The 230,686-nt window shown below is 48.4% G+C and carries 192 protein-coding genes, 4 tRNA genes and 3 pseudogenes (2 of these 199 only partly in view); 111 read left to right on the top strand and 88 right to left on the bottom strand.

The genetic code is table 11. The annotated features are described in order from the left end of the window. A protein-coding gene (locus tag GA003_03505) for a hypothetical protein (protein QXD29054.1) crosses the window boundary here: on the bottom strand, nt 1–1,162 show its 5' portion. The gene continues 254 nt to the left of window position 1, outside the view; only the first 1,162 of its 1,416 coding nucleotides appear in the window; it begins with the start codon at nt 1,160–1,162; the stop codon falls past the left edge of the window. Between the two features lie 129 nt (nt 1,163–1,291). On the opposite strand from GA003_03505, the gene GA003_03500 reads away from it, so the two are divergent. Continuing rightward, the gene (locus GA003_03500) at nt 1,292–2,047 is read left to right on the top strand and encodes a Nif3-like dinuclear metal center hexameric protein (GenBank protein QXD29053.1); all 756 of its coding nucleotides are present in this window, start codon (nt 1,292–1,294) and stop codon (nt 2,045–2,047) included. A 41-nt stretch (nt 2,048–2,088) separates the two neighbouring features. Here the strand turns inward: GA003_03500 and aroQ are convergent, their stop codons facing one another. The 3 genes from aroQ to pgsA all read right to left on the bottom strand — a co-directional run bounded on the left by aroQ (nt 2,089) and on the right by pgsA (nt 3,737). Next, nucleotides 2,089–2,526, bottom strand: a complete 438-nt coding sequence (gene aroQ, locus GA003_03495; GenBank protein QXD29052.1) for a type II 3-dehydroquinate dehydratase — start codon at nt 2,524–2,526, stop codon at nt 2,089–2,091. 69 nt (nt 2,527–2,595) lie between these two features. Further along, the gene (locus GA003_03490; GenBank protein QXD29051.1) at nt 2,596–3,129 is read right to left on the bottom strand and encodes a phosphatidylglycerophosphatase A; all 534 of its coding nucleotides are present in this window, start codon (nt 3,127–3,129) and stop codon (nt 2,596–2,598) included. Continuing rightward, nucleotides 3,126–3,737 carry a CDP-diacylglycerol--glycerol-3-phosphate 3-phosphatidyltransferase gene (gene pgsA / locus GA003_03485; GenBank protein ID QXD29050.1) on the bottom strand — a complete coding sequence of 204 codons (612 nt, stop codon included), beginning with the start codon at nt 3,735–3,737 and terminating at the stop codon, nt 3,126–3,128. Before pgsA ends, GA003_03490 begins: the two co-directional genes overlap by 4 nt. A gap of 120 nt (nt 3,738–3,857) precedes the next feature. On the opposite strand from pgsA, the gene coaD reads away from it, so the two are divergent. After that, on the top strand, nt 3,858–4,355 hold the full coding sequence (gene coaD / locus GA003_03480; GenBank protein QXD29049.1) for a pantetheine-phosphate adenylyltransferase: 498 nt from the start codon (nt 3,858–3,860) through the stop codon (nt 4,353–4,355). Between the two features lie 45 nt (nt 4,356–4,400). Here coaD and GA003_03475 read toward each other — a convergent pair whose 3' ends face one another. Together GA003_03475 and GA003_03470 are read right to left on the bottom strand one after the other, a co-directional pair. Next, nucleotides 4,401–4,946 carry a DUF4199 family protein gene (locus GA003_03475; GenBank protein ID QXD29048.1) on the bottom strand — a complete coding sequence of 182 codons (546 nt, stop codon included), beginning with the start codon at nt 4,944–4,946 and terminating at the stop codon, nt 4,401–4,403. Further along, nucleotides 4,909–5,502, bottom strand: coding sequence for a DUF2085 domain-containing protein (locus GA003_03470; protein ID QXD29047.1), 594 nt, complete (start codon nt 5,500–5,502; stop codon nt 4,909–4,911). The genes GA003_03475 and GA003_03470 overlap by 38 nt, the downstream gene beginning before the upstream one ends. A gap of 98 nt (nt 5,503–5,600) precedes the next feature. Here GA003_03470 and GA003_03465 point away from each other — a divergent pair, with 98 nt between their 5' ends. Beyond that, complete coding sequence (locus GA003_03465) at nt 5,601–6,920, top strand: MFS transporter (protein ID QXD29046.1); 1,320 nt, start codon at nt 5,601–5,603, stop codon at nt 6,918–6,920. Here the strand turns inward: GA003_03465 and GA003_03460 are convergent. Next, on the bottom strand, nt 6,913–8,193 hold the full coding sequence (locus tag GA003_03460; GenBank protein ID QXD29045.1) for a hypothetical protein: 1,281 nt from the start codon (nt 8,191–8,193) through the stop codon (nt 6,913–6,915). The genes GA003_03465 and GA003_03460 overlap by 8 nt on opposite strands. A gap of 64 nt (nt 8,194–8,257) precedes the next feature. Here GA003_03460 and greA point away from each other — a divergent pair, with 64 nt between their 5' ends. From greA to GA003_03430, 6 genes are all read left to right on the top strand, one after another. Continuing rightward, a complete protein-coding gene (greA, locus tag GA003_03455; protein QXD29044.1) occupies nt 8,258–10,108 on the top strand; it encodes a transcription elongation factor GreA in 1,851 nt (616 codons plus the stop codon). A 26-nt stretch (nt 10,109–10,134) separates the two neighbouring features. Further along, nucleotides 10,135–11,061 (top strand): metalloregulator ArsR/SmtB family transcription factor, encoded by a 927-nt coding sequence (locus GA003_03450; GenBank protein QXD29043.1) that lies wholly within the window; start codon nt 10,135–10,137, stop codon nt 11,059–11,061. Between the two features lie 219 nt (nt 11,062–11,280). Further along, entirely contained in the window at nt 11,281–13,962 is a 2,682-nt protein-coding gene (locus tag GA003_03445; GenBank protein QXD29042.1) for a DUF1592 domain-containing protein, read from the top strand. A 20-nt stretch (nt 13,963–13,982) separates the two neighbouring features. Next, nucleotides 13,983–15,320 (top strand): DUF1552 domain-containing protein, encoded by a 1,338-nt coding sequence (locus GA003_03440; GenBank protein ID QXD30329.1) that lies wholly within the window; start codon nt 13,983–13,985, stop codon nt 15,318–15,320. Nucleotides 15,321–15,349: 29 nt separating this feature from the next. Beyond that, nucleotides 15,350–16,822, top strand: a complete 1,473-nt coding sequence (locus GA003_03435) for an ankyrin repeat domain-containing protein (GenBank protein ID QXD29041.1) — start codon at nt 15,350–15,352, stop codon at nt 16,820–16,822. A 263-nt stretch (nt 16,823–17,085) separates the two neighbouring features. Continuing rightward, entirely contained in the window at nt 17,086–21,774 is a 4,689-nt protein-coding gene (locus GA003_03430; protein ID QXD29040.1) for a 2-oxoacid:acceptor oxidoreductase family protein, read from the top strand. A 99-nt stretch (nt 21,775–21,873) separates the two neighbouring features. On the opposite strand, the gene GA003_03425 is transcribed toward GA003_03430, so the two are convergent. Further along, nucleotides 21,874–24,135, bottom strand: a complete 2,262-nt coding sequence (locus GA003_03425) for a tetratricopeptide repeat protein (GenBank protein ID QXD29039.1) — start codon at nt 24,133–24,135, stop codon at nt 21,874–21,876. A 136-nt stretch (nt 24,136–24,271) separates the two neighbouring features. On the opposite strand from GA003_03425, the pseudogene GA003_03420 reads away from it, so the two are divergent. From GA003_03420 to GA003_03400, 5 genes and pseudogenes are all read left to right on the top strand, one after another. After that, nucleotides 24,272–24,643: pseudogene (locus GA003_03420) on the top strand (cupin). A gap of 333 nt (nt 24,644–24,976) precedes the next feature. Then, nucleotides 24,977–25,891, top strand: coding sequence for a glycosyltransferase family 4 protein (locus tag GA003_03415; GenBank protein QXD29038.1), 915 nt, complete (start codon nt 24,977–24,979; stop codon nt 25,889–25,891). A 4-nt stretch (nt 25,892–25,895) separates the two neighbouring features. Continuing rightward, nucleotides 25,896–26,300, top strand: coding sequence for a phnA protein (locus GA003_03410; protein QXD29037.1), 405 nt, complete (start codon nt 25,896–25,898; stop codon nt 26,298–26,300). A gap of 7 nt (nt 26,301–26,307) precedes the next feature. Next, entirely contained in the window at nt 26,308–27,189 is an 882-nt protein-coding gene (locus GA003_03405; protein QXD29036.1) for a 3-methyladenine DNA glycosylase, read from the top strand. Between the two features lie 64 nt (nt 27,190–27,253). After that, nucleotides 27,254–27,931: an SDR family oxidoreductase gene (locus tag GA003_03400; GenBank protein QXD29035.1), complete on the top strand. Its 678-nt coding sequence runs from the start codon at nt 27,254–27,256 to the stop codon at nt 27,929–27,931. An 80-nt stretch (nt 27,932–28,011) separates the two neighbouring features. Here the strand turns inward: GA003_03400 and groL are convergent, their stop codons facing one another. Together groL and GA003_03390 are read right to left on the bottom strand one after the other, a co-directional pair. Further along, nucleotides 28,012–29,649 (bottom strand): chaperonin GroEL, encoded by a 1,638-nt coding sequence (gene groL / locus GA003_03395; GenBank protein QXD29034.1) that lies wholly within the window; start codon nt 29,647–29,649, stop codon nt 28,012–28,014. 30 nt (nt 29,650–29,679) lie between these two features. Continuing rightward, a complete protein-coding gene (locus tag GA003_03390) occupies nt 29,680–29,970 on the bottom strand; it encodes a co-chaperone GroES (protein ID QXD29033.1) in 291 nt (96 codons plus the stop codon). A 275-nt stretch (nt 29,971–30,245) separates the two neighbouring features. On the opposite strand from GA003_03390, the gene GA003_03385 reads away from it, so the two are divergent. Together GA003_03385 and GA003_03380 are read left to right on the top strand one after the other, a co-directional pair. Continuing rightward, a complete protein-coding gene (locus GA003_03385; protein QXD29032.1) occupies nt 30,246–30,542 on the top strand; it encodes a hypothetical protein in 297 nt (98 codons plus the stop codon). A gap of 10 nt (nt 30,543–30,552) precedes the next feature. Further along, nucleotides 30,553–31,164, top strand: coding sequence for an LON peptidase substrate-binding domain-containing protein (locus tag GA003_03380; protein QXD29031.1), 612 nt, complete (start codon nt 30,553–30,555; stop codon nt 31,162–31,164). Between the two features lie 12 nt (nt 31,165–31,176). Here the strand turns inward: GA003_03380 and GA003_03375 are convergent, their stop codons facing one another. Continuing rightward, nucleotides 31,177–31,584 carry a phosphoribosyl-AMP cyclohydrolase gene (locus GA003_03375; protein ID QXD29030.1) on the bottom strand — a complete coding sequence of 136 codons (408 nt, stop codon included), beginning with the start codon at nt 31,582–31,584 and terminating at the stop codon, nt 31,177–31,179. A gap of 123 nt (nt 31,585–31,707) precedes the next feature. Here GA003_03375 and GA003_03370 point away from each other — a divergent pair. The 9 genes from GA003_03370 (at nt 31,708) to GA003_03330 (ending at nt 38,534) form a co-directional block, all read left to right on the top strand. Continuing rightward, nucleotides 31,708–31,783, top strand: a tRNA-Thr gene (locus GA003_03370). Between the two features lie 205 nt (nt 31,784–31,988). Further along, entirely contained in the window at nt 31,989–33,947 is a 1,959-nt protein-coding gene (acs, locus tag GA003_03365) for an acetate--CoA ligase (protein QXD29029.1), read from the top strand. A 117-nt stretch (nt 33,948–34,064) separates the two neighbouring features. Continuing rightward, a complete protein-coding gene (locus tag GA003_03360) occupies nt 34,065–34,736 on the top strand; it encodes a DUF1573 domain-containing protein (protein ID QXD29028.1) in 672 nt (223 codons plus the stop codon). 116 nt (nt 34,737–34,852) lie between these two features. Further along, nucleotides 34,853–35,173 carry a rhodanese-like domain-containing protein gene (locus GA003_03355; protein ID QXD29027.1) on the top strand — a complete coding sequence of 107 codons (321 nt, stop codon included), beginning with the start codon at nt 34,853–34,855 and terminating at the stop codon, nt 35,171–35,173. Continuing rightward, nucleotides 35,152–35,595 (top strand): methylamine utilization protein MauE, encoded by a 444-nt coding sequence (locus tag GA003_03350; GenBank protein ID QXD29026.1) that lies wholly within the window; start codon nt 35,152–35,154, stop codon nt 35,593–35,595. Before GA003_03355 ends, GA003_03350 begins: the two co-directional genes overlap by 22 nt. A gap of 90 nt (nt 35,596–35,685) precedes the next feature. Then, nucleotides 35,686–36,198 (top strand): RNA polymerase sigma factor, encoded by a 513-nt coding sequence (locus GA003_03345; protein QXD29025.1) that lies wholly within the window; start codon nt 35,686–35,688, stop codon nt 36,196–36,198. A gap of 28 nt (nt 36,199–36,226) precedes the next feature. Further along, a complete protein-coding gene (locus GA003_03340; GenBank protein ID QXD29024.1) occupies nt 36,227–36,985 on the top strand; it encodes a hypothetical protein in 759 nt (252 codons plus the stop codon). A gap of 51 nt (nt 36,986–37,036) precedes the next feature. Continuing rightward, nucleotides 37,037–37,387 (top strand): tetratricopeptide repeat protein, encoded by a 351-nt coding sequence (locus tag GA003_03335; protein QXD29023.1) that lies wholly within the window; start codon nt 37,037–37,039, stop codon nt 37,385–37,387. Between the two features lie 151 nt (nt 37,388–37,538). After that, nucleotides 37,539–38,534 carry an acetyl-CoA carboxylase carboxyltransferase subunit alpha gene (locus GA003_03330; protein QXD29022.1) on the top strand — a complete coding sequence of 332 codons (996 nt, stop codon included), beginning with the start codon at nt 37,539–37,541 and terminating at the stop codon, nt 38,532–38,534. A 197-nt stretch (nt 38,535–38,731) separates the two neighbouring features. Here the strand turns inward: GA003_03330 and GA003_03325 are convergent, their stop codons facing one another. Next, the gene (locus tag GA003_03325) at nt 38,732–39,511 is read right to left on the bottom strand and encodes a TIGR00282 family metallophosphoesterase (protein QXD29021.1); all 780 of its coding nucleotides are present in this window, start codon (nt 39,509–39,511) and stop codon (nt 38,732–38,734) included. A 190-nt stretch (nt 39,512–39,701) separates the two neighbouring features. On the opposite strand from GA003_03325, the gene ilvB reads away from it, so the two are divergent. From ilvB to GA003_03295, 6 genes are all read left to right on the top strand, one after another. Then, entirely contained in the window at nt 39,702–41,510 is a 1,809-nt protein-coding gene (gene ilvB, locus GA003_03320; protein QXD29020.1) for a biosynthetic-type acetolactate synthase large subunit, read from the top strand. An 85-nt stretch (nt 41,511–41,595) separates the two neighbouring features. Continuing rightward, nucleotides 41,596–42,498, top strand: a complete 903-nt coding sequence (locus GA003_03315; GenBank protein ID QXD29019.1) for a zinc ABC transporter substrate-binding protein — start codon at nt 41,596–41,598, stop codon at nt 42,496–42,498. A 220-nt stretch (nt 42,499–42,718) separates the two neighbouring features. After that, nucleotides 42,719–43,090 carry a hypothetical protein gene (locus GA003_03310; GenBank protein ID QXD30328.1) on the top strand — a complete coding sequence of 124 codons (372 nt, stop codon included), beginning with the start codon at nt 42,719–42,721 and terminating at the stop codon, nt 43,088–43,090. 117 nt (nt 43,091–43,207) lie between these two features. Further along, complete coding sequence (locus tag GA003_03305) at nt 43,208–43,996, top strand: metal ABC transporter ATP-binding protein (protein QXD29018.1); 789 nt, start codon at nt 43,208–43,210, stop codon at nt 43,994–43,996. After that, nucleotides 43,993–45,453, top strand: a complete 1,461-nt coding sequence (locus GA003_03300; GenBank protein ID QXD29017.1) for a metal ABC transporter permease — start codon at nt 43,993–43,995, stop codon at nt 45,451–45,453. The genes GA003_03305 and GA003_03300 overlap by 4 nt, the downstream gene beginning before the upstream one ends. Nucleotides 45,454–45,458: 5 nt before the next feature. Next, on the top strand, nt 45,459–46,415 hold the full coding sequence (locus tag GA003_03295; protein ID QXD29016.1) for a metal ABC transporter permease: 957 nt from the start codon (nt 45,459–45,461) through the stop codon (nt 46,413–46,415). A 13-nt stretch (nt 46,416–46,428) separates the two neighbouring features. Here GA003_03295 and GA003_03290 read toward each other — a convergent pair whose 3' ends face one another. Next, on the bottom strand, nt 46,429–47,247 hold the full coding sequence (locus GA003_03290; protein ID QXD29015.1) for an MBL fold metallo-hydrolase: 819 nt from the start codon (nt 47,245–47,247) through the stop codon (nt 46,429–46,431). 168 nt (nt 47,248–47,415) lie between these two features. Here GA003_03290 and GA003_03285 point away from each other — a divergent pair, with 168 nt between their 5' ends. From GA003_03285 to GA003_03275, 3 genes are all read left to right on the top strand, one after another. Then, a complete protein-coding gene (locus tag GA003_03285) occupies nt 47,416–47,745 on the top strand; it encodes a hypothetical protein (protein ID QXD29014.1) in 330 nt (109 codons plus the stop codon). Nucleotides 47,746–48,239: 494 nt separating this feature from the next. Continuing rightward, nucleotides 48,240–48,461 carry a SlyX family protein gene (locus GA003_03280; GenBank protein ID QXD29013.1) on the top strand — a complete coding sequence of 74 codons (222 nt, stop codon included), beginning with the start codon at nt 48,240–48,242 and terminating at the stop codon, nt 48,459–48,461. Nucleotides 48,462–48,509: 48 nt separating this feature from the next. Next, entirely contained in the window at nt 48,510–49,667 is a 1,158-nt protein-coding gene (locus GA003_03275; protein QXD29012.1) for a PatB family C-S lyase, read from the top strand. 35 nt (nt 49,668–49,702) lie between these two features. On the opposite strand, the gene GA003_03270 is transcribed toward GA003_03275, so the two are convergent. Together GA003_03270 and GA003_03265 are read right to left on the bottom strand one after the other, a co-directional pair. Further along, nucleotides 49,703–50,185: a DUF3016 domain-containing protein gene (locus GA003_03270; GenBank protein QXD29011.1), complete on the bottom strand. Its 483-nt coding sequence runs from the start codon at nt 50,183–50,185 to the stop codon at nt 49,703–49,705. Nucleotides 50,186–50,260: 75 nt separating this feature from the next. Beyond that, nucleotides 50,261–50,722, bottom strand: a complete 462-nt coding sequence (locus GA003_03265) for a metallophosphatase family protein (GenBank protein ID QXD30327.1) — start codon at nt 50,720–50,722, stop codon at nt 50,261–50,263. A gap of 709 nt (nt 50,723–51,431) precedes the next feature. On the opposite strand from GA003_03265, the gene GA003_03260 reads away from it, so the two are divergent. From GA003_03260 to GA003_03250, 3 genes are all read left to right on the top strand, one after another. Next, nucleotides 51,432–52,727 (top strand): 3-deoxy-D-manno-octulosonic acid transferase, encoded by a 1,296-nt coding sequence (locus tag GA003_03260; GenBank protein ID QXD29010.1) that lies wholly within the window; start codon nt 51,432–51,434, stop codon nt 52,725–52,727. 126 nt (nt 52,728–52,853) lie between these two features. Next, entirely contained in the window at nt 52,854–54,143 is a 1,290-nt protein-coding gene (locus GA003_03255) for a DASS family sodium-coupled anion symporter (GenBank protein ID QXD29009.1), read from the top strand. Nucleotides 54,144–54,155: 12 nt separating this feature from the next. Continuing rightward, nucleotides 54,156–54,653 (top strand): response regulator, encoded by a 498-nt coding sequence (locus tag GA003_03250; GenBank protein QXD29008.1) that lies wholly within the window; start codon nt 54,156–54,158, stop codon nt 54,651–54,653. A gap of 106 nt (nt 54,654–54,759) precedes the next feature. Here the strand turns inward: GA003_03250 and GA003_03245 are convergent. Then, nucleotides 54,760–54,834, bottom strand: a tRNA-Cys gene (locus tag GA003_03245). Between the two features lie 119 nt (nt 54,835–54,953). Between GA003_03245 and GA003_03240 the strand changes: the two genes are divergently transcribed. The 5 genes and pseudogenes from GA003_03240 (at nt 54,954) to radC (ending at nt 61,819) form a co-directional block, all read left to right on the top strand. After that, the gene (locus GA003_03240; GenBank protein QXD29007.1) at nt 54,954–55,736 is read left to right on the top strand and encodes a ParA family protein; all 783 of its coding nucleotides are present in this window, start codon (nt 54,954–54,956) and stop codon (nt 55,734–55,736) included. Nucleotides 55,737–55,752: 16 nt separating this feature from the next. After that, nucleotides 55,753–56,457, top strand: a complete 705-nt coding sequence (gene rnc / locus GA003_03235) for a ribonuclease III (GenBank protein ID QXD29006.1) — start codon at nt 55,753–55,755, stop codon at nt 56,455–56,457. After that, the gene (gene mfd / locus GA003_03230; GenBank protein QXD29005.1) at nt 56,450–59,809 is read left to right on the top strand and encodes a transcription-repair coupling factor; all 3,360 of its coding nucleotides are present in this window, start codon (nt 56,450–56,452) and stop codon (nt 59,807–59,809) included. Before rnc ends, mfd begins: the two co-directional genes overlap by 8 nt. Before the next feature lie 169 nt (nt 59,810–59,978). After that, nucleotides 59,979–60,974 (top strand): peptidylprolyl isomerase, encoded by a 996-nt coding sequence (locus GA003_03225; protein QXD29004.1) that lies wholly within the window; start codon nt 59,979–59,981, stop codon nt 60,972–60,974. Nucleotides 60,975–61,214: 240 nt separating this feature from the next. After that, nucleotides 61,215–61,819: pseudogene (radC, locus tag GA003_03220) on the top strand (DNA repair protein RadC). 1 nt (nt 61,820) lies between these two features. On the opposite strand, the gene GA003_03215 reads toward radC, so the two are convergent. Both GA003_03215 and GA003_03210 read right to left on the bottom strand, forming a co-directional pair. Next, nucleotides 61,821–62,195, bottom strand: coding sequence for a CBS domain-containing protein (locus GA003_03215; GenBank protein QXD29003.1), 375 nt, complete (start codon nt 62,193–62,195; stop codon nt 61,821–61,823). Between the two features lie 36 nt (nt 62,196–62,231). Beyond that, complete coding sequence (locus tag GA003_03210) at nt 62,232–63,614, bottom strand: ClC family H(+)/Cl(-) exchange transporter (protein ID QXD29002.1); 1,383 nt, start codon at nt 63,612–63,614, stop codon at nt 62,232–62,234. A gap of 146 nt (nt 63,615–63,760) precedes the next feature. Between GA003_03210 and GA003_03205 the strand changes: the two genes are divergently transcribed. From GA003_03205 to GA003_03175, 7 genes are all read left to right on the top strand, one after another. After that, nucleotides 63,761–63,846 (top strand) — tRNA-Tyr (locus tag GA003_03205). A 272-nt stretch (nt 63,847–64,118) separates the two neighbouring features. After that, nucleotides 64,119–67,973: a S8 family serine peptidase gene (locus GA003_03200; GenBank protein ID QXD29001.1), complete on the top strand. Its 3,855-nt coding sequence runs from the start codon at nt 64,119–64,121 to the stop codon at nt 67,971–67,973. 158 nt (nt 67,974–68,131) lie between these two features. Beyond that, on the top strand, nt 68,132–70,069 hold the full coding sequence (gene dnaK / locus GA003_03195) for a molecular chaperone DnaK (protein QXD29000.1): 1,938 nt from the start codon (nt 68,132–68,134) through the stop codon (nt 70,067–70,069). Between the two features lie 255 nt (nt 70,070–70,324). After that, nucleotides 70,325–70,930, top strand: coding sequence for a 3'-5' exonuclease domain-containing protein 2 (locus GA003_03190; protein ID QXD28999.1), 606 nt, complete (start codon nt 70,325–70,327; stop codon nt 70,928–70,930). Nucleotides 70,931–71,025: 95 nt separating this feature from the next. Next, the gene (locus tag GA003_03185; GenBank protein QXD28998.1) at nt 71,026–72,123 is read left to right on the top strand and encodes an alanine--glyoxylate aminotransferase family protein; all 1,098 of its coding nucleotides are present in this window, start codon (nt 71,026–71,028) and stop codon (nt 72,121–72,123) included. Between the two features lie 80 nt (nt 72,124–72,203). Continuing rightward, complete coding sequence (locus tag GA003_03180) at nt 72,204–72,650, top strand: hypothetical protein (GenBank protein QXD28997.1); 447 nt, start codon at nt 72,204–72,206, stop codon at nt 72,648–72,650. 105 nt (nt 72,651–72,755) lie between these two features. Beyond that, nucleotides 72,756–72,830: transfer RNA gene (locus GA003_03175), tRNA-Arg, on the top strand. 65 nt (nt 72,831–72,895) lie between these two features. Here GA003_03175 and lpdA read toward each other — a convergent pair. The 4 genes from lpdA to GA003_03155 form a co-directional block, all read right to left on the bottom strand. After that, nucleotides 72,896–74,293, bottom strand: a complete 1,398-nt coding sequence (gene lpdA / locus GA003_03170) for a dihydrolipoyl dehydrogenase (GenBank protein QXD28996.1) — start codon at nt 74,291–74,293, stop codon at nt 72,896–72,898. A 107-nt stretch (nt 74,294–74,400) separates the two neighbouring features. Continuing rightward, complete coding sequence (locus tag GA003_03165) at nt 74,401–74,877, bottom strand: phage holin family protein (protein ID QXD28995.1); 477 nt, start codon at nt 74,875–74,877, stop codon at nt 74,401–74,403. Nucleotides 74,878–74,880: 3 nt separating this feature from the next. Further along, on the bottom strand, nt 74,881–75,330 hold the full coding sequence (locus tag GA003_03160; GenBank protein ID QXD28994.1) for a hypothetical protein: 450 nt from the start codon (nt 75,328–75,330) through the stop codon (nt 74,881–74,883). Nucleotides 75,331–75,348: 18 nt separating this feature from the next. Then, nucleotides 75,349–76,683, bottom strand: coding sequence for a replication-associated recombination protein A (locus tag GA003_03155; protein ID QXD28993.1), 1,335 nt, complete (start codon nt 76,681–76,683; stop codon nt 75,349–75,351). A gap of 106 nt (nt 76,684–76,789) precedes the next feature. Here GA003_03155 and GA003_03150 point away from each other — a divergent pair, with 106 nt between their 5' ends. The 3 genes from GA003_03150 to GA003_03140 all read left to right on the top strand — a co-directional run bounded on the left by GA003_03150 (nt 76,790) and on the right by GA003_03140 (nt 78,722). Next, nucleotides 76,790–77,353 carry a hypothetical protein gene (locus GA003_03150; protein ID QXD28992.1) on the top strand — a complete coding sequence of 188 codons (564 nt, stop codon included), beginning with the start codon at nt 76,790–76,792 and terminating at the stop codon, nt 77,351–77,353. 78 nt (nt 77,354–77,431) lie between these two features. Further along, nucleotides 77,432–78,424 carry a ComEC/Rec2 family competence protein gene (locus tag GA003_03145; GenBank protein ID QXD28991.1) on the top strand — a complete coding sequence of 331 codons (993 nt, stop codon included), beginning with the start codon at nt 77,432–77,434 and terminating at the stop codon, nt 78,422–78,424. Between the two features lies 1 nt (nt 78,425). Then, on the top strand, nt 78,426–78,722 hold the full coding sequence (locus tag GA003_03140) for a hypothetical protein (protein QXD28990.1): 297 nt from the start codon (nt 78,426–78,428) through the stop codon (nt 78,720–78,722). Between the two features lie 12 nt (nt 78,723–78,734). Here the strand turns inward: GA003_03140 and GA003_03135 are convergent, their stop codons facing one another. From GA003_03135 to nuoB (GA003_03060), 16 genes are all read right to left on the bottom strand, one after another. Next, nucleotides 78,735–79,502, bottom strand: a complete 768-nt coding sequence (locus tag GA003_03135) for an endonuclease/exonuclease/phosphatase family protein (GenBank protein QXD28989.1) — start codon at nt 79,500–79,502, stop codon at nt 78,735–78,737. 167 nt (nt 79,503–79,669) lie between these two features. Continuing rightward, nucleotides 79,670–79,954, bottom strand: coding sequence for a hypothetical protein (locus GA003_03130; protein QXD28988.1), 285 nt, complete (start codon nt 79,952–79,954; stop codon nt 79,670–79,672). Between the two features lie 9 nt (nt 79,955–79,963). Next, nucleotides 79,964–81,310: an FAD-dependent thymidylate synthase gene (locus GA003_03125; GenBank protein QXD28987.1), complete on the bottom strand. Its 1,347-nt coding sequence runs from the start codon at nt 81,308–81,310 to the stop codon at nt 79,964–79,966. Between the two features lie 95 nt (nt 81,311–81,405). Then, the gene (locus GA003_03120) at nt 81,406–82,932 is read right to left on the bottom strand and encodes an NADH-quinone oxidoreductase subunit N (protein QXD28986.1); all 1,527 of its coding nucleotides are present in this window, start codon (nt 82,930–82,932) and stop codon (nt 81,406–81,408) included. Nucleotides 82,933–82,938: 6 nt separating this feature from the next. Further along, nucleotides 82,939–84,528, bottom strand: a complete 1,590-nt coding sequence (locus GA003_03115) for an NADH-quinone oxidoreductase subunit M (protein QXD28985.1) — start codon at nt 84,526–84,528, stop codon at nt 82,939–82,941. Between the two features lie 15 nt (nt 84,529–84,543). After that, nucleotides 84,544–86,448, bottom strand: a complete 1,905-nt coding sequence (nuoL, locus tag GA003_03110; GenBank protein ID QXD28984.1) for an NADH-quinone oxidoreductase subunit L — start codon at nt 86,446–86,448, stop codon at nt 84,544–84,546. Between the two features lies 1 nt (nt 86,449). After that, complete coding sequence (gene nuoK, locus GA003_03105) at nt 86,450–86,755, bottom strand: NADH-quinone oxidoreductase subunit NuoK (GenBank protein QXD28983.1); 306 nt, start codon at nt 86,753–86,755, stop codon at nt 86,450–86,452. After that, nucleotides 86,752–87,273: an NADH-quinone oxidoreductase subunit J gene (locus GA003_03100; GenBank protein ID QXD28982.1), complete on the bottom strand. Its 522-nt coding sequence runs from the start codon at nt 87,271–87,273 to the stop codon at nt 86,752–86,754. The genes nuoK (GA003_03105) and GA003_03100 overlap by 4 nt, the downstream gene beginning before the upstream one ends. A 28-nt stretch (nt 87,274–87,301) precedes the next feature. Continuing rightward, entirely contained in the window at nt 87,302–87,841 is a 540-nt protein-coding gene (locus tag GA003_03095) for an NADH-quinone oxidoreductase subunit I (GenBank protein QXD28981.1), read from the bottom strand. Nucleotides 87,842–87,853: 12 nt separating this feature from the next. After that, nucleotides 87,854–88,939 carry an NADH-quinone oxidoreductase subunit H gene (locus GA003_03090; GenBank protein QXD28980.1) on the bottom strand — a complete coding sequence of 362 codons (1,086 nt, stop codon included), beginning with the start codon at nt 88,937–88,939 and terminating at the stop codon, nt 87,854–87,856. Between the two features lie 5 nt (nt 88,940–88,944). After that, nucleotides 88,945–90,633, bottom strand: coding sequence for a (2Fe-2S)-binding protein (locus GA003_03085; protein QXD28979.1), 1,689 nt, complete (start codon nt 90,631–90,633; stop codon nt 88,945–88,947). After that, a complete protein-coding gene (gene nuoF / locus GA003_03080) occupies nt 90,630–91,967 on the bottom strand; it encodes an NADH-quinone oxidoreductase subunit NuoF (GenBank protein QXD28978.1) in 1,338 nt (445 codons plus the stop codon). The genes GA003_03085 and nuoF overlap by 4 nt, the downstream gene beginning before the upstream one ends. A 9-nt stretch (nt 91,968–91,976) precedes the next feature. After that, a complete protein-coding gene (gene nuoE, locus GA003_03075) occupies nt 91,977–92,477 on the bottom strand; it encodes an NADH-quinone oxidoreductase subunit NuoE (GenBank protein QXD28977.1) in 501 nt (166 codons plus the stop codon). Continuing rightward, complete coding sequence (gene nuoD / locus GA003_03070) at nt 92,474–93,709, bottom strand: NADH dehydrogenase (quinone) subunit D (GenBank protein QXD28976.1); 1,236 nt, start codon at nt 93,707–93,709, stop codon at nt 92,474–92,476. Before nuoD ends, nuoE begins: the two co-directional genes overlap by 4 nt. Next, nucleotides 93,709–94,323: an NADH-quinone oxidoreductase subunit C gene (locus tag GA003_03065; protein ID QXD28975.1), complete on the bottom strand. Its 615-nt coding sequence runs from the start codon at nt 94,321–94,323 to the stop codon at nt 93,709–93,711. The genes nuoD and GA003_03065 overlap by 1 nt, the downstream gene beginning before the upstream one ends. Continuing rightward, nucleotides 94,323–94,832, bottom strand: a complete 510-nt coding sequence (nuoB, locus tag GA003_03060) for an NADH-quinone oxidoreductase subunit NuoB (GenBank protein ID QXD28974.1) — start codon at nt 94,830–94,832, stop codon at nt 94,323–94,325. Before nuoB (GA003_03060) ends, GA003_03065 begins: the two co-directional genes overlap by 1 nt. Nucleotides 94,833–95,041: 209 nt before the next feature. Between nuoB (GA003_03060) and GA003_03055 the strand changes: the two genes are divergently transcribed. From GA003_03055 to GA003_02995, 13 genes are all read left to right on the top strand, one after another. Continuing rightward, the gene (locus tag GA003_03055; protein ID QXD28973.1) at nt 95,042–96,643 is read left to right on the top strand and encodes a sulfatase; all 1,602 of its coding nucleotides are present in this window, start codon (nt 95,042–95,044) and stop codon (nt 96,641–96,643) included. 103 nt (nt 96,644–96,746) lie between these two features. Beyond that, nucleotides 96,747–97,112: an NADH-quinone oxidoreductase subunit A gene (locus tag GA003_03050; GenBank protein ID QXD28972.1), complete on the top strand. Its 366-nt coding sequence runs from the start codon at nt 96,747–96,749 to the stop codon at nt 97,110–97,112. 4 nt (nt 97,113–97,116) lie between these two features. Further along, nucleotides 97,117–97,767, top strand: coding sequence for an NADH-quinone oxidoreductase subunit NuoB (nuoB, locus tag GA003_03045; protein ID QXD28971.1), 651 nt, complete (start codon nt 97,117–97,119; stop codon nt 97,765–97,767). Nucleotides 97,768–97,891: 124 nt separating this feature from the next. Further along, nucleotides 97,892–98,479 carry an NADH-quinone oxidoreductase subunit C gene (locus GA003_03040; GenBank protein QXD28970.1) on the top strand — a complete coding sequence of 196 codons (588 nt, stop codon included), beginning with the start codon at nt 97,892–97,894 and terminating at the stop codon, nt 98,477–98,479. 11 nt (nt 98,480–98,490) lie between these two features. Next, entirely contained in the window at nt 98,491–99,627 is a 1,137-nt protein-coding gene (locus tag GA003_03035; GenBank protein ID QXD30326.1) for an NADH-quinone oxidoreductase subunit D, read from the top strand. A 24-nt stretch (nt 99,628–99,651) separates the two neighbouring features. Beyond that, nucleotides 99,652–100,440: a 4Fe-4S dicluster domain-containing protein gene (locus tag GA003_03030; protein QXD28969.1), complete on the top strand. Its 789-nt coding sequence runs from the start codon at nt 99,652–99,654 to the stop codon at nt 100,438–100,440. A gap of 116 nt (nt 100,441–100,556) precedes the next feature. Beyond that, nucleotides 100,557–101,780, top strand: coding sequence for an NADH-quinone oxidoreductase subunit NuoH (gene nuoH, locus GA003_03025; protein QXD28968.1), 1,224 nt, complete (start codon nt 100,557–100,559; stop codon nt 101,778–101,780). Continuing rightward, nucleotides 101,777–102,286: an NADH-quinone oxidoreductase subunit J gene (locus GA003_03020; GenBank protein ID QXD28967.1), complete on the top strand. Its 510-nt coding sequence runs from the start codon at nt 101,777–101,779 to the stop codon at nt 102,284–102,286. The genes nuoH and GA003_03020 overlap by 4 nt, the downstream gene beginning before the upstream one ends. Before the next feature lie 23 nt (nt 102,287–102,309). Next, nucleotides 102,310–102,624 (top strand): NADH-quinone oxidoreductase subunit NuoK, encoded by a 315-nt coding sequence (nuoK, locus tag GA003_03015; protein QXD28966.1) that lies wholly within the window; start codon nt 102,310–102,312, stop codon nt 102,622–102,624. Nucleotides 102,625–102,659: 35 nt separating this feature from the next. After that, nucleotides 102,660–104,627: an NADH-quinone oxidoreductase subunit L gene (gene nuoL / locus GA003_03010; protein ID QXD30325.1), complete on the top strand. Its 1,968-nt coding sequence runs from the start codon at nt 102,660–102,662 to the stop codon at nt 104,625–104,627. Next, nucleotides 104,624–106,117 carry an NADH-quinone oxidoreductase subunit M gene (locus GA003_03005; protein ID QXD28965.1) on the top strand — a complete coding sequence of 498 codons (1,494 nt, stop codon included), beginning with the start codon at nt 104,624–104,626 and terminating at the stop codon, nt 106,115–106,117. The genes nuoL (GA003_03010) and GA003_03005 overlap by 4 nt, the downstream gene beginning before the upstream one ends. Further along, nucleotides 106,118–107,605 carry an NADH-quinone oxidoreductase subunit M gene (locus GA003_03000; GenBank protein ID QXD28964.1) on the top strand — a complete coding sequence of 496 codons (1,488 nt, stop codon included), beginning with the start codon at nt 106,118–106,120 and terminating at the stop codon, nt 107,603–107,605. Nucleotides 107,606–107,614: 9 nt separating this feature from the next. Next, on the top strand, nt 107,615–109,096 hold the full coding sequence (locus tag GA003_02995) for an NADH-quinone oxidoreductase subunit N (protein ID QXD28963.1): 1,482 nt from the start codon (nt 107,615–107,617) through the stop codon (nt 109,094–109,096). A gap of 162 nt (nt 109,097–109,258) precedes the next feature. Here GA003_02995 and GA003_02990 read toward each other — a convergent pair whose 3' ends face one another. Continuing rightward, nucleotides 109,259–109,504, bottom strand: coding sequence for a hypothetical protein (locus GA003_02990; protein QXD28962.1), 246 nt, complete (start codon nt 109,502–109,504; stop codon nt 109,259–109,261). A gap of 284 nt (nt 109,505–109,788) precedes the next feature. Between GA003_02990 and GA003_02985 the strand changes: the two are divergent. After that, nucleotides 109,789–110,624: pseudogene (locus GA003_02985) on the top strand (mechanosensitive ion channel family protein). A gap of 2 nt (nt 110,625–110,626) precedes the next feature. Here GA003_02985 and GA003_02980 read toward each other — a convergent pair. The 4 genes from GA003_02980 to GA003_02965 form a co-directional block, all read right to left on the bottom strand. Further along, nucleotides 110,627–110,950 carry a hypothetical protein gene (locus tag GA003_02980; protein QXD28961.1) on the bottom strand — a complete coding sequence of 108 codons (324 nt, stop codon included), beginning with the start codon at nt 110,948–110,950 and terminating at the stop codon, nt 110,627–110,629. 86 nt (nt 110,951–111,036) lie between these two features. After that, nucleotides 111,037–111,561 (bottom strand): mechanosensitive ion channel family protein, encoded by a 525-nt coding sequence (locus GA003_02975; GenBank protein QXD28960.1) that lies wholly within the window; start codon nt 111,559–111,561, stop codon nt 111,037–111,039. Nucleotides 111,562–111,614: 53 nt separating this feature from the next. Beyond that, nucleotides 111,615–113,945, bottom strand: coding sequence for a DUF1549 and DUF1553 domain-containing protein (locus GA003_02970; protein QXD28959.1), 2,331 nt, complete (start codon nt 113,943–113,945; stop codon nt 111,615–111,617). Nucleotides 113,946–113,948: 3 nt separating this feature from the next. Beyond that, nucleotides 113,949–115,382, bottom strand: a complete 1,434-nt coding sequence (locus GA003_02965; GenBank protein ID QXD28958.1) for a DUF1501 domain-containing protein — start codon at nt 115,380–115,382, stop codon at nt 113,949–113,951. 230 nt (nt 115,383–115,612) lie between these two features. On the opposite strand from GA003_02965, the gene GA003_02960 reads away from it, so the two are divergent. Genes GA003_02960 through GA003_02925 form a run of 8 tightly spaced genes read left to right on the top strand, consistent with a single transcriptional unit; the run spans nt 115,613 to nt 130,417 of the window. Next, nucleotides 115,613–118,201 (top strand): tetratricopeptide repeat protein, encoded by a 2,589-nt coding sequence (locus tag GA003_02960; GenBank protein ID QXD28957.1) that lies wholly within the window; start codon nt 115,613–115,615, stop codon nt 118,199–118,201. Continuing rightward, complete coding sequence (locus GA003_02955; GenBank protein ID QXD28956.1) at nt 118,194–119,081, top strand: DUF4159 domain-containing protein; 888 nt, start codon at nt 118,194–118,196, stop codon at nt 119,079–119,081. Before GA003_02960 ends, GA003_02955 begins: the two co-directional genes overlap by 8 nt. Before the next feature lie 45 nt (nt 119,082–119,126). Beyond that, nucleotides 119,127–120,251 (top strand): MoxR family ATPase, encoded by a 1,125-nt coding sequence (locus tag GA003_02950; protein QXD28955.1) that lies wholly within the window; start codon nt 119,127–119,129, stop codon nt 120,249–120,251. A gap of 10 nt (nt 120,252–120,261) precedes the next feature. After that, entirely contained in the window at nt 120,262–121,194 is a 933-nt protein-coding gene (locus GA003_02945; protein ID QXD28954.1) for a DUF58 domain-containing protein, read from the top strand. Continuing rightward, nucleotides 121,191–123,239, top strand: coding sequence for a BatA domain-containing protein (locus tag GA003_02940; GenBank protein QXD28953.1), 2,049 nt, complete (start codon nt 121,191–121,193; stop codon nt 123,237–123,239). The genes GA003_02945 and GA003_02940 overlap by 4 nt, the downstream gene beginning before the upstream one ends. Next, nucleotides 123,236–127,012, top strand: a complete 3,777-nt coding sequence (locus tag GA003_02935) for a hypothetical protein (GenBank protein QXD28952.1) — start codon at nt 123,236–123,238, stop codon at nt 127,010–127,012. Before GA003_02940 ends, GA003_02935 begins: the two co-directional genes overlap by 4 nt. A gap of 13 nt (nt 127,013–127,025) precedes the next feature. Beyond that, entirely contained in the window at nt 127,026–129,422 is a 2,397-nt protein-coding gene (locus GA003_02930; GenBank protein ID QXD28951.1) for a hypothetical protein, read from the top strand. Continuing rightward, nucleotides 129,419–130,417 carry a hypothetical protein gene (locus tag GA003_02925; GenBank protein QXD28950.1) on the top strand — a complete coding sequence of 333 codons (999 nt, stop codon included), beginning with the start codon at nt 129,419–129,421 and terminating at the stop codon, nt 130,415–130,417. Before GA003_02930 ends, GA003_02925 begins: the two co-directional genes overlap by 4 nt. A gap of 920 nt (nt 130,418–131,337) precedes the next feature. On the opposite strand, the gene GA003_02920 is transcribed toward GA003_02925, so the two are convergent. Further along, the gene (locus tag GA003_02920) at nt 131,338–131,760 is read right to left on the bottom strand and encodes a SecC motif-containing protein (GenBank protein QXD28949.1); all 423 of its coding nucleotides are present in this window, start codon (nt 131,758–131,760) and stop codon (nt 131,338–131,340) included. Between the two features lie 283 nt (nt 131,761–132,043). On the opposite strand from GA003_02920, the gene GA003_02915 reads away from it, so the two are divergent. The 4 genes from GA003_02915 (at nt 132,044) to GA003_02900 (ending at nt 136,436) form a co-directional block, all read left to right on the top strand. Further along, the gene (locus GA003_02915; protein ID QXD28948.1) at nt 132,044–133,387 is read left to right on the top strand and encodes a non-ribosomal peptide synthetase; all 1,344 of its coding nucleotides are present in this window, start codon (nt 132,044–132,046) and stop codon (nt 133,385–133,387) included. Nucleotides 133,388–133,434: 47 nt separating this feature from the next. Beyond that, nucleotides 133,435–134,031 carry a 23S rRNA (guanosine(2251)-2'-O)-methyltransferase RlmB gene (gene rlmB / locus GA003_02910; GenBank protein QXD28947.1) on the top strand — a complete coding sequence of 199 codons (597 nt, stop codon included), beginning with the start codon at nt 133,435–133,437 and terminating at the stop codon, nt 134,029–134,031. Between the two features lie 130 nt (nt 134,032–134,161). Then, nucleotides 134,162–135,919: a dienelactone hydrolase family protein gene (locus GA003_02905; protein ID QXD28946.1), complete on the top strand. Its 1,758-nt coding sequence runs from the start codon at nt 134,162–134,164 to the stop codon at nt 135,917–135,919. Between the two features lie 220 nt (nt 135,920–136,139). After that, nucleotides 136,140–136,436 carry a hypothetical protein gene (locus tag GA003_02900; GenBank protein ID QXD28945.1) on the top strand — a complete coding sequence of 99 codons (297 nt, stop codon included), beginning with the start codon at nt 136,140–136,142 and terminating at the stop codon, nt 136,434–136,436. Nucleotides 136,437–137,071: 635 nt separating this feature from the next. Here GA003_02900 and GA003_02895 read toward each other — a convergent pair. Both GA003_02895 and GA003_02890 read right to left on the bottom strand, forming a co-directional pair. Further along, nucleotides 137,072–137,755: a hypothetical protein gene (locus tag GA003_02895; GenBank protein QXD28944.1), complete on the bottom strand. Its 684-nt coding sequence runs from the start codon at nt 137,753–137,755 to the stop codon at nt 137,072–137,074. 24 nt (nt 137,756–137,779) lie between these two features. Continuing rightward, nucleotides 137,780–139,012: a twin-arginine translocation signal domain-containing protein gene (locus GA003_02890; protein QXD28943.1), complete on the bottom strand. Its 1,233-nt coding sequence runs from the start codon at nt 139,010–139,012 to the stop codon at nt 137,780–137,782. A gap of 85 nt (nt 139,013–139,097) precedes the next feature. Between GA003_02890 and GA003_02885 the strand changes: the two genes are divergently transcribed. From GA003_02885 to GA003_02875, 3 genes are all read left to right on the top strand, one after another. Continuing rightward, nucleotides 139,098–140,012 (top strand): isopenicillin N synthase family oxygenase, encoded by a 915-nt coding sequence (locus GA003_02885; GenBank protein ID QXD28942.1) that lies wholly within the window; start codon nt 139,098–139,100, stop codon nt 140,010–140,012. 22 nt (nt 140,013–140,034) lie between these two features. After that, nucleotides 140,035–141,234: a hypothetical protein gene (locus GA003_02880; GenBank protein ID QXD28941.1), complete on the top strand. Its 1,200-nt coding sequence runs from the start codon at nt 140,035–140,037 to the stop codon at nt 141,232–141,234. 69 nt (nt 141,235–141,303) lie between these two features. Continuing rightward, nucleotides 141,304–141,984 carry a sulfatase-like hydrolase/transferase gene (locus GA003_02875; protein ID QXD28940.1) on the top strand — a complete coding sequence of 227 codons (681 nt, stop codon included), beginning with the start codon at nt 141,304–141,306 and terminating at the stop codon, nt 141,982–141,984. A 15-nt stretch (nt 141,985–141,999) separates the two neighbouring features. Here GA003_02875 and GA003_02870 read toward each other — a convergent pair whose 3' ends face one another. From GA003_02870 to GA003_02860, 3 genes are all read right to left on the bottom strand, one after another. Then, on the bottom strand, nt 142,000–144,450 hold the full coding sequence (locus GA003_02870) for a DUF1592 domain-containing protein (protein QXD28939.1): 2,451 nt from the start codon (nt 144,448–144,450) through the stop codon (nt 142,000–142,002). Nucleotides 144,451–144,463: 13 nt separating this feature from the next. After that, entirely contained in the window at nt 144,464–145,765 is a 1,302-nt protein-coding gene (locus GA003_02865; GenBank protein ID QXD28938.1) for a DUF1552 domain-containing protein, read from the bottom strand. A gap of 126 nt (nt 145,766–145,891) precedes the next feature. Next, entirely contained in the window at nt 145,892–147,328 is a 1,437-nt protein-coding gene (locus GA003_02860) for an arylsulfatase (GenBank protein ID QXD28937.1), read from the bottom strand. Between the two features lie 120 nt (nt 147,329–147,448). On the opposite strand from GA003_02860, the gene GA003_02855 reads away from it, so the two are divergent. From GA003_02855 to GA003_02835, 5 genes are read left to right on the top strand one after another with little or no spacing between them, the layout of a single operon-like run. After that, nucleotides 147,449–148,441 carry a TRAP transporter substrate-binding protein gene (locus GA003_02855; protein ID QXD28936.1) on the top strand — a complete coding sequence of 331 codons (993 nt, stop codon included), beginning with the start codon at nt 147,449–147,451 and terminating at the stop codon, nt 148,439–148,441. Between the two features lie 25 nt (nt 148,442–148,466). After that, a complete protein-coding gene (locus tag GA003_02850; protein QXD28935.1) occupies nt 148,467–148,964 on the top strand; it encodes a TRAP transporter small permease in 498 nt (165 codons plus the stop codon). Next, nucleotides 148,961–150,262, top strand: a complete 1,302-nt coding sequence (locus GA003_02845) for a TRAP transporter large permease (protein ID QXD28934.1) — start codon at nt 148,961–148,963, stop codon at nt 150,260–150,262. The genes GA003_02850 and GA003_02845 overlap by 4 nt, the downstream gene beginning before the upstream one ends. A 9-nt stretch (nt 150,263–150,271) precedes the next feature. After that, complete coding sequence (locus tag GA003_02840; GenBank protein QXD28933.1) at nt 150,272–150,688, top strand: hypothetical protein; 417 nt, start codon at nt 150,272–150,274, stop codon at nt 150,686–150,688. Between the two features lie 5 nt (nt 150,689–150,693). Continuing rightward, entirely contained in the window at nt 150,694–150,942 is a 249-nt protein-coding gene (locus GA003_02835; GenBank protein QXD28932.1) for a hypothetical protein, read from the top strand. Between the two features lie 403 nt (nt 150,943–151,345). On the opposite strand, the gene GA003_02830 is transcribed toward GA003_02835, so the two are convergent. From GA003_02830 to GA003_02800, 7 genes are all read right to left on the bottom strand, one after another. After that, on the bottom strand, nt 151,346–152,197 hold the full coding sequence (locus GA003_02830) for a TauD/TfdA family dioxygenase (GenBank protein QXD28931.1): 852 nt from the start codon (nt 152,195–152,197) through the stop codon (nt 151,346–151,348). Beyond that, nucleotides 152,197–153,654 carry a sulfatase gene (locus tag GA003_02825; protein ID QXD28930.1) on the bottom strand — a complete coding sequence of 486 codons (1,458 nt, stop codon included), beginning with the start codon at nt 153,652–153,654 and terminating at the stop codon, nt 152,197–152,199. The genes GA003_02830 and GA003_02825 overlap by 1 nt, the downstream gene beginning before the upstream one ends. 7 nt (nt 153,655–153,661) lie before the next feature. Further along, nucleotides 153,662–155,083 (bottom strand): DUF1552 domain-containing protein, encoded by a 1,422-nt coding sequence (locus GA003_02820; protein ID QXD28929.1) that lies wholly within the window; start codon nt 155,081–155,083, stop codon nt 153,662–153,664. A gap of 184 nt (nt 155,084–155,267) precedes the next feature. After that, nucleotides 155,268–157,352: a DUF1592 domain-containing protein gene (locus tag GA003_02815; GenBank protein ID QXD28928.1), complete on the bottom strand. Its 2,085-nt coding sequence runs from the start codon at nt 157,350–157,352 to the stop codon at nt 155,268–155,270. 191 nt (nt 157,353–157,543) lie between these two features. Then, complete coding sequence (locus tag GA003_02810; GenBank protein ID QXD28927.1) at nt 157,544–157,777, bottom strand: 2OG-Fe(II) oxygenase family protein; 234 nt, start codon at nt 157,775–157,777, stop codon at nt 157,544–157,546. Between the two features lie 78 nt (nt 157,778–157,855). Continuing rightward, nucleotides 157,856–158,122, bottom strand: coding sequence for a hypothetical protein (locus GA003_02805; protein QXD28926.1), 267 nt, complete (start codon nt 158,120–158,122; stop codon nt 157,856–157,858). Between the two features lie 182 nt (nt 158,123–158,304). Continuing rightward, nucleotides 158,305–158,520, bottom strand: a complete 216-nt coding sequence (locus GA003_02800; protein QXD28925.1) for a hypothetical protein — start codon at nt 158,518–158,520, stop codon at nt 158,305–158,307. 136 nt (nt 158,521–158,656) lie between these two features. Here GA003_02800 and GA003_02795 point away from each other — a divergent pair, with 136 nt between their 5' ends. Further along, complete coding sequence (locus GA003_02795) at nt 158,657–159,568, top strand: alpha/beta hydrolase (GenBank protein ID QXD28924.1); 912 nt, start codon at nt 158,657–158,659, stop codon at nt 159,566–159,568. 56 nt (nt 159,569–159,624) lie between these two features. On the opposite strand, the gene GA003_02790 is transcribed toward GA003_02795, so the two are convergent. Then, on the bottom strand, nt 159,625–160,653 hold the full coding sequence (locus GA003_02790; protein ID QXD28923.1) for a Gfo/Idh/MocA family oxidoreductase: 1,029 nt from the start codon (nt 160,651–160,653) through the stop codon (nt 159,625–159,627). Nucleotides 160,654–160,840: 187 nt separating this feature from the next. Between GA003_02790 and GA003_02785 the strand changes: the two genes are divergently transcribed. Further along, nucleotides 160,841–161,950, top strand: coding sequence for a lactonase family protein (locus GA003_02785; protein QXD28922.1), 1,110 nt, complete (start codon nt 160,841–160,843; stop codon nt 161,948–161,950). A 120-nt stretch (nt 161,951–162,070) separates the two neighbouring features. Here GA003_02785 and GA003_02780 read toward each other — a convergent pair whose 3' ends face one another. Then, a complete protein-coding gene (locus GA003_02780) occupies nt 162,071–162,871 on the bottom strand; it encodes a leucine-rich repeat domain-containing protein (GenBank protein QXD28921.1) in 801 nt (266 codons plus the stop codon). 162 nt (nt 162,872–163,033) lie between these two features. Between GA003_02780 and GA003_02775 the strand changes: the two genes are divergently transcribed. Continuing rightward, entirely contained in the window at nt 163,034–164,347 is a 1,314-nt protein-coding gene (locus tag GA003_02775) for a Gfo/Idh/MocA family oxidoreductase (protein ID QXD30324.1), read from the top strand. A 125-nt stretch (nt 164,348–164,472) separates the two neighbouring features. Next, nucleotides 164,473–165,879, top strand: a complete 1,407-nt coding sequence (locus GA003_02770) for a Gfo/Idh/MocA family oxidoreductase (protein ID QXD28920.1) — start codon at nt 164,473–164,475, stop codon at nt 165,877–165,879. Between the two features lie 686 nt (nt 165,880–166,565). Here GA003_02770 and priA read toward each other — a convergent pair. Beyond that, a complete protein-coding gene (priA, locus tag GA003_02765) occupies nt 166,566–168,806 on the bottom strand; it encodes a primosomal protein N' (protein ID QXD28919.1) in 2,241 nt (746 codons plus the stop codon). Between the two features lie 111 nt (nt 168,807–168,917). Here priA and GA003_02760 point away from each other — a divergent pair, with 111 nt between their 5' ends. From GA003_02760 to GA003_02745, 4 genes are all read left to right on the top strand, one after another. Beyond that, nucleotides 168,918–169,379 carry a transcriptional repressor gene (locus GA003_02760; protein ID QXD28918.1) on the top strand — a complete coding sequence of 154 codons (462 nt, stop codon included), beginning with the start codon at nt 168,918–168,920 and terminating at the stop codon, nt 169,377–169,379. 9 nt (nt 169,380–169,388) lie between these two features. After that, entirely contained in the window at nt 169,389–169,754 is a 366-nt protein-coding gene (locus tag GA003_02755; protein ID QXD28917.1) for a hypothetical protein, read from the top strand. A 92-nt stretch (nt 169,755–169,846) separates the two neighbouring features. Then, the gene (gene nadA / locus GA003_02750) at nt 169,847–170,830 is read left to right on the top strand and encodes a quinolinate synthase NadA (protein QXD28916.1); all 984 of its coding nucleotides are present in this window, start codon (nt 169,847–169,849) and stop codon (nt 170,828–170,830) included. Between the two features lie 274 nt (nt 170,831–171,104). Next, on the top strand, nt 171,105–172,310 hold the full coding sequence (locus GA003_02745) for an MFS transporter (GenBank protein QXD28915.1): 1,206 nt from the start codon (nt 171,105–171,107) through the stop codon (nt 172,308–172,310). 2 nt (nt 172,311–172,312) lie between these two features. On the opposite strand, the gene GA003_02740 is transcribed toward GA003_02745, so the two are convergent. From GA003_02740 to uvrA, 3 genes are read right to left on the bottom strand one after another with little or no spacing between them, the layout of a single operon-like run. Continuing rightward, nucleotides 172,313–172,756, bottom strand: coding sequence for a hypothetical protein (locus GA003_02740; GenBank protein ID QXD28914.1), 444 nt, complete (start codon nt 172,754–172,756; stop codon nt 172,313–172,315). Then, entirely contained in the window at nt 172,743–173,750 is a 1,008-nt protein-coding gene (locus GA003_02735) for a M23 family metallopeptidase (GenBank protein QXD28913.1), read from the bottom strand. Before GA003_02735 ends, GA003_02740 begins: the two co-directional genes overlap by 14 nt. Before the next feature lie 54 nt (nt 173,751–173,804). Further along, on the bottom strand, nt 173,805–176,672 hold the full coding sequence (gene uvrA / locus GA003_02730; protein QXD30323.1) for an excinuclease ABC subunit UvrA: 2,868 nt from the start codon (nt 176,670–176,672) through the stop codon (nt 173,805–173,807). 145 nt (nt 176,673–176,817) lie between these two features. Here uvrA and GA003_02725 point away from each other — a divergent pair, with 145 nt between their 5' ends. Continuing rightward, nucleotides 176,818–177,102 carry a glutaredoxin family protein gene (locus GA003_02725; protein QXD28912.1) on the top strand — a complete coding sequence of 95 codons (285 nt, stop codon included), beginning with the start codon at nt 176,818–176,820 and terminating at the stop codon, nt 177,100–177,102. Nucleotides 177,103–177,156: 54 nt separating this feature from the next. After that, nucleotides 177,157–178,344 carry an AI-2E family transporter gene (locus GA003_02720; protein ID QXD28911.1) on the top strand — a complete coding sequence of 396 codons (1,188 nt, stop codon included), beginning with the start codon at nt 177,157–177,159 and terminating at the stop codon, nt 178,342–178,344. A gap of 137 nt (nt 178,345–178,481) precedes the next feature. On the opposite strand, the gene ilvA is transcribed toward GA003_02720, so the two are convergent. From ilvA to GA003_02705, 3 genes are read right to left on the bottom strand one after another with little or no spacing between them, the layout of a single operon-like run. Next, nucleotides 178,482–179,993, bottom strand: a complete 1,512-nt coding sequence (gene ilvA / locus GA003_02715; protein ID QXD28910.1) for a threonine ammonia-lyase, biosynthetic — start codon at nt 179,991–179,993, stop codon at nt 178,482–178,484. A 46-nt stretch (nt 179,994–180,039) separates the two neighbouring features. Then, nucleotides 180,040–180,630 carry a methyltransferase domain-containing protein gene (locus tag GA003_02710; GenBank protein ID QXD28909.1) on the bottom strand — a complete coding sequence of 197 codons (591 nt, stop codon included), beginning with the start codon at nt 180,628–180,630 and terminating at the stop codon, nt 180,040–180,042. Continuing rightward, nucleotides 180,627–181,700, bottom strand: a complete 1,074-nt coding sequence (locus GA003_02705; GenBank protein ID QXD28908.1) for an FAD-binding oxidoreductase — start codon at nt 181,698–181,700, stop codon at nt 180,627–180,629. Before GA003_02705 ends, GA003_02710 begins: the two co-directional genes overlap by 4 nt. A 385-nt stretch (nt 181,701–182,085) precedes the next feature. Here GA003_02705 and GA003_02700 point away from each other — a divergent pair, with 385 nt between their 5' ends. Together GA003_02700 and GA003_02695 are read left to right on the top strand one after the other, a co-directional pair. After that, nucleotides 182,086–182,925 (top strand): hypothetical protein, encoded by an 840-nt coding sequence (locus GA003_02700; protein QXD28907.1) that lies wholly within the window; start codon nt 182,086–182,088, stop codon nt 182,923–182,925. Nucleotides 182,926–183,052: 127 nt separating this feature from the next. Then, entirely contained in the window at nt 183,053–183,664 is a 612-nt protein-coding gene (locus GA003_02695) for a flavin reductase family protein (GenBank protein ID QXD28906.1), read from the top strand. A 410-nt stretch (nt 183,665–184,074) separates the two neighbouring features. On the opposite strand, the gene GA003_02690 is transcribed toward GA003_02695, so the two are convergent. The 3 genes from GA003_02690 to GA003_02680 form a co-directional block, all read right to left on the bottom strand. Then, nucleotides 184,075–184,590, bottom strand: coding sequence for a GNAT family N-acetyltransferase (locus GA003_02690; GenBank protein QXD28905.1), 516 nt, complete (start codon nt 184,588–184,590; stop codon nt 184,075–184,077). A 407-nt stretch (nt 184,591–184,997) separates the two neighbouring features. Then, nucleotides 184,998–186,218, bottom strand: a complete 1,221-nt coding sequence (locus GA003_02685) for an LL-diaminopimelate aminotransferase (protein QXD28904.1) — start codon at nt 186,216–186,218, stop codon at nt 184,998–185,000. A gap of 91 nt (nt 186,219–186,309) precedes the next feature. Continuing rightward, nucleotides 186,310–187,116: a fumarylacetoacetate hydrolase family protein gene (locus GA003_02680; GenBank protein ID QXD28903.1), complete on the bottom strand. Its 807-nt coding sequence runs from the start codon at nt 187,114–187,116 to the stop codon at nt 186,310–186,312. Between the two features lie 119 nt (nt 187,117–187,235). On the opposite strand from GA003_02680, the gene GA003_02675 reads away from it, so the two are divergent. Further along, nucleotides 187,236–188,231, top strand: coding sequence for a YcjF family protein (locus tag GA003_02675; protein ID QXD28902.1), 996 nt, complete (start codon nt 187,236–187,238; stop codon nt 188,229–188,231). Here GA003_02675 and GA003_02670 read toward each other — a convergent pair. Together GA003_02670 and GA003_02665 are read right to left on the bottom strand one after the other, a co-directional pair. Next, nucleotides 188,228–189,580: a sulfatase-like hydrolase/transferase gene (locus GA003_02670; protein ID QXD28901.1), complete on the bottom strand. Its 1,353-nt coding sequence runs from the start codon at nt 189,578–189,580 to the stop codon at nt 188,228–188,230. The genes GA003_02675 and GA003_02670 overlap by 4 nt on opposite strands. Before the next feature lie 77 nt (nt 189,581–189,657). Beyond that, the gene (locus tag GA003_02665) at nt 189,658–190,608 is read right to left on the bottom strand and encodes an LD-carboxypeptidase (GenBank protein ID QXD28900.1); all 951 of its coding nucleotides are present in this window, start codon (nt 190,606–190,608) and stop codon (nt 189,658–189,660) included. 81 nt (nt 190,609–190,689) lie between these two features. Between GA003_02665 and GA003_02660 the strand changes: the two genes are divergently transcribed. The 7 genes from GA003_02660 (at nt 190,690) to GA003_02630 (ending at nt 199,646) form a co-directional block, all read left to right on the top strand. Further along, on the top strand, nt 190,690–191,172 hold the full coding sequence (locus GA003_02660; protein ID QXD28899.1) for an EVE domain-containing protein: 483 nt from the start codon (nt 190,690–190,692) through the stop codon (nt 191,170–191,172). Nucleotides 191,173–191,186: 14 nt separating this feature from the next. Continuing rightward, nucleotides 191,187–191,447 carry a hypothetical protein gene (locus GA003_02655; GenBank protein ID QXD28898.1) on the top strand — a complete coding sequence of 87 codons (261 nt, stop codon included), beginning with the start codon at nt 191,187–191,189 and terminating at the stop codon, nt 191,445–191,447. 363 nt (nt 191,448–191,810) lie between these two features. Continuing rightward, nucleotides 191,811–192,692, top strand: coding sequence for a polysaccharide deacetylase family protein (locus GA003_02650; GenBank protein ID QXD28897.1), 882 nt, complete (start codon nt 191,811–191,813; stop codon nt 192,690–192,692). Nucleotides 192,693–192,768: 76 nt separating this feature from the next. Continuing rightward, a complete protein-coding gene (locus tag GA003_02645) occupies nt 192,769–194,277 on the top strand; it encodes a sulfatase-like hydrolase/transferase (protein QXD28896.1) in 1,509 nt (502 codons plus the stop codon). Nucleotides 194,278–194,288: 11 nt separating this feature from the next. Further along, nucleotides 194,289–196,610: a DUF1343 domain-containing protein gene (locus GA003_02640; protein ID QXD28895.1), complete on the top strand. Its 2,322-nt coding sequence runs from the start codon at nt 194,289–194,291 to the stop codon at nt 196,608–196,610. A 366-nt stretch (nt 196,611–196,976) separates the two neighbouring features. After that, nucleotides 196,977–198,308: a hypothetical protein gene (locus GA003_02635; protein ID QXD28894.1), complete on the top strand. Its 1,332-nt coding sequence runs from the start codon at nt 196,977–196,979 to the stop codon at nt 198,306–198,308. Nucleotides 198,309–198,332: 24 nt separating this feature from the next. After that, complete coding sequence (locus GA003_02630; GenBank protein QXD28893.1) at nt 198,333–199,646, top strand: Gfo/Idh/MocA family oxidoreductase; 1,314 nt, start codon at nt 198,333–198,335, stop codon at nt 199,644–199,646. 11 nt (nt 199,647–199,657) lie between these two features. On the opposite strand, the gene GA003_02625 is transcribed toward GA003_02630, so the two are convergent. The 4 genes from GA003_02625 to GA003_02610 form a co-directional block, all read right to left on the bottom strand. Further along, nucleotides 199,658–201,097, bottom strand: coding sequence for a DUF1501 domain-containing protein (locus GA003_02625; protein QXD28892.1), 1,440 nt, complete (start codon nt 201,095–201,097; stop codon nt 199,658–199,660). 2 nt (nt 201,098–201,099) lie between these two features. Beyond that, nucleotides 201,100–204,012, bottom strand: a complete 2,913-nt coding sequence (locus GA003_02620; GenBank protein QXD28891.1) for a PSD1 and planctomycete cytochrome C domain-containing protein — start codon at nt 204,010–204,012, stop codon at nt 201,100–201,102. A gap of 87 nt (nt 204,013–204,099) precedes the next feature. Further along, nucleotides 204,100–204,708, bottom strand: coding sequence for an HAD-IA family hydrolase (locus GA003_02615; GenBank protein QXD28890.1), 609 nt, complete (start codon nt 204,706–204,708; stop codon nt 204,100–204,102). Nucleotides 204,709–204,759: 51 nt separating this feature from the next. Then, nucleotides 204,760–207,654, bottom strand: coding sequence for an insulinase family protein (locus GA003_02610; GenBank protein QXD28889.1), 2,895 nt, complete (start codon nt 207,652–207,654; stop codon nt 204,760–204,762). A gap of 240 nt (nt 207,655–207,894) precedes the next feature. On the opposite strand from GA003_02610, the gene nrtS reads away from it, so the two are divergent. Further along, nucleotides 207,895–208,110 (top strand): nitrate/nitrite transporter NrtS, encoded by a 216-nt coding sequence (nrtS, locus tag GA003_02605; protein ID QXD28888.1) that lies wholly within the window; start codon nt 207,895–207,897, stop codon nt 208,108–208,110. A 13-nt stretch (nt 208,111–208,123) separates the two neighbouring features. Here the strand turns inward: nrtS and recR are convergent, their stop codons facing one another. Then, nucleotides 208,124–208,723 carry a recombination mediator RecR gene (recR, locus tag GA003_02600; GenBank protein QXD28887.1) on the bottom strand — a complete coding sequence of 200 codons (600 nt, stop codon included), beginning with the start codon at nt 208,721–208,723 and terminating at the stop codon, nt 208,124–208,126. A gap of 18 nt (nt 208,724–208,741) precedes the next feature. Beyond that, a complete protein-coding gene (locus GA003_02595) occupies nt 208,742–209,050 on the bottom strand; it encodes a YbaB/EbfC family nucleoid-associated protein (GenBank protein QXD28886.1) in 309 nt (102 codons plus the stop codon). Nucleotides 209,051–209,204: 154 nt separating this feature from the next. Between GA003_02595 and glnD the strand changes: the two genes are divergently transcribed. Both glnD and GA003_02585 read left to right on the top strand, forming a co-directional pair. Then, entirely contained in the window at nt 209,205–212,006 is a 2,802-nt protein-coding gene (gene glnD / locus GA003_02590) for a [protein-PII] uridylyltransferase (protein ID QXD28885.1), read from the top strand. Nucleotides 212,007–212,096: 90 nt separating this feature from the next. Beyond that, nucleotides 212,097–213,800, top strand: a complete 1,704-nt coding sequence (locus GA003_02585) for a GAF domain-containing protein (protein ID QXD28884.1) — start codon at nt 212,097–212,099, stop codon at nt 213,798–213,800. Nucleotides 213,801–213,811: 11 nt separating this feature from the next. Here GA003_02585 and GA003_02580 read toward each other — a convergent pair whose 3' ends face one another. Continuing rightward, the gene (locus GA003_02580; protein ID QXD28883.1) at nt 213,812–214,411 is read right to left on the bottom strand and encodes an HNH endonuclease; all 600 of its coding nucleotides are present in this window, start codon (nt 214,409–214,411) and stop codon (nt 213,812–213,814) included. 124 nt (nt 214,412–214,535) lie between these two features. On the opposite strand from GA003_02580, the gene GA003_02575 reads away from it, so the two are divergent. Next, the gene (locus GA003_02575) at nt 214,536–214,988 is read left to right on the top strand and encodes a hypothetical protein (protein ID QXD28882.1); all 453 of its coding nucleotides are present in this window, start codon (nt 214,536–214,538) and stop codon (nt 214,986–214,988) included. 9 nt (nt 214,989–214,997) lie between these two features. On the opposite strand, the gene xerD is transcribed toward GA003_02575, so the two are convergent. From xerD to GA003_02525, 10 genes are all read right to left on the bottom strand, one after another. Beyond that, complete coding sequence (xerD, locus tag GA003_02570) at nt 214,998–215,930, bottom strand: site-specific tyrosine recombinase XerD (GenBank protein ID QXD28881.1); 933 nt, start codon at nt 215,928–215,930, stop codon at nt 214,998–215,000. A gap of 77 nt (nt 215,931–216,007) precedes the next feature. After that, on the bottom strand, nt 216,008–216,427 hold the full coding sequence (gene ndk / locus GA003_02565; protein QXD28880.1) for a nucleoside-diphosphate kinase: 420 nt from the start codon (nt 216,425–216,427) through the stop codon (nt 216,008–216,010). Nucleotides 216,428–216,523: 96 nt separating this feature from the next. Then, nucleotides 216,524–218,320, bottom strand: a complete 1,797-nt coding sequence (locus GA003_02560) for a hypothetical protein (GenBank protein ID QXD28879.1) — start codon at nt 218,318–218,320, stop codon at nt 216,524–216,526. Nucleotides 218,321–218,413: 93 nt separating this feature from the next. Continuing rightward, on the bottom strand, nt 218,414–220,906 hold the full coding sequence (locus GA003_02555) for an ATP-dependent Clp protease ATP-binding subunit (GenBank protein ID QXD28878.1): 2,493 nt from the start codon (nt 220,904–220,906) through the stop codon (nt 218,414–218,416). A 31-nt stretch (nt 220,907–220,937) separates the two neighbouring features. Next, nucleotides 220,938–222,020 carry a protein arginine kinase gene (locus GA003_02550; GenBank protein ID QXD28877.1) on the bottom strand — a complete coding sequence of 361 codons (1,083 nt, stop codon included), beginning with the start codon at nt 222,018–222,020 and terminating at the stop codon, nt 220,938–220,940. Then, on the bottom strand, nt 222,010–222,522 hold the full coding sequence (locus tag GA003_02545; protein QXD28876.1) for a UvrB/UvrC motif-containing protein: 513 nt from the start codon (nt 222,520–222,522) through the stop codon (nt 222,010–222,012). The genes GA003_02550 and GA003_02545 overlap by 11 nt, the downstream gene beginning before the upstream one ends. Before the next feature lie 177 nt (nt 222,523–222,699). Beyond that, on the bottom strand, nt 222,700–223,566 hold the full coding sequence (ilvE, locus tag GA003_02540; protein QXD28875.1) for a branched-chain-amino-acid transaminase: 867 nt from the start codon (nt 223,564–223,566) through the stop codon (nt 222,700–222,702). Between the two features lie 117 nt (nt 223,567–223,683). Then, nucleotides 223,684–225,000 carry an adenosylhomocysteinase gene (gene ahcY / locus GA003_02535; protein QXD28874.1) on the bottom strand — a complete coding sequence of 439 codons (1,317 nt, stop codon included), beginning with the start codon at nt 224,998–225,000 and terminating at the stop codon, nt 223,684–223,686. Nucleotides 225,001–225,007: 7 nt separating this feature from the next. Next, nucleotides 225,008–226,174, bottom strand: a complete 1,167-nt coding sequence (gene metK, locus GA003_02530; protein QXD28873.1) for a methionine adenosyltransferase — start codon at nt 226,172–226,174, stop codon at nt 225,008–225,010. 153 nt (nt 226,175–226,327) lie between these two features. Continuing rightward, nucleotides 226,328–228,118, bottom strand: a complete 1,791-nt coding sequence (locus GA003_02525) for a phosphoenolpyruvate carboxykinase (GTP) (protein QXD28872.1) — start codon at nt 228,116–228,118, stop codon at nt 226,328–226,330. A gap of 450 nt (nt 228,119–228,568) precedes the next feature. Between GA003_02525 and GA003_02520 the strand changes: the two genes are divergently transcribed. After that, nucleotides 228,569–229,747: an amidohydrolase gene (locus tag GA003_02520; protein QXD28871.1), complete on the top strand. Its 1,179-nt coding sequence runs from the start codon at nt 228,569–228,571 to the stop codon at nt 229,745–229,747. Here GA003_02520 and GA003_02515 read toward each other — a convergent pair. Continuing rightward, nucleotides 229,744–230,686, bottom strand: the 3' portion of a protein-coding gene (locus GA003_02515) for a pyridoxal phosphate-dependent aminotransferase (GenBank protein ID QXD28870.1). 233 nt of this gene lie beyond the right edge of the window; the window shows 943 of its 1,176 coding nt (coding positions 234–1,176); the start codon falls outside the window, past its right edge; its stop codon occupies nt 229,744–229,746. The two genes, GA003_02520 and GA003_02515, sit on opposite strands and share 4 nt — an antisense overlap.

Below are 230,686 nucleotides of genomic sequence, written 5' to 3'. Positions count from 1 at the left end.
CGTTTGCGACACCCATATATATGGGTTCAGGAAGCAAACGACCTAACAAGGTTTCCTCGCCTTCATCGACCCACTCAAGACTTCGAACTCGGGTAAATCCAACAACAGAGTTTTGTTCATCAAGATTCAGCTGACCGGACAATCCTGAAAACGAAACTTCGGCCAATACGTCAAATAACTCACTAAGATCCGGCGCCTGAAACCCACCGCCCAGCAGCAATATACGCTCATCACCGCCATTTAGATGCCACAACGCCCAGCTTCCATCCCATCGGTCAAATATGCCAGCATCGAGGGCATTTAATTTGTTTCTTATGGCGGAATAAGACTCACTCTCCAGCCCCTTCGCGCCTTTAAAGAAATGGTTGAAGTAATTATTCGCGTTTATGCTGTTAAGGGATCCCAGATTTAGCTTGGAGGTATCCTTTGGTACAAATCCAAATACGTTGGATGGAGCACCTGTGGCCAACGTGAAGAGACGACTCAGGCGACTGCCTTGTTTGGCGGTTATTGAGACGGCGAAAGAACCTGCCTTCTGGGTCGGATCCACTTCCCAAACCAAGGCTTGAATATTCGATAGCTCTTCGAGCAACCAATGACTGAATTCTCCAAACTCCGTTACTAGGTTTTCATTCAGAGGTAGAACTGCCTCCAGGACTGCCTGCTTCAAGTCGGCGGAGTTTTGAGCATAAGTTAGAAAGGGCTCCCAGTCACTCATCAGCCCGCCTGAAGCGATAGAGGAAGGAGAAAAACGCAGATGTTCGGCAATCCGAGAATGGAGCGCGGTGGATTCGAGTAGATCACTTCCCTCCTTAATAAAGAGCACGAAAAGCTCCGATTCCACAGACACACAAGATCGCTTGTTAGCAAGTGACGTCCATACACCCGACGCATCTTTGGGAACTACAACTACTGATTCCAAACTGGTGGAGCTATGGGAGCTGAATACGTGGTAAACAGAAAATGGATACTTCGAAAATTCCTGAGGCAAAGAGACTTCAGCTTGAGGGACTAAACGAGTGGGTTTTCTTACCTGGGTATATGCGAGAAGGAAGGGCGGATTCTCAGCACCTCCAAGGGAAAGTGGGCCCAAAACACAAAGAAACCAGAAAAGTGCACTCACCACCTTCAACTTCCCTGGAATATAAAACTGCTTAGACACCCCTTAAGACATGCTTCGAAACACTCGCTTGTAAAGCCACAATCAGCTCGTAGCGCTACAAGCTTAGTCTGCTCATCCCATCTTAAGGTTCCGGTTTGACTTTGAAAATGCTCAGGAAAGACTGCTCGGGTGGCTTCCCTAAATGATATCTTGGATTTTTGTGAGAACCGTATTCACACAAATCAAATCGCAGACTTTCCCGGCGCAGAGAACGGATTGCAGGTAGAAAATAACGGATCCGTTAAGAAAATTGGAGCTGCGGTAGATGCTGGCCTGGTTCCTTTCCAAAAAGCAGTGGAAGCAGGTGTAGACTTCCTCATTGTTCACCATGGCCTCTTCTGGGACCCAGCGTATCCCATTATGGGCATACGCTACGAAAAGTATAAGCTCTGCATTGAAAATAACCTGGCCGTTTATGGAGCTCATTTGCCCCTCGATTGCCATCAGGAGATCGGTAACAACGCCATACTGGCAGAAAAGCTGGGGTTAAAGCAGTCGGAGTGGTTTCTTGAGCACGAAGGGAATCCAATCGGCCTGATCGCTGAGGGTGGTATCGCCCGTGCAGATTTAAGATCACGCTTGAATGGACTCTTTCCCGAAGGGATCACCTCCATTGAAAAAGGTAGTGAGCAGCCACAAAAATTAGCAGTTCTAACCGGCAGTGGTGCCAGTGCCGTCGGTGAATTAAAAGCTGCAGGAGTGGACACCCTGATCACCGGGGAACTGAAGCAGAGCCATTTTAACCAGGCCGAGGAGGCGGGGCTCAACCTTTACCTTTGCGGACACTACGCCACAGAAACCTTTGGTGTTTCAGCGCTTGCCAGTGAAGTAGCTAAAAACTTTGACCTGGACTGGGAGTTCATCCCAACGGATTGCCCGATTTAATCGGAATTAGAGCTCTATTCGTAGAAGTATTCAAAAACGAATTACGGAGCAGCTTCACTCAACTGCTTAAGTGCATAGGAGTACCCGTTGAAACCCAGGCCAGTAATCACCCCTTTACAAACCGGTGCAGTGTAGGAGTGTTTTCTGAATTCTTCTCTACTATATATATTAGAGATGTGTACCTCGATCACATCCAGGCCAGAAGCAGAAATAGCATCACGCATGGCAACACTCGTATGGGTATAGGCAGCACCATTTAAAACGGCTCCATTTAAACCACGATCAGCCAGGTCTCCAAACAGATCGACCAAAGCCCCTTCATGATTGGACTGATGGAATTCAATCGCCACACCCAACTCTTTTGCCTCGCCGTTGAGGCGTTCTTCCAGGTCCTTCAATGTGGCCGATCCATATACTTCCGGCTCACGTGTACCGAGCCGGTTTAGATTGGGACCATTGATGATGGCGATTGTTTTCATGATCGTCATTGATAGCTGCTCAAAGCCTCAGGGCAAGGGTTTCTTCAAAGACGAAAGAGCCCCTTTCATTTAGAGAGTAACGTATTTTCCGAGGTATCCCAGGTAATCAGCTACAAACGCTAATAGGAATAAGCTGATACAGGTGGCAAAGCCAGCCGCCACATCGTCAAGAACAACGCCCACACCACCTGGATAATCCTGCAGCTTCTTAATGCCCAATGGTTTCAATATATCAAACAGTCGGAACAACAAGAAACCGACGAGCAGAACCAGCCAGCCAATACCCGAATGAAGCAACGGTTGTAGTCCTACAAAGCAAATGGGGATGGCGACAAACTCATCGAGCACGATTTTGCCAGGATCCCGCAATTGCAGTCGAACTTCCGCCTCCCAACATATCTGCACCGCTAAATACAGGGACAGGAAGGTGAACAGCAAGGTGGCCACATAGTTTAGATTCCAGAAGGCTACTGAAAACCAAATAATACCAGCCAAACTCCCCCAGGTTCCAGGAGCCGGTTTCAAATTCCCAATCGGCCCTAGAGTTGCAAGACCTACCACGACAAAATCGGGCAGTAGCTTTACCCACAAATGCTGCTTCATGATTCTAAATCAGACTCACCGGTTCCGAAAAACAATTTCCAATACTTGATCATGTAAAAGGACCCCGAATACACCGTCATCAGCGCGGCGATCGTGAATAACACCAGACCGCCATAGTAAAACAAGTCGACCACCCCATCGAGGTTTGCACTCAAGTAAGGGTTCCAATCGAACTCCACACTTCGCGCTACGATCAATCCTCCAATAGCACAGATCTGAAAAACGGTTTTTAGCTTTCCTGCTTTTTCGGCTGGCAGCACTACATTCTTAGCGGCAGCTACGAGGCGAAGCCCCGTGATGAGAAACTCACGACTCAGAATTAGTAATACACCAAATACCATCCAGTCCTGAAGGATATCCAGTCCTACAAACACTACAAAGAGGCCGACTGTCAGGATCTTATCTGTCAACGCATCCATGAGTTGCCCGAAGACCGATATGATGCCCATCTCTCGAGCGATTTTTCCGTCGAGCCAGTCGGTGAGTCCCGCAATGACAAATATAATAAAGGCAAGCGAGTCAGCAAACCGGAAGTTCATGTACATCAGAGCAGCGATCAGGAACAGGAACGGAACTCTGGATAGAGTCAGTAGGTTTGGTAGGTTCATGGACAGCTCGTAGAACGAAGAATTCTGAAACTACAATCATTCTGAAGTTTAAGTTTGGCTTGCAATCATCAAAGTTAGCAATCTTGCCTCTTGTAACATCTTTGTCATTAATAGTTCACCATGCGCACAGCTCTTTATCCGGGAACCTTCGATCCGATCACTCTGGGACACTTGGATGTTCTTAATCGAGCCAGTCTTATTTTTGACCGGGTAATCATCGGTGTTGCGCACAATGTTTCAAAGCGCCCGACCTTGTCGTTGGATTTACGTGCGAAATTGGTTGAGGATAATCTCAAGGATTTACCCAACATTGAGATCCAAAGATTCGATGGACTCGTAGTTGATTTTGCAAAACAGATTGGGGCGGTGGCATTGATCAGAGGATTGCGAGCCGTATCTGACTTTGAGTATGAATTGCAGATGGCTCAAATGAACAGGAATCTGGATGAATCCATTGAGACTCTATTCTTAATGCCCAACGAAGCTTATACCTTCATCAGTTCCACGCTCATCAAACAAGTAGCCACCTATGGAGGAGACATCTCCAAATTTGTCCCTCCCAACGTTTACGAGGCCCTCAAAGAACACTATCCAAAACTCAAAGCAAACGAGTGCTAAAAAAGGCGGGCTCCTTGGAACCCGCCTTTGAAAATGGATATTAGATTATTCTGCGGGAGCAGGTGGGACTGCCTCCGGTGCACGCTTAAAGACAGCCGCTCCAATGGCTCCACCGATGAGGCCACCAACTGAGTTGAAGATCACGCTAATCACCAAACCAATTACAATCTGAACGACACCTACGCCTTCAATATTTTGCCGTTCGATTTGCTCTCGAACTTGCTCAGCGGCTTCCGGTCCTCCGAAATTTTCTGCCATCTTAATCATCTGCTCCTGCATAAACTGCTGGCTAAAGTCTAGACCCAGCTTTTGCAAAATCATCGTCAGAACAAATGCAGCGATTCCACCCAACAAACAGGTGAGAATTCCGAGCATAATGCCCTTTCCAGGAGAAAGTGTGAGCTTGTATTTGTTGGTGTATACGTGAATCGCCAACAGTGAGCCCAAGATTTGAATGATCAGACAACACCCAAGAAAATTAACAAAAGGTATAATGGATAGAACAAAGACCAGACCACCTCCGATAAGCATCGCCTGGAAGTCATCCGGTTTTTCAACCGGATCGGTAGGTAAATGATTTTGATCTGTCATGAGTATTTGAGTTAGTGAAGTTGAAATAAAGCTCCTGCAATCCGAGTAGCGTAAAATAGGATACGGACAATCCAAACAAAAAGCCTGTTATCGAACGTGACCAAAACCAATTGCTGTAAAACCCTATAAATTCGAGCACTACATCGAGGAACATCAGTCCTATTACACCGATAAGCACGCGCGTTATTCTTTTAGTACCTGAATTCCAGAAAATAAATAGCGTATGCCCCAAGGCTAGGCCGAAGTAGATCCATATACAGCGCACACAAACTGGTAATGGCACACCATGGATATGGTAACAGCGATCCGCCCATTGGTGACACACGGAGCTGAAAAAACCGCCAAGCGATGTAGGACCCGCAACAGCAATGTAAATACTGAAAGCAATGAGGCCTAGAAAGCAGCCACTGATGGCAAACCCGATCCATCTACTTCGATTGCTTTGCATGGCGGGAATCTTTTTAAGAGCCTTGAGCAACTGCAACGACAAAACCCTTCCTGGAATCAACTTTGGCGCAGGAAAACCCACTAAGAAAGCCAGATACTGATTTTCCATTGGACAAGGTCACCAAAAATGACTTTAGCCTCAGGTATTCATATGTTCCGAATACGAATCCGTACCGGAGACAATGAATAGACTACGTTAGCGCCTTCATGTCTCAATCGCCATCCAACAAGAAAAACCTGGGAGCCATCCTGCTCACCCTCTTTCTGGATTTGGTCGGATTCTCGATCATATTTCCTCTCTTCCCAGGAATGCTGGAATTCTATTTCGACGCGAGCGGTGACACTGGAATTCTCGGCTGGGCGGTACCCATCCTTTCCAACCTCACAGGTGGTGATAATTTCAAAACTGCCGTTCTTTTTGGAGGAATCTTGGGAAGCCTCTATTCTATCATGCAATTTGTTTTCTCTCCTGTATGGGGTAGCCGTTCCGACCGCATAGGAAGAAAATCGGTACTAAAGATCACCATTCTAGGTACGGCGCTCAGCTATCTGGTCTGGTTTTTCAGTGGTTCCTTTGAGCTATTGATCCTCGGCAGACTTCTCGGGGGAGTTATGGCTGGAAATATCTCGGTCGCAACTGCCGCCGTAGCCGACATGACGACGAAGGAAAATCGCTCCAAAGGCATGGCACTCGTAGGTGTTACTTTTGGACTTGGGTTTATTATAGGTCCAGCCATTGGGGCACTACTCTCACTGGTTAATATTCTCGATTTCGCTCCAGCACTAGAATCTCTAGGCATCAATCCATTTTCTGTTCCTGCACTCGTCGCCTTGATCCTTACCCTTGTAAATTACGTCTGGCTGAATGCTCGGTTCGAAGAATCACTCGAAGAGGATAAACGAGACAAAAGTGAAGCCAAAGGCAGTTTTGCCGCGGTGATTGATCTACTTTCAGTCAAACACCCGGGCATCCGACAGGTAAACTGGCTGTACTTAATCTTCATTACAGCCTTTAGCGGGATGGAGTTCACTCTAACATTCCTGGCAGCCGAACGCTTCTTTTATTCACCCGCACAAAACGGATGGATATTCCTTTATGTTGGTTTCATATTGATTCTGGTCCAAGGAGGCATCGTAAGACGGATGACTCCTAAGATTGGAGAAAAGAAAACGGCCATAGCCGGACTCGTCTTCGGAGTAATCGCATTCATTCTTCTGAGCCAATCCGATACTCAATTTCTCTTTTACCTCTCGCTCACACTGATGGCTTTCGCAGCCGGACTGGTAAATCCAAGCCTAACCAGCTTGGTTTCCTTATACTCGAGCGAAGATAAACAAGGCGCCAATCTAGGGTTGTTCAGGTCAGCGGGCTCGCTCGCTCGAGCCATAGGCCCCATTCTCGCCGCAAGTGTGTATTGGTACTTTGGGTCCGACATAGCCTACTTATTTGCAGGCCTGGTCATATTGATTCCGCTACTTAGAGCATTTGCTCTACCCTCTACGAATAACGAAGAAGCCCCTATTTAATTCGTTTCAACAGAAAGGCGCCGGCACCATCGTGGCCAGATTCCCAAGGAAGCGACGAAACTGCCTTCTCCTGACTGAAGGAAGAACCGGAACTATTTAGAAAGCTATTAATGACAGCTTCGTTCTCTGCGGTATCTAAGGAGCAGGTACTATATACCAAGAAGCCATCCAGTTTTACAAATTCGGCTGCTTTTCGAAGCATGGACTCCTGAAGCTCAGCCAATTCACTCAGTCCTGATTCCTCTTGCCTCCACTTCACATCCGGACGGCGTTGGATCACACCCGTATTAGAACAAGGCACATCGACATAGACGGCATCGAACTCGGGTCGAGGTAGATCCTTAGCCTCCAAAGTCAGGATATCCGCTGCGACCTGGATCTTTTCGACACCCTCCATCTGGTATCTAGCCAAATTCTCTTTGAGTCTATTGAATCTAGGGCCTTCCAAATCTACCGAAACAAGGAGCCCTTCTTGGCCTGAAATGTATCGCTGAAGCTGAATACTCTTCCCTCCTGGCGCAGCACATAGGTCAAGTACGCTGCAAACATTGAGTCCTTTCAATAACGCTGGGCCAAGACAAGTAGATGGATCCTGAATATAGGTGTCCCCCTCAGCCAGCATACTCCCCACTCGCTCCCAATTTGCAGATTGAATATTGTAAAACTCCGGCCAATCCGTCTCAGACCAATCATCAGGTACCGCTGCGCTGGATACTGGGCTCCAAGCATACGTCTTTGAGTTGGATTGATTCCAATTCAGAAGTCGGCGGGTAGCCTGCTCCCCAAATTGGCCAATCCATCGATCCACCATCCACTCAGGGTGGCTATATTGAGAACTCCAGTCTTCCGATACACTATTTGAGACATCGGCGTCCAAACCAAGATCTGGAATCCGCCGCATGACTGCATTCACAAACCTACCTTCCGCTTTACTAAGTTTGCGCTTTGCCTGCTCCACCGCATGATGAACAACGAGCGGTCGCTTGGCTTCCTCCGCGTCCATCCATTCAAACATAGCAAGCAGCAGCATAGCCTGCAGGCGCTTTTTGGGTGGCTTCTTCACCACGGACCTAAGCGCCCATTGCAAACGTCCAAGGTTTCTCACTACTCCGAACGATAAATACTGCACACGGCGAGAAATCTCCCTTTCAAGGCTCCCTGTATGACGATTCAGCAAAGAATCCAACTTATCGTTACTTTTAAGAAAGTCTTCAACAACATGAACTGAGGCTTGCCACGACTGGGATGACAGTAGTTTATCAATCTTTGACATTTAATTTTTAGAGTGTCAGAAAATATTTTCTGGCAATAGGATAGTTGTACAAACCCATTCACATATGAACGAAGAAGCGGTTCAAGCGCTGATCGAAAAAAATCCCAAATTAAAACGGGACAAGAATAAATTACTGGCTCTTGAGCCAGGCTTTTACTGCATCCACCGAAGCTGGGGCTTTGGCCTGATTCAGGCCTATCAGGAAGCAGAAAACCGTCTGATCATTGATTTCGATGAGAAACCAGGTCATTCAATGGATCCAGCATTCTGTGTGAATACCATGGAGGTTCTTCCTCAAGATCACATCCTTTCTCGCTCAAGAACCGAGGAAGACGAGATAAAGACCATGGTCAGCAAGCAACCCGCTGAAATTATTTTTCAGATTCTGGACAAGCTTCCTGAGCAAAAAGGGGCCGATCAAGACATCACCCGCGTTTTAAAAATCCTGCTTGGAGAAGCTAAGGCCAAAAAATGGTGGACCGCTACTAAGAAACAAGTGGCTAAGGATTCCCGGATTGGTATGCCTGTAAGAAAGGTAGATCCCTATTTCGTCCGCGACGAACCCGTGAATCGTGAGGACGAAGTCTTTGACGCCTATTTCAAAACCAATGCTGCTGGCCGCAAACTGCGCCTGGTTGAAGAACTCATTGCTGCTCACGACACCAATGAAGGGGTCAAACAGCATTTGTCTGAGTTGATTGATGATTTTTCCAAGTTCATCGCCGAGACGCACCAACTTGATTTGCTCGAACGACTGCATGCTGCTTGGGTCCGTGATGGAGCTCTGACCATTCTCGGAAGAGAAACCGACATTGATCCACAACCTGAAGAGTTAGTGGCACAAGCCCCCATTCTTGATGAACTAGCCAACGAGCTTCCTGGACCTTACCAGACTAAACTTCTAGAACTGGTAGAGAGAACTCATCCAGATTCGTGGACCAAGGTAATCTTGGATCTCTTTAAAAACAGCCGTGGTAAATTTACCACTGAGAGTATCAACTACCTGTATACACGAGCCAATGTGAATGATATCAAATCTACACTGGAACGTTGGCTGGTAGAGCAGAACCTCAAGGGCCCAGTTTTGATCTGGATCATCAAGAACCGCAATTCACGCAAGTTTTCTACCATCGTGCATGACTTGGTCAATCCACGTTTGTTCATGTCTATCTTGTATGCGATCGACTACGAAGCACTTCAAACGTCTGGAACACGTCGCGTACCTCTGGCTGATTTGTTATCAGACGATCAAGAGTTGATCGGTGACCTCATGGCTGAGGCGGATCCAGAAACAGCCCGTGACCTCGCTAATTCTCTCTTGATGAATCAAGGGTTCGAGGAACTGACCAAGAAGTCTATTCTGGCTCGGGTAATTAAGTTGTTTCCGATCGTACAAAGCCTGGTTGATTCATCTGCGAGTGACGAGGACGAGGAGAATCGCCTCTTTGTTTCCCAGTCTAGCTACGATAGCCGTAAGGAAGAATATGACGAATTAGTGAAGGAAAAAATCCCTGAAAACAAAAAGGCCATCGCGGTTGCCCGTGAACACGGAGACCTCAAAGAAAACTCCGAGTACAAAATGGCTCGTCAGGATCAAACCACTCTTATGGCTCGAAAGGGACTTTTAGAAAGAGATCTTGCAGTAGCTCAAATCACTGATTTCACAGAGGCACCTACCGACGTTGTGGGTATTGGCAGTACGGTCCAAATCGAAAATGCCGATTCTAACGAGAAAGTAACCTACCACATTCTCGGTGCATGGGATAGCGATCCGGACAAAAACGTTCTTTCTTACAAGACACCTCTCGCACAAAATCTCCTTGGGAAAGAGGCGAATGCTGTGGTTGAAGTCGAAGTAGCAGGAAACTCCCAAACCTGGAAGTTAAAATCTATCTCGAGATACATCGATAGTTAGAGATCCTCGAGGAGGACATTAAACACGTGGATACAGCCGATACGCTTAAACTGCTATCCGATCCCACGCGTTTGCGCCTGGTTCGGCTACTGGCACGGGAAGAACTTTCCGTGGCAGAGCTCCAGGAAATTCTCAATATGGGCCAGTCACGCATTTCCTCCCATCTGGGACTACTGCGGCAAGGTGAGCTCGTCGAAGATCGGCGAGACGGTAAGAAAAGCTTTTACTGTCTTAGTCGCTCTCTTCCTGACGAAACAACCAAGCTTCTCGATGTCGTCTGTGAGGCCTTTGACAAACAATCTCAAGCTGAGTCCGATTCACAGAACTTGGACCGAATTCTCAATCAACGTAGAGAATTATCTGAGAAGTTTTTTAGTTCAATCGCTGAAAACCTGGGGAAGTATCCTTGCCCAGGTCGATCTTGGGAAGCCATCGGTCACTTTCTGTTGAAACTGACTCCTAGAATCAAAATTGCCGATCTCGGTGCTGGAGAAGGTATCATTTCGCAATTGCTGGCGCGCCACGCAGAAACGGTCTATTGCATCGATAATTCGAAACGCATGGTTGAGGTAGGAACTGATCTCGCTAACAAAAATGGATTCACAAATCTCCATTATAAATTCGGAGATATTGAAAATGTTCCCCTCGAAGAAGGCGAAGTAGACCTCTCTCTGTTAAGCCAGGCGCTCCATCATGCCCACCAACCTAGTCAAGCATTGGAGGAAGCCTACCGAATTCTCAAACCTGGTGGGCAAATACTCATTCTTGATCTACTCGAACATCAGTTCGAAGAAGCACGTGAGGTCTACAACGACCAATGGTTGGGATTTTCTCAAAATCAATTATACCGCTGGTTGAAAGACGTCGGATTTGACCAGATTGAAGTCTCGGTCGTAGCGAAAGAGCCAGAAGAGCCATTTTTTGAAACCTTATTGGCTTCTGCCATCAAATAAGAAGCGAGTATTGAAGCTTCACACTGTGTGAAGCGCGGAAATGTTATCCTGGATTTCCTTCAGCCTCCATCTCGCTGAAATGATCGCCCCAATCCACGCCCTGCCTCAACAAGGATGGATTCATGCATATCCTCTTGAATCTTGAGCGTAAAATTCCCAATCTACCCTCCTTATTAAGTCTCTGCCAGATTACTGGCCTCCCCTAACTACCCTTTTTCAATGTTACCCAAATCACCAAAGTTGAAGGTCGATGCACGTCGCTTCCCACTCGGAGGCTTCATTTTACTAATCACATTCTCTCTATGCTCATCGATACCAATTCATGCAGTTCCACTGAATGAATCGATGCGTGGCTTGATGAAGGACTACTGCATCAGCTGCCACAATCCCGATAAAAAGAAAGGGAAGCTGAATCTGGAAAGTATACTCGAAGTCGATATGGCCCAACATTTCGAGATTTGGGATGAAGTATCCTGGATGCTCGAGGAGCGTGAAATGCCGCCTGAGGATGCGCCCGACGAACCACGCCCAAGCGAAGCTGAATTTGAACAGGGAGCGGAATGGCTAGCGAAAGCGTTGAAATCACTTAAGCCGGAGGGGCACTCAGCCATCGCTATTTCCTCAAAACTAGCCGTGGTAGACAAATACTGCATCAGCTGCCACAACGCAGAGGACAAAAAAGGCGACATGAATTTGGAGGACATTCGTTTTGATGACGTGTTGGAGCATTCTGAAATTTGGGAAAATGTAATCACGCGCCTCAAGTCGCGGCAAATGCCACCTGCAGATCGTAAACGCCCTACCGATGAAACCTACGAGGCCGTATTGGCGAATTTGACAGAAACCTTGGACGCGGCCGCTACAAAAAATCCAAACCCTGGAAGAACGGATACGTTCCGCCGGTTAAACAGGACCGAGTATCAGAATTCGATAAGAGACCTTTTAGGAGTCGAGGTTGATGCAGGGACCTTGCTCCCAAAGGATGAAGAAAGCCATGGTTTCGACAATGTCACCGTAGGAACGCTCTCCCCTAGTTTACTGGACCGCTATATCTCAGCAGCTCAAAAGATCAGCCGCCTGGCAGTAGGCGCGCCCAATGACATTCTTTCAGGTGATACTTTCCGCACGCCTGCAGACCACACTCAGGAAAAGCATGTTGCAGGATTACCCCTGGGTACTCGTGGAGGAGTTTTAATTCCTTACACCTTTCCTCAAGACGGAGAATACGAGATCGAAGTACGCCTGACACGCGACCGCAATGAACACGTTGAAGGATTAAACGAATCTCATGAGATGGAGATTCTATTAGACAAAGAAACTCTGCAGCGATTCACCATCGAAAGACCCAGAGGACGTAGAGATCACAGCGAGGTCGACAAACACCTCACCATGAGAACTGAAGTAACAGCGGGTCCACACAACTTGGGTGTCACCTTTCTTAAGAACCCCAATTCTATTTCGCAGAACAGGAGACAACCTTTCGAATCCCATTTTAACTACCACCGCCACCCGCGGCTATCCCCAGCCGTTTACCAGGTATCGATTACCGGTCCGTTTAATGGGAAAGGAGCATCCAACACGCCAAGTCGTGACAAAATATTTATCGAATACCCGGAAAACCCAGGAGAGGAAGATAAAGTAGCGAAGGTCATATTGGGCGACCTGATGAAACGGGCTTATCGACGAACCATCTCCAAGAAGGACCTCGAGCGCCCCTTTTCATTCTACAAAGACGAAGCCGAGGTAAATGGGTTCGAAGCCGGAATCGAAACCGCACTCAGCTCCATCTTGGTGAATCCAGAATTTATCTTCCGCATCGAGAGAGACCCCAAACGAGCCAAGCCCGGACAAGCCTACAAGATAAGTGATTTGGAACTCGCGAACCGTCTCTCCTTTTTCCTATGGAGCAGTATTCCTGATGAGGAACTCCTAGAAGAAGCGATAGCAGGAAATCTCAGCACTCCTCAAGTATTGGAAGAGCAAACGCTCCGCATGTTGTCCGACCCACGTTCCTCCAACTTGGTAAACAACTTTGCAGGACAGTGGCTACACCTTCGAAATCTGGAAGCTATTGTGCCCGATTTGAGATTGTATCCGGACTTCGATGACAACTTACGACAGGCATTCCGCAAAGAGACCGAACTTTTTATTGAGAGCATTTTGCGGGAGGACAAAAGCATAGTCGACATTCTCAAAGCCGATTACACTTACCTCAATGAGCGCCTGGCTCACCACTACGGCATTCCCAACATTTTTGGCAGCCGCTTTCGCCGGGTAGAGCTCGATCCCAAATACCATCGGGGAGGCCTGCTTCGACAAGGAAGTGTACTCACTGTAACCTCCTATGCTACGCGAACTTCGCCAGTCATTCGCGGGAACTGGATTCTTGAAAACATTATCGGGACACCAACAAAGCCACCTCCAGATGACATACCTGCTCTAGAGGAGAATTCAGTCGATGCAACGCTTCCTATGCGTGAACGGCTGGCACAACACAGCTCGAACCCCGCCTGCGCCAGTTGCCATGTTTTGATGGATCCACCAGGATTCGCTTTAGAAAATTTCGATGCGATTGGTCAGTGGCGCGAATTTGAAAACGGCGCGCCAGTTGATGCCACCGGCGGATTGCCTGATGGACGCACTTTCGATGGTGTCAGCTCTCTAGAAGAAGGCCTGCTTCAGCGCCCAGAACTTTTTGTTCGCACATTCAGTAGAAAATTACTTACGTTTGCGCTTGGCAGAGGGGTTGAAGTCTACGATGCCCCTGCTGTTAGAAAAATTGTGAAAGAGGCAGAAGAAGAGAATTATCGCTTTTCATCTGTTATCTTGGAAATAGTAAATAGCGTCCCATTTCAAATGAAAACCAAGCTGGAAGAAGAGTTTGCTTCGACCCAACCTTAGTCAGAATACCCATGAACTTCATCACTAAAAAGTCGATCCCCCGCAGAACTTTCATCAAAGGCGTAGGCTCAACCATAGCGTTGCCACTTCTAAACTCCATGGTGCCGGCAGCAACCGCTGCCTCCAAAACGCCCGTCAATTCAGTAAAACGTCTCGGATACGTTTTCATGCCCATGGGTTGCGACCAATCTCGCTGGACACCCAGAAGTGAAGGCACTCTGGATCAGCTCTCCCCCATTTTAGATTCGTTGGCTCCCGTGAAGGACAAAACCACCATTTTGACCAACATGGAGCTGAGACCTGCCTATCCTGGCTCCCATGCGACTTCAAACTCGTCCTTCCTCAGTGCCGTTAAGGCAAAGGTGACAGAAAGCTCAGATTATTACCTGGGGACCACAGCCGACCAATTGGCGGCTCAACAGATCGGGCAAGAAACCCAGTTGCCCTCTCTCGAGCTGGCAATGGATTTACTCCAGGTAACCGGGCAATGTGACAATGGTTATGCCTGTGTTTATCAAAACAATCTGTCCTGGTCATCTCCCACCACACCTCTTCCAGCCGAAGCGCACCCACGAATTGTGTTCGAAAGCCTTTTCGGAGAAGGAGGTACTCCCGAACAACGAAAAGCTGCACTCCGCAAGCGGGCCAGCCTCCTGGATTCAGTTGCCGAGAGTATTCAGACCCTGAAACGTGACCTCGGTCCAAGAGATCAATCCAAGATTTCAGATTACCTCGATGCGATTCGAGAAGTTGAACGCCGCATCCAACAAGCCGAATCGGCAACCAAAGACAGTGAGCTGCCTGACCTCGATCGCCCGATGGGAGTTCCGGCTGCTTATGCCGATCATGCGAGATTGATGTTCGACCTTCAACTATTGGCCTACCAGGGAGACATCACCCGTGTATCCACTTTCCAAATAGCTCGAGAAACCAGTAATCGCGCTTACCCGGAAATTGGAGTTCCAGATCCGCACCATCCATTGTCACACCATGGTGATAATCCGGAGAAAATCGAGAAGATGTCCAAGATCAATGCCTTCCACGTATCCCTTTTCGCGGAGTATCTTGAAAAGCTCAAGAATACGCCCGAAGGAAATGGTTCTCTCCTGGATAACTCTCTCATTCTCTACGGAAGTGGCATCGGAAATCCGAATGTCCATGATCACACCAACCTTCCGGTCATCCTAGCTGGAGGCGCATCCGGAGGAATGAAGGGCAACCGGCACATTCGCTATGATAAGGTGACACCGCTGGCCAATCTTCACCTATCGTTACTCGATAAGGTGGGCGTCCGCCTGGACTCATTTGGAGATAGTACCGGTAAGCTCGACGAGGTATTCGAACCTCTCGCTATTTAAACAAACCCAATCCGTATACCCCGCATACGATGAAACGTACCATTCTCTTCGGCCTTAGCTTCGTCTTATCCCTAACAGCCAATGCAGAAAAAAGTCCATTGGCCGACGCAGTTGAAAAGGGTGAGACCTTTCAGATCCAAGCACTCCTTTCAAAGGATATGGATGTCAATGAGCCTCAAGCAGACGGAATGACTGCTCTTCATTGGGCGGCTCAGAACGACAACTTGGAGTTAGCGACAAAACTTTTGAATAGAGGTGCCAATGCATCCGCCGAAAATAACTATGGAGTCACCCCTCTTTACCTTGCCTGCGTCAACGGCAACGGTTCATTGACAGAACAGCTCCTTAATAGCGGTGCAGACCCAAACACGACCATTCGCGGAGGTGAGACTGTTCTCATGGCTGCCTCCCGCACTGGAAAAGTATCCGCAGTAAAAGCGCTGATCAAAGCAGGAGCCGATATCGAAGCAAAGGAACGTAAAGACCAGACAGCTATCATGTGGGCAGCTTTTGAAGGGCACTTAGAAGTCGTGCAAACGTTGATCGATGCGGGAGCAGACTTCCTCACACCTTTAAATTCCGGTTTTAGTCCGTTTTACTTTGCCGTCCGTGAAGGGCATCAGGAAATCGTCGACTTGTTAATCGCCGCTGGAGTGAATCCTGACGATGCCATGTATTTTGAAAAAGGCTCGAGCAAAGGCCCACTCAACGGAACCAGCCCATTGATGCTAGCCGTTGAAAATGGACACTATGATCTGGCGGTCCAACTGCTGGATGCGGGCGCCGACCCTAATGATATGAGGACCGGGTTCTCCATTTTACACGCCCTTGCATGGATAAGAAAACCGGATATCGGCGAATCCTTCCGAGGTGCGCCACCTCCAAAAGGTTCAGGACGCCGCAACAGTGATCAGTTTATTAGAGAGCTGGTTGCACGCGGAGCAGATGTGAACGCCCGACTCACCCGAGGAAGACGCGCGGGTGGAGCACGCTACAGTGATATGGGGGTGACTCCCTTCTTCTTGGCAGCAGACCGAGCGGATCTTCCCTATATGAAACTGCTTCTGGAATTGGGCGCTGACCCATTCATTGAAAACGAAGACGGCTGCACAGCTCTATTGGTAGCGGCCGGCATAGGAAGCTCAGCACCTGAAGAAGAAGCCGGAAGCCCAATTGAATGCGCCATGGCGGTAGAATTCCTTTTAGAACTAGGCCTCGATATCGACGCGGTCGACGACAATGGCGAAACCGCGATGCATGGTGCCGCCTATAAGAATGCTCCTGAAGTAGTCTATCTGCTCAACGAACGAGGGGCAGACATCAACATTTGGAATACGAACAACAAAAGAGAGCGCACCCCGCTTTTGATCGCGGAAGGTTACCGCCCTGGAAATTTCAAACCGTCCTTTGAAACCGTAGATGCAATTACAGAGGCAATGCTCTCTCATGGAGCTGAACCTCCCACCGGACCTAAGCCTCACCACACCAACTACGCGCCCTAAGTTGAGGCCAGTTCCTCAGTTCGATTAGAGGCTTTCATACCCCAAAAGCTGCCGGAGTGCGGATAACTAAGGTAGGTAATCTGGTTTTTAAACGGTGTTCGAATCTGCTAATAAAACGGGCTCTTGGAGGGCTGTTTTTCATTTTTCTGGACTTAGTGACCGATTTTTAAGGAAATAGGCCTTGGCAGACCAGTTGCAGGGATTGGTTGGGATCGAAAGGTCGCTGCCGTTTCATTTCCGAAATTCTTCTCTATATATTGTATATGATAGCATCTAATCCTAAATACCCCGGTATACGAATTACCACTAACGGAAACCAGCTCGTCGCATATTACACGGAGGCGAGAATCACAGACGGAGGGATTTTTTACCCGATTACGCCGAGCACAGAGCAAGGCGAAATGTATCAGCAATCCTTTGCGGAAGGAAAACTGAATGTCTTTGGTCGCCAGAAAATTGCGATCGAATGCGAAGGTGAACACGCAGCCCAAGGGGGAGCAATCGCCTACTCCGTCACGGGAAAACGCACGGTCAATTTCACATCTGGGCAAGGTATCGTTTACGGTGTGGAGCAATACTACCATGCTCCGGGCAAACTTTCTACCATGGTATTGGAAGTCGGAGCACGCGCCCTGACCAAGCACGCACTGAATGTGCATTGCGGCCATGATGACATTTATGCCGCGCTAGACACCGGTTGGATCATGCTCTTTGCCAAAGACGCTCAGCAAGCAGCTGATCAGGCACTCATATTGCGCAAGGTGACTGAAAACGCACTGACTCCGGGCATGAATATTCAGGATGGCTTTTTGACAACCCACCTGGAAAGAACCTTTCACATGCATGAATCGGAGCTTCTGCGTGAATACTTGGGCTCTCCAGATGACATCATTGATTGTCCGACCGAGTCTCAGAAGGTCCTTTTTGGCCCGACACGTCGACGCATCCCCAAAGTTATAGACTTAAAGAACCCGGCGCTCATAGGCCCTGTGCAAAATCAGGAGCACTATATGAATGGGGTAGCAGCTCGCAGGAATAACTTCGTAGAACCTATCCTCGACTTCCTACAGGAAGCATACGACGAATTCGGTAAGCTTACAGGGCGCCAATACGGTTTTATCAGCGAATACAATACAGCAAATTCCGATACGGTATTCGTCACACTCGGATCCAGTGCAGAGAACATCGAGGCTGGCATAGATTATATCCGGGAGAATTTTGGAGAAGAGGCTGGAGTTGTTCACGTCAACGTGATCCGCCCTTTCCCGGAAGCAGCCATTGTCCGTGCGTTGGCTGGTAAGAAGGACGTCATCATCATCGAAAGAACAGATGAGCCAATGGCGGGGGACAATCCGCTAGCAAGAGATGTTCGAACAGCACTAACCAAGGCGATCGAGAATCAGAACGGATTTGCCCATGAACATTTGTCAGACATCACCCTGGAAGAAATGCCACGGATCTTCTCAGGTATTTATGGACTCGGGTCACGCGACTTTCGTCCGGAAGATACCTTGGGAGCCTGGCAATATGCCACCGGTAAAATCAAAAGGCAGGATGGAAAACATCGAGACGATGGGGCCTCCTTTTTCACGCTAGGTATCGACCATCCTTATAGAGTGGTATCAAAAGAAACACCTTCACTCCTTCCCGAAGGTTCCATCGCTGTTCGACTTCACTCTATCGGTGGTTGGGGAATGATCACCACCGGTAAAAATCTTTCAGAAATCATTGGTGAAATTGGTGATAAAGTAGCCAAAGAAAGAGGTAAAACCGATGCCCATGGACATCTTGAAGAGCTCATCCACATCTCAGCGAATCCCAAATACGGTTCTGAGAAAAAAGGAGCTCCAACAGAGTTTTTCCTCGTAGCAAGCCCTGAGCGCGCACGCGTCAACTGCGACTTGCGTCATGTAAACGTGGTCCTGTGCTGTGACCCCAAAGCATTCACTCATATTGATCCACTCGATGGTATAGTCGAAGGCGGTATATTTGTTTGGGAATCCAACGAAGATCCGGATACGGCGTGGCAACGAATTCCACCCGCGGCCAGGCAGACGATCATCGAAAAGAAACTTCAGGTATACATTTTGCCAGGTTTTGACATTGCGAAGAAGGCAACGTCTCGCCCCGAGTTACAACTTCGGATGCAAGGAAACTCATTCCTGGGAGCATTTTTCAAACTGTCCACCCTACTGAGTGATCACAATATCTCGGAGGACAATTATCGTGAACTCGTCCGTGCACAATATGTGAAAAAATTCGGCCGCTTTGGTGAATCGGTTATCGACTCCAACATGGAAGTCATGATCCAAGGAGGTGAGCGTTTACAAAAAGTAGAATACGGCGCCACGGATGCTCCGGATCGATCTGCCATGCGTGGTGAATTGCTCCTTCCAAATGTTGATTCAGATGGTGACTGCGGCCCGATGTGTGGCTGTTCGACACCTAAACCTGAAAAGCAGGAAGAACGAATTCCGATGTATAAAACGGAGACTTTCGACAACGAGTACCGTTCTGGCCTCGGATACAACCAACCTGCTTCTCCACTAGCCGCTGTAGGGGTGATGGCTGCCGCATCAGGAGCCACCGCGTCAAAATACGGTGCACGCCGCGAAACGCCCGTTTACTATCCGGAAAATTGCACCCAGTGCATGGCTTGTATTACAGCCTGTCCGGATACGGCACTCCCGACCACGACTCACGAACTTAGTACGATTCTTGAAACAGCGTTTACCAACTACGTTTCCAACGGGGATGACCGAGTGAACATGATCAAAGCAATCCCAACCATCGATTCAGCCGCCCGTGAGGTGATGAATGCGGTCGTGAAGGCGAAGGAAAAGACGCCGCTCCCTTCCGTTGTAATCGACGAGATCAACAAGCTCGACACCATCACGGATCGTTCAAAACAACAATTTGCAGACATCGCTGAAAAGCTTCCACTCGCTTACAATAAAGTGAATGCCATCTTCTCCAATATGGAGCGTCGTTCACCAGGCGATGGAGGTATTTTCTCTATTTTTGTTTCCGACCTTTGCAAAGGTTGCGGCGAGTGTGTCACCGAATGTGGCGACCACGATGCATTGCGAATGGAATCTGATACTGAGGAAAACAATGCGAGGGTCCTTTCCGCTACGGCTTTTCTCGATATTCTTCCTGAGACGAATGAGAAGTATTTAGGGAAATATAACCCGAACGCTCCAGAAGAATCACGCCCTGCGACCCTTCGGAACCTCATGATGATGACAGGAGCCTATAAAGCCCTCGCATCTGGCGACGGCGCTTGTGCTGGTTGCGGAGAAAAGTCTGTGCTTCACGCATTGGCCTCCGTAACAGAAGCCTATATGCGTCCGCTCTATCATGATAAATCTGATCGTTTGATGAATAAATCCTGTCGCCTCGAAAAAGAAGGCGAGGAATTACTCAAACAGCTCAAAGCGACTGATGAAGATGCTTACACATACCTCAAGCGCTCTGTTTCCCATGCAATCATGGGGCTAGGAGGCGATACCGACGCCGACACAGATAAACGTCTAGCCGAGCACGGAGACATTTCCGATAAGCAGACCATCGATGCTCTGGTAGCAGTGATGCGTCAGGATGCATTTAACCATAAGCATATTCAGACCATCGACGGACGAGCTGACAATGGCATGTCGGTCATGGCCATGGGTGCCCATACAGGTTGTAATACAGTTTATGGATCGACCCCACCCAACAACCCGCACCCTTATCCTTGGATGAACTCTCTCTTCCAGGACGGGGCGACGATCTCTTGGTTGATGGGGGAAAGCTTCATTTTGGACAACGCTCGTACCTCAGTCATTCCAGAACGTTTATGTGACCATATCCTGGATGGAGACAATCTCACTGAAGTGGAATATTTCGATTACACCCATTTCAGCGACACCTTGATGACCGATCAGGAAATCAAAGAGATGCCAAAGGTATGGTGCGTCGGAGGTGATGGAGCTATGGGTGACATTGGATATCAAAACGTATCCAAAGTGATCCTACAAAACCGTCCCAACGTAAAGATGCTCATGCTGGACACTCAGGTGTATTCTAATACGGGCGGTCAAAACTCTGATTCATCTCCAATGACGGGGGGCTTCGACATGAACCAAATCGGTGCCGCTTCACAGGGAAAACTGGTTGAGATGAAGAACATCGCTGAATCATTTGTGAGCGGTCATGGATCGCCCTATGTTTCACAAGTGTCTATGGCGGACGTTACGAAACTCTACGGATCCATTCTCGAAGGGCTCGAATATAGAGGAACTTCTTTCCACCTCTGTTATACCACCTGTCAGCCAGAACACGGCGTGGGTGATGATATGGCAACCCGACAGGCCGTAGGCATTCGCGACAGCCGCGGACTACCTGAGTTTGTTTCAAATCCAGATCTGGGGGAAACGTACCAAGAATCCTTTAGCATCAAGGGAAACAAAAATCCCAACCGAGACTGGATGCAGGCGAGCTATGCTTGGAACAAAGAAAAATACAACTTAACCGTTGCCCATTGGTGTGCAACGGAAGGTCGTTTCCGCAGACACATCAAGCGTATCAAAGAAGAACAAGCAGCCGACCTGATTAAGCTAGACAATCTCATCTGGTGCGTTGAGCAAAAGGATGTGGTCAACAAACGCTACCTTAAGAGTGATGCACGCGCCTATGTCCCTGACTATGGCACCTATATCCTAGTTCAGGACCCTAGCGGTAATCCTGTTTACTTATCCTTGTCGCGGCAGATGGTTCTCTTCGTCATTGAGCGTCGAAAAGCATGGCGCATGATGCAATCTCGGGCAGGACAAGAAAACATCGATTATGCCACGCAGAAGGAGATCTTAGCAAAACTCGAGAGTGGCGATATAACCCGTGACGATGTCTGGGAAAAAGGAGCTGAAGCACTCCAGGAAGAAGCAGGCGAACCTGGAGTAGTCGAAAGCTAGAACCAACCCATCAATTATTTCAAAGGCCTCGGTCGTCTAGCGATTGAGGCCTTTTCTATATACGAACCTAGAAACTTCTCCAATGCGCCCAGCTGTTTATTACCGATAACGTGCAAGGTCGTTTTGCAATTGGGTAATCCAGATTTGATGCCTTCTCTGTTTCGCCACATCCAACGCCTGGGTTAGAATTCCTTTTCCGATCTCAGCCCGTTGCGTGCGCTTATAGACATCTGCTAAAAGTCGCACCCCTTGCGGGAAGGAAAGGATGGCAATCAATTGAGGAGGAGCGGGCTGCTCTTCTGGTGGCAATTTAAGAAGAAATTCCAAATGCTTGCGCGCTTCTACTTCCTGTCGCGACTCCAATAGCTTGTTCACCAGCATCAACCGAGCTTCGACATTGGCAGGATCAATCTCAAATATCTGATCGAGAAAATAATGCATTTGTTCTGGGTTACCGCCGGCATCGAACATTCGAGCAGGAATCAAATGCGCTTCAATCAGCACGGAATTCAGAGGAATCTCATACTTTAGATTTTCTTCGGTTCCTTTAGCAGCAACCTCAAAGAAACGCATGGAAGCCTCAGGCTTCTTATCCATGACATATAACTTCCCTACCTGCAGATTCAGATAGGGCTCCGATGGATCGAGCTTCAACCCGTCTTCGAGGAGTTTGATCGCCGACTTTACTAGCTTTTGCTCTAGCAGCAGAGATGACAGTTCAATTCGTGCGCTCAAATAGGTAGGATCAATATCCAACGTGTCCTGAAAAATTTTTGCTGCCGCCTGTTCACGATTCGCTCTACGTAGAAATCGCCCCAGATTCAACCGAGCAACATGAAAAGAACTATCAGCATCCATGGCTTCACGGTAATAATATTCAGCCTGAGTCTTGTTGCCCTGCCCTTCATAGATAGCTCCTAGTCTATTGTTGGCTTTCGCCTGCGTGGAATCTTCCTGAACCGTTCTCTCGTAAGCAGTGATAGCATCTTGGGTACGTCCCAATTGCTCCATTTCCACACCCACTTGATAAAAATATTCAGCACCTCCTCCGGCCTGACGCATCTCAAAGTCTAATTGGGCATTCTGAACCGCAGCCCTATCTTCAGGATTGTGGAGAAGCAATTCGATGAACACTTCGGCCACTTCGTCGGAGGAAGTTTGATCCAAGATGACTCGTTTCGGTGGACTATGTGGATTTCTACTATTTGCGGCTGAGTTATCGAATGTGTACCGAACCAACATCTTCGAGCCGGCTGGGATTACCATGGGCTCCTCAAAACGATAGTCCCTCTGCCATTTCGGATCCCACTCAGGAATCCTTAGCATCCATTGCTGCTGCCCGTTAGGAAGCTCGGCAAGTAGCTCTACATTTTTTGCCAAGGTATGAACACGCGGCAAAATACCAAGAACAGAGACAGCAACGGGAACATTTAGGCTTTGCTCTACAAGATGATTCCTTTCGCCAGCCGGGATATCGATTCCACTGGAACGTAGTAAAAAATAGTCCGTCGGCTTGGTAGGTGCCGCTTCCGAAAAATAAAGTCCGATCCTTGGGTTAATAACTTCCGGTGTTTCTGTAGCTTGCATTCGCAGTTGAACAACCAGATTTGTGTTCGGCTGCAATAGCCACGAGGTACCTTCGTGTGCCTCGTAAGGATTGCGACCTGATGACCAGCCAATAAACTGCCCAGAAGAATTGAGAGTTTTAATCAATCTGCCTCCGGGAAAGCCTGGCCCAGCATCGGTAGCATCCCTGCGACGAGACCCATCCGATTCATCCACTTGGATGATTGCTTGGCGTATCGATGATTGTGCACCCGGTAAGAACTCCACCAATTGCACATGTTTTGGCTCAGTAAGAGGCACTGGAATCACAAAGTTTCTAAATAGTTCGTTTCCATCTTCAGAATGAGTGTAGGACTCCTGAAGCTGTAACACCAAGTCTGGTTCACCCATCGTCCAAGTATCTGAAAACTTAGGTGCCTTGGGGGCTCGTCGCGAACTGCCACGCTTTGCTCCCTGCTCCGCCCACTGACTGATCACACCTATTTCCTCATCGGAAAGTCGACGCTCACCCATTATGCTTGGACCATGAAAAGGTGCAGGCATCCACGGTGGCATAGCCTTGGTTCCAACTGCTTCCACTATCTTTTCTGCACGATCTTTTGAGTCATCGTAGCTTAAGAGCGAGAAAGGAGCCACAGCCTCTTCTCTATGGCAGGTAATGCAATTCTGGTATAGAATGGGAGCAACATGTTCAGACCAAGTGATTGTCTCACCGTGAAGGTCCGCTAAAGTAAATCCAAACGCAAGAACCAGGGCTTGCTTAGGTAATTGTCTTTGTAGATTAAGATTCCACATAAAGCGCTATAACCATACATTTTGAGCAGGAATGCAACGCACTTTCTCCCCAGATAAACAACAATCAATCTCGAGATTGATTGCTATAACCAAGCCAGGAACTGTATGACAGTGTGTAATTATTCTTTTGAGACACATGGCCAGAAAGATTTAATCACCAACCATAATCGAAGCAGCGGGCAATAAACCTAAGATAATAGAAGAGTATATCGGGAATATGAATACCCAAACCTCTTCTGTGAGCATTGCTCGTATGCAAAGCCCCGGCGGCTGGATAGAACCTGGACAAACACCCGAATTTGATGAGTACACAGTCGTTTTAAGAGGCAAGCTTCAGGTTAAAACTCAAATAGACACCTTAGTAATCGAGGCAGGCCAGGCAGTTATTACCTCTGCTGGAGAATGGGTTCTATACAGCACCCCCGAAGAAGAAGGAGCAGAATATATGGCAATTTGTATTCCTGGCTTCACTCCAGACACCGTTCATCGGGATCAAGAGGAAGTCTAACTCCCGCATAAAAGCTTAGTCCTAAAATCTAATATGCGCTTTTGCATCGTAACACCCTTCTTTCCGTCCAGGACAAAATCCGGCGGAGGAGTGGGAATGCATTACTACGACTTAGCCCGCTACCTGGCTCCCTAATGCGAGGAGATTCTCTTGCTGTACGTTGCCGAGGAAGGATTGGACTCCAAAACTGTAAAAACTCTCCCTCCAAATGTGACGGTTCATTACCTGAAGGACAGTTTCGGAAAGATCAAAGGAGACCCCTATTCTCTACCAACAAAAATCAAGAAACGCTTAAGTAGACTCGCACTAAACATACGCGTAGCTCTTAGGATAATGAAGCTAAATAGGGAAAAACCTATCGATGTTCTAGAAACGACAAACTATCTATATTTATGCCTGTCCTATACATTTATTGCAAACCGCAAACCGCTAATCACACGGTTTAGCTCATCTACCGGCCAGCTTAGGCAGTATGGCAATTGGCGCAGTTCTAAAGTCGATCTTATCGAACTACTGGAAATCTGGATGTTTAAACGGAGCAACATTAAGCTCTCTCATACCTACCAACATAGTCATTTGATTGCACATCAGATGAATATTTCTCCTTCCAAAATCAGAATAATCCCCCATGGCACCTCCATCATGGAAGGACAAACGATAGAGCCAACCCAATCATCTGGAGACACTCTAAACATCTTATTTCTAGGCAGACTGGAATCTAGAAAAGGCATCCACACATTTTTGAAAGCAATTCCACTACTCAGAAATAAACATGCGAACCTCCAGTTTAGAATCGCCGGAGAAGATCCCGAAAACGTCTACCAGAATATATTCAATGAAGAGAATCCTTCCAACACAGCAGAAGTCACCTTCCTTGGAGAGATTACTCATGAACAGAAAGTGGAAGAGTACAATAATTGTGATATCTTTGCTGCACCTTCGCTATACGAATCCTTCGGACTCATCTACATAGAGGCGATGAGTTTTGGAAAACCAGTTATTGGCTGTTCTGCCGGTGGAGCGATTGAAGTGATCAAAGACAAAGAAGTTGGATACCTGATAGAACCCGGTTCTGTAGAAGAGTTGTCTGCAGCCATAAACCTTCTAGTATCCAACCATGATTTGAGGGCTAAGATGGGAGAAGCGGCCAAGCAAAGAGTGAAGACTTTATTTACAGCAGACATTATGGCTGAGAATTCACACCGTATGCTTACCGCGATCACATCTGATTGGAATTTCAGATTATAGGATTATGGCGAAAGGATTCGATCAACATCAGCAGCATCTCCAACAACTGTCATTACTTGGCAAGGATTTGACAAGACGATATAAGGCTAGCTGTGAGCTAGGTACCACATCCGGTACCTCCCTTTCAATTTACGAAGTTCCTCCGATATCCAAAGAGCCTCAGATTGATTCAGTGCTCCACCTATGCGAATCATGCTTCTCTCAATTGGATAAACCGAAGCAAATCGATCCGAATCACTGGAGAATTCTATCGGAAACAGTTTGGTCGGAAGTTCCAGCTGTTCAAGTAATGGCCGTGCGTTTGCTAAGACACCTGGCGAACAAGCAAGCTTGGGCGCAAGAAATCCTTGAGGGACTGTATCTGGAAGATGAATTGGAAGCCTGGGTAGATAAGCAGGGCCTACAATAAGGAGACCATGCAGGAACCGCCTAATACAAAACAAATCGCTCTTCAGGATTGGCAGCAAAGGGAAGAGAAATATCACTTACGAATAAGGCCCTGGATGGATGCCTTTCGGCATCGCCGAGAAAGAAGACAAACTCATCCTGTTCACGATTTCCTATTCGAATACTATCAGTTCAATCGAAAGCTCGTCTATAATTGGCATCCAGCCATTGGAGATAAGTTATCAGGTCCAGATGCCAGGAAATTTTTAGAGGATTCACACTTCAGCGAATCAAACTCTGTATTTTTCTTGGATCCGCTTAAGATGACTGATGCCGAATCCCATAGAATGGATTGGGTTTGTAGTCTCATCACTGCGGCAATGAATAATCCAGAACGGACTAACTGCTATGGGCTCCATGAGTGGGCCATGGTATACAAGTCAGACTGTATTCGACATGAAAGTACACCCCTCCGGCTGAAACCGGAACAAATTGAAGCCACTATTGAATCCGCAAATATCTGTTGTACGCACTACGATGCTTTTCGCTTTTTCACACAAAAAGCCAAACCGCTAAACTCGCTACAACCTACTCCAGACGAACGAAGAATTAACGACCAGTTCGGTTGTGTGCATTTCAACATGGACCTATTCAAGTGGTGTTACAAATTGCACCCCTGGATCAGCAGTGAGCTGACTTTAGATTGTTTTCTCCTTGCGGTGGAAGCGAGAGAGTTAGACATGCGAGCGAGTCCGTACGATCTGCAAGCGTTCGGGTATGCTCCCATCCTCATCGAAACGACAGAAGGAAAGCAGCAATACCAGTCCCAACAAAAAGCCATTGCCGCTAAAGGGCGTAAATTGGCAACACACTTCCTGAAAGAATGTTCAGAGCTCACTGGCGAATGTTAGCCAAACCCGCGCTCATTTTGTAAATCCTCCTTTTCTTCCTGCTCGTACTGCTTACACTGACGGTATGAGTAAAAAGATCGTTGTCACGGGAGCCACAAAAGGATTGGGCCGAGCCTTAGTTGAAGGTTTTGTTCGAGGAGGAAATCAAGTTTATGGCTGTGGCCGTTCGAGCTCGGGAGTTCAATACCTCCAAGAAAGTTTTCCTGAGCATATTTTCAATCAAGTGGATGTAACTGACTTCGAGCAGGTTTCTACCTGGGCAGATTCCATCATTAGTCAATTTGGGTCACCCGACCTCCTCATTAATAACGCTGCGCTCATGAATTCAAACGCTGCGCTTTGGGAACTTGAAGTGGAGGAGGTAAAGTCACTCTTTGATGTCAACATCCAGGGAGTTTTCCACTGTATCAAAGCTTTCGTACCCACCATGGTGAAAAACGAAACAGGCATCGTCGTAAACTTGAGCTCGGGCTGGGGACGAAGCACGTCCCCTGAAGTAGCCCCATATTGCGCCTCCAAATGGGCGATGGAAGGATTGAGCAAAGCGATGGCTCAAGAACTTCCGCATGGGATGGCCTGTATTCCTCTGAACCCGGGTATCATTAACACAGACATGCTGAAAAGTTGTTTTGGCCCTGGGGCAGACAGTTATCCAGGCGCTATGGAATGGGCGAAACAAGCAGTTCCCTATATCCTAGCACTTTCCCCCAGGGACAATGGCCAATCGCTCACGGTCCCTTAGTAACAAGGCTCGCCATAGGTTATAACAAAAAAAGGCCCTTCCCGAAGGAAGGACCTTTTTAAAGTGTATTGGTAATATGATTACATCATGCCGCCCATGCCACCCATTCCACCACCATGGTCGTGACCAGCTGGTTCAGGGGTATCTTCTGGGATGTCCGTAATCAAACACTCAGTTGTCAATAGGAGACCGGCAACAGAAGATGCATTCTGCAGAGCCGTGCGAGTAACCTTAGTGGGGTCAACTACACCTGCTTTGATCAGATCTTCGTATTCGTCGGTTGCTACGTTATATCCAAGTGATCCGTCACCTTCGAGTACCTTCTGCACAACAACGGCACCTTCGATGCCAGCGTTAGAGCAAAGTTGTTTCAGAGGTGATTGAACTGCGCGATGAACGATAGAAGCACCGACTGCTTCGTCACCTTCAAGATTGAGGGCATCAATCGCTTTAGAGACGCGAAGGATAGCTACTCCACCACCGGGAACGATACCTTCTTCAACAGCCGCACGGGTTGCGTGCAGGGCGTCTTCTACGCGAGCCTTCTTTTCTTTCATTTCTGGCTCAGTAGCAGCACCAACGTTGATCACAGCAACACCACCAGCCAACTTGGCCAAGCGCTCTTGCAGTTTTTCGCGATCGTAGTCGGAAGTGGTTTCTTCAATTTGACGACGGATTTGCTTTACGCGGCCTTGAATGTCGGCAGCTGATCCACCACCTTCAACAAGAACGGTATTTTCTTTATCAACGGTGATACGCTTGGCAGTTCCAAGATCCTCAACGTCAACATTCTCCAACTTGATTCCAAGATCTTCCGTGATGAGCTTACCACCGGTCAGGATAGCGATGTCTTCGAGGATGGCCTTACGACGCTCACCGAAACCTGGAGCCTTAACGGCACAAACATTCAGGGTTCCACGAATCTTGTTCACTACGAGAGCAGCCAAAGCTTCACCTTCAACATCTTCAGAGATGATGAAGAAAGGTTTACCGGTTTGGGCAACTTTCTGAAGGAGAGGCAGGAGGTCTTGCAGATTAGAAATCTTCTTTTCGTTCAGGAGGATGTAAGCATCTTCGAGAACGGCTTCCATAGACTCAGTGTCAGTAGCGAAGTAAGGGCTCAAGTAACCCTTATCGAACTGCATACCTTCAACAACCTCGAGCGTAGTCTCAATAGACTTTGCTTCTTCAACTGTGATGGTTCCGTCCTTACCTACTTTGTCCATTGCATCGGCAATGATGTCACCGATTTGCGTGTCCCAGTTAGCAGATACAGTAGCAACCTGACGAACTTCTTCGCGGTCTTCAACAGACTTGCTGATGTTGTGGAGCTCGGCAACAGCAGCTTCAACAGCCTTGTCGATTCCACGCTTCAAGTAAACAGGATTAGATCCTGCAGCTACGTTCTTGAGACCTTCGCGATAGATCGCTTCGGCAAGAACAGTTGCGGTTGTGGTTCCATCACCAGCGGCATCGGAAGTCTTAGATGCAACTTCGCGAACCATCTGTGCTCCCATGTTTTCGTAGGGATCAGCCAGTTCGATTTCCTTAGCAACGGTTACACCGTCTTTGGTTACGGTTGGTGAACCGAATTTCTTGTCGATTACGACGTTACGTCCCTTGGGTCCGAGAGTTACTTTGACAGATTTTGCCAAAGCTTCGACGCCACTGAGGATCTTTTTGCGAGCGTTTTCGCTGAAGAGTAATTGTTTAGCCATTTTCTAAGTGTATTAAATTAAAGGGTTCGATTATTCAACGATGCCGAGAATGTCATCTTCATCCACGAGGATGTAGTCGACGTCTCCAACTTTGACTTCAGTTCCACCATATTTGCTGGTGAGAACACGGTCACCAATAGTAACAGCAAACACATGTTCGCTACCGTCGTCTGACTTTTTACCAGTACCGAGTGCTACCACTTCGGCTTCCTGGGGTTTTTCCTTGGCGGAGTCGGGAATGATGATTCCGCCTTTTACTTGCTCATCTTCCTCAACACGTTTGAGGAGAACTCGGTTACCGAGAGGTTTGATCTGACTCATTGCAGTTCTTATATAGGGTTTAGTTAATGTTATTTAATGGATTGAAAATAGAGGCTTTGGATAAGCAATGGGGGTGCCACCACTGCAAGGATATTCTCAAACTACTGGTAAAGAGGGGTTTAATTAATTTATAGCCCCAAAATACACCCGAACCTCTACTATAGATCTGGCGCAATCTGTCACACCTGTGACACACTCCGTATTCCTGGCTTATTCTGTGTCACAATCCACAAAGAGCTTGGATTTTCAATCTACACAGCTCACAAAAACAGAAGATGCCGAAGAAAAAGAAAAAAGTAGATTACGAAGCCCTTAATTCCCGACTCATGCAAATTCCCAAAATGGATATCGCATCGGCACGTGATTTGCTCGACATCGGTTTCAATGATATCTTCGAACTGGAAGGCCGGAGCCCGGAAACGTTGTTTGAAGCGATTAAGAAAATAAAACCCGAGGTAGACCCAAGGCGCTTGTGGTATGTTCGCATGGCTGTCTACTTTGCTGAAAATAAGACAAATCTAGACGGCAAAAAGATGAATCCATGGGCCTGGAGTGAAGACGCCTTAGGCTAACACCTTAACAATGAGATTGGAAATCGAACTCCCTGACCGCGTCCCGGTCATGACCCTGCCAGAAGTGGTTTTTTTTCCAAAGGTCATGATGCCCTTATTTATTTTCGAACCACGGTACCGAACCATGCTGAAGACTAGCCTGGAAGGAAATCGCATGTTCGCGGTTGCGGGTATCGATCCGTCACAGGTTGATAATTTCCCCATTCAAGAGCCAGCTCACTCGGTTGCTACCATCGGACTCATCCGAGGGTGTAAGACTCAGGAAGACGGAACATCTCATCTCATCCTACAGGGACTGAGTCGCATTCGACTGGACGAATTATTTGAAGACAAACCCTACCGTGAGGCAGCCATCACACCTTTAAAATCTTCACAGGAGACCGATGAACTGGAACTCACAGAACTCCGAGATGAGCTCCTGGAGGTAGTGAAAGCGTATGTGGAGGAAGATTCAGAAGTGCCCGGGGAGTTACTTCAGTTTGTCGAAGAAATGAAAGATCCGGAGGATTTTGTGGATCTTGTAGCCTACACCTTTGTACCCGATCCCGTCCTAAAACAGCATGTCCTAGAAACATTAAAGGTAGAGGCGCGCTTCGAAATCTTGATAGAAGCTCTCTCCTGAATTCATAAGAGCCTAAACAAACTCGAGATTACCCTCACCATTGATGCGGCGGTAATAACAACCATGGCGATGCTTCCCTTCAGCATCGCGCGTGTGACAGCTACCGACACCTTTCAGGCGCACCCGGTATAAAATAGAGTTCTGCTCACAATTGACGCGCGTATCCACGAGTTCCAAATAGTCGCCCGAGGTTTTTCCTTTAATCCACAGCTCGTTCCGGGAAGTGCTCCAAAATGTGGCGAGACCTTCCTCCCGGGCTGTCTTTAGAGCGAGTTCATTCACATAGCCAACGATGATAACTTCGCCACTTTCCACATCCTGGGCCACAGCCGGGACTACATCTGCGTCCCCAGACGCAACCTTCCTCAACTTTTTAAAATCGAGGGTCAACTCTGTTCCTTCTTCTAATTCCTTGCTCATAAGACGACGAACCTTGGAGCCCGAGTTGTGCTAAATCAACTGCAATTTACGAGACCGGATTGACGCCACCGCAAATTGCTTTACAAACCGAAAAATTGGAGCAGTTTTGACGTTCTTGGATTTGCCGGGATAGCTCAGTTGGTAGAGCAACGCATTCGTAATGCGTAGGTCGTCGGTTCGACTCCGATTCCCGGCTCCATCCATACCCCTCAATCAGTATTTCTAATCGAGCCGTTTACCATTTGGCTTAGAACTCCCCTCAATTGGACCCAAGCAAGCCGCTCGATAAACTTCTTCCCAAGGATGGGATTCCTATTGACCAGAAATTGGGGCTTCTTCCATCCTGTAGAACTCTTCAGTATTTCTATTTGAACTAGTAATAACTACATAAATACCTCAACGTTATGGATTCCCAGGAAATCAATGTAGTCCTTCACGAGAATCGGACTTTCCCACCCTCAAAAGAATTTCAGGACCAGGCTCATATAGCCGGTATGGACGCCTACAAAGAGCTCCATAAAAAAAGTATTGAGAATCCGGATACCTTTTGGGCTGAAGCAGCAGATGAACTCCACTGGTTCAAGAAATGGGATCGGGTGATGGATGACTCCGACAAGCCTTTCTACAAATGGTTTACCGGTGGCAAGACGAACCTTTGCTACAATTGCGTGGACCGTCACCTGGATGGACCCAACCGAAACAAGGCTGCAATCATCTGGGAAGGCGAGCCTGGCGATAGTCGGGTTCTTACCTACTACGACCTACACCGGGAGATCTGCAAATTTGCCAACGGACTCAAGAGCCTAGGCATTAAAAAAGGCGATCGTATCGCGATCTACCTTCCCATGATTCCTGAACTGGCGATGGCACTGCTTGCCTGTGCAAGAATCGGCGCCGTTCACTCGGTTGTATTCGCTGGTTTTTCAGCAGACTCCATTAAAGACCGCATCCTGGATATGGACGCCAAATGGGTCATCACAGGCGATGGAGCCTGGCGTCGAGGTAAGCCCCTGCACTTGAAACCCATCGTTGATGAGGCCATTGAAGGCCTGGACTGCGTTGAAAAAGTGGTGGTCGTTCAACGTGACGACAACGACACTTTTGATTGCGACATGAAAGAAGATCGCGACATCGATTACCATGAACTGGTAAAGGATCAACCAAAGGAATGCTCAGCCGAGGAACTGGATAGTGAGGACATGTTGTTCCTACTCTATACCAGTGGCACCACAGGAAAGCCCAAGGGCATCATGCACACCCAGGGAGGCTATATGGTCTACACCTACCTGACAGCAAAATACATTTTCGACCTCAAGCCAGAGGACGTATACTTCTGTACCGCTGATATTGGTTGGATCACGGGTCACAGTTACCTGGTCTATGGCCCACTGGCGAATGCCGCCACCTGCGTCATGTATGAAGGAGCACCCAATTATCCAGACAACGGTCGCTTTTGGGCCATTGTCGAAAAGTATGGCGCCACCATTTTTTACACCGCACCTACTGCCATTCGCGCATTCATGAAGTGGGGTGACCAGTGGCCAGAATCCTATGACCTCAGCTCACTTCGCCTCCTGGGCACCGTGGGAGAACCGATCAATCCAGAGGCCTGGATGTGGTATCACGAAAAAATCGGTTCGGAAAAATGTCCGATCGTTGACACCTGGTGGCAGACAGAAACGGGTGGCGTGATGCTAACTCCGTTACCTGGCGTCACCTCGACCAAACCAGGTAGTGCCACTCTGCCATTCTTCGGCGTAGATGCCGCTGTAGTGAATGAAGCAGGCGAAGAAAAACAAGCGGGACTTCTCACCATTCGCAAGCCATGGCCAGCCATCACTCGTGGCGTCTATGGGGATCCCGAGAGATTCAAAGACACTTATTGGTGTAATTGGGACGGCAAATACTACTTTCCAGGTGATGGAGCCAAGATCGACGAAGACGGTTATTTCTGGGTTCTCGGCCGGGTCGATGACGTGGTGAACGTATCAGGCCACCGAATCGGAACCGCTGAGCTTGAATCTGTTTATGTTGAACACCCGACCGTTGCCGAATCGGCGGTCGTGGGAATTAAGCACGAAATCAAAGGACAAGGACTGGCTTCGTTTGTCACTCTTCGAGAAGGCATCGAAGGCAGCGACGAGTTAAAAAAGGAGCTTGATGAACTGGTTGCCAAAAAAATCGGCAAGTTCGCCAAGCCCGAGAAAATCATCTTTACGATCGACCTGCCCAAAACTCGAAGCGGGAAGATCATGCGACGTCTTTTAAGAGATATCGCAGAAGGACGAGCCCTGGGCAATGTAACTACTTTGGCGGATCCAAGCATCGTCGAAAGCCTCAAAGGACAATATTCCGAAGATTAGTTGTGGAACACCTTTGAACCACATTTGTTTTAAAGACGTCGGAACAGAACCGTTCCGGCGTATTTAATCTCGTTAAATTCAGCCAGAATCGTTTTTATGGTCACCTTAAGATAAGCTATGAAGATCTTCTTCCTCACCCTTCTATTGTGTCTCACCTTACCGTTCCTTGCTACCGCCAAGCTGCAATTTGAGCATGAACGTATTGTTCACGAAGCCAACTTGGACGAAACGGAATACACCGCAAAATTTAAATTCACAAATCGCGGCGACAAAGCAATTACCGTGAAGGAGGTGCACTCAAGTTGCGGATGCACAACCGCACTCCCAAGCAAACGGTTATTTGAGCCCGGTGAATCCGGTGAGATATCCGCCACCTTCGATTACGGTCAAAGGGAAGGCAAACAGATCAAATCCATCCGTGTCGAAACTGACCAAGAAGAGGAGTCTCGAATTGTTCTGACTTTGGAAGTCAATATCCCGTCAGTCATGGAAGTCAGCCCAAGTGTGGTCATGTGGAATCGATCTGTGGATTCTGAATTCAAGGCCAAGGAAGTCATTATCGAATCTCATTTAAATGAACCTATCGAAATTACAGAAGTCATCGGGAGTAGTGATCTCTTTGTTCAAGAAGTGAGAGTGATTGAAGAAGGAAAGAAATTTGCGCTGGCAGTTTCGCCGCAGAATATCCCTACAGACAAAAAGGGAATCCTTCGGGGAACGTTCGTGATTAAGACCAATTTCGCGAACCCGGCCAAAGGCACACTAAAAATTTACGCCCTGGTACGATAAGCGTACGCTGAAATTTGAGCAGGTCCGCTATACAAGTACTGATCATTGGCCTGCTAAGTCTAGTAGGGATGGGGGGCACTTGGCTATTCCATCCAGCGCCACCCCCCTGGAATCCCATGACCTTAGCTGAAGGAGAAATCCTGTTGGAGGATGCGCTGGCTATAGAGTCCAGCACGTGGATCGATGCACGAGGACAGATGGCATATGAAGAAGACCATATTCCAAATGCTTTACTATTGAATGAGGATAATTGGGATGAACATTTTGAGCAATTCATCATCACTTGGGACGGCGAAAGCACCCTTATTGTTTATTGCGACAGTCGCACTTGCGCTGCCAGCAAAGGAGTGGCTCAACGTTTAAAGGCCTCTCTCGGGACTGAAGACGTTTGGGTCTTGAAAGGAGGCTGGGAAACTTGGCTGGATCATCGCAAATAAGCCTCTGGATTTATCGAGTCATCCGCCTTGTTCTAGCAGGGTTTTTTATCGTAGCGGGTGGCCTGAAAATATGGGACCCACAATCCCTTACAGCAGCGATTGAGACCTATCAGGTACTTCCGTATAGCTTAGCGGTGCTATTGTCACTTTACATGCCCTGGCTGGAAGTATTGGCCGGGATTGGGGTTTTATTTAAGAAGCTCTATGGTGGCAGCCTTTTGATAATAGGAGGCTTGTTACTGTTGTTTATAATTGCACTGGTGCAAGGCTGGATCCGCGGATTGGATGTTACTTGTGGTTGTTTTGGCAATGCAGACCAAATGAACAAGACCAACTACCCCCTGCTTGTCGGCAGAGACATATTATTATTAGTAGCAACTGGATTACTTTGGATTCGACACTCCTTAAACGATAGACACTGATAAACCGCCAAGTTCACGAGGTGAGTCCCATTCAACCAGGCGAAATTAGTTTAGTTATAAACAGGAATAAGTTCCAAGATGGAAACTCACATGAGCAACAACGGAGATTTGAACTTCAACGACCTCGTGAGTACTTATTATCAACCATTATATCGATTTGCTTATTCTCTAGCGCGTAATGCTGAGGAAGCCGCCGATTTAACTCAGCAGACCTTCCTTATCTGGGCCAAGAAAGGCTCCATGCTAAAGGATAAAACAAAGGTTAAATCCTGGCTGTTTACCACCCTCTACCGGGAATTTCTTGGTCTTCGACGGAAATCATCACGCTTTCCCCATATCAATGCGGAAGCCATTGAGCACGAGCTATCTAGCATTTCCCCTACCGTAGTAATTAAACTGGATTCAAAAAGAGCATTAGAGGCCTTGAATGAAATTGATGAGGCCTTTCGCGCCCCCTTGGTTCTCTTTTACATGAAGGACCTCGCTTACAAAGAGATCGCAGAAATTTTAGATATTCCCATCGGAACTGTGATGTCACGGCTCTCCCGCGGAAAAGCTCAGCTCAAGAAGATCCTCAGCAAAGCTAAATCTCCCATAACTTGATCGCCCCCTCCCCGACCACGTTGACAACATGACTATAGAAGAAGCTAAATTCATACTTCAGACTTATCGGCCAGATATGGATGCCACAGACGTCCCAGGCCTGAAGGAAGCATTACAACTGCTGGAGGAAAGTGCAGAGCTCCAATCTTGGTTTGAGGAAGAGAGAGCCTTTGATGATGCCTTTTCTGCGACTCTATCGAATATCGACATCCCACCCGAACTTGAGTCTCAGATCCTGGCTCAGGTGATTGAGAAGCCAGGAAAGGTAGTGGAATTCCCCTGGTGGAAACAGTTTTCTATATTAGGAGCGGCGGCCTCCATACTGTTGGTTCTGAGCCTGGTATTGGCTCCGATTGGACAACAAACAAGTTATGAAGAGACAGCGATGACCGTGGAAAACTTCCAGTCCTTCGCAAATAATGCTCTCAAAAACGCAAATGGCTTCAACGCCAAGTCTCGGGAATGGGCCACCTTGGTAAGCTATCTAAACGAGCACGATACACCTGCCCCCACCCAGTTGCCAGGTAAGTTGAACGAAATGCCACCGGTAGGCTGCATGACATTGAAATACAATGCAAAGCCGGTCGGAGTCGTTTGTTTTGGGAAGAACAGCAAATCCCATTTATTTGTGATCAATTCTGAGGATTTCCCGGATATGCCTGAGAGGAAAAAGCCGGTATTGGACCAAAATCCTTATTCAACGACGGCCTATTGGACTAAAAATGATCGGCACTACCTTCTGATGTCAACCGAGCCAAAAGAACTGAGTCAGTTTGTTTCTTTTTAGTGAAGCGGTAGGATCTTGCCCCAGGCTTCACAACTGATTGACTGACTTCATATGGGAGAATTATCGATTAGAGATTTGGTCGAAGAAGGGACACTTGACTTCACTTTAGGTGACCTCGACGACGCAAAAGAAAAGCTAGGAAAGGCCGCAGACCAGGATCCTGATTGCTTCGATGCCTGGTTGGCACTGGCTGAAGTATATCTAAGTGAACGGAGTTTGGAAAAAGCGCTCGAATCCGCGGAAAAAGCCCATGCCCTCAACAATGATGAGCTTCACATAAACACCACTTTATCAAGAATTTGGGTGGAATTTGGTGACAAAGAAAAGGCCGAACACTTCGCAGCCCAAGTGAGAATGATCAGTTGGAAAGAGGAATTGAAGAACGATCCGGCTGAAAACTGATCTCCATTTTCTAAAACGATTTGAACGATAAAATTGAACTAAAAAGGTAATTTCACGTCCAATTGAACAAGGAAAACTCTCGTAACCTGTAAATTGACAGCGCACATCAGTCGTTGACAGACTTCTGCTACTTTTAACAATTCCGCCCGATATGGAACAATTTGAATTCATCCTAGACTTTGAAAAACCCCTCAGAGATCTGGAGAAACAGCTACGCGCTTTAGAAACCGTTTCTCGGGAGAACAAGGTGGATGTACAAAGCGAGATCGACTCCATCGTCCAAAAAATCGAACGCACCAAGCGTACGGTCTACCAAAACCTGACTCCGTGGCAAAAAGTTCAAATTGCACGCCACCCCAAGCGTTTATATGCATTAGACTACATTCGTGCGTTCGTTGAAGACTTTCAGGAACTTCACGGAGATCGTCGTTTTAAGGATGATCCTGCTATGATTTGTGGTGCAGGCCGCCTGGAAGGCCGCCCTGTGATGATCATTGCCCAACAAAAGGGACGTAAAACCAAACACAAGATCCTACGAAATTTTGGAATGCCTCATCCTGAAGGCTATCGTAAAGCACTACGGTGTATGGAAATGGCGGAAAAATTTCGAATTCCCATCATTTGCCTGATTGATACTGCAGGAGCTGCTCCCGGAATTGGTTCCGAGGAGCGACATGTAGCCGAAGCCATCGCAGTGAATATTCGCCAGATGAGCCAGCTCGAGGTGCCTATTATTGCGGCTGTATTAGGCGAAGGAGGTTCAGGTGGAGCCTTGGGAATTGGGGTCGCAGATCGAGTTCTGGTATTTGAGAATTCCTACTATGCGACTATTTCGCCAGAAGGTTGCGCAGCCATTCTCTGGAAAGATCGGGCTCATGCTCAAAAGGCAGCCGAAGCCATGAAGCTGGATGCGCAAGAATTGATCAAATTTGGTGTGGCTGACGAAGTTATCGAAGAGCCTCTCGGAGGTACACACCGCGATCCGGACAAGAGCGCAGAAAGCCTCAAAGATATGCTTCTCAAACATCTTCAGGACCTAACGGGCATGGAAACGAACGCTATGCTGGATAAGCGGTATCAAAAATACCGCAATATCGGTATCTTTTTGGAATCTGAGAATTTCGAGAGTTCTTCCAATATCGGCTAGCAGCTAGCCATATTAAGTAAAAACCCGAAACGGAGACCGGGGGATTCCTGAAAATGGCATCGAAAGTGCCAATAATCTGCTCGATCGTTGAAGTTCTGTAAATCTTTCGTTTGCATGTTCCCCGTAACCATATGCACATTATGAAAAGACCAATACTTATACTAGTAGCGTTTTTTTGTGTGCCAATTCAACTGTTACTAGCGCCAGAAGGAGTGTTCAACTGAAACAGCTCTCCCGGATGTTTCGTCCCACTCTAATAAAACACCTGACAAACGAACATCCTCCTCAGCCACTGGAAAGCGACGAGGGATCCCATCCAAGAGGCGCCCGATCACTGAATCGATATCTCGACCAATGACTCCGCGGTAAGGGCCTGACATACCAAGATCAGAAATATAGGCTGTGCCGCCCGGAAGCACTTCGGCATCCGCGGTGGGCACGTGGGTGTGAGTTCCAAAGACCATCGCAGCTCTTCCATCCAAATGCCAACCCAGGGCAATTTTTTCAGAGGTCGCCTCGGCATGAATCTCTACCAAGACCAAATCAGTATCCGACTCCAGCTCTTTGAGCAATCGATCAGCTGTTCGAAAAGGGCAATCCACCTTGGGACCCATGAAATTGCGTCCCAAGACTGTGAATACACCCATGCGCTTGGATCCTGCCTCTAAGATGAGTCGATCCCTTCCGGGAACTCCATCCGGAAAATTAGCCGGACGGCAAATCGTTTCCAAGTTATCAATCTCACCCAAAAAAATCTTCTGATCCCAAGTATGATCTCCAAGAGTCAGCCCATCTACACCCCCTTCGCACAAATGCCCAACTATCTTTCCGGTAATACCTGCCCCCGCAGCCGCATTTTCGCCGTTGGCGATCACCAAATCAATCCCCAGATCTTTCCGCATCTCGGGTAGGCGCTGAAGGAGGAGATTTCGGCCGGGGCGCCCAACAATGTCCCCAAGTACAAGGATTTTGATCATATGCGCCTGATCTTAGGTGTTTCTTTCAGCATAAGAAAAGGAATTTGATCGAAATTCCGGTGAAAACCCCGGACCAATGGCCCGACGAGATATTTGTGAAGTTCAACGCTATTGGGTTGCACGGATGCCTAGTAACCCTAGTTTCATCTGGAATTTTTTTCCTAAACGGGGCTAACTTACGCTTAATACCATGAGTACCGAAACAAAGAACCCATCCACAACTTCCGAGAAAACGCGTTCCTTAATTGGAGCTGACCTAGTGGTCGAAGCTCTTATCCGTGAAGGCGTGGAGCATGTGTTTGCCTATCCCGGCGGTGCATCGATGGAGATGCATCAGTCCCTCGTTAAGAGAAAATCCGAAGTGCAGACCATCCTTCCTCGATTCGAGCAAGGCGGAGGATTTATGGCTGCTGGCTATGCACGAGCTACCGGAAAAGCCGGAGTTTGCATGGCAACCAGTGGTCCTGGTGCGACCAACCTTGTTACCTGTATTGCAGACTGCTACATGGACAGTGTTCCCTTGATCGCCATTACCGGTCAAGTTCCACAGCATTTGATAGGAAAAAGCGCTTTCCAGGAAACTGATATCTATGGAATGACCCTGTCTGCCGTAAAGCACAGTTACCTGGTACTCGATCCCATGGACATTCCCAAGGTCGTAAAAGAGGCATTTCACATTGCAACCACTGGCAGACCCGGTCCGGTTCTCATCGATATCCCAAAAGATGTTCAACAAACATTTGCCGCACCGGAGTTTCCAGAAACCATTGAGCTACCAGGCTACAAACCCATAAAGCGGGCCACCGATGAGGAACTCATAGAGGTGATCGATTTGATTGCTGAGTCTCGTCAACCGGTGCTCTACGTTGGCGGAGGTGTCATTTCTTCAAATGCAGCTGGAGACCTTCAGGATTTTGTTAGGAAGACAGGCGTTCCCGTAACCACTACTCTTATGGGGGTGGGTGCATTTCCTGAAACAGACTCACTTTCCATGAAATGGCTGGGTATGCACGGAACGGCTACGGGTAATTATGCGGTTGCCGATTCGGATGTACTTCTAGCCTTTGGAGCACGATTCGACGATCGTGTTACAGGCAACGTTCGCAAGTTTGCTGAAAAAGCCCAAATTGTTCATATCGACATTGATCGCTCCGAACACCACAAAAACAAGGTCGTTCAGTATCCCATTCAGTCGGACATCAAATATGCACTCAGCCGTATGGTGGAACTGATGGAGGAACGAAACTTTCAGGCACCAGATCTTACTGCTTGGCACAAGCAAGTCGCAGCCTGGAAAGAAGAGTTTCCTTTCTCCTACGAAGATAGTCCCCATATTCTCCCCCAAGAGGCAGTCAAAGTTCTCTACGAATTGACGGACGGTGAGGCCATCATCACCACAGGTGTGGGACAACACCAGATGTGGGCTCCTCAGCATTATAATTTCAAACACGCGCGAAGTTTTTTAAGCTCGCTAGGGCTTGGTACGATGGGCTTTGGCTACCCCGCCGCATTGGGAGCGAAAGTCGCTTGCCCAGACCGGGAAGTGATCGACATCGATGGTGATGGCTCATTCCTGATGAATGTCCAAGAGCTTGCCACAGCCAAAGTGGACGGCATTAACGCCAAAGCCGTGATCCTGAATAACCAACATTTAGGCATGGTGGTTCAATGGGAAGATCGCTTCTACGAAGGCACCCGCGCACAAACTATTCTAGGTGATCCGGATAACATTGGTAGTCCTGAGAATATGGATGCGATCTATCCCGATTATGTAAAGATTGCTGAAGGCTTTGAGGTTAATGCTCGCAGAGTTTACAAAAAGGAAGATCTCAAAGACGCCATTCAAGAGATGCTGGATCATGACGGACCCTACCTTCTTGATATCATTGTCCCATACGATGAGCACGTATTACCCATGATTCCATCGGGTAAGACCGTGGAAGATATCATTCTTACACCCGACCAACAAGTGAAGTTGGAAAAAGGAAGCGGACTCTAGTCCACCTTCCTGGCGTAAAACGGGGATCCTCATTATACGTTTGACCAGGGAAGAATACCATTGCTTAATATTTTGATTAATCAAAATGAAAACTTTCATTACTCTAATTAGCTTAATTGCTACGATTTCTGTTTCAGCAAAATTAAAGGTGGTGACCACTACCACCATGATAACCGATCTGGTCCAAGAGGTAGGCGGTGAAAGAATCGAGGTAACAGGATTGATGGGGCCAGGGGTTGATCCTCATCTTTACAAAGCAACCGCTGGAGACGTCCGCAGTCTGCAAAAGTGCGAACTTGTTTTCTATAACGGACTCTACTTGGAAGGCCGTATTGGCGACGTTCTCGTCAAACTAGCTCGAAAGGGGAAAAAAGTTTACGCAGTCACAGAGGAAATTGAAGAAGGTCGATTATTGGAACCACCTGAATTCGCCGGTCACTACGATCCGCATATATGGTTTGACCCGACTCTATGGATGGAAGCAGTGGGTGTCGTCGTTGAAGGTCTAAGTGTATCCGATCCCTCGAATGCATCCTTTTACAAGGAGCAAGGAACTCGAGTAATGGCTGAGTACGAAGCGCTTCACGACTGGGCTAAGTCTTCCATTGGACAAATCGAACCCAAACACCGTATTTTAATTACTAGCCATGATGCCTTTAACTATTTTGGCCGGGCCTACGGCTTTAAAGTGGTGGGCGTACAGGGAATCTCGACTGTCACCGAAGCAGGACTTGCCGATATCGCCAAAATGGTGGATTTCATAAAAGACAATGGAGTTCGGGCCATCTTTGTAGAATCATCCGTTTCTCCAGCAGCCATTGAGCGTATTAGTAAAGATGCTGGAATAGGTATCGGCGGTGAACTTTTCTCCGATGCGATGGGAGTTCCTGGAGAATCAGAGACACGTCAAGGTGACACTTACGATTTGGGAACATACGAAGGAATGTTGAAACATAATGTCTATCGTATTGTCGAGGCACTGAAGTAGAACTAAGAATCTACCATTTCAGTTTTTATTATTATGCTAAAAACCCAAATAGGGTTTTTCGTGGTGACACTCCCTCCTCATTAACCATGCTGATTTGAATAGAAGGCTTCTCGCCTCCACTTGCTAACTCATGCTTCAACGGATCAAAAATTTCTTTGCCAAAGAATTAAATGGCGCCGAGGGCGATATGCTCCCACTCGAGGAAAATGCGGAGCACCCTATGCCTCAAGATGGACCTTGGATTGGCGTAGATCTGGATGGCACCCTGGCAAAACATGATCTTTGGATCAGCAAACACCACATAGGTAAGCCCATTCCACAAATGCTCAACCGAGTAAAAATGTGGGTAGACCGCGGAATCCGAGTGAAAATCGTCACAGCCAGAGCCTGTGAGGCCGATGGAATTCCACCGGTACAATCCTGGTTGAAAAAACAGGGATTGCCAGACCTGGAGGTCACCAACGAGAAGGATTTCGCTATGATCGAGTTGTGGGACGATCGTGCCATTCAGGTGATCCCCAATACAGGTAGACCCGTAATGAATGGCAGTATCACTACTCGTCCTAAAGCCCCCATTGGGGATATTGAATAGGCTCTCAACGCTAGATAAGTAGAAATGCCTTAACAAGCAAAGGCTTGCAAATCAGGAAAATACTCGTTTTTTAATTTTGACGAATCAAAATCACGCTTTTTAACGATAGAAATCGCTATGTCACCCGAGATTCCACTTCCCCTTGAAATCCATGACCTCACAGTAGCCTATCACAAGAAACCTGTTTTATACGGTATCGATCTTGAGGTACCGGCAGGCCAACTTGTTGGGATCGTTGGTCCCAATGGTGCTGGAAAGTCGACCTTAATAAAAACCATCATGGCAATGATCCCTTCCAGTAGTGGGTGGGTTAAAATTTTTGGTAAGCCCTATCGAAAAAACGCAAAACGTGTGGGCTACGTTCCACAACGTGAATCGGTAGATTGGGATTTCCCTGTGAATGTAATGGATGTGGTATTAATGGGCCGTTTTGGGCACCTGGGGCTCATGAGACGTCCCGGCAAAAAGGATAGAGAAATTGCCATGGCCTGCTTGGAAAAAGTGAACATGGCCCCTTACGCCCAACGTCAAATTTCGAATTTGTCAGGCGGACAGCAACAACGCGTCTTCCTGGCCCGCGCGTTGGCTCAAGAGAGTGATCTTTATTTCCTAGACGAACCCTTCGCTGGTGTGGATGCCGCTACAGAATCTGCCATTATCAACATCCTTATGGAATTAAGGGAGCGAGGAAAGACCCTGATGGTCGTGCATCATGATCTGACCACCGCCAAGGAGTATTTTGATATGCTTCTGCTTCTCAATATGAGAAAAATCGATTTCGGGGCCACCAAGGATGTTTATACCTACGATAAGTTGCAAACCACGTATGGAGGTCGTTTGACAATTCTATCCGAAGTCGCCAATTCGAGACAAAAGCAATCCGACGAATTGCCTTTGGAGAGATGAGCATCCACCCTCAGATTTCAAAGCTGAGTGGGCTACTCATCTTTGCCAGTTTATTTCTGGTTTCAGACGCATGTGCTGCCAAAATTGGAGAACTTTCAGAAACGAATTTCTCAGAGCAATTCATTCGGTTCTTTTCTTTTAAAGATCCCTCCGTTCGTTATGCCGTGCTTGCAGCCCTGATGCTGGGCACTTGTTGCGGGCTTCTTGGAAGTTTCATCGTGGTTCGAAAGCTATCGTTGATGGGTGATACGCTTAGCCATGCTGTCCTTCCAGGAGTTGCGTTGGGCTTCTTATGGACTATGACAAAAAACCCATGGTCCATCTTTATTGGAGCTACTATAGCAGGTCTACTGGGGACTGTCGTTGTTCATGGGATACATACGACCACACATATCAAAGAAGATAGCGCGATGGGTATCGTGCTATCAGGATTCTATGCCATAGGCATTTGTCTCCACACGATGATCCAACACTTACCTAACGGTAACAAGGCAGGTTTAGATAAGTTCATGTTTGGACAAGCAGCGGCATTGAGTGAGAGCGATCTTGTAATGATCGCTGTGGTCACAGGAGTTTCATTATTACTCATTACACTTTTCTACAAAGAGTTTCTCGTTACCAGCTTCGATAATGCATTCGCCAGTTCCATTGGTATGCCAGCGAAGTTCTTTCACTACCAATTGATGCTGCTACTCGCTTTCTCCGTAGTCGTAGGCTTACAAGCAGTGGGGATTGTATTAGTTTCTGCCATGCTTATTACACCTGCAGCAACGGCTTACCTCTTAACAGATCGCATGCACCGGATGCTCATATTAGCGAGTGTATTTGGAATGATGGCTGGAATTGGTGGTGCCTTTTTCTCCTACCTCGGAAACAGCCTCCCGACAGGCCCATTCATGATTGTGAGTGCCAGTACGCTTTTCGGCCTAGCCTTACTGTTCGGGCCTCGATACGGCATCGTTCCTCGCTGGGTCCGCCAGTTAAATAGAAACAATCGTATTCAAATCGAAAATACCCTGAAAGCAGTCTATCAGATTCGCGAAAAAGCAGACTTCAAGGAAGACGGGGTTTCACTTCAACAGCTAGGAGAGCAACGAAACCTTCCGCTATCTGAAGTAAAGAAAGAGGCGAAGCGGCTCATAAGAGAGCGCTATGCCACTCTAGCGTCATCCGACGATGACACGTTAAATCAAAACCAAATGATATACTTCACGCCTTCAGGTTGGGAGAACGCATGCCGTATTGTTAGAAACCACAGACTATGGGAACTCTATCTTACCAAGTCTGCTCACTACCAACCTGATCATGTCCACGATGACGCTGAAGAAATAGAACACGTTTTGGGAGAGAACATCGTTCGGGAACTGGAGCGACTTCTAGATTTCCCAACCCTGGATCCTCACGGGAAGCGCATTCCTAGCGTGATTGATTTGAAGGAGGTCCAGACCGGACACTAGGAATCATGGACTTCATTCCACCATTCGATCTTCACACATTCATCACCGCTCCTTGGTCAGATGGACTGAGTGGCTCTATTTGGATTCTGCTTATGGGGTTTCTAGTTAATGCCGCTTGTGGACTTGTTGGAAACTTTTTAATTCTTCGCCGCATGGCTCTTGTTGGTGATGCCATAAGTCATAGCCTACTGCCTGGAATCGCAGTTGTTTTTCTGATTTCTAATTCCAGATCTACAGGTCTAATGGTCACAGGTGCACTTGCGGCAGGGTTAGCTTCAGTTTGGCTGATCGAGTTTATTCATAAAAAAACTAGAGTGAAACAAGACGCAGCCTTAGGCGTTACCTTTACCACTTTCTTCGCGATAGGAGTAATTCTTATTTCGGTATTCGCTGACCAGGTGGACCTAGATCTCGAATGTGTTCTATACGGTGAAATAGGATGGATAGGTTTCGCAGATTCTTGGTCAGTTTTTGGGGCCGAGGTTCCCATTCCTCTCCTACAAATGGGCGCCACCTTTTTGGCCGTTTTGGCTCTGGTCATCGTTTTTTACAAAGAGCTCTTAGTAACATCCTTTGACTCAGGCCTGGCAACCTCCTTGGGGATTCCAGCTTCGTGGATACATTATGGATTAATGATAATGCTATCCTTGGTCATTGTTTTTTCATTCGAATCCGTAGGAGCTATTCTTGTAATTGCGATGTTGATCATGCCAGGAGCCACGGGTGCACTTCTTTCAGATCGCCTGCCTCATATTCTCATACTCTCCATCATCTTTGGAGGCTTCTATTCACTTGCAGGCATACACTTGGCCGAATGGCTCAATTGCTCTCAAGCTGGAGCTATGGTTACATCAGGATTTGGGTTATTCTGTTTAATCTGGATTACCAGTCCACGACGCGGACTTCTAGCACAAAGTCTAAAACGTCTGAGACAACGTTCATCCGAGCTTTCGGTGAATTAACAATCTCCTCGATTCAAAATTTCCCTGCAAAGAAAGGATTAACCCTCTTCTCTTCTCCGACACTCGACATAGGTCCGTGTCCTGGGCAGATCGCCGTTTCGTCCGGTAGTGTCATGATCTCCTGGCCGCTTGTTTCTAAAGCATCCTTGAATGAAATCATTCCACCACCCATGGATTGAGCAAAGAGTGCATCCCCAACGACAGCGATAGGTTTACCCAAACCGCTAACAACATAGGTGATGCCTCCTCGGGCATGACCCCAGGTAAGTTTACTTTCAATAGTGAGTGTCCCAATCGAAAACTTTTCTCCTGCAGCAAAAGAAGTCCCAAAGTTTGCCAGCTCTTTTTCACCGACATAAATCGGACAATCAAAAGCTCTGACGATCGCTGGAATGTCTTTTATGTGATCTCGATGAGTATGAGTCACCCAAACTCCTTGCACTTTCAGACCTTCATTCTGAACAAAGGCTATTAATTCCGATGCATCCGCACCACTATCGAAAATGGCTGCTTCTTTAGTCGAAGGATCCCAAACGACAAACGCATTTACGGTCATGTCAGCAAAGGCAGAATTAAATAAGGCTAGACCATCCAAGTTAACCACCTGGGGGCGCCAGATTGATTGCCCAAGCAAAACAAGAGCATCAGCATCTAGATTAAGGACAGGAGCCAGTTTTCTGGCTTCCTCCTCTACAAAATTCCCCCTCAATGCTTCACGAACCGCATCTCTGTCTAACCCAGCATGTTCCGCTAAAGAACTGGCTGAAAAACCTAATCCTTTAGCAGTCTTGGCCAGTACATCTTCATAAAAATCTTCAATAGGAATTTGCATAGTGTTTAAACGTTTCTTCGAAATCGCGGACTAGCAAATGTAAAAACGGAGATCGAATTTTACATGTTGAAGTGACCCAATAATACATGCCGTAAATATCTTTTAAAAGGCTCTTTTCCTCTTACACCTACTTTGCCGGATTCATTAGAGCATTTTGGCTGGACGCATATGACTATCCACGAATTAGAGCGCTACCTATCCATTAGCTCCAACAATCCGCTCCTCTCTCTCCAATCTTCCGGTAACCTCATTCCTGAAAACTTGGAGATTTGCGAACACGTACTTCCTGATGGCAAGTTGGTCGAGTTGACCCTTGATCGCGAACGATCCAAAATGATTTTGGAAGTCTATCGTGACGGAGATTTGGTAGGAGAACCTGTTAATTTTTTCTTTCCAGCTGTCACCAACGCACTTCTTGGAAAGGATTGGATAAATCTAGAACCCTTAGATATTATCCACCGAGTTCTTGAATGCGAAGCCTCTCTTAAGACGGCATAAAAAACCCTTTCTAAGAGAAAGGGCTAAAAAAAATGTCCGACAAACGGCGAAGTTACCAGAAAGCGTGATTTCTGGGTTCTACGAATCTTAACTTAAGGGGTCGTATTAGATAGAACACAGTGAACTTGATACCAAAAATTCCAAGGTGCAGGTGCATTTCCAGTCTTTCTTGAAGCTTCCTCAAGAGCACCTTGATGTCCGTACCTTTTTATTAATTCTCCCGCTGCTTCGTCAGGCTTAAGCGCTCCACCAGGAACTCCAAAAATGGTTGCTTTGTTGTGTGACGCGGATTCGTAAATGTGGATGAGTTCTCCAGTAGTCATTGTAATTGGGTTTGATTTAACACTTGATATGAAAGCAGTTTATCATGGAATTCCCGAAAAACAATAAAGGTGTTACCAGTACTACTCATAAGGGATTCCCCCATAATAACAAAAGCATATACTCTCATTTTTTCATATTGCCTGAATCCGAACAGATGAGAGCTTTGAAGTGTGCCAGAAGAAGAGAAAGAAGATACCCTTGCGTCCAAAATCCAAGAGCTTGAAGAGCATCTTACCTTTCTGGATGATCACATAACCAAGCAGGACAAAGAGATTATGAACCTGCAGAAAAAACTCGAAAAATCGATCACTGAGCTCAAAGAGCTGCGTGAACATTTTCAGTCGGGTGCATTATCCAGCGACCGCCATGACGAAAAACCGCCCCATTACTAGCCTACATCCAATTCCGAGAAATACATAGCTCAGATTTTCGCCAAAAAGATGCAGTACGATTTTGAGACACCGATAGACCGTAAAGGCACGGCTAGCCTGAAATGGGAGAAATACCAGAACTCTGATGTGCTTCCCTTCTGGGTAGCAGATATGGACTTTCTATCAGCACCCGAAATAACCGATGCTCTGACAGAACGGGTAAAACACGGTGTCTTCGGCTACACAGTTCCTTCTGATGCGGTAAAACAAAGTGTAGTCAACTACCTCGCAAGGGATCACGGCTATGAGATTGATCCAGCTTGGATCATGTGGACACCGGGAATAGTTCCGGCCCTCAACCTTTTTTGTAGAGCATTTGGTGAGAAAGGTTCGAGTGTCATGACAGTCACACCCGTATACCCACCCTTTCTTACTGCACCGTCCAACTCTGGAAGAAATTTGATTTCTGTCGACCTACTATGGGACGGAGCACGATGGACCTTTGATTTTGAAAAGATGGAAACAGCCATCACGCCAGAAACAAAGAGTTTCATCCTGTGCAATCCACATAATCCAGTCGGTCGGGTTTTCGACAAAGAAGAACTTGGTCAACTGGCCGATTTTTGTATCCGATATGACTTAATCCTTTGCACCGATGAAATTCACTCGGACCTAATCATCGAACCTGGGATCAAGCACACGCCTACAAATTTGATCAGTCCAGAAATTAGTAAGCGCTCAATCATGCTCACAGCTCCGAGCAAGACCTACAATCTCCCTGGGTTATGTTGTGCCTTTGCCATTATTGAAGATGCGCAGATTCGCTCTGCTTTTCGCAGAGTAGCTCGAGGCATTATAACCGAAATCAACGCTTTTGGTTATGCGGGGTGTCAGGCAGCTTACGATCATGGTGGTCCTTGGAGGCTCGAACTAATCGATTATTTAAAATCGAATCGAGATTACCTCTATGAATTCGTTCAGAAGGAATTGCCTAATATAAAAATGAGACCGATGGAAGCGACCTACCTGGCATGGATGGATGTCAGTGAACTCGGCCTAGATAATCCAACCGCCTATTTTGAGAGTCATGGAGTTGGTCTTTCGGAAGGAAGCTTCTTTGGAGCTCACGATCATGTTCGATTCAACTTTGGATGCGCAAAATCACTCATGATTGAAGGACTCCAGCGAATGAAGCAGGCAGTCGAAGCAATTCCTTCCTCGCGATAGGAACAATTTGCTAACTCCTTAGAGAATTACTTCGCTTACTTGGTTATTCTTCTCATCCAATCGGTGATCATTTCTTTATCATAGAAAAGCTCATCGTGAGTACGGACTCTCATCCTATATTGGAAATTCATATCTACCAAATTTTCCTCACCGGATTTCAATACCTTACCTTCAGCGTCCTTCAGCTCGTAACTGAAGCTAATGCGAGGTGGGTAGATGTCCTTTACAATTCGGATGTCATCAAAATCTGGACTAAGCCAAGGTTCATAATCACCGGCCAAATCCACATCGGTCACCGTCATGGTTAGAGTCTGACCCTCCTTTAAAAAGCGTTTACCAAACTTAATGATATGTTTTTCGAGAATCGGAATGTGCACTTTAATTCCACGGCGTGTATTGCCATCGCCGTAGTCGATATCACGGAATTGCTCTGGTTCCTGGAATGTGACTTCTACCTGCGCCGATGCTGCACCTGCAGCGATTAATGAACTCAAAATCAACAAAGTTAGGGTCTTCATGGGTCAAATGTTTGATGTAGAACGTATATAGGATACTAACCAAGGCCAGTGTTTTCGATATTCACTCTTACGTAACTACTCCAGCAAGTGGATGAGTTTTGGAGAAAGATTTTCTTGTCCCAGTGCCCAATTCACCTTGGCAACCGTTGTCGGCAAAGAAAATCTTCGGGGACCAGCACTCCCCGGATTCAAGTAAGTGACTCTTGCTCGATGAAAAATTTCCGGTTTGTGAGAATGTCCAAAGACAACTAAATCAACCCCCGGAAGGTTCTTCAGATCAAGATGAGCAATATCGTGGACCATATGCACCCTTAGCCCACTCAGCATTAGAAAAAGCACATTGGGTAATCGGCCACACCAATAATCGTAGTCGACGTTCCCCCTCACGGTAAACACTGGAGCAATAGCTCTAAGTTCATCCAAAATCTTCTCTTGCCCAACATCGCCACCATGCAGAATGACATCAGAACCGTCCAAAGCGCGAAGCGCCTCAGGCCTGAGGAGCCCATGCGTATCTGAAATAACTCCAACAGTCAGGCGCTTAAGATCTTGAAACTCAGTTGGTACTAGCTTCATCCCAAGGAGCACACGGCATTAGTACCGTTGTCAGCAAGTGAATTCTAACGGGAGTCACGCTAGGTTTAGCCAAAAAAATGTATATCTAAGAAGACCCTTTGCCCCCTATGATTCTATCCCAAAAGCTATATAAATCAGGGCAAGCTCTGCCCTTTTGAAACACCTAACACTCACACCTGACAACAGTTTCCATGGGCAAAATAACTTACGAATTCATTATCGACACAGGCGAAGTCTTCTCATTCGACATTGACCCCAACCAATCAAAGAATACCGGGCAGACATGCAAAGAAGGATCATCATCCTGGACTAGCCTCAGTTACCACAAATGTGAAAACTGCCCATTGAAGCCTGAGGATCACCCTCATTGCCCTGTCAGTTTAGATATCGAGGAGGTTGCCCAAAATTTTTCTGCCCTACTTTCCTGGAAGAAAGCGGAAGTCTGGGTCCATACTGAGGAACGAAGCTACCATAAGAACTGTGACCTTCAAACGGGACTACGATCTATGCTGGGCCTAATAATAGCTCTGAGCATGTGCCCTATCCTATCACAACTGAAGCCACTGAAAGCATTCATGGCGCAAAAATTGCTGAGCCAGCAGATGAAGATCTATTGCACAAACGCTTTGCACTGCAGACAGCATCTGCTTTCTTATGAGCATAATTTTTCATGATCTGGATTTACAGAATTCTATTTCTCCCGGTTTTCGTCCTTTCTATTCCTTATATTCTTTGGCACGCAAAGCGAAGAGGCGGGTACAAGAAAGACCTCCAACACAAGTTTGGCAAGGTCCCTGAGCGATCCACATCTTCGAAGGAGAGCAAACGCATATGGATCCAGGCAGTCAGTGTGGGCGAAATCAAAGCGATCAAGCCGCTGATAGAAGCGCTCAATAAAGAGCAAAATATCGAATTAATTCTCACAACCACAACCAGCACCGGTTACCGAATCGCACACGAAACCTACAAAGACCAGGTCACCGATATCTATTATTTTCCGTTGGATTTTGTTCCTTTTACTAAGAAAGCCTGGCGACGGATTAAACCAGATCTATGTCTACTCATGGAAGGAGAACTCTGGCCAGAACACATCCATCAAGCGAAGCAAAATCAAATTCCGATTCTTTTGATTAATGCCCGTCTTTCAGATAAGACCTATCGGCTCTACCAACGATTAGGGGGTATCACTCGCCATATATTTCGGAGTCTTGATTTGGTGTTGGCTTCAAGTAGTTCAAATACAGATCGTTTCCGAAATCTTGGAACTCATGAGGAGCAAACAATCACGGTGGGTAATCTAAAGTGCGATATGCCTGTGCCAGACAAACTGGAGGAAAGTGAAGCAGCAAACCTACTGACAGAATTGGGACTTCCTTCCAATTCTCCAGAGAATCAGACCGTTATTGTATGTGGTGCATCTACCTGGGATGGAGAAGAGAAGGCTCTCGTACAAATGGCCATGCAGCTACGCAAGGAGAGAATAGATTTACGCCTCATCATTACTCCCAGGCACGTTGAGCGACGCAAAGAGATTGAAACAGATCTTGGGGATACATCGCTCAGCTACCATTTCCGATCGCAAGGAATCGCAGAAAATGAAGTGCAAGTTGCGGTAGCAGATACGACGGGTGAACTGATTAAATTCATCCAATTGGCTGATATTGTATTTGTAGGTCGAAGTCTGAATCCTCATACCGGGGGCCAAACCCCAATTGAAGCAGGCATGCTCGGGAAGCCCGTTGTGTTTGGTCCCGGAATGGCAAACTTTCGAGACATTGCCAGGAGTCTCATTAACATTGGGATCGCGACTCAGGTGGCGGACGAAAAGGAACTCACCAAGGTCCTACGTGAACTCTGTGAGAATTCAGCGGCTCGTGAGGATCGAGGTCGCAATGCCAAAACATGGCTCGCTGAAAACCAAGGTGCTACTCTACGCACCATCGAATTGCTTCGACGATGGTTGTGAGCATGGATTCTAAGCTAAAGAAATGAAGAACCTTAAGACTTTCGGTCAGCCACACTGGGCGCTCTATTGTTATGCCTTCCCTCACTACTCGGGCTGGAAGGGCTAAGCCCAGCTGGTCAAATAACCATGGGGATATTCCTTATGGCTGGCCTCTATTGGATACTCGAGCCGATACCCATATACGCAACTTCTCTTCTTATTATATTTCTTCAGGTGCTGCTGTTAAGCGATCAGGGCTTTATCAACTTCGACCCTGCTGTCTATGAAGTAGAAAATTACAAGACCTTCTATGGGACCCTGGCCAATCCGATCATTATTCTTTTCCTAGGCGGCTTTTCACTCGCAACTGCCGCTGTGAAATTTGGGCTAGACCGAAGGCTGACCCGTGTCTTGTTGAAACCCTTTGGAACAGACCCCAAGGCGGTTTGCCTGGGAATGATGCTTTCAACGGCGCTACTCTTCGCTTTCATGAGCAATACCGCTACGGCAGCGATGATGATGACCATGGTTGTTCCTGTCATCATGGCCATGAAGCCAGGAGATCCATTTCAAAAAGGCATCGCTCTTTCCGTTCCTGTAGCGGCCAATATTGGAGGAATCGCAACGCCAATTGGAAGCCCACCTAATGCCATTGCGATTACAGCTCTAAGAGAGCAAGGAATTCATATCACATTCTCTTCATGGATGATTCTAGCGGTCCCTCTCGTTATCATCATGCTATTGATCGCATGGCGGATTTTGCTCCTCCTCTTTCCACCTGATGGTAAATCCATCCAAATTGACTTTTCAGAGCAGTTCACTTGGTCACGCCAAGCCATACTGGCATCATGCATTTTTGGGATCACCATCCTATTGTGGGTTACGGAGAAATTGCACGGAGTCTCATCCAATGTGGTCGCATTTTTCCCCATCACTTTCTTACCCGCCCTGGGAATTCTTAGAAAAGCGGACATTCGTAGATACTCTTGGGAAGTTCTTTGGCTTGTTGCAGGAGGTATATCAATGGGCATCAGCCTCAAAAATAAAGGTCTCGCAGAATGGCTTATCGGTTTAATAGCCTGGAATAGCTTCGGATCAATCGGTATTGTCCTTACCTTCGTCGTAGTGGCTTATGGCATTGCCAATTTGGTTTCAAACACGGTGACAGCAACGCTGCTAATTCCTTTGGCAATGGGACTGGGGGTCTCAGGAATTATGGGATCCAATTTCCCTTTGGCATCCGCGATTGTGCTCATCGGAATCGTCGTGAGCTTCTCAATGATGTTGCCCATCTCCACACCACCCAATGCCATTGCAACGAGCACTGGGATGGTAAAAACAAAGGACATGGCAAAAACTGGAATCTTGATCGGTCTGATAGCAATCGTGCTCTGCTGTTTGTCTTATTTCCTATATTGGCCATTAATATTAAACTGAAACTACCCCACTATGAGCCAAATATACATTCTTTGCGTTGATGATGAAGCAGAAGTCCTGAAACAAATAAACCAAGACCTTTCAGAATTCCAAGATACCTTTCCCATTAAGCTGGCGCCCTCAGCCGAGGAGGCACGCGAACTCATCCCAAGCCTGACCAAGCATGGCGACCAGATTGGCGTGGTTCTGTGTAGTCACTACCTTCCAGGTCAAAACGGAATCGAATTCATGATCAGCTTGAGAAACGAGCTGGAAATGACAGAAACACGAACGGTTCTAATCACTGGACGAGCCGGGCTGGAGGAAACCATAAAGGGGCTAAACGAAGGTCGACTGAATTACTACCTGGCTATACCTTGGAGCAAAGATGACATCATCACGGTCGTTCGAGATCAAATCACAGACTTTTTCATTCGCTCACGGAAAAACCCAATGGCCTATTTGGAGAAACTGAGCACCGTTCGCGTTTTCGAAGCCATACATAAAGGTATATTACCTAGAGATGAATAAGGCAGGTCAATAAACGGGCCACTCTCGAACCGGGTCAGTCCAGATAAATCACCTTGGTTAAGCGGAAACCGGTACGTAAAAAAACTCCAGATACCACTGGAGTAAATGGAGGCGCGGGTCGGAATCGAACCGACGCATAGAGCTTTTGCAGAGCTCGGCCTTACCACTTGGCTACCGCGCCTTAAATTAAAATTGGGTAACACAAACCACTTCCTTTTTGGAAGCAAGTTGTTTTTCCTGTAAAAAGACCTTGGTAATTCCGCAGGAGATCCCTTTCATCAGTGGAGAATATAACCGCCTATGCCTGCTACAATATTTACCATCGCCAACCAAAAAGGAGGAGTCGGCAAAACGACTACCACCATCAGCCTCGGAGCCGCCTTGGCTGCCGAAAATGTCCCAACACTGATCATTGATCTCGATCCGCAAGCCAATGCGACCAGTGGCCTCGGGTTTGACAAAGAAGAAGGGCAAAGTCTCTACCAAGCATTATTAGGCGAAGAATCGGCTTCCGACAAAATAATCAAAACACCTGTCTCCAATCTCTCACTCATACCGTCTGAAGTGGATATTGCAGCGATCGAAACCGAACTGGCACAAACAGAAAACTACTTGGTCCGCCTCCGCGACACCTTGGAATCACTCCATGCTAATGACGAATTCAAAGCTATCATCCTGGACTGCCCGCCATCACTGGGTATGCTGTCGATGAATGCGATGGCCTCAGCCGATTTCCTTTTGATTGCACTGCAATGCGAGTATTTGGCGATGGAAGGACTGGGGCAAATCCTCAATGTCTTGCAACAGATTAAGGACGCCGACGTTAATCCGTCCCTAGAGTTGGGTGGCATCATCATGACGATGTATGATGTGCGAACCAATCTATCGCGTCAGGTAGTCTCGGATGTCCGGCAACATTTCGGAAGCGACGTTTTTGCCACCATGATCCCTAGATCGATCCGGCTCGGAGAAGCACCGAGCTTCGGACAATCTATTTTCCAGTATGATCCACTCAGCCCTGGTGCCACGGCCTACAAAGAGTTGACCATGGAAATCATCAAACGATTCAACCTTCGCTCCTAGACAATTAAGCATCTCCATGGATCTTTCTGCCCTGCAGTCCAAATTGGGATACCAATTTAAGAAGGAAAGTCTGCTGATGCAGAGCCTCACCCATCCATCCTACATGGTGAAGGCTGAGAAAGAGGAGCGCAGTAATCAAAGACTGGAGTTCCTGGGAGACGCAGTTCTGGAGCTCATTGTATCCGAGTATCTATTCCAGGAGTTTCCAGAAATACGCGAAGGGCCACTCACTCAGTTTCGATCCACTCTGGTAAAAGGATCAGTTCTAGTCGAATTGGCAGATAGTCTGGATCTATCAAACCACATTCGGACGAACCGCGCAGACTCAAAAAGTTCTCCCAAAGAATTACCCTCTGCCAGAGAGGATGCTCTAGAAGCACTGATCGGGGCCATCTATCTTGATAGCGATTTCTTAACCACAAAGGCCGTTGTGATTCCTTGGTATGGAGATCTAAAGGAGCGGTTGCACAATCTGAATGAAGCCCACAACCCTAAGGGTCGCTTGCAGGAAAAGCTTCAACGACGACTAGGCAACGACCAGATCCGCTACACAATCATTTCTGAATCCGGCCCCTCACACGATCGGGAGTTCGAGGTAGAACTCTTTGTAGGAGATCTATCCTGCGGAAAAGGAAAGGGACGGAGTAAAAAGGAAGCCGAAGAAGAGGCAGCAAGGTCAGTACTGGAGGCATTCGATTCTTTCAATTTCAGGCATGCGTGAGGCGCTTCAAGAAGCCAGGCAGCACGCTTTGTTGCTACAAGGTGTTGCTGCGCCAGCTATTAGTTATTTATCTCTCCAGGCTGCCCAAAACAATAAGGACAGCACCTCCATCATTATTCTACCGGAGGCGAAGGAATTGGACCAGGCTATGGAGGATCTCAAATTCTTCAACTCAGGTGATCAAGCGAGCCACCAAGTGCTTCCCTTCCCTTCTTTCGAGTCTGGAAATAATTCGCAGCTAGATCCCCAGCTAGACCGCCTAGGCACATTGACACTCCTTGCCAATGCGCCTGTTGATGAGCGATTCATCATTGCAACCACCTTGGATGCCCTTCGATCCGAAACACCCGCAAAGGAAGCTCTGCTCAGGTCCGAATTAAGACTATACTCCGGAATCTCCTATTCCTTTTCTGATCTGATTGATCAATTGAATGAGTTGGGATACGACCATGAATCGGAAGTCGAAGGCCCCGGCCAATTTGCCGTACGCGGTGGAATTATCGACCTCTATCCGACTAATGCACTCCTACCCTACCGAATAGATTTCTTCGGAGACGAAATCGAAGACATTCGTACCTTTGAACCGGATACACAGCGATCGAGTAAAAAAGTAGATGCACTCATTGTAGCTGCTCCCCCAGGAAAAGAAATGGCGCGATCAGAATCAGGGATTCTCGAGTATATCGATAGTCCCATTCTTTGGCAGGTGTGGGAGCCAACGCTGGTTGAAGAGAAAACGAGCGACTTTTTCTCAAACCGTTCTGAAGCACTTACGCTGGCCAAGGTCTTAGAGTTTCGATCCGAAAGCCAGGATAGCTGGGTTGGTTTTACGGCTTTGGATGAAGGAGGCATTTTCTTCGACGATACGGTACAAACAAACCAAGCAGACTCAGAGACTCTGGAAGCCTATCGGTCCTTCCCAGCAAACGAAACGCAGGGAATGGATCGTTTCTACCAAGAGCAGGAGGAGCGACTTCGGTTTTTTGAAGCCATCCAGAATTGGAGGAATGAAGGTTACCAGATCGTTTTATCTGTCCAGACAGATGGGGAAAGAAACCGTCTGGAGGAATTTTTAAAGCAGAACGAACTGGATGAGTTTTTGGAATTCATAGTGATCGGAGCTCTGGCTGAAGGGTTCCGTTGTGCCCATGCGGGATTGCCCGAGAACTTACAATCAAGTTCAACCCATAAAGGGCTTCTACTGGTTTCCGATTCGGAGATCTTTGCCAGATACCGAAGGCGAATGCCCATAGGCCAAATACGCCTTCAGGCAAACAAGCAGCAAGTGGATCAACTACTTGATTTCGCCGAACTGGCGGAAGGCGATTACCTCGTCCACATACAAAATGGAATATGTATCTACCGTGGCCTAACTAAGCTGGATGCCCAAGCCGGATTCCGGGAGGTCATTTCCCTCGAATTTGACGATAGTATTGTCCTACACCTTCCATTGCACGAATCTCATCTGGTTTCGCGCTATGTTGGCTTAAAGAAATTTCGCCCAAATCTTGGGAAAGTAGGATCCAACCGCTGGGACAAAACCCGCCGACAAGCAGAAGAAGCTACGCTCGATCTTGCGGCAAGACTGTTAAAGAACCAAGCTGAGAGAGACTCGGAGGAAGGCCACCCGTTCGCGCCAGATAACCAGTGGCAAAGAGAGTTTGAAGCGGCCTTTCCCTTCAAAGAAACCGCTGACCAAATGGAGGCGATTGAGGCGAGCAAACGCGATATGGAGAAGCCGCAACCAATGGACCGGCTCATCTGTGGTGATGTAGGGTTTGGCAAAACAGAGGTAGCCATCCGTGCCGCTTTTAAAGCTGTGCTTGATGGAAAACAAGTGGCAATACTCGGCCCTACTACCATTCTGACGCAGCAACATTTCCAAACCTTCAAGGAGCGGATGGCGTCTTTTCCTGTAACGGTTGAAATGCTCAATCGGTTCAGAACGAAGGCTGAGCAAAACAAGATACTTCAAAAACTGGCAGCTGGGAAAATTGATATCATTATTGGGACCCATCGCCTGATCTCCCAGGATGTTGGGTTTAAGGACCTTAGCTTGCTTATCATCGATGAGGAACATCGCTTCGGAGTGAAACATAAGGAGAAACTCAAGGAGCTTCGCCTTAATGTGGATGTGCTTTCTCTTAGTGCAACGCCCATCCCAAGAACCCTTCACCTGGCACTTATGGGTGCCAGAGATTTAAGCGTGATCGAAACGGCTCCGATCAATCGCAGGCCGATTCAAACGATCATCAAAAGCTATGAACATCAAACGGTGGTCGATGCCATTCGGGCAGAAACCGCTCGTGGAGGACAAGTTTTTTACCTGCACAATCGAGTACAGACCATTGATGCTGTAGAAGCGCGTCTACAGGAGTTAATGCCGGAGGTAAGCTTCGCGATTGCCCACGGTCAAATGCCAGAAGGTGCTCTGGAGAAGATCATGAATCGCTTCGTGGAAGGGCGATACGATGTCTTGATTTCCACAACGATTATTGAATCAGGCTTGGATATACCCAACGCAAATACCATCATCATAGAAGCGGCCGATCGATTTGGCCTCGCCCAGCTGTATCAGATTCGCGGCCGCGTAGGTCGCTTCAATCGGCAAGCCTATGCCTACCTTCTTCTCCATCGCCATGCTCGGGTGTTGGACATGGCGAGAAAGCGTCTGGCAGCACTAAAGCAATACAACCAACTTGGAGCCGGATTTCGAATCGCCATGCGAGATCTGGAACTTAGAGGTGCAGGGAATCTCCTCGGTGCAGAACAGAGTGGTCACATTGCAGGTGTAGGATTTGATCTCTACTGCCAATTACTCAAACAAAGCATTTCACGCTTAAAAGGCGATGAGTCAGCCTTACGCATTCGGGCCAATGTACGACTGGATTTTGTCTTTGTCGGAGAGCAGATTTCCGATAGCTCTTCGGTTGCACGCGACAGCTATCAAGCCATTAAGAACGCAGAAATCGAAGCAACGCAGGGAAAGATGCTGGAAGCTTCGGTGCCTCCAGATTATTTGGATGAAGCAAGACTGAGAATTGAGATTTACCGTGATTTGGCTATGGCCGAGAGCTTGCAGGAACTTAAAGACATTGAGGCTTCGCTGATTGACCGTTTTGGGAAATTTCCGGACCCAGTGCGGGCGCTCATTCAAGTCTCCAAGATTAGGACTTTGGCTGAAGAAAAAGGAATCGACTCAGTCGAATCTGAAGGCAATCGGCTGAAATGCAGACTGGCAGGACACAAAAACGACGACTTCTTGATGATCGGGACACGGTTTCCACGGCTTATTTCCAAGGATCCCTTCAAAAAGCTGCAGGAAATCCTTCAATTTATCAATCGGCAGTGATCAGGTGAGCCTGGCGGAAAAAGATTAGAAAATTCCCTGAACATAACTGGTAGCCAATAGTCCAATTCCATAAGCACTCTCAGCTAAATCCAGTCGCAAGCATCCTTGACGCGGAGATTTTGAGCCTCTACAAATTTTCCCAGTTTTTAAAACTATTCAGAACATTCGCATGAAAAGTACAGCCATCCTGATCGGAATCCTGGCCTTGAGCACTTTGTGCACCGCCTCAGCACAGCAATCAGCATTCGACGCTCTTCAAACAGAGAACGGCATCGCAGCGATCGTTGAGTCCACCATCATTACTCACGAGGAATTAAGAAAAGACTTAGCTCCCCTGGTCCCCAATTTACAACGTAAGGCGCGTAACAACGAAGAATTTCAGCAAATGCTGGACGAACTTCAGCAGGATATTTTGATGAATCTCATCGACCGCGTCCTGATTCGTAAGGAATTCCAGGATAAATTTGTATCCAAAGGGTATCAGATGCCGCGGTCCTTCGTGGAAAACAAATTCGATGATACTTTGATCAATGAGTTTAACAACGATCGCGCTGAGTTTTTGAAATACCTGAAAAGCCAAGGCCTCAACATGCGGGAGTACCGGGCAAAACTGCAGGAAGAAATCATCGTGCAAATTATGCTGAGCCAACAGCGCCGCACACGATCCATTCTAAGTCCGGCTAAAATCGAAAATTTCTACAATGAACAGCGGAATCGCTTCTATCAGGAAGAACGCGTGCACTTGAAGCTGATTCGTTTGGCCCCATATGCCTCCGAAAACGTTGATCTGCTTATGCAAACGGCCAACAAAATCCTGGAGGAATTGGAAGGTGGAGCCGAGTTCGAGGAACTTGCCAAGAAATACAGTCAGGATCCTCGGAAAGATCGTGGTGGCGATTGGGGATGGATCGATAGATCAGCCATTCGTGACGAACTGAGTGATGTGGCCTTCAGTTTGCAGCCTGGCGAACACAGCGACCCCATTCAGGTAAGAGAAATGATATTCTTACTGAAAGTCGAAGATCGGCAGGCAGCAGGCGTTCAACCTCTTGCAGAAGTTCGCGATCAAATCGAAGGGATTCTGCTCAATCAAATGTCCAGTGAAGAGCACGACAAATGGATCGAAGGGCTTCGCAAGAAAGCCTTCATCAAGTTCTATTTGTAAGCCGCTTAATTTAGATTTTTCAAAAGAGCAGCCTCAAAGGGCTGCTTTTTTTTGGGACTTTCCAACACAGTAATCCCTTTAAGCAAGTCCAGGCACAGACCATAAAAGATATAAGTTCAGCCTTCGACTGTGTCGGATATCTATCAATCACGCCTCAAATCACTCGCCGTACACGAACGCCCTCAAGAAAGGCTCGATAAATACGGTCCTGAAAAATTGAGCGACACCGAACTTCTAGCCATGCTGGTCAGGAGTGGGACCAGCAAGCTCGACGTAATTAGTCTGTGTGACCGATTGATTGCAGAAGCAGGCGGACTTCCCAACTCATTAATTGGGGGAAAGAAGATTTTATAAAAATTGAAGGGATAGGGCCGGTTAAAGCATTGCAGTTGGTCGCTGTTATGGAGCTGGCCGCCAGACGTGTCATACGCGGAGAGATGGGAGAAAGCCCCCTACTGGATAGCCCAGAGGCGGTCTTTGATTTTGCTCGGCCAATGACGAGGGGCCTTGAGATCGAAAAATTTTGGTCACTCTGCCTGAACCGCAAAAATCGGTTGATCAAAGAAATCGAAGTAACCGTAGGAACAGCCAATAGTAGTCTGGTTCATCCAAGAGAAGTGTTTAAGGACGCCGTCAAGCTAGGTGCTTCAGCCATTATTGTGTTTCACAACCATCCAAGTGGCGACCCTGCTCCCAGTACCGCCGACATCCAAGTCACTAAACGATTAAGAGAAGCAGCAGAAATCATGGACATCGATTTGCTCGACCATCTGGTAATCGGACAACCTGACCAAGACCCTCTTAAGTTTGGATACTACAGTTTCAAGAACGCAGGCCTAATCTGAATTACCCACCGATTTGCTCTTCAATGGCATTCTGCTGTCGTGCAATATCACGCAAGGTAAGAAAACCAACCATCCGCTGAGGATTCTTAGCACTGACTACTGGAGCTTGCTCTTTGTCCTTTATCACAAGAATCCTCGCTGCCTCACGAATCGACGTGTTCGGAGTCATAGTCACCAAATCGTGTTCTGTTAACCGTTCACCTATGAGTTGGTCAGCATGGTCTTCCAGATCTTCCAACTCATGATGAGTTATAACATCAATCAACAGTCGATTCTCATCACGCACCGGATAGGCATGATGTGGATGCTGCCTCAAGTATTCTAAATTCTCCCCGATAGTCAGATTGCTGAACGCACTGAATGGGTCGTGGTTCATGATAGTGCTCACGGGAAGGTTTTTCCAATCTTGTGCTCATTGGAAACTCGGCATCTTTTTCAACGTCACTTTATCCTGCAAAAGAAGCGCATTGTATATGGGGACTGTTCGCCAGCGCGCTGCCAGGTAATAGGCGATCATATTTCCAACCATGAGCGGGAGAATCAGTGAATAGTTCAAAGTCATCTCAAAAGGAATGAGGACCGATGTTAGAGGACAACGAATCACAGCAGCAAAAAAAGCTCCCATGCCCAGCAAGGCGGCAGCTCCAACAAAGGATTCATCCAAGCTAATATAGTTATTGAAGACAGCACCGACAATCCCTCCTAACATGCCACCGATGCACAAGACCGGGCCAAAAAGGCCACCGCTTCCTCCCATCGAAAACGCAAGAATGGACGCCAGGAATTTACCAACAAAGAGAATGACTAGAATCTTCAAAGCGAGGGATCCCTTCAACGCAGAGGATAAATCCTCGTACCCAGTTCCAAATACACCAGTGTTATTAGTTCCAGAGAACCACAAGACTGCCGTCCCAATTATCCCGACTCCCAATCCACCCAAGCAGGGCTTTAACCAAACAGGCATCCCAGAGGTTTTGAAGTAGTTCCGCCAACCGAGTAAAATGGACAGAAAGATCTGACCAAAAACGGCCGCCAACAGACCAATCACTATACTCAGCAACACCCATGAATACGATTCGAAGGAATAACTCTCCACCTCGAAGGCAGGGTTCTCCCCGAGGATGGCACGCGAAAGTACAGAGGCGATGATCACCGCAACAAGAATTCCTCCAAGTGCCTTACTGGAAAAATCATCCAATAGCTTTTCGAATACAAATGTAATGGCGGCCAATGGTGTATTAAAACCTGCGGCGATCCCCGCCCCCATTCCAACCGGAACCATGGCTTGAATCCTTGCTTTAGGAAGGCCAAACCACTGCCCTATTGTTGAACCGATCGCAGCACATAAATGCACGGTGGGTCCTTCACGTCCTAAACTGTTTCCTGACCCGATGGACAAGGTGGTAAACAAAAAGCGATACACAGCATCTCCAAAGCGGATGAGCCCAAACTTGTTGTAATATGCCGCCTTTACTTGGGGAATACCACTCCCTCGTGCATTGGGTGACCACCGGGCCATCCCAATACCCACCAGCAATCCACCTAACGCGGGAACCAGGGGCAAAACAATCCAGGCGGTTAAACTTGCTTCGGTCGATTTCGGGAACCGCAACACCAAGTCCCCTACCCCGCGGATAGCCAAATGAAATGCCACCGCAACCAAACCACAGCTCAACCCCACTATTACACTTAAGAAAAAGAAACGATGTGAATCTTTCAGCCTTGAGCGCAGGAGCTTAAGCGAATGTTCAAAGAGCCGATTTACAGGCTTTTCCTTATATTCACGCTGAGCCATAGGGAAGAAAAAGAAAAACCTATGCCGTCAGCTCTGCAAGATATTCGTCATGCGGAATCTACCTGTACGAGAATCGTTTGAAATTCTTCAAAAAAGGACTTGGCAAAGACAAAGACACTAACCAATTTACCCCTCTTTATAAATCCGGTGGGATACCTAAGTGGCCAACAGGGGCAGACTGTAAATCTGCTGGGGCAACCCTTCGGTGGTTCGAATCCGCCTCCCACCACCATTCTAAGGTGTAGTTTAGAATGACTCGGCCAAACGATACCGCCCAAGAAGGCGGTTTTTTTGTGATTGGATACCCTTCATTCTGATTCATACCTTATCCTTAGTCCTTTGAAACTGAGTCAATCTGTGGTACTTATAAAATTTATCGTTTCCAAAGTCCTCTTGTTGAAACGATGACAATAGAAGCTTTATAGGGATGTAAAATCTCCCTCGGATTTTGCCATTAGTGAATCCGCGGGGTTTCGATCCACGTAATATTTCGCAAAAGAACAGATGGGATTTAAGAAGACAGGGGCTGCACTAGGTTCACTATTGATTGTAGGGAGCCTACTCTGGCTACTCGATTTGCGATCAATCCATTCGCTCACACCCAAGGCTACACAGGAGGAACCGAATGGGAAAGAACTTCCGAGCAAGCAGCTAGCTCAGACCAAGAGTCCAAGTGATTTGAAAAGGACTAATATCACGCCAAGCCCCTACGCCCTTCTGGACTACGATACCATAAGAGCCGCTCAGACCAATGATGAAGCTTGGGCGAATAAGTACGAAATCACAGACAATTGGAGCATCCAAATCACAAACGAAGCTGATCTGGATAAATTCCTGAATTCTACGGAAGCCTCCTATGTCGAGAAAGTTCAGGGCTTTTCTGATATCCATGTGATACAGTTTTCGAACTCGAAGTCGGAAAAGATAGCTCAACAGGTTCACGCCTTATTGAGTTCAAATGGGTCCATCCTCTGGTTTGAACAAGAAGCCCTTCAGACATTCGCCCTCCGGTACGATGAATCACCTCCTGCTTTCAACGAGCCTCTGCTTCGCGACCAATGGCACTTGAAGAACATAGGGGATCGCTGGAACGTCGCCAATGAGGATGCAAACGTCTACCCAGCGTGGAATTATGGGGTATCAGGTGCAGGAACTCATATTGCTATTGTCGATACAGGGACGGAATTTAAACACCCAGACCTGCAATCCAATTACCGAACAGATATTGATTTTGATTACTTGGACAATGATGCTTTTCCACAGCCTGAAAGTTCAGATGAAACTCACGGCACAGCAGTCGCAGGAGTTGCAGGCGCTGGAGTGAATGGTAATTGCGGTGTCGGGGTGGCCTATAATGCTGAACTAATTGGAATTCGCCTCATTCACGAAGATCGGGGCGTTTCAGCAAGTAGACAAGCATCGGCAATTGCTCATAGATCGGACATTATAGATATCTATAACAACAGTTGGGGACCAGATACGGACGACGGTGCGAACATGGCCGGCCCCAGCACACTCTCCTTATCTGCTATTCGAAATACAGTCCAAAATGGTCGCAATGGTCTAGGCTCCATTTACATCTGGGCTGCTGGAAATGGGCGAACTATTGGAAGTAACGTCAACTACGACGGATGGGCATCGATTCGATACTCAATTGCAGTGGGAGCAGTCGGAGATCAAGGGAAGGTTTCATCCTACAGTGAACCGGGAGCCCCCATGCTGGTTTGCGCTCCAAGTAGTGGGAACACTTCGAGTATTAGAACAACCGATTTGAGAGGACAAAGTGGAGTCGATCCAGGAGACTGCCGTATTGATTTTGGAGGCACCTCCTCAGCCTCTCCATTAGTGGCAGGAGTGGTTGCACTAATGCTAGAGGCGAATCCCAACCTTGGTTGGCGAGACGTACAACACATATTGGCAAAGACGGCCGTTCGAGTCGCAAGGTCAGAGGGAGATTGGAAACAAAATGGAGCAGGACATTGGGTGAACCACAACTTTGGGTTTGGTCGGGTTGACGCAGCCGCGGCCGTGAAAGTTGCACAAACTTGGATCAACGTTCCAGATTCTACCGAGTATGATTCAGGAGAGATCAACATTGGACAAAGTATTCCTGATAACACATCAACGGGCATAGAGCTTACTCAAACCGTAGACTCAAACATTCGAGTTGAGCATGTCTCACTGACTTTGGACCTGGATGCAGCAGAAGCCAACACGATGGATTGGGGCAATCTACACATCACCCTAACCTCTCCAAGCGGAACCGAAAGCATTCTGGCCACGCCGCATACAGATGCTAAGAAATCGTATCCAGAATGGACCTACTGGACAGTTCGTTGCCTGGATGAAGCGAGCGCCGGTGAATGGACATTGAATGTTTCTGACCGTCGGTCGGGGAACGTTCATCTAGCAAAATCATGGAAATTAAAACTCTATGGCACCGCTATCGAAGAAGGAGACAATCAACAACCGATAGCAAATGACGACAACGTCACCATTAAAGAAACCACCACTTACATCGATGTTGTTGCAAACGATACCGATGCTGATGAGGACACCTTGGAAGTCATTTCGGTCTATAAGTCTCCTGACAGTTTAATTACCTTACTCCAATCAGGATTAATAGAATACACCCCAGGTAAGGGCATGGGTGGCACAGACACATTTGGATACACGATCTACGATGGTCGAGGAGGCGTTAAAACGGCCCAGGTGAATATTGTTGTTCCAAGGCCGGAAGCAAATCCTGATCAGGTTGGCACAAGCCAAAATAGTCCCATCACCATCGCTGTCTTGGAAAATGACATCGATTATGACGGAGACTCGATGCGTGTTACAGAAGTGACTCTACCCGACTATGGGGGAGCTATCCTTAAACCAGACAATCAAATCGAATACACTCCTCAGACTGAATTTGTGGGAGTCGACCGATTTCAGTATTCCATTACGGATGATGACGATGGCTCATCCAGCGCAGAGGTGACCGTATATGTAACACGAGAAGACGACTTCGCACTCGACTTTGACGGCGACAATGATCGCGTGATCATTCAAAACACGCAGAACAAACGCCCGAACACACCATTCACCATTGAATCATGGATACGCCCAGAAGGATGGGGAGAAGGAGAGACGGGCTATGGTAGAATCTTCGATACGGAACAAATCGTATTTTACCTCCATGGAACGGGATTCCCCAGCTATGCCACAAATAGTCTGCTCATCTCAATAGACCACGCAAACGGCGTTCGATCCATCTATAACACCCCAGCAAATTCGATTAAGCTCAATCAATGGCAACATGTTGCAGTCACCTACGATAACATTTCATCCGTTAAACTCTATATCAATGGCATCGAACAATCGACCACTCTACCCTTCGATAATGCTTCGGGTCCTGTAAAAACTGGCAGTCAATTGTGGATAATCGGAGAAGCGGCCAGTACCCAACGTGCATTTGAAGGAGCTATCGACGAATTTCGGGTATGGGACCTGGTGAGATCCTCCAATCAATTACAAGATAACATGGACCAAGCTCTCAACGGGAACGAATCAGGACTCTTGGCCTACCTCCCCATGAACGAGGGGATAGGCAGTCAAACCAATGATCAAAGTTCACCCACGGAAAATGGGATAATTACCGAGGCGAAATGGATTCGAGGAATCCTGGGAGAAAACAACGCCCCACAAGCGAACACCGACGACGTCGAAGTCATTGCCTCCCAAAAAATAATTATTCCCGTGACCACCAACGACTCTGATCCCGACGGGGATGAACTAAGAATCTCCAGGATAATCAATGTTTCAACAGGATCCGCTTCATTTCTGAACGGTTCTATCATTTTCGAATCTCCAGACGATTTCATAGGTGTGGTGAGAATAGATTATGAGATCAGTGATGGTTATAATGGATCCAGCACCAGTGCGCTTGTTCTGGTGATCGGCGAGGGGCTTTATTACACGGTGTGGGAGGCCAGGAATTTTGCCGGCAATCTGGGTGCTCCAGAAAACGATAACGACTTCGATAGCCTATCAAACTTCGCTGAATACGCGTACGGGACAAATCCACTTTCCGGTTTCCAAGATCCCGCTTTTCATAGACTCGAATATGACGGAGCAACAGGTATCACGAGATTCACCTATACGCTACTCCGCAGTAGTATCGATGTGAGCTACAAGCTCATGCAATCGAACGACCTTTTAAATTGGGAACTTGCCGTAGAAGATCTCGACTACACCCTGATTTCTGTAAACACAATTGACGACGATTCCGAGACGCGGGTGATCGAATTCAACTCCCAGGATGGACAGCCAATCTTTGTCCGATTGGAAGCAACTTCACTCGCAGGTGCCCAATGAGTCGCTCATTGGCACTGTGACACCCATGAATACTGGGTTTAGAGCCCTTGTGCCATGCTGTCTCAATAATTGACTACTAATATCGAGACATAAAAAGTTAATCGTTTATCCTTCAAGGTTTTACGAACATGGCATCCATCCTGCAATCCTCGGGAATCATGAACAAAATTTTGGGAATTGATCTAGGTACAACCAACTCCTGTATGGCGGTATTGGAAGGCGGAGAACCCGTCGTAATACCAAACGCCGAAGGTGCGCGCACGACCCCATCCGTTGTGGCATTCACGAAAAATGGAGAACGCCTCGTTGGTCAAAGTGCCAAACGCCAAGCAGTAACCAACCCGCAGAACACGATTTTTTCGGCGAAGCGCCTGATTGGTCGCAAGTTTACTGAGGTCACAGAAGAAGCCTCCGGACTTCCCTACGAAGTGGCTGAAGGCAAAAATTCAGACGCCTACGTAAAAGCGAACTCCAACGGAGAAGACGAGACATTCGCACCTGAGCAAATTTCGGCCTTTATCCTGCAGAAACTTAAATCAGATGCCGAAGCCTACTTGGGAGAAACTGTTTCAAAAGCAGTTATCACGGTTCCGGCCTACTTCAATGACTCTCAGCGCCAAGCAACTAAGGATGCTGGCACGATTGCAGGTCTTGAAGTCCTGCGTATCATCAATGAACCCACAGCGGCGGCTCTTGCTTATGGCTTAGACAAGAAAAGCGAATCCAGAATCGCAGTATACGATTTAGGTGGTGGAACGTTTGATGTATCCATCCTCGAAATTGGCGATGGTGTCTTCGAAGTAAAAGCAACCAACGGTGACACTCATCTTGGTGGAGACAACTGGGATACCGCGATCATCGACTGGATGATCGAAGAGTTTAAAAGCGAAAATGGCATTGATCTACGTAACGACCCAATGGCCTTACAGCGCTTGAAGGAAGAAGCAGAAAAAGCAAAGATTGCTCTGTCATCTGCACAGTCTACGGACATCAACCTTCCCTTTATTACCGCAGACGCTACAGGACCCAAGCACTTGAATGTTCAGTTAAGCCGTTCGAAATTCGAACAACTGACCGATCACCTGTTCCAACGCACAACCGGCCCATTCAGAAAATGCCTGGAAGACTCAGGACTCAGCCAGTCTGAAATCGACGATCTGGTTTTGGTAGGAGGAATGACTCGTGCGCCTAAGGTAACTGAGATAGCAAACGAGCTCGCAGGTAAGGATCCTCACAAGGGTGTGAATCCTGACGAAGTAGTAGCCATTGGAGCTGCTATTCAGGGTGCCGTTCTCGCGGGTGACATGAAGGACGTCCTTCTTCTCGATGTGACTCCATTGACTCTCGGTATTGAAACCGCGGGTGCAGTGAGTACACCGATGATCGAGCGCAACACCACTATTCCTGCAAAAAAGTCTCAGGTTTTCTCAACCTATGCCGACAACCAAACAGCAGTAGATATCAAGATCCTGCAAGGAGAACGCTCCATGGCGAATGATAACAAATTGCTGGGTAATTTCCGTCTGGATGGTATTCCAGCTGCACAACGCGGCATGCCACAGATTGAAGTCACCTTCGACATCGATGCTAATGGTATCCTGAACGTTTCCGCAAAAGACAAGGGAACTGGCAAGGACCAGAAAATCACCATTTCGAATTCATCCGGACTAGACCAGGATGAGATTGAAAAGATGAAACAAGAGGCCGAATTGAACGCTGATGCCGACTTGAAAAAGAAGGAAGCCGTTGAATCCAAAAACAATCTCGATAACTTGATTTATCAAACCGAGAAGCAAATTGAGGAAGCTGGTGACAAGCTGCCTGAAGATAAAAAGTCTGAAATCACGGCTGTTCTGGCAGAAGGCAAGAAAGCACTTGAGACGGACAATCCGGATGAGATGAAGGCAGCGATGGATAAAATCCAAAGTACCTTCGCAACCATGGCCCAGGATCTTCATCCTCAAGGTGGACCTGAAGGAGCTCCTCCGCCGCCTCCACCAGCTGGAGAAGCATCTGCCGACTCTGGCGGCGCTGCAAAAGCAGACGACGATGTGGTAGACGCTGACTTCGAAGTGGTAGATGAGGACAAAAAATAGGCTCCTCTAATATAGTTTTCTAAAGCGCTTCTCTTCGGAGAAGCGCTTTTTTTATGTCACGAAAATATGGGTATTCGAACGATTATCTGTGAAAAAGATATAAAGCTCACGAATAGCCAGTGATAGTACCATCAATTTTTGCTTTATTTGATCGGTCATTTCCTATCAACTATACCCTTTAAATCGATCTTCATCTTGTTACCACCTAGAAGCCTAGCAATCAGGGTCTTGTTATCGATTTAGTCCCACTTATACATGGAGAATACCAATACCAATCTGGAAAATTCGACGATTACGCGCGAAGAAATTAACGCCCTCCCGTTAATGCGATTTGATGGTCCCATCCATGTGATCGATCAGAAAGACCAAGTCCAACCGGCTGTTGAACGTTTACTTCAGGAAAAAGTTCTGGGTTTTGACACAGAAACTAAACCTTCCTTCAAGAAGGGTGTTAGTTACCCTCCAGCCTTGATCCAATTTGCGACTCAAGAAGAAGCCTGGCTCTTTCGGATAAACGGAAAAGGAATCCATAAGGCGATACTGCACCTACTTCAGACGGAGGCCACTGTGAAGGTGGGTGTCGCTTTGCACGACGACATCAAGCACCTGCAAAAAGTAAGGAAATTTAAGCCATCCGGATTCATGGATGTTGCATCCGTTGCCAATGATGCAGGAATTCTGAAGCGTGGACTACGCAATATGACAGGGATCCTTCTAGGCGGAAGACTTTCTAAATCTGCCCAGCTCACCAATTGGGCACAAAGCACTTTGACTCCCAATCAACTGGCCTACGCCGCCACCGATGCCTGGGTAAGCCTGAAGCTCTACTTAAAGTTCCAAGAACTCGAACTGGTATCCTGATCGAAACTCCTCTTGTTCGAATCATTCGCCTCCAGCAAAGTAACAAATGTTGTTTACGCCTTAGAGTTGGCGCTCTTTTTTAAATCTTTTCCATTATGAATTCGAATGTCTTATTACTCGGCCCCGGCCCCTGCAATCCCAGTCAACGCGTCCTTGAATCTCTAGGAGCCCCTACTCTCGGCCACATGGATGGCGAGTTCCTGGAATTAGTTGAAGAAGTCAAATCCGGGTTACGTTCACTGTTCAAAACAGAGAATTCAGTCACTTTCCCCATATCAGGGACTGGCAGTTCCGGGATGGAGTTTCTACTGGTTAACTTTCTTGAGCCAGGAGACAAATTCGTTGTCGGCGTGAATGGAGTTTTCGGAGGACGGGCAGCAAACCTGGCAAAACGCCTGGGCGCTGAAGTCTTCGAAGTCTCCCAGGAATGGGGACGCGCGATCGACAATCAAGAATTTATCGAAGTGGTAAAACGTGAGCAGCCAAAACTGGCCATGGTCGTAAACGGAGAAACCTCCACTGGAGTTTACCAACCTATGGATGGAATTGGCGAGGCCGTGCACGAAGCGGGTGGTTTGCTGATGATTGACTGCGTAACCTCGCTTGCTGGTATGCCAGTTGAAATCGACGCTTGGGGGGTGGATGTGGCTTTCTCGGGTACTCAGAAATGCCTTTCAGTGCCACCGGGTCTTTCGCCTGTAACCATTTCAGATCGAGCTGTTGAAGTATTTCGAAATCGTAAGAATCCAGTTCCCAGCTTCTATTTCGATTTGGAGCAGCTGCTTATGTATGTCGATGGCACCGGCGGCAGAAGCTATCACCACACCCCGCCCATAAACATGATTTATGGGCTGCACACCAGTTTAACAGAGATCCTGGAAGAAGGTCTTGAAAACAGGTGGCAACGCCATGCCGATGCCGCGAACTATCTAATAAAAGAGTTAGAAAGCTTTGGATTCAGCCCTTTTGTGCCGGAAAACGAGCGTTTGAACCCACTCACGACCTTATCACTACCTGAAGGTCTTGATGAAGCCGGTATGCGCGGACGAATCCGAAATGAACATATGATTGAAGTCGGAGCAGGTCTCGGACCTATGGCCGGCAAAATATGGCGTATAGGCCTTATGGGCAATAACGCCGCTCCTTCTAGCGTCGACCAGTTGGTAGAGGCATTGAAGGCGACTTTGGGATAATCGAAATTTAGATGGCCGTGAAACTTTCATCCAATGCGCTGGTTATATACGTATAAGTCGGTTAATTTGAGGGCATTGTTATGAAGTATTGGAGATACATAGGCATCCTAGTCTTGGCGCTGGTCTGGGCTGGTTGCGACTCTACGGAGTATCGAATCAAAAAACATCCGGATCGGTTCGCGGCTTTGTCCTCTGAAGAACAGTCTGCCGTCGAAAATAAAACGCTAGATATCGGTCATTCGCCAGATGTTGTATACTTCATCATGGGGGAACCAGATAAGAAGAAGCGTCAGTTCAAAGACGGCAAGGATAAGGTAGTTTGGATATATACTCGCATTTACACACAAAGTGAAGGAACTCATTTAGCCGGATATGAGCGTCGAGTCTACTACGATGCAAAGTATAAAGTCTTTCGCGTCTACCATGTCCCGCGCTACGTACACACCTATTCTGAACACCAGGAAATCTTTTCCGAAATTGAATTTGAAGAGGGTGTCGTCTCAGCCATTACCGAGTACGAGTCCTGATCTAGATGGGGCTTCTTCAAACGAATTTTGAGGAACCAATCCACGGTCCAAAAGGCATTTGACTTTGCACATCCGGTTCTAGATCGTCCCATCTCTTTTTTGGATGCTCCTGTAGTTCAATGGATAGAATGCCGGCCTCCGGAGCCGATGATCTGGGTTCGACTCCCGGCGGGAGTGCCATTCAAAGAAACAAAAATCTCCACCGCTAAGATGGAGTTTTTTATGTACTCGCTGTGCGAGTTAAATTAGATGTGAATGGCTTCGCCTTCGATATCTGCGGCGGCTTCCATGAGTGCTTCACTCAAGGTTGGGTGAGCATGAATGGTTTCATGAATTTCCAAGGGAGTTGCCTCAAGGTGCATGGCCAAAGCATATTCGGCAATGAGCTCAGTAGCATCCGCTCCAATGATGTGGACCCCGAGAATCTCTCCATCCTCTTCAGAAGAAATAACCTTCACAAATCCTTCGGATGCATTGGAGGCAACCGCTTTTCCTGACGCAGCAAAAGGGAACTTGCCCACTTTGTAGGAAACTCCGGATTCCTTAACCGCCTGCTCTGTTTTTCCGATACTGGCAACTTGTGGTAAGCAGTAGGTACAGCCTGGAAACAACGTTACACGATTAGGTGTACCCGCTCCAAACATACCATTGACCGCTTGTAGTGCTTCATAGGTTGCTACGTGCGCCAACCAAGGTGGGCCAATAATGTCACCTGCAGCATAGATACCTTCGACATTGGTAGAGTAATTTTGGTCTACGGTGAGGTAACCGCGGTCTTCATTGAGCTTAATCTTGCTTGAAACAGCGCCTTCCAGATTCGGAACCACACCGATGGCTGAAAGTACTGAGTCTACTTCGATAGGGGTGACTTTGTCCCCCTTGACCAAGTCAGCCGTGACCCCTTTATCGGTGACCTGAACATTCTCAACCTTAGTACTGGTATGGACACTGATGCCTTGCTTTTTAAAAGAGCGTGCAAGCAGCTTGGCCACATCCTGGTCTTCAACAGGGAGCACTTGGTCGATCACTTCCACCAAGGTAGCTTTAGTTCCCAAGGCATTGTAGAAATAGGCAAATTCCACACCGATCGCTCCAGCACCAATCACCAGTATACTTTCTGGCTGCTTTTTACGAGCCAGAGCCTCGCGCGACGTCATGACTTTTTCGCCGTCGAGCTCGAGTCCTGGAAAAGGCCGCATCTTACAGCCAGTGGCCAAAAGGACGTTCTTCGCCTTCAGGAATTTTCCTTTGTCCGGACCGTCCTTAATTTCGACCATGCCGGGGACTGTGACTTGGCCTAAACCTTTAATGTGATCGACCTTGTTTTTCTTGAAGAGAAATTCAATGCCATTGGCCATTTGATCCGCAACGCCGCGTGAGCGCGAAACGACCTTCTCAAAATCGAAGCCTACATTCTCAGCGCTGAGACCAAAATCTGCAGCATGTAGCATCTTCTGATAGAGTTCGGCACTCTTTAACAAAGCCTTGGAAGGTATACACCCCCAGTTCAAACAGGTTCCTCCTGGTCGATCCATTTCGACACAGGCAACTTTCTTACCCAGTTGTCCTGCGCGGATTGCCCCTGCATAACCAGCGGGACCTCCACCGATCACCACTAAATCATATTCATTTGATTCTGCCATAGCGTAAAATAATGAAGGCAGAGACAATCTATGCCTATTGGGTAGAATACAAGTGAGAAAGGAGCCTTTCTGAGACTCTATTTTTAGCCGTATTCAGCGTCACCGGACTAGACATCGATGATATCGTCGAGCTTCCCCTTGTATTCCTTCGCTCCCCCTTTGACCTTGTGTGCATCTCGTTTGGGGCCGGTATGCATCCGAGTCACAGTCACCTTGGGTCGAATGAGAAAGGCATTCACGAATAGAGTCATCAAACTGACCACTACAGCACCCCAGAAGGCAGACCAAAAGTCGGCAATGTGAAATCCTGGAACCAAGGAACCTGCGAGAGCAAAAATCAGAGCATTAATAAGCAGGAGGCCCAGGCCAAGGGACATCACGATAAATGGCAGACCAAAGAAAAACAGGGCTGGCTTGATAAACACATTGAGAAGGGAAATGAACAATACTCCAAACACCAGGCTGGTCGCTGAATCAAACTGAATACCGTCATTCAGAAAAGAGGCCACCGAAACTCCCAGGGCGATAATAACCCATTGTTTAAGGAGAACTCGTATATGGAAAGCCTTTTGAGGAGTCGGCATGAGTTACTTCTCAGGTACTGAGACGACTTCCTTTTCCTCGAGTCGATGCTGATTGTATCGAACAAAGAAAGGTTCTCCTGTCGTGTCATCCCCCCCTTTAAATAGGCGTCCTCTGGCTTCCAGGATATGAGGCTTACGAATTGTTTTCGCACTTTGTAAGGACTTTCCATCACTCGCCTTTGAAATCGCCACGCGTTCACTGTCTCGGCCTTTTACTTCCACACGCATCACACCCTTGGTAAATACAGGTTCCTCCAAAGGATTAAAGTTCTCATCCACCACTTTGAATTTCATGCGCATAACGACCATCTCTACATGGAGGAAGGTGCCATCCGATCGTTCGAGGAACATGCCCTTCAGAACCTCTGGTTCATCCGATTCCTGAGCATAAGCTGAGGAGATTACAGCGGTTAATCCCAGAATAAGAAGCAGACTGAATATACGTTTTTTCATGGCTAACGACAGTTTCAATTAGTTCTGAGTCTTTATTTGGGATTTAAGTTCCTTCCAATAGCGAAGTCGCTCTGAAACAAATTTTTCACGACCTGAAGCACCTGGGGAGTAAAATTGTTGAGGATTTAACATATAATCCTGCCCAGAAATAGCCTCTGGGAACTCATGACTGTAGAGGTATCCTTCACCCTGTCCCATTTCTTTGGAAACCTTGCTATGACTGTCTTGCAGCCATTTGGGGACATCTTGAACTGCATTATCGCCAAAATAGTGCTTCACCTTCCCCAATGCTTGAGTTGCAGAATTACTCTTGGGCGCTGTCGCCAGGTAAATTACAGCATGTGCAAGGTTTAGCTCACATTCGGGCTGTCCCACAAATTCGCAGGCCTCTTTCGCCGCAATCGCAAGGGGTAAGGCCATCGGATCGGCCATCCCGACATCCTCACTGGCAAGTATAACCAATCTACGCGCAATAAACCGAGGATCTTCACCTCCAGCCAACATTTTAGCCATCCAGTAAAGTGCGGCATCTGGGTCGCCGCCACGCATGCTTTTGATGAATGCGGAAGCCGTGTTGTAATGCTCATCCTCATCGGCGTCATACCGGATCTGTCGTTCGCTGGCAAAAGCCTCAAGATCAGATTCTGAAACTTCATGCCCCTCTTCCATACTTTCGACAACGACTTCCAAAGCGTTCAAAGCACGACGCATATCGCCGTCACAGAGTTTAGCTAAGTCCAGTAACAATTCAGGTGATATCTTTACTCCACGTTTGCCCAATCCTCGATCATCATCGTGAAGAGCGCGCTCGAGCGCTAGTGCCACTTGTTCCTCAGTTAGAGACTTTAGTTTGAACAAGTGACTTCGACTTACCAGAGGTGGAATAATATAGAAACCTGGATTGTGTGTCGTAGCTCCAATCAGCCGGATGTTTCCTTCCTCAACATCCGGCAGAAGCAAATCTTGTTGAGCTTTATTGAACCGATGAAGCTCATCAATAAAAAGCACGGTCCTGGCAGAGGGATTACTTCTAGCTGAGAGGAGTATTTGTTTTAACTCGGCAACATTAGAAAGCACTGCATTGATTTGCATGAACCGACTGTTGGTTTCCTGAGCAATCACACTCGCAAAGGTTGTTTTTCCACAACCCGGAGGCCCCCAAAAAAGAAGTGAACCAAATCGATCTGACTGAATCAATTTGGGTAACAAGGTGCCTTCCCTTAACAGGTGCGTCTGCCCGATGATCTCACCCATGGTACGAGGACGCATGCGCGCAGCCAAGGGTTTGCGAGAAGCATCCACTTGTTCCGCAGAGTCAGAATTAAACAAAGAGGCCTGAAAAGAATCCGCCATTAAGCCCTCTATAAAGCAATCTCAGTCACGCCCTGCAAACCAAAGTTCAATCTGTAAGGAGCTGAAATGAGTTTACACGCTCGAAGAAAATGAAACCATACGGTCCATGGCCAGCCAGTCTTTCAGAACTCCTCTTCTCTGGCTCCTCATTCCAATAATAGGAGGCTATATCGCCGGCCACCATCTACCCATCCTGTCAGTATGGATTAGCATCCCTGTTGCTGGTCTATTTATAATCCTCTCATTATTCTATGCTCACCGACACGCCACACGGTCGACGCTATGGCCCACCCTCATTCTTCTCGGTGTCTTCATAGCCTCCCTAAGCTACTACCAGCAGAGTCGGATATATCCTGGACACTGGGCCGAACTCCCAGCACGAGAAGCGCATCTCACGATGAAAGTAAAACGCCTTTACGCAAGCCGGGACCAGGAGGTCACAAAGGGTATTGCGGAAATTACTCATGCTGAGGACCACCTCAAATCTCTCATCGAATTTCCTATATTCTTCTCGATTGAGACCGCTGATTTAAAAATCCATCGAGGGCAGTATTTGGAAAGCAAAGGTGTTCTCAGCTATCTACCAGCCAAGGATTCGCCCACCCTGTTTGAGAAGTACCTGATCGGACAATCCATCCCACTCATTTTCAATCGTGCGGTCCTTCAGTAAGTCCCCAAAGATGGAACGCCCTTCGAAAGATTTATCAGCCATGTTAGAAAACGAGCCATCGATAGTCTTGGCTTAGAAATGGATCCATACCAGGAGGAGTTGTCCATCTATAGAGGAATGATGCTTGGAATAAAAGGTGGACTCAGTGAAGAGAACAAGGAGCTCTTCATCCGGACAGGGACTCTGCATTTGTTTGCGATTAGCGGGCTTCACGTTGGAATCGTTGCCGTTACATGGGCTGGCATTTTTCTTGTTTTGAGAATCCCCAAACAAATCTCAGTCTTCCTTGGCCTGACACTCGTGTATCTTTACGTGGAAGTCACCGGAGCAAGTCCATCTGCGGTTCGGGCTTTCGCTATGACTGCATTCTTCTGGCTGGGACAATCATTAGTTCGGCAAATGCCCCCCTTTCAGACCCTGGTAGCATCAGCCGTAGTCGTTTTGATCATATCTCCAACTCAATTATTTTCAGCAGGGTTTCAACTCTCCTACACTGTAGTCTCAGGGATACTTCTTTGGGGCATTCCTCTCTATCAGTATCTCCGGGAACGATGGCAGCGGTCTCAGTTACAAAAAGAGAAGCATCAGAATTCACTTACAAAGTTATTAAATAAAACCTGGGAGGTGGTCGTCAGTACTTTCTGCATCAGTCTTTCGGCAACCCTGGCAAGTGCTCCCCTTAGTATTCTTTACTTCGGGCTGATGGCTCCCTTCGCAGTCTGCTTGAACATGTTACTCGTCCCCTCTGCTTCTCTGATAATCATTGCGGGCCTATTCTCGATAATCACAGACTTTCTACCATGGTTGTCTGTCTCAGCCTTTTTCAACCATGCGCCCCTACTCCTCATTAGCTTAATGGGAACCCTACTGGATTGGATTGTGACTTTACCATTCACCTTCCTACCGATGCAATGGTCCTGGGAAGGTTTGGCATTTCTCACGGTGCTCCTTTTCATTTCAGCACTCTTATTTGGCCATGGTTGTAAACTTCGAAAACGATGGCTCTTTTGCTTTCCAGTTGTCTTGAGCTCAGGAATGATTTTTCTTAACAGTCTAATTCAGTCTTTCTAAAATGAAATCTGCCTACGAACTTGCCATGGAACGGCTCAATGCCGAAAGCCCCAACGAACATGCTCCACTGACCGACGAGCAAAAGGAAGAGCTTTCTGACCTCGATAATAAGTACAACGCCAAAGCCGCTGAGCGCAAGATTAGTCATGACAAACGCGTTGCAGAGGCAAACGCAAAGGGCGACTTTCAAGACGCTGCAAAAGCGCAAGAGGAATTGAGAATTGATTTAGAGCGCATCGAATCAGATCGGGAATCTGCAAAAGAACGTGTACGTTCAGGGCAGCAAAGAGGTGCCTAAGAATCCAGGCTCTTAGATCTCAAAATCGGCTACGAGGAGATGGTGATCTGACGATAAGACTTCATCAACCGTTCCGCCCTTAAGCACTAAGTGGTTTTTGAAGAAAATATGGTCTAGCACATACGGCATACGCTTCCATGTCACTGAATCCTTTTGCATCGTGCGTAACCCCGCTGCCTCATAGCTGGCAACTAGTTGTTCATTGGGAGCCGTATTGAAATCCCCGGTGAGAACTACAGGGCCCTCGAATGACATGGACTGCTCCAGGACCATTTCGCGCTGTTGGGGATAATCATCACTTGAAGCGTTGATCATAAAATACGCCTGAAGATGCGTATTCATAAATTGGAGATGCTTCCCATTAACGTCTATTTCAGCCGTTAATAAAACCCGATCCGTAGGTGATGTTTTTTCTCCCTCAAACTCAAACATAAGGGGTGCGCCCGGAAGCGTGGTCGTCTTACTACTTAAAATGGGAAATCGGGAGAATATGGCTAATCCAAACCCAAAGGGTAATTCCCTCGTATCCTGTGGGGGATAAGCAAACACACTTTGGTAATTGGGGAGAGCCTGTTTCAGATACTCAAAGTTCGGTGGCGGCTGTACTTGCTGACCACCGGCTTGGACCTGTTCCACCTCTTGAAGCATGATGATATCCGCGTCATAGAGTGACAATGTGCGAACGGTATCCTCTAGACGAGTCGGTGCAGAATCAGGCTTGGAAGGATCCCAAACCTGGCCATATTGCATATTGAACTGTAGGAGCCGAAAAGTGCCCATGTATCAAAATCAAACGTTAACCAGATCCTATAACCGTTAGAGAATCAGGGAGAACTTGGATTACGCTGATATATGAATCGATTAAAGTCTCTCAGGGACAATGGGTTAAGAACTTTGTCAAAATCTTTACTTTTTTCATACGCCTGAACCATTCGGACGGGCTTCCACTACTTCATTTGTGAAAAATTTTGTTCCAGCTGTGGTTGCCGAACACCCGGTTGAATGACTTTCACCCTGTTCACCTGAGCGACCGGACGCCGAACCGATTGAACCGGGTTTACCCAGGAACGGTACAGCTGAGAAGCTGGTTTCTTATCCAGAACAGAGATTTCCTTACCAACGGATTCAATCACCTTCTTCTCGTCAATCTGCTTTGGATTCGCAGGACCTACCTTCTCCACCGCCGCCAGAGACAACGAAGCAAAAAGAAAAATGAGGAGGAGTAATTTCACCGATGCAAATTACTCAGGTTCTGCGGTTCCTTCAGTAATAAAGGGTTTTGATTCAGGCACCAGTTCCCAGAACTTGTGCAGCGCTTTACTTAAATGATCTGCATATCGGAAGTGAGCTCCCATCCCGGTTCTCAACTCTGCTTCGTAGACAAACTTGTCTGCATGCGTGCTATGCTCAAAGGGCGTTTGAGAGCCCAACAACAATCCATAAACGTAAGCTGGAGATTTCAATTCCATCAACGTCTTTAGAAGGGCTTCCTGACGTTTCAGCAAATATTTGTGCGGTGCAGGATCTACTTCAGGAGGCAAATAGAACCCGTTCTGGATCATCGGTGTAAATCGATGCCCCGTCCGGTGACGGTTGAGGTCACGCAGTTCAGCAATGGCCATGTTATTCCATGCAAAACCGACACGCATACGACGGATCGAGGTGCCACACCTCCCATAACGATTTGCACGTTGTCCTAAAGCATCCTCCATACTTTGGGATTCAGGCAGGAAATCGGGTAAATCGTTATCCACTTTCACCCATACTTCATCGGGCCGATTTTCTGTGGACAATGTATCAAGGCCTAACTTCAGACTGTATTCAAATTCCTGACGTGCCTGATATTCGTATGAAAACTCTTTCTTACTATGCTTAACCAATCTAGGAGAGAACTTGGTTAACTCATTCCTCAATCCCTCGGCACAGGCATGTGCTTCACCCTGAGGAAGCGATTCCAGATGCTTAATCGCTTCTGTCCACATACGTGAGCTCATGACCAATGCCATACTGGTTTTACAAGCAAAAGGCATGAAGTAACGAGCGCGATCCAGAGCATAATTTTTTCGAATCCGCTTAACCACGAGCGGCTTGGCGTTTTCTGGATAGCCGACCAGATCAGGTTGTTCGGTCGCCAATTTATCCATCCGCTCATATTCAGCTTCATATGCATGAAAGCTTTCAGACATAATCGACTTCCATTCTTTGGCCAACCCAGTAGGGATACCGATCTCCTCAGGCTCCGGAAGGCTGGACTCGTCCATACTGATATAGCGAGTACTCGATTCCTGTCCGTCTGCCATCTGGGCTATCTCAAACAGTTTATAAGCGAGCCACATTGAAATATCATCAACCGCCATCGCAATACCACCCGTCAGCCCTGCGATAGATGCGTGACCATAGTCGACGAACTTCAAGATTCGGTCGATGGAAGCATCCGCCTCATTTAGATCCACCTTCTCGAGTATATTTTCGAGACCGATGTTAGATCGAGAATAGCGGGCAAGAACGGAGGCTAGTAGCTCGGGTGTTAATTTAGGATTTCCTTCAGCAGCTTCGGGAGAAACCAGGGCGATTCCGGTAACATTCATAGGTTTTTCTGAAGCCTAGATCTTTGCAATTCCAGTGCGAGGAAAAATCCCTGATCAACGCAGCTTTTATGGTCTTTTTTTGGAGACAGAAGCGTCTAACCAATCAGAGCACTCAGCGGGCCTTGATAAAGCCCAAGTAACAACGCCAGCAGAGCAAGTCCCCCGAGAGTCAAACGAGCTGTTCTGGACACCTCTGGCCATTCACGAGGCTCTTCGGGCTCTTCTCCTTCAAGCAGAGGTAATTTCCAAACCCGGAAAGTAGCTTCCTTGATCCAGCCAAAGTAGTAATAAATGGAAATCACAACACCAACGATGGCTACAGCCAGCAGCGTATAGAGCTCAGCTTGGAAGGCCGCATAGAACAGAAGCAGTTTTCCAATAAATCCGGCAAGAGGAGGAATTCCTGCCAGTGATGCCAGTCCCAATACCAAAACACCTGCAAGAAACGGGCTTTCTTTCAACATGCCCTGATAGTCACCCAAATTCTGAGCATCATCTTCACCACGTTTCGAGACATGCGCCATCACACCAAACACTGCATAAGAAGCGAGGAGGTAGGTGATCAGGTAAAAGACAATCGCATTTTGAGCAGAGGGTACCGTGAACATCGCAACCACACCCATGAGCAAGTATCCAGCATGAGATACTCCTGAAAGGCCAATAAGGCGTTTCACATTCTGCTGGGTCAGCGCAGCAATGTTGCCAAATAAAATGGTAATTATAGCCATCACACTCAGCACCGGTATAAGCAGGTCGGCCATTGGCTGAAAAGGTCCAGAAACTAAAGCAATCAGAACGGCAAATCCACCTGCTTTAGAGGAAACGGCCAGTGCAGCTGTTACGGGAGTGGGTGCCCCCTGATACACATCCGGTATCCAAATTTGGAAAGGCACAGACCCTATCTTAAATGCCACACCGGCAACCACCAACAGTACCCCAACCTTAGCGATCAAATTGTCACTGTTGAGTGCAAGAAAGCTGCGGAGCTCAGAAAAGTTTAAGGCATGTGCGGTTGCTCCTTCCAGAACCGGGCTACTGCCGATTCCGTAAAGTAATACAATCCCCATCAATAGAATCGCAGTGCTGAAGCCTCCCATGATGAGGTACTTGAGCCCGGCTTCCAAACTGTTGGATCGATCCCGATTGTAACTGACCAAAACGTAAAAACCAATGGTTACCGTTTCCAGAGCGACAAAGAGCAGGACAAAATTATTACTCTGCGACAACAGCATCAAACTGGCAGTCACAAGCAGGGTAATGGCATAGAACTCTGTTCCGGGGAGTCCTTGTTTCTTCAAGAATACACTTCCCAAGTATGCGGTGAGCAATGAGCTGGCCAAAAAGAACAGCCGCATAACCTGACCAAAGTCAGAGTGCATGAGCATTCCACTAAACGTCGTCTGATTTAGAATACCCAAATTGTCACGCAGTACCGTCAAAATAAGAATAAACAGCACTGACAAGCCCAGAATCGTCACACGCCCTACCAAACCGCGACCCTTCGATCCTCCGAACATGTCGAGCAGAAGTAGGGACAGCGCAAGAATAACCAGAACAAACTCAGGAAGGATAGCACTCCAGAGATTGGTATCGGCGATACTTTTATAGGATTCCCAATTCATGTCTGTTTATTGTCTGTGGGGGGGTGAAATACTGGCGAGCTCTTGCTCTGACTCTTCTTCCTCAAAAGCCAGTTGCTCAATGCCGGAATGGATACTTTGGAAGTTCGCGTCCAGACTACGCTGCATGTCGTCCGTCATAAGACGTGGGAAAAGGCCAATCACGACCATGGTAACGAGTAGGATAAACGTCGGGATTTTTTCTCCCGTCGTAATGTCCTTCACCGAATTTTCAGCCAAATGCTTTTCAAGGGCCTCAGAAGGGGGGCCAAAAAAGGTACGGGCAATAGCTCGCAATCCATAGATAGCTGAAATGATTACTCCCAAGACAGCTCCAGCCGTGATCAAACGGCTGTACTCCCAGAGCGCAGCAAAGATGGTAAATTCACCAAAGAAATTCAACATGCCAGGTCCGGGTAATCCAATACTGGCAAATACCGCGGCGGAAAAGATAGCAGCCAACGCTGGTGTTTTCTTAACCAAACCACCCATGTCATCCATATCGTAAGTGTCTGTCCGTCGGTAAACCACATGAACCAGGAGAAACAGTAAGGCAACAGTCAGACCGTGTGCCACCATCGTGATCACAACACCCGCGGCACCCAGCACTGAAACACAGGCCACACCCAGGAAACAATATCCCATGTGCATCACAGAACTGAAACCCACCATTTCTTTCAAATCGCGCTGTGCAATGGTGATCAAACCAATGATAAGCACACCAGCCAAACCAAGTCCTGCTAACAACCCTTGCCAATGAATGGCTCCCGCAGGAACCAGAGGCAAGGCGACTTGAATAAAACCATACAGTCCAAACTTTTTTAGCACACCGGCATGGAGCATTGCGACCGAAGTCGGAGCGGACGCATATCCGCGAGGTGCCCAGGAGTGAAACGGAAACAGAGAGACCAGGATTCCGAAGCCAAACATCAACAATCCAAAGATGATGTTCTGCCAGTCTCCAGTAATCGGAGCATTGGCTACAGCCGCCTTCAAAGAGATCATATCGAATGACTCAGCTCCACTTTGGAAATAAATGGCCAACAAACCGATGAGAGAAAGCATCGCTCCCAAGGTCAGGTAAATCGTCATTTCCATTGCCGCCGAATGGCGATCTCGTCCACCCCATACACCGATACAGATGAAGGTCGGGATCAAAGCCAACTCGTGGAAGAAATAAAAGAAAAAGACATCAACTGAAGCAAAGACTCCCATCAAGCCCGCCTGCATAAAGAGAAGAAGCATGAGGTATTGCTGCATACGCTCAGCTCGACTCTGCATGGCATAAATACCTGCAGCGAGCCCCACCACACCCGCCATAAAGAATAGCGGCATGGAAAGTCCATTCATTCCCAACTTCAGTGTAATCCCTAATCCCTCAAGGCCTGTTGGCAATGAGGTTAGATAATCGTAGCCTGTTGCATCAACCGGTTGAAATCCTCGCCATAGAATGAGTCCACCCAGTGCGGGGAAGAAAAACCCAAGGGTAGCAAGGAATTGAGTCACACCCTTGGGCAATCGTCCAGCAGCCAGTAAAACGATGGCGACCAGCAGGGGAACCAGGATAGTGCTTAAAAGAAGTATCGAATAATTGCTCATGATCAGGTGCTTCCTCTAAAGGATTCCAAAGGCAATGGCTCCCAGGACCAGAACTCCGATGGCAAACCAATAGACATAGCCACCGAGATTTCCCACATGCATAGAGCGGGAAATGATTCCAAATAAACCCAAGACCCCGGCAGTGCCACGGACCATGAGACCAGAAATAAATAGTTGATCCAAGAAACTGAGAATCAGCGCCACACGATCCTGGATCTTTTCAACATACCAATCGTAAGCAGCGTCAATATATAGACGAGCTGCTAATGCTTTAAACACTCCAGGCATGGCAGTCTCCAGAGTGTCCGCCTCTTTGCTCGGATTCCAGATCAGCCAGGCCAAAACAATTCCACCGATCGAAAAGAGAGTACCGGTAATGATCATTAAGGTTTTAAATGAACCTGTCGCATGCGGAATGTTACTCCTAACCGATTCGAAGGTATGGCCAAAAAACCAATCGTACCCACCGATCACTGACAGCACTGCGAGAATGACCAATGGTAGAACCATCGCAGGACCACTCTCCTTGGCATGCTCAGCATTTTCGGAACGAGCCTTCCCAAAGAAGGTCACCACAAAAAGGCGCGCCATGTAGAGTCCGGTCAAAGCGGCAGTTGCCAGAAGGATGTAATAAACAAGCGGCGATCCTCCATGAGCAGGAGCTTCATGAGCCAGATGCAAAATCGTGTCCTTACTGTAGAAGCCGGAAAGGAACGGAAATCCTCCTATCGCCAACAGCCCAATACCAAAGGTGGCAAAAGTAATGGGCATCTTTTTCGAAAGTCCACCCATCTTGTAGATATCCTGCTCGTGATGACAGGCATCGATAATGGAACCTGAATTGAGGAACAGGAGAGCCTTGAAGAAAGCGTGAGTAGTCAAGTGGAACATGGCAATCGCAGCGCCCGTTGCCAGAGCGGCTTCACCATCATGTCCGTGAGATGCCGCATAAGCTCCTAGCCCCAGTGCAGCTACCATGTAGCCGAGTTGGGAAAGTGTTGAAAACGCCAGAACCTTCTTAATGTCCTTTTGACCAAACGCGACCAGTGCGGCAAATGCGGCGGTGATCGTCCCCACCCACATGATGGCATTCAAGGCCTCCGGCGTCATAAGGAAGTAGACGCGAGCGGTAAAATAGATACCAGCGGCCACCATGGTAGCGGCGTGGATCAAAGCAGAGATCGGCGTTGGGCCTTCCATGGCGTCCGGCAACCAAACGTGCAGAGGCATTTGCGCCGATTTCCCAAGGACTCCACAGAATAACAGGAGCCCCATGGTCGTCGAAAGCAATTCACCGTGGTGTCCCGTCATCTCCGCTAACTCGACCAGATCGAATGTACCAAAGCGTTGGTAAACAAATACAATTCCAAGTAGAAAACCAAAGTCCCCTAACCGATTAACAATAAAGGCTTTCTTTGAGGCAGCAACCGCCGTTGGTTTCTCGAAGTAGTGGTTGATCAACACATACGAACCGAAGCCAACCAACTCCCAGAAGATAAAAATCATTACCAGGTTGTCCGCTAGAACGATTCCCAGCATGGCGAACATGAAGATGGATAATCCACCAAAGAACCGAGCTTTGGAAGAATCATTCTTCATGTATCCAAGACTGAATACCTGAACCAGAAACCCGACGATAATAAGCACCAGCAACATCAAGGCCGATAGATCATTAAACAGAACACCGAAGCTCAGATCAAAGGACTTACCCGCCGGACCCGAGAGGCTCAGCCAAGCCAATGAGAGCTGCCCCTCCGGGCGCACGTAGATCAGGTATAATCCGATCGCCGAAAACACAGCGCCTGACAATACCGATAACTGAGCGGCCAGGTTGTGTTTCTTGCGTAAGAAACAGGCAATGATACCCGCAGTCACAAGCGGAATCAAAAATAACAACTGATATAATAAGGATGTACTCATATCAGTTTTTCAAAGAGTTAAGTTCATCGACAAATACCGTCTCCCGTTTGCGGAAGAGGGCTACGATTATGGCAAGACCCACCGCCACTTCAGCTGCGGCAACAGTGATAATAAAGAATACCATGAGATTCCCATCCATGGTGCCGTTGAATCGTGAGAAAGAAATTAAGGCCAGGTTCACGCCATTGAGCATGATCTCCAGACACATAAAAAGGATCAGCGTATTGCGACGAATGAGAAGCCCCACAAAACCAATGGTAAATAGAAGTCCGCTAACGATCAGAAATTCATTCAGTCCAATAGTCATGCAGCCTCCTTTCCTTTATCCGAAGTCCGCTTACTGATGAAGATGACTCCAAGCATCGCAATGAGTAACAGGATACCGGCCAGTTGAAATGGCAGCATGTAAGTCGTAAACAGCTCGACGCCGAAAGACTGAGTCGTCGTTCCAATCGGAGCTGATTCACTTAGCGTATCGGTAGTGAAGTTTTCAACTCTTTTGAAAAGATGCAGGACAGCCAATACCATCAAAACCCCGGCGATCACCGCGCCAGCCATAGTAAAGTAACTGGGCTTCCACTTTCGTGATGTATCCACATTCAGTAGCATGATGATAAACAGAAAGAGAACGATGACCGCTCCTGCATAAACAGCCAATTGAACGGCTGCCAGGAAGTAAGCTCCAAGCACAATGAACAAAGATGCTGTGCCAACAAACGAGACAATCAGTAGCATTGCCGCATTGACCGGATTGCGGCTAAAAACAACCGATCCCGCTCCAAGGAGCGTAGTCAGGGCGAACATATAGAATAGAAAGTCAACCATGTGAATAGGTCAGAGAGTAGCTAAAGTCTTAGTGAGCATTACCGGCCTCCTCCGCCGATTTCTTTTTATCCCACTTGTAATGATTGTCGGGCAAGGTGCCGCCCAACTCATACAACTTATCTTTTTTATAAACGAGTTCTTCGCGGGTGTAACCGGAAACGGAAAATACATCCTGCAACCAAATGGCCTCTTCAGGGCAAACTTCCTGACAATAACCACAATAGATGCAACGAAGCATGTTCACTTCGAATTCCTGAGGGCCTTTTTCAACGTGAGCGTTTTCGCCTTCGTCGTCCAACTCTCCAGGGGTGATCCGGATCGCTTTGGGCGGACAGACAAATTCACACAACTGACAGGAGACACATTTCTCGCGGCCATTTGGATCTTTTACCAGAGTAGGAACTCCCCGATAATTTTCCGGTATCTCAGGACGCTCCTCAGGATACTGAAGCGTGATGGTGGGTCTGAAGATATTTTTCAGCGTAATCTTTAGACCGGAAACGATTTGTGGCAGGTAGGTTTTCTCTGCCAGCGAGAGCGGTTTTCTTTCTATTTTTTTAATAGCCATCCAATTACTCCGTTAAGAATCCAACAACGCAAAGATGAGCGCGTATACAATCAGGTTAACAACTGCCAGTGGCAGCATCATGGTCCAACCAAGTTTCATAATTTGGTCGTAGCGGAAACGCGGAAGCGTCCAACGAATCCACATGAATAAAAATACAATAAAGATAGTTTTGGCGAGGAAAACGCCAATTGAAAGGGCTGCTCCCAATAGACCTTCCACATGCATCGGAACCCATGGGAGCCAATGCCATCCACCGAGGAAGAGCACAACAAACACACCGGAACCGACAATGATGTGAGCATATTCCGCGGCGAAAAAGAGGCCAAACTTGAAACTTCCGTATTCCGTGCTGAATCCGGCAACCAGCTCCGACTCCGACTCAGGCATGTCGAATGGTAAGCGATTCGTTTCAGCAAAAATAGAAACCAAGAATAGCAAAGCAGCAACGGGCATAAACAATACTCCCCAAGCACCTTGCTGGGTTTGCACGACAGAAAATAAGTTCAATCCGCTGTCCACTCCCGGAGCATTGGCCCACATAAATACAGGTAGAATAGAGAGTCCCATCGATAACTCGTAGGAGATCATCTGAGCAGACGAACGAATTCCACCAATGAAGGGATACTTACTATTGGAAGCCCATCCCGCGAGTATCATGCCATAGACTCCCAAAGAAGAAACGGCGAAGATAAAGAGCATGCCGATATCAATGTCGGCCAATACGAGTGGTACGGTAACGCCGTCCGTGATGATTTGCCCAAACGGCAAAACGGCAACCGTAGTCACCGCCGGAACCATGGCAGCTACAGGTGCCAGAAAAAAGTAGAATTTGTTAACATGGTCGGGAACCGGATCCTCCTTTAGGAGAAGCTTGAGTCCATCAGCAACCGGCTGAAACAGCCCTAAGCGGGTAAGCATAGGTCCGATGACTGGAATCGATCCGATAATCGGAACTGAAGTACGGTTGGGACCCACACGACCCTGAATCCAACTGGACACCTTCCGCTCACCAAGCACCGCAAGGTTACTAATGGAGAGCAATACGCCTGCCAGAACAGCCGCCTTGATAATTACCCAAACAAAGGTAGGCAGTTCCATATCGATTAGGCTTCGGCCTCCACAGTTTCGGCTGCCGGTTCATAATGAAGGGTCTTCCCTTCGCAGAATGGCAGGTGTTTAAATGTGGATCCATCCAAAGCAACCCCTTCAGGTGAAAGCGCCCCAAACGATTGTCCTTCAAAGAGGCTGACTTCGTTACTTAATTCTGCCCAAACAGCTTGAACGCTGCTGAGGTCACCTGTGCCAGGCTCAAAATGATTGAGCAACTGAGAAAAAGTCTCCAGATCATCGGCAACTCCACTCAAGCCAGGAACGGCTTCCAGGAATTTTTGCAATCGGAACTGCTGATTGATAAACGTTCCGTCCTTCTCAAATACCGTCAGAGTTGGAATGACAACCGAGGCCGCTTCAGAAGTAACATGGGAGTTCGTTCCAAAATAAATGACGTCCACCTTGGCTAACTGCTCTGCTGTAATTCCGGCAGCAGTCAGTTCTTCATTATAGGCGACAACGGTATCCACATCACCCGCATCGATCCTCGAACCCAGATCAATCAGTTGCTCCTCTGGCAGAGATTCAATAAACCCAACACTCAATGCACCCCGAGTATTTGGATTGGCGTCGTTTGAGATGAGCAACTCATCTCCCTCCTGAGTATGAGCGACCAGGTAGTTAGCAACACTGCGAGTCGCGCGACTCAATCGGTTATATAAATAAAGTTCTTCAACGCTGTTCGAACCGGATCCGACGTAAGCGATTTTTTCACTTTCGAGATACTTGTGGACTTGAGAGAGACCTCCGTTTGATGAGTCCGCGCTCAAACGGTTTTCATCTTCGACCTCCTTATAAATTACACGACCACTATCGGACATCCAGGTATCGTTTACCTCGTCATTTCGACGGGGAGTGATCCGGTAAATTTTTCCTTCGCGAGAAGAGACCAGGGTATTCACACCAACACTGCTTTCGGTGCAGATGCTGGGTGTCTCCTTCAGGAACCAAACTCGCATTTTGAAACGGAAGTCGCGACTCGTAAGTGCGCCAACAGGACAGATGTCGACAGTGTTAAGCGAGTAATTGTTCTCCAGCTGTTTACCTGGATAACAGGTCAATGTGGAGTAACTCCCCCGATCGACAAATCCAAGTACGTCATCGTTAGCAACTTCCTTGGAAAAGCGGATACAGCGGGAACAAAGAACACAGCGCTCATCATCGAGCATGACCCGTGGTCCAAGAACCGTGCGTTTCGGTTTAACGACCTTCTGCTCAACAAAGCGGCTATAGCCTTTTCCGTAATCGGTGGAAAACTCCTGTAATTTACATTCACCCGCCTGATCACAGATCGGACAATCCAGAGGGTGATTGATCAGGAGAAACTCCATCACTCCCTCCCGGCATTTCTTCACCATTTCTGACTTAGTGCGAATGTGCATACCCGGGCCCGCTTTGGTGCCGCAAGCAATCGCCGGATTTGGGAAAAACATGATCTTGGGAGTACCATCCTCATTGAGCATAGGCTCACCGGTATTCCGGTCCCGACCAGGCATACCCAACTCGATGAGACACATGCGACAGTTGCCGGACACACTTAACTTCGGGTGGTAACAATAATGAGGAATCTCTTCTCCAACACTTGCTACCAGATCGACCAAGTTAGTACCTGGCTTGCACCGCACTTCTTTGTCATCAACGAAAACGCTGATCAATCCATCGTCTTTTTGGTCTTCGCTCATTTCTCAATCAGCCTTTCATCAAACGATTTCATACCACACTCGTTGGCTTGTGCCTTAGAATCAAATTCATCACGAAACTTTTCAATGTAACTTTGTACCGGCCAGGTCGTGGAGTAACCCATCGGACAAACCGTACGACCACCAATGTTTCCGGCCATATCGTAAAGCAAATCCACATCTTGTGGACGAGCCCCACCGGTGCACATGCGAGCGGTGATCTTCTTGGTCCACAGTGAGCCTTCACGACAAGGTGTACACTGACCGCAACTTTCGTGTGCGTAAAAGGCAGTGATATTGGCCAGCGCTTCGACGATGTCGGTACTGTCGTCGAGAATCATCATACCCGAGGAACCGGACATAGATCCAGCCGCAGCGATTCCGTCGTAATCGACAATGATTTCATCAAAGCTAAATGATTTTCCTTCACGGTCTGTATAAGTCTCCTCTGCACCAAGAATCTTCATAGAGCCTCCGCCGGGAATACAGCCTTTGAATTTTCGACCGGGCAATGGGCCACCGCAGACATCGTAAAGAAACTCCTTCATCGTCATCGGCTCGATCTCGTAGTAGCCGGGATTCTTAACCATGCCACTCACACACCAGATACGCGTACCCGTATTTCCATGACGCCCAATTTTGGTGTATTCTTCAACGCCCATATTCACGACGTGAACGACGTTACAAAGTGTCTCAACGTTATTAACGATGGTCGGGCACTGATAAAGACCTAGAACAGCAGGAAAGAAAGGAGGTTTGATTCTTGGATAGGGCCGCTTGCCTTCCATCGACTCAATCAATCCTGTTTCTTCGCCACAAATGTAAGCTCCCGCTCCACGGTGAACCACAATGTCGCACGAGTAACCGGAACCTAGAATATTTTCCCCTACCAAGTTTTTGGCACGAGCCTCCTCAATTGCCTTTTCCAGAATCTTGGCTCCGAGAGGCATTTCCTCGCGGATGTAAATAAAGGCCAATGCCACGTCATTCGCGAAAGCCGAGATCATCATCCCTTCGATCAACTGATGTGGGTCTTTATGCACCAGCTGGCGATCCTTGAAGGTGCCAGGCTCAGACTCATCGCAATTGCAAATCAAGTAGATGGGCTTGCCACTATTGCGGTCTACCAGGCTCCACTTGATTCCACAAGAAAATCCTGCACCACCACGTCCACGGAGACCGGAGTCCTTCACTGCTTCGCGCAGATCTTCAGGCTTTTCAGCCAAAGCTTTTTTCAGTCCTTCATAACCACCGTGTTCGAGGTAGCTATCAATGCTCGGCGAATAGTAATCCTCGTCGGCGTGTTTTAATAAAATTTTTCTTTCAACGGCTGCCATGATGTTCTCCTATTCTGAGGCGGCTCCCGCCTGAGCCCGTTTTTTAATTTCCTCAAGCATCGGCCCTACAGCCTCCGTTTGATTTAGTTTCTCATATAAATCTTCGTCCACGAGTACTACAGGTCCGGTTCCGCAAGCAGCCAGGCATTCGCCATACTCGAGCGTGACAGATCCGTCTTCCTTGGTGTGGCCCATCTTACAATCGAGGGCTTTTTCCAATTCATCCCCAAGCTTGTAAGCCCCCATCAATGCACAGGACAAAGTCCGGCACACACGAACGTGCACCGTGCCAAGTTTCTCCTGACGATAGTAAGGAAAGAAAGTGACCACCTCTAGTACGTTGATGGGCTCGATCTCCAGCTTTTCAGCGATCCATTCGATGGCTTCGTTTGAAATGTATTTTTGCTCCGACTGAACAAAGTGGAGCAAGGGCATCACGGCGCTACGTTTTTCCGGATACTTCGGAATCGTAGTTTCGATTTTTTCTAATGTTTCAGCTGATAAATTCATCGGTCACATTCCCCCATCACAAAGTCCAGGCTACCAAGAATGGCCACCACATCGGAAATCATCGCTCCGACGCATACTATTGGCAGGATACTTAAATTACAGAAAGAGGGGCCTCGAATTTTCAAACGATAAGGAACTCCTCCACCCTTCGAGTGGATAAAGAACCCTAATGCGCCTTTTGGATTCTCCGCTTCAAAGTAAACTTCCCCAGCTGGCATTTGTGGCCCTTGAGTCGTAATCATGAAGTTCTGGATCAGTTCCTCCATGCTACTCATGATCTTGTCTTTGGAAGGAGGAAATATCCGTTTTGCGTCTTCAGCGTAATAAGGACCTTCAGGCATCTTATCGATGACCTGCTTTACTATAGATACACTTTGGCGCATTTCTTCCATGCGGATAAGGTAGCGATCATAGCTATCCCCCACCGAGCCGACTGGCACATCAAAGTCGTATTTCTCGTACCCAGAATAAGGCCGGTCGATACGCAAATCGAGCGGGACACCTGATCCACGAAGATTGGGACCGGTCAATCCATAGCTGATTGCATCTTCCTTGGAGATCACACCGACATCTTTGGTTCGGTCTACGAAGATACGATTGCGCGTAAGCAACCCATCCACTTCGTCCAGAACCGGGATCAACTGATCCACAAATTGCTTCACCTCGTTCATCCAATCATCAGGAAGATCGCGAGCGACTCCACCAATACGGGTGAAACTGGTGGTTAAACGAGCTCCGGTTAATTTCTCAAAAAGCGTATAGAGCTTTTCCCGCTCAGTGAAGGTGAACATGAAGACGGTGAGAGCACCGGTATCCATCGCATAAGCTCCGAGTCCGAGCAGGTGAGCCGAGATACGAGCCAGCTCGGAGACCAGAACCCGAATCGCCTGGCAACGAGGAGGCACCTCAAGATGAGCCAACTTCTCAACCGCAATGGCATAAGCCACATTGTTCGCCAAAGGAGCCAGGTAGTCCAATCGATCCGTGTAAGGCACGAATTGATTATAGGTCATGTTCTCAGCGATCTTCTCATCACCACGGTGCAAATAACCTAAAACAGGCTCACACTTGGTTACGACTTCCCCGTCCAACTCTAATATTAAACGTAAAACTCCGTGAGTACTTGGGTGGGAAGGACCCATGCTCAGGGTCATTTTCTCAGTGTCCAGCTCCTGCTCGTAATCAGATGAGCGGCTCAACACGTCCCCAATTGAAATATCTTTAGTCGCCATCAGTCCCGTTTTGGAGATTCCTCGCTCCAGGCTTGGTCCGCTCCGCGCGGTTCATTTTTACTCATGATGCCTTTTTGGCTGCTCGCGACAAACGGTCCGCCCGACATCGGTGCGGGAATCACTGGTGTCTCTGTTTCTTCACGAACCTCTTCATCAGGTAGGTCCGTGTCATGCCCGGCCAGCGGAAACTCCTTCCGCAAAGGATGCCAAGGGTAGCTGTCCCACATCAGGATTCGGCGCATGTTCGGATGATCTTCGTAGGTCACGCCAAACATATCGTAAGCTTCACGCTCATGCCAGTCAGCCGACGCCCAAAGGTCGGAAACAGAAGGTATGCTAGGCTCCTCGTCGTTCGGAATATCAACCGCAATACGCAGATAGTCGTGGCCTGCAGTTGAAAAAAGATGATAAATCGCAGTGAACCTCGGGCTCTCTTGGTGCCAATCAATGCAGGTAGCATCCAACAGCATGTCGAAGCCTTGTTCGTCACGTAGTAGCGTAGCCAATTCTTTCCATCGATCGATCGGGCAATTCACCGCGGGGTGGTCTGCACTGTCGCGTTGGCTTAGGTAGTTATAAGAGTTTAATAGCTTGGACAGTAAATCGTCGTCCATCAGGCGGATACCAGTTGTTTGGTGGAACGTTCAGTACCAATTTTCTTTTGAAGTTTTATGAGTGCATCCAACAAAGCTTCAGGACGGGGTGGACATCCACTCACGTAAACATCGACCGGGATGATGCGATCGACACCCTGCATGGTTGCATAGGAGCGATACATGCCACCGGAGGAAGCACAGGCTCCCATCGCGATCACCCACTTTGGTTCAGCCATCTGATCATAGATACGGCGAACAGCAGGTGCCATTTTGTAAGTGACGGTTCCAGCCACGATCATGCAATCGGATTGCCGTGGCGAGAAACGCATGACCTCAGCACCAAATCGGCTGATGTCGAAACGTGAAGCTCCCACTGCCATCAACTCAATTCCACAGCAAGCAAGCCCCATCGGCATAGGCCATACGGAGTTTGAACGAACCCAGTTGATAACCGAGTCGAGGCGGCTGGTAATTACGCCTCCTTCTACTTTGGAATTGTAGGCAATTTCCTGGTCGGATTGACTCATAGTAAATAAGCGGGCTAAGTTAGTGCGGTGGTTCGAATACGATCAAGGAAAATAGCCAACTTCGTGCCAATAAAAAGCACCGTGCAAAAATTGGTCACAGATGTCCTGGTTCAAGTCCTATTCTTAGACACTTGTTACAGGTAACAGGCAGGTAAAGTTGGACGCATTTTCAAAACTGTTCTATATATAGCGTGAACCTAAGAACCCTTATGGCTAAAATATCCTCTATTTTTGTATTCGTCTCCCTGCTGAGCAGCTGTTGTTTGAGTTGGGCCAGCCAGCATTCCAGCGAACGTCCACCCAACATCCTCTTCATTGCCATCGACGATTTGAAACCCATTGGATCGGTCTTCGCCGAGGATCCCGGAAACCTACTCCAGCATATCTACCCTGATAAGGCTCTTCGTACCGAGGTGGCCAATCGAATGACCCCCAATATCCAACGACTGGCCGATGAAGGGATCACTTTAATGAATGCTTACTGCGCCGCTCCCGCCTGCAATCCCAGTCGAGCAGCACTCATGACCGGCATTCGCCCACACAAATCGGGCTTAACCACCAATTCCGGAGGCATCTTCTTCCGTGACTATGAATATGAGGCCACCCGTCCACTCGCCAACGCGATCACCATGCCTGAGCACCTGAAAGCCAATGGCTGGTATGCCGCTTCGACCGGCAAGATTTTCCATTCGGGAATGGACTACGAAAAATCGGATGGAGCCCGATCATGGACGGACTGGACCAATGTCGGAGGCAACGCCGGATCCAAAACCGCTTCCGATTGGAAAGCAGGGGGCCTCGACTGGGGACAGGAGGGCGCTGACTCAGCCACCTACCATCAGCTCAACGATTACCAAAAAGCAGACTTCATGGCACGCGTTCTGGAAAACGGCCAGGCCACCGACCAAGGGACGACTTTCAACGTTTCGACTGAGCAGCCCTTCTTCCTCGCCCTAGGCATCTTTCGACCTCACCTCCCCTTCTACGCAACCAAAGACCTCATTGATCTCTTTCCGACCGAAGAAATGAGCGTCACTCGAGAATTACTCGAGGCTTTCATTCAGGACGCGGATGATGTCCCCGAAATGGCATTTAAGTTTTCAGGCATGGCCAGAAATGAGGCCGGTGATCCAATTCTAGGGAATGATCGCTTTACAAAAGTGCTCGCCCACGGCCTGACCAAACAAGCACAAGACGGAGATCTACATGGATGGAAAGACATGCTCATGCACTATTTCGCAAGCTGTGCTATCGCCGACCGTGCGGTGGGACGCGTTCTAGACGGACTGGAAAAGAGTCCTTTCAAAGATAACACCATCGTTATTCTCTGGAGCGACCACGGCTATCACTTGGGCGAAAAACTACACGTCTCCAAGTTCGCGTTCTGGGACGACGCGGCCCAGGTCAATTTCTTCATCAAGGATCCCCGCAACCCACAATCCTTTAGTCAGCGAAGCTACCGGCCAGTAAGCCTGATCGATATTTACCCCACCGTCATGAAAGCAGCAGGGCTTGATTTACCAAGCGATCGCATCACCGGTCACGATATCACACCCTTGCTCGAGAACCCGCAGGCAGCTTGGACCATTCCAGCTCAGAGCACCTATCGAAGCGTAGACAACAACATGATCCGCATGGAAAGCCACAAGCTCATCCAATACGAAGACGGTAGCCGCGAAGTTTACGATCTAACATCCGATCCCGAAGAATTCCAAAATCTAGCAGGCAGAAGATCCTATGCCGAAACGGAGCAACTCCTGAAGCAAATGCACGACATTGCCATCCGAGAAGGAACGTATCCTGAGAACTGAATTCCCGATCTTCGTATCCGGCGGCTAACTACTTTTCAATTTTCATTGCCAAGGTTGATCCAATCTATTCTGTAGAAACTTAGCTATCTCTATAGTTTCCCGCATGGCTGCTCATTGGATTAACTATCTTACCCTGATTGGATTTGGACTACTCGCATTGGTAATAGCGTGTACGCCTTTGCTGATCGCCAAAGTATTGAGTCCTCACAAACCGAGTGAGCTCAAACAAGCCACCTACGAATGTGGACTCGAGGCATCGGGTGACGTGTGGGGAAAGTTCAAGATGCAATACTACCTCTACGCACTGGTGTTCGTCATATTCGACATTGAGGCTGTGTTCATTTACCCGTGGGCGACCGCCTTCACGAGCGTAGGATTTGGCGGATTCGTCGCCATGAGCGTTTTCATTTTAATCATGGCCGAAAGTTTGGTCTATCTCTGGCTGAAAGGATTCCTTGAGTGGAAATAACCCAATGAGCTCTGCCCAGGAAGAAGAAATAGATCTGTCCCCAGAGAGCACAGCCAAGGCGGGTGTTATCCTGTCATCCTTGGATTGGATTTACAATTGGAGCCAGAGCAACTCTGTTTGGCCACTGCAATTTGGATTGGCCTGTTGCGCCATTGAAATGATCGGAACGGCCGGATCACGCCATGATATAGCTCGCTTTGGAGCTGAAGTCTTTCGTCCATCCCCTCGCCAATCCGACCTGATGTTGGTTTCCGGCACAGTCACCAAGAAGATGGCCCCGCAGGTGGTTCGGATCTATAACCAGATGCCTGAGCCCAAGTATGTTATAGCTATGGGCGCTTGCGCCATATCCGGCGGACCTTTCAAACAAGGCTACAATGTCCTCAAAGGTATCGATCGCTACATCCCTGTGGATGTATATCTGCCGGGTTGCCCTCCTCGCCCAGAAGCTTTGCTGCATGCGTTGATGACGCTGCAAAAGAAGATCAAAAACCAAAAGACCCTCGGTAAAAACGTCACCAACCCTGCCTACAAAAAAGGCCGCCGCATCTATCCGGTGCCCGTATTGTCCGGTGATGATTTAGATCCTCCTTACAATCCCGAGGTGTGGACTCCTCCAGCGAAAAATCCAAACGTGGAGGACGGTTGCGAATGATACGCCCTTGTAAAAAGGTAGGGCGCTATCGCCGAGAGCGCCGCTCCAAAAAGTACAACGGCCCGCTCGGCGATCGGTCCCTACCCAATTCAGAAATTTCTTGTGTGGAGGACGGTTGCGAATAATGGAGATCAACCACGAGGCCATACTCACGCACTTTCCCGATTTGGAATGGGAGGAAGACACCCAAAGCCTGATCGTACCGCCTGAAAAAGCCGTCGAAGTTGTCACTTGGCTAAAAGAGCATCCCATGATGCGCCTCGATTTCCTCAGTTGCGTAAGCGGAGTGGATTATCCAGCAAAGGAAGTGAAGACCAAGGCCCGCAATGAAGAAGGCAAAATGGAAATCACCGTCACCCAACATCCTGAAAAGATGGAGGTGGTTTATCATTTGTATTCGATGGAGAAAAAAATCGGACCGCTGGTTCTGAAACAACGGATCATGTCACGAGAAAATCCAACGGTAACTTCTTTGACTCATATATATAGAGGGGCCGATCTCATGGAACGGGAAATTTTTGATCTTTTCGGCATTCATTTCACGGATCATCCGGATCTCCGACGCATCCTCATGTGGGACAATTTTGAGCACCACCCGATGAGGAAGGATTACAGGCCGCCAAACGATTACGATTACGAGCCAACCCCACACGATGACGTCATTGAGCGTGCTCAGGAGCGGGAAAAAGAACGGGAAGGTCAGGAAGCATGAGTTCCGAAACTATGCCGGCCCGCGGGTTCAATCTGAGTAAAGACGATCTCGGCGCGGATATTCTGGAAGTGGCAATGGGGCCTCATCACCCATCCACCCACGGGGTTTTCCGTATGGACCTCAAGCTGGATGGCGAAACCGTTGTCGATCTGAAACCCATTTTTGGATATCTGCACCGCAACCACGAGAAGCTCGCTGAGGATATCCCCTACCCGGGATCCATGCCTTTTACCGATCGTCTCGATTACCTTTGTGGCATGACCAACAACTGGGCCTATGCACTTTCCCTCGAGAAAATGATGGAAGTGGAAGTTCCCGAGCGAGCGGAATACATTCGTATCATTTGCGCTGAGCTGACCCGACTGGTAAATCACTGTCTGCTCATTGGATTTTTCATCAATGACCTGGGAGCTCTTGGTACCCCACTCCTTTACGCATTGCGAGAGAGAGAAAAAATACTCGACCTCTTTGAAACGCTCAGTGGTGCACGCATGATGGTAAATTACATGCGTTTTGGCGGCGTTCGCTGCGATCTGCCTGACGGCTGGCTCCAGGAATGCAAACGCATCGTCGATAAATTTCCAGCCTTCCTCGACGAGTATGAAACACTGCTCAACGAAAACGAGATCGTCATCACTCGTTCACAAAACGTCGGTGTGCTCACGGCAGAGGAAGCTACCAATTTCAGTATCACCGGTCCGATGTTACGGGCCAGCGGAGTCAATTATGACCTCCGCAAGGTAGATAAATACGGCATCTATGACCGCTTCAACTTCAAAGTTCCTATTGGAGCGCATGGCGACTGCTACGATCGTTTCATGATCCGCATGCTCGAAATGCGTGAGAGCATCAAGATCCTCAATCAGGCCATGAAAGATCTTCCAGACGGAGACATCATTGGGACAGTGCCCCGGGTTTTCAAACCCGCTGCAGGAACTGAGGTCTATGGTCGCATCGAATCCCCCAAAGGTGAGCTTGGCTTTTACCTGGTCGCCGATGGCAGCACCAATCCCTACCGCTTTAAAGTTCGCCCACCTTCTTTCATAAACCTGACCGCCTTGCGCCACATGTGCATCGGTCACAAAGTCGCTGATGCCGTGATCATCCTCGGTAGCATCGACATCGTCCTGGGAGAGGTCGACCGTTAGTACCCGCTAAACCGTAATTCGATCATGAGTTTACTAGCAAAAGGCATACTTAAGGGAATGGCCGTAACCGCCAAAAATTTCTTTCAAAGCTACTATAAGAAAGATCGCATACCTACCGTCGAATACCCTGAGGAGAAATCCACAGTAAATCAATTTACTCGCAACATCCCATTCCTGGTTTTCGACGGTGATGATCCGATTGACGGCATGCGCTGCACAGCCTGCACGCTTTGCGAGAAGGCCTGTCCACCGCAGTGTATCTATATAATAAAAGATAAGGACGAAAATGGTAAACCAATCAAGCGACCTGCCGTCTTTGATATCGATTCATCGGTATGCATGAGTTGTCAGCTGTGTGTGGAAGTTTGCCCATTTGAATCCATACGGATGGACAGCGAGTTCGAGCTATCTAACGAGAACCGGTTTGAAGGACTGCTCCTGAATCGTGACGATTTGCTCCGGTCCAACGAGTACTACCACGACATTCATCCACTGGAAGCCCAGGAAACCGACGACCGGATCGTAGCCAAGGAAGCCGAAGCCGCGGCCAAGAAAAAGGCACGCGAAGAAAAAGCCCGCGCTGCAGCCGAAGCAAAGAAGGCAGCTGCTGCCAAGAAAGCGGCTGAAGAAGCAGCGGCCGAGGAGGCTGCACCAGCAACTGAAAACAAAGCAGAGGAGTCACAGGCACCCAAAGCGGAAGCCACTCCAACCGGAACCGCACCCGCAGCTGAGAGCCCAGAGGAACCAGAAGCGAAGCAAGCAGAGGCAGCTCCAGAAAAGCCAGCTGAAGACAACTCCGAGAAAAAAGAATGATTTTCAAACTTCACATCGACAAGGTAGGGACCAATCGCCGAGCGGTCCGTTGTACGTCTCTGAGCGGACCGCTCGGCGATCGCGCCCTACCTCTTTGTGCTTTCTAAGAATTTAGCATGAACAACTTTATCGACCACAAAATCATTGAACTCGGCCATTGGGTGATCGGCTTCTTTGAGGAATATCCGGGCCTGAAGCTCGTGGTCCAGATACTGTTGTACACGTTGCCACTCATGCTGTCCTTCATGGGGGCCTTCGCCTTCTCCACTTGGTTGGAACGTAAAGGGCTTGCGCGAATTCAAAACCGACCTGGTCCCAATCGCGTCGGTATCTTTGGATTACTGCAACCCATGGCGGATGGGATAAAGATGCTTCTGAAAGAGGACATCGTCCCAGAAGAGTCGGATAAATTATTTCATCTCCTGGCCCCAGTCATGTTGATGGTCCCTGCCATGATCGCGATTGGTTTCCTTCCTGTTGGAGACGGCCTAAATGCTCTGCCATTGGATTCCGCGATTCTCTTTTTCTTTGCCATAGGATCGATGAATACCATTGCCGTCTTCATGGCGGGTTGGTCATCGCGCAATAAGTATTCTCTGCTTGGAGGCATGCGGGCCGTTGCCCAAATGATCAGCTATGAAATCCCGTTGGTCTTATCAGCCGTAACGGTGATTATGATTGCTGGTTCTTTGAACGGGCAGGTCATTGTCGCCTCCCAACAAATATCTGGTTGGGTCGGCAGTGGCGACGTGGTTAAAGAATTTTTCGGACAGATCCTTGGCTGGCACATCTTTAAGCCCTGGGGATTCGCAGGCTTCATCTTCTTTTTCGTAGCCGCACTCGCCGAAGCCAATCGCTCACCCTTCGACTTACCTGAAGCTGACTCCGAAATCATTGCCGGTCACCTAACCGAGTATTCAGGATTCAAATACGCCATTTTCTTTATCGCTGAGTATATCAGCGCCTTCGCTATCGCGGGCATCGCGGTTACGCTTTTCCTCGGTGGATGGAGTGGCCCTATTCTGTCAGGCCTCCCCTGGTTTGTCATCAAACTCTTCAGCTTGTTTGCCGTGATGATCTGGATTCGTGGAACGCTACCAAGGCTTCGTGTGGATCAATTGATGGCATACGCCTGGAAGTTTCTCATGCCACTAGCGATTCTCAATATTTTCGTGGCAGGTTTTTATTATTTCGCCGAACAACAATGGGGCACTTGGGTTGCGCTCATTGGTGGATGGATATTTGGTTTTGGAGCATTGCAACTGGCAGCCAAAGGACTAAGCCGTCTTAACAAATCACCTCTGCTCAAAGGGAAGCGGGTCTACCAGTACGCCGAATGAGCATTGCATTTTTCATATTAGCTGCTGTGGCCGTTCTCGGAGGAGTTCTGGCGATTACTCTGCGCAATGTGATTCATGCGGTCTTCTCGGTATTGCTCTTTTTCTCTGCCATCGCGGGACTCTTTTTACTATTAGTGGCTGAGTTTATCGCAGCCGTTCAGATTCTGGTCTATATCGGCTCGGTGGGTATTCTGATGCTTTTCGCCATCATGCTCACGACCAAGGTCATGGGCGATCCGACCCGCACGGTCCGCTCACGAGGTTGGGTTTGGGGCGGAGTCGCTGTAGCAGCCCTATTATTTGGCGTGCTTATTCCTCTGATCACACGCGCCGGAAACACGACCCAATCAACACTCTCAAATTTCAATCCCTCCGTTAAAGAACTCGGACTCGTCATGATGGATCCTTACTTTGCCTCCGTCGGCGTCATCGCACTCCTGCTTACCGCAGGTCTTGTGGGTGCCGTGGTCGCAGCCAGTAGTGCAAGCGAAAGAACGGACAGTTAAACCTACTATTTTAATAAACTCACTTGGAACTCACGCTTAATCATTTCCTGATCCTCTCAGCCATTCTCTTTTCGATTGGCTTGGTGGGTGCGCTTACGCGCCGGCATATCATCATCATGTTGATCTGCCTGGAAATTATGCTGAACGCGGCCAACTTGAATCTGATTGCGTTCTGGCACTTCAGTCCGAATCCGGAGCTGATGCACGGACCGCTGTTTACCTTATTTACCATTGCAATCGCAGCGACTGAAGCCGCGCTCGGGCTTGCACTGGTTCTCGCCATTTTCCGTCACTATCAAACCATCGACCTGGAGCAAATTCAGGGCCTCAAAGAATGAACCTGTTCGACTTCTCAGATTCTGTAGGCTGGCTGATGTGGATACCGATTTGTCCACTGATCGCTGGGGTCGTACTGGCTCTACTCAAACCGTCGGGCAAGGTGTCGGCCTTGGTGGCAATCGCCGCTCTTACCGTTTCCTTAGGGTTCTCCTTGAAAGCGTTCGCCGGCACCTGGGGTCATGAGGCTCACACCCTCACACACAATTTCACCTGGATGCAAATTGCAGGCGTCGACTTAGAGTTCGGCGTCGTTCTCAACTCTCTGACCGGTTCGATGCTGGCCATGGTGAGCTTCATTGGCCTCCTGATATTTATCTATTCGGCCAGCTACATGAGCCATGACGAGCGCATGGGTCGCTTCTTCTGCTACCTGTCGATATTCATGGTGGGTATGCTTGGCCTGGTAGTGGCCAATAGTGTGCTGATGCTCTTTATGTTCTGGGAGATAGTAGGACTCGCCTCCTACCTGCTCATCGGATTCTGGTTCCATAAACCGTCCGCTGCAGCCGCAGCCAAAAAGGCTTTTATTACTACCAGGATCGGCGACCTAGGTTTTCTCATTGGCCTGCTTTGGGCCTTTAAAGCGACAGGTACCTTTCTCTTTTTTGATGGGGGTGCCGGCATTTTGGAAAGCGGCACGATTGCAGCACTTGCCAGTAACGCCAACGTGCTTTGGGGCCTCAATGGCGCCGGAGTCATCGCGGTCTTTCTATTTATCGGAGCGGTTGGCAAATCCGGTCAGCTTCCACTGCATGTATGGTTGCCCGATGCAATGGAAGGTCCCACTCCCGTCTCTGCACTCATCCATGCTGCCACCATGGTTGCGGCTGGTGTATTTTTGGTGGCTCGGGCTTTTCCACTTTTCCTGGCCGATACAGCGGCACTTGAAATCGTAATCTGGATCGGCGCACTTACGGCCCTGTTTGCGGCCCTCATTGCCATCGCTCAATACGATATCAAACGTATCCTCGCCTACTCCACCGTGAGTCAGCTGGGTTTGATGATGGTTGGTCTGGGAGCTGGGGGACTTGCCATTCAAGAAGGTGGCGTATCCATCGGTATGTTCCACTTGTTGACTCATGCATTTTTTAAAGCGCTCCTCTTCCTGGGCGCGGGTTCAATCATCCACGGCTGTGGTGACGAACAGGACATCCGCCTCATGGGGGGCGTGTTCAGCAAAATGAAGATTTCCAGCCTAGCATACCTAGCCGGAACGATCGCCCTGTGTGCATTTCCATTCACCAGCGGTTACTTCAGTAAGGACCAAATTTTACTCAGTGCCTGGACAGCCAATAAAACTGTTTTCTGGATCAGCGCGTTTGCATCCCTGCTCACTGCCTTTTATATGACACGTCAGTGCTGTTATGTTTTCCTGGGGAAATACCGAGGTGAAGGACATGTGCACGAGAGTCCTCCTTTAATGACGGTGCCACTCGTCATCCTGGCGGTGTTTGCATTGCTACTGGGTTACGTGAGCGAACATTTCTACCATGTTCTGGATTACCTGTCCGGCGTGCATGTGCATCAGCACAACTCCACCGTTGTCATCATCAGCTGGATCATCGCACTCGGTGGCATCGGCCTCGGCCTGCTGGTCTACACTCGCGCGAAAATGGGTATCGACGATGTGGATCCGGTAAAGCGAATCATGGCCACACCCTACGGTTGGTTGGAGAATCGACTTTATGCGGATGAGCTTTACCAACTCACCGCTTTCAAATTGTGGGGCGCATTAGCCAAAGCAATTTCAGCGATCGAAGGATTGATTTACATCATAGTGGTCGCCGCAACCACGATCGTTTCGATGATCGGGCAGTTATTTTCTGGTACGATCGATAAGAAACTCATTGATCAGGTCTCGTTCGATGGCACCTGCAAACGCATTTACGAAAGCAGCCAGATTAACGCCTTTATACAGAATGGTTTTCTTCAAGGTTACCTACGAATTGCCACCGCCGGCGCCGTGGTGATTGGAATTCTCTTCCTACTACTTGCCCGATGATTACCGCGATTACATTCATACCGGTTCTTGCAGCCCTGGCGATATTGCTTCTGCCAGGCGCTGGCCGCGCGAGTAAGCCCATCGCTTTGGTTGGTAGTCTGATTTCCAGTCTCCTGGCGATCTACGTAGTCATCGGTTTCAATCTAGAGGAAGGTCTGCAATTCGTTGAGAAGTATGCGTGGATTCCCTCCATTGGTGTAGATTACTATGTGGGTATCGATGGGCTGAATGCATTGCTGATTCTACTCGTCGCCATTTTGTCGCCCATCATCGTGTTGGCATCCTGGAAGATCGAAGAAAAGACAAACACCTACTTCAGCCTGCTCCTCATTCAGTTCACCGCACTCTACGGAGCATTCACAGCACTGAACTTTTTCCATTGGTTTATTTTCTGGGAAGCCGCTCTGGTCCCTGCCTTTTTCCTCATCAAACTTTACGGAGGAAATGGACGTCACAAAGCAGCGATTAGTTTCTTCATTTTCACCGTGCTCGGTTCAGTCGCCATGCTCCTAGGCATGCTCTTCCTCTACCTGAAAACAGGAAGTTTTGACTTCCTCCAGCTAAGTCAACTTGCCGCGGATGGAGTGGTAAGCAGCAAATTGGGCGACTGGTATGGCTGGATCTTCCTGGCCGTCATGCTCGGACTCTGGGTAAAAGTTCCACTCTTCCCACTTCACTCATGGCAGGCACCCGCCTATGCGGAAGCCCCCGTTCCGGTCAGCATGGTGCTGACCGGCGTCATGTCAAAGATGGGCGTCTATGGTTTCCTGAGACTGGTAGTCCCTATCTTCCCGGAAGGCATTCAGGAGCACTCCGACACCTTACTGAATGTGGCGCTCATCACAATTATCTGGGGTGCTTTCCTGGCTTTGAGACAAAGCGACATCAAAAAGGTGTTGGCCTACTCATCGCTCAACCACGTGGCCTACTGCATGTTTGCTATCTTCGCAGCAGGAGCGGCAAGCGAGATCGACAAGATCAATGCTCCAGCCATTGCCATGCAAGGAGCTATGCTCCAGATGTTTGCCCATGGTGTCGGAGCAGCAGGCTTATTCTATATAGCTGGTAAACTTGAAGACGTGGGCGGCTCACGAGACATTCACGGTTTTGGCGGACTCGGCGCCATCATGCCAAGGTATGCATTTGTATTCGGCTTCCTGGTGTTCTCCTCATTGGGACTTCCATTCCTCGCAGGGTTCGCCGCGGAGATTCTTATCTTCTCCGGTGCCTTCGCACTCGCACCGATCCATACTGCGATCGCTCTGCTCGCTTTGTTAGCCACCGCAATTTTCCTTCTGACGATCATTCAAAGGATCTTCACCGGTCAGGCTCACGATACCCATGGAGAGTTGAAAGACATCTCCATCAAGGAAGTCATGGTCATTTCTCCACTGCTCGTATTGACAGTGTGTATCGGAGTTTACCCAACGACCTGGCTCAACTTGAGTAACCGTTTTATTGAAACCCTCAGCACCTTACTCGCCGGCTAGATGATCGCTTTTCTTACAGTCATTATCAGCTTCCTCGGTGCCGCGGTGATCGGGTTTATACCGGCAAAGAACAATAAGCTGATCCGAAACCTGGCATTGCTCACAGCAGTGTCTACCTTTGGCGCGGCCGTTGTCTGTTACTTCCAATACCTCAATGCCGGATCGGCAGTTTTCCAACAAGTCATCGACCTGGACTGGATACCGGCCATTGGTGCGAAATTTAAAATCGGGGTCGATGGACTCAGTATCAGCTTGCTCATTCTGACCGGACTGATCGCCATTTGCGGAGTACTCTTTTCCTGGGAATTAAAGGACAGACCTAACCAATTCTACGCTTACTATTTTGCGCTGATCGGCGGGGTGTTTGGCGTTTTTCTGTCACTCGATCTGTTCCTCCTCTTTGTCTTCTACGAAATAGCTATCGTCCCCAAGTACTTTATCATCGCGATCTGGGGAAGCGGAAAGAAGACCTACGCTGCGATGAAGCTGGTGCTGTATTCCTTTGTCGGATCAGCCGTTGCTTTGCTGGGACTGATTGCCCTCTACTTTGGCTCAGGGCTAAATACCTTTGATCTGATAGAACTCATGGCTGAAGGAGACTTCTCCACGCAGTTTCAAGTCGTTGTATTTCCCATCCTGTTTATTGGGTTTGGCATATTGGCCGGCATGTGGCCATTCCACACCTGGGCTCCCACTGGTCACGTTGCGGCACCCACTGCAGCTTCCATGCTGTTGGCCGGCGTTGTGATGAAACTGGGGGCTTACGGATGCCTCCGTGTTGCGATCGGTCTGCTACCAGAAGGAGCCATTTATTGGGCACATGCCATCGGTTGGATTGCAGTCATCAACATCGTCTATGGCGCATTGATTGCCTTGGTGCAGAAAGATTTTAAATACGTCATTGGTTACTCGAGTGTAAGTCACATGGGCTTTGTCCTACTGGGACTGGCGACGTTAAATGAAGTCGGCCTGATGGGTGCATCTTTACAAATGTTCTCTCACGGCATCATTGGAGCCCTGCTCTTCGCCATCGTCGGTACGGTCATTTACTCGCGCACTCATACCAGACAGCTGGATCAATTTCACAACTTGATGCAGCGCATGCCGGGCATCTGTTGGGTGTTCATCGTGGCAGGATTGGCCTCCATGGGCTTACCTGGATTTAGTGGTTTTGTTTCCGAACTACACGTTCTTATCGGCACGTGGCATCAAGGACAGTTCTCTATCTGGATCATCATCTTGGCTGGATTCGGCATACTTGCCACTTTCACTTATACCTTGGTCAAGATTCACGAAGCCTTTTTCAGGTCATCGCCATCAAACAACCCGAATGAAGTTTACGCGCCGATGACCGTCGCCGAACGAGCGGGTTGTGGCATCCTATTGTTATTTGCCGTAGCGATCGGCATCTACCCCAATTTATTAACCGCCATCCTCGAACCGAGCTTGGCTCCGATCCTGGAGGCCCTAGCCACCGCCGCCAAATAAGTATCTGAGATGAGCTATTCAGAACTATTTTTCGCCGCCCTACCGGACTTGATCGTTGTCCTCGGCATGTTCCTGGCACTCGGCTATGACTACACCAAGTTTAAAGACAAGGATCTGACGACCCGCGCCAATAAGGCCGCGACACTTTCTTCGATTGCACTCCTGCTCGGACTGGCTGGAGTCATTTGGCAATACTGCTGCGCGACTGAAGCACCGACCAATTGGGACGGGCAACTCGTGCTGACGCCACTCACACTGGGTTTCAAAGCATTGGTTTTCGTTTTGGCTTTGTTTGTCATCCAGTTTTCCAAACCCCAAGTCCCCAACCAACATGTCAGTGAGTATTTTGGACTGATCCTACTGAGTACGCTTGGTATGGGTTTTGTCATTACAGCTCAGAACCTGATCATGTTCTTTGTGGCTCTCGAACTGATCTCGCTGAGCCTATACGGACTCACTGCCTTTCAAAACAAAAAAGATTTTTCGGTCGAAGCGGGTGTTAAGTATTTTGCCATTGGAGGAGTTTCATCCGCCTTTCTTCTTTATGGCCTGAGCTATCTTTACGGAGCAACGCACGCCTTAAACTTTGCCGACATCACAGCAGCCCTTCAATCAGGGCAAGCACCGGCCAGCTATCTATTGATCGCTGCGACGGGAATTGTGGTCGGCCTTGGTTTTAAAATCGCTGCCGCCCCATTTCACCTGTGGGCACCCGATACGTATCAGTGCGCACCCGTTCCTGTTGCCGCCTGGATCGCTACCGGATCAAAGATCGCCAGCTTCTTTGTCCTCATTCAATTGTTTGGTCCGTTATTGGAGCACTCAATCCATCGAGAAACTCTGATCACCAGTCTGGTTGTGATTTCGGTTATTAGTATGGTGCTAGGAAATATCGGAGCTCTCCGGCAGACCTGCGTCAAGCGACTACTCGCCTATTCCAGTGTAGCTCACGCAGGTTACATCCTTATCGGCCTACTCAGTGCGAACAAGGAAGGTTACGTTTCCATCCTATTTTATACCATCATTTATTCCTGCGCGACCCTCGGAGCATTTACCATTATCGGCATCATCAACGATCGACTGGGTCGTGAAGCTAACATCGATGATTTCAATGGATGCTGGAAACAGAATCCACGACTGAGTCTGTTGTTCATGATTTTTATCCTGTCGCTGGCAGGAATTCCTCCATTGTCCGGCTTCTTTGGAAAGCTCTATCTCTTTATGGCTGCAATAGGATCGCAACCAGAGATCACAACCTGGAACGAAGGATTCTACTGGCTCATCTCAGTCGCACTCATGATGTCTGCGGTGTCACTTTTTTACTACGTCAAAGTGTTGAAGGCCTTCCTCGTATCGAATGACAACCCTACGCTTTCCTCCATTCAAGTGGGTAAGCTGGAAGGCCTTGGCCTGATCGTGTTAGCTGTTCTAACCGTTGGTCTGGGAATATATCCCACAGGATTGGTCGAATTTATTGCGAGTTATTTGTAGGAGCAAACGGTATTTCGCTTGGCTGTCGGCTAAAGCCTTGGTATTTCCCGACCTGCACCTATATCTACGTTTGAGTCGCGAACAAGTTTGCTCCTACAGATGAGTTAGGATCGTAGACAGGAAGTAGGAAGTTAATATTCAAATGACTAGCAGCTTGTTCACCTAACTCCCCGCAGAAGACGCTGCCACTGAAGCAATGATCGCGACCGTAATCGCGGCCTCAAGCCCTGAGATGGCGGAGGAAATAGCGGAACCGATCGCGTCATCTTTCTTGAGATCGGCGATGAGTTTTTTGGCGCCTTTTGCCTTGCCCTTGGGAAACACCACGTTTTCGAGCTTCGCCGTACCGATAAGAGTAAGCAAACCGTCAATGGACGGGCTAACCAGCTTTCCTTTTTCGTCGTCCATTGCCAAGAGGAGTAGTTCCTCAGAAATTGAGAGTTTAGCGTCTACCATATTACCCTAATAAACCACTGGACATAGAAATTATTCAACTCTCTCTTTTCTGAGTTGAAAGTAGAGCATAAATGGAACCGCAAAAGCCATACTCCCGAGTATGGAAAATACGATAAACAGCAACCACCCCGGTCGTTTCCAACCAAGCTTCGCAATCAGAAACGCGAAAAGAAACATCAACAGAAAGGCTTCTGCTATAAATACCAAACCCACGACTAACTCTACGATGAAAACTGATGAACGAGGAAATTGATCAGCTTCAGAAGATTTTAGACACCGTAATTGAGTTTTTTGTAAACTACAGCTTCCAGATTATAGGTGGCATAATAATTCTCATTGTAGGATTCATCATCGGTGGAATGCTCGGCCGTGTTGTCACCAAGATCTGCAAAAAGAGAAACATAGATGTTACTCTAGAACGGTTCTTTGCCGGCGTTACGAAACTTCTCGTTGTCGTCATATTCATGGTCATCGCCCTCAATAAACTGGGGATAGAAATCGCCCCTTTTGTAGCCCTCTTAGGAGCCAGTGCCTTGGGTTTAAGTTTGGCTGTTCAAGGCCCTATTTCAAAATACGGAGCGGGTATTGTTCTCATCATCACAAGACCCTTCACCGTAAATGACACCCTGACGGTTCTGGATGAGCGCGGCGCTGTCACCGGCTTGGCTGATGGCATACATTTAGGATACACTCAGCTGAAGGCAGAAGACGGAGAGTTAATAACCATCCCCAATCGTCGCGTTCTAGGTGAGATCCTCAGCAACTCCTACGAATGTCGCGTTGCAGAAGGCGTAGTCGGAATTGAATACGAAGCAGATCCAGAAGTCGCTATCCAGGCCGTACAAAAAGCACTGTCTGAAACAGAGGGCATCAATCAGGAAAACGAGCCCGAAGTAGGCATTGAAGAATTTGCCGATTCTTCTATCAACATTGGCTACCGCTATTGGGTGCCTAAAACGATTACCACAAGGCTATTTATAGAGCTAACCTCGCCGTATTCAAAGAGCTAAAGGCTGCCAATATTGGCATCCCTTTCCCACAACGCGACGTGCGTATCGTCAGGGAAAGTTAATCCTAGGGATTATCCTCTTCGGAATTTTCTCTCTCTTCATAAGCTTGTGCGGCGGCTTCCTCAGCCTTGTCGAAAACGATCGCTTCAGCAGACTTCTTTTCCTCTTTCCTTACAGGAGGCTGGGACACCTTGGCATCCGGAATAAAAACAACGCCCTCTTTCTGAAGGCGTTGATTCATAAAGCTTGGTGAAACTATTTCCACGCCATCCGCGTGCAAGGTATCCAGAATAGATTTATTAAGATCCGACCGAGCGGCAATTATGTTTTTTGTGACCTGCAGAAACCCAAACACTTTGTAGCTGATCGAGAAATTTCCCAGCTCCATGACATGCACATACGGGTCATCGAGCCCTACCTTCTCGGCAGCTAAATTGAGGAGCCGCTCAATACGAGTGTGTGAGATATCGTAGCCTAAAGAAATAGTCGCTGAAATGATAGTACTGACTTATGAACTACAGTGACAGGATTCGTTATGAGATACAGATTTGGGAATGTCGTGAGATCTCGGTCAACCGTTTGGATCTCCGTATGGAAAAACCCACGTTCAGACACTCTTCCAAATTGCTCTCCAACCCGAATATAATCACCGATACGAAAACTTCGAGTTAACCTGAGCATAGACCCCCCAAACAGATTCGACACAAAAGTTGCCGAAGATAAAGCCATCACACCGGTAAGTAATAATCCAAAAAGACTTAAGATCTGCCCCCGCAAATTATCACTGATTGGTAGAGCGAGGACGATTAAGACGAGCCCTACCAGATTCAATCCGAGCATCAGAATCTGAGGCACAATTTTGTGATCGGAAAAGGTATCAAATTTCTTTTCTAACCACAGCCACCGGATCAACCGAAGCGCGACAAACACCACAAAGGCGATGATGATCACCGGAAGGTAACGAGGAAGGTGTTCGTATACACTATCTAGAATCGGCATATTTCTGAAGTAACAGAAGCACTTGTTCGTGCAATTGAATTCTCAGTAACGGCTCAATCGAGGAACATCAGCTCGTTCGAGAATAACAATACCTGAGAGTACAGTTCCCAAGAAGACAAAGATTGCTGCTCAGAGTCTTCTTCACTCACATCATTCGTAGGCAACTGTGATGCTTGATCAACAAACTCCAAACCAGCCAAGACCTCTTCGCTTGTCGCCTCACGTTGATAGAGTACTTGGTAAATGTGTCGAATACGATCTTCCGGGATCTCACCTGCTTCCAGTTTAGATCGTTGTGCCAGATGCTTTGATTGCTCAATCACGAAAGGACTATTCATTAAAAAGAGAGCCTGCTGAGGGACTACGGTTTCAAACCGAGCTGGTGAAGTAGCCTCCGGGCTAGGATGGTCGAACGTTCGAAAAATACCTGGCACATCTCGACGGTCGATGTATGCGTAAACCGTCCGGCGATTGGTTGTAGGATCAGTGATGTCGACCTGGAGTCCCCCCATGGTTCGATCCAAATTACCAGATACCATAAGCAAAGTGTCTCGCATGGATTCGAAATCGAGCCGCGCTTTCGGAAAATAATGCCAGAGCACATTTGAAGAGTCTTGGGCGAGCGTCTCTTCAATCGGCAAACTGGACAGCCGATAGGTATTCGAAAGCACGATCAACCTATGCAAAGCCTTCATCGACCAACCCGACTCAATAAAGCTGGAAGCCAACCAGTTCAAAAGGTCAATCTGAGCAGGTTCCGGAGTGCGGACTCCAAAGTCACTGGGAGTATCCACAATTTCCTTACCCATATGCCAACCCCATACACGGTTCACAAAAACTCGTGCCGTCAGCGGATTATCCTCACTGGCAATCGCACGGGCTAATTCCAGACGTCCACTGCCTTCATTGAAAGGCTGCGGGTTCTTCTCCCCGAGGACTTGCAGATACTGACGAGGAACTTCTTCACCAAGATTCTTCGGATTCCCTCGAAGGTAGACGGAGGAATTCTTCGGCTTAGGGATATCCTCTAAAATGTGAGCTCGAAAAGGAGCCCCAGAATGAGTCCATTCCAAAGCCATTTTTTCACCTGACAAGTCCCCAGTCTTTCCCCCAATCGTTCTGCGGATCCACACTTCCACCTCGTCCCGGTCAGGATTCAAGGGGAAATCAGCTTCATCAAAATAAGCCTTAATATCCGGGTAGGCATCGCTCTCATCCTTGGTCGCCTCCGCAAAGCGTTGATTGAAATCTTCTATGCGCGCCTTTTCACCGAGCGGTGAATCCAACCAACTTCTTATGAGTGTATGCTGCTCAGCAGATTCATGCTCAAAATAATCAACCCAAAGGCGCAGTATACTGTCCGACACTCCCTTCGATCCAGCAAACACTTTGAAGTCGTCTTCACTTTCAATCGCTCGTGCTTCATCCACAGCAGCAAGATGACTGCCCGTCAACGAACGCTCTTCTATGATAAAAGTATCGATGACCTTATCAGTCACTTCGCGAATCTCTGCGTCAATGCGGTCCTGCTCGTCAAGGTAAGCTTGATAATCCTCTTCATTATCAGGGTGGCGGATGACCGGAAGCTCCTTGGCATCTTGCGAAGAAGCAAAGATGCCATGCAAAGAATAATAGTCTTTAATGGGAATCGGATCAAATTTGTGATCATGGCAACGGGCGCAACTCACAGTCAGTCCTTGAAGCCCTCGGGTAACCACATCGATTTGATCATCAATAATGTAGTCCTTCCGCCCGAAAAAGGTTCTACCTAAGGTAAGGAAACCCATCGCAGCCAAAGCGCTTTTGTCCTCTCCCAGCTCCAGTTGGTCCGCAGCGATCTGCTCTAGAACAAACTGGTCGTAAGGTTTATCTTCATTGAAGGCTTGAATCACATAATCGCGATAGGTGTGAGAAAAGGCGTAACGCCCTCTTCGAAAAATGCCCTTTGAATCTGCATATCGCGCCACATCCAACCAGTGACGTGCCCAACGCTCACCGTAAGCTTCCGAAGCAAGTAGCCGTTCAACCAAGCGTTCGTACGCGCCATCGGAATTATCGCTTAGAAAGGCATGTAGCTCTTCGTAGGTGGGAGGCAAACCCGTCAGATCATAAGTTACCCGCCGGATGAGCGTTCGCTTGTCAGTTGGGTCTGCTTGCCGAAGGCCTTCAGCATTAAGTTTTCCGAGAATGAATGCATCCACCTCATTTCCCCCGCTTGGCCGCAGAGCTTCTGGAACCTGTGGCTTTACCAAAGGAACAAATGCCCAATGAGTTTCAGCCGTCGACATATCATACGCTGGGTCCAGTTTCGTCGTTCCCAAGACAGTTCCTTGGAACAGTATCAAAGAGCCAAGCGTGAGCAGATATGAAATAGGCCTGATCATCTTTTAAGCGATCAATTCATGAACGACATTTCCGTGCACGTCTGTCAGTCGGAAGTCTCGCCCCGCATACCGGTAGGTGAGTTTCTCATGATCAAATCCCATCAAATGAAGAATCGTCGCATGCAGGTCATGCACATGAACACGGTTTTCAACAGCAGCGAATCCAAATTCATCGGTTGCACCATGCACGTAACCACCACGCACGCCTCCCCCTGCCATCCACATAGAAAAGCCATGATTGTTGTGATCCCGACCATTCATCTTTCCTTGGTTCGCTCCGGGAACAGACAGTTCGACCACGGGGGTCCGTCCAAATTCCCCTCCCCAAATGACCAAGGTATCCTCAAGCATCCCACGCATCTTGAGGTCTTTTAGTAAAGCCGCAATCGGTTGGTCGCATTCCTGCGCAAGCTTTCGATGGCGTGTCTCTAAATCGTCGTGATTGTCCCAAGGCTGCCGATACCCCGTCCACACTTGAGTAAATCTCACACCACGCTCCGCTAATCGACGTGCGACCAAGAGCTGACGAGCCTGCAAACCTTCGCCGTACATTTCACGAATGTGCTTTGGCTCGCGGGTAATGTCGAAAGCATCAGTCGCTTCCATCTGCATTCGGTAAGCCAACTCAAAGGATTGGATACGAGCATCAAGACGCCCATCATCCCGACGACTCGAAGCATGATAGGCATTTATCTTCTGCAAAAGATCCAGTTGCTTCCGCTGAGCGTCATAACCGGTGTGATGGTTTTGGATATTCTCCAAAAGCTTTTCAATATCTTCGTGCTTGGTGTCGATATAGGTCCCCTGAAAAATGCCAGGTAGAAATGCGTTCTGCCAGTTCATGGCATCCGATACAGGAAAGCCGTTTGGACACATGGAAAGAAAGCCGGGCAAATTTTGATTCTCCGTCCCCAATCCATAGGTCAACCAGGATCCCATACTCGGACGTGGCAACCGTGCCTCGCCACAATTCATCATCAGTAGGGACGGCTCGTGATTAGGTACATCAGTATGCATGGAACGGATCACCGCGATGTCGTCCACACATTCACCTACATGAGAAAAAAGTTCACTGACCTCCGTGCCACTTTGGCCGTATGGTTTGAATTCAAAGGGAGAACCCATCGCAGCACCGGTCACTCGCTCCGTCTTCAGTTTATTGGGGAGCAGACGTCCATGCCACTCACGTAACATAGGCTTTGGGTCGAAGGTATCCACCTGAGACGGACCTCCATTGGCAAAAATATGAATGACTCGTTTGGCCTTGGCTTGGAAATGCGGCGCACGCTCAGCTAAGGTAGGATTCCCCTGGGAACTTGAGGCCGACAATTCACTTCCAAATAAAGCGCCTAAGCCAAGAGTCCCCATACCCATGCCACAACGATTCAGGAAATCGCGACGCGTATAGACGCGCTCATTCTCGGGGTGATAATTCATGGGTATACCTTTTTAGGACAGGGTAACTAAAGACGCTGATTTATTAGATCGAAGTTTTATTTTAAGGCAAGGACATCCCCCATCCAAACTTTGCAAAGAAATTTATGTTCGATTTCTAAGAACAAAGATAAAAATATCAGGACTGAAGGAATAGTAAAGAAGCGTAACCCCTCTGGATTTGGGTGCGTTATTCCCTTGCGATTAATCCTTATCCAGCCGATTTTAATTCTGTGTCTTCCCTACCGTATCATTTCATCCGTCGAACGCTCGTCGGATGCTTTTTTTGTGCATTTATAGTTGGGCAAAACTTGTTCTCGCAGGAAGAAGAAAAGCCGGAACGGATCAGCTGGGATGAAGCCTTTGAAAATTACCAGTTCGGTAAATACGAAGAATTGCTTCCGCAACTCGAGGTGCAGACCGAAGCCAACCCCTGGAATGACACCTGGTGGTATCTCAGAGCTAAAACATTAATGACGGTAGGCCGCTATGAAGAAGCCTACGAAATCATCCAGGAAGGACTCAGTCGAAGAACCTATAGTATTTCCATCCGCTTGTTGGCCATAGAAGCGGCACGCTATAATAATCTGCCAGATGATGCCCAAGAGCACCTGGACATGCTGAGCTCCTATTTTTCCATGTGGGCTCGCCGAGTTCGAAGCCCAGAAGCGCTGGTCGAACTGGGTGATGTCGCCATTCAACTCGGCGTAGAGCCACGAGTCGTATTGGAGAATTTTTATAACCAGGCCCAAGGGAGTGATGAACCTCCCCCCGAAGCATTTCTAGCTCCTGGCAATCTTGCTCTGAGCAAAGGTGACTACCGGCTCGCCTCGAAACACTTTCAATCAGGCATTGAGCTCTTCCCAGATCATCCACCCCTCATCCACGGACTTGCCGCATCTTTCAAAAACGGCGATCGGTCCCAATTAGTTCAGTTTTCACAGAGAGCACTCCAGCTGAATGAAAACCACGTACCTAGTATGATACTAATGGCAGAGCACCTCATCGATGCTGAAGCCTACGAGGATGCCGATATTATGCTCGAGCAAGCGCTCACCGTAAATCCGGTTCATCCCGAAGCTCTCGCACTCAGTGCCGTCATTGCTTTTCTACAAAATGACCCACTCACCGCCGAGCTATATCGACAAACCGCTTTGGCTTCCTGGCATACCAATCCGCAGGTCGACTACATCATTGGCCGCAAGCTCTCTCAAAAGTATTGGTTCAAAGAAGGAGCTGATGCCCAACGCAAAGCCTTGGCGTTCGACCCCTCTTTCTCGCCCGCCAAGATTCAACTCGCTCAAGACCTCTTACGTCTCGGCTCAAAGCACGAAACAGAGGGTTGGGATCTGGCAAACATCGCTCACGATGAGGACCCTTACAATGTGGAGGTATTCAACCTGGTTACCTTGAGCGACAAGATCGATGATTTTGTAACCATCGAATCAGAGCACTTCTATCTCAAGATGGGCAAAGAGGAAGCTCCCATTTACGGACAACGGGCAAAAGAGTTATTGGAGAAAGCTTACGACACACTCTCTGCTAAATACGGCGTCGAGCTTGATGAGAAGACTACGGTCGAAATCTATCCCAACCCAGGCGATTTTGGAGTACGCACATTTGGCATGCCCGGCAACCCCGGTTACCTGGGTGTCTGTTTCGGCCCAGTCGTCACCGTGAACAGCCCAGCCACGCGACAAGCCAATTGGGAATCGGTGCTTTGGCACGAATTTTGCCACACCATCACCTTAAAGATGACGCGCAACCGCATGCCACGATGGCTCAGTGAAGGGATTTCAGTCTACGAAGAGATGGAAGAGAATTCCTCCTGGGGTCGTCGCATGTCCATCGATTTTCGCGAACGCATACTCGACCGAGAAGCCCACAAGATCAGTGAGATGAGCGCGGCCTTCCTTCAAGCCCAGGACGATGAAGATGTGCAGTTCGCCTATTTTCAATCTTACCTGGTGGTAAAATTCCTCTTTGAGAAATTCGGAGAAGAAGCGATGCGCGAAGTACTTCATACTCTTGGGCACGGAACAAATACCAATGACGCACTCGAAGAACACGTGGCACCTCTGGAATTTCTTGACCGATCTTTTTCAACCTGGGCTCGAGAATTGGCGAATGCAATGGGTGGCGAGTACGATCTCGCCGAACCTGAAACCATGCTTGAAAAGGCGCTCACCGCCATGTCGCCGGGTACGAGCTATTTGGAAGCACTCGCCGAAGCGGGTGAACTCGTCACTGAAGAAAAGTGGGAAGAAGCAAGAACCAGCCTGGAGACGCTCATCGAAGGAGCCGGCTACATACCAGGCGAAGAAAATGCACATGGCTTGCTAGCTTACGTTTACCAGCAACTGGAAGAGACTGAGAAGGAGCGTGAGACCTGGATCAATATTGCCGAAAACGATGCTCATGATCTGGACGCGGTTACAAGACTTCTGACCATGGCATTTGAGAGAGACGACTGGATCGCTCTCAAGAAGTGGAGCAACGCCTGGCTTGCGATTAACCCTCTGGCCGAAACTCCCTGGAGGGCGTTATTAAGAACCGGTGAAGAGCTGGGCGAACCAGATGGAGCTATCAAAGCAGGCGAAGCCCTGGTTGCACTCGATCCCCATGACATTGCCTCCGTTCACTATCGTCTCGCGAAACAGTATATGCCCTCTAACAAGGTACGCGCACGCCGTCAGGCCATCATGGCCCTCGAGGAAGCGCCGCGCTACCGCGATGCCTATATATTACTTCACCAGATAAATAATCCGGCCGATGAGGAAGCTTTCCTGACCGGCTTTAAAGTTCCACCCGTCCATGAGTAAACGAATTTTCGATACCGCGAAACAGCTGGCTGGATCCAAACAGGCTTGGGTCGCAGCCGTATGCTTATCCGTTCTGGTTACTTTACCCTTCCTGCATGGACAGCGCGGAGGACGAGGAGGTTATGGAAACTCTCAAGTTGGCATTCCCACCTGGGAAGTAGATCCAGAGTTTAAGAATGACGTGTTCACGTTTGCCCGTGTGCAATACTCTTCCTACGGCGGACGGGGTGGCTGGGGCCGAGGCGGTGGACGCAGAGGAGGCGGTGGCTGGGCCACGGACTATCCAGATGCCGAACTCAATCTTGCTTACCGGCTCCAACAGATGACCAGTATGAAGGTCAGTCCCGAGCCCGTGGTTGTCACCCTCGACCAAGAGGACCTTCAGGACTATCCCTTTCTATATATAGTAGAAGCCGGTCGACTCAGTTTCCAGGAAAACGAAGTGACCGCACTGAAAGACTATCTGCTCAATGGTGGCTTTGTCATGTTTGATGACTTCTGGGGAGAAGCTGAGTGGAGTAATGTGCTCTACGAGATCCAACGTGTTTTTCCTGACCGCCAGCTCATCGACCTACCTATTGAGCATCCTATTTTTCACACCGTTTTCGACCTCAAAGAAAAGCCGCAAGTCCCCAGCATCAACTCGGCTGTTTACAATCGAGGCTCGGGAATCACCTGGGAACGCGAGGATGCAAAAACGGTACACTACCGCGGTATCTTCGATGACAAAAATCGCCTCATGGTCCTCATCTGCCAAAACACCGACCTCGGTGATGGCTGGGAACGCGAAGGCGAATCCGAATGGTACTTTCGCGAATTTGCCGAAAAGAAAGCCTACCCGATGGGCATCAACATCATCTTTTACGTGATGACCCATTAATCCACACCCATTTAAAATAGAACCTCTACCCATAACTCTCACTTTATGAGCGACACCAATCCAGAAACCGAACCCGAGATCGAAGAAGCGCCGGCTGAAGAAAACGAAGTAGCCAGTGAAGCTACTGAGACTGCGCCGGAACCCGCACCGGAACCTCAGCCACCAGCCAAACCGAATCCTCATAAGGAAGACGAAGCCGCCTTCGAACGGCTTCAAGAGGGACGGGAACGAGTGAAAGCGGAATTGGGTAAAGTCATTATTGGGCAGGAAGAGGTCATCGATCAAATTCTTCTCACACTGCTTTGCGGCGGCCACTGTCTACTCACGGGTGCTCCTGGATTGGCTAAAACATTGTTGGTGAAATCCGTCGCCCAGATTTTTCAGCTCAACTTTAACCGGATTCAATTTACGCCCGATCTAATGCCAGCCGATATTACCGGCACGGAGATTTTGACCGACACTCCAGAGGGTAGAAAACTCAGCTTTGTAAAGGGGCCCATTTTTGCGAACATCATCTTGGCTGATGAGATCAATCGAACTCCACCGAAGACTCAGGCCGCTCTCTTGGAATCGATGCAAGAGCACCAAGTCACCGCTGCAGGCGAACGTCATGCACTGGAGGAGCCCTTTTTCGTTCTGGCCACGCAAAATCCCGTAGAAATGGAAGGCACCTATCCGCTACCTGAGGCGCAGTTAGACAGATTCCTTTTCAATGTTCTGATCGACTACTTACCTGAAGACGATGAGGTAGCCGTTGTCCAACAAACGACTGCCCGTTTAGGCGAGCCGATCGAACCCGTGTTTACCGCTGAGGATGCCATGGCTTTCCAAAAGCTCGTCAGCCAAGTTCCAGTGTCTGAAGACATTGTTCGCTACGCTGTTCGACTCACTGCCGCATCACGCCCGAGCGACTCCAATGCTCCTGACTTCGTGAAGGGTTGGATCAACTGGGGAGCTGGCACCCGTGCAGCCCAAGCACTCGTGTTGGGGGCAAAGGCACTCGCCCTCTGGGAAGGACGCGCCCATGTCGGCATTGAGGACATTCGCAAACTCGCTGCCCCCGTACTACGTCACCGCGTCCTACTCAACTACCGAGCAGAAGCAGAAGGAGCTACGATAGAGCAGGTAATCGCCAAGCTGGTAGAAGCCGTTCAGGAAACTGTTTCATAATCTTACATCCATGCCTGACTCTTTGCCCAGCACCGGTATAGATCCGAAAGCCCTCATCGCCATCCGCGATCTGGAGCTCCGGGCACGTGTGGTTGTGGAAGGCCTATGGTCAGGGATGCACCGAAGCCCACTCGAAGGTTTCTCCGTAGAGTTTACAGAGTATCGCCAATACAGTCCAGGCGACGATCTGCGTTACCTGGATTGGAAAGCCCTCGCCCGCACCGATCGAGAGTACATTAAAAAATTCGAAGACGAAACCAACCTTAGGTGTCACATTATCCTGGATACAAGCAAATCCATGTCGTTCGGGTCACTGGACTACAACAAGGCCGAATATGCGAGCACCCTGGCCGCAACGCTTGCTTATTTCCTTCTACATCAGCGCGACGTTGTAGGACTTTCTCTCTTTGACTCCGAGATAAGGGAATACGTGCCCCCCCGTTGGCGCCCGGGGCACTTAAGACTGCTCCTTTCCAAATTGGAAACGAAACCTGAAGGCCGCGAAACAAACCTCGGACATGCGCTTGAGGAAGTAGCGATGCTCAGTCGAAAACGGAGCTTAATCTTAGTCGTATCCGATTTCCTGACACCACCCGACAGCTGGGGCACAGAGTTGGGGCACTTGTCTGCTATGAGACATGATGTTCGGGCTATTCAAATACTGGACCCTGCAGAAGTATCTCTCAACTTTGGCCGTGCCGCCCACTGGGAGGACATGGAAACGGGGCAACGCCTGTATATTGACCCCGAGGTAGCTAAAAAAGAATACCAGGAAAAGCTATCCACTCACCAGTCGGCAGTGAAAGCCGTAATTGAGGAGCGAGGTGTCTCATTTCAATCGATCACAAGCGACACACCCTTGGATTACGTCCTGCTGGATCTTATTAAACGGAGTGGTATTGCACGCAATGTTACTCGGATCAACCCAAGGAGCACTTCATGAGTTTTTTAGCTCCATGGTTTCTGCTTGGTGCTCTGGCAATTGCCGGACCTATCGTATTTCACCTTATACGCAGAGCCACTCGAGATCGGGTTGAGTTTAGTGCGACCCAGTTTTTAAGTGCCTCTCCTCCCCGGTTGCAGAAAAAGAGCAGCTTGCAACACCTATGGCTCTTGCTGCTTCGCTGCCTGATTATTGCCCTCTTGGCATTTGGATTCGCCCGACCCTTTTTCGATAAAGAGATTCCCGTGCTGCCTGAAAATGCCCAAATCCAGCACACCGTCCTTATACTAGATGAGAGCGCCAGTATGCAAAGAGGAGGACACTGGGAGGCCGCAAAGACACAAGTTTCCAACTGGGTCAAAGAGAACGGACTCGATCATCGACTGAGTATACTGGGCGTCTCTGACCGCGTCGCTCACATCCTGTCTGACGAGCTCTGGGAGAAAACACCTCCAAATGAGCGGCTGACCTTACTGAATGGATTGATGGCCGATCGCAACCCGACCTGGGGAGCCAGCTATCTTGACAGCGGCATCAATGCGGCCATCGACGAGCTGGAACAACTCGCCGAAAACAGCGACCAGGATGCCGTTAAAACAGTGAGGATATTTTCTGACCTTACTACCGGAACTCGCTTAGCCGGACTAGCCGGTCGAGATTGGCCGGATGATTGCGTAGTGGAATTCGAATCCACTGTGAGTAGCGGAGAAAGTAACGTTGGGATTCAATGGTTAGGCTGGTCAAAGATTGGAGAAGGCCCACGCAAAGCGCGAATCAGCCTCATTACCACGGGCGAAAATCAGAGCATTACGTTGAAAGCAGTAGATGCCTTGAACGGAGACCCTGTAGGAGAACCCCAGAGCATCTACACTCAAGCCGGCGACCGAAGACTCTTCCTCATGGATATACCGGATGAGCAAGTGAATCCTTTTCTCATTCAGGTAGAGGGCGATGGTGAGTCCTTCGATAACGACCTATACGTAGCCACTGAAAACATTCGATCCGTGGACATATTAGTTGCAGGGAGCGAAGAAGCAAATGACCCGAAAGACCCACTGTTCTATATTCTCCGATCGACAGAAGGATTAGAAGATCCCGTTGTTGAAGTTGGGGCCGTAGAAAATAGCTGGGAAAATTGGCAAGAGGATACCCTTGTCATGATCCTCAACACGCCTGACGCGAATGAAATCTCAGAGACAAAACAATTTCTGACAGGAGGAGGATCTGCACTGCTCTTGTTTAAGGACACTGCCCAACTTGAGCTTATCCGCTCGCTCACCGACGATCCAGGCTGGCAATCCCCGGCCCTCACCCGCGACTATGGACTTCTGGGAACTATTGATTTTGAGCACCCGGTTTTCAAAATATTTGCCGACCCACGTTACAATAACTTTGCCAACGTACGATTCTGGGAGCCGCATGCTCTAGAACCTCCTGCAGGATCTGAAGCACGGATACTTGCAAAATTTGATGAAGGCCCTGCCGCAATTGTAGAAGTTCCGGTCGGTCAGGGAAAACTCATGATATGGGGTGGCGATTGGACACCTCAAGCAGGCCAATGGGTACTCTTCTCAAAGTTCGTCCCCTGGTTGCAACAGTTCATCGAAACCTCGATTGGAGGACCTTCCCTGCCCACAATGGCCTTTGTAAATGAACCCACCCGGCTTTCGGGTGGCAAAGAAGTCACTTGGCTAAATCAAGATGGGGAATCACTCGAGACCACACCGAATTCACCCGGACTTTATCAGTTAAACCAGAACGATCAATCTCACTGGGTAGCAATGAATATGCACCACGACGAAAGCCGGATTGATCCATTGCCTTTTGATACATGGGAAAAACTGGGAGTCCCTCTGGAACCGGCCAAATTGATCGTCCCGGATTCCTTAAGCGAGGAACGAACCGCCGCTAAAAATGCCATTGAGCTAGAGGGCGAGCAAAAGCTCTGGCGCTGGTTACTCATCCTAACCGCGCTTGTACTGGCCCTCGAAAGCCTCGTTTCCATTACCCTGAGCCGAAGAGGAGCGGCCACTGCAGAAGCATGACCATCGCACAAAACAAGGAAGCCAGAAATATAGACCCAAGAATTCGCAAAGAGCTCCTGGCTGCTGCCAAACGACTACGAGAGAACAGACTTTACCAGGCCAGTAGCAAACGCTGGTTAATGGCCGCCGGTATCATAGTACTCATTCTGGGAACACGCACATTCTGGCCCGCCACCAGCAATCTGATATTTCCAGCTGTATGTGGGGTTGTTTTAGTAACCTGGTTCCTCAACCTTTTAGGCCAACTGAAGACGCCGCTAGACTTCAGCGAGACAGCGAAATCAGTTGAAGAAAAATTTCCTGAGCTCGGCAACATGCTGACCACTGCCTCAGAACAAAAGCGCCCGGTTGAAGGTTACAATTTCCTCCAAGAGAAAGTAATTACGAGTGCTTTGCAGTTCTCATTTTTCCAATACTGGGAAGACACAGGAAAAAGAAAACAGCGGCAGCTTCGATTAAAACATTTTGGTGCACTCATACTCGTGCTGGGCCTAGGATCACTATCCTGGTTTTCAAAAGGAGAAAGCCATTGGATTGATGCTCCCACTATGCCGGTCCTTGTATCGTCTGTAGAAGTCACACCCGGCGACGTCGAAGTTGAAAGAAGCTCGGCACTGGTGATTGCTGCGCGGTTCAAAGGAGATTTTCCAAGAACAGCTACACTCATTCTCCAACAAGATGATGGGACGACCCTTCGTTATCCGATGGCCCAAAGTCTCTCCGACCCTATATTTGCTTACACCTTGGCTTCGGTCGAAGAAGCGGCCCACTATTACGTAGAGTATCCTGGAAATGAAACACAGACCTATCGCATGGACGTGTACGATCTACCCGCACTCGTTCAGGCCGATGCGTTTCTCGATTATCCCAACTATACCGGTATACGAGATCGACTGATTGAGGATACTCGACGCGTGAGCGCGGCAGAGGGCACTCGTTTGAATTACCAATTTCTCGTTAACAAACCTCTCGCCAAGGTGGAACTAGTTGACCGCGATGGAGCACGTATTGCCTTATCCCCTAAAAATCCGGAAAACACAAAATTCGGGACAGAAATCGTTCTCACTGAATCCTTACGCTACCACTTGCACCTCACCGATGATCAAGGTCGGGGCAATTCCTACCCGCCGGATGTTCGTATCGAAGTACGCGACAACGAAAAGCCGACGCTCGAACTCACGTTCCCCAAAGGCGACCAAGCGGTTTCACCCATTGAAGAGCTTACCTTGGAAGCCAAAGCCAATGACGATTTTGGTTTGATCGACTACGGCATGGCCGTTGCAATTGGTTCCAGCGCGCCAGAATATGTGTCTCTCAAAAGCGGAGATCCCGACGCACTCCAGGCAAATTTCAATCGCCTATACGCTCTTGAAGAAGAAGCGGTGGAAGTAGATCAACTAGTCAGCTGGTTTGCCTGGGCCGAAGACTATGGAGTCGATGGTGAGTCACGGCGCTCATTAAGCGATATTTACTACGCCGAAGTACGCTCGCTGGAAGAAATCTACCGCGAAGGTGAAGGTGGCGGCGGCGGTGGCGGAGGAGGCGGTGGCTCTCAACAAGAGCAGGAGTTACTCGAACAACAGAGAGAGATTGCCATCGCTACCTTCAAACTCATGCAACGAGGCGAAGGCGATGACCGCTTTGGGGAAGACTCACAGATCATTTTGGATTCCCAACAACAAGCACAGATGCAGTTGGAACAAACCAAAATGGAACTCGAAGAAGAACGACTCCTGGATGCAGCAAATCAAGCCGGCGAATTCATGGAGCAAGCGATTGAGCACTTCACTGAAGTGGTCGACAAAGTCTCTGAAGATCCCCTTGAGGAAGCCTGGCTGGCAACCCAAGGCGCTTACCAATCCCTTCTAAGCATGCGTCCACGTGAGATGAGAGTGACTCAAGGTCGCCAACAAGGCGGAGGAGGCGGCGGTGGACAAAACCGGAACCAACGCCAGCTGAATCAACTGGATTTTAACGATGAGGAAAATCGCTATGAGACTGAAAGCCAGGCTCAGGCACTGACCTCCCCGGAAGAGAGGCAACAGCTGGAAGTGTTGAGTAAACTCAGTGAGCTGGCCCGTCGCCAACAACAGGTAAATGAACGATTGCGGGAATTGCAAACAGCCTTGGCTGCTGCGGAGGACGAAGAAGAACGAGACAAAATACGACGCGAGCTGAAACGCCTTGAAGAAGAGCAGCGCACTATGGTCACACAAATGGACGAAGTCCAACAGCGCATGGATACGCTGCCTCAAGACAGAGAAATGCGGCAAGCTGGTGAACAACTTCAGGAAGCTCGTGAGGATATGCGAAACATTAGTGAATCACTCCAAGAGGAGCAAGTTTCTCAGGCACTGGCCGCTGGTAGTCGCGCTCAAGAAAACCTGGAGGAGCTGAAGGATGAATTTAAAGAATCAACCTCGAGCCAGTTTTCTGAATCCATGCGTCAGGTTAGGGATGCAGCTCGGGAATTAGCGGAAAATCAAAGAAATATTTCGGAGGAGTTGGATCGCTTACAAAACGAAATAGCGCCTACGCTCGATGGATCTGGAAATAGACAAGAAGTAACCGAGCAATACAATCGGCAACAGGAAGACCTGGAAGCACTCATGCGCGACTTACGTGAGATTACTGAGGACTCCGAAACTGGTGAACCCACCCTGCACCGAAAACTATACGATCTGCTTCGTCGCCAAAATCAAAATGAAACGGGAGAAAACCTGGGCGTTGCAAAGGAACTCGTAGAACGGGGATTCCTTGATCAGGTCCAGCAAATGCAACCTGGGTTGCAGCAGTCTTTGAACGAACTCGCCGACGCGGTTGAAGAAGCGGCTTCGAGTGTCATGGGTGACGAAACCACGGCTTTGCGTTTCGCACAGGAAGAACTCGACGATTTGTTAAACGACTTGGAACAGGAAAGACCGGAAGGATCCCTCGCGGACGCGGGTAATCAACAAGAAGGTGGAAACCCGTCAGCCGGTCAACAAGGCGAGCGTCGTAGTAATCCATCGCAACAGGAAGGCCAGCAAGCCGGTCAAACTCCTGGACAACAACAGGACGGACAAAATCCATCTCAGCAAGGCCAACAACCTGGTCAAGGACCAGGGCAAGGAGAAGAACAGGAGGGACAACTGGCCCAATCACAAGGTCAACAACCCGGGCAACAACCGGGACAGCAACCAGGCGGACAACAATCAGGCCAACAACAGGGAGGCCAACAAGGTGGAAGTCAACCCGGCAGCCAGCCGTCTGAATCTTTGGCACAAGGGGGTAGCCAGCAAGGTGGTGGAGGTTCTCAAAGTGGACAACCACAACCAGGGCAACAACCAGGAAGAACACAAGCAACTGGCGGCGGTGGTGGAGGTGGCGGTGGCCAACTCCAAGACATCAATGACCTGATCCGTTCGTGGAATAATCAGGGTGGAAGTTGGGACGGCCCCATCACTGGAGATAATTTTGTCGATTGGAATGAGCGAGTTCGCACCGTGGAAGAGCTACTCGATCTTCCAGAAGCCCGCCAACAAATGCAAGAAGCTCGAGAACAAGCTGAACGCATGCGCGCTGAATTTAAACGCCATGGAAACCCACCACAATGGGAAGACATTGACGACTCGATTTTGAAACCGATTAGAGAAGTGGAATCCTGGGTTCAACAGGAACTGCTGCGTAAGGACAAACCGGATACTTTACAACCTATCGATCGAGATCCCGTACCGCCCAAGTTTGCCAACTCTGTGAAGAAATATTATGAAGCACTGGGAGGAGATAGCTAGGCGTACCACTTAGATGATAGGATCGATCACATTTATTAACGCAGAATCCTGGTGGCTGATATTACTGGCCGCAGTTGTCCTAGTACCGTTGGCATGGTATGGATGGAAACCGTTGGGACCCGTAAGAGGTAAATTCTGGCTTCCCCTCGCCTTCCGTATTCTGGGGATTTTCTTCATTCTATTATTTCTACTGGAACCCAATTGGACTTCGGAACGCGCGGCACGCGGAGCCAATATCGTGGCGGTCATCTCGGACAACAGCCAAGGACTACAACTGAAAGAAAACGGTGCAGAGCTCACTCGTGGAGATACGATGCTTGATTACCTGACGGGCATAGAAAGCAGTTGGCTGGCCGACTTGAATGACGCCTTCCAGGTACGTCCTTACCAGTTCGACCGAGACCTACGTCGCATACCGGATTTTACCCAGCTCGATTTCGAAGGAGATCGCAGCAACTTAGGGCAATCATTAGAAAGCCTGGCGGATCGTTTTAATGGACTGCCCTTGGCAGGAGTCGTGGTGTTAACCGATGGCAACGCCACGGATCTCGATGAAAGCCTAGCCATGCTACCAGACTTGCCACCCGTCTACCCCATCGTGGTTGGGAATCCTGGACAGATGCCGGATGTAAGCATTGACCGAATCGAAATTCGGCAAACAGCTTTTGACGATGCACCGGTGACACTGACCGCTGAGGTCGCCAGCCGTGGTGGATACCGTAAATCGGTAGATGTAAAAGTCCGAGCCCTGGACACAGAAAACAGCCTGGGTAGTGAGACCGATGCAGACTATCTCCCGGATCCGGTAAGAGTATCCGGTAGAAGTGCCAGCGAACCACAGGCCATAAACTTTCGCTGGAGACCACTGGATTCAGGCATTCAATTCTACGAGGTCGCCGCTGAGCAAACCGAGGATACCAACCTTACTGAAGATACCCTGGATCCAGAAGAAGCAACCACCTTGAATAATCGTCGCCTGTTTATGCTCGATCAAGGGCAGCAAGAATATCGGATTCTATATGTCAGTGGTCGGCCGAACTGGGAATTTAAGTTTCTCAATCGCGCCCTGGCGGAAGATCATCAAATGGGTCTGGTCGGGCTCATCCGAGTAGCCCGCCGCGAACCCAAATTCGAATTCAAAGGACGCTCCGGAGAATCAAGCAATCCACTTTACCGGGGATTTGGCCGGGAAGACGAAACGGAGCGCTACGACCAGCCGGTACTCGTGCGTATTAATACCCGGGATGAGGATGAGCTATTGGGAGGATTTCCGAAGACCCCTGAGGTCCTATTTGAATATGATGCTGTCATTATTGACGACGTGGAAGCTGAATTCTTTTCCTTTGACCAGCTGTCTCTGCTCCGACGTTTTGCTAGCGAACGTGGCGGAGGTCTACTGCTCCTAGGCGGCGCAGACGCACTCAACAATGGTGACTATGCAGAAACTCCCTTGGCCGCTGCGATGCCCGTCTACCTGGATCGCGAGCCAGCAGTAGCTCCACAAACAGAATTACAATGGGAGCTGACCCGTGAAGGTTGGGTAGAACCCTGGGTGCGAGTAAGACCCATTGAATCTGAGGAGCGCGAGAGACAACGCGCCATGCCCTATTTCAAAGTGCTCAATGCTTTGAGTAGTCTAAAGCCAGGTGCCCAAGTTCTGGTTGAAGCCAGCGATCGGAGCGGTAATCGTTACCCGGGTCTCGTAGCTCAACCTTTTGGATCTGGAAGAGTCGCATGCTTGGCAATCGGTGATCTCTGGCGCTGGGGACTAAAAAGCGCTGAAGAGCAGGCTGACCTGGCGCGTTTCTGGAGACAGCTCACGCGCTGGCTAGTTACCGACAATGTGTTACAGGTTGAACTACAGACTGAAAAACAAGGTGAAACGACTCAGCTTAAAGTCATCGCCAGAGATAAATCATACCAACCGGTCGATTTGGCTCAGTCACGAATTACCATCCAAAGAGTTTCAAAGCTGGGGGATGAATCGGCAGAAGGTGGATTTGAAGAGGTCACCGTTTACGCTGAACCCGTATCAGACTCCCCGGGACACTTTGTCAGCGAATTTCAAGCACGCGATGCCGGAGCCTATTTGGCCACGGTCGAAGTTACAGATTCCGAAGGTGCCGTACTGGGAACGGCTGAAGCAGGCTGGGTACTCGACCCTGCAGCCGATGAATTCCGTTCACTGGAACCTAACCGGCCGCTTCTGGAAAACCTTGCCAGTAAAACCGGAGGACAAGTCCTTGGGTTTTCTGAATTGGGAAAGCTAAGTGACTTGTTGGCCCGCAACCCAGCACCTGTGACCGAAGTCTACACCACCCCACTCTGGCATAAGAGCTGGTGGTTTATGGCTATCTTAATATGCTTCCTATTGGAATGGGCGGTTAGAAGAATGAGAGGACTCGCATGAGAACATTCTTTATTCATTGTTTGATCCTTTTGGCGGCCACGATCAGTTCGCAGGCCATCAACCACGATATTCTGGTCATCGTTGGCGCCGCCGGTGAAAAGAAATATGCTCAAGGGTTTTCAGATGCTGCAGAGGCCTGGCTAGAAGCCGGAGAGAAAGCAGAGGCTGAGATTACCGTTATTGGCTTAGAGCATGCAGGCGATACGAATGACAAAGATCGGATCAAAGAATGGATCCAAAACTTGGATACAGCCAGCACCATCCCCGCATGGATCGTTTATATTGGACACGGCACCCACAATCGTCGCGATGCTTACCTCAATCTAACAGGACCTGACCTATCCGCCGGAGACATGGAAGTCTGGCTTCCGGCCATGACTCGGACATTTATCATGATCCACGGTGGATCCGCCGGTAGCGAATTTCTGACATCACTCACAGGACGTAATCGCATTCTAATCTCCGCAACTCGCAATCCAGACGAAATCAATTATGCCCGATTCGGGGAGTTCTTTGCAGATGTCATTTCCAACGAGGAAGGGGATATCGACCAGGATGGGCAGACTTCTTTACTGGAAGCCTTTCTAACCACAGCCAATTACGTAGATGCCTTTTATACAGGAGAGGCACGGCTGGCATCCGAACATTCACTTCTTGATGACAACGGCGACAAACTTGGCACACCACCCGATTGGTTTCGAGGCACCCGTGTCACCAAACGAGCAAAAGGTGACCAGGAAACTGACGGGTTTCGTTCCCACCAAATCGCGCTCATACCTTCCGAACTTGAGAAACTCCTCTCTCCCGAGCAACGCATCGATCGCGATGGCCTTGAGGCTGAACTTGAATTACTTCGTAAGCGGAAGGATCAGCTGCAAGAAGAGGAATACTACGAAGCGTTAGAAGTACTTCTACTTCAGCTGTCTGGAATTTACCTAAAGACGGACGATCAGGGAAATCTGGTAGCCCCCAGTGTCGAAGAAGAAGGCTCTTGAGTCTTAGGCGGTCATGCAATCGAGATGACCCATTAGAGAGCACTTCGCTTTCGCTTGATTGTATAAACAACCAGCATAGAAATCCCACCCAGTATTAGGGTAGCGGTACCCGGTTCTGGGATAGCGGATGCTCCTGCGATAATACTTCCCCCTGAACTCTCGTAGATAAGGGCCCCAGCCAGGTTGTTTGTCAGCGTCACTTTCATCCAACCAAAAACGGTGCAGGTGGATCCATCCGGTAAAAACTGAAAGCCTAAGTAACTTGGGGTACCTATAAAAAATTGATCATAGTTCACTCCTAGGTGAGTAGCCGAACCACCGGGTCCGCTGACGAAACTCCCACTAGATCCATTGATTAAATCTCCCGCATCAAAAGCTAGGATACGATCCGTGTCTAGATTCCCAGCACGAGCGGGAGTAAAACTGCTTGAAGAAAAGAGAAACGCGGCTACTCCAAAGTAGGGGTTGAGATCCTATCCGGCACTGATCCTTCCGATGGGCCTGAATCCAATGGCTCTAATTTGAGGTAAACTCCATCAAGACCGTTAGGAATGGATATATTTTGGAGGTCACTGTATAAGATCTGGCCGGATAGTGCAGCTGAAGACCACAGGGATAAAGATAGGACTGCCAGAGGGAATAAAAACTTCAAGGGGAGGAGGATTTAAAAATTAAATTTCTTGGGCAGATATCCTTTCCATTACCTCAAACAAGCCAAGAGAAGGAAAACCATAATAAAGCCGTTACTAGATATAGGGTAGTTGGAGATATGGCAAATTCTAAAATCTCTTTTTCCCCTAATAATTGAATTTTAAAGACTCAAGGAATGTAATCTCTCAAAACCCGAATCCAGGCGGGCATTCCTAATGTGCCTTTAACAAGAGCGAGCACAAGAAGACCCGTTCGGCTCACTTTAATTGTTACTGCTTACCGTCCAAATATTTCCAGGCCCCTTTAAATTTCCGAAAGCGAGATCGTTCCTGGAGTTGGTGTAGTTCTCCGTTAACATAGTAATCGGCAACGAATTCGACTTTGCCCGTCTTGTCATCTTTACCACCGTTTACAACATCAACGATGTTTAAATAGCTCCAGTTGACGTCGTTAATAGTATTTTGTAATTCCTGCTTGAGGTTCTTTGCCCTGGTATCTGGATGAGTCGTATCAACGAGGTAATCCACACGCCGGAAGAAGTAGGCGCTGTAGCGAGAACGCATCAACTGTTCGGCCGTAGTTGGCTTTGCTTTACCATGATGAAAAGGCATGCAGCAGTCGTAGTACGTTTGCGTACTCTTACAAGGACAGAGAGAATCACCCCTCACCATAGATTTAGGCCTCGGACTCATTGGGGATGAGCCTTCAGAAGAATGACGATTGAGCAAAACAAAATAGTAATCGTAAAGTAGAAGCTCTTGTGCGATTTGAACCCTCTGATTCCCAATGAACCTGTTTCCAAAATCTGAAATTGAACAATCGATTCCCAGTCGGTTTGAGAAGCAGGTCTGTCGTTACACTGATCGTTTGGCCGTCCAAGATAAATAGGGCAAACTCAGTTACAAGCAGCTCAACGAATCCGCCAATCAAATTGCTCACGCTCTACTTGGACTCGGCCTGAAGAATGGCCCGGTAGTGACGCTATGTGATCAAGGTTCATTACTCATCTCCGCCGGTTTGGGCATATTAAAGGCAGGCCTTTTCTATACACCCTTGGATCCACAGTCCGCCCCGGATGCTGCTTTGAAACTACTTAAACGCTTAAATCCAGAAGCGATCATTATTGAAAGTAGCTCTCTGAAATCTTTTGGAGAATTGGACAACTTCAAGATTCCAATCATCTGCTTGGACACACTCGACGGCGGCCTATCAGTCGACAATCCAACTATCCCAATCGAACCCACATCATTGGCATATGTATATTTCACGAGTGGCTCTACCGGCGCTCCCAAGGGAGTCATGGATACCCATCGAAACCTGTTACACAATGTCATGCGATACACCAACAGCCTGGGAATCAGTTCCAGTGATCGTTTGAGCCTCCTACATGCACCCAACCTCAGCGCCTGCCTTTCCAGTCAGTTTGGAGCACTCCTTAATGGAGCAAGTGTATTCCCTAAAAGGATACAATCTAGTGATGTGGCGGAATTGCCCGACTGGCTTCTAGATAAGGGAATCACTATTTACCATTCCGTGCCGGAGTTGTTTCGCTTCGCATTGAACCGGAAAAGTCGACACTCAAAGCTGAGATGGATTCGTCTGGAAGGTGACCCATCCTGGCCTGAGGACTTGGCTACCTACCAAGAGCTTGCTCCACCGGCTTGTCGTTTGGTCAATGGACTGGGCACAACGGAAACTGGTATTTTCCACCAGTTCTTTTTTGATAAAGCCTCCACGTTGCCGAAACATCCGGTATCGGTTGGGCACCCCGTGGAAGATATGAAAGTATATACAATTGGGGCTGACGGAAACCTGCAAACAGAAGGACCGGGCGAGATCGTTGTAAGCAGTCCTTACATCAGCCCCGGTTATTGGAATGACCCAAACAAAACCCTGGAACACTTTATCCCGAATCCGGAGAAGCTTGACCAGCGAATCTGGAGATCAAGAGACTTGGGAAACCTTAATCACGATGGTTGCCTCGAATACTTGGGAAGGATGCCCGATAAGTCTGAAATCAATGACAACGGTAGAAGCACACCCAAAAATAAGCCTCATTCTCAAATTGAAAAATCACTCGCAAGCTATTGGGAGGACTTATTTCCCGGATCAGAGATATATTTGGAGAGCAACCTGATTGAACTTGGAGGAACCTCGCTCACTGCAATTCGTCTGATAAATAAAATAGAGAAAGACTACTCCTTAAGACTAACGCAGAAAGAAATAGTAGAGAATCCTACTTTGGCAGGGCTGGTCAAGTGCCTTGAAAAAAGTTTGGAAGAAACGACAGGAGAGCCTGACGGACCAGATGACAGATAATCGAGAGTTGATCCCAAGGACGAAGATGGTTTCATCTGACCCACACCATGGCTAGACGAAATCAGAAATCCAGAGCATTCAACCGGGACCGGGGCAGCCAGCACGCTGACCTGAACGCACCCCTACCCCGCATGTCGGAAGAAGAGTTGTATGACAAAATCTTCGAGCTCAAAAGTCCAACCGTGCTCATCCTCGACTGCATCGAAGATCCCCACAATTTGGGAGCTTGTCTACGCACAGCGGATGCCGCAGGTGTTCTAGCTGTTGTGACTCCGAAGAATAAAGCTGCTTCTATCACCGAAACGGTTCGCCAAGTTGCTTCAGGGGGCGCAGAATCGGTGCCTTTAGTCCAAGTGACCAATCTAGCACAATCGATGAACAAGATGAAGGAAGCTGGTTTGTTTCTCATCGGAACATCGGATCAAGCGACTCATGATCTATACGACAAGAATCTGACCGGCCCTATTGGTATCGTCATGGGATCAGAGGGAAGCGGACTTCGCAGGCTGACTATGGACACCTGCGATGACTTGATCTCCATTCCGATGGTGGGAGAGGTCCCGTGCCTGAATATATCTGTGGCAACCGGAGTATGCCTCTACGAAGTGGTTCGGCAAAACAGGCGTAAGCAGGAGGAGTATTAGATGCTCCGTTAAAAAGCTGTCAGAAAGCCTGTTTATGCATCCCGCGACTTCGGTTCGTCCCCTTCATTCGATCAACATTGGATTCAATATTTTCGGTGATCCAAATCTCATGGACAACTCCACTACTTAAATGAATCGCATTTCGAGCTCTATCGCTGTCATCACGCTGCTCTTAGCAACTAGTCTAAAGGCTCAGGTTGACCCTATCGAAGGGAGTACGACGGGATTTGCAGGATATATTTACCGGCTTTACTCCCCAGAGAGTGCCAGTCCTGAAAATCGCCTCCCCCTCATACTATTTCTGCATGGATCCTTTGAAAGCGGAGATGATAATGAGAAACACGTTATCTCCCACATCCAGCCACTGATCGATTCATGTATGGGCAACGAGTATCCGGCATTCCTGTTGGCCCCTCAAGCCCCTGAGCCCCCTCCTCCCTACCAATACTGGGATCCCATAGTTCTCCGGCAACTCGTTGAGACCTTGGCAGCGAGCCTGCCAGTGGATCCAAACCGAATATATATAACCGGAATATCCGTGGGTGGTCGAGGAACCTGGGATGCCGCTTCCAAAGGCTTAGATATATTTGCTGCAGGGGTTCCGTTCTCTGCGCGTGCGAAATATGAGGCCACAACGCTATTAGGTTCATCGGGGATTCCCCTTTGGGCATTCCACGGTGACAACGACCCAATCGTCGATCTCGCGGAGACCACCAACATGATCAAGGATATCAAGGATGCCGGTGGACAGCCTCGATTCACAAAACTGCCCGGCTTTGCTCACAATGATTGGTCCCCCATTTACGCAGATGAAACTGGATTTACCGATATTTGGGAAGGCGGACCAGAAGAAGATTTAAATGATTCACTCTATGCCTGGATGTTTTCAAAAACATTACCAGAGACGCCCTACGCTTATTCACCCCTCCAGGACGAAGAGACCCTCCTTTTCGATTTCGGCTGGAATCACAGACAACCCAATGGAACAACATGGAATAATATTTCCGTAGATCCAAGCGATCCCATCCAAGTGCTCACTGGCTTGCTCAACTCGGATGGTGCTCCCAGGCAAGTCGGCCTGGCTATCAATGATGGATTTGAAGGCATGGACGACGAAGGAACTTCCACCGGGGAATTGTATCCGTCACAGGTTACGGCGGACTACTGGTGGACCGGTAGTGAAGAAGGACACGAGGCGGCTCTCACACACCCAGCCAGTATCGTACTCAGCCAATTACCCACAGACCAATCCTTCCGGCTCAGTTTCTTTGCCGCTAAAAGTGGTACCGACGGATCGATTGATAGGATGACCCAGTTTACCGTCAATGGACGGTCGGTCGATTTGGACGCCACTGATAATGGGGGCGATATTGCGACCCTTCCCAGAATGGTTGCAGACAATGAGGGCAATCTCGAAATTATCGTGGCACCGAGTCCGAACGGGGCTGGTCGATATGCTTATCTCAATGCCATGGAACTGATGGTCGAACCCTGGCCACTCAACTTTGCTTATTGCGGAGAGCTGAAAGGCATTGATCCGGACCAGCCCAATAAAGATCAAAACGCCAATGGCATTCCAGAGCTCATGGACTTTTTGTATGGCAATGAAGCCGAAGGGGCACAACGGACTGCCTCGTTTGTAATCGATGGAAATAGTCTCTTGGTAAGCTTCCCGATTCGAACAGAGGAAACTGCGAGCGGTATATTCTATTTGGAAAAATCCACCACGCTGAAGGATTCTTGGGTCGTTTTGGGTTCCTACGATTTCTCTTCGGAGCTTGCGACCAACCTGGCGTTTACCGGAACGGAGTCAGACATGTGGCTTCAAGCTGAAGCGTTAGAGATCGAAGTGGGGACCTTTTACAGACTTAGAGGAGAGATCCCTTGATTCAATGATGCGTTGACCACTTACTTGGCATTCTTACATTCAAGGGATGAAAAAGACACCCCTCCTTAGTGCTCTTCTCATTCTTCCAGTATCGATCCTCGATTCGCTATATTTTCCCCGCCTAAGTCAGTGGATTTCTTAGTAAGATCGAAACCTATCTCCAGAATCGTCGTCGGAGAGTTATTTGGAAAAATGTTATAACATCACTTAAGCCACTCACATGTTAGAAATAATCGCCATCTGGTTCCTTTGGACACAACTGGGAAAACTCCTAAACAACAAGGGCTATGAGTCCACCATTTGGATGCAATTACTACTGGTAATCGCTTGGCTCATTGGCGAATTTTCTGGGGTCGTGATCTATGGGATCATTCAGATTATGAATGGAGCCGAGGCTGGAAGCTTTGATGCGCTCACTTATCTATGCGCCATACTAGGAGCAATCATTGGGGCAGGCATCATATTCGGAATTGCAATCCTCATGCCTCGTAAAGGAGATCCAGTCGGAACTATCTGAGAAACTCGTTCTACCTGATGAGCAACGTGGACGATCTCTAGCTTAAAAACTCGATTCAAAAGACCCCGATTTCTTTAATAAGCTACTCCCGCAGAATGCTACAGGGTAAATGCCTATTGAACCACAAAGCAGGGACTCGCCGTCGGCGATATGCCTGATGAGAAACCCCGTCGCAAGCAACAGGGAATGATCAACTTCTAAGCGGACTTAGTTGCTTAAAAGATTGGCCTCGATTCTGCGCAAAGCAGACAAGTTACACACGGTTTCGGTACCATCCTGATAACGTATCTTAGCTTGAGGATTATTAATGGCCAAGATCTCGTAAGACCCTTTCCTGTTCACATGAACTGACCCAACTTGAAATTTCGATTCCTGCTGAGGTGGAAGAGTTGAATAATATTCTGTAATCATAACTCCATCAGTGCACATGAAAACCAGTTGCTGGAGCTAACTTCAATGCGGCTGCTGAAATGTATTAACAATTTTTTTAATTCTTCGAAACGGCAGCGACTTCGAGAGACAGCAATGCTTCCAATACTTGGTCTTAATTTCTAACGAATTGATTTCATACCAAGAAAAGAAATCAACTATGAATGACCTGCATCACAATATAGAATCGTTTATCCGTACTCCAACTACCTTTTGGGAATCGCCTCTCTGACTCGAACGTTGTCGATGTAGAGGTGAGTATTATAGCCACCAGCTTGAAAACCAAAGTTGTCTTTCTTCTCTGTAAAACCCACGTGCTCTGCCATCACAGTTTGACCATCGATCTGTAAACACATCTTGTCGCCTACCGATTCGAGAATGACGTGGTACCATTGCCCTGCTTTCAGGTTCAATGGCACCTCGTTCACAGGGTGTGTTTTTTCCTCGTAGTTACCTTGTAATGGATCAAGTCCCTGATCGCGGTTCTGTGCAGCCATTTGGTCCCGCTTTCCTTTTTCTTTGATTTTATACACCTGAGCCTTGTCGAGGTGGATCTCTCCTTTGGAAACGTGCACCAGATCCCAGTTGATCATCAGGCGGGTAAAGCCTGCACCTTCCAGCTTCATATCGTATTCGTAAATGACATGGTAGTGGTCGAGGTAGATCTTCCGAAAAGCTGTATGCTTATCTTCAGGTTGCTGCCTGCCTCGAAGCGTACCCTCAATGATCGCCCAATCTCCTACACCCACTGTAAAGAGTTCGGGTAGCTCAGCCGAACCGAAGTCCTCACTGAGCAGCAGTTTTCCTGGAGTGGAAAGCTGATAGGTAGATTTCGCTGATGCGAAATTCACCAACAGCACAAAAGAAATGAGTAGGGCTATTTTTTGCATAGGGTGTATTTGGGGAAATGACGGCTAGGCCAATACATGCTCTAAAACCATCTTTTCTGTAAGAGCAGTACCGAACCCAGGTTCGTCGGATGGTAAATAATGTCCATCCTCAAACGGAGCACTCATCGCATTCATCAGGTCAGTCCCATCGTCCGTAGTGCCAAAACTCTCGGCCCAATTGCACTGGGTAGATGAGAGACAAAGGGGCAAACCGTAAAGACAACCCCCTCGGTGAGGTGTAAACTCAAGATCGTTGGCTGCGGCCATAGCTGCGATTCGTCTCAATGATGTTACACCACCACACCAAGTCACATCGGGCTGAAGCACATCGGCCGCTTTGTGACGGATCAATTCGGCGAATCCGAAACGCGTATACTCGTGTTCGCCGTTCGCGATACGCGTACTGGAGATTTCTTTTACGAGTCGTTCGTAACCCAGGATGTTGTCAGGCGATAAGGGTTCTTCGATCCAGTAAAGGTTCAGGTGCTCCATTCGACGTGCCATATCGATGACGAAGTCGGTATCATCCCAACCGGCCACGCATTCGATCATCATGGTTTTGTCATTACCTAGTTTTTTGCGAACAGCATCCAGATCTTTGATGGTTTGTTGCTTCCCTTCCTCTCCTTCAGCGAGACCATTCCACGTAACGACTTTGAAGTGTTGGATATTTAGCTTCAATCCATTCTCCACTACATCGGGCGTGCCTGTGTGGTAAACCGGAATTCGTTCTTTCGTCGTGCCGCCCAGTAAACGGTAAACGGGTTGATTGGCATGTTTTCCGAGAATATCCCAAAGGGCATTGTCCACACCACTCAGGCCCATGACAAATACTCCACGACGACCATAAAAATCCCCGGCGGTGTACATTTGATCCCAGAGCAGCTCGATATTGAGGGGATTCGTACCGATAAGCAGATGGCGTAAATGCCCCTCAATAATCTTACAGGCAACTGCCCCGCCAGCACCCATGCCAAATCCGGTGATACCTTGATTGGTCTTGATCACCACAATGATGGCGCTAGCCAGCTGAGCAAACGGTCCTTTGTATCGCCAACGCTTCGGATCGAAGTCTGAGGTAAACTCTGGTAACTTTCCTTGGTCAGAGCGCTCCCACAGTTTCACAGGATAGGCATCCACCGAGGTGATTTTCAGCTTAGTATCCTCATGGTGATTGGCTAACGCCACGTTTGAAAATCTGGTACTGGCAGCCAAGCCTGCAGCGGCTAGTCCTCCTAGAAAGCGTCGTCGATTCATGGCATGGAGCATGCTAAGGAAGTTTCTTCAATGCAATGTGAACTTTTACTTCTCTTTACCTCCAAAACTACTAGAACTAGCTGATATGAGCGATTCAGACATTCCGATCATTGATATGGGTCCCTATCTCGAAGGCACACAAGCAGGCCGAGAAAAAGTAGCCCAAGAAATCTATACCGCTGCCCACGAAGTTGGTTTTACTTACCTTAAAAATTTTGGGATGTCGGATGACCTTTTGGAAGCAGCCTTCGATATCGCCTACTCACTTTTCCACAGTGATGAAAAGCTGAAGGTGCCCTTCAACGTGGAGTTCAATCACGGCTACGGAAAGATGCAGGGAGAAGCACTCAACCCAAGCAAACCAGCTGACTTGAAAGAAACCTTCACGAGTCGCAATTTGAAACGCCTGCCAAGCGGCCCAGAACTGTGGCCGAATCCTCAGTTCGAAGCGTTCATGCGCGTCTTTTATAACCGTGTCTGCAACATCGCTTCGAATGTAATGGGTGCCTTTGAAATCGCGCTCGATCTAGAGCCTGGTTTCTTTGATGCAAGGCATACCGGACTTACTCAAACGCTCCGCTTACTTCATTACCCACCTGTAGAGGGAGCAGCAGAAGGACAACTCGGAGCCGGCGCACACACTGACTACGGAACACTCACGGTGCTCTTCCAAGATGATGCAGGAGGCTTGGAAGTTCAAAACCTCGAAGGCGACTGGATCCCCGCGCCCCCCATCCCCGGAACCGTCGTCATCAATACCGGCGATTTAATTTCTCGCTGGAGCAATGATTTTTTCAAATCGACCCCGCACCGGGTAGTACCACGTCCAGCAGCTATGAAGAATGGAAGACAATCCATCGCATTCTTTAGCGACCCGGATCCGGATGTACTGATTGAAACTATTCCGAGTTGTATTACCGCAGAGTCACCAGCCAAATACGGACCCATAACCGCAGGTGAACACATTCAGCAATGCATACTTGCTTCTCAGGCCGGTTAAAGTCTGAGGATAAACAGGTATTGTGAGAACATCACAGGGGAGGACCGGGCACTTTCTCTCGAAAGGCGCCCTTGTTATTGTTTCTCTTCTCCTCCCACTCGGAGCATTCGAAGTGGGACTTCGCGTTTTCTATCCAAAATATGAATACGCTGCCGATGCCAAGTATGAGCGAAGCATGAGCCGTATTTGGGTAAGGACGAAAAACACCCATTACACACGTGAGCATCCCGACACCGGAAAGTCGCATCCGGTCTACCACAATAATCTTTCTTTGCGGCAGCACAGGGACGTCAAGCCCAAGGCAATCAAAGAGGCTACCAACATCGGATTCTTTGGTGATTCCTTCCTGGAAAACCTGAGACTACCAGCTCAACAAACCTTTGTAGAATTCCTCGACTATCTTCTGAACGAAAGTGGTTCCCCTTTCAATGTGTTGAACTTTGGAGTCGACGGCTATGGCACCGGCCAATCTTTCCTAAGCTATCGAGATTTTGAATTCTCGGATGAACTGGATCACATCTATTATTTATTTTGCGTCAACGACCTCAGGAACATTTATGAAAATGATCTCTTCGAGTTAGATGAGTCTGGGCAATTGATTCAAACCCAGGCCCAGCCGACGTCCTTGTGGAAAAAAACCGTGGGCCGCTTCCACCTGACCTATCTCATAATCGGCACCTTCCAAAAACGCGCCCAGGCAACGCGGTTTCAGGATGAGGCGGGGGTGCTCCTTGAAAATGCAGCCTTTAAAGGAAAACAGACGGCGGAGTTGGCAAGCGTCGTCGCGATCTTCAAAGCCTTACTCTTCGAATGGAAACAAACAGCGGAAAACCAAGGAGCTCAATTCCATGTGGTTCTCCTACCCCGCCTTCAGGAATACCAGAGCAGGCATTTCATTCCGCCCGAAATCGATACCGTAGATTTGTTTAAACTATTCTACGACAATATCGAACAGTACGATTACCAAGACTGGCATTTTGAAAACGATGGTCACTGGGATGAAGCCGCCAATCAAATGGCAGCTACCTTCTTACTCCGGTCCTTAGAAGAGAAGCTGAACCTTTCTCCCATTTCCGATGATGAACTAAAGCGGAGAACCTCAACTTATTATTCAAGTTTCGATGGATGGACGCCTGGGGACCATTACCTGCTCCAAGCATCCGTGGATCCACAAATTAAAGAAGCCATCAAACGCCGCTACGCAGAACTGGAACTTGAATGATCTCTTCTCATCCCACCTTGTGTTAGTCGTTTGCAAACACAGGTTAATCTCAGTTAATTTACATTCGAGATGAAAAGACATCCCTTATTACTCCTAACTGTTTGCCTCTTCCTCGGACTTTGGCACAAAGCCGTCGCGTCCTACCTGGCAACCGCGACCTTTACCGACCATTGCGTCGGCAAGTTGCTGGAAGCATTCGATAAAAGTGACTACGCCAACAACACACTCATAGTCTTGTGGTCTGATCACGGATTTCACATTGGTGAGAAAATGCACTGGGAAAAACGCTCGCTCTGGGAGGAGTCGACTCGGGTACCACTCATCATTTGTGCTCCAGGAATCACCACCCCGGCAAGCAGCAGCCCAAAAGCGGTTGGGCTCATCGATCTTTTCCCGACACTGATTGAGCTGTGCCAACTGCCTGAAAAATTGGGGCTCGAAGGAAGGAGCCTCGTTCCGCTTTTAAAAGATCCCAAACGAAACTGGCCTTACCCTGCACTCACGACACAAATGCCAGGCAATCATTCCGTCCGAACAGAACATTGGCGTTACATTCACTACGTAAACGGAGATGAAGAACTCTATGATCATCGCAGTGATCCACACGAATTCTCCAATCTCGCTGAAAACCCGGAATACGCAGCTGTAAAGAAACGCCTGGCAACACACCTACCTAAGAATGAAGTTCTGTCCGGCCCCAGATTACCTCGAAGAACTTACACGCAAGCCTTCGATTGGACCCAACCCTGAATAATTTGGCTGTAACTACTTACTCAAAAAGATCTCACTAAGGACCATCTCCTCAATCAGGTCGCGAAAGCCATCGCCTCGATCCTCTACGCTTGCGATGATAAGATCGATCTCCCTCCGGTCCCCCGCTTCCATACGCCGCCCCGTTCCTATAGTTAACAACTTGCTGGTAATAGCGCGCGCTATCTGATCACGACGACCGAGCAAGTGGCTCTTGAACTCGGCTGTATTTTGAAAAGACGTGCCATCCGACATCGTACCTGAACTATCGACAGCCAGATTGTTATCGTACTGGGAGCGCCATCGACCTATAGGATCGAAAGATTCTAACGCAAATCCGAGCGGGTCAATTTTTCGATGACAATCGTAGCAAGTAGGATTCTTGCGATGCTTCTCCAGTTGGTCGCGCAAAGATACAGCGCCACGAGTATCCGGATCAAAGGGTTCAACATCTGGGGGTGGAGGTGATGGAGGCGTCCCGAGAATATTTTCAAGGATCCAAACGCCACGGATAACCGGCGAGGTATCAATTCCATTCGCAGTCACTGTCAGAATGGATGCATGCCCCAACACTCCACTGCGTATGGGATCCGATCTCTCAATTTTCCGAAAATCCAATCCACTCACACCCTCATAGTCATAAAGCTCTGCCAATGGTTCATTTATGAAAGTGTAATCGGCATCCACCAAATCCGTTAAAGGACGGTTCTTAGTAAGTAGGTGCTCTATGAACAGTCGGGTTTCTTCATACATGTACTTTTGCAGATTCCGTTCGTAGTAGAATTGAAAGGCCTTCCGGTCCGGGGGCTGGGAACCGAGATCTTTCAAGGTCAAAACCAAATCAACAAAATTTGCGATAAAAGCCTCCGCTTTGGAATCCTTCAGCATTCGCTGTATCTGTTTCTTCAATACTCTCGACTTTCCGAGCTGTCCACGAGAGGCGAGTTTCAATAACGGCTCATCCGGCATCGAAGACCAGAGAAAGTAGGATAAGCGTGAAGCCAATGCATGGTCGGATAATTGCCCTTCGTCATCACCAGGCTCATCCATATAGAGAAATCCGGGAGAACAGAGCACACGCTTCAGGGTATCCTTGAATGCCTGAAACTCAGACAACCCAGATGATCTGCGAACGTCATAGAAGGCCATGAGCTGATCGACCTCATGCTTCGCTGCCACACGACGAAAGGCTCGGGATGCAAAACGGGACACCAGCTTCGCAACTTTTTCCGCCGAAAATGATTCACCTAGCAAAACTGATTTCTGAGCCTTACTCGGCCACTGATCATAAAGCGGTCCCGTAATCTCAACCTCATGGATACGAATTTGAGGAAGCCCTCCGTATTCGAGGGTCACAAATTTCCGGTTTCCAAAATTATCCTGGAGTTCCTCATCAAGCGTAGGAGCAATTTCGTCAAACAAAGGCCTGAAGGCACTCCGCAGATTGTTAGTCCCGTTTGGAAAAGTGAAGCGAGGTGTGTAGCCGGCATCCAGCCACACAGTAGCCTCATACCATTCCATTTGATCGTCAGGCAGCGTAAAGGAGGCCAGAGTGGGCTCAATTCGTTGCGGAATCCCTATCTCCCCCACCCGTTCATCACCAGGCACGATAGCCAGTTCATGCAACTGCTCTGGATTGGTCGTAGAGACGCGAGCAATGTGGTCGTGGGCACGGTATTTGGACTCAGCCTGAAAACGAATGCGGTAACGACCATCATAGGGCACACCCTCCAAGAAATCATGGATAGTGCCATAAGCACCTTCGTGGCGCTGAGACGTAGGAACTTCGAACAGGGCAATGTATTCATAGTCAGCAATCTGCTCCATGGTCGAACCCAGTCCGGATAACCCCCGAAAGTTATCTGTAAAATGCCAGGTCTCAACCGGTGGTTTTTCTTCAAGCTCAAATACCTTCTCGATGATTTCATCCGCCGCATCCACATAGCGGTCGAGCAGGTAACTTGAAGTCACCAATTGATCTCCCAGCGTATCCACGTGGTTATCCTCTTCATCTCTAGGAAATGCCTGAGTGGGATCGAAGAGGCTCGTATCCAACCCCAGAAGATCTCGAATGGTATTCAGATACTCCCTGCGATTCAGGCGCCTCAACACAGTCTGCCGATCCGTGCTGGAAAGCAATTCATGATGGGCTTCCACCGTCTGAGTGAGCCCTTCGATCATCTGGAGCACTCCTTCAACCGTGGGTTGTTTCTCCTCATCTTCGGGAGGCATCTCCCCGAGATTCATGATGTCTAGAATGTCCTGCAGATGAATCAGTGTCGCAGAATCTTCAATCGGCAAGGTTAGCTCATCAAATCTTCGATCGCCTTTTTGCTTTTTAGGGCCATGACACGAAATACAATACTCTTCCGTGAATTCACGGAACTGGGATTCAAAGTTTGCTGCGACCAAGGAGTCGACATGAACAAAGCCTATTACAAAAAAGAAAACTAGAAAGCGCTTCACAGTGAAACTCGGATCAAGTGGTTTCCAACTGCGACAATGTACCCGTGCTGTGAGCAAAGTATTCATCCTCAATACCAATTCGGTGCAAGATGGACAGATAAAGATTGGATAACGGCAATCTTCTATACCCTTCCTTAGGCAAAGCTATATGCTGTCCGTGCTTGAATCCACCTCCCGCAAGAATGATAGGCAGATCGGTGTTCGTATGCGCATTCGAATTTCCCATGCCTGAACCAAAGAGCACCATAGAATCATTTAAGAGACTTCCTCCGGTGGAGGCATCCTGGAGGGTGTTCAATTTGCCAAGGAAATTTGCGAATTGTTGAGTCTGATAGAGCTCAAGCTTAACCAGATCACGGATCTTATTCTCTTCCTGCCCATGGTGCGAGGTTAGGTGATAGCCACCAGAAACACCCAAAATGGATGCATCAAATTGCTCACTGGAAATTTCTAGTGAGGCAATGCGTGTCGAATCGGTCTGCAGGGCTAGCACGATCAAGTCATATAAGGTAGGCAAATCCAAAACGATACCCTGATTGCTCGGTTCATCCATCGGAGCATCCGGTTTCGCTACTCCAATCCAATGTCGACTTTGGTCTACCTTCACTTCCGTTTCCCTTACGGCGGTGAGATACTCATCGAGCTTATCACGGTCCTGGGCGGTCACAGACTTCGACATCGACTTGGCATCCGCCATGACTGAATCAAGTATCGATTTTTTGAGTACAGATCTTTCCGTAGCCGCTTTTTTGCCTGCTTCAGAATCTTGCTCAAAGAGTTTTCTAAATAGTTCGCGAGGTCCCGAGATGGGAGGAACCCGCACGCCGGAACGAGTCCAGGACATCTGACAACCATTATGCAACCCACCACTCGAGCCTACGGTGAGCGTTGGGAAACGTGTTGCGGAGCCGAGCACTTCTGCAGCGCGCTGATCGACACTTATGTTTCCATCCGGCATGTTCTTCGCATCCACCTTCAACACACCTGAGAGGAACGAATGCACACAAAAGTGCCCCCCAGTCAGTCCATGGTCCAAGTTGGACATAACGGTAAACTGATTCCGGAGACTATCCAAAGGTTGGAGCAACTCTGGAGCCGCATACTCGAAACCTGTTTCGCCTGGAAAGAATGACGGCTGGTACATGCCGAATGAATTCCCAACAGCCACCAGACGTTTCGGGCCGTTTTGAACAGGAGCTGCAGCAAAGGCGGGAAACATGCTTTCCATAGCCGGAAGCGCCAGACTAACGCCGATTCCCTTAAGGAAAGATCGCCGTGAGACATGATTCGCAAAACTGAAATGCACGCGTTTCATGGAAGTAAATAATTTAGGGTAGTTGAGGCTTAAACCTCGGGGATTCTGATTAAAGTAGGATCTAGGACTTACAGGAGTTTCTCGGGGACATCAAGCTACATAACTATCAACTCAAAATGAAAGCAGCTACTTTTTCTTTCTAGGATCCTCCCCAGAAGTCCCCCACTTGGCCCAACGATCACGTTCATGAAGCGTGCGATCGGGGTCAGCAAAAGTGCCAGGTCGCACGGGCTCGTGTGAAGCTTTGGCGAAGGCCTTCATTTTACCCAAGATATCTCCGTGACGTTTGGAAAGGTCAATGGTTTCAGAAATATCCGAGTCGAGGTTGTAAAGTTCCCACTCAGCAGAAGGCTTTGGCTGCACAGCTTTCCAATTGGCAAAGCGAACCGCAGTCTGCCCGCGGTATTCCCAGTAAAACATATCGTGACTGTATTTCCGGTGGGACTCTCCCAGGATCTCGGGCAACACCGAACTGCCGTCCGTATCGTCTGGAACTTTGGTTCCGGTCAGATCCGCCAATGTCGCCATCACATCGTATTGGGTAAATACAAAGTCGCTCACCCGACCAGCCTCGATTTTGCGAGGCCATTGAACCAGGTAAGGAATCTTTAAACCTCCTTCATAGAGATTGCCCTTACCTCCCCGAAAAACGACTCCGGTTTCTGGATTTACATTGGGACTAAAAAAACCATGCGGATGCTCGTCACTCTTGAAGCGAGGCTGTCCACCGTTGTCACCGGTGAAGAAAACGAGGGTGTCGTCCTCGAGCCCAAGCTCTCTGAGCAAAGCCTGAATGGAACCCAAATTATTATCCACCATGGTACACATGGCAGCGTAATTCTTAGCCTCCCAATGAACGTCCGGGTCTTTCATCCAGGCCTCTCCTTGGTATTGGTCCCAGGCTGGATCGTCCTTGGGGATATCGTACATTCCATGTGGAGGCGTAAGCGGGAAGTAGGCAAAGAAAGGTTGATCCTTGTTGTCGCGGATAAACTGAAGTCCTTCCCGCATAACTTCATAGTGCATATAGGTCTGACCATGCCGACCACCGATATTACCCTTCAGTGGAACTTCCTCACTGTTACGAATAATGTAAGGCGGATAAAATGTATGGGCATGAACTTGATCGTAGATTCCAAAAAAGACATCGAAGCCATGATCCTCGGGAACGCCCGTTGAACCGCGTCCACCAGCACCCCATTTACCAAATCCTCCGGTCGCATAGCCTTTTTGTTTGAGTACCTGGGCTATCGTTTCTTCCTCAGCACGAATGGGTGTCCCTCCATCGTTCGCTCTGACGGAAGCGTGACCTGCGTGTTTACCAGTCAACATACAACCACGAAGCGGACCACACACAGGAGAAGCAGCCAAAGCATTGGTAAAGCGCAGCCCATTGGCCGCCATCTTGTCGATATTCGGGGTTTTAATGTAGGGATTACCCGTATGTCCCAATTCATAATAGGACAGTTCGTCCGACATAATGTAGACGATATTAGGCAGTCGATCAGCTGCGGGAAGTAGTGAACAGCATATAGTTAGGAGTAGAAGCAGTCGAAGTAACATAACCCCACCAGTCTGGTGGCTTCGGTTGAGCACAGGCAATTCAAATGAAGCCTCTTCGCTTCCATACCCCTTTCTTTGTTGAGTTATCTCCATCTCGCCCAATCATTTTACCATATCTATATGAAACGCATCTTCTTACTCCTAATCACCTCCGTGGTATTTTCCATTACCTATTTGGGCTGTTCCAAAGGTGACGGCACCATCAAGCTCGTTGGAGCCTCTCAATTCGATGAGAATCACGCTTATACGCTCACTCTGGTTAAGTTTAAGGAACTGGTGGAGGAGTATTACGGCAAACCGATCGAATTCGATCTCCAGATCAATAGGTCTTTGGGGTTGGAAAAGGACTACTTTGGTTACATGAGCCAGGGACTCTCGATTGATTTCGCGGTTGTTTCGCCATCGCACATGTCAACGTTCTCCAAATCTGCCCCCTTGATGGATATGCCTTTCCTGTTCCGCGACATAGATCATTGGAACACCGTCCTCGATGGTGACGCCCTTAAACCCATTGCGGATGAAATCCTGGAACGCGCAGATGTTCATTTGATCGGTTATGCAGGGGGAGGCACACGCAACCTCATCGTCAACAAACCGATCACCAATATGGCAGAACTGAAAGGATTAAACATCCGCGTCATGGGAGCCCCCATTCAAACACGCATTTTTCAGGCTATTACGGCAGCACCCACTGTCATTGCTTACGATGAGATTTACAATGCAGTCCAAACCGGAGTGATTGATGCGGCCGAGAATGAAGCAGCGGGGATCCAGCAAATGAAATTCTACGAAGTAGGTCCTGAGATCGTATTAAGCCAACATGCTATCACGGTTCGCCCAATTTGTTTTAGCGGAAAAACACTTCGCCGCCTACCTGAAGACTTACAAGCCGCGATCATCAAGGCCGGTAAAGAAGCGGGTGGATTTGGACGTCAGATGGAATCCTCACAAGACGCTGAGATACTCGCTCAAATGGAGTCTGAGAAGAAACTCCGCACGCACGTGTTCACTGATCGTGATGAGCTCCTCAGGCTAGCAGCTCCGGTGCAGGAAGCCTACGCAAGTGAGATTGGTGCTGCGGCCGTTTTTAAACGGATCACCGAAACACGATAATAATCGTATCCGCCATACGAATACCATGAATGCATTCTTCGAAGGTTATTACCGCATCCTCAAAGCGCTATTAACCTTATTGATGGGACTCATCATTATCCCGGTTTCGCTACAAATCCTTTCGCGCTATACGGGCATCATCCCACGCTACATCTGGACCGAGGAAGTTGCGCGTTTCTGTTTCGTCTGGATCATTATGATTGGTGCGATGATTGCGGTGCGTGATAGCACCCACTTCGATGTCGATCTCCTACCCCACCCCAAGACCAATAAGAGCAAAGGTATCCGCGACCTGATTGTTCATATCGCCATAGCGACCATGGCTGGATTTTTCTGTTACTATGGATTCAAGTTTGCTCAGTTCGGAGCGATCCAAAGTTCGGAAATGAGCGGAATCAATATGGCCACCATTTACGTAGCTTTTCCTTTGGCAGGCGTTACCTGGGTCCTGTTTCTCATCGAAAAATTTATCAAAGATTTTCAGTTGATTAGAACACCGGAAGCAGAGGAGGAAGGCGAATGAGTGCAGGCGAAGTTTCTCTCATCCTTTTTGGTGTTTTTGTAGTCCTGATTCTTATACGCGTTCCGGTATCTTTTGCTTTGGGACTGGCCTGTATCCCCGTCTTCATCCTCGACGATCGAATGACACCTTTCGTGCTCATTCAGGAGATGTGGAAATCCTACAATTCCTTTATTTTGCTAGCCGTACCCTTTTTCCTGCTCGCCGCGAACCTCATGAATGCCTCCGGTATTACAGAACGTTTGGTCAATCTGGCACGGGCATCGGTCGGGCATCTTCCGGGTGGGCTTGGGCATATCAATGTGATGGTGAGCATGCTATTCGCAGGTATCTCGGGCTCTTCGACAGCCGATGCTGCCGGTATTGGATCCTTAATGATCCCTGCGATGAAGAAGCAGGGCTACGATACCAGCTTCTCGGTTGCTATCACGGCCTGCTCTTCTGTCATGGGTGTCATCATCCCACCCAGTATTCTCATGATTGTCTGGGGCGGCCTTATGTCCGTCTCCATCGGTGGTCTATTTCTCGCTGGAGTGGTACCAGGCTTCTTGATGGCGGTATTCATGATGAGCACCGTTCTCATCTACGCCAAGCTGCGTAACTATCCCATCTATCAGAGGGCATCGATGAAGGAGTTCTTCCAGGCACTCGGAAAAGCCGTATTCGCATTGGTGACACCCGCCATCATCGTCGGTGGGATTGTGTTTGGGTTCTTTACACCTACCGAGGCATCCGTTGTCGCAGTGGTTTACTCAGCTATCCTCGGTGGATTTATCTACCGCAAGATTGGCTTAAAGGAGTTCCCCAATGTGCTTTACGAGTCGGCTCGATTAGCTGCCATCTCACTCTTCTGTATTGGGACGGCATCCGCATTTGGATTTCTGTTGGCCTATTACAAAATCCCGGAGTCATTGGTCGCCTTCCTGTCAGACTACGGAACGGGTATAGTTGCAACCGGGTTTCTCGTCGCCATTGCATTTCTGGTCATCGGCATGTTCATCGATGCGATTCCCGCAATCATCATTCTCGGAACCATTCTTCTACCCGTTGCAAACAAAGTGGGCATGCACCCTATCCACTTCGCTATCATTGGGGTTATCTCCCTGGCATTCGGACTAGTCACCCCACCCTACGGACTTTGCCTTCTCATTTCATGCGCACTGGGAAAAATCAAAGTGGTCGATGCATTAAAAGACGTAGCGATCATTCTGGTACCCATGCTGATCCTTCTCATACTGGTCATCATTTTTCCTGAAATGATTTTATTCTTACCCCGCTGGCTAGCGCCTCAATTTCTATAATCGGTCATTATGTATTCAAAAGCCACCACCCTACTCGCGCTCCTCTTCTCCTTAACCATCTCAAGTGCCCTTTCGGCGGATGTATCGCTTCCCGCGATTTTCGGAGACCAAATGGTGCTCCAGCAAAAGCAATCCAATCCCGTTTGGGGCTGGGCGGATGCTTACTGGCGTTCTTTCGGAGATGAGGTTTACTTCAATCTTGGAGAAGATGGAGTGCCCGGAACGGGCATTTACACTCCAGCTTCTGGAGACGACTCCATCGCCGAGGAATCAGATCGCGTCCAACGCTATATCGATAACGAGACCGCTTTCGAAGGCTTGGGCGACCAAGGATCCCGTGGTGAGAGCGCCAATGTGTTCACCAGCTACCGTTTTACCGAAGGTGCTCTGGAAGGGTTCAATATCGGTGGTGGTATCCGCTATTAGGACCTATGACGGTAACGGCGGACGTGGCCAACGAAAGGGTGATTTGGGGCAATGATAAGACCTTGGTAGACTTCCTTATGGGCTACCGCATGAAAGCAACAGACAAAGTGGATATCAAATTCCAATTAAACATCAGGAACTTGTTCGATGAAAGAGAGTTCACTGAAGCCCGTCGTGACCTCGCTGGCCGTCTGGAAAGAATCGCATTGCAAACTCCTCGAGAATTCCAATTCAGAACTACCTTTAGCTGGTAGTTAATTTTCAATCACATATTTATTTTTCGAGATCCGCCTCTCCTTGGGGCGGATCTTTTTTTTGCAGTGGCTGTAGATGCGATTTTTACGACGTGGGCGTCACCGACGTTGTGGTGAATTGAAAGGATGTAGCCCTAGTCCTTAGCGATATCTTCATCTTTGTCTTCCTCTTTCTCTAAAATTGGATGCCTCAGGCTTCGCAAGAAGCTTCGACCCGAAACGGCGATCGAGCCCTGCCCATCATCAGACTTAGGTCCCGGGTAGGGGCGCATCGCCGAGGCGCCCTCTTTTAAGAATGAGGAAGATTCCAAACATTCATTGCTCTTTCGACCAATGCTACATTTTAAGAGGAGTAGCCATGGTCGAAAGACCATGGAAATTGAGAATTAGTTGAAGCCAGCATTCAGTAGGGTCGATCGCCGGTAACAGTCACTCGGTGCATTTCACGTCGGTGACCATTGTAGTCGTTCAGTGCAAAGTGCATCACACTTCGATTATCCCAGAAAGCAACGGATCCTTTCTGCCAGCGGAAACGGCAAGTAAAAGCCTCGCGCTTCGAATGCTCGAAGAGAAAATTCATGATGGGGGCACTCTCCTCTAGTGTCATTCCTTTGAAACGAGTTGAGAAATTACGGTTTACAAAAAGACCTTTTCGACCGGATTCAGGATGGGTGCGAACGACTGGGTGCTCAACTTCCTCATCCGCTTTCTCGCTAGGCTCTACTGCCATGTACTTGAACTTTTTATCAGCACGGCTATCCAACCCGAAAATGCCTTTAGCAGAATGAATACACATGAGCCCATCCAATAGATTCTTCATGCCTTCCGACAACGTATCATAGGCGAGAAATTGGTTGGCAAAAAGCGTATCACCACCGACTGGAGGAACATCCAAAGCATACAAAATGGAGCCCAAGGCAGGAGCTTCCTGGTAGGTCACATCCGAGTGCCAGGTTCCACCAAAATTAATTCCCGTCTCATCCGCCTCCTTTACCAATTGAAGGATGTATGGGTAATCTGGTAGGCCTTTTACAAAATCATGATCGTCCAGCTCACCAAATCGCTGAGCGAAGGCAAGGTGTTGCTCGGGCGACAGTTCCTGGTCACGAAAGAAAATCACCAAATGATCGAGTAAAGCCTGACGGATATCGGAAACCAGAGCATCATCCAGATTCTCAGAAAGATTGACTCCATGAATCTCGGCACCCAATGCGCCTGCTAATGGAACGATCTTAAACTGGGTCGTAGTACTCATTATTTTATTCCTTCTAGTTTTTCCCTTCCACGCCTCATGGCTTCCTGCAATGGGATAGTACCCTCTCCATAAAGCGGCGAATCAGAACCCGAACTGCCCGGAAGTGGATCTACGTTTATAGTTGGAAGATGACCTCTGAAATCTCTGATCACGGAGGCGTATTTGGGATTGTTTGCCTGATTGTCCCATTCGTTTGGATCTACTCGGTGGTCGTAGAATTCCTCGGAACCATCCGCATACCGTATATAGCGAAAATCCTCTGAGCGCAGGGTGTGGTTATTCGGACCAAATGTGCAGAGGGCTAGCCGAGCCCAGGTTGCATTTGGATTCTGTAACAGTGTTTTTAAACTAAGCCCCTCCAAATCATCTTTGATGGGTAATCCACACAAGTCAGCCAAAGTCGGAAACAAATCAATCAAGCCTACCGGACGTTGACTACGTTTACCCTTAGCAAATCCTGGTGCAGAAATGATCATAGGCACGCGCGTGGTCTCCTCCCACAAGGTGCGTTTTGCCCAGCGAAGCTTCTCACCCAAATGAAATCCATGGTCACTCCAAACCACGACGATCGTATTGTCCGCCTCGCCACTCTTTTCCAAGCCATCCATAACCATACCGACCAGGGAATCGACAAAACTGTTGGCGGCCAAGTAAGCTCTGACAGCATGCCTGGCTTCGTCGCTTTCGATCATGTAGTCATGACGTGGACCCGTCGGATTTAAAGTGAGCTGTTTCGCAATCTCGGGTAAGTCATCGCGATCATCCGGTCTTGAGGCAGGTAGCTGAACGCCTCCAAGCGGGTACAAATCGAACCACTTCTTCGAAGCAAAGATAGGCACATGCGGAAGGTGAAACCCAACGGACAGAAAGAAGGGTTGATCTTTTTCTGCTAGCTCAGGCAAAACACTGGCTGCCCATTCCGCCGTTTTGTAGTCGACCATCTCTTCATCCGGAACATCTACTTCGCCCCAGTCCCAGCCGGGATGGCTCCCTGGCAAAGTGTAACGCAGCTTTTCCTTGGGCCGACGCCAACCTCTGGACTTCTCGATGTGATCAAAGGACGCTTCATCGGCAACACCATGGAAGATCTTTCCCATGGTAGCTGAGTAGTAGCCATGTTTCCGAAAAAACTGAAACATGGTCTCCTCGTTTTTAGTGCCTTCTACTTCTCTGAAGTTGGGTCCGAGGAAATACATACCGGTGGTCGAAGGTAGCTTGCCAAGGATCAGACTCACACGTGACGGATTACAAATAGGTGCCTGGCAGTGCGCATTGGAGAACTGCACACTCTGCTTCGCCAACTTGTCCATGTGAGGTGTTATAACCTGAGGATGCCCTTCAAAACTCCCAATCCAGTCATTCAGATCATCGATCGAAATGAACAACACATTCGGTTTGGTTTGCGCATGAAGCGTAACTCCCACCCAAAGAATAAGGGCTGCAACAATCTTAGCCATAAACTCTTTACGCACGTATCCCATCAACGAATACACGATCGCGGTCAACCGGGCCCATCTTATGATCGACACCCATTCCATCCAACATCGAGTTATAAACATCTATACCTTCTGCACCTACATCCATAATCTGGCCAGTCTTGAATCGGCCATTGGCACCGGTCACAGCGTGAAAAATACCGGACAGCTCTCGCTTCACATCGGAATGTCGACCGTCACCCGATTCGGTAGATACCGTAAACAGCGCATTTTCTAAGATCGTTTTACCATTGCCTTCGATGCAATCATCTTCGGCCAGGCGCTTCAGGAAGTAGGCGATTTCTCGCATTTTCATGTGCGCGTGTGCACGTAGCTGGGTGTTCTCTTTTTCTTCACCAAATTTGTGCCACCACTCGTGACTGCAGCCAGCTGATCCAGACTTATTGTGCTCACGAGCATCGTCGAAGGTGTAGATGTGACGCCCCTTGTAAGTATAATCCCCAGTCATGCGAAGTCGCTCGCCGGCGGCAAGAAATGTAAGGGCGCCAAATCGTGCTTTGTCTGTTTGAATCGCCAATGCGTATAGGTCGGCCATCAAGCGCCACTCGGTGACCAGATCATCGAGCTCCATGTCGATGCCTTCACCTCCAGGGTCGGCTTCACCGCCATGTTTGATTTGCGAGGCAGGCGGCATACTGGGTCCGTCAGCAATCGTTCGATGAGAATAAGCGCGTTGCTCAAACTCGCGAACGCGATCGAGGTGGTCAGCTACACGAGACTTGGATTGTGCACCGAGCGGTGACCGAGCACCGGTATAATGCTTATACTGATTAACCACCGAATCCAGGACGCTACGTTTCAAATGAAGATCGCGAGCCGTCATGCCTTCTGGAAGATCGATGGAGCCAAAGACCCGTTCAAAAAGATCACGTGGCCGTTCCTGCATCGTCGCTGCCACAGTACCATCCATGTTGTAGGTATGCACATAGCGACTGACTCGACTACGGCGAAAATAGGTTCCTCCAGCCAGGGTTGGCACCATCCCAGAGGGAAGACCGTTTGGATAGTGGTGGTTCCTGATTACTTGATCAATGGAAGGTCCGCCTGACTTCGCCTCACCTTCCGGTCCCTCACCCGTAAAAGAGGCAGAGGCTCCATCGAAGTGTGCGTTGATGCCTTTTTCGTCGGCGCGCACCTGGTCGACATTGCGCATGATGAGGAGTTTATCACCAATCTCCTGCAGAGGCTCCAGTACTCCGTCAAACCCTTCAGCTTGTAACGGGGCAGGAATACCTAGTCCGAAAAATACATTGAAAGCACGTACCGGGATAGCTGGTTTCGCCGCAGCGGTCGCGGTGCTGACCAACATTTCCTCCATAAAAGGTAAACCGACCGCAACGGTTCCCAAACCTTTGAGCATGGTGCGGCGACTAATGTTCTGAGAGTTCATTTTCTTAACTGATTTCCTGACGGAGTTGAGATGTCGAGATTGACGAATGAAGGACGAAGGAGCGCACATTGGTGCGTAACTGAAGACTGATCTGAGAAACATTCGGCATGTCAGCCCGAGGATGATCACAAACCGATTCCCAATCAGTTGGGTTCATCTCATCGTTATCCATTAATTCGATCATTTAAATATCTCCTTTGTGATCATCCGGTGAGGAATTCAGTTCGGTTCGGGTGGTTTGAACAAGTTTACTAGAAACCAGCGCAGACATAACGGCGGGGTAAGTTCCTCCTTCTTTTTTGGCTTTTTCGTGAATTCTGTCAAGGACTGGCGCGTCTTCCAAAGTAAGCGGGCGCCCCAAGGCCCATTGCGCAATTTTCCAAGTCAGGGTCTTGCTCACTCGGTCACTCTCGGCCAAAAGGTTCGCCAATTGAGCCACGGTTTCATAATTCACCGTTTCTTTTGCACCTGGAATCGGAAGCTCACCATCTTCACGGAGTTCGTTCCCATACTCGTCGCTCTCGTGGAAAGCCCCTATTCCATCAAACTTCTCAAAGGCAAAAGCTAGCGGCTCGAATCGAGCATGACACCCTCCGCAGGCATTGTCGTTGATACGTGTCATGGCTATGAACCGATTGGATTCTCCCGGTTTGGCCGGTATAGGTACCACATCCAATCCAGGCGGTGGCGGCTTGACGACTCCACGCAAGAGGTCATGCAAAACAAAGAGCCCTCGCGTAACCATAGAGGCTTCATCGCCCCCAACGGTGAGTACACTCCCGTGAGTCAGGATGCCACCCCGATGAGGGGTGTTGGACAAGTCGTATCTGGAAACACCATTTTCTTCTGTCGTCGCATCCGCGGTCACCAAACCATAATGCTCAGCCAGTTCCGGACTCGCAAAAGTAACTTGCGCATTCATCAAGTCAGTCAATGGTCGTTTCTGTTGCCACACCACTTCCTTAAATAGCGCCAAGGTCTCATCGCGCATCGCGGTTGCCAGCTCGGGCTTCCAGTTGGGGAATTTATCGGGATTCGGACGCAGGTTTTGCAAGCGCCCCAGATTCAACCATTCAGAAATAAATTGGGCGGAGCGATCAATGGCTCGTTCGTCTGCCAGCATACGTTCCACTTGTTCGCCCAACACAAAGGGGTATTTCAATTCACCCTTGTCAGCCACTTCCAATAGCGCTTCATCCGGAGGTCCACCCCAGAGCATATAACTTAAGCGCGATGCCAACTCGTATTCACTAACTGGCGACACTCCAGCTTCGCCAACCTGTTTCTCAACACGGTATACAAAGCGAGGTGATTGCAGCATAGCCTCAATCATCAACCGGACAGCTTCTTCCTTTTCTCCACCTGCACTAGCCACGGTCGTAGAGATCCCTCGAATGGCGACTAGTTCTTTTCCTTCCAAGGGTCCACGCAAGAGCCACTTCCCCATCGGCTCGAGAAGAGCTGCCATATCCTTATCGGTAAATTTCAGGTTTTGGTAAAATCGATCAGCGAAGGCCAACACGTCCATGCGCTGAACAATCAATGCCGCCAATTTGGCGTAAGCCTGCACATGCCCCAAATCCACATTCAAGTTGTAAGCGGTATTACTAAATCCATCTGCGCGTTTATCAGGTGGCATCCATTCACGTGCCTCTTTCTCGATATCCACGCCCGTTGTCCGGTAGACCGTTTCGATGTATTCGTTCACGGTCAGTCTGCGGATCCAGTTTTCACCGGTAGCTTCTTTTTCATACACCGCAGGATCGATCCAATCCACGGTCCACTCTGCACCGTCGTTGATCCAATCTTTTAAGATATCCTGCTCTTCTTGCGATAATGGGTCCCGATCCTCAGGCATGTCTCCGAAATGTACCGACTCCCACAAACTGCTTTCTTCTGCATTTCCGGGAATAATGGCTTCCCCGCTGTCACCTCCTCTAAAGGCAGCGTCTTTGCGGGATAAGTCCAAAGCACCTTCTCGAGCATTAGTGTCATGACATTCCAAACAATGTTTAGCCAGCAGCGGAGCAACTTTCGATTGGAAGAAATCCACATCTCCATGCGCACTGCCCTGCTCACCCACAACGGGAAGGGGAGCGCCCTCTTCTGCCCAATCCAACATCAGGCTCCTTTGCTCTGGATTCAAGGACTCCAGAATGGGTTGAATATCCCGCGCAAAATCCAGCCCTTTCTTTTTGTTCTGCTGCGCTAGCAGCGAAAACGAGCTCATCACAACCACAGTAAGAATGATGGGAAGAAGACGTTGCATTATTAGGGTAGAATCTTGGGTGCGGCACTTAGGGTTGCTGCATCTATAAAAGAGACGTGATCGCCGGGCTTTTCCACTAAAAAATGCCCATACGTGCTACTCTACTTCCCTTTTTTACGCTTCTGCCTATCTCTAAGCCGGCTCTTAATGTAATTAATATCGGTCAATAACTTCAGTCCGCGGAAATTTCTTCACATAAAATTCTCTTTGGTAATCTCAAAGAAATCGCTCATATTCTTGTAGAACGGAGTTTCAAAACCGGCGTGCGTGCAGTTAAACGGGATCGTAATACGCTCCTCGTCACCTTCAAAAGGTTCTACATAATGCCAAACGGTGGATGGAAATAAAACGATCATACCCGCTTCCGGAGTAATCCGACATTCTCTCTCAAAGGGATCTGGATTGTTTAAAATTTCCTTAGGCACTCCACTGCGATTCTGAAGCACAGTGATTCCCTTAGTAACTGGAGTGCCAGGCGCAAATCCCGTTTTTGCATAGTAAATTCAAGACCAAGTAAACCGGGCGGATGAATGAACATGCGCTACGTTGTATCCACCTTTTCGATGCACCAGTACCCACGACTCAAACAACCATTCCTGAAAGTGTTGATCTACTGGATCCTTCACGGTGCTCCGAACCATCGAAGCCACTGCATTGTGCATATGCCCCTTTAGTTCTCGAACCGCATCATTATCCCACTCCAGGAATTGCTTATCGAACCTCCAGCTATTTCCACGATTCGTGGCATTCAAGGTGGGAGTCGCACTCATTTCCTCACGAATACGAGCTTCAAGCCTAGCATTCAGATCTTCGGGATTGGGAATGCGATAACGTTTCAGAGGAATCGGAAACAGATTCTCAAGTTCACTCGAACCAGTGACAGTAGTGTTATTAATGGACGACCTTTTTCATGGAAGGTGTTGCTTAATTTCAGAAGAGACCACCATCCTTCCTAGGATTCTAACTTCAGCTTATCACCAAGAACGGATTCCATTTTTTCAAACAGCGTATCCACAAGTTTATCTCGGTCATCATTCAGTTCTCCCGCCACGACAAATTCTTTAAGGCTTACTGGATCCAAAGTACTCAAGCGTATCCAATCTCTCCCTTTGTGAATTGAGATGACATAGCCTTCATTATTCCAATACCGCTTCTCTGAGGTAACCATGGCCCAGGAGTTTGAAAATAAAGCCTATGTTTGAAAGCCAATTCGTAATACGAATGCCTTAATCTTCTGGACTTCGGCGTATTTGACATAATCCTGACAAAATACCTACACTGCTCAAGACGCTCATACCCTGATCATGATACATCAACGCATTTACCCTACCCTATTGATTCTGTTGGCATTCTGCTTACCAAGTCTCGCTCAACAAAACACAAAACCACAACCCACCCACGCGGATGTGGCTTACGGGGATCATGAACGGCACGTCTTTGATATTTGGCTAACACCTTCCGATAAACCGACGCCGCTCGTCATCTACATTCACGGTGGAGGTTTTCGAGGTGGAAATAAAAATATCAATGCCAATTCCTTAAAACAGTTTCAGAAAGCTGGCCTTTCAGTGGCCGCCATTCACTACCGACTATCTGATACAGGCACTTACCCAATTTATATGGAAGACGCAGCACGCTGTCTGCAGACAATCCGACATCGGGCGAACGAATGGAATATCGATTCGGAAAAAATCGCCTGTTATGGAGGTTCGGCCGGAGCTGGGATTTCGCTCTGGTTGGGTTTCCACGACGATCTGGCTGATCCAAGAAGTTCAGACCCCATCTCACGGCAATCAACCCGAATTGTTGCAGCCGCTACCTCGAATGGTCAATCGACCTATGACCTCCGTGACTACAAAGCCTGGTTTGACCTGGGTGACTTCAAAATTCACGAAGCATTCTATCCCATGTTCGGAGTCGAGAAGGATTCTGATTTTTTCTCAGACAAAAGAGTACACAAAATGATGGCCGACGCCTCTGCTATTAATCATCTCACCAAAGATGACGTTCCTGTCTACATGACCTACAATCGCGGAAATGTCCCAGTAAATAATGAGACCAATCCAGGCATCTGGGTGCACCACGTTCTACTCGGTATTAAGCTACAGGAAGCCATGAAAAAATTAGGAATGGAATGCACCGTCGTATCTCCTGAACATAAAGAAACCAGTTACGGAAGCTTGGAAAATTTCCTCATAGAAAAGTTAACAAACTAATCCCGCCAGGATTTACAGTCGGCTAAGCTAAAAGCTAAGACAGCTTCCTAGGCCTATCAGTCCTTCAGTTTTTCGCGGATCTTGTTTAGGATGTCGCCTTCCGGCTGCAGGGGAAAGGTGATGGTCCTCTCACTTATAATACTCTGATACATGCCCATGATGATTTCAAAGTCTGCAAGCGCATTGTCCAGACACAGCGGCATCGGCGAGTCATCATCTTCGATCCAATCGATCATAGACTCGACCATCGCAGCTTGTCCCAAAATATCTTCTTCAAAATAATCGTGCACCCCACTCGTTTGGCCGTCCGCGGTGTTCAATTGCCACCCCCACATGCTCCATAACAAATCGCCTTCCGTTCCTTTCACCGAGATTCGCTTGTGGTGGTTAATCTCATGTGCGCCGTCGACGGAAGGTGCCCCTGGCCCACAGTTCAAAGTCGCCTCAACGCCGTTATCATAAACAATCTCGGCCTGTACCTGATCCGGCGCGTAATGATGCCTAGGATTATCGACTAAACCTTCAATCCCAGTTGCCGTAGCCCGAACCGAAACGACCTTCGAACCGGGAATAAATGCTGCGATGGCCTGTAAGACGTGTGTGCCTTGATGAACGACATTCAGTTGGGAGCTGACATCGACATGCGTCACTCGACCAATCGCACCGTTGGCCACCTGCTGTTGCAAAGAGAATCTATTGGGATGAAAATGTAGCTGATGGTTAACTGCCACCTTGCACTTACTCGATGCAGCTAATGCCCGTATCTGACTCAAGTCCTCAAAAGAAAGGACGATCGGTTTTTCACAAACAATAGCTGGCACTCCCGCTTCGATAGCTGCCTCTAAAACCTCTACTCTCACATGAGGCGGAGTGTTAACATGGACCACATGTGGCTGCACTTCAGCAAACATCCTTCGATAGTCTGTATAAGCATGTCCCACTCCATGCTGAGCTGCGAATGCCCTTAGGTTCTCTTCATTCCTAGTACTGACCGCTGCCAACGTGCTTCGTTTTACATGCACATAGGCCGCAGCATGCTCACTCGCCCTTGGACCACTCACACCAATAATTGCAGATTTATACATGCAAAAGAAAAAGCTTCATTCACCCCTGTGAGTCAATTTCATACCTAGAAGCAAGATTCAATCGACAGGTTTCTCACAGTCACATCAGCCTTCTATATTCAAACTCCGGGCAAGTATCCACATAGCAAATACTCGACATTTTAAAAGTCGCCTTAATAATGAACAACATCACCCATCCCTATTAGTCATGAAATCCAGTCCAACAACAATCCAAACCCTTCTGAGCATTCTGTCTGTGCTGTGGGCTCATTCTCTTGCCGCCGACTTCAATGCTTACCTCCCCAGCCGCACGACGAACCAACTATGGATCGTTCACGCCACAGAGAAGGGCGACGAGCTCTCCCTCACCGTCGACGAAAAAGTCGACCTTGGCTTTGTTCCTGCCACCATCGTGGCCCACCCGGAAGAGCCGTTGCTCTATGTCTCTACCAACGTAGGTGACGAAGGAAACTCTCCTGCCGCCATCATCACTCTCGAAGCCGACGGTAGCTACAAGAACCACACTCCCCTCACCCTCGACCACGGCTATGCCTACCTCTCCCTTGATCGTGATCAGCGTTTTCTGCTCGGAGCTGACTACCGCGGTGGTCACATCGACGTCTACGCTCTCGACGAACAAGGTAAACCCGGCTCTCGAGTCGCATTCCTCGATGAAGGTCGCAATGCCGCTCATGCGGTTTTAACCTCACCCGACAGCCGTTTCGTTTACATTCCCTATGTTAAAGACTCCAACGCCATTCTCCAGTACGCCTTCGACTCTGACACCGGTGCTCTAACACCTCTTGAGCCCCACAATGCGAATCCACCCAAAGGCACAGGCCCTCGTCATATCGCCTACCATCCCAAACTTCCCCTGGTTTACTTTAGTAATGAACAAGGTCTAGGGGCTTCGGTTTACGAAAGAAACCGCACGAGTGGTCAGCTCACCCTGAAACAGGTCATCGACGTCATCCCCTCAGACCAAGGCCCTGAAAAAGGCACCTCCGCTTCCGACTGCGCCATCAGCCAGGACGGAAAATTCCTCTTCACCGGCCAACGGAGTGGCAACGAAGCTACCCTCCCCAACGGCATCAACCGCTACCGCGTGAACGACGATGGTTCTTTAAAACATCTTGGCCTCACTCCTACCGGGGAAATCCCCTGGGGGTTCGCCTTCTCCCCCGACGGCCAGGTCCTCCTCGTCACCGCTTTCAAAAGCGGCATCCTTCACGCATTTCATATCACAGAGCAAGGCGACCTCAAACCCGCCGCTACGCTGCCCATCGACAAGAGCATCTCAGATCTCGTTACACGTTAATCTCAAGTGGATTTTAGCAAAGCTGAACTCGCCATGACCTCCGCTAATTAGAGTCCGAAAAACATACTCAGGCTCCCTGGCATCATTACATTAGGATAGCCAGGTTAGACTAGGCATTTCCTAGTCGGATTCTACGATACGCCAAAAGGTTTGCACTTCGTTTGACGCTGGTAGCGTAAACGGCGCAATCGCATCAGGAACGTCTTCCCAAATGATCAGATCATTGGAGATTTGGAGTGTTCCTGTGGCAGACCAGAACAAGAGGAGTTCACTTTCCCCTTCAGTTGATTCGCCCAAGATTAATTGAATGGTTTCTTTGTCCTCCAAGTTTTCGGCTATGGACGAAGACAGTTTGGAAAGAATTACCTGCTGTAGAGATCCATCGGACAGATCGATCGGATTTTCACCAAGATTAATTTCAGTCAAATTATCAAGGTTTGAAAGAGCTTTGATATCAGAGATTGCATTGTCAGTAATATCGATGACTTCCAATAAGTCCAAAGACCCCAGTGGAGTAATATCGATCACCTGATTTCCACTTAAGTCAATCGACTCCAAACCAGGTAAGGAAGCAAGACTCTCAATAACTTCGACTAAGTTTCCACTCAGATCAATCGACTCTAAGTCAGCCAAATTAGCCAAGGGTGATAAGTCGATGATTTGATTGTCAGCAAGGTTCAACGTATTCAGCGAAAGCAAGGCATCCAAAACACTGCTATCTTCATGGTTATCCAAAAGACCTCCTTTACTCTGAACTGGAGGAGGTTCAGCTAGGTTATTGCCGACAAGATTGAGGTTGGTTAAATTTGTCGAACCAGCCAAAGGGCTTGCATCGGTGATTTGATTGTAACTCAAATTTAGCTCCGTAAGATTTCCGAGACCAGATAAAGGCGAAATGTCTATGATTCGGTTAGTAGACATCCCAATTTTCCTTAAGCTGGTTAATTCAGAAATAGGGCTCAGGTCGCTGAATAAGTGATAACTGAAATACAATTATTGCATAGTCTTTTCCTAAGGAACTATTTTATAGTGATTTCGTCAACCTAAGTTAAGGTATCTAAAATATTTCACCCCAAGATTATTATGAACATCGATCCCATATCCCGTCGCAGATTTATTAAAACCACCGGAGCCGCAGGAGCTGCTTCCCTACTCGCCAATGTTCCCAACGTATATGGCAACCACCATAAGGGAAAAGTCCGTGTAGGACTGATTGGTCTGGGCGGCCGTGGATGTGGCGCTGGAATCACGGACTGTGCTACCGCCGACCAGAACATCGAGCTCGTTGCCATGGGTGATCTTTTCAAGGACCACCTCGATCTGGCAAAGGACCGGATTCAAGCCAGTTTCAAACGCAGAGAACTTCCTTTCGACAAAATCTATAAGGTTAAAAAGGAGAACATGTTCCATGGATTCGATGCCTACAAGAAGGTCATCGAAAGCGATGTGGACCTGATCATCCTCACCACTCCGCCTGTATTTCGTCCTTTGCATTTCCGCGCCGCAGTTGAAGCAGGCAAGCATTGCTTTATTGAAAAACCAGTCGCGGTGGATCCAGCCGGTGTGAAGCACATCGTGGAAACGTCGAAGATGGCCGCGAAGAAAGGCCTGACCGTTGTCGCTGGAACTCAGATGCGCCGAGGCCGTCATTTTCAAGCTCTCGTCGAACAAGTTCGTGGAGGCGCCATGGGAGAAATCATGAGCGGTCAATCTACACGTCTGGGAGGTGCCCTGAGCAACTGGCGTGAAAGCGAAGCGGTTCGCAGACCTGAATGGTCGGATATGGAATGGCAACTGCGTCGCTGGTTGTTCTGTACCTGGTCGTCCGGAGATTTTATCGTTGAGCAGCACGTGCACAATCTGGACATCGTGGACTGGATTATGGGTGGGCATCCCGTCCAAGTAATCGGCACCGGTGGTCGTCAGTCACGCACCGGTCCGGCTTATCCAAATGTCTGGGATAATATTTCCGTCGAATACGAGTACGCCAATGGAGCTCGCATTACCCACCTCGGTGCACAAATGGACGGTATCAGTGGACGGAATGATTTGCTCATGTTCGGCACGCAAGGCCAGCTTAAGTCCAGCTTCGCTAATGCTACCATTTCTGGAAAAAAGAATTGGGAATACGACGGCCCAACACCGAATCCCGCGGTCGTTGAATACGCCGATACGCTCGACTCCATTCGGAACAGCAAGGCCATCAACGAAGGTGAACGCATCGCCCAAAGCACCATGACCGCCATTCTCGGTCGTATGGCTGCTTACTCGGGACGCGCTCTGAAATGGGAATGGGCCATGAATGCGTCCAAGATGGATCTGACTCCAAAGAAATGGAAATTTGGCGAACTGCCGCTGGCAGAGGTCGCAGTGCCAGGGGTCACCAAGCTGGTATAGAAAAGTCTTTTAGCATGTAGGAAGGTAGCTTGCTACACGACCAACTTAAATTCTCTTGAAGAAAATGCGCTTAGCACTTTGTTATACAGCGGTATAGTCGTAAACTCAAAGGCAATCAGAACACCATGTCCGTATCTCGCAGAAACTTCGTCAAAACGGCGGCCACCGCTACCGCAGCTCTCTCATTCCCCATGATCATTCCTCGCCACGTGCTAGGGGGTGCCAACTTTGTTGCACCGAGTGAAAAGGTGAATGTCGGAATCGTTGGTTGTGGCGGACAAGGACAACACAACATGCGCCAACTGCTCATGCTGGACGATGTGCAAGTTACAGCCATTGCGGATCCCGCCGAGTACTGGAATCTCAACTCATTTTACTACCGCGATATCGCCGGACGGGGTCCGGTGAAAGACGAGATCGAAGAGCACTACCAAAAGAAATCACCCAACTACAAAGTCGCAGAGTATGTCGATTTCCTGGAGATGCTTGAAAAGGAATCCGCACTCGACGCAGTCCTCTGCGCCACACCTGATCATACCCATGCCTTTGTCGCCTCTAACTCCATGCGTGCGGGCAAACATGTTTACGTCGAAAAACCTATGGCACATAACTTGTGGGAAAACCGCAAGCTGGCCCAAATCGCGAAAGAGACCGGTGTGGCTACCCAAATGGGTAATATGGGGCACAGCTCTGAAGGTATTCGCCAAGTAGTGGAATTACTCCAAGCCGGTGCCATCGGTGACGTAGAGCAAGCCCACTCCTGGTGCCACGCTACACGTTGGACCAACGGACTGCACAACATGCCACTCGGCACCACCGTTCCTCAACCCGATTTCGACTGGGATAAGTGGCTAGGGCCACGGGAATCTATCCCGTACCACGAAGATTATACTCCGGTTAAGTGGCGTGACTTCTGGCGCTTTGGATGTGGAGCCATCGGAGACTTTGCCTGCCACGATATGGACGCAACGGTCTGGGCCTACGACCTGGAAACCCCCGACTCGGTCCAGGTCTACCCCATTGGTCAAAGCAATGAAGAAATCGTACCTCATGGAGAGCTCGGATATTTCGACTTCAAAGCTAAAGGAAAACAAAAAGCCATAAAGGTTACCTGGTATGCCGGCGCAGGCCGCCCCGCACACCACGAGTCGTTCCCTGATAATTTCCAATTGTCCAAACGCGGCCTTCTCTTCGAAGGCAGCAAAGGAACCATCCAGTGCGATGGTGCAGGAGGAAGTCCACGCATCTTCCCACAAGAACTACGTGGATCGATCAACAAGCCCAAAAAATCGATTCGCCGAGTCAGTGGTCATCACAGTGATTGGATCGAAGCCATCAAAGGCGGACCCGCTGCCAGTGCGAATTTTGAATACTCAGCGCGTCTGACAGAGATCGCATTACTCGGTGTGCTTTCCGTTCGTATGGGCGGTGCCAGGATCGAATGGGACGCCAAGAACATGAAGGCGAAGGGGCTGCCCGAAGCCGATCGGTTTATCAAAGAGCCTGTCCGATCTGGCTGGGAAGTCGTTTAGTTTAGACTTGGCTCTAACGGATAGGAGCAAAGGGATTCTAAATTCCTAATAATATCTGAAATCCGTGGGTGGAAGCATAGACCAAGGTTTTCGTTTGCACCTATCCTCGGGCCGACTCGCCGGTTGTTCCTCATTCTCGCCTTCAGTCACGCACAGACGTGCGCTCTTTTGTCTATCAATCGTCAAGCCCGACGCCTCGACTCCGTATAAACAACTCTAAAGAGTCGCGGGCGTAGGGACGCCTATAAACTACAAAGTTCAGTAGTAGTCATATTCGAAACTGTTGTCGTTAAACGAGACATCTAGATCCCGTATCAATTCACTCTAGAACATCGCAGGCGTTTCGAACACTTACATTCTACAAAGGAATATCTATCCTACCACGCATGGGACTGAAATCTAGACTGAGTATAAGTGAGTTCAATAAACTTCGATGCTTCAGCGCACGAGTATCTGCGAGGTACGACGGTTCTAAATACGGTTTTGACGGAGTCAAGATGTCGACATTGAGGAAGCCTTTGAGAGTGAGCGCACGCCTGTGCGTGATTGAGCAAGGGCCGACGAACATTCGGCATGTTGACCCGCGGGTGGGTGGAACTGGAAAACCTAAATCAAAGTAAACGCCTACGGGGTCTACAAAATATCAAAATTTACCGACCGTTTCACCCACCCATTCAAAATCGTATTTAGACGAGGTTGACGGGGTTGACGTCAAACACGTCGATTACGTCTTCGGACATGGGGAAGTCTTCGCGAAGTGCAACCAAGGCTGGCATGGTTTTTGAGACGTTCTTGGTGAAATACCAAATCTGGTAGCGGTAGTAGTCTTTGATCTTCTCAATGGGTGCAGGGACCGGGCCGCGAATCTCGAGCCAGTTAAGGTCAGACTTCTCCAAGTGCTTAACCCATTGCTCGGCGTAGAACTCGACTTTCTCCGGATTCATGCCGCGAAAGAGATGATGGATGAGATTTCTGTAAGGAGGATATTCGTGTTCTTTGCGGACAAGTAATTCCTCTTCCAGGAATCCATCAAAGTCCTCTCGTCGAGCGTACTGAATAGGACCCACATGAGGCGTGAACGATTGAACAATGACCTCACCAGCAATGTCGCCCCTCCCCGCTCGTCCCGCAACTTGGACAAGTAATTGGAAGGTTCTTTCGTGTGCCCGGAAATCTGGTACGTGCATGGAAATATCCGCATCAATGAGTCCGACCAAAGTCACGTTGGGGAAGTCCAGCCCCTTGGCAATCATCTGCGTTCCGACGAGGATATCGATACGGCCGCGGCGAAAGTCACCCAGGATTTTCCGGAAGAGATTCTTCTTCTGCATGGTATCTGCATCAATGCGAACAACCGTGGCATGAGGCATAACCTGCTTAACCACTTCCTCAACTTTCTGGGTGCCGGTGCCTTTCCATTTAATTTTGGAAGAACGACACTCCTGACAACGCGAATGGGCATCATGGCCGTCGCCACAGAGGTGACATACCAATCGGTTGATCTTCCGGTGAAAGGTCATGGGGATACTACAATGCTTGCACATCGCCACCCAACCACACTCGGGACAAATCATACTGCGCGAATATCCCCGCCTGTTGATAAATAGAATGGCCTGCTCTTTTCGTTCCAAGCGGTCCCGTAGTTGATTCACCAACATGCGGGAAAGGGTCACGGCTCCTTTCTGGCTGATAAACTCCTGTCGCATATCCACCACATGGACGGTGGGCATTTGGCGGTTATCAACCCGCTTAAACAAACGGTCGGAAATGTATTTTTTTGCCGACACATTGTAGAGTGATTCCAGAGACGGAGTAGCGGAACCGAGTACGCAAACCGCGTCGGAAATTTTTGAGCGAAAGACAGCGACGTCGCGCGCGTGATAACGCGGGGTCTCCTCTTGTTTGTAAGCTGGCTCGTGCTCTTCATCTACAATGATGAGTCCCACATTCTTCATCGGTGCAAATAACGCCGACCGGGCTCCAACGACCACCTTGGCTTCTCCAGATGCCAGGCTCATCCAGGCATCGAGTCGCTCGCCGCTGCTCAGGTGACTGTGCCAGACAACCGTTTTGAAGTCATAGCGGTTGAAGCGTGCTCGCAGGCGCCCCACGGTCTGAGGCGTCAATGCCACTTCGGGCACGAGAAATATGACGGTCTTCCCGGATTGAATGACTCTCTCGATGGCGCGCAAATATACTTCTGTTTTCCCGGATCCGGTCACTCCGTGGAGCAAGTGCACCTGAAATCTCTTCGCCGCGATACTCTTCATGATGGATCCCACACAGCGATCCTGCTCTTCCGTCAGATCAAAGACCTGGTCTCCGATCTGGTCTGCATCAGCCAACTCGTCATCGTACGCCGTACGCTCCACCACCTGAGAGACTTCCTTCACCAGACCTTTTTCAATCAGACCATCGAGGACCGAGGGGGAGATCTTCAGCCTTTTAACGACCAAGCTCTTTTTGAGGGGTTTGATTTGGTCGCGCAGAAACTGATAGGTGATCGCCTGTTTTCGAGCTCGTTTTTTTAACTGCTCAAAGGCATCCAGGTCGAAGGGCAATTTTACGACGACCTGCTTCTCGAGTTTTTGCCCCATTCCCTTGCGCACAGCCGCCGGGATGAAAGTCTCAAGCAGGGACTCATAGCCGGCACCGTAGTAGTCATGCATCCAGTAGAGCAGCTCGGTGCTTTCCGGAGTCAATGCTGGGTGAGGCATTACCAACTGCGTGATCTGTTTAAGCTTCTCTGGGGGAAGTTGCGCCTTTTCAGGAAACTCCATGACCACACCCAACTCTTGGCGGTTGCGAATGGGAATCCTTACGAGGCACCCCAGTTGCAAGTCTGCCTCAATCGTAGTAGGAATCCGATAATCCAACAATTTCTCAAAGCCACTAATGGGTAATACCCGTGCAATACTCACGGTCATTAGCTCAACTTCTCCTTGAATAGGTGGGGCAGATCAATCATTGACGGAACCCACATTGGTTCCTGTAATTCTACTAGTCTAGGCAAATTCCTACTCTTCCCAATTACCCGCGTGAACATCGATTCCAGCAGAGAAAATTTTAGAGCACATCTTGCTCAACAGGGTCTCCGTGTAACCAATCAACGGCTGGCGATATTTGAGGCCGCCTTCCAATCGGAAGATCACTTCACCGCTGAAGACCTGCTTGAGCGGGCCCGCAAGATCGACCACACGGTCAGCCGTGCAACCGTCTACCGTACATTGCCCATCCTGACCGAGAGTGCGTCCGTCCGCGAAGTCGACATCGGCAAGGACTACAAGTTTTACTACACTCCCAGAGAAGAAGAACCTACACAGGCCCAAGTTATCTGCACGGACTGCGATAAAATTTTCGAAATGGATGCGCCTTTCCTTGAATGGTATGGCCAATCGGTAGCTAAAAAACTAGGACTCGCAGTAGACACTCAACGTCTACAGGTCTCTGCAACCTGTGAACGCCTCAAGGCGAACGGGGCTTGTGAGAATCGTAGCTGATTCCCGGAAATGAGCGACAAACACCAGTTCGAGATCTCTTTTTACGAGAGCATTCTCAAACGTGAGCCAAAATACGAAGAGGTTATCGAGCTCCTGGGAGGCCTTTACACTAATGTTGGGCGCATTGAGGATGGGCTCAAGATGGACCGGAAACTGGTTCGCCTCAAACCGGATAATCCTGTCGTTCACTACAATCTGGCCTGCAGCCTGGCCCTCAAACGCCGTTTCAAGGAAGCATTGAAAATTCTCAACCAAGCGGTGGATCTCGGATACAAGGACATTAAATGGATGAAGGAAGATCCCGACTTGGCCAATCTGCGTAATCACCCTGAATTTGAGCGACTCCTGGAACGTATCCAAACAGATTCACTCTAATCCCAAAGCGGTGCGACAAGTAAGCAAGTTGACAGACCGACTTGAAATCTGGCATTAACCCGCTCCTCTAATTTTAAAAAACCTTAGATGACATGCCCGAAGTCCTAGACTACGAACCCTTGGTGATCTCTTCCAAAGGCTTTAAGGAAGAACCACTCACCGCTATTCAGGAAGAAATCCTGCAACTGAAGAAGGAGCGCAATGCCGTGATCCTGGCCCACAATTACCAGGTCGACTCCATTCAGCGTATTGCCGACTACGTAGGCGATTCTCTTGGACTTTCCTACCGAGCAGCAGAAGCGGACGCAGACGTCATACTCTTCTGCGGTGTTCACTTCATGGCCGAAACAGCCAAGATTGTAAACCCGGCCAAGACGGTCATTTTACCCGACCTGGATGCCGGCTGTTCCCTCTCTGATTCTTGCCCGGCGGAAAAACTGGCAGCTTACAAGGAAGCCAATCCGGATACCTACGTGGTAGCCTACATCAATTGCTCGGCAGGAGTGAAAGCACTCAGCGATGTCATTTGCACGAGTGGCAATGCTGCCAAAATCGTGGAACGGGTTCCGGAGGATAAGGATATCCTCTTCGTGCCCGATCAAAACCTGGGCCAATGGGTGTCCAAGCAAACCGGTCGTCACCTCAAACTCTGGCCCGGTAGCTGTTATGCACACGTCTTATTTACCGTTCAGTCTCTTGAGAAGTTAAAATCTCAGTTTCCCGGAGCGCCTGTAGTGGCTCACCCGGAATGCGTAGAGACCGTACGCGATATGGCAGACGAAGTTTGCAGCACAGAATTGATGCTCGGCTTTTGTCGGGATCATTCGTCAGAGGATATTATTGTGGTAACCGAAACGGGCATGCTCAATCGCTTACGTCGGGAGATCCCTGGCAAACGTTTTATAGCAGGACCGACTGACAATTGCGCCTGTAATGATTGCCGCTACATGAAGATGAACACGATCGAGAAGGTCCGTGATGCGTTGAAGAACCTTTTCCCACAGATCGAGATGGACGAAGCGGTTAGGCAAAAAGCATTCCTGCCAATCAACCGGATGCTTGAGTGGAGTAAGTAGAGTGAGTGGGTCCTCGCTAGCCTAAGTAGAATCTTACTCTTCGTCTTGCTCCTCCCCTTCTTCTCCAAATTTCCGAGAGGCGGTCCGCTCGGCGATCGGACCCTACCTAGTCGGTTTCAAATGGACTTACAGCGTAGGTATGTACTCGCGGAATGTGTCAGGAGATTGGAGGAAGAGGAGGACGAAGAGGAAGATTTAAAAAACACAGGCAAGATGCCTGCGCTACTCTTTGTGATCGTCATAAGATCCATCGACCCTACTGTCCTCCCACTTCATGATCGGCGCCGAGGACATTGCGAGAAAGACCTACTTCTGGGATAAGCTGCGAGGCTCCTCACAGGGTGTGCTCGAAACGGGCTACATGGGGCTGACCCTGGTGATCGCGATTGAGGTCTTCGATGCGCCCAATGAGGTAAAGAGCCTAATTGCAGCGGCCAATCCGATAGGGCTCCTCATTACTCCATTAACCCTCGGGTTTTTCGCTTGGCTAAGTCGACCGGCAAACATCATCGCTAGTAATTTGCTGTTTCTGTCGGGACTGTGCATCGCAGTGGCCGCTTTCTCCTCAAGCCTGAATATCTATCTGGTTTTGTTAATTTTATCAGCCGTCTTCGGAACGCAATCTGTGCCGATGATGGCGCACATCTACGCGGAGAATTATCCGCCAAACAAACGAGGCACCTACTTCTCAACCAGCTTCATGTTCTCCGTAGCGGCAACCTCAGTGTTCAGTTTACTTTTCGGTTGGTTAATGGATCTAGACATTGGGTTCTATGTGTTGGTTCTCGGAGTTCTGAGTTTGGCAAGCTTTGCTTCGGGCGTTGCGATGAGGCGGATGCCATCGACCCCTGTTCACCAACATTCGACTCAAAATCCAATCCGGAATATAGGATATGCGTTCACAGACTGGAAGTTTGGAATCATGCTTTTGAGCTGGATGTTCCTGGGACTTGGGAACCTCATGGCTAATCCTCTTAGGATCGAGTATCTGCTGAAACCTGAATATGGTGTGGCTGCGACGATAAGCTTGGTTTCGTTTATCACCTTATTCATACCCGCCGTCTTTCGATTTTTATCCGCCAGAATGTGGGGCATCCTTTTCGATCGCATCGACTTTATGTTGCTTAGAATTGCCGTGAATTCACTGCAAATGATCTCCATCTGGATATTCTTCCAAACTACGAACATCTGGATTCTAGGGTTCTCAACCGCTTTGAATGGAATCGCCATGGGCGGTGGAACTCTTTCCTGGAATCTTTGGGTAACCAAATTTGCGCCGCAGGAACGCACCGCGGCCTACATGATTGTGCACACGTTTCTCACCGGCATTCGGGGATTTGCGGCACCGTTCATGGGCTTTTACTTGCTGGTAACGGTCGGGGCAAAAAAGACCGGAGGTATAGGATCCATTCTGATCCTGATATCGATCATCATGGTCTACGTGCTCTACCTGAATGTAAGGCCTAAACGTAAGAGTTAAACCTACTGCTCATCTCCACCGATTAAGCGACCAATCTTCAATTCGGAGATTTTCTGCAAGTAACTGATTCGTTCCTTTTTAAAATAGAAGGCGAGTTTGCCATCCAACTCATTGACGAAGAAACACTCCCATCGTTCCTCACCTAGCTTATTAAGCTCTTCAGTCACTTTCATGGGATCGCTCTCGTCCAGAACCACAACCTGATACTGCCAGTCGCCGATGCGACCGATGTCGTCGCTCAACCATTGTTTAGATTCTTCCTTTAAATTGCGGTCTTCGGAAATGAGCTCTTCATACATCTTCTTGGCTTGTTCCCAATAAGACGCTTCAACCTTGTCGCCAGGTTCAGTTTCGGGATCCGCCAAAAGAGAAAGTGGACAGAAAAATAACGCGAGGGTGACTGCCAAATACTCCATAGTCATCTGAGTATGGTCATCGGAAGCCAAAGATCAACTGTAAGGAAGTCTGTAATCCTGATCCCACGGTCGGCTTTCCATTACGAATTCGAATCATTTTTCGGCACGCATCGGACTTCAAAAGCGTTTCGTCATAATTCTCCAATGCCATCTTGCCCTCTTTGACGGTTCCGTTTTTAGAAATGAGTGGGGTCCATTTTTTCGGAACTCCGTAATAGGTGTATTCGATGCGCCATCCTGCAAGGCCTTTGGACGGTATCAATCCATCTACCAGGGCGGGATAGCGCTTAACAAAGTCAGGGACTTGCCTGGTGGATACCATCACCGTGAAAGCCGTTTTCTCAGCATCGAGGACCTGCCTCAAGCGGGTCGCATGATTCCATTGGGTTTGCTCGAAGAATATAGCCGGATTGATGCCTACCAGGTTCATGCCATTGAAGACTCCGTGCTCATTCTTCTCTTTGTATTTCTTCCAGTTATACCAACCTTGAAAATCATCAGAGAGACGGAAACAGACCTCGAAATGCAAATGAGCCCGACTCTTGGGTATGGTGTAGGATGCCGACCTACCCATTGTTCCAATCCGTTGACCGGCTTGTACTGCCTGCCCACGGGTGATGCCTGGATGCACGGATTTTAAATGGGCGTAGAGAGTATGGAAATACATCTCGCCATCGTGATGCTCTATCACGATGTAGCGGCCATAGCTGGATTTGCTTCTATTAATATTGGTGTAGACGACAACTCCCGGAAGCACAGAACGTATCAGGTCGGTGGCCTCGCCGCGACCATCCTTACTAAAAGCTCGCAAATCCACTCCTTCATGAAACTGATAGCCTTGGGAACGAACACAGCCGAAATTTCCAGACTGAATCTCGTTCGAAGCGGTTGGCTGCAGCAGGGAGAAAAAGGAGTCACGCATATCCACAGGTGGATGCTCGGTAGGCCATACTACATCCAGCTTTGCCCAGGCATTAAATCCCAATCCCCAAATCAGGGCTCCAATCGTAAGGAAACGTTTCATTAAAAATCTATTACTTGGGATATGTCGGACACAGCCATGGTTCCAAGACAATTCTTACTCGGGAAACTTTTCTGAAGCCTTGAGCATCTTTGCAGTGAGCGATTCCTTACAGTTTTCTACACCCAGTCGAGGGCCTGAATACAGGAGCGATCCGCCGTGTTTGCCACCTCCTGGGCCCAGATCGACGATCCAGTCGGCCAGGTTTACCACATCCAGATTGTGCTCAATGATAATGATGGTGTTCCCGTTGTCTCGAAGCTTCAGCAAGAGATCCATGAGCAGTTGAATATCCAGCCAGTGCAGACCGGTCGTAGGCTCATCGAGAATGTAGAGCGAAGCCCCCTGCTCTTTCTTACTCAGCTCAAGCGACAATTTTATGCGTTGTGCTTCGCCGCCGGATAAAGTGGTCGCAGATTGACCCAGGCGAATGTAACCCAACCCAACGGCATCCAAAGTTTCCAATTTGCGGTGCACTTTGGGGAAATTCTGAAATACTTCCAGCGCTTCCCTCACACTCATATTGAGAATATCAGCAATCGTATGCCCTTTGAATCTCACTTCAAGCGTCTCACGATTGTATCGCTGCCCGTGGCAGCTAGGACAATCAACGTAGGTGTCCGCGAGAAACTGCATATCGAGTTTTATAACCCCAGCACCCTGACAACGTTCACATCTTCCACCTTTGACGTTGAAACTGAATCGAGCTGGCTTGTACCCACGAACCTTAGATAACGGCGTTTGGGAAAACACCTGGCGCAAAAGATCAAATAACTTAATATAAGTTGCCGGATTCGAACGTGGTGAACGACCAATGGGTGATTGGTCCACCCGGACAACCTGCGTAAAATGTTCAAACCCTGTGATTCGATCATGTTTCCCCGGAATGGTCTTGGCCCGGTTTAATCGAAAGGCAGCGGCATTAGCCAGTATGGTATTTACCAAGGTCGATTTACCAGATCCTGATACCCCTGTAACGCAGGTCAGCAATCCAACCGGGAAGGATGCATCTATAGAACGTAAGTTGTGCTCTCTAGCTTTGTGTATTTCCAGAAAGCGATCACCGACTTCTCGAGTCGGGCTGTTCTTCATCACTGTCAATTTACCACTGAGAAATGGACCCGTTCGGGATTTCGGAGCTTCCATGCAACCCTCAACGGAACCGCTATAAATCAAGTGACCGCCTTCGATACCAGCGCCAGGACCTAGTTCGATAATGGTGTCGGCTTGTTTCATGGTCTCCTCATCGTGCTCAACCACGACCACCGCATTTCCGCGATCTCTTAGATCCAAGAGTGTCTGAATCAGCTTTTCGTTGTCGTGAGGGTGTAGACCAATGGAGGGCTCATCCAAGACATAGACCACTCCGACCAGGCCCATGCCCAATTGAGTCGCCAACCTTACACGTTGCGATTCACCCCCACTCAAAGTGCTGAACTCACGCTCCAGATTCAGGTAGCCCAGTCCCACTTCGTCCACAAACTCCAAGCGCTGGCTTAAGCCCGTTACTATTTCTTCAAATTGTTTTAACTCGCCCCAGTCTGCCTGTCGGTCCCGTACCCAGGAATAGGCCTCCTCAATCGGCATGGCCATAAACTGGTCGAAGCTGAGACCGTTTATAAATACATGGCGAGCAACCGGATTGAGACGCTTACCTACGCAATCCTCACAGGTCTGACTTATCTGATAAGCCATCAGACGCGCACGATAACCGTCGCTGCTGGAATCTTTAGCTGTCCGTACCAACTCTGGAACTACACCTTCAAATGTGGCCGGCACGGGCTTAGCATTTCCACGCTTTAGCTTGAACAAATACTCTTTCTCACCCGAGCCCCAATAAATGAGTTTCTGAATATCCTCACTTAATTCGGACCAGGGAGCAGTTGGGTCAAACGGCACTTGCTCAGCCAACTGCTTAAGCAATGCACTCCGGCGAATGATCATCTGCTTGGATCCGATGCGCCACGCTTTGACCGCTCCCTTTTTTACCGACTTTGAAGGATCCGGTACTAGCAATTCGGGTACAAACTGTAATGTCTTTCCCAGGCCATCGCAAGTAGGGCATGCTCCTTCTCGATGATTATGAGAAAATAGTCGTGGAGTAAGAGGTTCGTATGTTTCACCACAAACAGAACAGGCCAGGTTTTGGCTCAGAGAAACTTCATGCCACGGATCATCTGATGTAGATTGCAACATGAGTATCATACGATCCCTCCCTTCGCGCATTGCCAATTCCATGGAATCGGCAATGCGACTACGCTGATCTTCCCTTACAACGACTCGATCTATTACCAAGTCCAATGTGGCCCGCGGCATGCCCTTGGGTAGCACATTTATATCATCTATCAGCTTCACCTCGCCGTTGACGCGGACCCTGGTAAACCCTCGCTGTTTCAATCGAGGTATTTCCTCCCGAATAACAGACGATCGATCATTTAAATATGGCGCCAGAATCGTCAAACGACTACCCTCTGGTTCTTCAAATACACGTTGCAGGCAATCTTCCAGGGAACGCCTAACAATCAAACCTCCGTCTTTGGGACAATGAGCTTCGCCCATCACCGACCACAATAGACGTCCGTAGTCGGCAATTTCGGTAACGGAGGCAACGGTAGCTCGTGGGTTGTTTCCTGCACCTGAACGTTGTTCAATCGCGATCACCGGAGACAGCCCTTTAATATACTCAACTTCCGGTCGCTTGATTTGCTCCAACAACTGCCGTGCTTTGACCGACAAGCTGTCGACATACTTTCGATATCCTTCTGCATAGAGTGTGTCAAAAGCCAAGGAAGACTTACCGGATCCGCTGACACCTGTGATAACCACCAACTCGCCACGGGGAATTGTCACATCAATGTGCTGCAGATTGTGTTCAGCAGCACCTTTGATAAATATAGGCGGAGGTTGAAAAGACGGTTTGGCCATGGCAGCGGTCGAAGGATCAGTGACAGAATGCGATACAAAAGCTGACTTTAAAACATCGACAAGCATAACGCTGGAGTTGCAAATTGGGAAAAACAAGGCTAGATTTTAAACAATCAGAAACAATAAGAAATAGAACGCCCGATCCATGAGTAATATCCCGATTCTCTACATTAAGCCAGGCTGCCCTTGGTGCAACGAAGCCTTGGCTTTCTTTGGTCAACACGGAGTGGAAGTAAATGTCCAAGACGTCCTTTCGAACCGCGGCTCCATGCAACGCATGGTGGAAATCAGTTCGCAATCACTCACACCTACGTTTGAGTTTAACGATTTTTTCGTGGCCGATTTCTCGACCGAGGAATTTATTTCAGAGTTGGAACAGCGCCCAGATATCAAAACCGAGTTGGGCCTTGGCGAAGAGGATGATTTTTAACCCTTGTCGCAAAAGAAGCATTCACCTAGGTAAGGGAGGCAACATTCCTCCCTTATGAGTGATTCTTCATTGCCGCCACCTTTACTTACACCTTATCAGAAAAAGATCGTTGCCTCTGCGGTAACAGGCGTCGCTTTGGCGCTGATCATCTTTCTCATTCTGGGTGTATTCACCGCAGCTGGGAAATTTCTTTCAGCGTTTTCTTCTGTCATCTGGCCCGTAGCGGTGGCCACGATACTGACGCTGCTTCTCAAGCCGTTAGTTCAGAAGTTTGAGAAATGCCTTAAGATCGGTCGTATTTTTTCCATCGTCATACTCTACAGCTTAATCTTGTTGATCCTCATTGGATCTACTTTGGTCGTTGTACCCACAATTGCGTTACAGGCGATTGATTTGTTTGAGTCGATTCCAGTTATCTACGAAAAGATAATCACTCACATGAATACAACCGCCCCGGGGTGGCTAAGCTTTGTTGAAGACAAGATTAGCACCGAGAATCTGAATGAATTTAGCGATCAGCTGGTTGCGGTCTTGAAAAACGTGCTGACTGCATCGGGTGGTGCCCTGAAAGTATTCGGACAAGGGCTAGCTGGCATGCTCGGATGGCTGGTTGCCGTCGCCATCATTCCGGTGTATCTCTTTTACTTTCTCCAATTTGAGGAAGATGCTGTGCCCCGATTGCGCGACTTTTTACCCTTCCTAAAGAAAGACCACCAAGACGATGTGCTTTTTCTGGTCCGAGAGTTTGTGGGTATGATCGTGGCCTTTTTCCGAGGACAGATCATTATCGCACTCATCATGGGCATCCTGATGGGATTCGGATTCCAGATGGCAGGACTGAAGTCGGGATTCTTTATTGGCCTGACTATTGGTCTCTTGAATTTGATTCCCTATCTCGGATCTATTTTGGGTGTGAGTATTGCCCTTCCGTTGGCCTATTTTCAACCGGACGGAGGATGGATGGTGCTCCTTTGGGTTATCGCAGTCATGATCGCGGTCCAATTGATCGAAGGCTGGATTCTCACTCCAAAAATCATGGGTGACCAGACAGGCCTTCATCCGGTCATGATCATCTTCTCTGTATTTTTCTGGGGCATTGCTCTGAATGGATTGCTAGGAATGATTCTGGCCATACCACTATCAGCCTTCTTCGTTACCTTCTGGCGCCTGGCCAGGTCCAAGTATGTGCCATTGCTGCTTGGGCAAGATAAGCCACCGGATGAGCCTGAACCCGTTACTTAAGAGTAGCGGAATTTTGAAAGTTGTAGGAGCGACCCAACAATCAAAGACAAACGAGTCGCGAACTACCGAGGTCTTGGCAGACAGCACAGCGAAAAACAGTTTCCTCCTACAGTAAGGAGTCGTAATTTATCAGGCAACTATTCGGCAATCCGCTTCGTTACGTCTGCAGGCAACTCCTGGAAGGCTCTAAACTGCCAATGACCTGAGCTCATGCCTTCAGTGAATGTCTGACGTTGAGCCTCATCGGGAAATTCAAAACCAATCAACGCGCGACCGACGCGTTCACCCGTATACTGATAATTAAAGTAACAGATGTTGGCGGACCCGCGGACGGAGTATAAAAAGTCGTGGAGAGCACCCGCGCGCTCTGGAAATTCGAGTTCGATAAAATAAGGATGAGTGATGAGTCGTGATCGAAACGGAATCACTCGGAAGCTGATGTCTGGACTCGAAGTTACATCTTCAAACTCAAGAGAGGCCACCTTCAATTGCTCGGGTAGTTGCTCTAATTCTTCACTCGATCCTTCCACACCCAGGATGGGCCATGAATCGACCTCATGAGTCTTCCCATATTGGAAGTCTACTATATTAAATCCGTCGAGTCCTTCTTCGAGCAAACGCAGTAGTTCTCCCGGATGCTCTCCAATATGAAATCGTAAATAGCGTTTAGTAGCGGAGCCGATACCAGAGGCACTGGAAATATTACCCAGCTGATGGAAGTCCATGTTAGCACCACATAAGATCGAAACTACTTTCTTTCCAGAAAGCTCCGACTGACGCTTCAGGATGGCAGCGAGGCCCATCGCACCTGATGGCTCGGGAATTACTCTCGAAACATTCCAAAGAACTTCGATGGCAGCACTCACCTCCTCATTACTGACCGTCATAAACTCATCCACAACGTCACGACAAACTGAATACGTGAGCTCGCCTACTTGCTTGACCGCAGTACCGTCGCAGAAGACGTCGACGTAATCCAACTCCACGGGTTTCCCCGCTTTGATAGCAGCAGCCATTGAGGCCTGATGCTCGCCCTCCACACCAATGATTCGGGTATCAGGATTTACCTGCTTGAGCCAGGCGGCAATGGAACCGGCCAATCCACCGCCTCCAATCTGCAGAAAAACGATATCAAAAGGACCTTCACCCGACATGATAATTTCGTCGGCTATAGTCCCCTGCCCGGCCATCACCTGCATATCATCATAGGCGTGAATATAGGTGACCCCCTTCTCGGCACTTATTCTTTTAGCCTCATTCGAGGCCTCATCATAAGAATCTCCTTTGAGAACGACTTCCACTTGATCCCCGCCCAGACGTTTGACGGCATTCTGTTTCATCTTAGGGGTCGAAAGGGGCATGTAAATAATAGCCTTCGTTCCTAGCTTCTTAGCAGACAGCGCAACACCTTGAGCATGGTTTCCAGCCGAGGCAGTGATCACACCTTTAGCTAGTTCATCAGAAGACAACTGGCACATGCGGTTGTAAGCACCACGCCATTTGTAGGCATTAATAGGCGATAGATCCTCCCGCTTAATAAAACAGCGAAAATCCGATTGTAGGTCCAACTCCTGCAAAGGCGTAGCAGGCGCCAGAGAATAGACCCGTTGCCGGGCCTTTAGGATTTCACGAATCAATTGATCTTTCATGCCAAGTATAGGTGAACTATGTCGCTAATCTGAGGTATAGTTTCGGCTAAGCAATGTCATTATCGCGCCGTTGTATCCAAAAGAATACAGGAGTAAGTCCACGCTGATGAGTCCACCTTTCATAGCGGAGACAAAAATAGGAATCGGCCGGCAACTGGTCTACCCACGCTTCCACAGCAGCACACTCTGCGTTTCCACCTGCATGACCACGGTAGGCTACCAACGAGATGGCTCCATCGGGTTGAAGATTAACCAAACTTTGCTCCAAGGCCTGCTGAGTTGACTGGCTTTGTGTCACAACTGATTTATCAGATCCTGGCAAGTAACCAAGATTGAATACCACTAGCTTCAAACAACCTTTCTCCTCTTCGGAGAGTTCAGCGCCCAAGGTTTCATGTCCCAGCTCAAACAGTTGCACCCGGGCTGCCAATTGGTTTTTCACCAGAGCAGTACGGGTAGATTCGATTGCGGAGGATTGAACGTCGAATCCAAGCACCTTGCCTTTTTCACCTACCTGTTCTGCCAGAAAAATTGTATCGTGCCCATTACCCACCGTGGCATCTATGCATAGGTCACCCTTCCTGATCAGAGATCGGATAAAACGATGGGCCACCTCAACTGGACTTAAGGAATTCACAAATACTTTCGAAAGCGGTCGACATCTGCCTCAGCCGGAAGTGCTACTCCATCCTCAAGGTAGTCGACCAGTTCCTTTGCCAGTAGAGGTGCCTGCAATGAACCTTTCGAACCCAATCCGTTGAATATGATCCATTCCGGGCACCAGGGATGTTTACCCATTACGGGCTTAAAATCATGCAAGGCCGGTCGAACGCCTGCTTTGGCAGATCGAACCTGAAAGTCTCCATCGACCATGCCGTCTATGGCATCGAGAATCTCAGTCGATGCGGCCTCAGTAAGTTCCTGATTAATATTGTTTAGATCGTAGGTTGCACCCGCTTTAAAGGTCCCGGGTCCGGTGGGGAGCAACCACTTACCTCGATTCAAGACGGGTGAATGGGGGCGCTCGGGCCCATGGAGATCAAGAATTTGTCCCTTCGCATGTCGAAAAGGAAGGTCACGAAAGTAGCTATTCTCACTCGCCAGAAATCCCTGGGTGAAAATGACAGCCTTAGCAGAAATATTTTTCCAGCGCACCTCCCCGGGTTCACGAGAGACATCTGTGTCAGACCAAGTATCGGTCAATACTGCAGATTCTTGATCCAAAAACTGCCTAACGCGTTTTATGAACAGAGCCTGATCTACGTAGCCTGTCTGATTCAGGCGATAAGATGGCTCCTCGTATTTACAAAAGGGTACATCTTCCATGCTTCCCGGATATTCCACGTCGATGCCTTCAAAGCCTCCTGCTTCCCATTTCTTTTCAAAGCGTGCCTGCTCCTCGTCGTTTTTAAAAAACCTAAGCAGAGGTATTTTATGAAAAAAGAGGTCACCCAGCAGCTCTTCCCAGCGGACGTAATCGCTCTGCAAAAAATTCCAAAACTCGAGAAAACGCCAGGTAAGGGCATGGCGACGGCCTGTAATCGGATTAATGAGTCCAGCAGCGACCTTGGACGCTGCGTGCTTGTGCCCATCGTCGATAACTCGTATCAGTTTGCCTCTCTTCAAAAGATTCAATGCGAGCAAACTGCCCGCGAGGCCTTGCCCCACGATCAGGTAATCCACTTGCACTCTTGAATCGCTTCCCATGATTTCCGACTCAGCATTTCATAACTTCAGCTAGTATCAAAACCGAAAACGCAGTTATATTTCCCTACAGTTTCAAAACATCGTACCGAGCCGTAGGCGACATCACCCAATGTGATGAGGAACAAGGCGCAGATTACAAGCACGTGCGGGAGCGCAGGTCCCTACGTGACCAAACTGTTGTTATTCTACGCTGCGCTTGTAGATGTGTCTTCGCTCCGCTCATCGGTAGTAATCTGGAAAGCAGTTCATCGCGCATGTCGATGTTAGCCGTCATACCGAGCACCTGTGCGGCAGCGAAGCGAACAACAAGGGCGTTTTGGGGAGTTGTGCCAATTTCCTCAGAAATCATCCATCCACAATTTTTTAATTTTAACCCCTTGCACTTTTGAAGGCGTTTGAAGCGGTAGGGATTATATTTAGATGGCTTCATTTTCTGTCCCTGGATGCTGTCTTGGTTGGCGTGGTCTGGCAAAAGATCTTCTTTCTTCAGTGGGGAAGAACCTGGCACTGGAAGTACGCCGTGATCCTCGGTAGCGCAATTTGGTTGGCCTACATGGCAGACCGACTGTTTGACACCTTGTCACTGGATAAAGAAAAGCCCATCACGCGCAGGCATCAATTTATCAGAAACAATTGGAAGGCCATCGTAGTAATCTGGGGAACCCTGTTTATAAGTATCCTTATATTCTCTATTACAAACCTCTCCCACACAGAATTCTGGGGAGGCATCTGGCTGGTTATACTCATCAACCTGTACTTCCTGCTTATACGGTTATCGCGAGGAATCCCTTTTCTCGGTTCGCTCAAAGAAATCATAACCGGCACTTTATTCTCAATAGGCGTATCCTATTTTCCATTACTCCTGCTGTCAGATCCAGACAGCCAAGTATATATTGATCAAATTCTATTCGCCATACTCTGCTTCTCAAACGTGCTCTTAATTAGCCACTGGGACCACTCCATCGATAAGGAGCAAAAGGAAAAGAAACTCAGCCAACTCAGAATTCACCACGACGTAATTTTGAAGCTCCTTCTAGTCGGACAAGTGTCTGCGTCTATACTTTGGGTAATTACAAGCGTTGGAATTTTCAATTGGGCCTTACTGCTTTCAGCTGTTTGCCTTTGGATGCTTTATCTACAAGCGAAATTGAATGGAACAGATAAGCTGAAGTTCTTGATTGATGCTCCGGTCATCCTCCCCGTGATACTCTTCCTTTTCTTCTAAACAGCACGCAAATACCCCTTACAAGTTGTAAATCTGGAGCACCGAAAAAAGATTAATTCAACCCGAGTTTTCACACTGAGTTCACTGTTTGACGATCATACGATCTTCTAACAGCGTAATTAATATTATGATTCTATCTTTTGAAAACCTATCACCTAACGAAGTTTACTACACGCTGATTCAAAGCATCGTTCCCAGGCCCGTAGCCTGGGTCCTAAGTGAGCATGAAAACGGAAGCTACAATCTCGCACCGTTTTCTTACTTCAATGGTGTTTCCAGCAGTCCACCGATCGTATCCATATCGGTGGGACGCAAAGACGATGGCAGCCAGAAAGATACCTGGAACAACATTGAGAATAGAAACCACTTTGTTATCCACATACCTCATCGAGAAATGGCCGAAGCCGTAACCGCATCGGCAGCGAGTCTGGGACAAGGAGAATCCGAGATCGAACATCTCAAGCTTGAAACAGAATCCGTTGAAGGCTGGCCACTGCCTCGACTGAAGGAATCACGGATCGCTTTGCTTTGTGAGCGCTTTGCTATTCATGCGATCGGAGCCGCTCCTCAAGGATTAATCCTGGGCAAAGTGACCGCTGCCTACTTGGACGATACCGTTGCTGAACAAACAGGAAACCGTTTGAAAATAGATGCCAAGAAGCTCGATCCGATAGCGCGTCTCGGAGGTAATGACTATACTACGCTTGGCGATATACTGACGATTGTTAGGCCAGATTAGGTTTGTTTGGCGGACTGTCTTAATCAGATACAGGGAATCTGTTGTAGGAACTGCTTTAGCTGCGAAATTGTTTACACCAATATCTCTAATAGAGATGAACCACTTCACGAAAGAAGTGAGAAGGCCCTACAAAGGCACAGAAGGCTCAAAACTGCCAACGTGAATTATTGATCTTGTTTTGTGTTTTATGTGCTTTTTGTGGTTGATTGATCGCAGCTGAAGCAGCTCCTACACAGCGATCCTTGATAATAGGGCCGAGTACACTGTCCGCACATGCGCACCCGGCCCCACGCTTCAACAAATGAACATTCGGCATCGCTCATGAGCAGCGGGCTTGATCCCCGATCGAGCCGTCTTGGGATCGGCGCCCTCGGCGAGGTCGCCCTACCTGACACTGTGTTCCAATAGAGTTACTCCGCCTGAACAACGAGCCTGAGTTCAGTGTCATCGTCACTGCTTTCCAAACTGCAGGAACGTTGGCGGCCGAACCTCTGGAAACCAACGTCCTCAAGCGCTCGCGTACAAAGGGTGTTTCGTTCCAAGCAAGTGGTGAACAGTTGAGACAAACCGAGATCAGTCATAGCAAACGATACCACATCGGCCAGGTAAGCGATAGCTTGACCCGTTCTCCAGCAGGAGGACTCGACCCAGAAAAGAAGATTCGCTTGAGTGGCATCCACCGAGTCGCGCTGAATACTGAAGACACCGGAGAGATCCTCTTCGACGTAGAGTGCTAACATATGGGACCCCGCTTTACTTGCCTGATGAAGGCTACGTTGAATAAGCGACTGCGCACCATTGGAGAAGTAGGCATGCGGCATGTTGGACCATTCATTCATGGTCGGATCATTTACCACTCGCTGCAAATCATGGGCGTGGCGCCATTCGAGGGGTTCCAGTTTGGGTTGTATGCGTCTGTTATTCATGACGAGTTTTGGTTATGTGAAATAAAAAAACCCGCTCCTTTCCGGGAGCGGGTTTCATGAAATTGGTTTTGTTATTCTGTTATCTAACAGTCAGTTTCATACCCGCTCCTTGCATCCATTTATTGGACACAATCACAAATGCCACCACGGAAATCGCGGAGGTTGCGGAGAGATGCATGTGAAGATTTTGAATCATTAAAGATCTTCTAGAAATCCTGACTGATAGGATAAGTCAAATCCAATGTGCGTAATAAATTGCTAAAAGTGAATTGGGAGAAGCCACAAGATGCACAAATAACACTTGCGTGTTTGAAAAATGTAGGAGCGGGTTTACCCCGCGATTTTCGATAGCCGACCGAGCGACCGGGGCATAAAGCCCCTCCTACAATTTGCGTCAGTTAAAACAATTAAAGTGCGTCAGCAATACGGTCCATGGCTTCCACCACATTCTCGTAGGAGTTGAATGCTGAGAGACGGATATGGCCTTCACCACAAGTTCCGAATCCGGCACCAGGAGTACAAACAACGCCTGCCTTATTGAGCAGCATGTCGAAGGCATCCCATGAATCGGTCGCCATGTTAATCCAGATGTAAGGTGAGTTGTCACCCCCTACGCAGCTCAAGCCGAGAGCCTGTACCTTTTCACGAATGTGCTTAGCATTCTTCAAGTAGAAATCAGTCAACGCACGTGTCTCAGCCTGGCCTTCTGGAGTAAACACAGCAGCCGCTGCTTTTTGCACCGGATAGGAAGTGCCATTGAATTTTGTGCTGTGACGACGTGACCACAATCCATGCAGACCAATCTCCTCACCCGAGGAATCAACCCCCTTCAACTTCTTAGGCACGATGGTGTAAGCACAACGGGTTCCAGTGAATCCGGCATTCTTGGATAGGCTGCGAAATTCGATCGCTACTTCATCTGCACCCTCAATTTCGTAAATCGACTGAGGCAGTGATTCGTCCCGGATGAATGCTACATAAGCTGCATCATAAAGAATGATCGCCTTGTTTTCACGAGCGTAGTTCACAAAAGCTTCCAACTGCTCCTTGGTCGCAGTCGCACCGGTAGGATTGTTGGGGAAACAAAGGTAAATTACATCAACCGGTGTACTGGGCAGGGATGGGAAGTAATTATTCTCAGGTGTGCATTCGAGGTAAACCAAGCCTTCGTAACGATCGTTTACGTTCGCACCAGTACGGCCAGCCATCACATTGGTATCGACATAGACGGGGTAGACTGGATCCGGCACAGCGATGCGACAATCGTCGGCAAAGATCTCCTGAACGTTACCGGAATCGCACTTGGCGCCATCGCTCACGAATACTTCGTCTGCACTGATGGGTGCACCTCTCGACTGGTAATCCACCGCGGCAATCGCTTCACGGAGGAATGGATAACCTTGCTCAGGGCCATAGCCACGAAAGGTATTTCGGTCTGCCATTTCGTCGATTCCGTCATGAAAGGCTTTCAATACAGTGTCGGGTAAAGGCTCGGTTACATCCCCGATGCCCAATTTCAAGATAGGGCGATCAGGATTGGCGGCCTGGAATTCAGAAACGCGGCGTGCAATGTCAGCAAAGAGGTATGAAGCCTTTAGCTTGAGAAAGTTTTCGTTGATCTTGGTCATAATTTAAGGGCGAGAAATTGATAAAGAGAAAATTGAAAGTCAAAGGCTTTACCTGAGACTTTCATGGATGCCGGTCTTAGGAGTGAGCCCCTTACAGCTTTTCTTCCACTACCGGATTCTTGAGAGTGCCAATGCCTTCAATGCTGATTTCGACGACATCCCCTTCTTTCAGGAACACCTGTGGGGTTCGAGCCGCTCCAACTCCATCCGGTGTGCCAGTGAGAATGGTGGTTCCCGGTAAAAGGGTATTTCCACCGCTCAGGAATGAAATCACTTTTGCCACGCTGAAGTGCATATCTTTGGTATTTCCGTCCTGCATGAGCTCGCCGTTGACACGGGTCTGTAGCGTCAAGTTGTTCGGATCGGGAATTTCATCTGGACTCACTATTTGCGGGCCCAGCGGGCAAAAGGTATCAAAAGTCTTTCCTCTGCAGTACTGCCCACCCCCCCACTCTTTTTGCCAGTCACGAGCACTGACGTCATTAGCGATAGTGTAGCCGAGGACATATTCTAAAGCCTCCTCTTCAGACACATTCTTACAGGGCTTTCCGATCACGACGGCCAATTCCCCCTCGAAGTCGACTTTGTCGCTGCGTAGATGACGCGGAAGAACGATTTCCTGCTCCGGAGCAATGACCGTAGTGGGCGCTTTCATGAAAATGACCGGGTAATCCGACATTTTAGTTCCCGTCTCCTTGCCATGCAGTGGGTAATTCGTTCCTACGGCGAAAATGGTCACCGGTGAGACTGGCGCCAGCAATCGCCCAGCCTCCACACGCTCGTCCGTCACTTCGAGGTTACCGGTATCATCCAAGCCCGTTCGGTAATAATTTCCATCATCGCCACGAGCCGCAAAGTAGGCGACTCCGGAATCATCTGCATATCGAATCAATCGCATGGAAGAATTAGGGGGCGACAGGACTTGCAGGTCAACACCCCTTGAAACAGAATTTGCAACTATTCACCCCGATTGTGTGCCATAAAAGAGGATCCATAAAATTTCCCATTTCTCTCCCCATGATAACTGAATTAAAACACTTTGCAAAAGTCATAGGATTACTGCTCGGAACCGCTTTTATTATTTTTCTGGTGAATCAAGTAGCCGGTGTGGTTGGGCTGGCCAGTGAGTTACATTCGTACTTTGGAATCCTGGTATTAGTCCTCGCCATAGCCGGAATCGGCATGCTTACCCTCTATCCACTTTTCCTATGGTGGAAAATGCCACCTGCGCTCGTACCCCCTGAAAATAAGCATTCCAGCGCTTACGAGAATTACCTTCAAGCTTGTAGAAAAAGGCTTCAATCAATTCCCCATGTGCTGGAGGCAGGCATTGATGTGATGGAAGAAGATGGGCTCGCATCGGCCAGCAAGGTTCTTGAGCAAAAGGCATTGAAACTGACCCAAGGATCCTCCGGTGCGGTGTTCCTAAGCACAGCCATCTCACAAAATGGCAGTCTGGATGCTTTCATGGTCCTAACTGCCCAAATGCGACTGGTATGGGGAATTGCCAAAATCTATAACCAACGCCCTAATCCTAAAGAGTTACTCTGGCTCTATACCAATGTAGTGGGTTCAACTTTCGTAGCCGGGCAGTTGGATGATGTGGACATCGGAGGGCAAGTCACGCCCGTCATCTCGAAGGTTATGGGCAACATGGCAGGAGGTGCTATTCCCGGGTTCGCTACAGCATCGAACATCTTAACCAATATGATCTTCGAGGGATCGGTGAATGCATTCTTGACCTTACGCGTGGGTGCAATCGCCCGGATCTACTGTGATCCACTCAACCGAGAAACTAAGAAAGGGGCCCGAAAAATCGCCATGAAGGAAGCTGCCATTCACTTGGGTAGTATTGTGGCAGAGGGCTCACAGAAAGTTTCCTCTACCTTCTGGAACGCTTCGAAGGGTGCCGCAGGCGATGTAATTGGCAAAGCAGGGGGCGCAGTCAAAGGCGTTGGCTCAACCGTCAAGAAGACGCTCTCCAAAGTCGGGAAGCCGTTTCGCAATCCTTAAGGATTAGGCTGGCTCGCTCGTCGTCGACCCCGAGGTGCATGTTCAGAAGGTGTGAGAACGTCGTTTTCCTCAATCCATCGCTGCAAGTCAGCGAGCATCGCCTTTGCGACATCGGGATGTGCATTCGAAAGCTCTTCTTGTTCGGATAAATCATCAGTCAAATGGTAGAGTTCAAAGTCCCCGGACCTGTGCGTTAAAATCAATTTATAAGGGTCTTGAATGAGCACCGCATTCAGTTGGCGACTGAAGTAAAGCCCATTCCGCTCACGCGACACTTGGCCTACGCCTTCATTCATCAGCACCGACTTAAAAGAACCTCCTTCCAGCTCCTTGGGCAGCTCCATTTTCGGGCTTACCAAATCTGTAAAGGTGGGAAGGAAATCATAACCGATTACCGGGACTTCTGAATAAGTACCCGCAGCTATTCCTGGCCCGACGACCATGAACGGGACTCGAATGCCTCCTTCATAGTAAGATCCCTTGCCCGCCCGGAGGGGTTTGTTGAAAAGAGGAAACTGCCTGGCCGTGCCACCATTATCAGAGGTGAAGAAAAGGTAGGTCGAATCTGAGATCCCCATTTCGTCAACGGTATCGATGATACGCCCTATCGCATGATCGAGATCCTCCATCATAGCGGCATACCAATAAGCCGTGTGCAACTTGCCTGGTGTTCGGCTTTTGTGTTTCTCCAAAGTCTCAGCCTTTGCCTCCGCCGATAGATGAATAAAATAGTGAGACACCTGCAGGTAAAATGGATTTTCCGCGATTGCCTGATGCTTGATAAACTGAACCGCGTTATCAGTTATGGAGACAGATCGCTTTGGATCCTCGTGAGCCCAAAACTTGGTTTGGTCGGTCGTTTTCTGCCGGCCGGTTTGATTACCCGTTCTGCCATCGGATACATCATACCCCCGCTCTCCCGGATGAGCATACATGTGCCATTTCCCAAAATGCGCGGCCTTGTATTCCGGATGCGCAGACTTGATAACCTGAGGAATGCTTGGCGATTGAACATGTTCAGGGTAATTAGTACCTTGATTGGTCGTTTTCTTGAGCTTGGCGGGTGTCATCCCAAATTGAATCGAATGACGGGAAGGCGAACAAACCGGATGCGGTGCGTAGGCCTGAGAAAAGGTCATCCCTGAATCGGCCAATCGCTGCAGGTTGGGCGTGAGATAAAAATCGGACCGCGTATCGTCACGCCCCTGAATCATAGGGACCTGGGTGTTATTCCAACCCTGATCATCGGTAAGAATCAGGATGATATTGGGAGGCGGTTCACTACTCAGTGTTTGAGCCTGAGTGAAAATGAGAAGAAATGCGAAAATCAGGGAAGCGGTTTTGAACATGAGCGTGCTGGGTATACAGCCGCTAATTTATTCAAAGAGTCGATTGCATGACAACCTACAACTAGCCCCAAAGCGACCTACTCCACCGTGCTTTCCTGGAGCAGGATATTCCGCTTCTCACAATCGAGGATGACCAAAGCTCCAAAGGGTATGGTGAGTTTGGGTTTAATATGTCCGAAAGGCACGTTCATCAAAACGGGTACGCCTAAGCCTCCCAAGCGTTCTTCAAAAACTTCTTCCATAGTCTGCAAACCCTGCCGATTGTCGTTTTTGCGTTGAGCATCCGAATAACGAAAATCTCCAAGAACAATTCCGGCTACGCTTTCAAGAACTCCGGCATTCATCAACTGAGTCAGATATCGATCGATCCGATACGGTCCCTCTCCCACATCTTCAAGAAACAGGATCGAGCGATTAAAATCAGGGAAGAAACGAGTTCCCATCAATGAACAGATCAAAGATAGGTTTCCACCCATCAGCCGTCCGTATGACTCACCTCCGACAATCGAAAGCGGATAACTCAGATTGAAAGGCTCTGAGATTAAAGGCCCATTCCTCTTCTCACCTGTCAGCAGTGGCATCGCATGTCCCCAGGACACTTCGTCAGGACGATTTTCCACCAAATCCGACATGAGAACAGGACCCGAGAAGCTGGGCATGTCACAATATCTCCAAAGCGCACAGCTCAAGGCCGTAATATCACTGAATCCCATAAAAATTTTGGGCTGCTCAATCGATTCCCAATCAATAAGCTCCAATAGCCGAGTGGAACCATAGCCGCCACGCACACAGAGAACGGCATCGCTTTCATCATCGGCAAATGCGTCTTCAAAATCACGGGCTCTTTCACCATCTGTCCCTGCGAGGTAACCGGATCGGCTAAAAATGACATCCGAGTACTTTACGTTATACCCCAGGGTCTCGAAGGCGGAGATGGCATTCTCCAAAGCTGACCGGTCATTGGGCGGGCTCGATGGAGCAACTAAACGTATGGTAGCTCCAATCTTTAGGGCCGCAGGTTTATTCATAAAACCTGAGTAAGAGGAAATGCCAGATATTCACCACCAAAAAACTTGCAGCCCATGCTCATTTAAAGACTCTTTTAACGCATGGCTCGTAAATATTGGCTCATGAAATCAGAACCGGATGCTTTTTCCTTCGAAGATTTGAAGAACTGTCCGAAAAAAACCGAACACTGGGATGGCATTCGTAACTACCAGGCAAGAAACTTTATGCGCGACGATATGCAAAAAGGTGACTTGGTCTTGTTCTATCACTCGAATGCCGGAGCAGAAACGGGCGTGGTAGGTCTCGCAGAGATCGTTTCCAAGGAGGCATACCCCGACCATACGGCTTGGGACAAGAAAGAGAAATACTACGACGAAAAGTCCACACAGGAAAACCCACGTTGGCTCATGGTTGATGTGAAATATAAGAAGCCGTTCAAAACCCCTGTCACGTTGAAGGAATTAAAGGGGCAGAAATCACTAGCAGATATGAAGGTGGTTCAACGGGGACAACGGCTCTCCATCCAACCGGTGGAAAAGAAGCATTTTGACCGCGTTTGCAAAATGGGCGGAGTCAGTATCTAGGAGTATATTGGTTCATGCAGAATTCCTTCAGAATTCTTCTCATCCTAGGCTTCCTCATGCAAGTTGTAGGCCGGTATATTGGCAGCCAGGAAACAGAGTTTATTCCCGGCTTTCCTCCCTTTTACCTGATGGTCTTCGGAATAGCGATCTTCACTTTGGGAAGCATTCAATACGCAAGGTCCAAAGGGCGTCTATGGACCTGGGGACTTTTCGGGATTGTCCTTCCATTTTTTCTAATCGTGGTGCTCATTCCCAGGCGTACGTTCGATGATTAAATAGCATTGAGATGCCAATAAATTCGGTCATACTCTGAGCGATAAACCCTATTATACTCCCGAAATCAATGCTACCCGTTGATTCCGCTGGTTAATAATTTCTAAAACAAGAGCTTTCATCGCTATTATTTTTGTTAGAAAGACGGCTTCAAAGAGCATTTCATGGTATTAAAATATTTCACCTTTTCCACTGACATTTCTCCCATCCTTAAGCCTGCGACTAAAATGATTAAGTTCTTCGGCTTGAGAAGGTGATGCTTATCTAAACTATCAACTTTGCTCAGTTAATTTGAAACCCTCATTTTCAATTATAACGTTTGTCCGTGGTCCCTGCGAGTGCGACCCAAGCACTTTGAAGAACACATGGAAGTCTTTAAAAAGTTAGGCCATCCATTAAGCTTATCGGAGCTCTATAAATCTTTCCAGGCCGGAAAAGTTCCAGACCGATCAATCACTATCACTTTTGACGATGGTTACTTTAACAATCTGCAACTAGGGAAACCCATATTAGAGAAGTACGACGTCCCAGCGACGGTTTTTGTTACAACCAGTTTTGTGGAGCACGGTTTGTCCTATTGGTGGGATGAACTTGAGTACGCCTTAATGCGTCCAGGTCAGCTCCCGGATCAACTCACTCTAAGACTCAACGGAAATGAACACCATTGGGATCTTAACGGTGCAGCAGAATTTACAGAGGACCAGGCTAAGAAAGAAAACCTCCCACACCCTTGGTTCGCCGAGGAAGGAACCAGAAGTCACTTCCATTTCTCGGTATGGGCCGCGCTTCAAGATTATTTGCCTGATGAACAACGAGCGCTTGTAAAACAAGTCATTGACTGGGCTGGAATTTCAGCTCGCGAGCTTAAAGACTCTTATCGCCCTATGACACCCGAAGAGTTGCACATTCTGGAAAAGGATAACTTGGTTTCAATAGGAGCGCATACCGTTCATCATCCAATGTTGGAAAGGCATTCTGCCGAAATACAACGTCGAGAAATCCTCCAGAGCAAAGAGTATCTAGAGTCTGTTTTAAATCACCCGGTGAAACACTTCGCTTACCCCTTTGGAAACTACAATGACGATACAGAGGGAATTTTAGAAAAAGGTGGGTTTGACTGCGCCTGCTCTACACAAGGAGAAGCGGTCTGGAAAAAGAGCGATCAATTCTTCCTACCGAGGATGGAAGCCACTGATCTGAGTGGTGAAGAAATGGAACAGACGCTGGAAACTTGGTTCAATTGCTAGTGTCTTCCCTCTTTAGATTTTGAGGAAAGCGAAACCGAGGTTTGCAATAAGGAATCAAACGATTTGATATTCGGGTATGATTACCCGAAGAGATTTCCTTAAATCAAGTGCAGCCGTTACCCTGGGTGCTTCTATACAATCCGGATGCAGCTCCGAAGAAGAAGTCTCCAAGGCAGAAGGCTCTAAGTCTGTATCCAAGCCAAACATACTGTATGTATTTTCAGACCAGTGGCGCCACAGCGACCATGGTTATGCTGGCAATGAGGATGTAATCACACCGCATCTAGACAAGCTGGCGAGCCAAAGTGTAAATTTCACTCATGCGGTTTCGGGTATTCCTGTCTGCTGTCCGCATCGGGCCACCTTGATCACTGGTAAGTATCCACTCACTCATGGACTGTACCTGAATGACCTGTCACTTGCTCCCGAACATCGCAGCATTGCACATTGCCTAAACGATGCCGGGTACGAGACCGGATGGATTGGCAAATGGCATATCGATGGGCAGGGCCGCGAAAACTACACACCCCCCGAACGCCGCCAGGGATTCAATTACTGGCGCACCCTGGAATGCACACACAATTACAATAAGTCCCCCTACTATGGTGATACACCGGAGAAAATGTATTGGGAGGGCTACGATGCGATCGAACAAACTCAAGAAGCTCAGGGTTACATCGAGCGTCATGCAAATTCCGATACCGACTCACCCTTTGCTCTTTTTCTTTCATGGGGACCACCCCATGCGCCCTACCAAACGGCACCTCAAAAATACCACGATCTCTATACCGATAAGAAAATCACATTGAGGAAGAACGTACCTAAAGAACAGCAGGAAGAAGCGATCGAAACCTACAAAGGCTACTACGCCCACATGACAGCACTTGATGATTGCATGGGAGATTTATTGAAATCGCTCGATGACAACGGCCTGACAGACAACACCATTGTGGTGTATACATCAGACCATGGGGACATGCTTCATTCAAGGGGTTTCATGAAAAAGCAACAGCCCTGGGACGAGTCATTGCGAATACCATTCCTTATGAGGTGGCCTGAGAAGTTGCAAAATCAGACCCGAGAAATCTCCATGCCTTTGGATACACCAGACATTATGCCAACTTTATTGGGCTTGGCTCAAACAGATATTCCAGAAGAAGTTGAAGGGATTGATCGCTCCAAAATAGTTCTAGGAACTGAAGGTCCTGATAGCGACCACGCAGCCCTCATCACCTGCCCCTCCCCATTCGGACAATGGAGTCGAGCAAAAGGGGGTCGTGAATACCGCGGCGTAAGAACTACCCGCTATACTTACTGTCGCGATCTTAACGGTCCCTGGCTACTCTACGACAATGAGGCGGATCCGTTCCAAATGGATAATCTGGTCAATGAACCAGCACGCGCTTCGCTTCAAAAGAAGCTTGATGATCGGCTAAACGAACTACTGGCACAAACCAGAGATGAGTTCTTACCTGGCCCGGAATTAATCAAAAGATCAGGCTACGTCGTCAGCTCAAGAACGGAGACAGTCGACTACAAAATTCCGTTCAACCCGGCAAATGTCACCAAAAGCCCCCTTTCCTGATAGTATTTTATATGTGGGTACAAGCTACATTGATTAGATTGGTTTTAACGGCTGCACTCATTGCCCTGGCTGCATGTCAGACAATAGATGTCCCAAGCTACGATCGCACTAAGCTGGATGCCATTGATGCTGCCATAGAAGAGGCCATAGCGGAAAAGAAAACCCCAGGGGGAGTCTTCTGGCTGGAGCATCGAGGTCACCGTTTTGTAAAAGCCTATGGCCATAAATCTATCGAACCTGAAATCGTCCCCACCCAGATGGATACCATCTACGACGCAGCTTCGATTACCAAGGTAGTTGCCACTACTCCAGCCATCATGCTGCTCATTGAACGAGGGGAGATTCTCTTGGACGCCCCTGTCACAAACTACCTCGAAGATTTTAACAATGGAGGTAAGGATACGATTACTATTCGTCATTTGATGACCCATAGCTCAGGATTGCGGCCGGGTATTGGATTAGCCGTGAAGGTGAACGGCGAGAAGCAATCCTGGGAAGGTTACGACACTGCTATAGAGCTGGCGAAGTCAGAGCAAGTGAGGCAGGAGCCAGGAACTGGTTTTATTTATAGTGATATCAATTTCATTCTACTTGGTGAAATCATTCAACAAGTGACGGGCCGAAAACTGGAGGATTTTACAAGAGAAGAAGTGTTCGAACCACTTGGGATGAAAGATACAGGTTATCTTCCTGCTGAAGAGACTTGGAACAGAATTGCAGCGACGAAATGGGTGGATAGAAAGATGCTACAAGGCATCGCCAACAATCCCATCTGCCGAAGAACGGGCGGGGTCCATGGTCATGCAGGCATGTTTACCACGGCTGCTGACTTGGCACGATTTGCGCGAATGATTTTAAATCAAGGAGAACTCAAAGGCCTCCACTTTCTAAAGCCAGAAACCGTAAAACTCATGACCTCGGTCCAATCTCCAGCCCGCATCGACGACTGGCGCGGTCTTGGTTGGGACATGGATACCAGCTACTCCAAGCAGCGTGGTGATCTATTTCCACTAGGTGGTTTCGGGCACACTGGCTTTACCGGCCCGAGCATATGGATCGATCCCTACTCTGAGTCCTTCGTGATATTCATGAGCAATCGGGTGCATCCTGACGGTACCGGTGATGTTCTGGGACTCAGACGAGTACTGGGGACTCTAGCTGCAGAGGCGATTCACGACTACGATTTCATCTCACCCCAAAAAGTGCTCACCAAAGTTCGCAACGGAATCGATGTCCTCGAAACCAAAAGCTTCTCCCAACTTGCGGGCTTGCGAGTCGGCTTAATTACCAATCACACAGGCAAGAACCGAAAAGGAGTATCCACCATAGATTTATTGAACGAAAGTGAAGCAACCGACCTCGTAGCGTTATTTAGCCCCGAACACGGCATCCGCGGTGAACTGGACGAAAAAGTAAACGACAGCCTTGACGAGAAAACGGGACTTACCATTCAGAGCCTCTATGGGAATACACGAAAGCCACTGCCCGATTCTTTGAAAGAACTAGATGCACTCGTGTTTGATATCCAGGACATCGGCTGCCGCTTTTATACCTACATTTCGACCATGGGCTTAGCCATGGAAGCTGCCGCTGAGAATGGTAAGAAGTTCTTTTTACTGGATCGCGTAAATCCGATCGATGGGATCACTGTCGATGGACCTCTTCGCCGTAGTGAGTCTGAATTCATTGCCTACCACGATATCCCCATTCGTCATGGGATGACAGTCGGCGAGCTCGCTCAGATGATTAAATCAGAAAATGGTTTATCTCTAGACCTGACGATCATTCAGGTTGAAGGCTGGCGACGTGAAATGCTTTTTGATGAAACAGGACTTCCCTGGATCAATCCCTCACCCAACATGCGCAACCTCACCCAGGCGCTCCTCTACCCAGGCATTGGACTGCTTGAAACAACAGCGCTATCTGTCGGTCGAGGCACAGACACACCCTTCGAAATCATTGGAGCCCCTTACATCGATCATCTGGAGCTGGCTGAGGAGTTGAACCGACTAAACGTTGAAGGAGTACGTTTTATTCCCATCCAGTTTACTCCTCACTCAAGTAAGTTCGTTGGCGAATTGTGTAAGGGCGTAAACATCATACTCACGGACCGCCAAGCATGTCCCATCGTAGATCTCGGTATCCACATAGCACATACTCTCCATCGACTTTATGCACCTGATTTTGAAATTGGCACGTTTAATCGCTTGCTGAAGCACCCGGAAGTCATTCGACAAATCCGTAAGGGAGTAGCCCCAAGCTCAATAACTCCCAGCTGGCAAAACGAAATTCATTCCTTCAAGGAAAGGCGAAAACCGTTTCTCATTTATTAGCATTCGTAAACGAGCAGGCCTTTATATCCACAAGGAATGAGCTGGGGTAACCGAATCATGAATTGAGGATGGAATGATCAAAGACCGTTTGGAAAGAACCAACTGGATCGACTAAAACCTGGAAGACAGCTTGCTCCCTCGCACAATCTCAGTTCCAATGAGCGGACCCTATTCCCCATGAGAATCAGTTTCTGCCATCTACCCTGTGCTACTTTTTTGTGGGCTCTCTTGGTATTCGTGAGCTCTCTACTTACAATGAGTGGAGCTTTGGAGAATGACATCATCTCTATTGGTCAAGACCGACAGCTGTTCATCGACGATTAAATAATCGAATCAACAGACAACATTAGCAGGCGACTGCATCCCTTGAATAAGGAAACCAAGAATCCATTGGTAGTAGCGGACCAACCCTGGGAGGCTCGGATGGCAGTGCCACAAGGTTCGGTGATCTTCGATAAGGAAGAAAACATCTACAAGATGTGGTACACAACCGATATCCAGCCCAAAGCAAAAGGGCTCGCATGCGCTACGAGTACCGACGGATTAAATTGGACCAAACCGGAGCTCGATATCGTCATTCGAGAGGGCAAGAAGACCAATCTTGTTATCCCGGCCTACAAAATGGGCTACATGTACCAAGCCTACTGCGTAGTAAAAGATCTTCGAGAATCCAATCCGGATCGCAGATACAAACTAGCTTTCCTTTCGATTCAACGAGACCTGCCACAAGACGAGACATCCTCCCATCCAGGCACTCGTCGAGGACTGGGAATCGCCTTTAGTCCGGACGGGCTTCACTGGACGAAAGTCCGAGATTTTGCTTCGGATGATATTGTCGATATCAGCCACGTTCTCGTTGATCCGAAGCGCGATCATTCGTTCGTCATTTATGGCCGTACCCTATACGTTCAACCAGAAATCAAAGAAGCTTGGGGACATCACCCCTGGTTCGAAGAGCATTATAATGGACGGTCGGTTATTCGCTCCACCAGTCCAGACTTTCTCGAATGGACCACTGCTAATTTTGTTTTGGGACCCGATCTAAATGACCCGGTTAGCACGATGATGTATTCGATGAATGTTATTCCCTACCAAGGGATCTATTTGGGCTTTGCTCAAAGGTATATCAGTAAACCTGGCATAGGTACCATCGATATCCAATTAGCGATTAGCCGCGACGGCATCCATTTCGAACGCCCCTTCAGAGAACCTATCATAGGCTTGGGTGAAGTGGGATCGTGGGACCGTTTCATGATTCATCCCATGTCGGGTCCCCCTATCGAAGAAGACAAAATGCTCCACTTCTACTACGGTGGCAGAAATTATCGCCACCGCCCCACTTCGATAACAGATGAGGGCACACCGAAAGGAAGCATCGGTCGCGCTTCTACTTTAATGGATCGATTTGTATCGGTGGAAGCGAGCTACGACGGAGGAACACTGATTAACAAACTCTTTCATTTCAATGGATCCCAGTTGTTTATAAACGGAAATATAGCCTTCGGGGAAATACGTATTCAATTATTGGATTCCAAGGGCAAAGCGATTGAAGGATTCGAATCTAAGATCTATGAAATCGATTCGACAGAAATACCTGTCGCGTTTAAGGGTAGAAATATAGAAGCACTTTCATCTAATCCCTTGCGGATCCAATCCACCCTTCGAAATGCTCAACTCTACTCCTTCAATATTCGTTAAATGATTCCGAACAGAGGCCAAACCATGAATAGACGAACGTTTGTTACTCGATCCACAGCGGCGGCGACACTGGTCGCGGCGCACCCCTTCCACATACTCAAGGCGAGGAGCCCGAATGAACGTATCAACCTCGCCTTCATCGGAGCCGGTGGCAAAGGTGCACACGCCATCCGTACATTGCAAAATGATGAATTGGTAAACTTTGCCGCCTTTGCCGACGTCGATGAGGTTAAAGCTGCTGAGAGCTTTAAGAATCATCCAAACGTCCCGCGGTTTAAAGATTTTCGGAAGCTGCTGGACCGACACGACAAGGACATCGATGCGGTGGTTATTTCCACTCCCGATCACATGCACCACTACCCTGCCAAGTGGTGCATGAAAATGGGCAAACCTATCTACCTTGAGAAACCTCTAGCCCACAGCATTGAACAATGCCGTGAATTGGCAGCTCTGGAAAAAGAAACCGGGCTCGCGTGCCAAATGGGAAATCAAGGCCATTCGGGTATAGGTATTCAACAACTTAAGACTTGGATAGATACTGGAATCCTTGGGGACATTGAGGAATTGGTGTCCTGGAATCCCGGACGAGACCGAAGAATCTGGACTCAGCGGCCTCCTGCTGAGCGAGTACCAGATACCCTCGACTGGAACCTCTGGTTAGGAGCTGCAGAAGAAGTCCCTTACAATAGTGAATACCTTCCTGGCTCCTGGCGTTGGTGGTTCGATTTTGGGCACGGTTCTCTGGGTGATTGGGCCTGCCACAATATGGATGCGCCCTACTACGCACTAAATCTTGGTTTACCTAGTGAAGTGAGGATTCGAAGCACAGGTCCGACAAAGTATAATTTCCCAAATGGCGTCGAAGTGAATTATTCGTTTCCAAGAGAAGGTGGAAAGGACCTCAAATACACCTGGTACAACGGCGACTATTTTGGACCCAAGCGCCCGAAAAACATGAACCCAGGAATTGAATTTGGGAATAAAGGCGGAGGCACCCTGATTATCGGATCCAAAGCCAGTGTTGTCATGAAGTCACATGCCGGAAGCCCTCGTATCTTTCCAGAAACAACACGACGAGAGCTCACTTCAAATCTTCCCAAGGTGGAGCCTAGAAGTAGTCATTACGACAACTGGTTGCGATCTATCAAGGGAGAGGAGAAACCTAGATCCCATTTCGCTTATTCTGCGCAACTCACCGAGGTCATGCACTATGGCAACATTGCTCTCAAAATTAACCGTGACTTAAAAATCGATCCTAAACAGGGAAAGATCATCGGTGACGAAGAGGCCACCTACTGGATGTCAGGCCCGAAGCCTAGAAAATTTTGGAAAATTTAGTACCTTGTCGACTAGGCGATAATATCCTTCACGACATGCGCGGGTTCGACGCCGGTCAGCTTTTGATCAAGTCCTTGGTGCGGGAAGATAAGTTTGTTGTGATCAATACCCAGTTGATGAAACATGGTGGCATGCAGGTCTCGAACATGCACTGGGTCGCGAGCGACATTGTAACAGAAATCGTCCGTCTCGCCGTAGCTGATACCTCCTTTGATTCCGCCACCGGCCATCCAGGTTGTGAAACAGCTGGGGTGGTGATCGCGTCCGTAGTTTTCACGGTCTCCAACGGTCAGGTTTTGCGCATAGGTGGTTCGACCAAATTCACCGGCGAAAACGACTAGCGTATCATCAAGCAGCCCACGCTGTTTGAGATCAGTTAACAGTCCTGAAATGGGTTGATCTACATCCCTTGCCTGCCCTCGCATGTGCAATGGCAGCTGTCGATGGTGATCCCATCCACGATGGAAAAGCTGAACAAAGCGGACGTCTCTTTCAGCCATTCTACGCGCTAGCAAACAATTGCGAGCGAAGGATCCCGACTGAGTCACTTCAGGTCCGTATAAGTCCATGGTCGCCTCGCTTTCCTGACTCAAATCAGTAAGCTCCGGAACTGAAGCCTGCATGCGAAAAGCCATTTCCTGCTGGGCAATCGATGTCTGAATTTCCGGATCTCCAGTAACCAGTTTCTGCTCGGCATTTACCTTGCCAACAAAATCGAGCATTTTGTTGCGCGCCTTACGATCGACCCCCTTGGGGTTAGAAAGAAATAAGACCGGATCCCCCACCGATTGGAAGGCAATACCTTGGTGTTTGCCAGGCAGGAACCCAGTTCCCCATAAGCGGCTGTAAAGCGCCTGCACGTTTGTTTTTCCAGACCAAAAGGCCGAAGATAAAATCACAAAATCCGGGAGATCACGGTTCAAAGACCCAAGGCCATAACTTAACCAGGATCCCATACTCGCCCGACCAGGCATTTCCGAGCCGGTGCAGAAAAATGTTTTGGCCGGGTCGTGATTGATCGCCTCGGTGTGCGTCGATTTGATCATGCAGATATCATCCGCGTGCTTGGACAAATGCGGAAGCAACTCACTCATCATCAATCCGCTTTGTCCTTGAGGTGCGAACTTGAAGATGGAGGCACAAATCTCCTGCTTTTTGCCACGCGTCATCGTCGTCACCCGCTGACCATTACTAATCTCCTTGGGCAATTCTTGGCCGTGTAATTTTTCGAGGTCGGGCTTATAATCGAACAAGTCGAGCTGGCTAGGTGCTCCAGCCATAAAAAGAAAAATGACCCGCTTGGCCTTCGCTGGATGATGCAGACCTGGCTGCACGGAAGCGACCAGAGGTTTCATCGACCCACCGAGAGTAGCGACCCCTAATCCAATGGATGCACGCTTGATAAATTGGCGGCGATTGAGTTGGTCACAGAATGATTGAAATTGATCCATGGTTATCTTCTTACTTTTGCAAGTTCTAGATTGAGCAGACTGTGAGTCATCATAGTCCACGCCGCGAGCTCCACTCGCTTATCAAATGCTGATCCTTTTAACTCCGGCGTAAGTGACTCGGTCAATGCCCGGTCGTTTTCGTAAATTTCGATAAACTCTGCGAAGGTTTCCTTCATCAGTTTGAGTCGATCGTCTGAGGGTAGATGCGAGGTGATTTTTTCGTAGGTCAGGCTTAACCCTGTTTCGAGATCATCCGTCTCCTCCAGTGTCAGCATCGCACTAGACTTGGCTGCTTTGAAGTACTCTTCCTCATTCATCATGAGCAGAGCTTGAAGAGGCGTGTTGGTGCGTTCCCTTCTTGGCAAACAATACTCACGAGAAGGAGCATTCATGATCGTCATTTGCGGTGGAGGCATGGCTCGCCTCCAAAAAGTGTAAAGGCTTCGACGATAGATATTATCATCGTCGTCTGGAATATAAGGTCTGTTTGCGACCATGTTTACCATGGCCCATAATCCATCTGGCTGGGGTGGTTTTACACTTTTGCCATACATGGAAGTGTTGAGCTGGCCGCTGACGGCCAGAATCTGATCGCGTATCACTTCAGCATCCAATCGATAGCGAGATCCACGGGCCAATTGTCGGTTTTCAGGATCCTTCGTGTAAGCCGTAGTGTCGGCGTCCGAGCTTTGTTTGTAAGTATTGGAAAGGACAATCGAACGAAACAGCTGCTTCACATTCCACCCCGATTCTATAAAGGAGACTGCCAACTCATCCAACAGATCCGGGTGACTGGGCCATTCTCCCTGAGCACCAAAGTCCTCTGACGTTTTAACCAAACCCACTCCAAATAGTTGCTGCCAAAACCGGTTAACCACTACCCGAGCAGTCAGTGGGTGATTCGGGGAGACAAGCCATTCAGCCAGATCCATGCGGGTGTACATGCCCTCTTTCTTTTCCATGGGCGGTAGAAAAGCAGGTGTGTTACGTTCCACCGGAGCATCGGGTGCGTCATAGGCCCCACCGATCAACATAGTAGTGAGACGAGGAGGATCCATTTCGGACATGATCATCGCCCCGGGTATGGTATGGTAATAAGCGGTTCGATTGGCCTTCAAATCAGCGAGCTGCTTTTGGATCTTCAGCACTTCCTTCGATCGCACTTTTGTGGTCCAGGCACTTTCATGGTCGGGGTCATGCACTTCAACGGATGACATCCAGGAAGCACTTTCGTCACTCCCCACCATCCAATCAGGGCTGGTGGTGAAGGTAAGTGTTTCGCCTCCAATGGTGTATTCCAAAATGAAGGCAAAACCGGCTTTCCCTGCCACACTCGCGGTAATCAAGTTGGCCCCCGGTTGAAGGATGCTACTCACGTCGGCAGCTACTCCATCATTCAATGTGAGTGCTTTACCCAGAGAGACGCCATTGACAAACACTTCAGCCTCGGAGTCATAAGAAGCAGTCGCCTCGGCATTCTCCAGATCCTTTCTGAGTACGATCCCCGTAAATGCACCTCTCCTGGAAGTTTCCGGTAGAGCAACAAATCGCGCCATGGCAGTTCCCGGTATCTCCGCCAAATCTAAGGTTGTTTTAAACTCAACCCGTTTGGATTGCACCTCGGGTTCGCTCCATATCCATGGCACTGAGACCTTGTTAAATTTAGCGGGCCATTTTTCTGACAAGCCCTGGCGTCGTTGGATCGCCTGGAGTTCAAAATCAAGTGCCCGCTCTCTCCCGTCAAACTCGGCTAGCTCCTTTTCCTGTTTAGGAGTCGTGAAATCGATAAAGGGTGGCTGAAGGCCTCGTTCCGGCTCCCTGCCCGTTTCAGCCGCTCCACCAAAATTATTAAAAAAGGCATAGAGCTGGTAGTAATCCTTTTGAGTGATGGGATCATATTTGTGGTCGTGGCATTGAGCGCATTGAACGGTAAGCCCAAGAAAGGTAGTGCCAAAGGCCTCAACACGATCCACCACATTTTTGTGCAAACTCTCCTCAGGCAAAGCGGTGCCTTTGTCGATGATAAGGTGAAGACGGTTAAATCCAGATGCCACTAACTGTTCTCGGGTGGGATCCTCATACAAGTCACCCGCCAACTGATATTTTATAAACTCATCAAACGGCAGGTTATTATTATAAGATCGTATAACCCAATCACGGTAGGTCGAAAAATCACGATCAAAGTCATGGTGCATACCATTGGTATCGGCCAAGCGAACCATGTCCGCCCAATAGCGAGCCATGTGCTCGCCAAAGCTCTTCCGGCTAAGCAAGCGATCAATCAATCGTGTGTATGCATCTCGACTTTTGTCATTTAAGAATTCATCAATCTCATCGAGCGTCGGAGGCAGCCCCGTTAAGTCAAAAGTAGCCCGTCGAATGAGGGTTCGTTTGTCAGCTTCAGGGTTTGGTTCCAGTCCCTGTGCCTCCAGGGAGGCCATTACGATTTGATCGATCTCGTGGGAGGCATATTTCTTGTTTTTGACCTTCGCTAGCTTCGCTTTTTCCGGCGGTATAAACGCCCAGTAATCCTGATATTCTCCGCCTTCAAGGATCCATTGCTTGAAGAGTGCAATTTCCTGCTCTGTGAGAGGCTCTTTGTGAGAACCGGCAGGGGGCATGCGTTCATCTTCATACTCTTCAATGATGCGCCACCAAAGTTCACTTTCTTCCGGCTCTCCTGGTTTGATAATAAAATAGTCATCCCGCGGAGTGAGGGCACCAAGCGGCCCATCGGCAATATCCATTCGCAATTCCTCCTCCCGATCCTCCTCGTCAGGCCCATGACAGTGGAAACATTTGTTCGATAGGATCGGACGAATGTCACGGTTGAAATTGACGGAGTTCTCCGCAGCCGATGACGCGGCGGCAAAGGCACTCAATAATACAGGGTAGATTAAAAATTTTCCTCTCATTCCGGTTCAAGTAGGACAAAAACGAATGAAATCAATGAAACCACACATGTCAAAACGATCGCGGCAGAAAAAGATTCTAACACCTTCCTATAATTCTAACTTAGGGTAAGGGTGCGTCTTCACATGAACAGCTTGCATGCCGGCTGCATGGGCCGCTTCAATTCCGAGGCCGGCGTCTTCGAAGACAAGGCACACTTTTGGATCGACCTCCAACAACTCTGCCGACTTTAGGAAAATATCTGGAGCAGGTTTGCCACGTTGAACATCCTCGGCCGTAACCAATACTTCCACCAAATCAGTGATCCTGAGTAATTCCAGGGTGCGACTTACACAATGACGCGTTCCGCCAGAGGCAACCGCTATACGGTGCTTTCCAACAGTATCTCTCAGCACATTCACAACCGCTTCAACAGGCCCGACTTGATCCAATGTGTCACGATAGAAACGGTTCTTCACTTCGTCGAGCTCATGACTGTCGATGGTGGTTCCATACTTCCTATCCAGGTAACGAGCAAATTCATGAATGGGCACCCCAGCCAAGCCATAATACACTTCCGGGCTCAATTCGATCTCGACGCCCATCTCAATAAACGACTTTTGGAATGCCGCGTAGTGCAGCGGCATCGAGTCGGCTAAAGTGCCGTCGCAGTCGAAAATATAAGCTTCAAAAGATCCTTCAGGAATATCCAGTTTCATAAGAAAGGCTGGAAGGAAAGCGAATCGTTGGAGGAGCGCAATGAAGAAGCATCAATCCCGAAAGATGTCATCGGGAGTAACCGTGATAATCTCCCCAAGCTTCTCAATGCTTGCCAGATCGATCCGGTCACTGGGACCAACAATGGAAATCAACTTTGGTTTGTTCGCAATGCGTGCCTTGTGGAACAATGTCAGATCGGCAAAATCTGCGCTAGCCAGATTCTGGAAACGTTGTGGTCGCGGATCGGACTCAAATCCAAGGCGCTCCCAGGATCGAACGGTGCCTGGAATGTCACGGAAGTCCAGCTTCCCTACCCGATATTGGTTTTCCAATGAGCCGAGTGTATTGGAGAAGCGACCTTCTGATTCGGGTAGATTATCAAAGAGTTCGAGAAAGACCTCGAGTGCCTCCACCGCTTTATCAGGCTGAGTTCCGATAGCGCCGATCATCAGATTTTCCGTATCTCGGTAGGACGGCTCCAGGTAGAGGGCTCCTACCGAATAAGCCAGAGCACGCGCTTCTCGCAACTCTTGGAAGACCACACTCGACATACCACCGCCGAAGTAATCGTTGTAGAGTTCAATAGCTAGCTCGTTGTCTTCATTGTAAGTGCCATCAGCAAATTCAATTCTCACTTGAGCCTGTGCTGTTTCCCAATCGAGGAAATACACTTCAGTTGATTCCGGCTCACGAATGTCAGCACTGTTGCGTGGGAGTGGATCCTTGAGATTCTTGGCCCCGGATGAATACTCCAGAATACTGGCTTTCACCTTTTCTATCGGCAGAGCACCTACATAAAAGTAATCGTGTTTGTATTGCTTTAAACTACTGACCTCGGCCAGTAATGAATCCACTTCCAAAGCCATGAGTTCTTCGGTGGTCATGCGAGTCAGGTACGGCGACTGATCACCATAACGGTTGTAGCTTCGTACGGCTGCGTAGAGGGACTGAATATCTTCTCTGGCATCCTTTCGCTGTTTTAGAATAATCTGCTTCAGCGTATCCAAAACTTCCTGACTTGAAACAGGATTGCTGGTAAACTCCTGCATCAACGCGAGCGTCTCGTCGAACTTCTCATCCAGTCCGCTGATCGAAAAGGAGCTAGTATGGTCCCCGACTGAGAATGCGAAATTGGAACCTTTGGAGTACCAGGCCTGCTTGAGCTCATCGGGACTTAAGTTCGGGGTCCCGGCTTTATCGAGGAGTAAACTGGCTGCTAACAAGCGATTATTTTCCCGACTACCGAACTCGAAGCTCATGGTAAGCGAGAACAAATCGTTCATGGGATTCTTCGTGTAGAACAAACGCACGTCATCACTCACTTCGACAATTTGGTAATCCTCACCTACTTCCAAAAAATCGGGCTCGATCGGAGCGGTCGGGTGGCTTAAAATTTGATTCCCAAATTCGGATGAAGCAAATCTTGATACATCTGGTTTCTCGAATTCTGGTTTTGCAACCTTGGGTGGCTCATACTCACCATTGCGACGATAAGCGGATACGTGCGGCGCGTTAAAATATTTGTTTGCCACGGCAACCACATCTTTCTTCGTCAACTTCTCCATTCGATCGATCTCAGAAATGGTGTATTCCCAATCTACTAACGAGTTGTAGGAAGTCGCCATGATTCCAGCACGTGAGTAGTTGGACTCCAGTTGCAGTTTCTCAGACCGCTTGAAGTCAGCTACAATGGCTGGAATCAACCAGTCACCAAACTCGCCTCGTTTGATAATTTCCAACTGCTCAAGCAACAATGACTCAACCTCCTCAAGGGTCTGCCCTTCCTTGGGTGATCCATACATATATTGCGTTCCCGCGTATTTACGGATGTAAGGAAAGGATCCTGCTGACAGCACTTTTTGCTGTTGATTAAGATTCAGGTTGATGAGTCCGGCACTGGCGTTATCCAAGATCATATCCACCAGCTTCAGGGCTTCAACATCTTCGTGCCCAATTGGCTGAGTCGAGAAGGCAATTTGCACCTGCTCCTCACCCGGGTAAGAAATCTCACCGGTACGGCGTTCAGTGATGGGCTTGGCTTGGCCGTATTTAAACTCAGGCACTTCACCGGGCTTCCAGTGAGAGAAATACTTGTCGATCAATTCGATGGTAGGTTCGATCTCAAAGTCTCCCGATAAACAGAGAGCTACATTGTTGGAAACATAGTAGGTATTAAAGAATTCATAGATGGCCTTGATGGATGGGTTCTTCAAATGCTCAACGTGACCGAGCACTGTCTGAGTTCCATAGGGATGATCCGGGTAGCGAAGCTCAAAAATAAGCTCACTGATCAATCGATCCTTATTGTCGTTGGAGCGATTCTTCTCCTCGTAGACAATTTCCAGTTCGGGAAGGAAAAGGCGAAAGACCGGGTCGCTGTATCGGTCGGACTCGATCATGGCCCATTGCTCCAATCGATTAGATGGCAACTCCATGAAGTAAACGGTGTAGTCGTTGCTCGTGCCGGCATTGATGAACGAGAGCCCCATCTGCTTCACCAGACTGTCCATCTCGTTGGGGATGGCATACTGGGATGCTTTGGCTGACTCCTCCGCAATTTCCCGGAAGAGAGCTTCCCGCTTTTCGGGATCCGTTTCGTGAAAACGCTCTTCGTAAAGCTCCTCGATCCGATCGATGTGAACTTTCTCTTTCTCCCAGTCCAGGGTTCCGAGCTTGGTGTTTCCTTTGAACAAAAGGTGCTCCAGGTAGTGCGCCAGACCGGTGTTGGTTTCCGGGTCGTTGGCACCCCCAGCGCGGACGGATAACTCAGCGAAAAATTTTGGTTCCTCATAATTCTCACTCAGGTATACACGGAGCCCGTTATCCAATTCGTAAATATGGACCTGCATGGGGTCGTTTGGCAGTGGCCCCTGAACCAATTTGAATCCTGCGGACAGGCTAACGACAGAGGCGAGAAAAAGAGTGGTGAAAAATAGAGATCTCATAAATGGCTATCCGTACTTGGAGTTGAACTAGGGATTGTCTTGGAATTCATCAATTTCGAGTATGAGTCATCTTTCTGCCCAAAATTCAGTGCTTCACACTCGATGAATATCGATTCACCTCCTGCTTGAGCTAAATTTTGATCTAGATTGCTGGCCCTCATAATCTCGTTACTGAATTTCAAGACACTCCTCAGAAGACAGGTTTGCCAAGCAATGGTTGCACTGCAAGTCTGCAAGACCATGGAATCCTGGCTCCAAACCACATCTACCCGATCCATCCAACTAACAGGTCTGAAAATAGCACTGGTCGTGGGGACGATCCTCAACCTGATCAACCAGGGAGATTCAATCATGGGAGGTAATTGGGAGCTCATTCACTGGCCGAAGCTAATGTTCACTTACTGCGTTCCCTATTGTGTGGCCGTATTTGCAGGCACTCATGCAAAAAGGAGCTAGTTTAAGAAACTTTCTAGCTGTCGTAGTCTCTGCGGCCGTCAATCGCACTTTTCACCGTAATCTGGTCGGCGTAAAGGATCCCTCCCCCACTCGGCAGGCCAAAGCCAATCCGACTAATCTTGATGGGGCGACCGTCGAGCATAGTCTCTGAAATGTAGTGGCAGGTTGCTTCTCCTTCTATGTCGTTTGAGAGAGCCAAAACAACTTCTGAAATCGGCGACTCCTCAAGGCGCTTTTCGATCGAGTTGAGATTCAACTGATCCGGACCAATCCCCTTTATGGGAGACAATTTCCCATGGAGGACATGGTAGAGCCCTCTATAAGATCCCGAACTTTCAATAGCCATCAGGTCAGGCACCTGCTCGACTACGCACAGAAGGGAGTCATCACGACGCTGATCCTCACACACTGAACAGAGGCTTTCTTCAGCCAAATTGCCGCAGCGCTCACAACGGCCTACTTGCTTGGAAGCACTCTCCAAAGCTTCGAGGAGGCCGGGCATAACATCTGGTTGTTCAACCAGAAGGTGGAGAGCAATTCGCTCGGCAGAACGAAACCCTAAGCCCGGCAACTTCTTAAGCTGCTTAACCAAATGATCGAACGAAGGCGTCATGCAACGACTAGATGAAAGCTAGAAGAGACCGGGCATTTGCATGCCAGCAGTGACATCTCCCATAGCTTCTTCCTTACCCTTCCGGGCGGCTTCAATCGCATCTTGGACTCCGATAGCCAGTGTCTCTTCCACAAAAGCCTTATCCTCCTTGAGGAATTCTGGGTCCAATTGGATCGCCTTAATATCACCGGATAAGGTCACAGTAATGTTGATCGCACCGCCTCCGCTAGAAACATCCATCGTCTGCTCAGCCAGTTCGGCCTCGAGCGCCTCGATCTTTTTCTGCATTTTCTGAGCCTGTTTGAGTAGTTTGCCTACGCCTGCCATGATAAATAAAATTAGGAGTTAGATCATTTTGTTGGATAAGAGGAATCGACGGTTTCTCATAGCCCGATGCAAGTCAAGCGGTTTGCCAAAGGTAGAAACGAGACAAGATCCTTGCCCTTTCAAAAGCTACGCGTACACCCTTTGCCTTTGAATCATGCCTAATACCACTGAACAAGATCCACCCAAGGCCAAACCGGTCCGTCTCTATGTTGCTGAGAAATGCGACAGACAAGACCGCCTGGAAATTTATAAGAAATGGATGGCTCAGGAAGATCTCAAGTTGCGCAAGCTACATGACAAGCAAACCTCAGGTATGAAAGTAGTGAAGGCCCGGTCGCACGTGATCGACCAGTTGCTCCGTCATATGTTTGAGTACGATATGAAGGCGTTTGAGGAGGAGTATGGGAAACTGCCCTTCCCTACAGGCCTGCTAGCACTGGGCGGATACGGACGTGCGGAAATGTGTCCCTACAGCGATGTGGACATCATGTTCTTATATCCTGAAAAGATACGCGCAAAAATTCTTCCAAAATTCCAAGAGGTATTTACGGAGCGCATTCTTTATATGCTTTGGGATCTCGGTTTCAAAGTCGGTCACTCTACTAGAACCATCAAACAGTCGATGGAAGAGGCCAAAGCCGATGTGCAATCGAAGAACGCGATGCTGGAATCGCGACTGGTCGCCGGATCCACCAATTTGTTTCAAATCTTCGAGCAAGCCTACCGGAACTTCTGCAACAAAAACGCTCAACAGTATATTCTGGATCGATTGGCTGATCAAAGAGCCCGAAGAGCTAAATTCGGTGATACAGTTCTGATTCAAGAACCAGACATCAAGAATGCGGTAGGTGGATTGCGTGATTACCACAACCTTCTTTGGATGGGGCAGATCAAGCTTGGTACATCCAGCCTTACTGAAATGGTTGAGAAAGGCTACTTGTCCAAAGACGAGCGCAAGCGCCTTCGCAAAGCCTATGATTTTCTTATTCGTACCCGGAATGAAGTGCACTTTCAAAGTGGCAGGCCAACGGATATCCTGACTTTTGAGATGCAGTACGTAACTGCTAAGAATTTCAATTACCCTCAGGAAGATTCCCTCAAACGCGTAGAGGCGTTTATGCGTGATTATTACCGGCATGCTCAAAACATTCTAAAGCTCTCGATTCTACTGGAGCAACGGCTGGCCTTATTGGAGACAGACCGCACAAAGATTTCATTCAGGGAAGTCCTTAATTCGCGACGTAGCGAACGCCCTCGATTGATCGATGGATTCATATTACGCGGTAAGGAACTGACAATGGAAAACCGAAAGATCTTCAAGGAGGATCCGCTCAGACTCATTCGAGTATTTCGACATCGTCAGCAGTTGGGAGTAAAACTAGACTTCGACCTAACGAACTTGATAACCAAGTCCCTCCACCTGATTGACGACGAGGTTATTCACTCGCCTGAAGCTAATAAAACGTTTCGGTCCATTCTTTCGGATGCGGGCAATGTCTACTCCAGTTTGAAGAGCATGCACGACTTGGGCGTTCTGGGAAAAATGATGCCTGAGTTTGAGAAGCTCACCTGCCTGGTTCAGCATGAGTATTACCATCGCTACACAATCGATTTCCATATTCTGAATACCATTAAACACCTGGACAATGTGGTGACAGATACATCGAAGGAGCTTCGTCATTACCGCGAGGAATTCCACAGATTGGACGACCCTGCCATTCTCTATATAATCCTTTTGCTTCACGACATTGGAAAAGGAGAAGGCATTAAAGGGCATGACAAAGTGGGGGTAGAAATATCAAAACCGATTCTCAAACGCTTGGACGTTGATCCACGTTTTCATAAAGAAATTTTATTTATTATAGGCAATCACTTGGAAATGGCACGATTCTGGCAGCATCACGACATTGATGACCCGCAGAACATTCAATCCTTTGCAGCCAAGGTTGAGAATCAGACCCAACTCAACTTACTCTACATTCATACCTACTGTGATGCTTGCGGCACTTCTTCCTCCCTCTGGAATAGCTATAAGGACATGCTACATAGAAGACTATTCACCGCTACCAGCAACCACCTCGCTTCCGAGAATAGCCTGGAAAAGGTACTGGAGAAGCAAAAGAGCATGATTTACGAAAAGCTTCTCAGTCTGAACATCGAAGATGTATCGCAGGAAGAGATCCATGCACACTGCAACCTCCTACCAGAACGCTACTTTGTTCATAATCGTGTCGAAGAGTTAATCATCCACATCAAGCTGGTGAATCAGTTGCTGCGAAATATAAGCGAGGCAGAATCACTAGCTGCTCTAGCTCCGGTTCATGATTGGACGGATGATTTCAACAAAGGGCACACAGCCGTTACGGTCGTCACTTGGGACCGCGCTGGATTATTTTACAGACTGGCTGGATCGTTCAGTCTTGCCGGTTTGAATATCGTTAGCGCCAAGGCCATCAATCGAATGGACCACATTACCATCGATACATTTTACGTTTGTGATGCCAAGGGAGGTATTGTTCAAAGCAAGTCTGTTAGAGAAAAATTCGAGGAATGCCTCAACATGGCCGTGGTAGAGAATAAAGACCTCACAAAAGCGATCCTGAATCAGTCCAAGTCCCAAAAGCCAAGCAATCTTTTCACAACCGACAAACATAGCCACACACCCTTTCCAGAAACAGTAGACGTCTACCACGAAGTAGAACTACAGAAAACAGTGGTGGAAGTCGAAGCCTACGATCAAATAGGCCTACTCTATTTCCTAGGCAAAGTGATATACGAAAAAGGTTATGATATCACTTTCGCAAGAATTGCTACTGAGAGAAACATTGCTGTAGATACCTTCTATATCGAAAGCTCTCGAGATAAGGAGGGTGGAAAGAAAAGTGCCAACCTTGTAGACTTGAAGGAAATGCTTCAGGGAGTTGTTGCATCCGATGCTTTCAAGGCAGTCCATTAATTAGACAGTAGAATTCAAAAATGCGCCTTGCAGCGTAATTTGTATTTATGCGATGGGTGAGGGTGACCAACCAAATCAATTTGGGTAAAAATGAGCAAATCAAATGAACGAGATGCACTGATAGATCTACTGTATCGCATACGTGTGATCGGGCATGAAGCGAAGGACCCACAAAGTGCACTCACCACTATTCTAGAGCTCGTTCAGCAATATTTTGCAGCCTATTCGGCGAGCATAGCGCTCTTAAACCCAGATACCCGGGAACTCGATATTGAGGTGAACCGGGGGCTTCCTCAAGATACCAGGGATGTTCATCTTCCAGTAGGAGTAGGCCTTACGGGGTGGGTGGCTCTACACGGGAAATCCCTATTGGTTCACGATGTAGAACAAGACCCCCGTTACTTCAAAATCTCCGATCATGTGAGGAGTGAGCTAGCCTGCCCGATGATAGAAAAAGGGCAAATTACCGGCGTTATCAACATCGGCTCGGATCGCAAAAACGCATTTTCTGAAGACACCCAACGGGCCCTAGAGATAATCGCTGAGGAGACGACTCAGATTGTGGGTCAGCTCTGGCTGATTCAAGGTCTTCAAAACCGCTCGCAACAATTGGAATCACTGATTTCAATGGGGCAGGACTTAATCTCAAGGTTGGACCTAGATGATTTACTAGAAACCATCACTCGTGAAACGCATAGCATCATGCGATGTCGTTTATCGATGTTGCTCGTGCTTAGTCCTGACAAGGAACGTTTAAAGGTCCACTCCATGCATGGAGCCAAAGGAAAGTATGATCCCTTACCGGAACTGGAGCTACAAGATACGTCATTTGGAGTCTCAATACAGCTAAAACGCCCCATCGACGTTTTTGATCTACGACGCTCCGAGGAGGATCATTTCTGGGATATTGTGAGTGGTGAAAACCTCCAATCCATGGTCTGTTGTCCGATCCTCTGGGAAAACGAAGTTATCGGGCTATTAGCCACCTATGCGGATAAGATGCACCGCATAAACGACCAGGAGAAACGCATCTTAAGTACCCTCGCCAGCTTCAGTGCTGTAGCCATGCAGAACTTGAGGCTCTACACCATGATGTTCGAGAATGAGGAGCATCTACAAAAGAATGATAAGTTAATCACGCTTGGCTTGTTGGCCGCAGAGATTGCCCACGAAATCCGAAACCCGCTAATGGTTATCAAGCTTCTCTTTAGCAGTCTTGACTTGAAATTTGAAGAAGGAGACCAACGGCGCAAAGACGCGCAGATCATCGATGAAAAAATTGGTCAACTCGAAGGCATCGTAGAACAAGTTCTGAGCTTTGGAAAAACGTCGGAGTCCATGCACTCGCACTGGAACCTTGCTGATTTGATTGAAGAAAGCATGCAGCTCGTGCGACTGAAATTGCTCCAAAATAAAATCTCTGCGGTGTTTGAACCCTCGGAGGAAAAACTCATAGCAGAAGCCAATAAAGGGCAAATCCAACAAGTCATTTTGAACCTGGTTCTAAATGCGTCCCAAGTAATGACCGAAGGTGGTCAAATAACTTTCCGCTGCTATAGCGAATCGATCGGAGAGCAACCATTTGGCTGTATTGAAGTAGAAGATACAGGACCTGGAATTCAGAGTGAACTTAAGGAAAAAATATTCGACTCTTTCCTAACAGGCAGACCCGGAGGCACAGGATTGGGACTTTCCATTGTGAAACGGATACTGCGAAGCCATAGAGGAGACATAGAGGTAAAAGAATCGAGCCATCTAGGGACGACCATGAAATTCTGGCTTCCGTTGACTTAAGCCAAAGCCCGTTAAGATAGCTTCAAAGGATTCAGGAAATAGTCCCAGGAGGGATTTTTCTCTTTATTCTCCGCAACGGATACGAAGGGCCTCCATTTCGGCTTGGCCGGTTTTCGAATAAGCCGCATTCCAGCCTCATGGGGAAGGCGATCGGCTTTTTTTGAATTACACCGAATACAGGAGGTGACTACATTCTCCCATGAAGTTCGTCCTCCGTGATGACGAGGAATCACATGGTCCAGATTGAGCTCATTTTCAATGAATTGATTTCCACAATACTGACAACGGTGCTTATCCCGCTCGTAAATGTTATTTCGATGAAACTTCACTTCTTTGATAGGTAATCGATCGAAGACCTTTAAAATGATCACTTTGGGTAAGCGTATCAGGTGATTGATTGTGTGCAGGTATTCTGGTCCTCCATCACCCCATAAATTTGATGAATCCACCCATTGATCAAAGTCGTATAACTGAAAGTCACCTTCTTCCTGATGAATCACATCTGCATGACCTTGGACCAAAAGACTGAATGCTCGTTTTACACCGACGACGTTGACAGCTTGCCAGCACCGATTCAGCACCAATACTTGTCTTGTCAATACAGCTTCCATCCGGAGAAGTCTTTTAAATTGCGCCAAAACTACCTGTCAAATTAATCTTGGTTACAGGAAGGTAAAAAGAACTAGAAATATGGGAACCGGAGAGAGAAATATATTCTCAGAGTATAAGATCAACATGAAAGCACTTATTGTCGTATCGTTATTAGGTATACTTGGATTGAGCGGTTGCGTATCCACTCCTCAATCACGTGTGGATGAAAACAAGGATTTGTTTGAGAGTTATTCGGCCAACCAAAAGGAAACAATCCTGAAGGGTGAAGTCGATTTAGATTTCACACATGAGATGGTGATGATGGCCGCAGGAATGCCAGATAGGAAAGCCAAGAAACGGACAAAGGATGGGACCACAGAAGTATGGACTTACTACGAATACCGTCCTCGTCCTATTGATGGCTATGGATATGGGGGCCACCACGGATTTTTCACATACAACTCGTATTACGGTAGCTGGATCAGGAGACCCTATTGGGACAACCACGTCGTTGTAGGAAGCTATGGTGAACCTGAAAAGAACCTCGTGGTCGATTTTCGTGAGGGCAAAGTCATCTCCTACGAGATGGTACAGTAGAAGTATGCTTCAATCACCCAATCGATTTCGTGGGTGAAATTTACTGTGCTGATCAATAAGGCGGCTATCTTCAACCGTAGTGTAAATCTGCGTAGTTGAAATATCGGCATGTCCAAGCATTTCTTGAATCGCACGCAAATCAGCCCCGCCATTCAGCAAATGAGTCGCAAAGGAGTGTCTTAGTAAATGGGGTTTTACCGGCTTTTCGATTCCCGCTACCGTGGCGCAACGCTTAATGATAACCCAAACCATTTTTCGGCTGATCCCTTTGCCCCGTTCACTGAGAAACAAATCACTACCCGTATGCGGTTTAACAAAGAATGCTCGTCCAGCATCTAAATAGGAACGAATGGCATCAACGGCCCGGGAGCCTACAGGAACAAGTCTTTCTTTTGCCCCTTTTCCATAAACTCGGAGAAATCCTTGATCTAAATCCAATTGGTGTAACTCCAATCCACCCATTTCTGATACACGCAGACCACTGGAGTAAAATAATTCCAGCATCGCACGATCGCGAAGGCCGTAAGGAGTATTCAAGTCAGGAGCAGCCAGCAATCTGTCCACCTCCTCGGGATTCAAAGTCTCAGGCAATCGACGAACCATTTTGGGCCCTGTAATTAATTCACTGAAGTCATCCTTTCGAATATCTTCCTTTACGAGGAAACGAGCCATCAACCGAATACTCGTTAACTTGCGCGCTAAACTGGCTACAGCATAGTCGTCTCCGCTGAGTGAACTGATCCACAAGGAAATATGGTCATGTGAGACTTGTGTCCAATCAGTCAGGTTGAGTGATTTCAAAAATCCGGCACACTGCTCTAAGTCGCTGAAATAGCCGGAAACGGTATTCTGACTCAGCCCCTTCTCCAATTCTACATGTACAGCGAAAGCCTCAATGAACTCAGCGAGTTGTTCGGGTATTCTAGCAACACAGCGATACATCTAAACCAACGCTAGCGCATCTTCCTCAAGAGAAAATAAAAAAGCGGGAGAATACACGCGCTCCAAATACACAGAGGCTATGCCTTGATAAAGTCAGCCTCGTCGAAGAAACGTGCGATTTCTGTTTCAGCAGCCTCCGGACTATCAGATGCGTGCACCACGTTAATCATTACCGATTCACCGTAGTCGCCGCGAATGGTTCCAGCCGGGGCCTTCGTTGAATCTGTAGGTCCAAGCAACTCGCGCACTTTTGGAATGACGTCCTCACCTTGCAGAATCATGACCACTACAGGCTCAGAAGCCATAAACGCCTCGATTTCCGGGAAAAAGGGCAATTCAGCGATATGAGCATAGTGAGTCCGAAGCAAATCGGAATCGAGCTGCATCATCTTGCATCCAGCAACCGAAAAGCCTTCCGCTTCGAACCGGCTTAATACGGAGCCCATCAGCTTTTTCTTCATGCAGTCGGGCTTAAAAATGATCAGTGTTCTGTCCATGGCAATCTAGGTAGAATGGTATGCTATTGGTTCAGCATCAGCCAAATAAAGCCGCCAAGCATCCAAATTAAGTTAGCTTTTTCAAGCTTGAATCCATCAGAGCCCAACTTGGACTTTTATCTTAGAAATTTCCCCAGCCATCTGCGACTGGGCTGGAGGATTCAAAACCCGTTCAGCTTCCATAATGACAATCTTGGCATCTCCGTTACGCCCTTCTTTCATTAGATAATACATGAACGGCAAAACCAGCTGATCTAACAGTTGTATTCCAGCTTGGTCTCCTAATTGATACAGTAACTTTTTGTAGACATACATCTGAGCTGACCGAGAGTCCGATTGAATGGATTCCTCCAAAATCTTAACAGAATTCTGGATAGCCAGATCCGGACGATTATCTTTGTTGCGGTAGGTAATGCGATTGCGCTCAGAACGAGCTGAATTTTGACGCCCGGTCGCTTCAAGGTATTCAGCAAAAGAGGTCAAAAACTTCGCTTCCAGATCAGAATAGGTTCTGAACGCCGACAGCGCCGACCGATAGGTAGCATCGACTCGGTTCCGCAATGCTCCATTCTGTTTCCTCAGATCAATTAGCAATTCCCAAGCTTCCGCATTCCGACGCTCCATCGCTACGGCATCTTCAGCCGCCTTCACGGCTTCTTCTAATTGGCCCATATATCCAAGAATACGAGCCCAGTAGAAATGGGCTTGGGACCTGCAAAATGAATTGGAATTGTGATAGCCAGCACCAATAAACGCAACCTCGTGATCAGAGATATAGCCCCAGGTTTGTGGATTAAAGCCATAGCCTGTGACAAAGCGCTGGTCTGCGTAGCGCCCAGCATCCATCTCCCATTTACCTCGATTATTTAAGTAGCCAAACCACGCGTGACGACCGTCTAAGCCAGAGCCTAAAAATTCTATTGTGGGTAACCCCTGGGCCTTCCCCACTTGGCTGGCGAAGTAGGCTTGATCGACACAGATCCCTCCGGCTTGAAAAATTGAAGGCAACGAATAGTCATCGTAAATCCAGTACATCTGACCACGTTCCAAGCGAGGCATATCGTATGTAATCATGGTATAAACGTCCTCGAATTCAAGAGGGCTCACGGTTACGTTGCTGTGAACCCATTCAACCTCTTCAGGTGTAACTATCAAATCTACCATGAAGATAGTATCCGATAATGATAAGCGTCTAATTGAGTTGTGAAACCATTTGGAATTCCGTGCATTTGTGAAATAAGCAAAGACCTCTTCAGGACTTTGTAGTTGCCTTGGTAATACATGCTGACCGACTTGAGCATGAGGCCATTGAGGTGGCGGCGGGACATCGTGAACAAAGGCAATTGCAAAAGCTAATTCGGAGTACCGTCCAAAAAGATACTTATTGTTAGAATAGAATCGCTCCAGGATAGAAAAGAATTCCGTCAACAAATCAGTAGGCTCCCATTGATTGTAAGTAGATCTCATCAGATCACTCTTAGAGAAAAAATATCGCAAGAAATCGTCACTCAGTCGCTCACCAAGAATACCTTGAAAATAGGGAATCTGAGCAGGCATATTGGCATGCAAACGATTGGCCTTACCCATCTTATCTACCCATTCGGTTACGTATTCTGATTCCGACTGGTGCATCAAATCGATCCAAAGGAAGGTATACAGAAGTCGTTCGGCTACCGGATGACGGCGCTCATAGGCATGTTTCGCATCTCGAAAAACAGACATCCTTAGCTCCGACCAGCCATGTGCATCTCGGTAGTTTAAAAGCTTTTGAGGAAAAACAGATGCATTCGCGATCCCAATCCACGGGTAATCTTCCTCAGCCTGCCCTAAAGACAGGTTTACCCATAGCAGGCTAAACAGGCAGAAGCACAATCGTTTGAGATAACAACGCATTAGAAGGTAAACGTTTATAATCAGTGCTGTGGTTGCATAAAAATAAAGGGCTCCTGAAGGAGCCCTTTGAAATTAATATCATTTAAAATCCAGCTAGTTAGATGGGACTTCAGATGATGATTGTTTTTGCTCAAACTTTATCGCCCCATCTTCCATCACTACTTCTATCGGATCCACTTTCTTGAGGTCGCCACGCAAGATGGCTTCTGCAAGAGGATCTTCAATGTATCGTTCTACGGCTCTACGCAATGGACGCGCACCGTATTTTTCATCGTAGCCATTCTCAATAAGGTATTCCTTCGCCTCTTTGCCAACAGTCATGAAGATCTCGTGAGACTCCAGGCGCTTGATGACACCCTTAAGCTCAATATCAACGATTTTAACAAGGTCCTCTTTAGTAAGAGAGCGAAATACAACCAACTCGTTAATCCGATTCAGGAACTCAGGCTTAAATACCCGTTTGGATTCTTCCAAAATCTTTTCCTTAACGCGTTCGAAATCGTCAGCATTCCCTGTCTTCTTACCAAATCCGAGGGAAGTCTCCTTCTGTATCAATTGAGCCCCTACATTGGAGGTCATAATGATAATTGTATTCCGGAAGTCTACCACACGGCCGAGACTGTCCGTCAGGCGTCCATCCTCAAGTACTTGAAGAAGCAGCTGAACAACATCGGGGTGAGCCTTTTCAATTTCGTCAAACAGAACAACTGAGTAAGGTTTGCGTCTCACAGCTTCAGATAGCTGGCCGCCATCTTCGTGCCCAACATAGCCAGGAGGAGACCCGATCAAACGAGATACGGTAAATTTCTCCATGTACTCAGACATGTCGATCTGGATAATAGCGTCCTGATCGCCAAACATGTTTTCAGCAAGCGTCTTTGCCAAGTGAGTCTTACCAACACCTGTCGGCCCCATAAACATGAACGAACCAATCGGACGGCGTGGGTCTTTCAGGTCAGCTCGAGAGCGACGTAGCGCTTTGGCAATGACCTCAGTAGCCGCATCTTGGCCAACAACCTCTTCCTGCAAATCCTTTTCAAGTTGGAGCAAGCGTTGAGTTTCCTTCTGCTCCATGCGCGTCAGCGGAATACCGGTCCATCCAGAAACGATTTTTAACATATCGTCTCCACCGACAACAATCTCCATCTCCTTCCGACTTTGCTTCCAATCTTCCATAAGCTGCTCACGCTTCTGACGGAGTTGCTTTTCCTGGTCACGGAATTTGGCAGCTTCTTCGAAATGTTGCTTACTAATTGCGTCTTCCTTAAGTCCACAAACCTCTTCGATCTCGTTTTGTAGATCATCCAGTTCAGGTGGGCGGTTCAGACTTGCTATGCGGGCACGTGAACCAGCTTCATCGAGAACATCAATGGCTTTGTCAGGTAAGAAACGGTTTGTGATATAACGATCAGAAAGCTGAACAGCCAACTCCAATGATTCGTCAGTATAGGTCACGTTGTGATGCTCTTCATATTTCCCACGAATTCCATGCAGGATCTTCACTGCATCTTCCTTCGACGGAGCATCTACTTTAACGCTTTGAAAACGACGATCTAGTGCACTGTCCTTTTCAATAAATTTGCGGTACTCGGCTAGCGTTGTAGCTCCTATACATTGCATTTCACCACGCGACAGAGCGGGTTTGAAAATATTGGAAGCGTCCATCGCTCCTTCGGCAGCACCGGCTCCAACGATCGTGTGTAATTCATCGATGAACAGGATCACGTTGCGAGTGCGCTTAATCTCGTCCATGACGGCTTTGATGCGCTCCTCGAATTGCCCACGGTATTTTGTCCCAGCCACCATAAGAGCAAGGTCCAAAGTAACAACGCGTTTATCAGCCAGAATCTCAGGCACAATCCCGTTAATAACTTCCTGGGCAAGTCCTTCGACAATCGCGGTCTTTCCCACGCCGGCCTCACCAATTAAAACTGGATTGTTCTTGGTACGGCGACAAAGGATCTGAACCACACGTTGAATTTCCTTCTTACGGCCAATGACCGGGTCAAGTTCACCCTTGCGGGCCATCTCTGTAAGGTCGCGGCCAAATGCCTTCAAAGCAGGAGTCTTAACTTCCTTTTTGTCTTCTCCACCTTTCGCATGCGGCGCAGAAGCGGGCTCCTCAACATCGCTACCAGCGTAGTTGGGGTCCAATTCACTTAGAATTTCGTTTCGAGTGCGCTCAATATCCACATCAAGTGATTTGAGAACTTGGGCGGCAACGCCCTCTCCTTCACGAAGCAGGCCGAGTAAAATATGCTCGGTTCCCACATAGCTGTGGTTGAGGTTTTTCGCTTCCTTACTCGCCAAGGCCAAGACTTTCTTGACCCGAGGAGTAAAAGGGATGTTGCCAGAAGGCTTAGCTTCCTGGCCCATGCCGACTTGCTTTTCGACGGCACTGCGGACCGTAACCAAATCGAGGCCCATCTTTTGCAGCACGTTGACAGCAACGCCTTGGCCGAGGTTGATTAACCCCAGCAGCAAATGTTCAGTTCCCACGTAATTATGGTGAAAACGATCTGCTTCTTTCCGAGCCAGCGCTAATACCTGCTGAGCGCGCGGAGTGAAATTGTTCATCGGTTCCATTGGTACAAATTTGTAAAGTTAGGTTGTGGATTTATTGGGTAAAATGATCAAAGGTAAGTTCGGGAAGTTTGGCAAAGGCGTCCCGCAGAAGGGAAGCTCTTAGCACATCCCTCTGGTTTGGTTCAATTTCTTTATTTGCGTTGAATTGGATGTGTCCGGGCTGACATTCGATAAATAATCGGTCCACCAAGGTACGAGATTGTTCCGGTATTGAGCCAAAATCGATTGCCAAACGAATTAGGGAAAGACGGTTCATCGCCTCAGAAGAGCTTAAAAGATGCCCACTTCTTAACACCCCATAAGCACGGCCGATTTTGTCGAAAACCTTATTACTGTCATCCTCGAGAACTTTTTCGCGTGCATCTTCCTCACGCTCAATGATCGTCGCCATGACGCTATTAAGACGTTTCAAAATTTCATCTTCGGTTTCACCAAGCGTTTGTTGGTTGGAAATCTGAAAGAAACTTCCACTTGCGTCCGAGCCTTCGCCAAAAATCCCGCGAACGGCAATTCCCAGCTGATTCACGGCACGAACCACCTTTTCCATCTGTCCGGAAATAACCAGACCAGGCAAGTGAAGCATGGCAGAAGCTCGCAAACCGGTGCCCACATTGGTCGGACAAGCTGTCAGGTAACCTAATTCCTTGGTAAATGCATAGTTGAGGGATTCCTCAATGGCAGTGTCGATGCTGTTGATAAAATTCCAGGTGCGCTTCAAATGCAGCCCGTTCTTGATGACTTGAATTCGGAGGTGATCTTCCTCATTGATCATGATGGAACAGGCCTGATTCTGAGAAATAACTACGCCGGCACCTTCCGGTTCGTTACTTAACTCCCGGCTAATCAAATGCCGTTCGAACAAGATCTGGCGCTCTAATTCGGTCAGTTCGTCGATCCGCAGACCGGTTGGGTTTTTTATCTTGGGAATTCGGGCAGCCGCTTCCAAACAACGGCCAAGCACCTCTTCCTTTTGTGTCTTTTTGGCCCACCCTGGGAACGGGAACTGCGACAAATTTCTAGCTAAACGAATACGAGTGCTCATGACGATCGGGCACTTAGCAGCCGATCCATGGGTTAATTCTCCCCTACTCTTCAATAGCGATCTAATGGACATGTGATTCCTCACTTTCCTCACTCAATCGCAATAATTCGTCCCTCAAATTGGCAGCGTCTTCGTATCGTTCCTCGTCGATGGCCTTTTGTAATTGAGCCTTAACATCGAATACTTTCGTTTGAGATTCCTCACGAGCGAGGGTGTTTTCAGCCTCTTTTCCGACATGCTCAATTCCCTTGTGCATGTGCGTAAGCATGGGAGCAATCATAGGAGCCAAATCTTCGTAACAGCTTGGGCATCCGAGCCTTCCAAGTTTTTTGTAATCCTCAGGAGTAAATCCGCAGACACTACAAACCAAATCTGAATGCACGATTTCCAATTCATCATTGTCTCCGTTACTCGCCAGTAAGTCGGCAAGTGAAAATCCATTGGGATCGGTCACTCCCTTTTCCTTAGCACAGGTCTCACACAGATCGATCTTATGAATCTTTCCATTCACAATCTGAGTCAGGTGTACGGTAGCGAGTTTGCTGCAAATATCGCAATTTATCGATTCAGCCATGGGTGGGACTTAGTTAGTAATATTTATTATGTATGAAAAAAACATTTCTTCAACTACAAGCATGATCCATTCCCACAGAAAATGGTTCAAACGCCAGGCGAAGACTATTTAATGAATAGGAGGCCGAGAACCTGAGTTAATTCCAAAACCTCAGCTATTGAAATCTGAGGAATATTTTTACAGAAAAGTGCCCTCTTTGGCAACCCTGGAACGGAATTCTTCGAGGAACTTTGCCGTCTTCTTTCCAGGGGTTCCCTCACCGATTGGTCGCCCATCGACTTCAACCACAGGAATGACCTCGGCGGCAGTCCCCGTCAGGAAACACTCATCGGCGATCCAAATGTCATAACGCGTTAGATTTTCCTGCATGACGGGTACGCCCAAATCTTCTGCAATATCCAGAACGACACTTCGCGTAACCCCTTTCAGTGCACCAGCATGAAAAGGAGGGGTCCAAAGCTTCCCTTTCTGGAAGATAAAGACGTTGTCGCCTGTGCATTCAGCCACATAGCCCTGATCGTTCAACATTAGAGCTTCGATGTAACCAAGCTGATCGGCTTCCATTTTGGCCATGATGTTATTCAGATAATTCATGGACTTCACTCCAGGGCTCAAAGCAGCAGAATTGATTCTACGCGTGGGCACAGTGATAATCTTGAGGCCTTCCTGGTAGTACTCGGCCGGATACAAAGCAAGATGATCAGCTATACAAATCAAGCTTGGGATCGAACAAGTCTTTGGAGACAGCCCAAGGTTTCCCTTGCCTCGAGTAACAATGAGACGGATGTAGCCATTCTCCAACTCATTTACCCGACAAGTCTCGCAAACGATGTCAGCTATTTCCTGACGAGACCATGGCATTTTTAGAAGAATGGCCTTCGCAGAATATTCCAAGCGCTCCAAATGCTCCTCCAATCGGAAAACGCAGCCTTGATAAAGACGAATACCTTCGAAGATACCATCACCGTATAGCAATCCATGATCGAAGACTGAGATCTTCGCATCATCTGCATCTACAAATTGGCCATCTAAATATACTTTCATAATGGGATAACGACATCCGACAGAGGGAGGCCTTTCAAGGGCAAAGATAATGGGCGGATAAAAAGAAGCCGAACTCTCAAGAGAACTCGGCTTCTTCAAAAAATAAACCAGATTCGACTAGTAACGATAATGATCGGGCTTGAATGGGCCCGCAACTGGCAGGCCAAGATACTCAGCCTGCTCATCGTTCAGCTTGGTCAGTTTCACACCCAGCTTGTCCAGGTGCAAGATAGCAACCTTTTCATCCAAAGCCTTGGGCAATACGTAAACCTTGTTTTCGTATTTGTCTGGGTTAAGAAATAGCTCAATTTGAGCTAATACTTGATTGGTAAAACTAGCACTCATCACAAAACTCGGATGACCAGTAGCACAACCTAGATTCAACAAGCGACCTTCAGCCAAAATGATAATGCGTTTACCATCAGGATAATTTACTTGGTCAACCTGAGGCTTGATGTTCAAAACAGAAATCGACGGATCGTTCAATACCGAAGCAACATCGATTTCCAAATCGAAGTGACCGATATTACCCACAATCGCCATGTCCTTCATCGCGTCCAGGTGCTCACGGCGAATGATGTCTCGGCAACCTGTCGTTGTAATAAAGATATCTCCAATTGGTGCCACTTCCTCCATAGTCGTTACTTCATAGCCTTCCATGGAAGCCTGCAAAGCACAGATGGGATCGATTTCGGTCACGATTACACGAGCACCTTGTCCGGCCATCGCTTGCGCGCAGCCTTTGCCAACATCACCGTAACCAGCGATAACGGCTACCTTACCGGCGATCATCACATCCGTGGCACGCTTAATGCCATCGAGTAAACTTTCGCGACAACCATATACGTTGTCGAACTTTGACTTCGTGCAGGAGTCATTGACGTTAAGAGCTGGGCAGCCCAATTCTCCACGTTCTTCCATTTGGTAGAGACGATGCACTCCAGTGGTAGTTTCTTCTGAAAGGCCACGGATGTCTTTCAATAGCTCTGGATAATCTTTGTGAACGACAGCGGTTAAATCTCCACCATCATCCAAAAGGATATTCGGGCCAGATCCATCGGGCCAGCGTAAGGTCTGACGGATACACCACTCATATTCCTCTTCTGTTTCACCCTTCCAAGCGAATACAGGAGTTCCAGCAGCAGCGACAGCGGCAGCAGCAGGATCTTCCGTAGAAAAGATATTACAAGAGGACCATCGAACAGAGGCGCCCAATTCTTGTAGCGTTTCAATCAAAACCGCAGTTTGGGTTGTCATGTGCAAACATCCGCAAATGCGAGCACCTTTAAGAGGCTTATCTTGACCGTACTCTTCGCGAAGAGCCATGAGACCGGGCATTTCCGGCTCAGCCATATCAATCACCTTTCGACCCAATTCGGCCAAGGAAATGTCTTTTACCTTATAGTCAGGTTCTAGTTCAGTTTGTGTATCCATAGAAAATTTAGGCTAAATGGTTGGTCAATTCGTCGACCTTGTTGGTTTGTTCCCAAGGTAACTCTTCTTTTCCAAAGTGACCGTAGTGAGTTGTGCTCCGATAAATAGGACGCAGTAGATCCAATTGTGATACAATCTCCGCCGGCTTGAAGCTAAAAGTCTTTTTAATGGCTTCTACCAAAACTTCATCGGCCACCTTTCCGGTGCCAAATGTATCAACGGCCATACTCACAGGAAGCGGATAACCGATCGCGTAGGCCGCTTGAAGCTCAGCACAGGTCGCGAGCTCGGCAGCAACAATGTTCTTAGCAACCCAACGTGTCATGTAGGCCGCAGAACGGTCTACCTTCGAAGGATCCTTACCGGAGAAAGCTCCACCACCGTGTCGTCCCCAACCTCCATAGGTATCAACAATGATCTTGCGACCCGTCAATCCGGCATCTCCTTGAGGCCCCCCTTCAACAAAGCGGCCAGTCGGGTTAATAAGATACTGCGTATCGTCTGTCAGGAGTTCAGCAGGTAGTACTGGCTTTACAACCTTCTCTACCACAAAGTCATGAATAAAAGCGTGATCAACGTCATCCGTGTGTTGTGTTGATACAACCACAGCCGTAATTCCGACCAACTTATCGTCTTTGTATTCGACTGATACTTGTGACTTACAATCGGGGCGTAGCCATCTTCCTTCTTCGGTGCGGCGCACTTCGGCAAGCTTACGATTCACTCGGTGAGAATACATAATAGCCGCCGGCATCAATTCTGGCGTCTCGTCGCAGGCATAACCAAACATGATTCCTTGGTCTCCTGCTCCCTGCTCATCGGTATCTTTTCCCTCAGCTGCGGAAGCGTTTACACCCTGCGCAATATCGGGAGATTGTTGTGTCAGAGCGTTGGTGATAAAAACTTTATCAGCATGAAAGACATCGTCGTCGTTCACATAACCGATATCGGTGATGGCCTGACGCACGACTTGCTCGTAATCGAATTTTGCCTGGGTGGTAATTTCACCAGCCAAGAATACACAGTTACTTTTCACGAGGGTTTCGCAGGCTACACGGCTAGTTGGATCCTGTTCAAAACAGGCGTCCAATACGCTGTCAGAGATATAATCCGATACTTTATCCGGATGTCCTTCGCCGACAGATTCAGAAGAAAATATGAAATCCTTACTCATAGGGGGACTAATAAGTGCAGTTTAGAAGAGATTATCAAGTAAAATATCATCATATCAGGATATAATGATATGTTTATTGTAAAACCTCCTAAAACAAAAACGCACTCCACTGTTAGAGGAGTGCGCATCCTATTTTCCAAAATAGAATTCTGATCAATAGCTTCCAATTAGAAGCTCACGCAGAAAGATCATTTCCTTAGGTAATCGATCGAACAATTGCAGAAAAAGCTCCTCATGTTGAAGGGTTTGCATCTTCAATTTATCTCTATCGATGGACATCAGATCGTCCCACTGCTCTTTGGTGAAATCGATACCACGCCAATCAATATCTTCATAGTGTGGCATCCAGCCGATAGGCGCCTCAAAGGCCCGCGTGTTTCCATTGGTTCGTTCAATAATCCACCGAAGGACACGCATGTTTTGACCAAAGCCAGGCCACAACCACCGACCATCGGGGCTCTTACGGAACCAATTCACATGAAAGATCCGAGGTGGCTCTTTGACCTTTTTCCCCATATTCAACCAATGCCGGAAATAATCCCCCATATGGTATCCAATGAAAGGAAGCATTGCCATAGGATCGCGACGCAACTTCCCGACCGTTCCTTCAGCAGCGGCCGTGAGTTCAGACCCCATGGTGGCACCTAAATATACGCCGTGAGTCCAATTAAAACCTTGGAACACCAAAGGCACGTCATTCATCCGCCGTCCACCAAAGATGAAGGCAGAAATCTTTACTCCATTCGGATCTTCCCATGCCGGATCGATGGTGGGACACAACTCAGCTGGAGCGGTGAACCTGGCATTCGGATGAGAAGAGGGCTCCTCGCTATCGGGTGTCCAATCTCGACCTTTCCAATCGATCAAATGAGCGGGAGTTTCTTCCGTCATACCTTCCCACCAGATATCGCCATCATCGGTCAATGCGCAGTTGGTGAAAATGGCATCTTTCCTAGAAGAGGCCATGGCATTATAATTGGTTTCATCCGAAGTTCCTGGAGCTACACCAAAGAATCCTGCTTCCGGATTGATGGCATACAAATGCCCGTCATCTCCCGGTTTGATCCAAGCAATGTCGTCACCAACGGTGGTAACTTCATAACCTTCCATCTCTTTGGGAGGTTCGAGCATGGCAAAGTTGGTCTTTCCACAAGCACTCGGAAATGCAGCGGCGACATAGGTCTTTTCACCGTTAGGCTCTTTGACGCCAAGGATCAACATGTGCTCTGCAAGCCAGCCTTCGTCCCGAGCCATGGCGGAAGCAATCCGCAAGGCGAAACACTTTTTACCAAGTAAGGCATTTCCACCGTAGCCACTTCCGATGGACCAGATCAATCGATCTTCGGGGAAATGGGCAATATAGGTATTTTCAGGATCACAAGGCCAAGGGACATCATCCTCCGGCTCCAGAATCGGTTTACCAACTGAATGAACACAGCGAACAAAAAATCCTCGATCGCCTAAAGCCTCCAAAACCTTAGTTCCAATACGGGTCATGATCCGCATGTTACAAACCACGTAGGGAGAATCAGAGATTTCCACACCAATTTGGGAAATAGGAGATCCAATAGGCCCCATGCTAAAAGGAATGATGTACATGGTTCGCCCACGCATGCATCCATCGTAGATCTTCAACAGCTTGCGCTTCATGACGCGGGGTGCTTCCCAATTATTAGTAGGGCCAGCATCCTCTGGATTCACCGAGCAAATAAAAGTCCTGCTCTCCACACGCGCGACATCTCTAGGATCAGATCTGAACAGGAAGCTGTTGGGACGCTTTTCTTCATTTAGCCTGATAGCGACACCTAAATCCTCCATTTGATTCATCAGGGTGTCATATTCCTTTTGAGACCCATCGGCCCAGTATACATTGTCTGGTTTGCAGACGGATTTAACATCTTCTATCCATTTAAGGAGGCGGCGGTGTTTGGTGGGAGGATTCATTTAATATTATTTATTCTTATATTATTCACCCATACTATTAGTAATACGAATGGTAAAGAAAGTCGAAATGTTTTTTTTACCCCTCATATTTAGGCTGGAAGACCTCGACCTTACAAAGCTCCACTTGGGTAAAAGACTACGCCGCCAAATGACTTAAGAAATGAGCCTCGGAAGATACTCTTCCGAGGCTACATAGGGATGGGTTTTGGGAGGAGAAATGTTTCTTAGAAAAATTTAGCACAGGTTGTACGCCCTCGTTATGGTAATTTTATAGCATCGAGCAGAATGAGTGCCAAGCCAGAATTCATGTAATCTACGCATTTTCCTAGTTCCTCATCCTCCCACAATCGCTTTTCCTACTCGACCGAACCGAACTTTCCACGAATCAAAAAGTAGATGATTGCAAAGCGTTCAACCTCTAGAAAGGTTCTTATTAACACTTTCAAAGCCATGTCTTCTGTCCAACCCATCATTGATCGTTACCTACCAGAGATAATTGAATTTCGGCATGATCTGCATCGAAATCCAGAATTGGGATACCAAGAAACGGAAACAGGAGCCAAGGTTGTCAAACGACTGAATGAATGTGGAAGTTTTGAAATCCAAACAGGCGTCGCCCAGACGGGAATTATTGCCACCCTAGGGTCAGATAAGCGAGGACGCGCCATTGCCCTTCGTGCAGACATGGATTGTCTCCCTATTGAAGAGAAGTCGGGCAAGGCTTGGACATCAGAAAAACCAGGACTCATGCATGCTTGCGGTCATGACGGTCACACCAGCTGCCTCTTGGGCACAGCGTTGGTTTTGTCAGAGCTTTCTGATTCCTTAAAAGGGCCCGTTAAATTTTTCTTTCAACCCGCGGAAGAAGGTGGAGCCGGTGGGGAGAAAATGGTCGCGGAAGGTGCTCTTAAAAACCCAGATGTAGACATGGTCTTCGGCCTGCATGGCTGGCCATCCATAAACCTGGGCGAAATCACAACTTGTAAGGGCCCCATGATGGCCAACGCAGATGAGTTTGAAATCACTATCCACGGACGCGGAGGTCATGCAGCGAGGCCACAAAAATGCATAGACCCTATCCTGGTAGGCAGCCAAGTGGTACTCGCCCTGCAATCAATTGCTTCTCGAAGCACGGCACCCGAGGATTCCATCGTAATCACCGTGGCGCAGTTTCAAGGTGGATCCGCATTCAATATCATCCCAGATTCGGTCTATTTGAACGGGACCATAAGAACACTCTCCACTGAAACGCAGCGAATGGTTTTTGATCGTATTCGTACCATAGCTACAAGTACCGCTGAAGCGATGGGGGCAACTGCTGATGTGAATCTCATCGAAGGTTATCCAGTCCTTTCCAACGCTCCAGAAGCAGTCGACTACCTAGAGAGTGCATTCAAAGAAATAGAAGATTCGGTAACTCAAGTGGAATCCGTTTTCCCTCAATTAGTCGGTGAAGATTTCTCCTACTTCGCGCAACAGTCACCTGCCTGCTTTTTCGGGTTAGGTTTAAAACCACCTGAGGCCGACCGATTCCCACAGCTTCACCAAGCAGACTTTGACTTCAACGATGACGCCCTACCAATCGGTATGCGGTGCTTTTCGGAATTGGCTTTACGATTTTGGGATTAGAAACTCGCGCAAAAGTCTTTGAGGCGATTAAGGCCTTTCTCGATGATTTCATCCGAGGTGGCATAACTCAGACGGATATAGTCATCCGCTCCAAAACCACTACCAGGCACTACAGCGACTTTTGCCTCTTCCAATAGCCGAGCCGCAAAATCATTTGAGGAAAGTCCAAAGGAAGAAATGTTTGGAAATAAGTAAAAGGCACCTTGGGCTCGCAGACATTTGATTCCATTAATTCCATTTAAGCCATCGAGCAGGTTCAAACGGCGACGATCAAAAGCGACCAGCATCTCAGCGAGAGCGGCTCGAGCCAGGTCGGGCTTCTCCAACGCAGCCAAGGCACCCCATTGGGCAAATGTGGTAGCATTCGAACTGGTCTGACTCTGAATACTTCCAATGGCCTTGGCAATTTCCAGGGGAGCATGCAAAGCGCCTAAGCGCCAACCCGTCATAGAGAAGGTTTTACTAAAACCTCCGACAGTAATGGTGCGAGCTGCTGCTTCAGCCCCAAAAGAAGCTGGGGAGGTATGGCTCAAGGCATCATAATAAAGATACTCATAAATCTCATCTGACATTAAGTAGAGATTATGTTTCACCACTACCTCCATAAGAGCCTCGAGTTCCTCCTTGGAATATACAGCACCTGTAGGATTGCTCGGGGAATTGAGAATTAACAACTTGGACTTTTCAGAAATGGATTCTTCAAGTTGTACCGGCGTGATCTTGAATCCTTGCTCGTCACCTACCTCGATTATCTTAGGAGTCGCACCGGCAAGTTTAACCATTTCCGGATAACTGACCCAATACGGTGCGGGGATGAGGACCTCATCTCCGGGGCCGCAGGTAGCTAGAATTGCTAGATAGCAGGAATACTTTCCACCGGGTGAAACAATCACCTCGGCTGCTGAGGCATTTTCTATTCCATTGAATGAACGATACTTT

The organism is Opitutia bacterium ISCC 52, assembly GCA_014529675.2.
Taxonomy (GTDB): Bacteria; Verrucomicrobiota; Verrucomicrobiia; order Opitutales; family UBA2995; genus UBA2995.
This window is presented reverse-complemented; position numbering and strand designations above follow the sequence as displayed.

Bases quoted from the DNA above. Each gene is read 5' to 3' on its own strand.
- GA003_03140 (QXD28990.1), top strand. From the start codon at position 78,426: ATGAAATCTGCCTACGAACTTGCCATGGAACGGCTCAATGCCGAAAGC.
- ilvE (QXD28875.1), bottom strand. From the start codon at position 223,566: ATGAAAGTATATTTAGATGGCCAATTTGTAGATGCAGATGATGCGAAG.
- rnc (QXD29006.1), top strand. From the start codon at position 55,753: ATGGATCTTTCTGCCCTGCAGTCCAAATTGGGATACCAATTTAAGAAG.
- nuoF (QXD28978.1), bottom strand. From the start codon at position 91,967: ATGGCAGCCGTTGAAAGAAAAATTTTATTAAAACACGCCGACGAGGAT.
- GA003_02925 (QXD28950.1), top strand. From the start codon at position 129,419: ATGAGAACATTCTTTATTCATTGTTTGATCCTTTTGGCGGCCACGATC.
- GA003_02840 (QXD28933.1), top strand. From the start codon at position 150,272: ATGTATTCAAAAGCCACCACCCTACTCGCGCTCCTCTTCTCCTTAACC.
- GA003_03360 (QXD29028.1), top strand. From the start codon at position 34,065: ATGAAGATCTTCTTCCTCACCCTTCTATTGTGTCTCACCTTACCGTTC.
- GA003_03290 (QXD29015.1), bottom strand. From the start codon at position 47,247: ATGCAAATTCCTATTGAAGATTTTTATGAAGATGTACTGGCCAAGACT.
- GA003_02935 (QXD28952.1), top strand. From the start codon at position 123,236: ATGACCATCGCACAAAACAAGGAAGCCAGAAATATAGACCCAAGAATT.
- pgsA (QXD29050.1), bottom strand. From the start codon at position 3,737: ATGAACCTACCAAACCTACTGACTCTATCCAGAGTTCCGTTCCTGTTC.
- GA003_02990 (QXD28962.1), bottom strand. From the start codon at position 109,504: ATGGACGACGAAAAAGGAAAGCTGGTTAGCCCGTCCATTGACGGTTTG.
- GA003_03425 (QXD29039.1), bottom strand. From the start codon at position 24,135: ATGTGGAATCTTAATCTACAAAGACAATTACCTAAGCAAGCCCTGGTT.
- nuoK (QXD28983.1), bottom strand. From the start codon at position 86,755: ATGACTATTGGACTGAATGAATTTCTGATCGTTAGCGGACTTCTATTT.
- GA003_02890 (QXD28943.1), bottom strand. From the start codon at position 139,012: ATGAATCGACGACGCTTTCTAGGAGGACTAGCCGCTGCAGGCTTGGCT.
- GA003_02975 (QXD28960.1), bottom strand. From the start codon at position 111,561: ATGCCGATTCTAGATAGTGTATACGAACACCTTCCTCGTTACCTTCCG.
- GA003_02555 (QXD28878.1), bottom strand. From the start codon at position 220,906: ATGGAACCGATGAACAATTTCACTCCGCGCGCTCAGCAGGTATTAGCG.
- GA003_03270 (QXD29011.1), bottom strand. From the start codon at position 50,185: ATGAAGACCCTAACTTTGTTGATTTTGAGTTCATTAATCGCTGCAGGT.
- nuoD (QXD28976.1), bottom strand. From the start codon at position 93,709: ATGGCGACTAAAGATATTTCAATTGGGGACGTGTTGAGCCGCTCATCT.
- GA003_02685 (QXD28904.1), bottom strand. From the start codon at position 186,218: ATGACCAAGATCAACGAAAACTTTCTCAAGCTAAAGGCTTCATACCTC.
- GA003_03315 (QXD29019.1), top strand. From the start codon at position 41,596: ATGAAAACTTTCATTACTCTAATTAGCTTAATTGCTACGATTTCTGTT.
- GA003_02865 (QXD28938.1), bottom strand. From the start codon at position 145,765: ATGAAACGCGTGCATTTCAGTTTTGCGAATCATGTCTCACGGCGATCT.
- GA003_02900 (QXD28945.1), top strand. From the start codon at position 136,140: ATGTTAGAAATAATCGCCATCTGGTTCCTTTGGACACAACTGGGAAAA.
- GA003_02820 (QXD28929.1), bottom strand. From the start codon at position 155,083: ATGAACTCTCAGAACATTAGTCGCCGCACCATGCTCAAAGGTTTGGGA.
- GA003_02850 (QXD28935.1), top strand. From the start codon at position 148,467: ATGAATGCATTCTTCGAAGGTTATTACCGCATCCTCAAAGCGCTATTA.
- GA003_03380 (QXD29031.1), top strand. From the start codon at position 30,553: ATGAGATTGGAAATCGAACTCCCTGACCGCGTCCCGGTCATGACCCTG.
- GA003_02885 (QXD28942.1), top strand. From the start codon at position 139,098: ATGAGCGATTCAGACATTCCGATCATTGATATGGGTCCCTATCTCGAA.
- GA003_02770 (QXD28920.1), top strand. From the start codon at position 164,473: ATGTCCGTATCTCGCAGAAACTTCGTCAAAACGGCGGCCACCGCTACC.
- GA003_03145 (QXD28991.1), top strand. From the start codon at position 77,432: ATGGATCCATACCAGGAGGAGTTGTCCATCTATAGAGGAATGATGCTT.
- GA003_03475 (QXD29048.1), bottom strand. From the start codon at position 4,946: ATGACAGATCAAAATCATTTACCTACCGATCCGGTTGAAAAACCGGAT.
- GA003_03400 (QXD29035.1), top strand. From the start codon at position 27,254: ATGAGTAAAAAGATCGTTGTCACGGGAGCCACAAAAGGATTGGGCCGA.
- GA003_03405 (QXD29036.1), top strand. From the start codon at position 26,308: ATGCAGGAACCGCCTAATACAAAACAAATCGCTCTTCAGGATTGGCAG.
- GA003_03120 (QXD28986.1), bottom strand. From the start codon at position 82,932: ATGAATTGGGAATCCTATAAAAGTATCGCCGATACCAATCTCTGGAGT.
- ahcY (QXD28874.1), bottom strand. From the start codon at position 225,000: ATGGATACACAAACTGAACTAGAACCTGACTATAAGGTAAAAGACATT.
- GA003_02830 (QXD28931.1), bottom strand. From the start codon at position 152,197: ATGAGTACTACGACCCAGTTTAAGATCGTTCCATTAGCAGGCGCATTG.
- GA003_03215 (QXD29003.1), bottom strand. From the start codon at position 62,195: ATGAACCACGACCCATTCAGTGCGTTCAGCAATCTGACTATCGGGGAG.
- GA003_02695 (QXD28906.1), top strand. From the start codon at position 183,053: ATGATTCTATCTTTTGAAAACCTATCACCTAACGAAGTTTACTACACG.
- GA003_03415 (QXD29038.1), top strand. From the start codon at position 24,977: ATGAAGCTAAATAGGGAAAAACCTATCGATGTTCTAGAAACGACAAAC.
- GA003_02610 (QXD28889.1), bottom strand. From the start codon at position 207,654: ATGAGATCTCTATTTTTCACCACTCTTTTTCTCGCCTCTGTCGTTAGC.
- GA003_03250 (QXD29008.1), top strand. From the start codon at position 54,156: ATGAGCCAAATATACATTCTTTGCGTTGATGATGAAGCAGAAGTCCTG.
- GA003_02875 (QXD28940.1), top strand. From the start codon at position 141,304: ATGAAAAGACATCCCTTATTACTCCTAACTGTTTGCCTCTTCCTCGGA.
- GA003_02655 (QXD28898.1), top strand. From the start codon at position 191,187: ATGCAGAATTCCTTCAGAATTCTTCTCATCCTAGGCTTCCTCATGCAA.
- GA003_03020 (QXD28967.1), top strand. From the start codon at position 101,777: ATGAGCATTGCATTTTTCATATTAGCTGCTGTGGCCGTTCTCGGAGGA.
- GA003_02745 (QXD28915.1), top strand. From the start codon at position 171,105: ATGATCGGCGCCGAGGACATTGCGAGAAAGACCTACTTCTGGGATAAG.
- GA003_03200 (QXD29001.1), top strand. From the start codon at position 64,119: ATGGGATTTAAGAAGACAGGGGCTGCACTAGGTTCACTATTGATTGTA.
- GA003_02735 (QXD28913.1), bottom strand. From the start codon at position 173,750: ATGAAACGTTTCCTTACGATTGGAGCCCTGATTTGGGGATTGGGATTT.
- GA003_02755 (QXD28917.1), top strand. From the start codon at position 169,389: ATGAGCGACAAACACCAGTTCGAGATCTCTTTTTACGAGAGCATTCTC.
- GA003_03095 (QXD28981.1), bottom strand. From the start codon at position 87,841: ATGGCTATTAAAAAAATAGAAAGAAAACCGCTCTCGCTGGCAGAGAAA.
- nuoL (QXD28984.1), bottom strand. From the start codon at position 86,448: ATGAGTACATCCTTATTATATCAGTTGTTATTTTTGATTCCGCTTGTG.
- GA003_03465 (QXD29046.1), top strand. From the start codon at position 5,601: ATGTCTCAATCGCCATCCAACAAGAAAAACCTGGGAGCCATCCTGCTC.
- GA003_02645 (QXD28896.1), top strand. From the start codon at position 192,769: ATGATTACCCGAAGAGATTTCCTTAAATCAAGTGCAGCCGTTACCCTG.
- ndk (QXD28880.1), bottom strand. From the start codon at position 216,427: ATGGACAGAACACTGATCATTTTTAAGCCCGACTGCATGAAGAAAAAG.
- GA003_03185 (QXD28998.1), top strand. From the start codon at position 71,026: ATGAATTCGAATGTCTTATTACTCGGCCCCGGCCCCTGCAATCCCAGT.
- GA003_02775 (QXD30324.1), top strand. From the start codon at position 163,034: ATGAACATCGATCCCATATCCCGTCGCAGATTTATTAAAACCACCGGA.
- GA003_03470 (QXD29047.1), bottom strand. From the start codon at position 5,502: ATGGAAAATCAGTATCTGGCTTTCTTAGTGGGTTTTCCTGCGCCAAAG.
- GA003_02780 (QXD28921.1), bottom strand. From the start codon at position 162,871: ATGTCTACTAACCGAATCATAGACATTTCGCCTTTATCTGGTCTCGGA.
- nuoH (QXD28968.1), top strand. From the start codon at position 100,557: ATGAACAACTTTATCGACCACAAAATCATTGAACTCGGCCATTGGGTG.
- nuoL (QXD30325.1), top strand. From the start codon at position 102,660: ATGTGGATACCGATTTGTCCACTGATCGCTGGGGTCGTACTGGCTCTA.
- GA003_03355 (QXD29027.1), top strand. From the start codon at position 34,853: ATGACCTTAGCTGAAGGAGAAATCCTGTTGGAGGATGCGCTGGCTATA.
- metK (QXD28873.1), bottom strand. From the start codon at position 226,174: ATGAGTAAGGATTTCATATTTTCTTCTGAATCTGTCGGCGAAGGACAT.
- GA003_03115 (QXD28985.1), bottom strand. From the start codon at position 84,528: ATGAGCAATTATTCGATACTTCTTTTAAGCACTATCCTGGTTCCCCTG.
- GA003_02815 (QXD28928.1), bottom strand. From the start codon at position 157,352: ATGCAACGTCTTCTTCCCATCATTCTTACTGTGGTTGTGATGAGCTCG.
- GA003_02595 (QXD28886.1), bottom strand. From the start codon at position 209,050: ATGGCAGGCGTAGGCAAACTACTCAAACAGGCTCAGAAAATGCAGAAA.
- GA003_02580 (QXD28883.1), bottom strand. From the start codon at position 214,411: ATGGAAGCTGTATTGACAAGACAAGTATTGGTGCTGAATCGGTGCTGG.
- rlmB (QXD28947.1), top strand. From the start codon at position 133,435: ATGGCTAGACGAAATCAGAAATCCAGAGCATTCAACCGGGACCGGGGC.
- recR (QXD28887.1), bottom strand. From the start codon at position 208,723: ATGACGCCTTCGTTCGATCATTTGGTTAAGCAGCTTAAGAAGTTGCCG.
- GA003_03330 (QXD29022.1), top strand. From the start codon at position 37,539: ATGGAACAATTTGAATTCATCCTAGACTTTGAAAAACCCCTCAGAGAT.
- GA003_02560 (QXD28879.1), bottom strand. From the start codon at position 218,320: ATGCGTTGTTATCTCAAACGATTGTGCTTCTGCCTGTTTAGCCTGCTA.
- ilvB (QXD29020.1), top strand. From the start codon at position 39,702: ATGAGTACCGAAACAAAGAACCCATCCACAACTTCCGAGAAAACGCGT.
- GA003_03345 (QXD29025.1), top strand. From the start codon at position 35,686: ATGAGCAACAACGGAGATTTGAACTTCAACGACCTCGTGAGTACTTAT.
- GA003_02805 (QXD28926.1), bottom strand. From the start codon at position 158,122: ATGAGTGCGACTCCCACCTTGAATGCCACGAATCGTGGAAATAGCTGG.
- nuoB (QXD28971.1), top strand. From the start codon at position 97,117: ATGAGCTCTGCCCAGGAAGAAGAAATAGATCTGTCCCCAGAGAGCACA.
- GA003_03275 (QXD29012.1), top strand. From the start codon at position 48,510: ATGCAGTACGATTTTGAGACACCGATAGACCGTAAAGGCACGGCTAGC.
- nadA (QXD28916.1), top strand. From the start codon at position 169,847: ATGCCCGAAGTCCTAGACTACGAACCCTTGGTGATCTCTTCCAAAGGC.
- nuoB (QXD28974.1), bottom strand. From the start codon at position 94,832: ATGAGTCAATCCGACCAGGAAATTGCCTACAATTCCAAAGTAGAAGGA.
- ilvA (QXD28910.1), bottom strand. From the start codon at position 179,993: ATGAAAGATCAATTGATTCGTGAAATCCTAAAGGCCCGGCAACGGGTC.
- GA003_03150 (QXD28992.1), top strand. From the start codon at position 76,790: ATGGCCAGCCAGTCTTTCAGAACTCCTCTTCTCTGGCTCCTCATTCCA.
- GA003_03055 (QXD28973.1), top strand. From the start codon at position 95,042: ATGGCTAAAATATCCTCTATTTTTGTATTCGTCTCCCTGCTGAGCAGC.
- GA003_02940 (QXD28953.1), top strand. From the start codon at position 121,191: ATGAGTTTTTTAGCTCCATGGTTTCTGCTTGGTGCTCTGGCAATTGCC.
- GA003_02800 (QXD28925.1), bottom strand. From the start codon at position 158,520: ATGGTTACCTCAGAGAAGCGGTATTGGAATAATGAAGGCTATGTCATC.
- GA003_03040 (QXD28970.1), top strand. From the start codon at position 97,892: ATGGAGATCAACCACGAGGCCATACTCACGCACTTTCCCGATTTGGAA.
- GA003_03335 (QXD29023.1), top strand. From the start codon at position 37,037: ATGGGAGAATTATCGATTAGAGATTTGGTCGAAGAAGGGACACTTGAC.
- GA003_03000 (QXD28964.1), top strand. From the start codon at position 106,118: ATGATCGCTTTTCTTACAGTCATTATCAGCTTCCTCGGTGCCGCGGTG.
- GA003_03005 (QXD28965.1), top strand. From the start codon at position 104,624: ATGATTACCGCGATTACATTCATACCGGTTCTTGCAGCCCTGGCGATA.
- GA003_02620 (QXD28891.1), bottom strand. From the start codon at position 204,012: ATGAGAGGAAAATTTTTAATCTACCCTGTATTATTGAGTGCCTTTGCC.
- GA003_03310 (QXD30328.1), top strand. From the start codon at position 42,719: ATGCCTCAAGATGGACCTTGGATTGGCGTAGATCTGGATGGCACCCTG.
- GA003_02945 (QXD28954.1), top strand. From the start codon at position 120,262: ATGCCTGACTCTTTGCCCAGCACCGGTATAGATCCGAAAGCCCTCATC.
- GA003_02790 (QXD28923.1), bottom strand. From the start codon at position 160,653: ATGTATAAATCTGCAATTATTGGTGTGAGTGGTCCAAGGGCGAGTGAG.
- GA003_02845 (QXD28934.1), top strand. From the start codon at position 148,961: ATGAGTGCAGGCGAAGTTTCTCTCATCCTTTTTGGTGTTTTTGTAGTC.
- GA003_03160 (QXD28994.1), bottom strand. From the start codon at position 75,330: ATGAAAAAACGTATATTCAGTCTGCTTCTTATTCTGGGATTAACCGCT.
- GA003_03410 (QXD29037.1), top strand. From the start codon at position 25,896: ATGGCGAAAGGATTCGATCAACATCAGCAGCATCTCCAACAACTGTCA.
- GA003_03305 (QXD29018.1), top strand. From the start codon at position 43,208: ATGTCACCCGAGATTCCACTTCCCCTTGAAATCCATGACCTCACAGTA.
- GA003_03085 (QXD28979.1), bottom strand. From the start codon at position 90,633: ATGAGCGAAGACCAAAAAGACGATGGATTGATCAGCGTTTTCGTTGAT.
- GA003_02675 (QXD28902.1), top strand. From the start codon at position 187,236: ATGATAACTGAATTAAAACACTTTGCAAAAGTCATAGGATTACTGCTC.
- GA003_03240 (QXD29007.1), top strand. From the start codon at position 54,954: ATGCCTGCTACAATATTTACCATCGCCAACCAAAAAGGAGGAGTCGGC.
- GA003_03385 (QXD29032.1), top strand. From the start codon at position 30,246: ATGCCGAAGAAAAAGAAAAAAGTAGATTACGAAGCCCTTAATTCCCGA.
- GA003_02705 (QXD28908.1), bottom strand. From the start codon at position 181,700: ATGGGAAGCGATTCAAGAGTGCAAGTGGATTACCTGATCGTGGGGCAA.
- GA003_03460 (QXD29045.1), bottom strand. From the start codon at position 8,193: ATGTCAAAGATTGATAAACTACTGTCATCCCAGTCGTGGCAAGCCTCA.
- GA003_02680 (QXD28903.1), bottom strand. From the start codon at position 187,116: ATGCGATTGATTCGATATGCAGATGATTCCGGAGTCGCCTACTTTGCG.
- GA003_03210 (QXD29002.1), bottom strand. From the start codon at position 63,614: ATGGCTCAGCGTGAATATAAGGAAAAGCCTGTAAATCGGCTCTTTGAA.
- dnaK (QXD29000.1), top strand. From the start codon at position 68,132: ATGAACAAAATTTTGGGAATTGATCTAGGTACAACCAACTCCTGTATG.
- groL (QXD29034.1), bottom strand. From the start codon at position 29,649: ATGGCTAAACAATTACTCTTCAGCGAAAACGCTCGCAAAAAGATCCTC.
- GA003_02835 (QXD28932.1), top strand. From the start codon at position 150,694: ATGACGGTAACGGCGGACGTGGCCAACGAAAGGGTGATTTGGGGCAAT.
- GA003_02930 (QXD28951.1), top strand. From the start codon at position 127,026: ATGATAGGATCGATCACATTTATTAACGCAGAATCCTGGTGGCTGATA.
- GA003_02825 (QXD28930.1), bottom strand. From the start codon at position 153,654: ATGGCTAAGATTGTTGCAGCCCTTATTCTTTGGGTGGGAGTTACGCTT.
- glnD (QXD28885.1), top strand. From the start codon at position 209,205: ATGCCTAATACCACTGAACAAGATCCACCCAAGGCCAAACCGGTCCGT.
- GA003_03255 (QXD29009.1), top strand. From the start codon at position 52,854: ATGGGGATATTCCTTATGGCTGGCCTCTATTGGATACTCGAGCCGATA.
- greA (QXD29044.1), top strand. From the start codon at position 8,258: ATGAACGAAGAAGCGGTTCAAGCGCTGATCGAAAAAAATCCCAAATTA.
- GA003_03125 (QXD28987.1), bottom strand. From the start codon at position 81,310: ATGAATGTTACCGGAATCGCCCTGGTTTCTCCCGAAGCTGCTGAAGGA.
- GA003_03165 (QXD28995.1), bottom strand. From the start codon at position 74,877: ATGCCGACTCCTCAAAAGGCTTTCCATATACGAGTTCTCCTTAAACAA.
- GA003_03155 (QXD28993.1), bottom strand. From the start codon at position 76,683: ATGGCGGATTCTTTTCAGGCCTCTTTGTTTAATTCTGACTCTGCGGAA.
- GA003_03180 (QXD28997.1), top strand. From the start codon at position 72,204: ATGAAGTATTGGAGATACATAGGCATCCTAGTCTTGGCGCTGGTCTGG.
- GA003_02725 (QXD28912.1), top strand. From the start codon at position 176,818: ATGAGTAATATCCCGATTCTCTACATTAAGCCAGGCTGCCCTTGGTGC.
- mfd (QXD29005.1), top strand. From the start codon at position 56,450: ATGCGTGAGGCGCTTCAAGAAGCCAGGCAGCACGCTTTGTTGCTACAA.
- GA003_03225 (QXD29004.1), top strand. From the start codon at position 59,979: ATGAAAAGTACAGCCATCCTGATCGGAATCCTGGCCTTGAGCACTTTG.
- GA003_03050 (QXD28972.1), top strand. From the start codon at position 96,747: ATGGCTGCTCATTGGATTAACTATCTTACCCTGATTGGATTTGGACTA.
- GA003_03430 (QXD29040.1), top strand. From the start codon at position 17,086: ATGATAGCATCTAATCCTAAATACCCCGGTATACGAATTACCACTAAC.
- GA003_03190 (QXD28999.1), top strand. From the start codon at position 70,325: ATGGAGAATACCAATACCAATCTGGAAAATTCGACGATTACGCGCGAA.
- GA003_02905 (QXD28946.1), top strand. From the start codon at position 134,162: ATGAATCGCATTTCGAGCTCTATCGCTGTCATCACGCTGCTCTTAGCA.
- GA003_02965 (QXD28958.1), bottom strand. From the start codon at position 115,382: ATGAATTATCACCCCGAGAATGAGCGCGTCTATACGCGTCGCGATTTC.
- GA003_03135 (QXD28989.1), bottom strand. From the start codon at position 79,502: ATGGGCACTTTTCGGCTCCTACAGTTCAATATGCAATATGGCCAGGTT.
- GA003_03285 (QXD29014.1), top strand. From the start codon at position 47,416: ATGACTATCCACGAATTAGAGCGCTACCTATCCATTAGCTCCAACAAT.
- GA003_03030 (QXD28969.1), top strand. From the start codon at position 99,652: ATGAGTTTACTAGCAAAAGGCATACTTAAGGGAATGGCCGTAACCGCC.
- GA003_02640 (QXD28895.1), top strand. From the start codon at position 194,289: ATGTGGGTACAAGCTACATTGATTAGATTGGTTTTAACGGCTGCACTC.
- GA003_03065 (QXD28975.1), bottom strand. From the start codon at position 94,323: ATGGACGACGATTTACTGTCCAAGCTATTAAACTCTTATAACTACCTA.
- GA003_02665 (QXD28900.1), bottom strand. From the start codon at position 190,608: ATGAATAAACCTGCGGCCCTAAAGATTGGAGCTACCATACGTTTAGTT.
- GA003_03340 (QXD29024.1), top strand. From the start codon at position 36,227: ATGACTATAGAAGAAGCTAAATTCATACTTCAGACTTATCGGCCAGAT.
- GA003_02630 (QXD28893.1), top strand. From the start codon at position 198,333: ATGAATAGACGAACGTTTGTTACTCGATCCACAGCGGCGGCGACACTG.
- nuoE (QXD28977.1), bottom strand. From the start codon at position 92,477: ATGAATTTATCAGCTGAAACATTAGAAAAAATCGAAACTACGATTCCG.
- GA003_03325 (QXD29021.1), bottom strand. From the start codon at position 39,511: ATGATCAAAATCCTTGTACTTGGGGACATTGTTGGGCGCCCCGGCCGA.
- GA003_02855 (QXD28936.1), top strand. From the start codon at position 147,449: ATGAAACGCATCTTCTTACTCCTAATCACCTCCGTGGTATTTTCCATT.
- coaD (QXD29049.1), top strand. From the start codon at position 3,858: ATGCGCACAGCTCTTTATCCGGGAACCTTCGATCCGATCACTCTGGGA.
- GA003_03490 (QXD29051.1), bottom strand. From the start codon at position 3,129: ATGAAGCAGCATTTGTGGGTAAAGCTACTGCCCGATTTTGTCGTGGTA.
- GA003_02525 (QXD28872.1), bottom strand. From the start codon at position 228,118: ATGAATCCTCCCACCAAACACCGCCGCCTCCTTAAATGGATAGAAGAT.
- GA003_02660 (QXD28899.1), top strand. From the start codon at position 190,690: ATGGCTCGTAAATATTGGCTCATGAAATCAGAACCGGATGCTTTTTCC.
- GA003_03295 (QXD29016.1), top strand. From the start codon at position 45,459: ATGGACTTCATTCCACCATTCGATCTTCACACATTCATCACCGCTCCT.
- GA003_02860 (QXD28937.1), bottom strand. From the start codon at position 147,328: ATGTTACTTCGACTGCTTCTACTCCTAACTATATGCTGTTCACTACTT.
- GA003_03100 (QXD28982.1), bottom strand. From the start codon at position 87,273: ATGGTTGACTTTCTATTCTATATGTTCGCCCTGACTACGCTCCTTGGA.
- priA (QXD28919.1), bottom strand. From the start codon at position 168,806: ATGACCGTGAGTATTGCACGGGTATTACCCATTAGTGGCTTTGAGAAA.
- GA003_03300 (QXD29017.1), top strand. From the start codon at position 43,993: ATGAGCATCCACCCTCAGATTTCAAAGCTGAGTGGGCTACTCATCTTT.
- GA003_02670 (QXD28901.1), bottom strand. From the start codon at position 189,580: ATGTTCAAAACCGCTTCCCTGATTTTCGCATTTCTTCTCATTTTCACT.
- GA003_02920 (QXD28949.1), bottom strand. From the start codon at position 131,760: ATGAGTCCGAGGCCTAAATCTATGGTGAGGGGTGATTCTCTCTGTCCT.
- lpdA (QXD28996.1), bottom strand. From the start codon at position 74,293: ATGGCAGAATCAAATGAATATGATTTAGTGGTGATCGGTGGAGGTCCC.
- GA003_02615 (QXD28890.1), bottom strand. From the start codon at position 204,708: ATGAAACTGGATATTCCTGAAGGATCTTTTGAAGCTTATATTTTCGAC.
- GA003_03375 (QXD29030.1), bottom strand. From the start codon at position 31,584: ATGAGCAAGGAATTAGAAGAAGGAACAGAGTTGACCCTCGATTTTAAA.
- GA003_02575 (QXD28882.1), top strand. From the start codon at position 214,536: ATGAAAGCACTTATTGTCGTATCGTTATTAGGTATACTTGGATTGAGC.
- GA003_02955 (QXD28956.1), top strand. From the start codon at position 118,194: ATGAGTAAACGAATTTTCGATACCGCGAAACAGCTGGCTGGATCCAAA.
- GA003_02970 (QXD28959.1), bottom strand. From the start codon at position 113,945: ATGATCAGGCCTATTTCATATCTGCTCACGCTTGGCTCTTTGATACTG.
- GA003_02795 (QXD28924.1), top strand. From the start codon at position 158,657: ATGATACATCAACGCATTTACCCTACCCTATTGATTCTGTTGGCATTC.
- GA003_02690 (QXD28905.1), bottom strand. From the start codon at position 184,590: ATGAATAACAGACGCATACAACCCAAACTGGAACCCCTCGAATGGCGC.
- GA003_02995 (QXD28963.1), top strand. From the start codon at position 107,615: ATGAGCTATTCAGAACTATTTTTCGCCGCCCTACCGGACTTGATCGTT.
- GA003_03260 (QXD29010.1), top strand. From the start codon at position 51,432: ATGATCTGGATTTACAGAATTCTATTTCTCCCGGTTTTCGTCCTTTCT.
- GA003_02550 (QXD28877.1), bottom strand. From the start codon at position 222,020: ATGTCCATTAGATCGCTATTGAAGAGTAGGGGAGAATTAACCCATGGA.
- GA003_02785 (QXD28922.1), top strand. From the start codon at position 160,841: ATGAAATCCAGTCCAACAACAATCCAAACCCTTCTGAGCATTCTGTCT.
- GA003_03445 (QXD29042.1), top strand. From the start codon at position 11,281: ATGTTACCCAAATCACCAAAGTTGAAGGTCGATGCACGTCGCTTCCCA.
- uvrA (QXD30323.1), bottom strand. From the start codon at position 176,672: ATGGCCAAACCGTCTTTTCAACCTCCGCCTATATTTATCAAAGGTGCT.
- GA003_03090 (QXD28980.1), bottom strand. From the start codon at position 88,939: ATGGAACTGCCTACCTTTGTTTGGGTAATTATCAAGGCGGCTGTTCTG.
- GA003_02650 (QXD28897.1), top strand. From the start codon at position 191,811: ATGGAAGTCTTTAAAAAGTTAGGCCATCCATTAAGCTTATCGGAGCTC.
- GA003_02895 (QXD28944.1), bottom strand. From the start codon at position 137,755: ATGCAAAAAATAGCCCTACTCATTTCTTTTGTGCTGTTGGTGAATTTC.
- acs (QXD29029.1), top strand. From the start codon at position 31,989: ATGGATTCCCAGGAAATCAATGTAGTCCTTCACGAGAATCGGACTTTC.
- GA003_02585 (QXD28884.1), top strand. From the start codon at position 212,097: ATGAGCAAATCAAATGAACGAGATGCACTGATAGATCTACTGTATCGC.
- GA003_02545 (QXD28876.1), bottom strand. From the start codon at position 222,522: ATGGCTGAATCGATAAATTGCGATATTTGCAGCAAACTCGCTACCGTA.
- nrtS (QXD28888.1), top strand. From the start codon at position 207,895: ATGGAATCCTGGCTCCAAACCACATCTACCCGATCCATCCAACTAACA.
- GA003_02980 (QXD28961.1), bottom strand. From the start codon at position 110,950: ATGGAGCTGGGAAATTTCTCGATCAGCTACAAAGTGTTTGGGTTTCTG.
- aroQ (QXD29052.1), bottom strand. From the start codon at position 2,526: ATGAAAACAATCGCCATCATCAATGGTCCCAATCTAAACCGGCTCGGT.
- GA003_03390 (QXD29033.1), bottom strand. From the start codon at position 29,970: ATGAGTCAGATCAAACCTCTCGGTAACCGAGTTCTCCTCAAACGTGTT.
- GA003_02520 (QXD28871.1), top strand. From the start codon at position 228,569: ATGTCTTCTGTCCAACCCATCATTGATCGTTACCTACCAGAGATAATT.
- GA003_02625 (QXD28892.1), bottom strand. From the start codon at position 201,097: ATGGATCAATTTCAATCATTCTGTGACCAACTCAATCGCCGCCAATTT.
- GA003_03035 (QXD30326.1), top strand. From the start codon at position 98,491: ATGCCGGCCCGCGGGTTCAATCTGAGTAAAGACGATCTCGGCGCGGAT.
- GA003_02950 (QXD28955.1), top strand. From the start codon at position 119,127: ATGAGCGACACCAATCCAGAAACCGAACCCGAGATCGAAGAAGCGCCG.
- GA003_03435 (QXD29041.1), top strand. From the start codon at position 15,350: ATGAAACGTACCATTCTCTTCGGCCTTAGCTTCGTCTTATCCCTAACA.
- GA003_02720 (QXD28911.1), top strand. From the start codon at position 177,157: ATGAGTGATTCTTCATTGCCGCCACCTTTACTTACACCTTATCAGAAA.
- xerD (QXD28881.1), bottom strand. From the start codon at position 215,930: ATGTATCGCTGTGTTGCTAGAATACCCGAACAACTCGCTGAGTTCATT.